The sequence below is a fragment of the Flavobacterium sp. RSP15 genome (genome assembly GCF_003968755.1).
Classification (GTDB): Bacteria; Bacteroidota; Bacteroidia; order Flavobacteriales; family Flavobacteriaceae; genus Flavobacterium.
Window position 1 is genome coordinate 1 of record NZ_RYDL01000006.1, and the last position, 204,118, is coordinate 204,118.

Genomic DNA, 204,118 nt, shown 5'->3' on the forward strand with positions numbered 1-204,118 from the left:
GCTTCACATAGCGTGTTTCTTCATGTTTTTCCATTAGGATACTTTTTGTGTATCGCTATTTCAGGACGGGACATTTAGCAAATATAAAAAAAGCTTCACAAATTTGTGAAGCTTTTTATTTTTTATCTTTTATCAGAGGTCTTGAATTCTCGCAAAGGATGTCCTGTGTAAATTTGTCTTGGTCTTCCGATAGGCTCTTTATTTTCTCGCATTTCTTTCCATTGTGCAATCCAACCCGGCAAACGCCCTATGGCAAACATAACTGTAAACATATCAGTAGGAATTCCTAGCGCTCTGTAAATAATTCCAGAGTAGAAGTCTACATTAGGATATAAATTTCTTGATTTGAAATACTCATCTTCCAAAGCCGCTGCTTCTAACTTTTTAGCAATAGCAAGAATTGGGTCTTCAACTCCTAAAGTTGCTAAAACTTCATTTGCTGCTTTTTTGATAATTTTTGCTCTTGGATCAAAGTTTTTATAGACTCTATGTCCAAAACCCATCAATCTAAAAGGATCATTTTTATCTTTGGCTTTAGCCATATATTTATCTGCATCACCGCCATTTCTATGGATTTCTTCCAGCATTTCAAGAACTGCCTGATTGGCACCACCGTGCAACGGCCCCCAAAGAGCTGAAACTCCGGCAGATATTGATGCAAATAATCCCGCATGTGAGGAACCCACCATTCTAACGGTAGAGGTGGAACAATTTTGCTCATGATCGCCATGAAGTATAAACAACTTGTCTAATGCATCAACTACCACAGGGTTTGGCGTATACGGCTCTGTAGGCAATTCAAACATCAAATGCATGAAATTCTCCACATACCCTTTAGTGTTATCATAATAATTCAAAGGATAACCCATACTTTTTCTGTAGGTCCAAGTGGCAATAACCAGGAATTTCCCCATGGTTTTACAAACTGCTTCATACATTTCTTTTTCATTATCTACATTAACCGATTTAGGGTTGAACGCAGTCAATGCACTTGTCAAAGCAGCTAAAACACCCATTGGATGGGCTGTTTTTGGAAAACCATCAATGATGTTTTTCATTTCTTCATTGACCAGCGTGTATTTTCTGATATCCGTTTCAAATTGCGCCAACTGTTTAGTAGTAGGCAATTCTCCAAAAATTAAAAGATAAGACACTTCAAGAAAATCAGCTTTTTCTGCTAAATCTTCAATAGCGTATCCTCTGTAGCGAAGAATTCCTAATTCTCCGTCCAGAAAAGTAATATCACTCTTACAAGAACCTGAATTTTTATAGCCCGGATCAAGAGTAATTATACCGGATAAATCACGTAATTTGTTAATATCGATGGCAACTTCATTTTCGCTACCTACTACTATAGGCAGTTCAATTTTTTTTCCGTCGATTTCTAATGTTGCTGTTTTTGACATAATATATTTGAAAATAAACTTTTAAAATAATAATTTATCAAATCTAGGGAATTAAACACTAATTAAAAAGAGAATAACACAATGAAAATGTTAAATATTACCAAAAAAAAGCCATTCACACGAAGTGAATGGCTAAAAAAGATAGTATTAGAACTTATTTTATTTTAAAAGCGTTTTTTCCCGGAAAATAAGCGGTATCGCCTAATTCTTCTTCAATTCGCAATAATTGATTGTATTTAGCCATACGGTCTGAACGAGATGCAGAACCGGTCTTGATTTGTCCACAATTCAATGCTACTGCTAGATCTGCAATAGTATTGTCCTCCGTCTCTCCGGAACGGTGTGACATTACCGAGGTAAAGCCGGCGTTTTTAGCCATATTGACCGCTGCAATAGTTTCAGTCAAAGTACCTATTTGGTTTACTTTAACCAAAATTGAATTTGCAATTCCTTTTTCGATTCCTGTTGACAATCGTTCCACATTAGTAACAAATAAATCATCCCCTACTAATTGTACTTTATCACCAATTTTATCCGTCAGGTATTTCCACCCATCCCAGTCATTTTCATCCATTCCGTCTTCGATAGAGATAATAGGGTAATTAGCTGCTAATTCAGCTAAATAATCGGCTTGCTCTTCTGAAGTTCTAATTTTACCCGTTTCGCCTTCAAATTTCGTATAATCGTATTTTCCGTTTACAAAAAATTCAGAAGCCGCACAGTCTAAAGCCACCATGATTTCGTCACCAAAAGTATAACCAGCAGCCTCAACTGCTTTTTTGATCGTGTCCAATGCATCCTCTGTACCACCGGCAAGGTTTGGCGCAAAACCACCTTCATCACCAACAGCTGTACTTAAACCTCTATCATGTAATACTTTTTTAAGGCTATGAAAAATCTCAGTCCCCATTTGCATTGCATGCGTAAAAGAAGTTGCTTTAACGGGTATGATCATGAATTCCTGAAACGAAATTGGCGCATCAGAATGTGAACCTCCATTGATGATATTCATCATAGGAACGGGCAATGTATTCGCAGAAACGCCGCCTACATATCGATACAAAGGCAATCCTAATTCATTTGCTGCCGCTTTGGCAACAGCCAAAGACACACCCAAAATTGAATTTGCTCCCAAGTTTGATTTATTAGGCGTGCCATCTAAATCAATCATCATTTGATCAATAACATTTTGTTCAAAAACGGAAACTCCAAGAAGTTCTTCCGAAATAAGGGTATTCACATTTTTCACCGCATTCAAAACTCCTTTACCAAGAAAAGCTTTTCCTCCGTCACGTAACTCCACTGCTTCATGTTTACCGGTAGAAGCTCCAGATGGAACTGCTGCTCTTCCTAAAACACCATTGTCTGTAATTACATCTACTTCAATTGTAGGATTTCCTCTTGAATCAAAAATTTGTCTTGCGTGAATTTTGATAATTATACTCATATTTTCTAATTTTTATTTAGTAATACAAATATATTCTATCTTTTGTAATGACATTATGAAAATAATGAATGTTATTAACGAAAACGTTATAATTATTTTAGAAATAACACTTTTCTACTTTATTAAAATTTTATTTTGCAGTACCAAATTAATTTTACTTTTTTCATTATATATTCGTGAAATTATATTCACTTTTGAAAGTGCTTTTTTTCTTTAAAATTCACAGTCAAGATGCGTATTGCATCGAGACAGCGCAAAATAGGACTAAAATATCATAGATAGTAGTATAAAAATTATTTTTCGCATAAAAAAAGGCCTGACTTTATGATTAAAGTCAAACCCTTCTGTTTTAAAATTTTCACAATTAAATAACTGTCTTTATCCTTTAATATTTTCAATAAACTGATCAAATAAATACGACGAATCATGGGGCCCAGGACTTGCTTCAGGGTGGTATTGAACAGAAAAACAATTTTTGTTTTTCATGCGCATCCCTGCAACAGTTCCATCATTAAGATGAAGATGCGTAATTTCAAGATTTGGATGATTATCCAATTCCTCTTTATTAACCGCAAAACCATGATTTTGAGAAGTTATTTCCCCTTTTCCAGTGATGATATTTTTTACAGGATGATTTATTCCTCTGTGCCCATTAAACATTTTATAAGTAGAAATTCCATTAGCAAGACCAATTATTTGGTGTCCAAGACAGATTCCAAATAAAGGTTTATCATTGTCAAGAATTTCTTTAGCCACTTGAATAGCACCCGAAAGAGGCTCAGGATCACCAGGACCATTAGATAAGAAGTATCCATCCGGATTAAATGCAGCTAAATCCTGGTACGTCGAATCATAAGGAAATACTTTGATATAACAGTCTCTTTTAGCCAGATTGCGGAGGATATTCATTTTTATTCCTAAATCAAGTGCTGCAATTTTATAGGTTGCCTTCTCCTCACCAAAAAAATAAGGTTCCGTAGTAGAAACTTTAGATGCTAATTCTAAACCCTTCATATCAGGGACTTTTGACAAAGAAATTTTTAGTTCTTCTACTGAGGTATCATCTGTACAAATTACAGCATTCATAGCACCGTTCTCCCGAATATAACTAACCAGGGCACGCGTATCTACATCAGATATACAGATCAAGTTTTGTTTGATAAAATAATCTTCTAAACTACCTGAAGCATCGGAACGAGAATAATTAAAGCTAAAATTTTTACAAACCAACCCGGCAATTTTGACACTACCTGATTCTATTTCTGAATCGTTTACTCCATAATTTCCAATATGAGCGTTCGTAGCAACCATTAATTGTCCAAAATAAGAAGGGTCAGTGAATATTTCCTGATAACCTGTCATTCCGGTGTTAAAACAAACTTCCCCAAAGGTAGTTCCGCTGATTCCAATAGATTTACCATGGAATATGGTTCCGTCACTCAATAAAAGAATGGCGCTTTGTCTTGTTGTATATTTCATTCGTTGCTATCTAATGTTATTATAATAGTATCATGGAACTCGCAAAGCGGGTTTCATATATAGTTAAATATTGTGCAAATTTAATTGTTTAAAGCAATGGATGCAAGTTTTTGAAATTTATTGTATAATAAAAATTCTACCCTATAGCTCTGAAGACCTTGGAGCGTCTGGAGGCATCTTTTTGATTTTTCTTTAAAAGCAAAAGATACAGTGAACAGCAAGACAATTCACTATTAAATATTACGTTTTTTGTTCCGAAAAAATCAAAAAAAAAGGATAAACTATAAATAGCTTATCCTTGATTTTTATTGAATGATTATTTTCATAATTACTCAGCAGCTGTCTCTGCAGTTGGTTCACCTTCAGCAGCTGTAGCTTCAGTAGCCTCATCTGCTTTTTTAGCTTTCCCACCACGACGGCTTTTTGCTTTTTTAACTTCTTTTTTACCACCATTGTAAAGTTCATTGAAATCTACTAACTCGATCATTGCCATATCGGCATTATCTCCTAAACGATTCCCAACTTTAATGATACGTGTGTATCCACCTGGACGGTCTCCTACTTTAGCAGCTACGTCTCTGAACAAGTCAGTTACCGCATATTTGCTACGTAAGTAAGCAAAAACGATACGACGATTGTGAGTCGTATCTTGTTTTGATTTTGTTATTAAAGGCTCAACGAATTGTTTAAGCGCTTTTGCTTTAGCAACAGTAGTGTTAATACGTTTGTGCTCTATAAGAGAACAAGCCATATTAGCTAACATAGATTTTCTATGTGCAGTCTGTCTGCTTAAGTGATTGAATTTTTTTCCGTGTCTCATGACGTGTTTTTTTATACTTTCATCTTGATGCTATCCATTTTGGAGATCAAAATATGAAGTAATTTATTCTTTATCTAGTTTGTATTTTGCTAAATCCATACCGAAGTTCAAATTTTTAACTGCAACAAGTTCATCAAGTTCAGTTAAAGATTTTTTACCAAAATTACGGAATTTCATTAGGTCATTTTTGTTGAACGATACTAAATCACCAAGTGTATCAACTTCAGCCGCTTTCAAACAATTTAATGCTCTTACAGAAAGATCCATATCAACAAGCTTAGTTTTAAGCAATTGTCTCATGTGCAATGACTCTTCATCATACGATTCTGTTTGTGCAATTTCGTCAGCCTCGAGTGTAATTCTTTCGTCAGAGAACAACATGAAATGGTGAATCAAAACTTTAGCAGCTTCAGTAAGGGCATCTTTTGGATTGATAGAACCATCAGTTTTAATTTCAAAAACTAATTTTTCATAATCTGTTTTTTGCTCTACACGGAAGTTTTCAATTGCATACTTTACATTTTTTACCGGAGTAAAAATTGAATCTGTAAAAATAGTTCCAATTGCAGCATTCTGTTTTTTGTTCTCTTCAGCAGGAACATATCCTCTACCTTTTTCGATCGTTAAATCGAAATTAAGTTTAATTTTAGGATCTAAATTACAGATAACTAGTTCTGGATTCAAAACTTGGAAACCTGAAATAAATTTTTGAAAATCACCAGCTGTTAATTGATCTTTACCGGAAACAGAAATAGTAACTGATTCATTATCAATATCTTCAATTTGTCGTTTGAAACGTACTTGTTTAAGATTAAGGATAATTTCGGTAACGTCCTCAACAACTCCTGAAATAGTAGAAAACTCATGATCTACACCTTCAATACGAACAGATGTAATAGCATAACCTTCTAATGCTGAAAGCAAAACTCTTCTAAGTGCATTACCAACGGTCAATCCGTAACCCGGTTCTAAAGGTCTAAATTCAAATTTACCTTCAAAATCGGTTGAATCGATCATGATAACTTTATCGGGCTTCTGAAAATTAAATATTGCCATAAATTTCGACTAAGTCAATTATTATTTGTTGTACAACTCTACGATTAATTGTTCTTTAATGTTTTCTGGGATTTGAAGTCTAGCTGGTACAGAAACGAAAGTACCTTCTTTGATATCATTATTCCAAGTAATCCATTCATAAACATGACTTGAATTAGACAAAGAACGTTCGATTGCTTCTAAAGATTTAGATTTTTCACGAACTGCAACTTTATCACCAGGTTTAAGGTGGTAAGAAGCTATATTTACAACGTCACCATTAACAGTGACATGTCTATGAGAAACAAGTTGTCTAGCTCCTCTTCTTGAAGGGGCAATACCCATTCTAAAAACAACGTTATCTAATCGTGCTTCACATAATTGTAAAAGAACTTCACCAGTAACACCTTTAGTTGCTGATGCTTTTTTGAATAAACCTCTAAATTGTTTTTCTAAAATTCCGTAAGAATATTTAGCTTTTTGTTTTTCCATTAACTGGATAGCAAATTCAGATTTTTTTCCTCTTTTTTTAGCCATCCCGTGTTGTCCGGGTGGATAATTTCTTTTTTCGAACGCTTTATCGTCTCCGAAAATTGCTTCGCCGAATTTACGGGCGATTCTTGTACTTGGACCAGTATATCTTGCCATTTTAAATTGTTTAAGATAGAGATTATGAATTCAGGTCTTATCCTTCGATAATCGGTATTCTATCTAGGTTATACTAAAAAAATATTATTAAACTCTACGTCTTTTTGGAGGACGACATCCGTTGTGAGGCATTGGAGTAACATCGATAATCTCAGTCACTTCAATTCCACCGTTATGCAAAGAACGGATCGCAGACTCACGTCCGTTTCCTGGTCCTTTAACATACACCTTAACTTTTTTAAGTCCTGCTTCAAGAGCTACTTTACTACAATCTTCTGCTGCCATTTGGGCTGCGTATGGAGTATTCTTTTTAGAACCTCTAAAACCCATTTTACCAGCTGAAGACCAAGAAATAACTTCACCTTTTTTGTTTGTCAAAGAAATGATGATATTGTTGAAGGTAGCAGAAATATGAGCTTCTCCCGTTGATTCAACGATAACTTTACGTTTTTTTGCAGTTGCTTTAGCCATATTACTTATTATTTAGTTGCTTTTTTCTTGTTGGCAACAGTTTTTCTTTTACCTTTTCTTGTTCTGGAGTTATTCTTAGTTCTTTGTCCTCTTAATGGAAGACCAGTTCTGTGACGAATACCTCTGTAACACCCAATATCCATAAGACGTTTGATGTTTAAAGAAACTTCTGAACGCAATTCTCCTTCAATTTTGAAAGTGGATACTGCTTCACGAATCGCTCCGATCTCATCATCATTCCAGTCTTGAACCTTTTTATCTTGGCTTACTTGAGCTTTTTCTAAAATCTCAATAGCTCTACTATTTCCTAATCCGAAGATGTAGGTAAGTGCTATAACACCTCTCTTATTTTTTGGGATATCTACCCCTGCTATTCTTGCCATAATTATCCTTGTCTTTGTTTAAATCTAGGATTCTTTTTGTTTATTACGTACAATCTCCCTTTTCTTCGCACAATTTTGCACTCGGGACTTCTCTTTTTTACTGAAGCTCTAACTTTCATTTTGAATATCCTTTAATATCTATAAGTAATTCTTGCTTTTGACAAATCGTAAGGGCTCATTTCTAGTTTCACTTTATCACCAGGTAATAATTTGATATAATGCATACGCATTTTTCCAGATATATGCGCGATTACTATATGTCCATTCTCTAACTCTACACGAAACATTGCATTTGATAATGCTTCAATGATCGATCCGTCTTGTTCTATTGCTGATTGTTTTGCCATAAAGTTAAGCTACTGCTTTTCTATTTTTACCACTTTTCATTAAACCATCATAATGCTTATTTAGCAAATATGAATTGATTTGCTGCATTGTGTCAATGGCAACACCTACCATAATTATCAATGAAGTACCTCCGAAAAACATTGCCCAGGATTGTTGAACATCCATAACACTTACAATTATCGCCGGGAACACGGCAATCAAAGCAAGAAATAAAGATCCTGGAAAAGTTATTAAAGACATTACCTTATCAAGATAATCAGAAGTTTCAACTCCTGGTCTGATGCCCGGTATAAAACCACCGCTTCTCTTTAAATCATCAGACATCTTGTTAGTAGGAACTGTGATTGCAGTATAAAAGAAAGTAAATACAATTATTAACGTTGCAAAAACTAAATTATACCAGAAACCAAACATATTACTAAAAGCGCCAACGATTGACTGCGAAGCATCTGATTTAGACAGTCCTGCCAAAGCAGCTGGAATGAACATAATTGCTTGAGCAAAAATAATTGGCATCACCCCAGAAGCATTAAGCTTTAAAGGGATCCACTGTCTATTTCCACCTAACATGTCTTGTTCAAAATCCCCTGAAGTAGTTCGTCTGGCATATTGAACAGGAATTCTCCTAATCGCCATAACCAGCAGTACACAACAAACAATAACCAATAACCAAATGATAATTTCGATAACTAACAACATCGGACCACCGTTATTATTAGTCACTCTCGTGGTAAATTCTTGGATGAATGCCTGAGGCAACCTTGCCAAAATACCCACCATAATCAACAAAGATATACCATTTCCTATTCCCTTATCTGTAATTTTTTCTCCTAACCACATCGCAAAAATTGTACCTGTGACTAAAATAATTACTGACGAAAATAAGAATTCAAATGAATTGAATCCCAATAAAAATGCATTACTAGGTAACGTTCTATATAAATTGTAGATGTAAGTAGGACCTTGAACCAAGGTGATACCAATAGTCAACCAACGTGTAATTTGATTAATTTTTTTTCTACCGCTTTCTCCATCGCTTTGAAGTTTTTGCAAGTATGGAACCGCAATTCCCATCAACTGAACAACAATTGAAGCAGAAATGTAAGGCATTATTCCTAAGGCAAAAACAGAAGCCTGTGAAAAAGCTCCTCCAGTAAACATATCAAGAATTGAACCAATTCCTTCTTTAGTTTGTCCGGCTAAATTACCCAACTGTGTAGCATCAATACCTGGTAAGGTTACTTGAGCCCCAAAACGATACACTAAAAGCAAACCCAATGTAATTAGGATTCTATTTTTCAGTTCCTCGATTTTCCAAACATTACTAATTGACTCAATAAATTTCTTCATATTAATTGAAAAATTACATTGTTACAGCTTCTCCACCAGCAGCTTCAATAGCAGCTTTTGCAGTAGCAGTAAATTTGTGAGCGGTTACTTTTAATTTTGCTGTCAATTCACCTCTACCTAAAATCTTAACGATTTCATTTTTAGTAGCTAAACGATTAGCAACATAAACTGTCATATCAACAGTATCTTTAATAACACCATTATCAACTAATAGTTGAAGTGTATCAAGATTTACACCTTCGTAATCTTTACGATTGATGTTTGTAAAACCAAACTTAGGTACACGTCTTTGAAGTGGCATTTGACCCCCTTCAAAACCAATCTTTTTAGAATAACCAGAACGAGATTTGGCTCCTTTGTGACCTCTTGCAGAAGTACCACCTTTTCCGGAACCTTCTCCTCTACCTAATCTTTTATTTTGATTGTGTGTAGCACCTTCAGCAGGTTGTAAGTTACTTAAATTCATAACAGTATTTGTTATTTAGCTTCTTTAACAGAAACTAAGTGTTTAACTTTATTTATCATCCCAAGGATTGTAGGGTTTGAATCATGCTCTACAACTTGTCCCATTTTACGTAGACCTAAAGCTTCCAAACCTCTCTTTTGAGTAAGAGGACAGTTGATTTTGCTTCTAACTTGTTTTACTAATAATTTAGCCATAATTTCCTTGAATTAACCTTTAAAAACTTTTTCTAAAGAAACGCCTCTTTGTTTTGCAACAGTATAAGCACTTCTCATTTGTAATAAAGCATCAAAAGTTGCTTTTACTACGTTGTGAGGATTTGAAGATCCCTGAGATTTAGATAATACATCATGAATTCCTACTGATTCAAGAACTGAACGAACAGCTCCACCAGCAATAACTCCTGTACCATGAGAGGCAGGAATTAAGAATACACGTGCACCACCAAATTTACCTTTTTGTTCGTGAGGAACTGACTGACCATTCAAAGGAATTTTCACTAAATTTTTCTTAGCATCTTCTACTGCTTTCGCAATTGCTTCAGCAACATCTTTAGATTTTCCTAATCCGTGTCCAACCACTCCGTTTTCATCACCTACGACTACAATAGCAGAAAAACCAAAAGCTCTACCACCCTTTGTAACCTTAGTAACACGATTTACACTTACCAAACGATCTTTTAATTCAAGACCACTTGGTTTTACTAACTCTACATTCTTGTATTTACTATTAGACATACTATATTAGAATTTAAGTCCAGCCGCTCTTGCGCCTTCCGCTAATGATTTAATACGTCCGTGATATAAATAACCTCCTCTATCGAAAGTTACTACGTCTATCCCAGCTTTTAAAGCTTTTTCAGCAACTAGTTTTCCAACTGCTGTAGCCACTTCAATGTTCGTACCGTTACCTATTTCTTTTTCTCTTGAAGAAGCCGCCAATATAGTAACTCCGTTTACGTCATCAATAAGTTGCGCGTAAATTTCTTTGTTACTTCTAAATACAGATAGTCTTGGATTAGTAGCAGTACCACTAATTGTTTTTCTAATTCTGAATCTAATTCGTTGTCTTCTTTCAGGTTTTGTTAATGACATAATCTTATTTTTTAAGCTGATTTACCTGCTTTTCTTCTTAATACTTCCCCTACAAATTTAACACCTTTTCCTTTATACGGCTCTGGCTTACGGAAACCTCTGATTTTCGCAGCTACTTGCCCTAAAAGTTGTTTGTCAAATGATGTTAATTTCACGATAGGGTTTTTACCTTTTTCAGATATTGTTTCTAAAGTCACTTCTGGAGCAATTTCTAAAACAATATTGTGAGAATAACCAAGTGCTAAATCTAATTTTTGTCCTTGATTTGAAGCTCTGTAACCAACTCCTACCAATTCTAATGACTTAGTAAAACCATCTGTTACACCTATAATCATGTTATTGATCAAAGATCTATACAAACCGTGTTTTGCTCTTTGGTCTTTGTGATCAGAAGATCTTTCTACTTGAACTAGATCCCCTTCAACTGTAACAGTAACGTCCGAAAACTCCTGAGTTAGTTGACCATTTTTTCCTTTTACTGTAATAATACCATTTGCAACTTCAACAGTTACACCAGCAGGGATTACAACCGGACTTTTACCTATTCTTGACATCTTATTATAGTCTTTAAATTAGTATACGTAACAAATTACTTCACCACCTACATTCAATTGCTTCGCTTTTTTTCCTGTCATCAACCCTTTAGAAGTAGATACAATAGCGATGCCTAATCCATTAAGGATTCTAGGAATGGTAGAAGAACTTGAATATTTACGTAAACCTGGTTTACTAATTCTTTGGATATCTTTAATTACGGACTCTTTAGTATCTTTATCATACTTCAAAGCAATTTTGATTGAACCCTGAACAGCGTTGTCTTCAAATTTGTAACTCAAGATATAACCTTGATCAAATAAGATCTTAGTTATTTCTTTTTTTAGATTAGATGCAGGAATCTCAACGACTTTGTGGTTTGCAGCCACAGCGTTTCTAACTCTCGTCAAATAATCTGCAATAGGATCTGTATACATATGTATTGATTTGCGGCAACGGTTTTCGACAAAGTATTTGCCGAACCTGAAACCAATTTATAAATTTCTATAATCATAAATTTCAAACTACGAATTACATTTTAAAATGTAATTCATAATTTGAAATTCATAATTAAATTTTACCAAGATGCTTTTTTAACACCTGGTATCAATCCGTTATTTGCCATTTCACGAAATGTAACACGTGAAAGACCGAATTGACGCATATACCCTCTTGGTCTACCTGTTAATTTACAACGATTGTGCAAACGAACTGGTGAAGCATTTTTTGGCAACTTTTGCAAACCTACGAAATCTCCAGCTTCTAACAAAGCTTTTCTTTTCTCAGCATACTTAGCTACTGTTTTTTCTCTCTTAACCTCGCGGGCTTTCATTGATTCTTTAGCCATGTCTTAATTCTTTTTAAAAGGTAAACCTAGTTCAGCCAATAATGATTTTGCTTCCTTGTCTGTTTTAGCAGTAGTTACAAAGGAAATATCCATACCTGAAATTTTGTTAACTTTATCAATATCAATTTCTGGGAAAATGATTTGCTCCAAAACTCCAAGGTTATAATTTCCTCTTCCATCAAAACCAGTAGCTTTAATACCACTGAAATCCCTTACACGCGGCAAAGCTGAAGTAATAAGTCTATCTAAAAACTCATACATTCTTTCTCCACGCAAAGTAACTTTTGCTCCAATAGGCATCCCTTTTCTCAATTTGAATGACGCAACGTCTTTCTTTGAAATAGTGGATATTGCTTTCTGTCCAGTAATCTTTGTCAACTCATCAACCGCATAGTCAATTAGTTTTTTATCAGATACAGCTGCACCAACTCCTTTACTTAAAACGATTTTTTCCAATTTTGGAACTTGCATTACGTTTACGTATCCGAATTCCTCTTTAAGAGCAGCAATTACTCTGCTCTTATATTCTTCTTTTAGTCTAGGTATATACTCCATTACTATAGTACTTGATTAGATTTTTTTGAAAATCTTACTTTCTTATCTCCTTCTACTCTAATACCAACTCTTGTTGTTTCCTTAGTTTTAGGATCAATTAAAGAAATATTAGATATTTGTATAGAAGCTTCCTTCTTTACGATACCACCTTGAGGGCTTTTTGCACTTGGTTTCGTATGTTTCGATACCATGTTAACACCTTCAACAATCGCTTTGTTTTTCTCACGGTACACACGTAATACTTTACCTTCCGCACCTTTATGGTCTCCAGCAATTACTCTTACTATATCACCTGATTTTATTTTTAGCTTTATCATCTTAAAACAAATTAAAGCACTTCTGGTGCTAATGATACAATTTTCATGAATTGTTTTTCACGAAGTTCTCTTGCTACCGGACCAAAAACACGAGTTCCTCTCATTTCACCAGCAGCATTCAATAACACACATGCGTTGTCATCAAACCTAATGTATGAACCATCGGCTCTTCTTACTTCTTTTTTGGTACGTACAACAACTGCAGTTGAAACAGCTCCTTTTTTAACGCTTCCGTTAGGAGCAGTATCTTTGATAGAAACTACAATCTTGTCACCAACAGAGGCGTACCTTCTTTTGGTACCTCCTAAAACACGGATAGTTAAAACTTCCTTTGCTCCAGTATTATCTGCTACTTTTAGTCTTGATTCTTGTTGTACCATAATTATTTAGCTCTTTCTAAGATTTCAACTAACCTCCAACATTTGGTTTTACTTAAAGGACGCGTTTCGCTAATCCTTACGGTATCTCCAATGTTACAGTCGTTCATTTCGTCGTGTGCGTGATACTTTTTAGTTTTCAACACGAACTTACCGTATAATGGGTGTTTTACTTTACGCACTTCTGCAACAACAATAGACTTATCCATTTTGTCCGAAGTTACAACACCAACTCTTTCTTTTCTTAAATTTCTTTTTTCTTCCATCTTTCAGCAGACTACAGTTATTGTCTTTTAGTAAGTTCAGTAACTAATCTTGCAACTGTTCTTCTTACACTTCTAATTTGAAGTGGGTTCTCAATTGGTGAAATAGCGTGAGCCATTTTTAGATCAGCGTATGTTTTCTTAGTTTGGCTAAGCTTTTCTTGCAACTCTGCTGCAGAAAGATCTTTTATTTCTGATTGTTTCATAATATAATATAGATTATGCTTCGAAATCTCTAGCAACGACGAATTTAGTTTTTACTGGAAGCTTTTGAGCCGCAAGACGTAACGCCTCTTTAGCAACTGACAAAGGAACTCCTCCAACTTCAAACATAATCCTTCCGGGTTTAACAACGGCAGCCCAATACTCAACTGCTCCTTTACCTTTACCCATACGTACCTCAAGAGGCTTCTTAGTAATTGGTTTGTCTGGAAATATTTTGATCCATAACTGCCCTTCTCTTTTCATAAAACGAGTTGCAGCGATTCGTGCAGCTTCTATTTGACGAGAAGTTAAGAACATTCCATCTTCATGTACAGATTTAATACCAAACATTCCATTAGAAAGTTCATGTCCTCTTTGAGAATTCCCTTTCATTTTACCCTTTTGTACCTTTCGGTATTTTGTTCTTTTAGGCTGTAACATTTTTCTTTAATTTAAAAATTTACTTTCGTTTACGAGCGTCTGGTTTACCACCTTTATTAAAAGGCTTTCTGTCTCCTCTAGGAGAATCGCCACCTTTACCACCAGCACCAGATTGTTTTTTGTCCATTCCAGCAAGTGGAGAAAGATCTCTCTTTCCATAAACTTCACCTTTCATGATCCACACTTTGATCCCCATTCTACCATAAGTAGTATGAGCTTCTGCCAAAGCATAATCAATATCAGCTCTGAAAGTTGATAGAGGAATTCTACCTTCTTTAAAACCTTCTGAACGAGCCATCTCAGCACCATTCAAACGACCAGAAATCAAAACTTTGATACCTTCTGCGTTCATACGCATAGAGGCGGCAATTGCCATTTTGATTGCACGTCTGTAAGAAATTCTGCTTTCGATTTGACGACAGATGCTGGTAGCAACTAGATACGCGTCAAGCTCAGGTCTTTTGATTTCAAAGATGTTGATTTGAACCTCTTTGTCAGTAACTTTCTTAAGTTCTTCTTTCAACTTGTCTACCTCTTGTCCACCTTTCCCAATAATAATACCCGGTCTGGCTGTAGTGATAGTAACGGTTACAAGTTTCAAAGTTCTCTCGATGATTACTTTTGATACACTAGCTTTTGATAAACGAGCATGGATGTACTTTCTGATTTTATAATCTTCGGCAAGTTTATCACCGTAATCATTTCCACCATACCAGTTTGAGTCCCATCCTCTGATGATACCAAGTCTATTTCCAATTGGATTTGTCTTTTGTCCCATCTTTATTAAATTGCTTGTGTGTTATTAATAGATCCAAGCACGATTGTAACGTGATTAGAACGTTTTCTAATTCTGTGTGCACGACCCTGTGGAGCTGGACGAAGTCTTTTCAACATCATTCCACCATCTACTGTTATCGTTTTTACAAATAAACCTGCTTCTTCCATATTAGCGTCAGGGTTTTTTGCTTGCCAGTTGGCAATTACAGACAAAACCAATTTTTCTAATTTTCTTGAAGCTTCTTTAGAACTAAATCTTAAGATGTTCAATGCTCTTTCTACCTTCTGACCTCTTACCAAGTCCGCTACTAAGCGCATTTTTCTAGGTGAAGTGGGGCAGTTATTCAATTTTGCGAAAGCAATAGACTTATTAGCCTCTTTTCTCGCATCTGCTGTTTCTCTTTTACGAACTCCCATTGCTTCTTATTTTTTACCTTTATTTTTTGCTCCAGCATGACCTCTAAAAGATCTAGTTGGTGAAAATTCTCCTAATTTGTGACCTACCATGTTTTCTGTTACGTAAACTGGTACAAATTGACGACCGTTATGAACTGCGATAGTTTGCCCAACAAAGTCTGGAGTAATCATAGAAGCTCTAGACCATGTCTTAACAACTCCTTTGTTTCCACCTGCAATGTTTTCTTGAACTTTCTTGTCTAACTTATAATGAACGAAAGGTCCTTTTTTTAATGAACGTGCCATATCTTATTATTTCTTTCTACGTTCTACGATATACTTGTTACTCGGGTTTTTCTTAGAACGAGTTCTATAACCTTTTGCTGGTATTCCATTTCTTGAACGTGGATGTCCACCAGAAGAACGACCTTCACCACCACCCATTGGGTGATCGACAGGGTTCATCGCTACAGGTCTTGTTCTAGGTCTTCTACCTAACCATCTTGTTCTACCAGCTTTTCCTGATACAACTAATTGATGATCTGAATTAGACACAGCTCCAATTGTAGCCGAACACGTCAACAAGATCAATCTTGTCTCACCAGAAGGCATTTTAATTGTCGCATATTTTCCATCTCTTGCCATTAATTGAGCAAATGTTCCAGCTGAACGAGCGATTACAGCTCCTTGACCAGGTCTCAATTCGATACAAGAAATAACAGTTCCTAAAGGAATTCTGCTCAACGGTAATGTATTCCCAATTTCGGGTTGAGATTCAGGACCAGAAACTAATTTCTGACCAACTTTCAATCCGTTTTGAGCAATAACATACGTTTTTTCTCCATCAGCATACGCTAACAAAGCGATAAATGCAGTACGATTTGGATCATACTCAATTGATTTTACCGTAGCAGGAATTCCTTCTTTAGTACGTTTAAAATCAATGATACGATATCTCTGCTTGTGACCACCACCCGTATAACGCATGGTCATCTTTCCTTGACTATTTCTACCACCAGAGTTTTTTATCGGCGCTATCAAAGAGCGTTCCGGCTTATCAGTTGTAATGGCGTCATAACCATTCACAACTCTAAATCGCTGACCTGGGGTAATAGGTTTTAATTTTCTTACTGACATTTTTCTATCTTAGATATTGTTGTAAAAATCAATTGTTTCTCCTTTTTGTACTTGAACAATTGCTTTTTTAGTTGCATTCGTCTTTCCACTTATTAAACCACTTTTAGTGTATTTAGTAGTTCTATCTGGCCTAACATTCATCGTATTGACACTTAAAACAGTTACTCCATAAGCAGCCTCAACAGCTTTCTTAATTTGCACTTTGTTTGCTTTTTTGTCAACAACGAATCCGAAGCGGTTTAAAACTTCACTTTCTTTGGTTACTTTTTCCGTTACTATAGGCTTAATTATGATGCTCATATCCTATTATTTACTTAAATTTTCTTCAATTATCTCCAAAGAACTCTCTAAAAGCACTAAATTATTAGCGTTTAATATATCGTAAGTGCTTAATTCTAAGCTACTTACTACGCTAGAGCCTTTTAAATTGCGTGACGACAAATATACATTTTTATTTACATCACCCAACACAAACAGAGATTTTTTATTTTCTAACTCTAAAGCTTTCAAAACGTTGATGAAATTTTTAGTGTTTGGTGTTTCAAAATTAAAGTCTTCAAGAACGATAATATTCGATTCTTTTGCTTTAATAGAGAAAGCAGATTTTCTAGCCAAACGTTTCAAGCTTTTATTCAATTTAAATGAATAACTTCTTGGTCTTGGTCCAAAAACTGTTCCACCACCTTTAAACAATGGATTCTTTGCACTACCCGCACGAGCAGTACCAGTTCCTTTTTGTTTTTTAATCTTACGCGTACTTCCCGCTACTTCAGCTCTTTCTTTAGCTTTGTGCGTTCCCTGTCTTTGATTAGCAAGATACTGCTTAACATCAAGGTATACTGCGTGATTGTTTGGTTCTATACCAAATACTGAATCAGAAAGTTGCACTTTTCTTCCAGTATCTTTTCCGTTGAAATCTAATACTTTTGCTTCCATTACTTCTGAATGATTACATAAGAGTTGTTACATCCAGGAATACATCCTTTAATAACAAGTAGGTTCTTTTCAGCCACTACTTTTAAAACTCTAAGGTTTTGAACTTTTACATTGTCTCCTCCCATACGTCCAGCCATACGCATTCCCTTGAATACTCTGGATGGATAAGAAGACGCTCCTACAGAACCCGGCGCTCTTAAACGGTTGTGTTGACCGTGAGTTGCTTGACCGACACCACCAAAACCGTGACGTTTTACAACCCCTTGAAAACCTTTACCTTTAGATACACCTTGTACATCTACAAATTCTCCTTCAGCAAAAATAGAAACATCAATAAGATCCCCTAATTTTTGTTCTGTTGCGAAATCTTGGAATTCAACGACTTTTTTCTTAGCTACAGTTCCCGCTTTTGCAAAGTGACCTAAAGCCGCTTTTGTGGAATGTTTCTCGTTTTTGTCATCGAAACCAAGTTGCAACGCTTCGTACCCGTCAACACCTTTGGTTCTGACTTGGGTAACAACACATGGTCCAGCTTCGATTACTGTACAAGGAATATTCTTCCCGTTTTCGTCGAAAATGCTAGTCATGCCGATTTTTCTACCAATTAACCCAGACATAATTATTAATTATTAATTATTAAATATAAATATAGAACGCAGCTTTTAACCAAATCCTATTTTTTAAGTGGGTGCAAATGTATAACATATTTACACACAAACCAAAAAAATAATTTTCGATTAAAAACAGCGTCCTTTTCTTACTAGTAAGCTACTTAAACTTTGATCTCTACTTCAACACCGCTAGGCAATTCCAATTTCATCAAGGCATCAATAGTTTTTGATGAAGAGGAATAAATGTCAATCAATCTCTTGTATGACATTACTTCAAATTGCTCTCTTGCTTTTTTGTTAACGTGTGGAGAACGTAATACTGTGAAAAGTTTTTTGTGAGTTGGTAATGGGATTGGACCTGTAACAACTGCTCCTGTACTTTTAACTGTTTTTACAATCTTTTCAGCAGACTTGTCTACTAACATGTGATCGTAAGATTTTAGTTTTATTCTGATTTTTTGACTCATTTTCTTAAAGATTAAGCGTTTCCTTTTGCTTTTTTGATAACTGCTTCCGAAATATTCGAAGGAGTTTCAGCGTAATGTGAAAATTCCATTGTTGATGTTGCACGACCTGAAGATAAAGTTCTTAAAGTAGTAACATAACCAAACATTTCTGATAATGGCACATCGGCTTTAATGGTTTTAGCACCCGCTCTATCACCCATATCATTTACCTGACCTCTACGACGGTTGATATCACCTACGATATCTCCCATGTTTTCTTCAGGTGTAATCACTTCCATTTTCATGATTGGCTCTAATATAACAGCACCAGCTGCTTTAGCTACCTCTCTATACCCCATTCTTGCTGCAAGCTCAAAAGAAAGTGCATCAGAATCCACAGGATGGAAAGACCCATCCAATAAAGTTACTTTCAAACTATCTACTTGATATCCTGCTAAAGGACCAGTTTTCATAGCTTCTCTAAAACCTTTTTCTACAGATGGTATATATTCTTTAGGAACGTTACCACCTTTGACAGCATTAACGAACTGCAATCCAACAGGAGCTTTACCATCAACTTCATCAGCTGGCTCTAATCTAAATACGATATCACCGAATTTACCACGACCACCAGATTGTTTTTTGTACGTTTCTCTGTGTTGAGCAGACTTTGTAAATGCTTCTTTGTATTCAACTTGAGGCTCACCTTGGTTTACTTCAACTTTGAATTCACGTCTCATTCTATCAACTAAGATGTCCAAGTGAAGCTCACCCATACCTGAGATAATAGTTTGCCCAGAAGCTTCATCTGTTCTAACCGTAAATGTAGGATCCTCTTCAGCTAATTTAGCCAAAGCCATACCCATTTTATCTACGTCAGCCTTAGTTTTAGGTTCAATTGCAATACCAATAACCGGTGCTGGGAATTTCATAGACTCAAGAATAATTGGGTGTTTTTCATCACACAACGTATCTCCAGTTTTGATATCTTTAAATCCAACTGCCGCTCCAATATCACCCGCTTCAATATAATCGATTGGGTTTTGTTTGTTTGCATGCATTTGGTAAATACGAGAAATTCTTTCTTTATTTCCTGAACGTGTGTTCAAAACGTAAGAACCCGCATCTAAACGTCCTGAGTAAGCACGGAAGAAAGCTAAACGACCTACGAATGGGTCAGTAGCAATTTTGAAAGCTAAAGCAGCAAATGGCTCTTTAACATCGGGCTTACGCAATATTTTAGTTTGATCTTCTTCTAACAATTCAGCATCATCAGGATGAATTCCTTCAATACCATCTTTATCCATTGGAGATGGCAAATATTTACATACTGCATCTAACATGAATTGAACTCCTTTATTTTTAAAAGAAGAACCAGCAATCATAGGAATGATAGCCATATCCATTACAGCAGCTCTCAATGCAATATTGATTTCTTCCTCTGTAATAGAGTTTTCATCTTCCATGAATTTTTCAAGTAAAGTCTCATCATAATCAGCTACTGCCTCAATAAGAATCGATCTGTACTCCTTCACTTCTTCAAGCATATCCTCTGGAATAGGCACAATATCATACGTTGCTCCTAAACCTTCTTCATGCCATACTATAGCTTGATTTTTAACTAAATCCACAACACCTCTGAAATCATTTTCTTCACCAATAGGCAAAGTGATTGCAACTGCGTTTGATTTCAACATATCTCTTACTTGTTGACAAACCATCAAAAAGTTAGATCCTTGTCTATCCATTTTATTAACGAATCCAATACGTGGAACTCTGTATTGATCTGCCAATCTCCAGTTCGTTTCTGATTGAGGCTCAACACCATCAACAGCACTAAATAAGAAAACCAAACCATCAAGAACACGCAAAGAACGGTTTACTTCAACTGTAAAGTCAACGTGTCCCGGTGTATCGATAATATTGAAGTGATAAGGAGCTGTTTCAGATAAAACTTTACCTTGTTCAGTTGGAAAATTCCATTCACAAGTTGTAGCTGCAGAAGTAATTGTAATACCTCTTTCTTGCTCTTGTGCCATCCAGTCCATTGTTGCAGCACCATCGTGTACTTCACCAATTTTGTGTGATTTTCCAGTGTAGAATAATATACGCTCTGTTGTTGTTGTTTTACCAGCATCAATGTGAGCAGCAATTCCTATGTTTCTTGTATATTTTAGATCTCTAGCCATTTCTTAAGAATTAAAATCTAAAGTGAGAGAATGCTTTATTAGCTTCTGCCATTTTGTGAGTATCCATTCTTTTCTTAACAGCAGCTCCTTCTTCTTTAGCCGCAGCTAAACATTCTGAAGCTAACCTCTGAGCCATCGATTTTTCGTTTCTTCTTCTAGAATAAAGAATTAACCATTTCATCGCCATAGAAATTTTTCTGTCTGGACGAATTTGCATCGGAATTTGAAATGTAGCTCCACCTACTCTACGACTACGTACTTCTACGTGAGGCATAACATTGGTTAAGGCATCTTTCCAAATTTCTAATGATGGTTTCTCCGCATCTTGTTTTTTAGACTCAATGATGTCAATTGCATCATAAAATACTTTAAACGCTGTCGATTTTTTTCCATCCCACATTAAGTTGTTCACAAAACGTGTTACCAGTTGGTCATTAAACCTAGGATCTGGTAAAAGTGGTCTCTTCTTTGCCGCTCTTTTTCTCATGTCTTTTTGTTTAAAAAAAGTCTTAATGTCATAACGCCACAACGACTTAATGTACAAAATACACTTTAGACTTTTGACTTTAGACTTTAAACTAATTAATTACTTTTTTGCTTCTTTTGGGCGTTTTGCTCCGTACTTAGATCTTCTTTGCGTTCTTCCTGCTACTCCTGACGTATCAAGGGCACCACGAACGATGTGATATCTAACTCCTGGTAAATCTTTTACCCTTCCACCCCTAACTAATACTATCGAGTGCTCTTGTAGATTGTGTCCTTCACCAGGGATGTACGCATTTACTTCATTACCATTTGTCAAACGTACACGCGCTACTTTACGCATTGCAGAGTTTGGTTTTTTTGGTGTTGTAGTGTAAACACGCGTACAAACCCCTCTTCTTTGAGGACAAGAATCTAAAGCAACCGATTTACTCTTCTTAGTTATCTGAGTTCTTCCTGTTCTTACTAATTGTTGAATTGTTGGCATAATTAATACTAAAAATTTCTTATTATATTAAATTCCCGCTTTTTACGGGGTTGCAAATGTAGAAAATATTTTTTATTCTACAAACGTTAATCTACTAATTTTCAATAAGATTATTTTATCATTCGATTTTAATCGCAAAAAGCAGATATTTACATTCTATTTAATAAAACAAAATTCACTTGAAGCACTTCCTTATTTATATTCTCCTTTTTAATTTAGGCCTACACTGCTCTGCTCAAAGCTTTCAGGTACTAATTACAGGAAAATCAACCTTGGAAACAAAGACAATCGACTCTTTAAAATATAACCCAAAACACACAAACACAAAGTCAATTGAGATTGAATTAAACAGGCTGTCCGAAGATCTTTCAAGAATTGGATACATTGACAACATTACCGGACCACTAATCCAAATAAATGACTCCAGTTATCGTGCTAAAATACATTTAGGAGAAAAAATAAAAGCGATACATATATATATAGGTAGCAACAAAAAACCAAACCTTCCTATACTTTTAAAAGAAGAAGAAGAAACTATTATACTACCTTACCCAGAAATAGATTTTTACTTGCGTAAAAAAATACAAGAATTAGAACAAAATGGGTTTGCATTAGCTAAACTAAAGCTGACAAACATCAAAAGAATAAATGCCGTTTTGTACGCCAATTTAAAAATAGAAACCGACAAGAAAAGAATCTTAAATGCGATAACCATAAATTACGAAGACACAAATTCAACTACAAATTTCCCATCCGGACATTTTGCTCAACTAAACAGAAAATACAAAACAAGCATTTTTAACCAAAAAGTACTCGATCAGATTTACACTGATTTTGAAAATTTTGGATTCATCAGTCAAATAAAATATCCGGAAATTCTATTTACAAAAGATACCACAAAAGTGTACGTTTATCTTCAAAAAAGAAAATCAAACACATTTGACGGTTTCATTGGATTTTCTAACAATGAAAATCAAAAAATCACATTGAATGGATATTTAGATGTACAACTCCAAAATATTTTAGGTACCGGCGAACAACTTTCAGTATATTGGAAAAGCGATGGCAATAACCAAAAAACATTTAAAGCAAGTGTAGAATTGCCCTATTTGCTAAAAACTCCAATAGGCCTAAAAGCACAAATTCAGCTATTCCGACAAGACACGACCTTTCAAAACACTAAAACCGCAATAGACCTGAGCTACTTCATTAATTACAACACCCGATTTTATTTAGGATACCAAAAAACAGAATCCAGCGCTATCCAAAATTTAAACAATAATTCAATTAGCGATTTCGATAATTCGTTCCTAACGTCAAGTTTTAATTATATCAAATTGGATGCAGCCAATTCTGTTTTTCCTACAAAATCAAGCCTCACACTACAATCAGGAATAGGAAGCAGAGCACTTAATACCCAATCCGAAAACACAACAAAAAGCAACCAGTATTTTATAAACATTCAAGCCGTACACAACTTTAACCTAAATAAAAAAAATTCCATCCATATCAATAGCCTTAATTATTATTTACAAAGCAATACTTATGTCACCAACGAATTACACCGTTTTGGTGGATTCAACAGCGTCAGAGGTTTTGCTGAAAATAGCCTGCAAGCCTACCTCATGACTTCACTACTCACGGAATATCGCTATATTGTATCTCCCAATCTTTACGTTCATTCAATTTTAGATTACAGTATTTACAAAGATAAATCCGCAATAGACCAACAAGACAAAAAAGAAAACTTAATAGGCATTGGAATGGGATTGGGATTATTAACAAAAAATGGATTATTCAAATTAGCACTTGCCAGCGGGAGGACCACAAATCAACCTCTAGAAATAAACAATACAATTGTACACATCAGCTATAATGTATCTTTTTAAAACATTAGAAACAGATTACACGACTTTTGTTCTATTAAAAAAAGTCAAGCTTAAAAAAATAATAATCAAAAAACATTGCGAACAGCATTTTAAATTAATTTTCAACTTCATCTCATTAATTTTAAACAACACCCCTAAATAAAAATTGTTTTATAGCCATTGTTTTACTTCCTAACTTACTTCAAACTTAAATAAAAGAATTTAAAACCTTTTTTGATATGGTATGCAGTTTTCATATCTATTTCCTTAGAATCCAGTAAGACACAATATCCAGTCTCTACTTTTTTTAACAGGACATTTACATTACATAAGAGCATAGCAGTAAAAAAAATCTAGATTTCCACAAACAATTATGAGCCTATTGATCACAAAACACATGATTTGATGAGATATTTTTTGATTTTTGTTATAATAAACCTAAAATACTGCCTAATTAATAGTATTTATTGAAAAAATTAAATTATCGCTAATTTTTAACAATAAATAATTAGGAATATTAACAAATTATTAAGAAATTTGCTAAACTAATTCAAAATATTTATAAAATGAAACTAAAGTTCAATGGATTCTTTGTACTACTTGTAGTACTTGTTGCGCAGCTAACTTTCGCGCAAGAAAGAGCTGTTTCAGGTGTTGTTTCTGACAATGCAGGATTGCCTTTACCGGGCGTGAGTGTATTAGTAAAAGGAACAAATACTGGAACACAAACTGATTTTGACGGGAAATATTCCATCAGAGCCTCATCAACCCAAGTGCTAATATTTAGTTACATTGGGATGATGACTCAAGAAAAGACAGCTAGCACATTAATTATTAACGTAAAGTTAAACAATGCTACAAATGAACTTGACGCTGTCGTGGTAACGGCATTGGGAATTAAACGAGAGAAAAAATCTCTAGGTTATTCTTCACAACAAGTTACGGCTGAACAAGTGTCAACTGTGCCAACTGGAAATTTTGTCAACAACTTATCTGGTAAAGTTGCAGGACTTAGCGTAACTAATGGAACAAACTTTGGGGGATCTACAAATGTAGTTCTTAGAGGTTTTAAATCTTTGTTGGGAGATAACCAAGCATTATTTGTTGTCGATGGCGTGCCAATATTAAACACTAATGTAAACAGTGGCGACCAAAGAAGAGGTCGTGGAGGTTTAGACTTCGGAAATGCGGCATCAGATATTAACCCGAATAACATTGCAGAAATCAATGTCCTCAAAGGCGCAGCTGCGACTGCATTATATGGATCACGAGCACAAAACGGAGCCATAATAATAACAACAAAAAAAGGAAAAGCAGGTAAAGATTTATCCGTAGAATTTTCTTCATCTTACACTAGATCCACGATTGACAAGTCCACTTTTGCAAAATACCAAACGGAATATGGACAAGGTTATTTCGGACAAGTGTTTTCAACATATCAAGGGCAGCCTAGAGCGAGAACTGGAGATGATGCATCTTATGGACCTAAGTATGATGGATCCCTTGTTTTTCAATATGATGCTTTTGTACCAGGATCTGCTACTTTTGGACAAGCAACTCCATGGGTTGTTGCACAGAATACTCCTGAAAGCTTTTTTGAAGCAGCATCTTCAACAATTAATAACATATCTCTTAGCGGAGGTTCAGATAAAGCGACTTATAGACTGACTTACGCAAATACAAAAAGTGATGATGTTTTACCAAACGCTTTATTAAGCAAAAACAACTTTAATGCGGCAGCAAGTTATAAATTTAACGATAAATTAAGTTCTAACTTCAACGCAACCTATGTTAATCAAAACACGAGAAACAGAAACGCAACTGGATATAATGGTAATGTAATGTCTAACTTTAGACAATGGTGGGCAACCAATGTAGATATCAAGGAACAAAAGCAGTTTTACAATTTAGGGCAGCAAAATTACACGTGGAATCAAAGGAACGCAACTAATATTTCACCTGCGTATTGGGACAATCCTTATTTTCAAAGAAACCAAAACTACAATACCGATACAAGAGAAAGATTTGCTGCTAATGCAAGTGTAACTTACGACATATCAAAAGAATTTAGTTTACTAGGAAGAGCAGGTACTGATGGATTTAATTTAAGAACAGAAGACAGATTAGCTACAGGCTCTTATCCAAATGTTATTGGATCAAACTCAAATTTAGCTAACTTACCGGCTCAACCTTCGGGTTATGCATTAGATATTTATAATTTTAGCGAACAAAATTATGACTTCTTGGCGACGTACAAAAAAGATTTAGCTGAAGAACTAAATTTAAGTGTAATAGTAGGTACTAATTACAATGTACAAAATAGATTTTCAAATCAACAATCAACTTCAGGAGGCTTATTTATACCGGGATTATACACAATATCTAACTCAGTATCCGCTCCAACATTACCTAGAATTGTTGATACTAAAAAACAAATTCTTGGTTTATTCACACAGGCAACTTTAGGCTACAAAGGGACTTACTACTTAGAAGGCTCTGTAAGAAGAGATCAATCTTCTGCATTACCAGTTGAAAATAATGCATATTGGTATTCAGCGATTTCTGGAACTGTCGTTTTCTCAAATTGGTTAAAAGATGTTGAATTTATTAATTTTGGTAAATTTAGAGCCGCATATGCACAAGTAGGTTCAGATACAGATCCAAATCAATTACAAAATACTTATAATTCACTTACACCTTTTCAAACACCAGTTTATTCTTATAATACTAATGCCAAAAATCCAAATCTTAAACCACAACAGTTGGATAATATTGAATTTGGTTTAAATATGCAATTTGCAAAAAACAGATTAGGCTTTGACGTAGCATACTTTGAGAATAAAGCTTTTGACCAAATTTTACCACTACCAGTATCAACGGCAACAGGGGCAGCATTTACAACTATAAACGCAGGAACATTGACGACAAAAGGGTTTGAAGTATCACTTAACTTTACACCAATCAAAACAGAGAATTTTGACTGGGATGTAAATGTAAACTGGGCAAATCCAAACACAAAAGTTACAGAATTAGCTCCTGGAATTGAAAACATTAATATTAACTCCCTTCAAGGTGGTATCAGCATTAATGCACCATTAAATCGCGATTATGGTTCTATTTGGGGAACAACTTATGAACTTGATGACTTAGGCAATAGAATAATTGGTGAGAATGGAGCATATGTTGTTTCTACCACTACGGATAATCAATTAGGAACATATCAAGCAGATTGGTCAGGAGGTATAAATAATAAATTTACGTATAAGAACCTTTCTTTCAGTTTTTTGATTGATATCAAAAAAGGAGGCAGTATATTTTCACTTGACCAATATTACGGATATGGAACAGGAATCTATGCTAATTCTGTTGGAACTAACGATTTAGGCAACCCCGTAAGAAACACACTAACTAACGGCGGAGGAGAGCTTTTACAAGGTGTAATGGCTAATCCTGCTTTTACTTCTACTAACGGTCAACCAATGTATATAACCAATACAACGAGATTAGACAGATCTCAATCAAGCCAAGTATTAGGTACAGATCCACCAGCTGCTGCATTTTTATATGATGCTGGATTTGTAAAACTTAGAGAAGTTGTTCTTACGTACAGTCTTCCTTCAACTATTCTCGGAAAATCAATAAAAGGTGCATCATTTAGTGTAATAGGTAATAACTTATGGATAATAGATAAAAGTTTACCTTACGCTGATCCTGAAGCTGGATTATCATCTGGTAACACTCAAGGTTACCAGTCTGGACCTATGCCCACTACGAGAAATATTTCTTTCAATGTTAAAGTTAATTTTTAAAAAGATGAAAATGAAAAAAATCATAGCAATACTAACCATATGTTTGTTAATGACAGCATGTGTTAGTGAAGATATAAATACCGATCCCAATAGTGCATATACTGCTGTGCCAGGATCATTACTAAATTTCGCTCAAAAAGAACTAAGCGACTATGTTAACACTCCAAGTGTTAATATTAACAATTTTAGGCTTACAATGCAATATTGGCAAGAAACTACTTATGTGAACGAAAGTAATTATGACTTTACAAACAGAAACGTATCTAATAATATATTTTCATTAAACTATGTAAGCGTAATTAATAATTTAGGGAAAGCTAAAGATATTATTATCAATTACGCACCTACAGCAGATGAAGCATCAGGATGGTCAGTTAACAAAAAAAACCAGTTAGCTATTATCGATGTAATGCAGGTTTACACTTATCAAAATCTAGTTGATACTTTTGGTAATATACCTTATATCCAAGGTGCAAATGTGAACGATTTTCCATTGCCAGCTTATGATGACGCGTCGACCATTTACACTGACCTAATTAAAAGAATTAATGAAGACATCTCCAATCTAAACACGAATGCAACTGGGTTTAAATCTTTTAACGATGGGGACATATACTACGGTGGTAATATTGCTAAATGGAAAGCATTAGCAAATTCTATAAAATTAAAACTTGCTATTGCGATTGCTGATGTAAATCCAACTTTAGCCCAATCTACAGCACTACAAGCTATTGCAGCAGGAGTAATAACGTCGCCGACTGGAAATTGTCAATTTCAATATCTTGCAGCATCTCCAAACTTCAATCCTTTGTATGAAAATCTTTCTGCAAGTGGCAGAGATGACTTTTTTGCTGGAAAAACCTTAATCGATTACATGGCGGCCTCAAATGACCCAAGAATAGATAATTATTATGAGGAAGTTACAGGCGGTGGCTATGTCGGACAAACCATTGGACAAGGTGGAGAATTTGCTGATTTCTCACATATCGGATCTTATGCGTACACTGAAACTACACCAGGCGTTATCTTAAACTATACTGAAGTTGCTTTCTATATTGCTGAAGCTAATGCACGTTGGAATCCAACTGCTGCTCCTAGTGCATACAGAACTGCAGTAACAGCTTCAATATTAGAATGGGGTGGTACAACATCAGAAGCATCAACTTACCTTGTTGTAAATCCATTCAATGCTTCTAATTGGAAAAAGTCAATTGGAGAGCAAGCTTGGGTAGCTATGTATAACCAAGGTCTAACTTCTTGGAATTTCTGGCGAAGATTAGACTTTCCAATTTTGACAGCGCCAAGTTCAGCTATAACTAATGCCGGAGGAAAAGTTCCTGTAAGAATGGCTTACCCAGTTCTTGAACAACAAGTAAACAATTCAAACTACACAACAGCCTCAAATGCAATTGGTGGAGATTTATTAACAACAAAAATATTCTGGGATAAATTCTAGTTATCACTTAATTCAATTATTCAAAACCATCCCATTTTTTGGGGTGGTTTTTTTTTAAATCTTAGCACCATGGTAAAAGAACTTCAAGATTTGGATTAGGACTATCTAATTATGTTGGAGCCAATACTGCACAAAGAACAGCAGCTGGATCTTCTAAATCAGGAGCACTAATGTTATTAGCAGAAAGCAAATTTTTACAAGCTGAAGCAGTACAAAGAGGATTTCTAACTACTGGAAGTGCGCAAACTTTGTTCAACGAAGGCGTACAATCTTCTTTTACTTATTTAGGAGCTACAATAGGCACATACTTGACTGAGATAAATCTTAAATCCGGTTTTGGATGGGCTGCTTCTTCTAATAAGATACAAGCGATATTAACTCAAAAATGGATTGCATTAAGCAGTATTCATGGTGTTGAAAACTATATAAATTACACACGAACCGGATTCCCTGTTATACCGGGATCAATTAATGGTTTTAATTTACAGCCATCAAGACCTAAGAGACTTATATACCCATTATCAGAATACAATGCAAACTCTGCAAATGTTCCTAATTTGACCTCTTCTCAAATTATCACACAAGGACCTTTCTGGTACGTACCGTAATTCTTTAGAGTGTAAAGCACTACAAAGGCTGTTCGAAAATTATTTTTCGGACAGCCTTTTTTTTGCTAACCTACGGGACCATAAATAAAGTGTTTTAATACATGTAAAATATCAAAAAATAAATTGTTTATGATCTAAGCTAGTGATGTAAAAAGAGACAAAACCTAAACTTATTTATAAACAAGTACTGATTTTCTTTTACTCGTAAAAAGTCGAGATTTTATTACAAGTTTGCAAAAATAAAATTAAAAAATACAACAATTAATTACCTCTTATTTTCTTGGTTATTCTCTAGTAATTTACTGTCGTTATGGATGGATTTTATATAATCTCTGGGCGTCAGATTACTATATAACTTAAAACTTGTGGTAAAATATGAAAACGAATTAAATCCTGTTTCATGAACCAAGAACTGTATGTTTCTTTCTCCAAGATGAATCAGCTTAATGGCGTAATCCAATCGAAACTCTCTCATATATTGGCTAATGTTCTTATTTGTAAGTTTTCTGATTCTTTTATCTAAAGTTGATTTACTGATGAAAAGTTTTTTGGACAATTCATCAATATCAACATTCAATTTTAAATTATTCAACAAATGTTCATTTACACTGGTAAGAAAATCTTTTTCAGATAATTTTATAGTAACTTTTGAAAAGGGATCTGGTTTAAATTTTTTTTCTATATTATTTTTGAATTCTAGCAAGTTATTGACTTTGAAAATTAACTCTCTAACTTTAAAAGGCTTCACAATAAAATCATTAACTCCATTTTCAAGTAGCTTATATTGAACGCTATCGTCTATATTAGCAGTAATTATTACAAATGGCACTGCGTTTAGTTTGCCATTTTTTTTTAAAAAAAAATACAAATCTTCTCCATTCATATTAGGCATCATCAAGTCACTAATAATAATATCGGGTATGTGTTTGTTTAAGTATACCAGTGCATCAACACCATCTTTGAACCAGTTGACATTAAAACCACTCAGGCTCAATAACTCCGATATTGAGCTGCCAAGCGCTACATCATCTTCAATTAATACTATTCCCCTTTTTTGATTTATCATGCATCTAAATTAACTATTTTAATTTTAAATTATTCTTATTATTTTTTAAATTATTAGGACTAGTATTCATATAAATTAAAATTAAAATATCTTTATTTATCATTTAAAAACTACACCTCGAAAATGTAGCAATCACGTCTAAAAAAAATTAACAAAAGATTGATTGAAATACAATTAAATATTGTTTAACTGATAAAATAGATTTTCCCCATAAAACAAAAAGTCACGTGCTTTGCCAGCAATAAATTAGTCTAAATAAAATTGATTTAGCGTAATGAAAAAATTAAATAAATAAACCGTCTTAGCTTGATGAAAAATCTTTTATTAAACATTTCTAAAGTCACTAATACTGTATTAAAAAAAAATTCCATAACTGATACCTTGAATTTATGCTTAAGCGACATTGCCAAAGGACAACAAATCGACAGCTGTTCCGTTTTTAAGAATAAAACAACCAATGGCAAAACAACCTACTATTACGTCAACAAGAGGCAGGGTCATAAAACTAACCCTAAAATTGAGAGTTTTAATCTAAATAATCTTACCTACGATACCTATCCAGAACTTTATGATATATTATCAAAAAATAAGCCTTTGCATGGTCTTGTAAGAGACAATAAAAATGTGTTTTTTAAAAAGCACATGGAAACACAAGGGATCAAATCATACCTGTTTACCCCTGTGTTTTCTAATACTACATTCTGGGGCTGGATAAGCTACACGATATGCAAAGAGGAAAGGAAATGGGAAGAAGAACAAATTAAAACCTTACAGACAGTTGCTAAAAATATTGGTGACAGACTTTACAAAGATAAAATTAATATAAAATTAAAAAAAACTTTGGAAAGATTTGATTTTTATATGGCCGGTTCAAATCAAGCAATGTGGGAATGGGATATTAAAACTAAGAAAACGACCTACTCTCATAATTGGGAAGGAATGTTAGGATATACTGAAGACGATTTCATTAAAGATAAAGAATTATGGCAAAAAAGTATTCACTCAGAGGACATGATTCAAGTTGCCATCGATTTAGAATACTTTATTACTCAAAAATTAAATCGATATGAAGGAACTGCACGAATGATTCATAAAGACGGACATATAATATGGATAAAATATTCCGGAATACTTAAAAAAAATAAAAAAGGAAAGCCAATAAAAGTTATCGGAACACATACTGATATTAGCGAGATTAAAGAAAAAGAAAATCAATTAGAATTGTCCGAAGCTAAATTTAGATTCATTGCAGAAAACACAACCGATATAATTTGTCAACAAAAAATGGACGGAAGTTATTACTATATTTCCAATTCTTCAAAGGAAATAATAGGATACACACCTGATGAATTAATAAACAAAAAAATATTTGATTACATTCATCCTGACGACTATGTGGAGCTGTTGAATTATTATAAAGCGTTTCTTAAAAGCAGTAAAAACAAAACGGTAACGTATCGCTTTAGAAAAAAAGACAATACCTATATATGGCTGGAAACCTCTTTAAAAAAAATATTAAATCATGAAAACATAATCATTGGTATACAAACTTCCAGCAGAGATGTCAGCGATAGAATTAAAGCCTCCGAAGAAATCAAGATAGCATTTGAAAAAGAGAAAGAACTTAACGAAATGAAATCTAGGTTTGTCACGATGGCGTCCCATCAATTTAGAACCCCTTTGACGGTTATTTATTCTAATGCGGAACTCATTGAGCTGAAATTAGATCATTTTGACAAACACACACACCAATCCTTAGAAAAGAAAACGTTCCGAATAAAAAATGAAGTCGATCGAATGATCGAGTTAATGAACAACATATTAATTTTTGGAAAATACGAATCAGAAAAAATTCAAAAAACGATAAAAGTTCTAGATTTTAATACATTCATTAACTCCTTACTCAATCTTTATTTTAATAATCAACATCACAAGCGCAAAATTCAAGTAAAAATAAAAGGTAAAAAACATTTCTTTTTTACTGATGAAATCTTAATGACTCACATTTTAACGAACCTAATCAATAATGCCTTTAAATATTCGAAAGGAAAATCAGATCCATTACTCCTTATAACCTATTTAGAAAAAGAACTGGAAATAGAGGTGATTGATTATGGAATTGGAATTCCCGAAAATGATATTCAATATGTATTTACATCCTTTTTTAGAGCTTCAAACACAACTGCAATAACTGGTTCCGGATTAGGATTAGCCGTTGTAAAACAGTTTACAGATTTTTTAAATGGCAAAATAGAACTAAAAACTCAAGAAAATATTGGAACTCGAATAAAATTAATTTTCCCTTATGAAAAAAAATAATATCCTTTTAGTTGATGATGACCCAAATATTAGAGAGACCATTGCTGAACTTCTACGATATGAAAATTATGAGGTGAAAGTTGCCTCTAATGGCCAAAACGCCTTAGACCTTCTGGAATACTGGACTCCTGACTTAATTATATGCGACATAATGATGCCCGTAATGGATGGTCATGTATTTCACAAAATAATTTCAGAAAACCAATCTTTAAGTCCCATTCCTTTCATTTTTCTGACAGCAAAAAAAGAAAATAATTTGAGAAGAAAATGTCTGCTGGAAGGCGTTGATGATTTTTTATCAAAACCATTTAAAATCAAAGAATTAATAAAAATAATAGCTGTAAAAATAGAACGATTTGAAAAAATAAAGAATGCCAATAATAATTTATATATCGGAGAAAAAAATCATTTTGCACATGAAATAAACACTCCGCTTTCAGGGATTTTAGGTTCCATCGAATTGCTCATGGATGCTAAAGAAGACTATAAAAAAAATGAAATCGCTACATTTTATGATTCAATAAAAGTATCTGGAGAACGATTAAACAGGACAATGCAAAACTTAATACTCTATCAAAATCTTAAAAACAATACGATCGAGTTTGATCACCAGTCAAAAACTGAAATAGCGACGACATTTGTAAATACTACTAGCAAAATTTTTGAGATTTATGATAAAAAAAATAATACAATTAATTTCAAAATAGATGAAGCTACTATAAAAATTAGTCAAAGGTACTTAAATTTCATCCTTTTTGAATTAATTGATAACGCATTGAAATTTTCTAAAAAAAATCCTACTATTATTGTTTCCGGCCAAAAATATAATGAGGAATACTATGAACTGGTTATTAAAGATTATGGCATAGGGTTTAGTCCATCTGAATTAAATAAAATTGGCGCTGCGCAACAATTCAAAAGAGAAGAGAGAGAACAACAAGGATTAGGCATGGGTCTCTTTCTAAGCAAAACAATTATAAAAAAAATAAATGGTGTTTTTAGTATTGTTTCAACAGAGAATGAAGGCACTACCATTAAAATATTCCTTCCATTAGATTCAAGCTGCTAATACACATAGCATGCATTTATAGTTTCTTACCTAATAAAAGACCATTAGTATCCGCTAAATCACTTTAAACTACCTTTATCTTTCTAGTATTTTTGTTTGATTAAATACTGTACCTTTTAGTACATAAAACAAAACAAAAAGACATTTGGCACTTAAAATTTTAATATTATTATAAAAAAAGTGCAATACATATCGTTCTCTGCAATCTCCGAGACAGTATAAAAAATAAAGCCCTAATTTTTAATTCATTAGGGGTCCCATAAAAATTCGGCTTTTATTGGTCGTGATATAACTATACCAAATACAGTTCTTTTTCGAAGCAAAAAAACTAATAATATTTAACTCCTACATCCATTCCCATATATAAAATATACCGATTAAGCATCTGCAAAAATTATCATAATATTGACATCAAGTTTGAAACGCAGCAAGAGTTCTAAAAAAGAAAAACACAACCAAAATTTTCGACCTGAAAAAATTTAAATCAATAAAATGGATAGTTAACGAGAAAAGATTATTTTAAAAAAAATTATTTTTTTCTTTCAATGACATAATTGACCATCAAAATCAGCGCCTCTTTAAACTCGGAATTGGGATAGTTATCCAAATTCAAAAGGGCTTCTTGCTGAAATTCGACCATTTTTTGTTCCGCATAAAGCAATCCGTTATTATTTTTCACAAAAGCAATCACTTCTTTGACGCGTTTTTTATCTTTATTATGGTTTTTTATGGAGTTGATTAACCACGTTTTTTCTTTTGAAGTACACGTATTCAGAACATGAATAAGTGGCAATGTCATCTTTTGTTCTTTGATGTCAATTCCGGTTGGTTTACCAATGGCTTCCTCCGTATAATCGAATAAATCATCTTTTATTTGAAAAGCCATACCTATGAGTTCTCCAAACTTCCGCATGTTTTCAACCTGGACTTCATCTTCGATAACAGATCTTGCGCCCAGAGCACAACAGGCAGCAATAAGTGTAGCTGTCTTTTTCCGAATGATTTCATAATAGATATCTTCTGTAATGTCAAGTCTTCGGGCTTTTTCAATTTGGAGTAATTCTCCTTCACTCATTTCGCGCACAGCAACAGAAATAATTCGGAGTAAATCGAAATCACCATTGTCTATAGAAAGCAACAATCCTTTGGACAACAAATAATCACCAACAAGTACGGCAATTTTATTTTTCCAAAGCGCATTTAATGAGAAAAAACCTCTTCTGCGGTTGCTGTCATCCACTACATCATCATGAACTAATGTAGCGGTATGTATCAGTTCAATAACGCAAGCACCACGATATGTCCGCTCGTTTACAACTCCTGCCGAAACCATTTTGGCCGTCAAAAAAACAAACATGGGACGCATTTGTTTTCCTTTTCTATTGACAATATAATACGTGATCCTATTTAACAAAGCCACTTGAGACGTCATCGATTCGTAGAACTTTTTTTCAAAAAGTTCCATTTCATCAAAAATGGGCTGTTTAATTTTAGAGGTCACATTCATTAGAATTCAAAGGTACATTATTAACCTGCCATTATTTTGATATTTCCATAAAAACCGAATCCTTTTACGCTTCCTTGTTTGCTAATTGTCCGCAGGCAGCATCTATATCTTTACCGCGACTTCTTCGCACTTTTACAACAATTCCGGCAGCCTCAAGCGCTCTTATGTACGCCTCTATTGATTCATCAGAGGCTTGTTGAAACTCCCCATCATCAATGGGATTATATTCAATAAGATTCACTTTGCAAGGAACATATTTACAAAACTTTACTAAGGCCTCTATCGAAGCTTTATTGTCATTTATATCTTTCCAAACAACATATTCGTAGGAAATTTTGCTTTTTGTTTTTCGGTACCAATACTCTAATGATTCCCGCAACTCTGCCAATGGAAAGTTTGCGCTAAACGGCATGATTCTGGAACGAATTTCATCGATTGCTGAATGTAGCGAAACGGCCAACTTAAACTTTACCTCATCATCCGCTAATTTCTTAATCATTTTAGGCACTCCTGAAGTAGAAACCATAATGCGTTTAGGCGACATTCCTAACCCTTCTGGAGAAACAATCATTTCAATAGCTTTCAAGACATTGTTATAGTTCATAAGTGGCTCTCCCATTCCCATGAAAACGATATTTGATAACGGATGATTGTAATACAAACGGCTTTCTTTATCAATGGCTATTACCTGATCATAGATTTCCGCTGGGTCCAGATTTCGCATTCTTTTTAATCGCGCTGTAGCGCAAAAATTACAATCCAAACTACACCCCACCTGACTGGAAACACAAGCTGTAGTCCTGGTATTAGTAGGAATCAAGACTGATTCCACCACCAACCCATCATGCAAACGTACAGCATTTTTTACCGTTCCGTCTTCACTGCGTTGCATTGTATCTACTTTGATATGGTTGATCACGAAGTGTGTTTCAAGCATAGCACGCGTTTCTTTAGACACATTAGTCATATCCTCAAAACTATGCGCACCCTTGCTCCACAACCATTCGTAGACCTGATTTCCGCGAAAGGCTTTGTCTCCGTTAGTGATAAAAAATTCGCGTAATTGTTCTTTGGATACTGCTCGTATGTCTTTTTTCTCGATTTGCATGGTGCAAAGTTAATGACAATTTGTTGATTTGTTGATTTGATAATTTGATAACTTTGTCACAAATTGAAAAAACTCAACTAATGCATTTCATTTCCCAAGAATTAGAAGATTATATCGAGCAACATTCCGAAAAAGAGCCTGCTTTATTAGCGGCACTAAATAAAGAAACCTACCAGAAAATTTTATTGCCACGCATGTTAAGTGGTCATTTTCAAGGTCGGGTTTTGAGTATGCTATCAAAATTGATTCGGCCTATGAACATTCTGGAAATTGGGACGTATACCGGCTATTCCGCTTTATGTTTGTGCGAAGGCATGCGGGAAAATGGTCAATTGCATACGATTGACATCAAAGAAGAATTAGTTGATTTCCAGCGCAAACATTTTGACAAGTCATCTTGGGGAAAGCAAATTGTACAACATTTAGGTGAAGCAACAGCCATAATCCCAACTTTAGAACTGCAATTTGATTTGGTCTTCATCGATGCTGATAAAGAAAATTATCTGAATTATTTTGAAATGATTGTTCCTAAAATGAATAAAGGCGGCGTTATCCTATCCGATAATGTTTTGTGGAGCGGAAAAGTTCTGGAACCCTTACAAACCAATGATGTGAGTACAAAAGTATTACAAGCCTACAATCAATTATTAAAAAATGATCCCCGTATAGAAACTGTTTTATTGCCTATTCGTGATGGATTGACAGTGAGCAGAGTGCTTTAGTTTAATAATTTTTGAAACCAAATGCCTTAGCCCCGGCAGGAACGACATCTCCCGATGTAGAAAAACAAGATCTTTAGTCGTAGTTTTATATCTGGAATACAGTCTAGAGCAGGAAACGACTCCTGCTACTTGATAGGATTAACTGGGAAATATTTTTTCTGTGCTATTGTATATCCTTTAAACATAAGTGTTCCAAAAATAACGCCACATAAATAGCCGGATAAAATATCCAATGGATAATGCAATCCTAAATAGATTCTACTGTAGGCAAAAACTAAAGGCCATAAGAACAGAAAGGCCATATATTTAGTCGTTTTTTTGAGAACAAAGTATAAAAAAACGCAAACAGCCATTGTGTTTGAGGAGTGACCCGAGAAAAAACTAAAGGAATTGCGGACTTGCACAATACGAATAAAGGAATTGATTTCCGGATTATTACAGGGACGCAATCGTTGAAATCCGTTCTTGAATAAGTTCGTTGTCTGATCTGTGATTGTAACTAAAAGAGCTACAAACAACAATACATATAAGGTTTGCTGTAGGCCTAATTTTTTATAAATGAAATACAACAAAAGCAAAAAAAGCGGAATCCAATTGAATTGACTGGTGATAAATAGCCAAAACCCATCATAAGTAATCGAACCTAAACCATTCAAATAAACAAATAACTGGGTATCAAGGGATACTATTTTTTCTATCATTATACCTGACGTTTTATGGGACCTGCAGCATCTTCAATAATTTCTTTTGTTGTGTTGATCTGCGAAGTTGTTTCTTCCCGTAAACTCTCAGTAGTTTTATTAATTTCGGTCGATACGCCTTCTGTAATGTTTTTAAATTGCGAGGTATCCCCCATCAAATTGTCCTTTGCCTTATTGATTTCAGTCGTAATATTACCTCGAAAATCGCTTAAAGATTTGGTGTCAAACCCATTCGCCTCTGCTCCTTTTTGAATTTCGCTTTTTATATCGTTAGTTGCATTTTTCAATTGCGCCATTGCTTTACCCATCGTACGTGCCATTTCAGGCACTTTATCTGACCCAAAAAGCATGAGCACTATAAACATAATAAATATTAATTCTCCTCCTCCTATGCCAAACATATTTTTTGTTTTAGTTGCTACAAAGATACCTAATTTTGAAACTTTGCGTTTTAATTTTTTCATAAAAAAAGACTCTAAAAAGAGTCTTTTTTTAACAGTACCGTTTTATTTAATCAAATTTAGATTTCACTTCTTCTTTTGGCCACGTGTTATTGGTTACATCAATATCAGCTGTTTCTAATTTTGGATCTATCTGGATTTTTTTAATTGCTTTTTCAGTTGCATACACTTTCTTAGCAGTATCATTGTTTTTTCTCCAGATTTGCGCAGGATATTTGAAGGTTTCTTTTGTATCATCTTCATAGGTTAGCTCAACAATGATTGGCATTAACATACCGCCTGGCTTGTTGAAATCTACTTCATAGAAATACTTTGGCGATTTAAGTTTAGCTTTTTCATCTGCAGTAAAATTTTGATTTACATACTCCGAAAGTAAATTTATATCTGCAATTGCTAATGCTTTTTTATCTTTAGCGGACAATTCTTCACTTGTTTCTGGGACTAAATAAAGGAAGGGTCCTTTTTCTTGTCCAAAACGACCTCTTCGTACTGTGGCGTCTTTTAAATCTTTCGTGGGAGTCAGTGAAACATAATATTGTTTAACTTCCTTGATGCCTATATCTACAAAATCCGTGGAGTAGAACCAACCTCTAAAAAACCAATCTAAATCTACTGCAGAAGCGTCTTCCATAGTTCTAAAAAAATCTTCTGGTGTTGGGTGCTTGAATTTCCATCGGTTTGCATATACTTTAAAAGCATGATCAAACAACTCTCTTCCCATGATAGTTTCTCTAAGGATATTTAAGCCTGTTGCTGGCTTTCCGTAGGCGTTTGCCCCAAATTGAACTATTGTCTCCGAATTAGACATAATAGGCTCCAAGAATTTTTGATCCCCGCTCATGTACGGAACGATCTTACTTGCTGGACCACGACTGGAAGGAAAATTAGTTCCCATTTCTTGCTCTGCCATATACTGCATAAAGGTATTCAGTCCTTCATCCATCCAGGACCATTGACGTTCATCAGAATTTACAATCATAGGAAAGAAATTGTGTCCTACTTCATGAATTGTTACACCTATCATTCCATTTTTTATGCGATCACTAGTAACACCTTTTTCATCTGGACGCCCGTAATTCCAACAAATCATTGGATACTCCATTCCTTGATCTTCAGCAGATACTGAAACTGCTTTAGGATAAGGATAGTCAAAAGTATGCGCTGAATAACTTTTCAGCGTGTGTGCTACGGTTCTTGTTGCCGTTTCTCCCCAAAGTGGATTGGATTCTTTTGGATAAACTGAAATTGCCATTACCGTTTTATCATTCAATTTAACGGCCATTGCATCGTATATAAACTTTCTAGAAGTAGCAATACCAAAATCCCTCACGTTTTTAGCGCTAAATTTCCATGTTTTTTTCTTATCTGAAAATCCTTTTTCGCTAGCTTCCGCCTCTGCTTGCGTAACAACAACTACAGGTTTGTCGTACGTTTTTTGTGCTAACTCATATCTTTTTAGTTGCGCCGCCGTAAACACTTCACTCCTATTCATAAGATCACCCGTAGCTTCCATAATGTGATCTGCAGGTACCGTGATGTTCACATCAAAATCACCAAAAGGCAACGTAAACTCTCCCGTTCCCCAAAATTGCATATTCTGCCATCCTTCAACATCATTGTATACTGCCATTCTAGGATAAAACTGCGCAATTACATATAATTTATTCCCTGATTTTTCAAATAATTCATACCCGGATCGGCCGCCTTCAGCTCTGTAATTATTGATATTATACCACCAATTGATTGCAAAAGAGAATTTCTCTCCTGGTTTCATCGGTGTCTCTAAATTAATACGCATCATAGTTTGGTTGATCGTAAAAGATAACGGATTTCCTTTCGCGTCTTTTACAAAGTCAATATTAAAACCACGCTCTAATTCTTGTTTTAAAAACTTATTTGTGAAGTTTCCCGCCGGAAAAACCTGTTCCATTCTTTGGCTTTCTGCTAAAGGGGTTTGCGAATTTTTAGCGGATTGATTTTGGTCTAGTTGTACCCACAAATATTCTAAGGTATCAGGTGAATTATTATAATACGTAATAGTTTCAGAGCCTGTTAGCTTAGAATTTTTGTCGTCTAAATCAATATTGATTTTATAATCAGCTTGTTGCTGGTAATAAGCAGGACCCGGAGCTCCTGAAGCCGTACGAAATAGGTTAGGCGTAGCTAACAAATCATACATTTGACTAAACTTATTGGTATCGTACCTTCCGGTTTGTTTTGGCGTTACCGAAGTCGATTTTTCTTGCGCAACTAACAACGCAGGAAGAAATAAAAATAAAAATATTTTTTTCATAGTAAATTTATGGTTCTTTAATTGTGTGAAATTAGCATTTTAAATAGCCGTTTCAAAATTTATTCATACTTTAAAACTCCAGTTGATACAGAATCTGTAAACAGCATCGTGTTTTTAATCCCAAAAACCTTAAAATGCATGATGTTTTGCTGCTCGTTATTTCCTTCAATAAGGACTGTATTATACACTTCAAGAGTCGTTATTTTTGGAATATCTTTTATGCTCAAATAACAAATAAGCACATCGCCTTCCATTTCTTTACTCAAAAGATACATCGTGGTGGGATGTCCATTAATTTTTATGGAAAACTTTTCAGTGAAATACTTTTGCAATAAAACCAAATCCGCAGCGGTTTCTTTCTCAGAACCCAAGTTGATTTTTTTACTGTACTTTTTTCCGATAGCACTATTCAAATCATCTACAAAAATACGCGAGGTGATTTGGAGCATTTTCTTTTCGGGAGCGTAATTCACCTGATATAATGCCACGTAAAACTTGTGCATACTGAACGAAGTTAACGTCAAAAATAGCAGTCCAAAAAAGGAAATTAAAATTATTTTTTTCATTCGAAGATTCTATTTGTTTTTTATCGGAAAATGGTATCGCCATTCTTCAATCTTATTTGTATTCTGGAATCATGGCGATTTCATTTTTCAAAAGTAGTAATTCTTTTAAACTCTTCGTTCTTGGTAATTAAGAAATCAATCAGTAAAAATTCATCTTCTTGTTTCAAAAGGGTTTTTGCTTTTGGATCACCCTCACAGTAATCCAGAAAAAGCCCTATCTCATCCTTTTTCAACCTCAATGTATTGGTAAAAAAATAAGCATCCATTCCTTTCGAGACTACATCCGAAAAATCTACATTTGGATTTAAACCTGCTTTATCTTCGGAATCTTTCTTAAATAATTTCGAAACCATTTTGAACACTCTGACAAAATCCATTCCGTTTTCTATAGTCCCGTCTGACGGCATCGTTCTATTAATAGGAGATGATTTTTCGTCATCTACAAATTGCATATCTACAATGCGCTGCGAACCTCCTACTATGGGTTTAATTTCGGCTTTTCGTTTCACAATAACTTCATTGAGCAGCGTAGTTTGTGTCTCTAAATTAATTACAAACAATGATTTTTCAAAATCTTTGTCCACAACAACTATCTTTTTAGACTTGAATAAACTACTTGAAACAAGCAACGTATCTTTCGCTTTCGCCAAAACATCAAAAAAGCCCTGATTACTTATAAAAGTTCTGGTTTTTGAATTTAAATTAAAAACATACCCGTGATCCACTAAAGCAGATTCGTTAATAAACTGACCATGTAAAGACTTCCTGCTTTCATTTTGACCAAAAGAAAATTGGCAAAAGAAAATTAAACAAATGATTTTTATTCTTGTTTTCATTGTAATTTTTTTAGTATTATTTTTTTAAAGACTGTTGTCTATTTTCTTTGGCAAGTATAGCTTTATATTCTTCGGCCAAAGCTACCATAAAAAAAGTAGTCTTTTGTTTATTTTTGGAGGCTAAAACTTCCAAAAAAAATTCATTATCTACTATAAAATATTTAAAATCATTTACGTAATCACTTGCAAGCACCAATTGAACCGTAAAATATTCTGGAATGTACAATTCAGAAATTAATTTGATATCGTTTTCTTTTTTCTCCAGAACAACTAATTTCTTAAGCCGTTTCGTTCTTCCAATAATCTTGTTTAGCATCTTTTCATGGTGCGTTTGTCCAAAAGAAATTTGGTTTAGCAAAATAACATCCCCGATAAAACACTATTGATTTTCAAGGGCTATTATTTCGTTATAATTTCCAGCAAGGCTTACAATTAAATACATAACCAATGTTTTATTTTTAGCACGCAAAGCATTTGCAAAAGCTACATTATCTACACAATAATATTGAAATCCTTTGATATAATCCGAGGGTATTTTTAATGTTTGCGTATAGTACTTATCCTCAAAAAGCACCTCAATTCTCGCTAACAACTGTTCTTTCTTCTCAATTATAATTTCTTTTTTCAACATGGCTTTTCGTCCAGAAATAGTATTGAGCAATCCATCAATTCCTCCACCGGAAGTTGCGGTGTATAATTTCCTCTCAGCAGGCGTATATTTCTTTTGACCGTAGGGAATAATCCCTAAACTCTCTGCTGAAATCGAAGATTCACCGACTACAACCTCATTCAGAACAATGCTTTTTGGGATCATTATCACCGAAAAAACCGTTTCTAATACATCTTGTTTATTAATTTTTCGGCGTAATGTTTCCAGATTAACGGCAGTAAAGACTAAAACGTCGCCTTCTTTTGCAGGTATAACAAAAAAGCCATTACCCTGTGACACTGTTGCTTTTCCTGTTGATATATTTACAATATTAATGCGATCCACGGCAACAGAATCCGAAGTGATTTTTCCTCGAATTTCCTTGACCGTTTCTACCTGTCCAAAAGTGGCTTGAACTACGAGAAAGAATAACAACTGTACTGTATTTTTAATTTTCACTGGCAATTATTTCTTTATATTTTATAGCTAATTCCCCCATCAAAAAAGTGGTCATCATCACATTTTTAGATTTCAAAACAGCCACAAATCGTTCGTTTTCAAGGCTGTAATGTTTAAATCCTTTGACATACTCAACCGGTATTTTAAACTTACTCACAAAATAATCAACGGCAAACAGGTTCTCTAATTGCCTCAAATAGGATTCTTTCTGCTCCACTTCAAGTTCTTTTTTTAGCATTTTTGTTCTTCCTGAAATCCAGTTCAATAACGGATCTGCTGACACGGACCCTCCCATCATGCTACCCACATTAGCACTGGCATTAAGATTGCTGGCAGTATATAATTTGCGTTCTGCAGGGGTGTAAATTTTTTGCTCTCTAGGAATTATCCCCATTGATACTGCATTGATCCCATTTCGAACAATAACTTCCCGTAATTGATTCGCGATGGGCGTTACTTTTGCAAAAAGAATCCCTTGATCAAAATGGACTTGGGTCAAAAGTATTTTGGTATCTTTGAACTGCACTGCTGAAAACAACAACGTATCACCAACGGCAGCCATAATAGAAAAGTTACCATCCTGACCCGTAATAGAAGTCTTCTCTGTTTTTTTATTTATGACATAAACCCCTTCCGGAACAGAAACATCAGCTGTCACTTTTCCGTTCAGTTGTATTCGGCTTCCTTCTTGTGACATCGCCGCTGTTGTTGCAAAAGCCAAAAACAAATACATAATTCTAATCATCGTTCTTAAAGTCCTTACTGACTTATCGTAAAAGTATCTTAATGCACTCCAAATTAATTACTAATGCCTTGGTAAAAAAATGTTAATTAAAAATTTGAAATAAAAAAGCCTGATTTAATACCTTTAGCGCAAATTATGCATCAAAAAAATGGAAAATATCCTAATTGCAAGCACATCGACTCTTGCTAACGAGAACTATCTGGACTATTTATTACCAGAATTACAAGTGCATTTTCAAAACTGTAATACGATTCTCTTTATTCCTTACGCCAGACCTGGTGGGATCTCTCATAAAGAGTATACTGCAATGGTACGCTTGGCTTTCGCCAAAATAAATAAAGAAATAATTGGAATTCATGAGTTTGAAAACACCACATTAGCTGTTAAAAAAGCAGAAGGAATTTTCACAGGAGGTGGAAATACATTTGTTTTAGTATCACAATTATACAAAAACAACCTTATGGAAACCCTCTCTGATGTGGTAAAAAACGGAACTCCGTATTTAGGAACAAGCGCAGGAAGCAACATTTGCGGATTAACGATGCAAACAACAAATGACATGCCAATAGTTTATCCCCCAAGTTTTCAAACCCTGGGATTGGTTCCTTTCAATTTGAATCCACATTATTTAGATCCGGATACTACTTCAAAACATATGGGCGAAACTCGCGAAACCCGAATTAAAGAATACCATGCATTTAATACTGTTCCGGTTTTAGGATTGAGAGAAGGAAGCTGGCTGGATATAAAAGGAAATTCAATCATTCTGAAAGGCAATCTGACCGCACGATTGTTTCGACAAAATCAAAGTCCTGAAGAACTGGAAAGCGGAACTGATTTGAGTTTTGTAATGTAATCCTAAAATAAATGACATAAAAAAAGCCAAAACAATTATGTTTTGGCTTGAAAGAGCGAAAGACGAGGCTCGAACTCGCGACAACCAGCTTGGAAGGCTGGAGCTCTACCAACTGAGCTACTTTCGCATGATAACAGTAAAATAAAATCTCAAATCAAAATTTGAAATCCAGAGCGAAAGACGAGGCTCGAACTCGCGACAACCAGCTTGGAAGGCTGGAGCTCTACCAACTGAGCTACTTTCGCATTAACAACGGTGTAAATATAATTAATAAGTTTGCTGCAATGCAAGTTTTTTTCTTAAAAAGTCTCAAACTTACTCCGACAGTCTTTTTTTAAAAGAGGATTCAAATCATAACGAATTTAATATGAAAATATTATGTCTTTATACTACTCAAAAAATACTTAAAAAAAATAAAGCAAAACATCAAAAAACGGGCTGTTTAAAGACTTTTTAAGTACAATATCTTGGATTTAGGGAGGCGAACTCGCTAGAAAACGGTCGTTTTGACGGAGATACTTGAGCAACAACTTGCCGTTTTGAATAGTATGTTGCTATAATCTCTTAAAAATAGCCCTCGTATTCAAGGCTAAAAATGATTTATTTACCAATAAAAGCAATTTCAAATATGGGTAATGACCATTCTAAAATAGTATCAAATAACCTGGTTTAGGCAAAAAACGAATTGTTACCGGAGAAAAACAGCGTCTGACATATAAACCAAGTGTAATTTAGTTCAACGCCCCAAAAGAAGCCCTTAGCTTTTACAAAAAAACAGAGTATTTTATAAAGGAGTTAATAGTAACGGAATATTTACTGTACGACAGAGTCAATTGGAATCTGGAATAAATCAAAGAAACGTTACAGAACAAAAGAACAAAATTTGTCGAAATCAAAAAAGAAGTCACCTTTCATCTCTTATATTGGACTGCTTGGAGCGAGAACAATAAATTGATTTTTAAAGATGATAGCGATACTTTTGATGCTGATTTATACGGCAAATTACAAAGCTGATTTGGATCCAAATTTTGACACTCTTGAAGGATGATAAATAAAGAAACAGGATTTATCTTTGATAACACTGATAATTGCTTTAGACAAGGTTACAGGAACAGCAGGACAGCCCAAACTTCTTCCTAATCTTTGATTGTTTTTTATAAATGAATTAGAAACATACGCTGCTGCATGCATCACCACGCCTCTTGCTCTGGCATTATCATTTACTCCTTTTTCCAGACCATCTAATCGAAGTGACATCCCATGTTTACCAGCGTAAATTTCGCCTGTCGAATAAAAGCCTAAACTACTCTTAAAGGATTCCGCAGTATTTGAAAAATCAGAAGCAAATTCATCGCCCGTATTTCTACCATGTGCAACCAAAGAATGAAATAAGACCTCACCGGTACCCAGATTGATCACCCAGAGTCTTTTAATAGTAGAAGACAAACTAAAATCAATTATGGTCAAAATTTCCTTCTTGACCAATCCTTTTTCTTTTAACAAATAGTATCCTTTTAGCGCTTCGGAGAAACTTTCTAATTTAGGCAGTGCAAATTTATTGGAATGCAAATTATTATATGCCACTGTAATATTATCGTCCAAACTCGGTTTCACAGCTTCAGCGTAAATCACTGGCGTGTGTGTCTTTGGTTCAGGAAAGTTGTTTTTGATTGGCACAAACGAGATTAACTGCAAAAAAATAGTAAGAAATATGTTATAGATCATTGATTGTCTTTAAGTTATGGACTAATTGAGAATTGCAAACGTAGGTTAAAAATCAGGCTAGAAACCACTTTTTAACAAAGTTTTATTTTTAACTTAACGAAAAAAGCGATTTAATAGTGAGTAATAAATTTAAAAAAATCCTATTTATATGTTAATTTCACTATTTTTGATCAATCATCTCGCAGATTTATGTTCAAATTAGTACCTACAGCTTTATTTTATTTTATATTCATTAGTTTGAATGCTCAAAGTCAAAAAAAAACGCTTCAGGCAAAACCCACCACAGAAAACATTGTAATTGACGGAAGATTTAATGAGGAAATATGGAAGTCCGCCGCAGTAGCCTTGGATTTTATCATGTTTGAGCCTGATAATGGTAAACCAATCAGTGTGGATAAAAAAACAGAGGTAAAAATATTGTATGACAATAATGCCATTTACATCGCAGCACTGCTGTATGATGACGAACCTGCTAAAATTCAGAAAGAAATTACGAATAGAGATGTTTTTGGCGTTTCCGATCATTTTTCCGTTTATATCAATGGATTCAATGATGGCCAGCAAGATTTTCGTTTTTTTGTAAGTGCGGCAGGCGTACAAATGGACTGTATAGCAACGGAAGATTTTGAAGATTTTAGTTGGGATGCAATTTGGGACAGCCAAGTAACACTCACTGAATTTGGCTGGACGGTAGAAATGAAGATTCCCTACGCCGCTTTACGATTTTCCAAAGCGGACAAACAAATCTGGGGGTTAAACTTTATGCGGGAAATCAAGCGTGACGTACAAAAATATACCTGGAATAGGATTGATACTAAAATTGGAGCCGTAATTCCGCAAGCGGGAATCCTGCAGGGAATTGAAAATATAAAGACACCGACACGACTTTTTTTGATTCCGTATTCATCGGCGTATTACCAACAAAGTGCGATAGGCTCCGGTATTACTTTAAAAGCGGGCTTGGATATCAAATACGGCATCAATGATTCCTTTACATTAGATGCTATTTTGGTACCTGACTTTGGTCAGACAAAATTTGATAATGCCATATTATATTTAGAGCCATTTGAGCAACAATTAGAAGAAAACCGGCCTTTTTTTACAGAGGGAACCGATCTTTTCAACAAAGGTGGTTTGTTTTATTCCAGACGAATTGGCGGAGGATCCACTACAGAATTACTGCTTGAAAATCAAGAAGAAATAACAAATTATCCCAGCACCGTAAACTTACTGAATGCCGTAAAAATATCCGGCCGAACCGAGAAAGGATTGGGAATTGGATTCCTGAATGCCGTTACGGAAAAGACTAAAGCTACTATTTTAAACAACGACACCGGCCAAATTAGAAAAGAAGTAATTGAACCTTTGACTAATTATAATCTATTTGTAGTGGATCAACGTTTTAACCAAAACTCATCTGTTACTTTTATAAATGCAAATACCACCAGAAATGGCGATTTCAGAGATGCAAATACCTCTGCATTGTTATTTGATTTGAATACAAAAGCCAATACCTATAGTTTGTATGGCGATTTCAAATACAGTTCCATCAAAACGACTGAGGATTACGACGGATTTAAAACAGAGATAGGATTTGCCAAAACTAGTGGAAAATATCGGTATGGATTTTCTGGAAAATACGTCTCAGAAAACTATGACATCAATGATCTAGGAATCAATTTTTATTCTAATTACCACAATGCCTATGCAAATGGAAGCTACAGAATTGTAAATCCGACAAAATTATTTAATACCTTCAGAATCAATCAATATATAAATTTTGAAATGGACAACACCTCCGGTAAGTTACAGACTGGTGCTTTTGGAACAGAAACTAAGGCCACAACATTAAATAACGACGCTTTAGAATTTGTAGTAGAGTTTTCTCCATTGAAAACCTATGATTTTTATGAACCACGAGAATATGGCAAATATGTATTTCTCCCGGAAAAAGTTTTTGCAGCAGTAAATTTCACATCTAACGACAACAATCCTTTTACATTAGTGCTCCAGCCTTCCTTCACAAAATACAATGAAAAGAATCGAAACGTTTATGGGTTGTATATAAGTCCAAAATACCGATTTAACGACAGGCTTTCCATTACCTACATATTGGATTATTTTAATAAAACCAATGATCGTGGCTGGGTAGACTCAGGACCTACGGAGATAATTTTTGCAGAACGCAGCAGAGAAACTGCCCAAAATGATTTTACCGGAAAATATGCGATCAACAATAGAATGACTGTAAATCTAACCGCACGCTATTATTGGTCTTATTCAAAAAATCATAAATTCCTTATCTTACAAAATTCCGGTTATTTGACTCCAAACAATACCTACGCACAAAATAAAGATAGGAATTTTAATTCTTGGAACTTTGATTTATCCTATTCCTGGTGGTTTGCTCCAGGAAGTGAAATCTCTGTTTTGTACCGAAATTTTGGTTTAGAAAGAACAGATATGGTGGAAAAAGATTTGTCTGCAAATCTTAAAAACATTTTCAACAGTGACCTGACCAATGTGCTTTCTATTAGCATCCGCTATTTTATCGACTACAATGTGATCAAAAATAAATTTTAATTTTTTTGAATCAAACTGTAACATTCCATTGAAAAGAAAGTCTAGTAGAATAAACTATTGTGTGAATTGGTGCATTTTCACTTTGAAACTATTTTAGTTTTTCTAATTTTGTTCCAACCATTGAACTATTTCATGAAGAATTCTTTCTTATTTTGTTTTTTAGCACTCTCTTTTATTGGCTACAGCCAAAAAAAAGTATTACACACTAAATTTATTTCCGATAAAATTACTATCGATGGAAACCTAAATGAAGCGACATGGCAATCCGCAGCAATAGCTACTGATTTTATCATGTTTGAACCTGATAACGGCAAAAAAATTCCTGACAATAAAAGGACAGAGGTTCGCATAGTGTACGATAATGATGCCCTGTATATTGGTGCTACTATGTATGATGAAAATCCTGATAAAATCCTGAGAGAAATTACCCAAAGAGATAATTTTGGCACTGCTGATCTTTTTGGCGTTTTTATAAATGGTTTTAATGATGGGCAACAAGATTTTCAATTTTTTGTCAATGCAGCAGACGGTCAGGCTGATTGCATCATGACAGACACCAATGGCGAAGATTATTCCTGGGATGCCGTATGGAATAGCAAAGCAGTAATTACGAAAAACGGCTGGATTGTAGAAATGCGGATTCCCTATGCAGCCTTGCGATTTTCGGGAGAAAAGAAACAAACTTGGGGACTTAATTTCTTTAGGGAAATACGACGAGACCGTCATAAATACACTTGGAATTTCATCGATTCGAAATTAGGTACCTTTACCCAGCAAACCGGAATTCTGGAAGGAATTGAAAATATAAAACCACCTACCCGACTCTTTCTTTTACCGTATTCTTCCTTTTATGTAAATGCAAACAGCCAAGAAAAAACTATCGGGACACTCAAAGGCGGATTGGATTTAAAGTACGGAATAAATGATGCTTTTACTCTGGACATGATCCTTGTGCCTGATTTTGGACAAACAAAATTTGACGATCAAATTCTAAATCTCGGTCCTTTTGAACAGCAATTCAACGAAAATAGACCTTTTTTTACAGAGGGAACGGATTTGTTCAGCAAAGGTAATCTCCTCTATTCTAGACGGATTGGAGGAACGCCCTTCTACAAACTAAATGAAAACGAATCGTTTGCGGAAGCCCCAAATGTTAGTCTTATTAATGCCTTTAAAATTTCGGGACGAACTAAAGACGGATTAGGAATAGGAATTTTAAACGCTGTTACTAAAAATACTCCAACGACTATTTTTAACAATGAAACCGGGGCATTAAGAACTGAACTTGAACCTCTGGCTAACTATAGTGTATTGGTTTTAGACCAGCGCTTTCGCAAAAACTCCTCAGTTGCATTTGTAAACACCAATGTAACTCGGAACGGACATTTTCGTGATGGGAATGTTACGGCATTAGTTTGGGATTTGAATACAAAAAAGAACACCTACAACATTTCAGGAGATTTTAAGTACAGTTACATAAATGATACCGAAGAGAAAACAGGGATTAACTCCCAATTAAATTTTTCTGAAACCAGCGGAAAATTTCGTTACGGACTGGGCGCTGATATCACAACTAAAAATTTCGATAACAATGATTTAGGAATCAATTTTGAGACTAATTATTTTAGTATTTATGGCAATTCCAGTTATCGAATTTTGAATCCAACAAAGTATTTCAACACTTTTAATGCTCGAATAAATATGTACTCCCAATTTCAAAAAGAAACTGGCAAAGTGCAGTCCAGCAACATCAGCTTTCAGATTAACTCCAATAACAAAAAAAATCATTATTTTGGAATGGGAATTGACGCCAATCCGTTAGAAACATTTGATTATTATGAACCCAGATCGGCAGATCGATTTGTAATAAAACCAACCAAAATTGGTGGCTTTATTTATCTTTCTTCAAATTACAATAATCCATTTGCAATTAATTTCAACCCTTCATTTGCAATTTTTGATGAAACCGGAAGAAACTCTTATGGGTTTTCTTTAGGTCCGAGATACCGATTTAGCGATAAAATATCTTTGAATTACAATTTCAATTTTTTGAGACAAAACAATAACAAAGGATATGTAGACAGTGTGAATGACGACATGAATGCAACCACACCAAACACAATTGTTTTTGCTAATAGAAATGTAATTACGTATTCTAATACTCTTTCAGGGAAATATTCATTAAACAGTCAGATGAATTTTAATCTCTCCATACGTCAATACTGGTCGTATGCTGAAAACAAAAACGCATTGTCATTGCAACAAAACGGCAGATTGGCTAATTTTATGGCCTACACTACCAATAAAAATTCCAGTTTTTACTCCTGGAATACGGATTTATCCTATTCCTGGTGGTTTGCCCCCGGTAGCCAAGTGTCCGTTCTCTATCGAAATAATGCAGCTGCATTTGAAAGAAATATTAATAAAGAATTTAGTGAGAATGTCACTAATTTATTGAACAACGAAGCACTAAGCCATGTTTTTTCGATAAGCATTCGCTATTTTATCGATTACAATGAGGTTAAGAACAAATTCTAAAATACATTTATTTCAAAAAAGTCCCTTTTCTATAGCAAAATAATCATTATTTGCAGGTGATCCCCTTAGAATGAATAATAGTGTTTTTGATTCATTTGAACCTTTTTAGAAATGTTTTATCTTTGTTTAAAATAAATTTCCATGAACAAAAAAGTAATTCTTATGATTCTGGATGGTTGGGGAAAATCTCCTGATCCAAAAGTTTCTGCAATCGACAATGCCAATATCCCTTTTATTAAAGGCCTGTATAAAAAGTACCCCAGTGCTCAACTACGAACTGACGGTTTAAATGTTGGACTTCCTGAAGGTCAAATGGGAAACAGTGAAGTAGGACATATGAATCTTGGCGCAGGTAGAATTGTATATCAGGATTTAGCTAAGATTAACCTTGCTGTTGCAAATGAAACTTTAGCAAAGGAGCCCGTTTTAGTTGATGCTTTTACGTATGCCAGAACACACAATAAAAAAGTACATTTTTTAGGCCTGGTTTCTGATGGTGGTGTACATTCACACACCTCTCATTTGCGCGGTTTGATTGACGCTACACAACAACACGGATTACAAAAAGTTTTCGTTCATGCTTTCACGGACGGTCGCGATGTGGATCCAAAATCCGGTACACATTACATTCAGGATTTACAGGATTATATGGCGAATACTACTGTAAAACTGGCTTCGGTTGTGGGACGCTATTATGCAATGGATCGAGACAAACGCTGGGAAAGAGTAAAACTAGCTTACGATTTATTGGTAAACGGAATTGGAACACCTACCACAAATGCAGTAGCTTCTATCCAAGAAAGCTATGACGTCAATATAACGGATGAATTTATTCACCCTACAATTATGGTGGATCAACGAGGCAAACCTGTCGCAATCATAGAAGATGATGATGTGGTTATTTTCTTTAATTTCAGAACGGATAGAGGAAGAGAACTAACCGAAGTATTGACACAAAAAGATTGTCATGAGCAAAACATGCACAAACTCAATTTGTATTATGTGACGCTAACCAATTATGATGAAACCTACAAAAACATAAAAGTCGTATATAACAAAGATAATATCACGGAAACTCTTGGGGAAATTTTAGAAAAAGCACAAAAAAAGCAAATTCGTATTGCCGAAACGGAAAAATATCCTCACGTGACTTTCTTCTTTTCTGGCGGGAGAGAACAGCCTTTTATTGGCGAAAGCCGGATCTTGAAAAACTCTCCAAAGGTGGCCACTTATGATTTGCAACCAGAAATGAGTGCCTTTGAATTAACAGAATCTTTAGTTTGTGAACTAGAGAAAGAAGAGGTAGATTTTGTTTGCCTAAATTTTGCCAATGGTGATATGGTAGGACACACCGGAATTATGAGTGCTGCCATACAAGCCTGTGAAGCCGTTGATAAATGCGTTGCAAAAGTAATCACAACTGCATTAGCGCATAATTACACTACCATTGTCATAGCAGATCACGGGAACTGTGAAACGATGATCAATCCTGATGGAAGTCCGAACACCGCACATACAACTAATCCCGTTCCCATTATTTTAGTAGACAACGACTTGAAAACCATTCATGATGGAGTTCTTGGCGACATTGCTCCAACAATCTTGGAATTAATGGGTGTGGAGAAACCTGCTGTTATGACCTGCCATTCCTTACTTTAAAGATACTAAGTAAGTCGAAAGTTTAAAAGTCGTAAAGTCAAAAGAATTAACTTTAAGTAAAACAGATTTAAATCAGATTTTTACATAATTTTATCCTGATTTTAAAATACGACATTATAGCATGGTTATTACTTACATACAAATGTCCCAATAAAAAACTACTTGATTCAAGTAGTTTTTTTTTACAAAAAAAAGTTAAATGCTTTTATGTTTGATAGCGTTACTATTATATTTGCAAACAAGAAACAATCACTTACAAGAAAGCATGAATACTGCTGTACTTGTGGCACTTAGTGAATAAAATCGGAATAATAACCCTACTTATCAAACTAAATTCAAACACAATGAAAATATTTTACACAATCACCCTTTTTTTAATTACCCAAATAAGTATTGGGCAAATCGCTGATTCGATTCAAATCAAAAAAGAATTCACCAATATAGAACAGGCTTTAAAGGAGCCCGAAAAAGTGTTCCGCCTAAATTTGAGTAATCAAACCATTAAGTTAGACAGTCTTAACTGGTCAAAATTTATAAATCTTGAGTACTTAAGTTTGAAAAACGATCATTTAACTGTAATTCCAAAAGAAATAACAGTACTAAAAAAACTTAAAGTACTAGAATTAAGCGGAAATAATTTTTCAGTTTTACCAGAAGATTTTTGGAAGTTAAAAAGCTTAGAAGAACTTTTTTTAAACGATGAAACAAATTTAAATTTAGAGGCAAATATAGAAATAATGAGCAAAATGAAATCTTTACGAATATTACATTTAGAAAACGACAATTTAAACAATATGCCATCAACCATCAGTAGTTTAAAAAATTTAGAGTTTTTATATTTGAATAACAATCAATTTAAAGAAATTCCAAAAGAAATCAAACAATTAAAACACTTACAATTGCTAGAAATAAAAGATAATAAAATCATGGTCCCAGAGCGGTCTACAGAAAATTTAAATTTTGGTTTTAGAGTAAATCTATAAGACAGGCACAAAAAGATAGAGTAGCAACCATTCACTGACTGGACGTTTTAGCATGGTGGCCGCATTTAATACGAGTAGTTGCTACATTATTATTTGTTTTAATCAAAAGTAAAAAACTTGGGCGGTACAAACGGCTAGCTCTTTTGCAGCTTATCCACCGTTCGTCTGAATGACACTACTAATTATTGTGCGCTAAGCATGCGCCTTGACCAAATATAGAATCTGAAATTAAAGAAATTACACCCAGAAATTAGAGGATAAATGTATCTAAATTCAATGCTTACAATTTATTTAGTAAAACACTTTTTTATAGCTGGCAATGCTACTATATTTATATAAAATTTCGATAAAATGAATACGGTTCTCTCCAATTTAAAAATACAAGTCAACGAAAAAATCTATGTAAAGGATCCTGAGACATCAGCTTTAGGAAAAAAAATCATAGAGCAAAGTATCCTTTTAATCCATGAGATTGGATTTGATAATTTTACTTTCAAGAAATTAGGTGAGAAAATCAATTCTAATGAAAGTTCCATCTATCGTTATTTTGAGAACAAACATAAACTATTGGTTTATTTATCGTCCTGGTATTGGAGTTGGATGGAAAACAAGCTAGTTATTGCAACAACAAATGTTTTGGATCCCAAAGAAAAACTCAAAATAGCCATTGCAATTGTTACTGAAAAAATAACCAACGACAATAGTGCCTTACACATTAACGAGGCCGTTCTAAATAAAATCATCATTTCAGAATTCACTAAAACGTTACATACTAAAGAAATCGATCAGGAAAATAAAGAAGGTTTTTTCTTGATTTACAAAAGAGTAATCAATAGAATTGTGGCTATTGTAAAAGAAGTAAATCCCGAATACCCTTTTTCTAAATCCCTAATTTCAACAATTGTTGAAGGAAGTTTGCACCAATATTTTTTAATGAACCATTTAAAAACCATCACAGATTGTACTGATTCTGATAGCACCACTAATTTTTATCAAAATCTTGTAGAAAAAGTTTTAAGTTAAAAAAAAAAAAAACACTCCCATTATGACTCCCTTAAAACGATTTTACAATCTACTTGAATTAGATAAAAAAGACGTCTATCAAATATTTTTTTACGCCATTTTTGCCGGACTGCTCAGTTTATCCCTTCCACTGGGAATACAGGCGATTACAAATTTTATCCAATCCGGAAGAGTTAGCGCATCTTGGATTGTGCTTATCATTTTAGTCATTTTTGGTGTGGCATTAGTGGGTATTTTATCCATCATGCAATTACGGATTACAGAAAACTTACAACAAAAAATATTTGTACGTTCCTCTTTTGAGTTTGCTGCACGGCTGCCTAAAATAAAATCAAAAGAATTATACAACAGCTATCCGCCGGAGCTAGCCAATCGTTTCTTTGACACAATGACCATTCAAAAAGGGACTTCAAAGTTACTAACTGATTTCTCTGCAGCCTTGTTACAAATTGTTTTCGGGATAATATTATTGTCCTTATACCATCCTTACTTTATCATATTTGGTGTCTTACTACTTGCTTTGTTGTATTTTATTTTCAAATTTTCTTTTAAATCTGGCCTGGAAACGAGTTTAAAAGAATCTAAATTCAAATACAAAGTAGCGAGCTGGCTGCAAGAAATGGCACGTAATAATTTTAGTTTTAGAAATGAACTCAATTATGATTTTGCTTTAAAAAAAACCAACATGATTGTAACCGATTACCTGGTGTATCGCGATAAACATTTTAATGTGATCAAAAAACAATTTACGCATTTGATTATTTTTAAAGTCATCATTACCGGAAGTTTGCTATCCATCGGTGGGTTCCTAGTTTTATCTCAACAAATGAATATTGGCCAATTTGTAGCTGCTGAAATTATTATTTTACTAGTTATAAATTCCGTTGAAAAAATCATTATCGGATTGGAAACTTTTTATGACGTACTCACATCGATTGAAAAAATCGGGGAAGTAACGGACTTAGAATTAGAAGATTCTTCCATTGTTAACAGTAACATCTGTTACAATAAAATCTCAATGGAAATAGAAAACCTGACATTCAAATTTCCAGATTCAGAAAAAGAAATTTTAAACGCTATTTCATTAAAAATAGAACAAGGAGACCGAATAGTTATAAATGGAGAAAATGGTTCTGGAAAAACAACTTTAATTAGGGTATTATCTGGCTTATTGCAGCCTACCAGCGGTTCCTTTTATGTAAATGATGACACTTTTCGTAAAATAAACATAAAACAATACCGCTCACAAATCGGAAGTGTCATATATGGAGAGAAACCATTTGAGGGAACCTTGCAAGAAAATATTACTTTTAATGATCCTTCCGTTAGTCCCGAAGATATAAAATGGGCGGTAGACGGAGTACAACTGACCTCTTTTATAAAATTATTTCCTAAAGGATTAGACACCCGGATTTACCCTGAAGGGAGACAATTATCCTCTTCTAATGCACAAAAAGTATTGCTGGCAAGAAGCATCATTCACAAACCCAAAATACTTTTTTACGAAGATCCAACTGATACCATGGATGAAAAAGCAGCTAATGAAATTATAGATTTTATTACATCCGATAAAAATAAATGGACGATTATCGTGTCCTCAAAAAACCCGTATTGGGAAACCAAATGCAATCGAAAAATCACGATGAAAAATGGGCATATTCAACTTGATTTAAAAAAATAATAGTCATGCTAAACATTTCAGATAACCAAACAAAACTGCAACAGTTAGACCAATACGAAGCGGTCAAAAATCTTACAAACAGGCCGCATTACAAAATTTTAAATAAAATTATAGCGGCTGTTTCCATACTTGGTATAATTGCACTTTTCTTGCCATGGACTCAAAACATTTCTGGTACTGGAGCTGTTACCACCTTAAAACCAAGTCAAAGACCACAATCTATCCAAAGTATAATCTCGGGTCGAATTGAAAAATGGTACGTTCAGGAAGGCGATTTTGTCAAGAAAGGCGACACTATACTCTTTATCTCAGAGATCAAAGAAGATTACATGGATCCTAATTTAGTGCAAAATACGAAAAGCCAGATCGATGCCAAAAAACAATCTTTACAATCTTATGGGTTTAAGGTAAGCACGGTTTCAGAACAAATCCAGGCCATTGAAAGGGAGAAAGTCTTGAAACTAGAACAAGCACAAAACAAAATCAAACAATCCGTTTTAAAAATAGAAAGTGACAGCATGGATCTTGTTGCTGTAAAAACCCAACTAAAAATTGCAGATACACAATACAATCGGTCCGTACAATTGAATAAAGAAGGCTTGAAACCGCTGACCGATATTGAAGAAAAAAGATTAAAACTGCAAGAAGTTGAAGCTAAAATCATCACTCAAGAAAACAAGTACTTAATCAGTAAAAACGAGTTGATCAATGCCAAAGTAGAAATAAACCGAATAAGTGCGGAGTATACGGAGAAAGTTTCTAAAGCAAATAGTGAAAAATTCACAGCGCTCAGCAGCCAGTTTGAAACAGATGTTCAAGTTTCTAAACTGGAGAATCTATACGCAAACTACAGCATCCGTAATGGAATGTATTACATCAAAGCATCCCAAAACGGCTATATCAACAGGGCCTTGCAATCCGGCCTTGGGGAAACAGTGAAAGAAGGCACGCCAATAGCCACTATCATGCCCTCCGACTATGATATCGCTGTGGAAACATTTGTAAATCCAATCGATTTACCATTATTAGCCAAAGGTGAAAAAGTACGCGTTTGGTTTGATGGATGGCCTACTATTGTTTTTTCAGGATGGCCTAATATGTCTTACGGAACTTTTGGAGGTGAAATTGTGGCTATTGAAAATTTCATTAGCGTCAATGGAAAGTACCGAGTTTTGATTGCTCCAGATAAAAACGAAGATAACTGGCCTATTCAATTAAGTATTGGTGCTGGTGCGCAAACAATCGCTTTATTGGACAATGTTCCTGTATGGTTCGAGCTGTGGAGAACCTTGAACGGATTTCCGCCTAATTATTACAAACCTTCGCCTACAATAACAACAGAAAAAAAATAATGAAACAGATATTTTTAGCATTTTTATTCTTCGGGCTTTCTGCGGGTGCTCAAGAAAAAATAGCCAACGAACTGACCTTTACTGAATTTCTGGGGTATGTGAAAAAGTACCATCCCTTGGTGAAAAATGCCAATTTAGAGATCAGTAAATCCCAAGCTAATTTGATGATGGCTCGTGGTGGTTTTGACCCAAAAATTGAAGTTGATTTCAGTGAAAAACAATTCAAAGGCAGCGAATATTATTCCATTTTAAACAGCAGTTTCAAAATACCCACGTGGTATGGCATCGAGATTAAAGCGGGCTTCGATAATAGCGAAGGTGTGTATTTGAATCCCCAAAACACGCTTCCCAATCAAGGTTTAACTTCACTCGGAGTGACCATTCCGCTTGGTCAAGGTTTGTTTATAAATCAAAGAATGGCGGATGTACGAAAAGCCAAAATGCAAATGCAACTAAGTCAGGCAGAACGAAAACTGCAGGCTATTATGGTTTTGTATGATGCTTCCCTGGCGTATTTCAATTGGAAGAAAAACTTCAACGAAGTTGCTTTGTACCAGGAATACAACCAGAATGCACAAATTCGTTTCAAAGGAATTCAATCGTTAATCATTCAAGGGGACAAACCCGCCATTGATAGTGTTGAAGCAGGAATTATTGTGAAAAACAGAAAGCTGAGCCTGGAGGATTCGAACCTAAAATTGGCTAAAGCCAAATTAGAACTAGCAACTTTTCTTTGGCTAGAAAACAACATTCCGCTGGAATTATCCGATGCCTTAATTCCTGAAATACAATTAGAATTTACCATTCAGGAAAGTTTAAAAACCAATGACTTATTGAATTCAGATTTCTCCATCACCAATCACCCCAAAATAAATGCATTGCAAAGCAAAATTGATATGCTGAATGTGGAACGAAAACTAAAAGCTAACATGCTTTTGCCTAAAATTGATGTGGGGTACTCTTATATTTCAGAACCTAGTTATATTGACAACTATCAATTTGAGGATTATAAAATTGGATTGGATTTCTATTTTCCTTTATTTCTCAGAAAAGAGCGCGGTAGTTTGAAACTGGCAAAATACAAAGTACAGGAATCTGAATTTGTATTGGATTTGGAAAAAGTGCAATTGACTAATAAAATCAATGCCCAGAAACTAGAAATCAAATCACTCTTAAAACAACAGCAGTTAATCAAAGAATTAGTGCAAGACAATCTCACCATGCTAAATTCAGAAGAACGTTTGTTCTCTTTTGGTGAAAGCTCGTTGTTTTTAATAAATATCCGAGAAAACAATTTAGTAACATCACAACTTTCGAAAATAGCATTAGAAAACCGTTTTTACATTTCTAATTCAGACCTTTTTAAAATCATGGCCAATCCGGATTAAATACTTATAAAATTGTATTTTTGCAACTTGAAAAAATGAAATTATGATTATTATAAAATCCCGTGAGGAAATAGAATTAATGCGCGAAAGTGCGCTGATCGTATCAAAAACATTAGGAATGATTGCTTCTGAAATCAAAGAAGGAGTGACCACATTATACCTGGATAAATTAGCCGAAACCTTCATTCGCGATCATGGTGCTGAACCAAGTTTTCTTGGCTTATATGGTTTTCCAAACTCCCTTTGCATGAGTCCAAACGCACAAGTAGTCCATGGGATACCAAATAACAAACCATTAGAAAGCGGTGATGTAATCTCGGTAGATTGTGGGGCTTACAAAAATGGATACCATGGCGATCATGCGTACTCTTTTGAAATTGGCGAAGTGGCTCCGGAAACTAAAAAACTATTACAGATAACCAAAGAATCCTTATATATCGGAATCCGAGAATTTAAAATAGGAAACCGCGTGGAAGATGTGGGTAATGCCATTCAAAAATATACCGAATCATATGGATACGGCGTCGTACGGGAATTAGTGGGTCATGGCGTAGGACAAAAAATGCATGAAGATCCTGAGATGCCGAATTATGGCAAAAAAGGAAGAGGCAAACTCTTTGTTGAAGGAATGGTTGTTGCCATTGAGCCGATGATTAACATGGGAACTAGAAACATCAAGCAACACAAAGACGGCTGGACCATCACGACAGCTGACGGAAAACCAAGTGCCCATTTTGAACACGACGTAGCCATTATCGATGGAAAACCAGAAATTTTATCCACTTTTGCTTATGTTTATAAAGCGTTAGGAATTGTAAGTACAGAAGAAGATGAGTTTAGACGAGAGCCTTTAGTATTGTAAAGCATTTCACAAAGATTCACAAAGTAAACTCAAAGATTCACAAAAATTTAAGTCCTAAATTATTTATAAATGACAAACGAAGAATTTATAGAGATCTCTGAAGATTTACAAGCAATTTCTTATAAAGTAATTGGTCTAGCTATTGAAGTTCATCGTCAACTTGGTCCGGGACTTTTGGAATCAACCTATCAAGAATGTCTTTTTTATGATATCAAAAAAGCAGGTTTGCAGGTAGAAAAGGAGATAACGCTTCCTATAATATACAAGGAAATAAAACTTAATCAAGGATATAGAATTGACCTACTAGTAGAGAACAAGTTAGTTATTGAATTGAAAACAGTTGAAAATTATACTTCCGTACATTTTGCACAAATACTTACCTATTTAAAGCTTGGAAATTATCCGTTGGGATTACTAATAAATTACGATAGTAAAATTTTAAAAAACAATATAAAACGATTTATAAATACAACTTCAGATTCTTAAAAAAAACTTAGTGAATCTTTGAGTTTACTTTGCGAATCTTTGTGAAACAACAATGAAAAAACTCTTTAAACTTATACTCAATACCATTCCGCGGCCCATACTTATTCGTTTAAGTTATGTGGCACGCCCAGTTCTTGCACTTGCGTTAAAAGGAACTACATTCACTGATCCAATTGACGGAAGAAGCTTTAAAACTTTTTTACCTTACGGTTACGGAACACAAAGAAACAATGTGCTTTCACCAAGTACCCTTTCATTAGAGAGACACCGTTTATTATGGTTGTACTTAAATGAAAAAACTGATTTTTTTACGTCTCCAAAAAAAGTTTTACATTTTGCACCGGAACAAGCGTTTTATAAACTGTTTCGAAACCAGAAAAATCTAGATTACACGACAACCGATTTGTTTTCACCGTTAGCAGATGTGAAAGCAGATATTTGTAATTTACCTTTTGAGGACAATCAATACGATGTTATTCTGTGCAATCATGTTTTAGAACACATTCCGGATGATACAAAAGCCATGCAGGAATTGTATCGGGTTTTAAAACCGGGCGGAATGGCAATTTTACAAATTCCACAGGATTTATCCAGAGCCACCACTTTTGCAGATGATTCCATTACCGATCAAAAAGAACGTGCTAAAATATTTGGTCAATACGATCATGTCCGTATTTATGGCCGTGATTATTTTGATAAATTACGAAGTATCGGTTTTAAAGTAATCGAAGAAGAGTATACTGATAAAATTACGCCTGAATTAGTAGAAAAATATTGTTTGGCCAAAGGGGAAATTATCCCGGTTTGTTTCAAATAATTGAAAGTATAAATTTACACCATAAAAAAACCTGCTAAAGTTACTTTTTAGCAGGTTTTTAGTTTAGTAGTGCGTCAGTTGATTTTTCTTATAAGCCGTTTATTTGTAATACAAATAATCAGTTAGTCTTTAAGACCGGAACGAATTAAAACGATTTTGACAGCTATTACTTTCGAAATAATTAATGTAAAAACTAGATGAACCAAAGACAAAAGGTAATTGCTATATTTACACAATCTTACGTTTTATAAAATGGAAAACCCTTTGCTCAAAATAGCTGCTTTTATGCTTACTGCATTTTATTCCTGCGTTTCTTTGGCGCAAATAGAAAAAGAAGTTGCTCCGCCATACCACATTAAAACCATTTCATTTGTTCAAAATGACCAAACTATAATTCCAATTTTAAAACTAGGCGAAGGATTTCAATTGCAATTTGATGATCTTTTTGGCAATGAAGCCAATTATTATTATGAAATAATTCATTGCGATTACAACTGGAACCCAACGGCAATTCCGAAAAATGAATATTTGGAAGGTTTTGACAACCAAAGAATTCAGGAGTACACGAACTCTTTTAATACCTTACAAATCTATTCGCATTACAAATTAGCAATTCCAAATCAGTTTACGCTTCAATTAAAAATCAGCGGAAATTATATGATAAAGGTTTTAGATGAAAATAAAGACATCCTGTTTTCGAGAAAATTTATTTTATACGAAGACCTGGTTACGGTTCCCATTCAAGTCAAACGAGCACGAACAATAAACACAATTGAATTGAAACACAATTTAGATTTTGCAATTAAATCTAATTCCATTGTTTTCCAAACTCCGTTGCGGAATGTCAGAGTGCTATTACTTCAAAACGGACAACTTAATAGCGGTATAAAAAATATAATTCCGCAGTATACAATAGGAAATGATTTGATCTACAAATACGATACGGAAACACAGTTTTGGGCGGGAAATGAGTTTTTGTTTTTCGAAAATAAAGACATCAGAGCCGCAAACAACACCATTGGTCGGGTAGACTTTAGCACCCCTATTTATGGTTCTTTTTTATACACTAATGCTGCTAGAGCCAATTTTCCGTATTCCTTTACCCAAGATGTTAATGGAGCTTTTGTAGTCAAGAATATAAGCGCTGCTGACAGCGAATTCGAAGCGGATTATGCCTGGGTCTATTTCAGTCTTTCGGCCCCCACTTTCAGAATGAATAAAAATATTTATGTTGCCGGTATGTTCAATAACTACGCATTAATCCCTGAATATAAGATGGACTATAATCCTAAAAAAGGGCTTTATGAAAAGGCTATTTTAATAAAACAAGGGTTCACAAACTTTCAATACCTTGTTGCAGATGACAAAGGAGTTCTTGATCCGGAAAATGCGATAGATGGCAATTTTTATCAAACAGAAAATGAATATACCATAGTAGTCTATTACAGAGAAAACATAGGTCGTTATGACAGGGCTGTGGGCAAAGGAATGGCAAATTCAATAAACACCATCAATTAAAAAAACTTTCATAAAATTCAACAAAACGACACCCTTTTTTTGTAAATTTGTTAGTACTAAACTCCTACACACCCATTTAATATGGTTTCTCAAATAACAAGAGGTATAAAAATTTCAGTATTGACTAGTTTTGAAGGTACGTACGTTAAGAACTACAAGCTTCATTTTGCATTTAGTTATGAAATTACTATTGAAAACCACAGTAAAGATTCCGTTCAATTGATCTCGCGTCATTGGGAAATTTATGATTCCTTAAATGATATCGAAATTGTTGATGGCGAAGGGGTAATTGGGAAAAAGCCTGTTTTAAAACCTGGCGAATTTCACACCTATAGTTCCGGTTGTCTATTATCATCCCCTTATGGTGCGATGAAAGGGTATTTTAACATGATTAATTTTACCTCAACAAAAAACTTCAAAGTCATTGTACCTACCTTCCGATTGTGTGCTCCCTTTGCTTTAAATTAATTTTTTTACTTAAAATATTCCTTTTTCTTATTCCTGTTTTATCAAATTTTAAAATTATCCTTTGTACTTTTGCACTACAATAATTTTTTGATAAAATAACGAGTAATTTATTTTTTAATTTTCTAATCTTAATCTCTTCAAACAGATTATCAAATTACATTATCATGCTAAAAGGATTTTTTCATGCGCCAAAAGCAGTAAACGAACCAGTAAAAGGGTATGCACCAAATTCACCTGAAAAAGCCGCCGTACAAGCCGCTTATACTAGAATGTGGAATTCTAAAATTGACGTACCATTATATATAGGAAGCGAAGAAATTAGAACAGGGAATACCAAAACAATGTCAGCGCCTCATGACCACAAACATAGTGTAGGAACGTATCATCTTGCCGAAAAATCACATATCGAGAAAGCTATTGCAAATGCATTAGAGTCAAGAACAGCTTGGGCTAACATGGCTTGGGAACAGCGCGCAGCCATTTTCCTTAAAGCCGCTGAATTAATTGCTGGCCCTTACAGAGCAAGAATTAATGCCGCAACCATGATTGCTCAGTCTAAAAATGTTCATCAGGCCGAGATTGATGCGTCATGTGAGCTAATTGACTTTTTGCGTTTCAACGTAGAATTCATGACTCAAATATATGGAGACCAGCCGGCATCCACCTCAGATATGTGGAATCGTCTAGAGTACAGACCTCTTGAAGGATTTGTATACGCAATCACACCCTTTAACTTTACTGCAATTGCCGCAAATCTTCCAGCAAGCGCCGCAATGATGGGGAACGTTGTAATCTGGAAACCAAGTGATAGTCAAGTTTTTTCCGCGCAAATTATAATCGAAGTGTTCAAAGAAGCTGGTATTCCTGATGGAGTTATCAATGTAGTTTTTGGAGACCCTTTAATGATTACCGATACCATTCTGGCAAGTCGGGATTTTGCTGGAATTCACTTTACAGGTTCCACTCACGTATTCAAAGATATCTGGGCAAAAATTGGAACTAACATACACCATTACAAAACGTACCCAAGAATCGTGGGGGAAACAGGCGGAAAAGATTTCATCATAGCGCATTCAAGCGCAAACCCTAAACAAGTTTCTACGGGAATTGTACGTGGCGCATTTGAATTTCAAGGGCAAAAATGCTCAGCAGCGTCTAGATCTTATGTCCCACAAAGCTTATGGCCTGCTGTAAAAGAGCAAATTATTGCGGATGTAAAATCAATGAAAATGGGATCTCCAGAAGATTTTAGTAATTTTATTACTGCCGTTATTCATGAAGGCTCCTTTGATAAATTGGTCAGTTTTATCGACCAAGCCAAAAAAGATACTGATGCGGAGATTATCGTTGGTGGGAACTATGACAAATCAGTTGGATACTTTATTGAGCCAACGGTAATTGTAACGACTAATCCTCATTATACCACCATGGCAACTGAATTATTTGGTCCAGTTATGACTATTTTTGTATATGAAGATGCAAAATGGGAAGAAACACTAGAATTGGTAGATACAACGTCTGAATACGCATTAACAGGAGCCGTTTTCAGTCAGGACCGTTACGCCATTGAAGTGGCGACAGGGAAATTACAAAATGCTGCCGGTAACTTCTATATTAATGACAAACCAACGGGTGCCGTTGTAGGGCAACAACCTTTTGGCGGAGCAAGAGCTTCAGGAACCAATGACAAAGCAGGTTCTCCATTGAACTTATTGCGCTGGGCTTCTCCAAGAACAATCAAAGAAACTTTCGTTACTCCGGTAGATTACAGATACCCTTTCTTAGGAGAATAGCTAAAATGAGGAATTCACCTCACCAAATAAAGTATTTCTTAAAAAATCCCAAGATTCAAAGCAATTGAATCTTGGGATTTTTTTTAGGTCTAGACGTTAACACCGAAAAAACACTGTTATCCAATAAATACTTTTCCAAACTGATTGCCCGCTTTGAAAACTATTTATAAACCACCCTCATTACATCCTTTGGATTGTTTTTGTTACTTTATTAAAAAAGCGCAATGAACCTTGCGCGATTTTTGTCTTCCCTTTTATTTTTTGGACAAATTGGATTCTATCTTTTCAAGAAAACGGACCGGCCTTTATCGAAAATAATTTCAATTAATTGATTCTTCTTTTGAAAGAAACAAGTAGCCCAATAAATTAAAAAAAAATACTGAAATTACAATTAGTTCAATTTTTTGGCTTTAAAAAGAAACAAAAAACATTTTTTAAGGTTAATTGCTATTATATAAAATAAAAAATTAGGATAAGATTAGGTTTTTTAACTTAAAATTAAGATTTTTGATGAATCTAACCAAAAATAATAACTATGAAACTAAAGTTTAATGGATTCTTAGTACTACTACTAGTACTTGTGACGCAATTGACCTTTGCGCAAGAACGATCTGTCTCGGGGATTGTTTCTGATAATGCAGGAATGCCTATCACGGGAGTCAGTGTATTAGTAAAAGGGACTAAATCAGGGACGCAAACTGATTTTGACGGAAAATTTTCAATCAAAGCTACATCAAGCCAAATCTTGATTTTTAGCTTTATTGGCATGAAAACTCAGGAAAGAGTAGCAAGTTCCGAAAACTTGAAGGTTACACTTATGGAAGACTCACAAGCTCTAGAAGAAGTCGTAATTACATCTCAAGGTATAAAAAGAGAGAAACAAGCAATTGGTTACGCAGTTAGCCAAGTTAAAGCAAAAGATCTAGAACAAAGGTCAGAAGGTGATATAGCTAGGGTTTTAAGCGGAAAGGCTTCAGGAGTGCAAATCATTAATGGTAGTGGTATTTCTGGTTCCGCAACAAACATCAACATTAGAGGCAACTACTCTGTTAGTGGATCATCTCAACCATTATTCATCGTTGATGGAGTTCCTTTTAGCTCAGACACGAATGCTAATGGTTCATTCATTAATGGTAACTCTGGCTCAAGTAGATTCTTGGATTTAGATCCAAACAACATTGAAAACGTAAGTATCTTAAAAGGATTTGCAGCTGCAACACTTTACGGAACTGAAGGTAGAAATGGTGTAATTTTAATTACTACAAAAAGTGGAAGTTTAAAAAAAGGACCTAAAAAAACAGAGATTTCTGTAAGTCAATCACTTTTTGCTAACGAAATAGCATCTTTACCAGATTACCAAAATAAATTTGGTAATGGATTTGACCAAGCTTTTGGTAACTTCTACAGTAACTGGGGTCCTGGATTTTATCCAAATGGTATTGGTGGTTACGCAAATCCAAATTCTGGAATTGCTGCTGATGGCACAATCAAACACCCATACGACAGAGCAAACTTAAATTCTGCTTTTCCAGAATATATTGGTAAAAGAGTACCTTATTCTGCAAAACCAAACAACGTTAAAGATTTCTTTAGAACAGGAATAGTTGCTAGTACTTCTGTTAATATTGCTGGAGCTTCAGCTGACGGAAAAACTAGTTTCAACTTTAACTTTGGTCATTTAGAAGATGAAGGATTTACACCTGGTAACAAATTAGGTAGAAATTCAATCTCTATTGGTGGTAAGTCTGCTTTAAGTAATAAATTTACAATTAGCGGAACTTTAAACTATTCAAATACTAATTTCAAAAGCCCACCAGTTGCTTTAAGTACAGGTTCAGGAGCTTCAGGAACAGGTTTGTCTGTGTTTTCAGATGTGTTTTACACACCTCGTAACGTAGATTTAATGGGATTACCTTTCCAAGATCCTATTACAGGAGGAAGTGTTTATTATAGAAATGATGGTGGAATTGTAAATCCAAATTGGACAGTAAACAATGCTTTCACATCACAATTAACAAACAGAGTTTTTGGTAATTCAGCTTTGAAATACGACATTAACGACAATTTGAACATAACGTACAGAGTAGGTATTGATAATTATACTGAAAGAAACGTTTCAGGAACTAATAAAGGTTCTGGAGGAGCATCTACCTCTGGACCAGTTTTAGGAGACTATAGAACATTTGATAACCTTAATACAATATGGGATCATAACATATTAGTAACCGGGCAGTACTCGCTTACTGATAATTTAGGACTGAATTTCAGTGTAGGGGCAACTTCCAGATCTACTAAATATGACCGTCAGGGAGTTAATAGTGTAGAGCAATTAGGATTTGGAGTATTTAGACACTTCAACTTCAAAACACAAACGCCAATTCAGTACTCAGAAAGCCGAAATATTGCAGGTATCTATGGCCAAGTTGAACTTGATTATAATAAATGGGCTTATTTGACACTTTCTGAAAGAAAGGACTGGGTATCTAATACAAATATTAATACTCTGGATTACCCAAGTGCGAGTTTAGCGCTTATTCCAACAAAAATATTCTCTGAAATAGCATCAGATAAGGGTTTAAATTATTTGAAATTAAGAATGGGTTATGGTACCTCTGCTGGATTTGCAACAGGATATCCAGTTTCAAACAACGTAACATTAGCTCCAAGAGGAAACATAAACGATGCAGGAACTACATTTCCTATTGTATCAGCTTCAAATAACTTAGGAAATCCTAATTTGAGACCCGAACTATTGACTGAAATTGAACTTGGTTTTGATTCCAAATTTCTGAGTAATAGAGTAAGTTTAGATTTTTCTTATTTCAAAAGAAAAACAAAAGATTTAATTACTGATAGACCATTACCTCCAAGTTCTGGATTTGGATCAACAAAAACAAATATCGGTCAAATTGACGGAGAAGGTTTTGAGGTTGATTTAGGTATAAACGTTATAAATCACGCAAACGATGGATTTAACTGGGATGTTAGTGCTAACGTAACTAAATCAAAATCTATCGTTACTTCTTTAGGTCCTGACACAGAACAAATTGTTTACGATGGATATTCTAACTTAGGTAATGCTGCAATTCCTGGACAACAATTTGGTATAATTGTAGGTAGTAGAATTCAAAGAGATGCTAATGGAAATAAAGTTGTAGAAAGTACTGGTTTGTATAAAATCGAACAAGGTATCTTTAACATTGGTAATCCAAACCCTGATTATATATTAAACGTTTCTAATAATTTTTCATATAAAAACTTTAATTTTGGATTTTTAATTAATTACACCGCAGGTGGAGATATGTTTTCACAAACAATCGCAACTTTGTTAGGTAGAGGTCTTACAACTGATACAGTAGATAGATTAAATACATATATTCTTCCTGGTGTAAAAGCTGATGGATCTGTAAATGATATTCAAATCAACAATTCAGATAATTATTTCAGTAATATTATAGCTGGTGCTGACGAAATGAAAATTTATGACGCAACTGTAATTAGACTTTCTGAAATATCTTTTGGATACAACATACCACGTAAATTATTAGATAAAAGTCCATTTGGAGCTCTATCTATATCTGTATCAGGTAACAACTTGTATTACAATGCTATAAATACTCCTAAAGGAATCAATTTTGACCCTAACGTAGCTGGTCTTGGAGTAGGTAATGGTAAAGGATTTGACCACTTGAATGGCCCAACGGCTAAAAGATATGGTTTTAGTATTAAAGCAAGTTTCTAAATTTAAAAATAACAATTATGAACAATACGAAAAAAATAGCAAGTGTAATAATTTTGTTTTTAGGGGCATTATTATACTCTTCTTGCGAGACAATAGACATGGATATGAAAGAGGATCCAAATGCATTATCTGTTGACAAAGCAGATGTGGATTTCTATTTAAATGGTGTTCAACGTTCTTTCGCACTTAACATGCAAGCTTATGGTAGAACAAGTATGGAAGTGACAAGGATGACTAATATGTTTGGCAGAAGTTATGAAAATGCTTATAGCCCTGCTACATTAGACTCAAAATGGGCAGTTTCTTATCAAACAGTTTTAAAGAACATCCAATTAATGAATATTAAAGCTTCAGAAAAAGGATTGAAACGCCATATTGGTATGGGGCAAGTATTAGAAGCATACACTATTGTTAACTTAGTTGACTTTTTTGGTGATGTACCCTATACTGAAGCTTTATTAGGAGCTACTAATCTAAATGCAAAGGCAGATACTGGAGCTTCAATTTACAATGCTGCTTTAGTTTTACTAGATAAAGCAATTGTAAATTTTTCAGAAACTAGTCCAACAACAACTACTTTCAATGATTTTTATTACAATAAAGATTGGACTAAGTGGATTAAGTTAGCTAATTCTATTAAAATGAAAATCTACATTCAAAGAAGATTAGTTGACGCTTCAGCTATCGCTAGTTTTAATACTATTGTAGCAACAGGAAACTTTATGCAAACTGCTTCAGATGATTTCCAATTTGACTGGAATTCAAATGTTAACAACCCTGATGGAAGAAGTCCTTTATACAGAGACAACTATTTAACTACAGGTACTTCTGAATACCAATCAAACTGGTTTATGGATTTAATGCTAACTGACAAGTCTATAGCTGACCCTAGAATGAAATTCTACTTCTACAGACAGTTAAACGGACAATCACCAATTGACCCTACTACATTAAAATGTTCTATTGAACCAGCTCCAGCTCACTACGTAGCCGGAGGTTATACTTACTGTACAGTAGCTAATGGATACTGGGGTAGAGATCATGGAGACAATTTTGGTATTCCACCAGATGCTGACAAAAAAACTGCTTATGGAGTTTATCCTGCAGGAGGTCGTTTTGATGATAACACATTTAAAACTGTAAATAACTTAAGTGGAGCTAAAGGAGATGGTGTTACACCAATATTATTAAGTTCTACTATGGATTTCTACAGAGCTGAAGCTGCGTTATACGGAGGTACTGGAAGTGCTAAAGCATTTATTTTATCTGGAGTTCAAAAATCATTTACTAAAGTGAGAGCTTTTATATCTAGAGATGCTGGTGCTATTGTATCAACTGTACCTGCTACAACAAGAGATGTAACTTATATGAATGAAGTTGGAAACAAATTTGATGCTGCTACTTTAACAGGCCAAAGAGAAATTCTTGCAAAAGAATTGTTTATCTCATTATTTGGTAACGGTACAGATGCGTACAACTTTTACAGAAGAACTGGATTCCCTCAAAGAATTCAACCAAATCTAGAACCGAATCCTGGGCAATTTATAAGATCATTTTTATATCCTGCAAATGAATCTTCTTCTAATTCAAATATGAAGCAAAAAACTAGCGTTTCAGCAAGAGTATTCTGGGATAACAATGCTACAACTGGATTTCCAATTGGTAACTAATAAATATTAAACATGAAAAAATATATAAAAAACGTAACGTATTGCTTACTTGCAATGGGCATAGTACTATTACAATCTTGTAGTAGTGAAGAAAGTACTGCAGACAATGTACTTGCCAACACTACAAGAGGTGCAATTTTAAGAACTTTAAAAGTAAACCAATCTACTTTTAATTTCTTTGATACAACTTCTAAATGGTCAGTAAATATTGAAGAACAAGATAGTAAAAATGGAGATCTTCTATCAGAGGTTAGATTGTATGTAAAACACACTAAAAATGGAGTAACAAGTGCAGAAAAATTAGTAAAATCATATTCCGCAACAGCCTTTCCAAAAGGATCTAATAATTTACCTACAGGCGAAGTAAGTGCTACACTTGCTGAGACTCTGGCTAAATTGGGGATTACAACCGGAGGTTACACTACATCCGATAAATTTACAATGAGATTAGAATTAGTGTTAACGGATGGTAGAACATTTACTAATACTAACTCTTCTAGTACAGTTGTAGGTGGAGTTTACTTCTCATCAGCGTTCGTATATTCAGTTCAATTCTTTTGTCCATTAGCTAGCGCAGCTGCTTTCAATGGTAACTACAAAGTAACTGCTGATGCTTGGGCTGACTACGCAGTTGGAGATATAGTGCCTGTTCAATACGTATCCACTGATGGATTGTATACATTTAGAATTAGAAATACAAACAATCCATACTTAAACAATCCTTCGACTTCCTATATGATAGTAACAATCAACCCTTCAAATGCAGTAGCAACTGTTACTGCTAATGAGCAGTTCGACTACACAGGCTGGATGAAGGTAACTGTAACTGGATCAGGATCTGTAGGTTCTTGTACTGGGGACATTAACTTAAGATTAAACTTCAGTGGATCGTCACAAAATCAAACTTTTAACTTAGTTAAAATTTAGATTAAATAAATTTCCATTTATCTAAAACCACCATCATTACGATGGTGGTTTTTTTTTATATATTTGCACCATGGAAAAAGAACATCAAATATTTGGGATTAGAGCTATAATCGAAGCCATACAGGCGGGCGCGACCGTAGACAAAGTCTACATTCAGAAGGAAGCAAGCAGCGAACTGATGAAAGACTTAATGAAAGTGATGAAGCGCGGTAATATTAACTTTTCTTATGTTCCGGTTGAAAAATTAAATAGATTAACGCCTAATAACCATCAAGGTGCAGTGGCAACCATATCCCCTATCTCCTTTTTTGATTTAGAAACGTTGATTGAATCTGTAATTGAAAACGGGAAAAAACCATTGTTCTTAATATTAGATCAAATCTCTGATGCTCGTAATTTTGGCGCTATCATCAGAACTGCTGAATGCACCGGCGTAAACGGTATTATTGTTCAAAAAGCAGGCTCAGCTCCTGTGAATGGTGATACGGTAAAAACCTCTGCAGGAGCTGTATTCAATATTCCAATTTGCAAAGTAGAACACATCAAAGATGCTATTTTCTTATTGCAAGCAAGCGGTATCAAAACAGTTGCTGCAACTGAAAAAACAGATCAAAACATCTATGATATCACTTTGAACGAGCCTGTTGCCATAATTATGGGATCTGAGGATCGTGGTGTAAACCCATCTGTATTGAAGATTGTTGACGAAAAAGCTAAACTTCCCATGTTTGGAACTATTGGTTCGTTGAATGTATCCGTAGCTTGTGGTGCTTTTTTATACGAAGCGGTAAGACAGAGAAGTTAATTTCCAAACCCTTCCCAAAGAATAGGGAACCAAAACAAATACACTAAAAATGAATCAAGACTCCCGTTTTGATTCATTTTTTTTGTCTGTAACAATGTGATACCCTACATGGAAATTGGAAGTATAATACGTTGATAATTGCTGTTGTACTTCATTTTCCTCATTTTCTTCATTTTTTGGAAGATTTACAAAATTACCGTTGGCATCAAATCGCTGCATGAATTTATCTGCCACGGGATCATAATCCGGATGTTCCCAATCATACTTATGGACTTTTTTATATTCTGGAGTTTTATATACTAACGTAAGAAGGAATCCGGAGAGCAACCCTGCCAGGTGACCTTCCCAAGAAATAGACTTATTACCTGGAATCTCAGGACTTGGAAAAACATACCAAACTAAACCCCCATAAACAACAATCACGGCAAGAGACAAGGCTAATAATCGATTGTACTTTGTTTGAATTCCCTTAAAAAAAATAAAACTAAACAATACATAAATCAAACTGCTGGCTCCAATATGGTAATTCTCCCGACCAATAATCCACGTAATAAATCCAGACAATAGAATTCCATACCCAACAACCGCCAACGATTGTTTCGCATAGAAAAATTGTAAAGCGACCAATAATACCAATACAGGTATTGAGTTGTTGTACAAATGCTCTATATCACTATGAATAAAAGGACTGAACAAGATTCCTTGCAGACCTGAAAATGTTCGAGGGTAAATACCGTTTTGGACAAAGTCAAAATCAAATCGAATTTCGAGCCAAAAAATAAACCACAGGAATACTACAAAAAAAAGAGGCAGTCCAATAACTAAATTCGTGAATTTAAAATGTTTGTCCATGAATCCTACTTGTTTATACGATCTTCTTAATTCAAAAACTTCTCCAAAAGCAATTTAATGCAATTTTGTCATAGTGTAACCTAATAGTAAAATTAAACACAAGAATTCCTAGCCCAGATGGAAACGGCATCCCACGCTTTTTTGCGTGGATATAGTGTACAGCTGGAAATAGCTCCAAAAAATAAATTTGACAATCATAAATGGGCTTAGATTAAAAAAAATATTAATTTTGCACAATGGAAGCACCACTTGCAGAGCGCATACGACCACAAAAATTAGAAGAGTATATTAGTCAATCCCATTTGGTTGGACCAAATGGTTCCTTGACACAACAAATTACAAAAGGAATTATCCCTTCCTTAATTTTTTGGGGGCCACCGGGCACTGGTAAAACTACTTTAGCACAAATTATTGCACAGGAATCAAAACGACCCTTTTATATTTTGAGTGCCATCAATTCCGGTGTGAAAGACATTCGCGAGGTGATTGAAAAAGCGAAGCAAAGTGGTGGTTTGTTTACGGCTAAAAACCCTATATTATTCATCGATGAGATTCATCGTTTTAGCAAATCCCAACAAGATTCGTTATTGGCTGCGGTAGAAAAAGGGTGGATCACCCTAATTGGTGCCACTACAGAAAACCCTAGTTTTGAAGTTATTCCAGCACTACTGTCCCGATGTCAGGTGTATGTTTTGAACGCTTTTAGCAAAAAAGATTTAGAAACACTTCTGGAACGCGCCATAAAAACAGACGCTTATTTGCAGACCAAAAACATTAAACTAAGAGAAACAGAAGCCTTATTGCGCCTTTCCGGTGGTGATGGACGCAAGCTGTTGAATATTTTTGAACTTGTTGTACATGCATCCGAAGAAGACGATGTTATAATCACAAACGAACGTGTTTTTGCTTTAGTACAACAAAATACCGTTTTGTATGACAAGACCGGCGAGCAACATTATGACATTGTTTCAGCTTTTATAAAATCCATTCGGGGAAGTGATCCAAATGGTGCTGTGTATTGGCTTGCCCGCATGATTGAAGGCGGTGAAGATGTTAAATTTATCGCTCGTCGAATGCTTATCCTGAGTAGTGAAGATATAGGAAATGCCAATCCAACTGCTTTTATTATGGCCAATAATACCTTTCAGGCGGTTGCCACAATTGGATATCCGGAAAGCAGGATTATATTAAGCCAATGTGCCGTTTATTTAGCCACTTCCCCTAAAAGTAACGCTTCGTATTTGGCCATTGGAACTGCGCAACAACTTGTAAAACAAACTGGCGATTTACCGGTACCAATTCACTTGCGCAACGCGCCCACTAAATTAATGAAAGAATTAGGGTATGGCGAAGAATATAAATATGCACACGATTACGCAAATAATTTTGCAGAACAAGAATTCCTTCCTAATGAACTGTCCAAAAATTCCATCTATATTCCCGGAAATAACTCCCGAGAAAACATCACAAGAGAATTCTTAAAAAACCGCTGGAAAAATAAATATGGCTATTAAAATACAAAAAGGGATACACTGCAGTACATCCCTTTTAGAAAAATAATTAATTTATAATTGCGCTAAAACTTTACTGCTATTTTTTCAGAATATAATTTGTCGTTTTCATAATACTCAAAAAACCATTGGTTGTTCTTAGCAATTAAAACACCTTTAATATCTCCTTTGAAAGCGATAAAAGATTCGGCACTAGAGGTTTTAAAAACTTTCATAACAACTTTTGGAGAACTATCAATCAACTGGAAACCGGTTGCCGTAGGCTGAGCATAAAGCAAATCCATTTCTTTTTCATCAGATACTGAGGCGCTGACTACTTTTTGAGCCAACACCACCGGAGCGGTCAAGGGCTTGGTAACTTCTGGCTCCATAGTTGTTTTTGTAGTACCGTTATATTTATATTGCAACTCATTAACGGATTCAAAAGCGTAGTTAAGCGCTTCGCCATACGCAGTTTCATATTGTTTCTCCTTGCTTTTCCCCACTGCAGATTGGAAAATTATTTTCCCGTAACAATCCTTAAGTGTCACAAATAACTTAGTCATCAAAAAAGCATTTTCTTTAACAACATCCATATACAACAAACTGCAACGGTCATTGTAATCACTTGGAATGGCTTCGTTGCTGTAAAAAGCTTCAAAACCGGCTTTGTTTAGATTAAATTTAGACATTGTTGTCAGTCGATACTGATTCTCTGTTTTGAGGAAATCATACTTAACGGGAATAATCACAGCTTTATAATCGTTTACCGATTGAGAATAGGAATAACTAACAACTAATATCAGCAGGAATACGAATGATTTTTTCATCTTTATAAATATTTTTTAAGTTCTAATAAATGGTTAATTTGTATGATGTGCTGTTCTACCTGAACTTTACTTTCATTAAAGAAAATAGCTTGCAGTCCCGCATCCAGTGCTCCTTGAACATCCGCTTCTAAACTATCACCAATCATGATACTTTTTTCTTTTTTGGCTTTGGCCAAATCTAAAGCGTAATCAAAGATAATAGGATTTGGTTTTTTTACTCCAGCCATTTCTGAATTAGTTATGGTCTGAAAATAGCTTCCAATTTTTGAATTGTTCAATTTTTTAAATTGCACTTCCGCAAAACCATTGGTTATAATATGCAAATTGTATTTAGGTTTTAAATACTCCAAAAGTTCTACTGTCCCATCAAAAAGATGATTGTTGTCCGGCAAAAACCGAATATAATCCTCCGCTATAGTCTCTATTTCTTCATCTGAAATAGTATAACTCAACGCATCAAACGAGTGTTTCAATCGATTGTACCGTAACTCCTGATGGGTAATCTTATCGTATTGATAAAGTGCCCAACACGCTTGGTTAATTGGAACATATTTTTCAATAAATTCCTTGGTTGCTATCGTTGGATGATTTCTATTGAAAATAGTCTCAAAAGTGAGCTCTGAATTTTTATCAAAATCCCAAAGGGTATGATCTAAATCAAAAAAAACGTCCTTTATATGTGTTTGTTTCATTTTGTAATTTTAAAATATCCCTTCATCTGCAAAGCTGAAATAACTGGTTTCAGTTATAATAAGATGATCCAACACTTTTATTTCTAAACTATCACCTGCCAATTTTAATTTTCTTGTAATTTGCTTGTCGGCATCACTAGGAATCAAGGTTCCGGAAGGATGATTGTGACACAAGATCAATGCTGTAGCTCCTATTTCGAGCGCCGTTTTGAAAACGATTCGCACATCGACCAATGTTCCGGTGATTCCGCCTTTACTCAATTGAGATTTTGACAGTACCTTATTGGAGTTATTCAAATAAATAATCCAAAATTCTTCGTGTGGTAATTCCCCAATAATAGGCTGCATGATTTCGAAAATGATTTTGCTGGAAGTAATTTTCGTCAATTCCACAACCTCTTCGCCTCTTCTGCGTCTTCCTAATTCTAAAGCAGCAATAATAGAAATGGCCTTTGCCTCTCCTATTCCTTTAAATTGCATGAGCTGAGACAGTGATAATTTTCCTAAGGCATTCAAATTAGTATCTACGCTTGCCAAAATCCGTTTACTCAAATCCACCGCTGACTCATTCCTGCTGCCGGAACCTATCAAAATAGCTATCAGTTCCGCATCACTCAAAACACTTTTACCTTTCAGCATTAGTTTTTCACGTGGTTTATCGTCTTCGGACCAATTGGTAATAGGAAAAAAGGAATTTTCAGCCATTCGCTTGTTGTTTAAATTTGTTTGCGCATGCAAATACTATTTTCTAAACCCACATAAGGCTCATAATTATCAACAATTACATATCCTGCTTTTTGATACAAAGCAATGGCTTCCTTTTGCTTGTATAATGTTTCCAAAACAGAAAATGATGATCCAGAATCCTGCGCCCAAAGTTCCAATTCTCGTAAAATAGTTTGAGCCAATCCCATTCCTCGCACCTCAGGAGAAACAAACATACGTTTTATTTCAATTGTATTTTTATCATATTTTTTAAAACAACCGCAAGCAACAGCTTCGTTTTTTAAATATACAACAATAACATTTGGGTTTAATTCCAAAATATTATTACCCCAATAGTCGGTTTTTAATTCGGGATAACGCTCCCATAAACTTTTATCTAAAGCGCTAATAAGAGCCATAAAATCAGGATTTTCGCTTGTAGTCTTAGCAATTCTTATAGAATCTTTCATAGCATTATTTACTTTACCAATTCCTTTACTTCATCAAAATTCAATCCGCCGTAATTACCGGAACTCATCAACAACAAAGCCGAATTTTCAAGGTTTAAATTAAACAAATAATTCGCAAAATCTTTTGGATTGGTATAAATAATTAAATCTTTTCTGTTAAAAGCAGTAGCAATTTGCTCGTGTGTTACTTCCTCCAATTGTTTGATTTTTACGGCATCGGGCGAATAAAAAACTACAGCTGTATCAGCATATTCAAGTGCGCCTTCATATTCTTTCAAGAATTCCGCATTCAAGCTACTATAAGTGTGAAGTTCTAAACAACCCACTAAAGTACGATTTGGATATTGTTCTTTCACCGCCTTAGTCGTTGCTGCCACTTTACTTGGGGAATGTGCAAAATCTTTATAGGCCACTTTTGTTTTACTCTCCGCAATTTTTTCTAATCGCTTTGATGCGCCTTTGAAACTGGCAATCGCTTCATAAAAATCAGCTTCATCAACACCCATATTCTGGCAAATCCATTTGGCACCAGCCAAATTATTTAGATTATGTGCTCCAAAAACTTCAATTGGCATGTCGCCTTCCGGAGTTTCCAGCAGTGTCACACCCTCATTAACAGTATATTTGGGGGTATGATAGGCTAATTTTCGGATTGGATTTGTAGCCGCTTCTGCAACACGTTTTACTTCAGCATCATCTTCATTGTATACTAGAATACCACCATTGGTAATTTTGCCAATAAAAATTCCGAACTGCTCCACGTAATTTTCGTAAGTTGGAAAAACATTAATATGATCCCAAGCAATCCCTGAAATTAGAGCAATATTAGGCTGATACAAATGGAACTTTGGTCTTCTGTCTATCGGCGAGGACAAATATTCATCTCCTTCTAAAACGATAAAGTCATTCTCTTCCGTAAGATGCACCATTGTATCAAATCCTTCCAGTTGAGCGCCAACCATGTAATCTACAGCAATGTCATGGTAGTGCATTACATGTAAAATCATCGAAGTTATAGTTGTTTTTCCATGAGAGCCACCAATAACCACACGTGTTTTATTTTTAGATTGTTCGTACAAAAACTCCGGATACGAATATATTTTGAGTCCTAATTCCTGGGCTTTCAATAATTCAGGATTATCTGCTTTGGCATGCATGCCAAGAATTACAGCTTCAATAGCTGATGTTATTTTTTCAGGAAACCAGCCTAATGCTGGAGGTAAAATGCCTTTTTTGTCTAATCTAGATTTTGACGGTTCAAAAATAGCATCGTCACTTCCTGTAACTTGATATCCTTTATTGTGTAATGCCAGAGCAAGATTGTGCATGGCACTTCCTCCAATAGCTATAAAATGTGTACGCATTTTAATTTATGGTTTTTAAATTCAAGACGAAATAAAAATCAGTCTTGAACTTTATTATTATAGGTTTCTAATATTGATTTTGCTTTTTCAGGCGCGCTCATTTTATTTTTATACAAATCAGCTAATTTTTGATAACTTGTTTTGGAGCCTCCTGCTAGTATTGCTTTTTTATAGTGTAGTTCTGCCACTTTATACCTTTTAAAATATTCCTCAATATGTCCTCTTGACAAATATCCATCAACAGGCGACAACCGTAATAATTCATCGGAATATTTCATAGCCTTAGATTCACTCCCGCCAACAATACCCGGTAACTGAATATATATTTCAATCAAAGCCCAGCGCGCTTGAATGTGTTTGGGATTCAGATTGATGGCTTTTTCGAAGGAGGATTTGACTTCATCAATCATTCCAAGAGCCCTGAATTTATTGGATTCTTTGGCTTTCATTCCTAGAGCTCCTCCGTATTTATAGTGATAATCAGCTTCGGAAGGTTTTAAAATTTTTAGCTTTTTGTAATAAACAATCGCTTTGTCCCAAGATCTATTCTGCCCGGCAATGTCTCCTAAATATTCCATCGTTTTTAAATCCGATGGATTGGACCGCAAAATAGATTCAAAGACCAACTCGGCCTGATCTATTTTATTCGCCTTATATAGTTTTTCTGCTCTTTCAAAATCAGATTGGGACCAAATCATAATAGGGTATAATAAAAAGACTAGTATAAAATGTTTCATTCTTCAAAAATAAGGAAAATTTAAAGTATTAAACAGCTTTTTTAGTCTTAAAAAAAGTTAACAAATCAATATGTAACGTGTAATAATAATAATAATACATAAGACACATTACCATAACACAGAGTAATTAATTTCGTCAAAACAAATTATGAAAAGAAAGAAAAAAATTCCTTTAGTCGTATTAAGCGATGTACACTTAGGAACATATGGTTGCCAAGCCAATGAATTACTACAATACTTGAAATCGATTCAGCCAAAAATGCTGGTTTTAAATCGAGACATCATTGATATGTGGAGTTTTAGCAAAAGATATTTTCCCGCCTCACACATGAATGTATTGCGACAAATCATAAAAATGTCGAATCAGGGAACTCGAGTTATTTATATTACTGGTAATCATGACGAAGCTTTAAGGAAATATTCCGATTTTATTTTAGGGAATTTTGAATTGGCAGATAAATTAATTCTGGACTTAGACGGAAAAAAACCCTGGATTTTTCACGGGGATGTTTTCGATTCTTCTACGAAAGGCTATGCTAAAATTTTAGCTAAACTTGGCGGAAAAGGCTATGATTTATTGATTTTGATAAATAGTTGTATCAATTGGGTTTTAGTCCTTTTTGGAAAAGAAAAAAGAAGCTATTCTAAAATGATTAAGGAAAGTGTAAAAAAAGCAGTTTCTTTTGTGTCAAATTTTGAAACTACGGCCGCAGAAATTGCCATCAAAAAAAATACACTTATGTAGTTTGTGGACACATTCACAAACCCCAAATGAGGGAAGTAGAAAACGAATTTGGAAAAGTTATGTATTTAAACAGTGGTGACTGGGTCGAAAACCTTACAGCATTAAAATACAAAAAAGAAAAATGGAGCATTTACCAGTATAAAAAAACGGACTATATAGACCATGAGAAAAAAGAAGATACAATTATAAATGACATTGTAACCAAAATTTTATCTTAATAACTCTGAGGAAAAATCATCTTATCCTAATAAATCCATATTTAAAAGAAATCAGTTATAATCCAATCTAAATAACAAACATGAAAATATTTTATGCAATTCAAGCAACTGGCAACGGTCATATCAGTAGAGCTATGCAACTTTATCCTTATTTACAAAAATTTGGCACTGTAGACTTCTTCATGAGTGGAAATAATGCTAGTCTAAAAATTGATTTACCGGTAAAATACAAAAGCGACGGTTGCAGCTTGCACTACAGTAAATGTGGTGGCTTGAACTACTGGAATATTGCAAAAAACATTAGACCAATACAGATGTTCAAAGATGCAAGCTCGCTGCCTTTAAAAAATTATGATGTTGTAATAAATGATTTTGATTCAATTACTTCTCTTGCTTGTAAATTACAGAAAGTACATTCGGTACAATTTGGACATCAAGCTAGTTTTGCGTCAAAACTGACACCAAGACCAGAAAAAAAAAGCCTTATGGGAGAAATAATTCTAAAACATTATGCCCCTTCTCCACAATATATTGGATTGCATTTTGAGAAATACGATTCTTTCATTCTCCCTCCAATTATTAAAGATGAAATCATACAAGCCGAACCAAAAGACTTAAAACACATAACGGTTTATTTACCGTCTTTCCAAAAAGATTGTTTAGAAAAAGCGTTTAATAAACGCTCCGAAATTAATTTTCACTGGTTTTTAAATGATGTAAAACTCAAACATACCATTGGCAACATCACGTATTATCCTGTAAATCAAAAACAGTTCAATCAAAGCTTAATCAACTGTCATGGTGTCATAACCGGTGGTGGATTTGAGACACCCGCAGAAGCATTGTATCTTAGAAAAAAAATACTCAGCATTCCTATACGAAATCATTATGAGCAGGAGTGTAATGCTGCAGCACTAAAAACAATGGGGGTTCCAGTAGTTTATGAAGCAGGTGATAATTTTGATTTAATCATAGAAAACTGGCTTAATAAGGATACTCCTATACCTAATATACTAGCTAATACAGTCCCTGACACATTACAGTTCTTATTTGACACCTACAACAGTAACTAATTCTTAAATTATGACAACAAAAAAGGTGTCTTTTTAGAACACCTTTTTTGTGAAATTTATGAAAATTAGTCGTTCAACATTTTCCACAACTTGTCTTTTAATTCTGTCAAACCTTGTTGAGCCACAGAAGAAATAAACATATACGGAACATCTTTGAAAGCAACGTCTAACTCTACTTTTAGCTCTGCCTTTAACTCGTCATCAAGCATATCGCATTTAGAAATCACCAGCAAACGCTCTTTGTCAAGCATTTCGGGATTGTATTTTGTCAATTCATTTACCAAAATATCATATTCCGCTTTGATATCCGGAGTATCCACTGGAACTAAGAACAATAAAGTTGAATTCCGTTCAATATGGCGCAAGAAATAATGTCCAAGACCTTTTCCTTCGGCTGCTCCTTCAATAATTCCGGGAATATCTGCAATTACAAAAGATTGAAAATCTCTGTAGGCTACAATACCAAGATTTGGTTTCAAGGTAGTAAACGGATAATCGGCAATTTTTGGTTTTGCAGAAGTCAACACTGACAATAATGTTGATTTTCCTGCATTAGGAAAACCTACCAAACCTACATCAGCCAGTACTTTTAATTCTAAAATAACATCCATCTCTGCCCCAGGCAGTCCCGGTTGAGAATATCTGGGAGTTTGATTTGTCGAGCTTCTAAAATGCCAGTTACCTAAACCACCTTTCCCACCGCGAGAAAGAATTTGTTTTTCACCCTCATCAGTAATTTCAAATAATATTTCACCCGTTTCTTTATCTTTTACAACAGTACCCAGCGGCACTTCGATGAATTTATCGTCACCATCTGCACCGGTACTCCTGTCTCCACTACCATCTCCACCATTACCGGCTTTAATATGTCGGGCAAACTTTAGGTGAAACAATGTCCAAAGTGCTTTATTCCCTACCAAATATACATGGCCGCCACGACCACCATCACCACCGTCCGGGCCTCCTTTTTCAATAAATTTTTCTCTGTGCAAGTGCGTAGATCCTTTTCCTCCTTTTCCGGATGAAACATATATTTTAACGTAATCTACAAAATTCCCTTCAGTCATTTTTTTTTGTTTAAAAGTTTATCGTTTAAATATTAAAGAGTAGCGGCACACTAACTTTACACATTAAACTTTAAACCAAATTCTAACCCTTTAAGGCTTTCACCATCACTTTATCAATCTTCACGCCATCCATATCGATAACTTCCAACTCAAATTTTTGCCAAATTAATTTCTCTCCTTGTTTGGGTATATGAGATAGTTCCGTCATTATTAATCCGCTTACCGTAGTCACTTCGTAATCATTGATTAACTCATCTAACTCAAAGTACGTCAAAAAATCGTGCAACGAATAATGTCCGTCAACGAGCCATGTTCCATCTTCTCTTTCAATTAACTGAAAATCATCTTTATAAAAATCCGAAGCATCTCCAACCAGCGCTTCCAGAATATCATTCAGTGTAATAACACCCTGAAAAACACCATATTCATCAGATACAAATGCGTAATGTATTCCGGTTTTTTTAAAATTCTCTAACGCTACATACGCCGTGGTTTGCTCCATCAAAAAGGGAGCTTCGGTCATTATATCAGCCAAATTGAAATTTTCGTTCTCAAAATGAGCAAAAATATTTTTTAGGTTAACAACCCCTACAATATCATCATAATTCTCACCGTAAACAGGATAAATAGAATGCAACTCTTTAAGCATAAACTCTCTAACCTGTTCTTTATCCGCATGAAAAGGTAGAAAAACTACTGATTTTCTATGTGTCATCAAAGAATTTATTTTCCGATCACCAATATGAAAAACACGTTCCACAATATCTTGCTCTATTTCCTGAACTTCGCCTCCTTCAGTTCCTTCTTTGATAATCGCTCTAATTTCTTCTTCTGTAACTTTGCCGTCAGCTGTTGGTTTTATTTGTAAAATACTCAACAAAAATTCCGTTGAATGCGTCAACATCCAAATGAATGGAGCCATAATTACCGAAATAATTTTCATGGGTAATGCCACCGTTTTTGCAATGGTTTCCGGATGATTTAAACCAATTCTTTTGGGTAGTAATTCTCCTAAAACCATAGAAAAAAAAGTTAAAACCACTACAACAATCCCAACAGAAACAGAATGGGCATACGGTTTGAGTATCTCAAAATTATTGATGTAAGTTTCGACGTCAAATGTGATTTTATCCCCACTATAAATACCAGTTAGAATCCCTATCAAGGTAATTCCTATTTGTACGGTTGATAAAAATTTGTTTGGAGAATTGGCTAATTCCAATGCAATTTGAGCATTTTTATTCCCTTTTTTTGCAGAAGTTTCTAATCTATTTTTACGTGCCGAAATCAATGCGATTTCTGACATGGAAAAAATTCCATTAAGCAGTATTAGAAAAAATATTATTAGTATTTCCAATTTCTTAGTTGATTCGTTTGTGTATTAAAATGTGATTCCTCCATTTTTTGTTTTGAAATCGGTTGTTTGTAACCTCAATTTTATAGTCCAGATGGCAGTGGAAAGCCCAAAGGTAAAAAAACTATTTTTCTTGAGGACTTGCAAAGTACAGCTGGAACTGCTCCTATAAATGATCAATAACGGTACTTACTCTTTGGGTAATTTCTGCAATGGTACCAATTCCATTTACTGCGTGAAATTTTCCTTGTCCCTGATAATAATCCATTAATGGCGCTGTTTTTTCATTGTATTCCTGGTAGCGATTTCTGATCTTTTCTTCGTCTTGATCGTCAATTCTACCACTTGTTTTTCCTCTTTCTAACAACCGTTGTACCAGGATTTCATCATCGGCTTCGAGTGCAATTGTTGCGGCAACAGTCGAACTAATTGAAACAAGAAAGGCATCTAAATCTTTGGCTTGTGATAGTGTTCTTGGATATCCGTCAAATAAAATTCCGTTTGTGTCTGGATGTTTATTTACCTCATCAATCAACATTTTTGTAGTCAATTCATCCGGTACTAAATCCCCGGCATCCATATAAACTCTTGCTTGTTTGCCTAATTCTGTGTTGTTTTTTAAATTAAAACGAAATACATCTCCCGTGGAAATATGTGTTAATTTGTACTTGTCTTTCAAAAATTCTGCTTGAGTTCCTTTTCCTGCTCCTGGTTTTCCAAATAAAACAATGTTAGTCATAATGTGTTGGTAGTTATTCTTTTAGTTTATATACTTCGGACAAATTTCTTCCTAAACCATCATAATCCAAACCAAAACCTACAATAAATTTATTTGGGATTCGAATCCCAATATAATCTATTTTGATGTCTTTTGTATATGCTTCCGGTTTAAAAAAGAGTGTTGCTATTTTGAAATGTTTTACATTTTGTTTTTTGAATAATTCTTTGAGTTCCACTAAAGTGTTTCCAGTATCAACAATATCCTCAATGATAACAACGCTGCGTCCAGTCAAATCCTGATTTATTCCTATTAATTGTTTTACCTCATTTGTGGTAGAAGTTCCTTCATAAGAAGCCATTTTTATAAAAGAAACTTCACATGGTTTTTTATACTGTTTCATAAAATCAGAAACGACCATAAAAGCACCATTCAATACTCCAACAAATACTGGTATTTCATCTATAAAATCGTCTTCCACTTGTTGCACCATTTTAGTGATGGCAAAATCAATTTCTTTAGCAGAAATAAACGGAACAAATTGTTTGTCGTGAAGTTGTATCATTATTTTCATTTTTAAAATAATGTGCAAAGATACAGAATTCGGATTTGGGAATTGATAAATGGGAATTAATTTGTAATTTTAAGTAAATTACAAATTAAAGGGCTTCAAAATGGATTGAAAGCTATAAAAGCTACAATAAAAATTCCCAAGAAAATAAAATTGTGTTTTCGGATTCCATCATTATAAAGTATCTTTGCTTAAACATACAATTACACCATGAATTATTTTTCTTCTGATTTCAAATTAGGAATTCTCGGTGGCGGACAACTGGGCAAAATGCTATTGTTTGACACCCGAAAGTTCGACATACAAACCTATGTTTTGGATCCAAGTGATGATGCGCCTTGCAAAATAGCTTGTGACCAATTCTTCAAAGGGGATTTAATGGATTTTGAAACCGTGTATAACTTTGGTAAAAAAGTAAGTGTTTTGACTTTCGAAATCGAATTAGTCAATCTGGAAGCTTTGGTAAAACTTGAAGAAGAAGGGTTAAAGGTCTTTCCTTCGCCAAAAACGTTGAAACTCATTCAAAACAAAGGAATTCAGAAAGATTTTTACATTCAACATGCCATCCCAACCGCAAATTACAAACGATTTGACAATTTAAAAAGTCTCGTTGTTGATATTCTGGATTCGAAAACAAAACTGCCGTTTGTATGGAAATGTACGGAATTTGGTTATGATGGAAATGGCGTAAAAGTAATTCGACACATTTCGGATTTGGATAATTTAGCCAATGTAGAATGTATTGCCGAAGAAATGATTCCGTTCAAAAAAGAATTAGCTGTCATCGTTTGTCGCAATCCTTCCGGTGAAATAAAAACGTATCCTGTGGTAGAAATGGAATTTCATCCCCAAGCCAACCAAGTAGAATATGTGATTTGTCCTGCCCGGATTGATGATAGAGTTGCCGAAAAAGCAAGAACCATCGCATTGAATGTTTCTAAAAAATTCAATCATGTGGGACTATTAGCCGTAGAAATGTTTCAAACCGAAGACGATAAAATTATCGTGAACGAAGTGGCTCCACGCCCGCACAATTCAGGTCATTACTCGATTGAAGCCAGTTATACCTCGCAATTTGAAAATCATTTGCGTGCCATTCTAGATTTGCCTTTAGGGAATACCGACAGTAAAGTAGCCGGAATCATGGTAAATCTAGTGGGCGAAGAAGGTTTTTCAGGAGATGTAGTCTACGAAAACATCGAAAAAATACTAGGTTGGGATGGTGTTACGCCACATATTTATGGAAAAAAACAAACGCGTCCTTTTAGAAAAATGGGACACGTAACCATCGTTAATGAAGACATCAACGAAGCCCGAAGAATTGCTGAAGAGGTAAAGAATACGATTAGAGTAATCAGTGGTCAGTAAATAGTAATCAGTGTTCAGTGGCATTTTGCGACTTTAAACTTTAAATAAAAAACAATGAAAGTAGCCGTAATAATGGGAAGCATCTCAGATATGCCGATCATGCAAGAAGCCATAGATATCTTAAAAGCATTTGAAATCGAAATTGAAGTCGATATCGTTTCGGCACACCGAACGCCTGAAAAATTATTTGATTTTAGCATGAACGCACACACCCGTGGCATATCAGTTGTTATTGCCGGTGCTGGCGGTGCGGCACATTTACCCGGAATGGTCGCTTCAATGTCGCCACTTCCCGTAATTGGCGTTCCTATAAAATCCAGTAATTCAATCGATGGCTGGGACAGCGTTTTATCCATTCTGCAAATGCCAGGTGGCGTTCCCGTAGCAACCGTAGCCTTAAATGGCGCCAAGAACGCAGGTATTCTTGCCGCTCAAATCATAGGAAGTCACAACAAAAGTGTACTAGAGAAAGTAATTAAGTACAAAACCGGATTGAAAGAAGCCGTTAATATCGCTTCCCAAAGCCTCCAAAAATAAAAAAAAGCTCCATGACGGAGCTTTTTTTATGAATTCAGATAGTGAAATCATTTATTCTGCATCAACAACAATTTCAAGAACTCCTTCAAATTCTGATGCAATAATGTCCTCTCTGCTTAACCAGTATTCAGAAGTTGTAATCGTATAATTCAAATTATCTGCGGTCTTAACATCCCATAAAATATCTTCCGCTTCCGGAAAAGGCGCGTTTTCAGTCATTGGCAGATCGAACAATCTTTTGATCAAATTACTGCCAGATAAACCGTTGTTTAATAATTTTAGAATATTTTCTTTAGTCAGTACGTTATCATTTTCATCTTCGATCGGGACCAAACTGCATTCAACAATTGTCGCTTTTGCATTAGGAAAAGTACCGTTGTAAGCTTTGAAAAGCAATTGGTTGATATGAAACAATGTTGAATGCAATCCAATTTCAGGATATTCTTCACATACTTTATCTAAAAGCATATCGTTTGAAATTTGCTGAATTTGACCTTCATTCAAATCTTCTGATAATTTGTATTCCAATAGTACTGCAGCGGCATCTTTTGATTCGAAATCACTTATCGCCATAAACAATAATTCTCTTAAACTTGCGGCATCCCCATCATCAGCATCCGGATAATCGAATTTTTCTAAGAGTTTAATATAGTCTTCATTTGTCCAATATTCTTCAATTTCATCTACGGTATTGACTCTATTTATTGTAATTTGATAATTCATCTTTTTCTTTTGTTTGTTATATTTCTTTGATTTATTATTCTAAAACCAATCTTATTTTGACAATTTAAGGCTTTATTGTTTCCAAAAGAAATAAATAACATTTAAATAACACTTTTGAATCCGCTATTTTGACCCAAATCAATTCCTTCGATAACCCCATTTTTTTTATTAAATCCGTACCTTTGATTTCTTTAAACATCAAATTATTTTTATTACAAAATACAAATGAGCATCCTAACACACCCTTTCAATACAAAGTACAATACTGCCCCTTTTTCGAAAATTAAAAACGAAGATTTTCTTCCTGCTTTTCAAAAAGGGATCGAATTGGCAAAAGCCGAAATCGATGTAATTGTACAAAACCCGATAAAACCCACTTTCGAAAACACGATTGAAGCATTAGCATTCAGCGGCGACGTTTTGGACCGAATCTCAAGCATCTTTTTCAACTTGAATTCAGCCGAAACCAATGACGAAATTCAAAAAATCGCGCAGGAAGTTTCGCCTCTGCTCTCTGAGTTTGGCAACGATGTGCGTCTTAATCCGGATTTATTCGCACGAGTAAAAACAGTGTATGAGCAACGAGAAAAACTGAACCTCAATACGGAGCAAACCACGCTTTTAGACAAAAAATACAAAAGCTTTTCCAGAAATGGAGCGAATTTACCGGAAGATAAAAAGAATCAATTGCGAGAAATTGATAAAGAATTATCGAAATTGAGTTTGCAGTTTGGCGAAAATATTTTGGCCGAAACACAGGCCTATCAACTGCATATTACTAACAAAACAGATTTAGCCGGTTTGCCAGACGGAACTATCGAAGCCGCTCGTTCATTGGCTAAAAGCCAAGAAAAAGAGGGATGGATTTTCACATTGGACTATCCCAGTTATGTTCCGTTTGTAACCTATGCCGACAATCGGGAATTACGCATGGAAATGGCAATCGCTTTCGGTGCCAAAGGTTTTCAAAACAACGAATTTGACAATCAGGAAATTGTACTGAAAATTGCCAAATTGCGTTTTGACAGAGCTCAAGTTTTAGGTTATGCTACTCATGCTCATTTTGTATTGGAAGAGCGCATGGCCGAAAGTCCGGAGAAAGTAAAAACCTTCTCGAATGATTTATTAGAAAAAGCCAAACCGGCAGCCTTGAAAGAATTTGCACAATTGACCACTTTTGCAAAAGAGTTACACGGAATCGAGCAACTTCAAAAATGGGATGGTGCGTATTATTCGGAGAAATTGAAGCAACAATTATTCAATTTAGATGATGAAATTTTAAAACCGTATTTTCAATTAGAAAAAGTTTTGAACGGTGCTTTTGCAGTAGCACAAAAATTATACGGAATTACTTTTGAAGAAGTTTACGAAGTAGATAAATACCATGAAGAAGTAAAAACATACGCAGTAAAAGATGAAAACGATCAATTAGTTGCGGTGTTTTATGCTGATTTCTTTCCAAGAAAAGGCAAACGAAACGGAGCTTGGATGACTTCTTTTAAATCGCAATATGTTAAAAAAGAAATTAACGAAAGACCTCATATTTCTATTGTGTGCAATTTTACGAAACCTACGGAAACGAAGCCATCCTTATTAACTTTTAACGAGGTAACAACTTTATTTCATGAATTTGGTCACGCATTACACGGCATGTTGGCCAACACGACATATCCAAGTTTGTCCGGTACTTCAGTATATTGGGATTTCGTGGAATTACCAAGTCAGATTCTGGAAAACTGGTGTTACGAACCGGAGGCCTTGGCGTTGTTTGCCTATCATTATGAAACCGGCGAAATGATTCCGATGGAATTAGTCCATAAAATTAAGGAAAGTGCCAGTTTCCAGGAAGGAATGGCAACGATGCGTCAATTGAGTTTTGGGTTATTAGATATGGGCTGGCATGCACAAGATCCTTCTAATATTGAGGATATCAAAGCTTTTGAAACCGAGCAATTTGCAGCTACACAATTATATCCTGATACAAAAGAAAACGCGATGAGTACTTCATTCTCTCATATTTTTCAAGGCGGGTATTCCTCGGGTTATTACAGTTATAAATGGGCCGAAGTTTTGGATGCTGATGCTTTTGAATATTTTCAAGAAAAAGGTATTTTTAATAAAGAAGTGGCAACTAAATTCAAGGAAAACGTCCTTTCTAAAGGAGGAACAGAACACCCTATGATTTTATACAAACGCTTTAGAGGACAGGAACCAAAACCGGAAGCTTTGTTACGAAGAGCAGGATTGGTTTAGAAAAAACTTATTGAAAACCTGAAGTAACAGGCTTCGGGTTTTTTCAATAGCATTTCACACACCTAAAAAAATTAAAACCAACAAAAAAATGAGTTTCTTAAAAGCCGAGTGGAATAATTTAGCCCTGATTAATTATGTGGTCAATCCGGAAATTCTAGAGAAATATGTCCCAAAAGGAACAGAAATCGATTTATGGAACGGCAAATGTTATGTTAGTTTTATTGGATTCTTGTTTGAAAACGTGCGCGTTTTAGGAATAAAAATCCCATTTCATTCTGATTTTGAAGAGGTCAATCTTCGTTTTTACGTAAAGCGTTTTGAAAATGGTGTATGGAAAAGAGGTGCTGTTTTTATCAGCGAAATTGTCCCTAAACTTGCCATTTCATTTGTCGCTAATACGTTTTACAATGAGCATTACCGGACGTTACCCATGAAACATACCTTGAAAGTAAATGAAAACTCCAGAGAATTTATTTACCAATGGAAAGTAAAAAACAAATGGAATACGATTCAGGTAACAACCCAAAAAAATCCCATTGCAATTGCACCGGATTCCGAAGCTGAGTTTATTACGGAGCATTATTTTGGGTATACCAAAATCAACGAAAATATAACTTTTGAATACCAAGTCACGCATCCCCGATGGCGACAATTTGAAGTAACGAAAAACGAGTCAGTAATTGATTTTGAAGGTGTTTATGGAAAAGAATTTGCTTTTATCAAGGATTTAAAACCTACATCTGTATTTCTGGCCATTGGCTCAAAAATCACTATTGAAGACAAACGAAAAATACAAATGTAATGACCAAAATAAAAATTAGGACCAAAATAAAATCTCCCATACAAACTGTTTTTGACATTTCCAGAGACATCGACTTTCACCAAAAATCTGCCAGTACCACAAATGAAACGGCCATTGACGGAGTAACTTCTGGATTAATAAATTACAACGAAACGGTAACTTGGCGCGGGAAACATTTTGGTTTTTATCTCACGCACAAAAGCCGAATAACAGCAATGAATCAGTATGATTATTTTGTGGATGAAATGGAAGAAGGAAAATTCAAATCATTCCGACATGAACATATTTTTTACGAAAAAAACGGGCTTACGGTAATGAAAGATAAAGTATTTTACGAAGTACCATATGGTATCTTTGGGGAATTGTTTGATTTTTTGTTTCTAAAAAATCACATGATTAATTTTATTCTCGAAAGAAACAAAGTTGTGAAAGCTTTTTCTGAAAGTAAGCAGTAAAACGGAAATACTTCAAGAATAAAATCCATAATTATTTCAAAAATTCCCTGAAGTTTTCTTTACTTGTTAAAACATAATATTCACCAATTAAACACTTTTTTCTGTGAATACGTCAACCAACTTTAACTTTCTAAAATAATAAAAGTAACAACCACCAAACTATCGGAATGCTTTCAACACAAAAAGAAGTATAATATTTTGATCGTTTTTCATTGGCAAAAATCAAAAATAATGAAATCATCAGTACTAAAATGAAGTTTACAATCAATTGATCTTTATCTAAATTACTTTTAAAAAACTCCAATAAATAAAATGGAATCAAAAGTAACAGTCCCAATATTTTGGTTCGCTTCACTCCTATTTGTTGCGGAACTGTTTTAAGATGCGGATCGTCATGTGCCATATCAATGATTTCAAAAACAAGCACCAATACAAAAATCAAGATAAAGCGTTGCATGCATTTTAGATAGAAATCCATGGTTATTGGTATGCCCGCATCTAAAATTGGGAGTCCTAGCGTGACACCCACCCAGCACAATGCTACGATATAAATTTTGACACCAGCCCAATTTCTTGCGTTTTTTTTATTTGGAAAAAAAGGAAGCGTATACAACAAGGTAATACTCAAAAAAACAATAGCGGTAATTTGCGTCACTCGTTCCAGCATAAAGAAATAATAGCCTACAAATAGAAGGGAGCAAAAACTAAACAAAGCAATCCCTTTTAGTTCCTTGCGCATTTTTATCTTTTTGGATCGAGCCAAAGCATCGTATTTCACAAAATTATACCCCACAATAGTTCCAAAAAAAACAAAATTAGCAACTGGTTCACCTACTGGAATGTGGAACATATAGTGCGTCATTCGCACTAAAGCATAACACGATAAACCCACGTGAATACTACTATTTATATAAAAATCGAATATTTGTTTAAAAAACCTCATTAGACAAAATTAATCAAAGTGTTAATAAGAACGGCTTTTAGTTGAAAAATTCACAGAAAATCCAATTAAAAAAGGCAATTAATAGCATATTAATATTTAATTTTACAGTCTTTTAAAACAAGAAACACACAACCTATTTTATATACAATGAAAACAGACGCTTTTGCATTAAGACACATTGGCCCTAGAGAAAATGATTTAGAACACATGTTAAAGACAATTGGGGCAGCAACGCTGGAACAATTGATTCAGGAAACGATTCCAAGTGACATTCGTTTAAAATCTGATTTAGATTTAGAACCTGCAATGACCGAATATGAGTTTGCAAATCACATCCAGAAACTAGGAAATAAAAATAAAGTTTTTCAATCCTACATTGGTTTAGGATACAATGCCGCAATTATTCCTGCAGTGATACAAAGAAATGTATTTGAAAATCCAGGATGGTATACTGCCTATACGCCGTATCAAGCCGAAATTGCGCAAGGCCGTTTAGAAGCCATTTTGAATTTCCAAACGATGGTTATCGAATTAACCGGAATGGAAATTGCAAATGCCTCTTTATTAGATGAAGGAACTGCAGCCGCAGAAGCAATGGCATTGCTTTTTGACGTTCGCTCCCGGGATCAAAAGAAAAATAACACCAATAAATTCTTCGTTTCTGAAGAAATACTACCCCAAACTTTATCCGTTTTACAAACACGTTCCACGCCAATTGGTGTCGAATTAGTACTAGGAAACCATGAAACATTCGATTTTTCATCGGACTATTTTGGAGCAATCCTTCAATATCCGGGAAAATTTGGGCAAGTACATGATTATACTGCCTTTATCGCTAAAGCAGCTGCAAACGAAATAAAAGTAGCTGTTGCCGCTGATATTTTGAGTTTGGCTAAACTGACACCTCCCGGAGAAATAGGCGCTGCTGTTGTTCTTGGAACAACACAACGTTTTGGAATCCCGCTAGGATACGGTGGTCCGCACGCCGCTTATTTTGCAACAAAAGACGAATATAAAAGAAGTATGCCAGGAAGAATCATCGGCGTGACAATTGATACGGATGGAAACCGCGCCTTGCGTATGGCGTTGCAAACCCGTGAGCAACACATCAAACGGGATAAAGCGACTTCTAACATTTGTACCGCTCAAGTATTATTATCCGTTATGGCCGGAATGTATACCGTGTATCACGGACCAAAAGGATTGCAATATATTGCAAATAAAGTACATGCTTCAGCAGCGACATTGGCAAATGCATTAGAAAAATCTGGTTTCCAGCAAATGAACACTGCTTTCTTTGACACCATTGTCATCAAGGCTGACGCTAAAAAAGTAAAAACAATTGCAGAAGAAAACGAAATTAATTTCTATTACATTGATGATAATACGATTTCAATTTCCTTAAACGAGACGACAAGCATTGCTGATTTGAATAAAATTATTGCTGTTTTCGCTTCTGCAAATGGGACTCCGCTTACACTGATTGAAACGTTATCAAAAACCAATCATTTTCCTGAAAACGTAAACAGAACATCAACGTTTTTACAACACGATGTTTTCAATAAACATCACTCAGAAACAGCTTTGATGCGTTACATCAAAATGTTAGAAAGAAAAGATTTAGCGTTGAATCACTCGATGATTTCATTAGGGTCTTGTACCATGAAACTGAATGCCGCTTCAGAGATGTTGCCGTTAAGCATGCCACAATGGAATAACATTCACCCGTTTGCACCACTTGATCAAGCGCAAGGATATCAGGAAATGTTGGCTAAATTAGAAAACCAATTAAATGTCATTACTGGTTTTGCAGGAACAACATTACAACCTAATTCAGGTGCTCAAGGCGAATATGCCGGATTAATGGTGATTCGTGCGTACCACCAGTCAAGAGGAGATCACCACAGAAACATTGCTTTAATTCCATCATCCGCGCACGGAACAAATCCTGCATCAGCAGCGATGGCAGGAATGAAAGTAGTGGTAACTAAAACATTGGAAAACGGAAATATTGACGTAGAAGATTTACGCGAAAAAGCAGTTTTACACAAAGACAATCTTGCCTGTCTGATGGTAACCTATCCATCGACTCATGGAGTTTTTGAAAGTGCCATTAGAGAAATCACACAGTTAATACACAATAACGGAGGCCAAGTATACATGGATGGTGCGAATATGAATGCGCAAGTTGGATTGACAAATCCTGCAACTATTGGCGCTGATGTATGTCACTTGAACCTACATAAAACATTTGCGATTCCTCACGGCGGCGGCGGACCAGGAGTAGGACCTATATGCGTTGCGCCACAATTAGTGCCGTTTTTACCTACTAATCCTGTAATTCCAACTGGTGGAGAAAACGCGATAACAGCAATTTCTGCTGCACCTTGGGGTTCCGCATTAGTGTGCTTGATCTCTTACGGCTATATCTGTATGCTAGGTGCCGAAGGATTGAAACAATCTACTCAATATGCCATTTTAAACGCCAACTATATTAAAGAGAAACTAAACGGTCATTATGATACGTTGTATTCTGGAGAAATGGGTCGTGCCGCACACGAGATGATTTTAGAATGCCGTCCTTTCAAACAAAAAGGAATTGAAGTTACTGATATTGCAAAACGCTTGATGGATTACGGTTTCCATGCACCTACGGTTTCTTTCCCAGTGGCAGGAACATTAATGATTGAACCTACAGAAAGTGAAAACCTGGAAGAGTTAGATCGTTTTTGTGATGCCATGATTGCAATCCGTAAAGAAATTGAAAACGCAACATTAGAAGACAAAAACAATGTTTTGAAAAATTCGCCGCACACATTAGCCATGCTAACTATTGATATCTGGAATTTTCCTTACACTCGGGAACAAGCCGCTTTCCCATTAGATTATATTGCAGAGAATAAATTCTGGCCAACCGTACGAAGAGCAGATGATGCCTATGGAGACCGAAACTTAGTTTGTTCCTGCGCACCAATTGAAGCCTATATGGAAAGTTAAACCACCACAAAATGTCTCGAGAAATCGAGACATTTTTTTTGCGCAATAAAATTACCTGACCAGAGAAGCCCCGTGATCAAAAAAAATGAAAAAGATTTTTTTTTAACTTGAAAGAAGTAAGAAATAAAAATCGCATCAAAACATTCCTTTTACAATAAAAAATTCAATATTTTAGCCAATAAATTATTATTTCACAATTATATGCATGCATAGTAAATATTGTGACTGTACTAATTTTTTAATGATTAATTTAGCATAAATTTTGGAAAATTAACGCAATGAAAATAAAAATAGCTGGAATAGGAAGTTATATTCCTGAGAAAAAAATAAGCAATACAGATTTTGGCGAACATGTTTTTTTAAACGAGGATGGAACTGCTTTTGGTTATCCAAACGAAGTAGTCATTAATAAATTTAAGGGCATTACCGGAATTGAACACCGGCGTTATGCAGAGGATCATTTAAACTCCTCTGATCTCGCTTTTTCTGCTGCTCAAAAAGCAATAAAAAATGCTGAAATTGATCCTGAAACAATAGATTACATCATCTTTGCTCATAACTTTGGGGATGTAAAATACGGCACAAGCCAGTCCGATATGCTTCCAAGTTTAGCCACACGTGTCAAACACAAGCTACAAATAAAAAACCCAAAATGTGTTGCATACGACATCCTTTTTGGCTGTCCCGGATGGATCGAAGGCGTACTTCAAGCCAATGCTTACATCAAATCCGGCATGGCAAAACGCTGCTTGGTTATAGGTTCAGAAACGCTTTCCAGAGTAGTCGATGCGCATGACAGGGATTCCATGATCTACTCAGATGGTGCTGGCGCTTCTATCATTGAAGCTTCAGATGATAACACCGGTTTGTTAGCGTATGAAAGTGCCACCTATGCAAATGACGAAGCCAACTATTTATTCTTTGGAAAATCCTACAATCCTGATTTAGATCCGGACATTCGCTACATAAAAATGTACGGACGTAAAATCTATGAATTTGCATTAAATCATGTCCCTGCAGCCATGAAAAGTTGTTTAGACAAAAGCGGACTCGGTATTGATGATGTCAAAAAAATTCTTATCCATCAGGCTAACGAAAAAATGGACGAAGCAATCATACAGCGTTTTTACAAATTATACGACAGAACAGTTCCTAAAGACATCATGCCCATGAGTATCCATGAACTGGGAAACAGCAGTGTTGCTACCGTTCCAACTCTTTTTGACCTGCTCATCCGAGGCAAAATAGAAAATCAGGAAATACACAAAGGAGATGTTATGATTTTTGCCTCGGTTGGAGCAGGAATGAACATCAACGCCTTTATTTACCGATATTAATTCTTTTTAGGAAATTGTAATCAGGAGCTAATCCGGCTGTCCTTTACAATTCCTCACTACAAAACTTGTTTTTCTAAGGTGCAGTAAAGCTTCTTTTAGTCGCTTTTTGCACCTTGAAAAACTACATTTTGAAGCTCCGGGATTTTCATTGCCATCCGGGCTAAAAAACAATCTTCAAAAACACATTTATTACTATATTTGTGCCTTCGTTCCCCAGCGGACAAATCAAAAAAACATGTACGAAAAAACGTTTCCCAATAAAAGATTCAAACATACTTTAGAATTTCTAAAAAAACATGTCTCCTCCTCAGAGACCATCTTAGACTTAGGCGTTGAAAACCCTTTCTCTAAAATCATGAAATCCGAAGGATTTACAATTACAAACACAACCGGAGAAGACTTAGACAAGGACCAATCCGTATTTTTAAGAGAACAAAAAGAGGTTGTAACCGCTTTCGAAATTTTTGAACATTTACTAAATCCTTTCACTATTTTAAACGAAATAAAATCGGATAAACTTTTTATTTCTATACCATTGCGACTGTGGTTTTCTCCAGCTTACCGCAGTAAAACAGACCCCTGGGATAGGCATTACCATGAATTTGAAGACTGGCAACTCGATTGGCTATTAGAAAAAACAGGCTGGAAAATAATAGACCGGCAAAAATGGACCAATCCCGTTAAAAAATTTGGAATTCGTCCCTTATTAAGAAAGTTTACCAACCGATATTATATTGTTTACGCTGAAAAAATCAAATAGATTAACGATTTCTGATTTCTGATTTCTGATTAACGACTTGCAACAAATCGTTAATCTGAAATTTAAAATCTAAAATTTAAAAATTTTTAAATGAATTATTACATTGTTATTCCGGCCCATAACGAGGAAGCATTTATTGCTTTAACGCTAAATTCTTTGATTTCCCAAACCATTTTGCCCAAAAAAGTAGTCGTAGTCAATGACAATTCTACTGATAAAACGGCCGAAATAGTTATGGCTTTCGCCAAAGAAAATCCGTTTATCACATTGGTCACAAAAACCTCCCAAGCAATTCATTTGCCGGGAAGTAAAGTTATTCAGGCCTTTCACAAAGGTTATGAAACATTAGATGAAAATTATGACGTAATCGTGAAACTGGATGCCGATTTAATTCTGCCCAACAACTATTTTGAAACTATTTTAAACATTTTCAAAAAAGATACAACAATAGGAATGGCAGGCGGATTTGCTTATATCGAAAAAAATGGCACATGGATTCTGGAAAATCTTACTGACAAAGACCATATTCGTGGCGCGTTCAAAGCCTATAGAAAAGCATGCTTCGAGCAAATAGGTAATTTAAAACCGGCAATGGGTTGGGACACCGTAGATGAATTACTATGTAAATTTTACGGATGGAAAGTCATTACGGACACTTCATTACTGGTAAAACACCTAAAACCAACTGGCGCTAATTACAATAAAACTGCACGTTACAAACAAGGCGAAGCATTTTATACTTTAGGCTACGGCTTTTTAATCACTTCCATCGCTTCGGCAAAGCTGGCAATAATGAAGAAAAAACCGCTACTATTTGTAGATTACATCAGCGGTTATTGGAAAGCTAAAGCAGCTAAAACTCCATTATTAGTTACAGAAGAACAAGCAAAATTCATTAGAAAATATCGTTTAAAAAAAATGAAGGAAAAGCTTTTTTAGCTTCCAAAATCAAAAACTGCTAAATTGAAAGATATAACTCCTTACAATTTTTGTAATTTAGCCCATATTCGCAAAACTTATGATGCTCATTCGATATATAACACAGATAGGAAGATACTTCCTAATGCTGAGAGAAATTTTTAATAAACAGACCAAATGGTCTGTGATGAGAAATTTAATTTTCAAGGAAATTGATGATCTAATCATTGACTCTCTTGGTATTGTTGCCTTTATCTCTTTTTTTGTTGGAGGTGTAGTTGCTATACAAACTGCTTTAAATCTAACTAACCCATTAATTCCAAAATATCTTATCGGTTTTGCGACACGACAATCCGTAATATTAGAATTCGCCCCCACTTTTATCTCCGTGATTATGGCCGGAAAAATGGGTTCGTTTATTACCTCCAGTATAGGAACCATGAGGGTTACCGAACAAATTGATGCCTTAGAGGTGATGGGTGTAAACTCCTTAAATTACTTGGTTTTTCCTAAAATAATCGCCTTATTATTATACCCATTCTTAATAGGAATTGCTATGTTTCTGGGAGTTCTGGGAGGCTGGATGGCAGGAGTTTATGGTGGTTTTATCTCTAGTACTGAGTTTATAAATGGCACACAGATGGATTTCATTCCGTACCACATTGTTTATGCATTCATAAAGACCCTGATATTTGCCATGTTACTGGCCACAATCCCCTCTTTTCATGGCTATTATATGAAGGGTGGTGCGCTTGAAGTAGGTAAAGCCAGTACCGTTTCTTTTGTTTGGACATCAGTTTCCATAATACTATTCAATTATATACTAACACAGTTGTTACTAGGATCATGATAGAAGTACAAAACATAGAAAAATCATTTGGTGGAAATAAAATTCTTAAAGGTATTTCTACGGTTTTTGAAACCGGAAAAACCAATTTAATTATTGGACAAAGTGGATCCGGAAAAACAGTTTTGCTCAAAAGTCTTTTAGGCATTCATACTCCGGAATCTGGAACAATTTCATTTGATGGCCGAATTTACTCGGAATTAACGTCTGACGAAAAACGAGAACTTCGCACTGAAATTGGAATGGTTTTTCAAGGAAGTGCTTTATTTGATTCCATGACTGTAGCTGAAAATGTTGGCTTCCCATTAAAAATGTTCACTAGAGACAATAAAGCAAAAATTCAGCAGCGCGTAGATTTTGTATTAAAAAGAGTCGATCTTACTGACGCCCATAAAAAACTCCCTTCGCAAATTTCAGGAGGAATGCAAAAACGCGTTGCTATTGCCCGCGCTATTGTAAACAACCCCAAATACCTGTTTTGTGATGAACCAAACTCGGGATTGGATCCAAATACAGCTATTTTGATTGATAATCTTATCAAAGAAATTACAGAAGAATATAACATCACAACGGTCATAAATACACATGATATGAACTCCGTGATGGAAATTGGAGAGAAAATTCTATTCCTAAAAGATGGTTTAAAAGCCTGGGAAGGAAACAAAGAAGAAATTTTCAGAACCGATAATGAGGCAGTTGTTGCCTTTGTTTATTCTTCAAATTTATTCAAAAAAGTACGGGAAGCGTATTTGAAAGAGTAAAAACTAACTGGATTTCAACAATTCCACCTCAGCATTTGGATTGAATAAATACATTTTTCCAGAACTCATTTCTAAACATTCAAAACGCTTGGTTCTGATCGCAATTTTCTTGAATATCTTTCCGTTTTGGATTCTAAAAACACTACCGTACGGAATTTCAAACACATAATTTTTATCATTTTGCTGATCAAATTGTTTTAAAGCTAATGCCAAAGCAGCATCAGTATCGCTGCTGGCTGTAGGATTTTTGAAATGTCTAGCCAACAAAGGCAACAATTGATTTGGGAAAATTTCTGGTCGAATATAAGGAATCATCAGCCTTTGAAAAGAATATTTCCACTCGTTTCCATGCGGTTTAATATTTCTACCGAATTTTTCAAACACAACCAAATGTGAAATTTCATGAATCAACGTAATCAAAAACTTGTATTTATTGAGATTTGAATTTACCGTGATCTCATGTTTTCCGTTTAAGCCTTTTCGATAATCACCATGACGTGTCTGACGCTCATTGACAATCTTAAGATGCACTTGATTAGCAACAATAAGTTCAAAAACGGGTTTTACCGCATGCTCTGGAATAAATCTGGCTAAGGTTTCGCTCAAAATAGACGTCAGTTATAAATTAAGGATTCGTAGAAGAAACTTGCAACACTTTACCATTGAAATATTTATTTCCAGTCAAAGTAAAATCATAAATATAATTCGCCATTTCGCCCGCTGATATTGGCGCTTGATATCCCGGAAAAGCTTCTGCCAACATTTCTGTTTGCACGGAACCCAAAGCCAAAACATTGAAAGAAACCCCGCGGTCTTTATATTCTTCGGCTAATAACTCTGATAACGTAATCACGGCTCCTTTACTTGAACTATACGCCGCTAATCCGGCAAACTTTAAACTTCCCTGAATCCCACCCATAGAACTTATGGTTACTACATGGCTTCCTTTTTGCAGATAAGGCAGGCAAATTCGAGTCAAATTAGCCACTCCAAAAACATTGACCTTATAGATGTTTTCGAAATCTTCCTGAGTCGTTTCTGAGAAAGGTTTTAACAATAAACTTCCGGCGTTATGAATGACTGCATCTATTTGTTTCCAAGACTTAGAAAGGAAATCACTTACTTTCACTAATTCAGATTCATTGGACAAATCAACTGAAAGACAGATAATATTCTCGTTGCCCAATAAAGCTTGAGGAATCTTTCTGGATATGGCTAGTACTTGGTGTCCCGCATTGGCAAATTGCAATGCCAATTCAAATCCTATTCCTCTACTCGTTCCTGTGATGATAATATTTTTCATGTTGCAAAAATAAACAAAAACGACAAAAAAATAAGGCTTTAGGCAAAGGATTGTTGTTACAATAAAAATTAAAAATTTCAGGAATTTTACTTATTTTTGACAAACCAAATTAACATCAGATTTCAAGAAAAATGACCGAAAGCATACAATTCGAAACTGCAAAAATGAGTGACATTGATGGAGTATTGGTATTACAAGAATTGTATCTTGTAGTAAATTTATCCGAAGAAGAAAAAATTTCTGGATTTGTTACTACGCCATTTTCAATACTACAACTAACCGAAGTTATTCAAAAATCAGAATTATTTATTGCCAAGAAAAACAACAAAATCATTGCTTACATTTTTGCAGGAAGTTGGGAGTTTTTCCAACAATGGCCCATTTTCAATTACATGAGCTCCTTGTTTCCTGAATTACACTTTTTAGATTTTAAAATCACCACAACAAATAGTTTTCAATACGGACCCATTTGCATTCACAAGGAATACCGTGGCAGGGGATTGATCAAACCACTGTTTGAATTCATGAGAACACACATGACACAAAAATATGCGTTGGGTTTGACATTTATCAATAAAATAAATATCCCGTCTATGAAAGCGCATACCGAAAAACTAAAATGGACCATTATTGGGGATTTTCAGTTCAATAATAATGACTATTCTATATTAGCGTATAATATGAATCAGCCGGTTTCTAAAACTATTTAAGCAATACGATTTCTTGTGTTGGCGTATTTGCCATTTGCGTTACAGCGGGTAATAATTCTTGAATAAAAGAAGTCATGTGAGGAATATCCATCGCTTTGAAATCATCCGAAACATGATGATAAAAGTCAAAATTTTCAAAATCGAATGTACTCACTGATTGGCAAGGCACCTTAAAAACATCATAAAAAGAGAAGTTATCGGATCTGTAAAATAATTTATATTCGGCTTCTTTTGGAAGAAAACCAATCGTATTTTTTCCAGTATATTCATTGATTTTTCCTGCCATATTAGATTTATCAAAACCAGTAATATAAGCTAGATACGCTCTTTTCATTGGCACACCAATCATTTCAATATTGAATTGAGCATACAATTTAAAATCATGCGCTTTCAGTTTTTTGGCTAAATGCTTAGAACCTAATAACCCTTTTTCTTCTCCTGCAAAAAATACAAAAAGAATACTTCGCTTATTGTTTTTGGCTATGCTAAAATATTTTGCCATTTCAGCAACTGCAGTTGTTCCTGAAGCGTCATCATTGGCACCATTGTTTATAAAATCTCCCTTCACTCCTTTTTTATCCAAGCCAATATGATCGTAATGTGCGCTTAGCATTATAAATTCATTTTTAAGAACCGGATCGTTCCCTTCAACAAAACCGACGATATTAAAAGCGGTTCCCTTAAAAGTGGATAATGTATCGCGATACGATTTGAAATAAGGTTTTACATTGTTGTCTTTAAAAAACTGCTCTAAATAATCCGCCGCTTTTACCATTCCTTCTTTTCCGGTTTCCCTTCCTTCCAGTTCATCCGAAGCTAAATATTTTAATGTTTTAGCAACGTCATTTTCTGATACTTTATAGTCAATATCAACTGGTTTTTTTTGCGTCTTACTAGCTGTTTGGGCGATAATAACTTGAGTTGACAGACAACCTAAGAAAATTAAAAAAAGAGATAGGAATGCTTTTTTCATGATATTGAGATTTCTATTTTATAAAAGGGTTTTATTTCGATAATATTTCTTGTAGACTTTACCCATTTGAACAAGAGCCAAAACCACAAAAAATGACGGAATTACTACTGGCATTACATATTGATAAAAACTGGTTGTGTTTTTAGATAAGGTATTTAATATCAAAACTAAACTTAACATCCCAAAAAATGTGCCTACCAAAGTTCCTGCAATATAATACAGTTTGAGCTTATTTACAATGGAAATATAATCCCCATTTATTAAATAGAGATTCCAGCCGGTCCAAAACGGTACTTGAAGAAAATTGATACAATTCAACAATACACCAATAAGGAAAGGAGAACACATAGCATAACTCTCTAAAATCCCTTGTTCTTCCATTATTTGACTGGAATTAGCATAAAAAGAATACCCTAAAATCAACAGAAAGAGAACGGCAAAAAAATCAATAATTTTGATTAATTTTTTATTGTTTACTAATTGCTTTGCGAAAATTAAAGTGAGATAAATCACAACCATCTCTACGAAAATCACTCCTAATAAAAAGAAAAACAAGCTATTCATTCCTAGCTTTGAATAGATTTCGAAACCTACAACATTCAAATATCCCAAGGGTATCGACCCGATAAAACTCACTAAAAAACCAACAAAAATGTTCTTTAATGCCTTCATTATTTTAGAAATTTACAATTTTATAGCTTTGCTTCAGATGCATTCTGTACTCTTTCATCCCCTCTTTATGCCCTAAATATGGAGTACCATTTTTATGGTTTGCCACGCTTATTTCGTACATGTAGGTAATGTGACGCGCAAGTTCTTTCCAAGCAAAAAACAAAGAATGTTTTGGATCATAAATATGGGTGGGTTCACTAGCCGCTCCATTCAGCTCCACAACTGAAAAGTTCAATCCTTGTTCTAGTTCTTCAATGGTATTATACATCACATCCATTCTCCCAAAGTAGAAACCAGGAATTTGCAAACACATTTCGTTAATAGTTTGTGTCAATTTTGGTGTGACCCAATGGCTTCCATCTATGAATTTTGCGCCTCGTGCATGATTACCATACGGCACCAGATTCAATTTTTCTCCTTTTGGAAGAATCTCGAGTAGTTTTTTTCCGTATTCTTTTTTCAAAACCTTTAATTGCAGTTCGTATCGTGGATTTTCTTTGATTAATTCTTCTACGGTAGAGAATCCGTTTCCGGTAATAATCAGAAATTCTTTAGAAACTATTCCGGTAATTCTGCCGGTTTTTTCATGAGGATGGCGCACATAAAAAATCCCGACTTCATTGTCAAACGGAATTAAATCTTGCACTACATAATCAAAATTTGCTTTTTCAGCATATCCTTTTAAATCTTGAACATTGTTAATTTTTTTGACTCCGGAGCCTCGCAATCCAATATCTGGTTTTGCAATCAAAGGATATTTTATTTTTGCTACTTGAATCGTATTTAAAATTTCTTCAAGAGTAGTTCCTTCTTTTATTAATTCCGTTTTTGGGTAATAGTGTTGTGGAATCAAATTGTAGATTTGTTTTTTGGACTCCATCATAAAGCCGCCATTTTTTATGGTTGGATTAGACGCATTAAAGAAAAAAATAGATTTTGCCTTGATGGAATAATAGGACCAAAGAAAATAAATTGGAATATACACAATCAGGAAAGGCCAGTATTCCCAATGCGTAACTTTATAAAAAAATAGTTTGATTCGCCTGTTCATCATAACTCGGGTCAATGTATACGTATTAAACGGTGATAAATGAGGTCAAAAAATCCTGTTCCGAAATCAAGTCGTAATGCAATATCGCTACTTTATTTTTTTCAATAACTGCTTGTGTAATACTCAACGTTTTCAATTCGTCATTTCTATTGATAACTAAGCCATTTTCATCATTCCCTTCTTGGGCGTAGCGATGAAAATCGTGCATTTTTAATTCGGAAATTTCAGGGTTCTCATTCATAAAAGTTTGAAACCACTGTAAACGCTGTTCACGAATGGCTAATGGATATAACGTAGATGAAGACCAAATATGGTTTTTACGAATGTCTAAAGATATTGTTTCTTTCTTTTTTCCGTTCCAGCGCAATTGAAAAAGAGCGTTGTTTTGAAATAAAACTAATGTAAAAGGTTCTATGTTTTCCAAATCAATTTCGCTCCAGAAATCCTTTGGCGATAAGCTGCTGATCATATCTAAAACAATCAAGCCGCGACTTTTTCGATATGAAAGCTGCACTTCATGCTTTTCTTCGGCACCGTTTAAAAGCACCAAAATTACTCCGTCAGCATTCGCCACAAACCACGTCCCTCCCGCTCTCGGATCTTTAGGAAAAATTAGATTTTTTCCGTTTACGGTATAACTTTTTGGAGGTATAGCAGTGGGTCTTACTGTTTTTTCATCCCGATTGGAGGTAATGATAATTGTATCATTCGTTGCTACAAAACTTACTGTGCACATTGATTTCTATATTCTATGGTAGATCGGGCAACTCCAAAATTAGGGTCAATAGTTACTGTTTCACATTGTAAAATAGCTACTTTTATAAGTGCCTGATGATGAATGCAATGTTCGAGATTATACAGTAATTCTCTAAAATAATTACTCTCAATTCGGATTTCCTCTCCATTAATAACTTGCAACAACTCTATATTTTTGTTTTTCTTGTTTAAATTTTGTTGAATCAAGACGATATTTTCAATAGCAAAAGTCGTATCCGTTTGAATACGCGTATTTCGTTCTCTTTTGTCATAATTCACAAAGCCTGAATCATATTGATTTTCTAAGCACTGAAACATTTCAAGAATATGTCTGGTATGCTCTCCAATAGTTGCATTACTTAATTCCGCACAAGAATTTGAATATTCTTTATGTGACAATTGATTCAGCAAATCAATCAGTTCGTTTAAACTATTATTAATAGAAGGTAGTAGCATATTTACGTTTTAATTCAACAAATTCATCACTTTAGTTCTATCCTTACAAACTAAAATAGCGTAACAAAGAAAGGTAATTAGAGCCAAAATAAAAAGTGTCCCACCATCATTTTTCACTTCAATCCTAAGCACAAACAGATGAGTAAAAATCGCACCAACCATAATTCCGCAACCCAATACAGCGCCAAACAAGGAAGTTCTTGGTATTAAGATCAAAATTACCACAATCAACTCGGCAATTCCAATGCCAATTCGTCCAAAAGGTTCTATTCCCAAAGCAGAAAAAACAGAAACCGATTCTTTACTCCCCGTAAATTTGAAGTACAGCGTTTGGAGTAAAATTACTGCTGCTGTAAGTCTCAGTAACCAGAAAAACAGAGATAATTTCATGATTTCCATTTTTTTAATTCACTATTTTATTCCAATTTGCATCGGCCTTTATCATCAATCCAGATTCATTCTTGTTCCAGCTTTTCAATGTATTATTAAAAAAAGCATTGTAAAACAAATACAACTTCCCATTCTTTATTTTGAAAGTCTCGGGATTTATAGACACTTTTTCATTAGAATCTCCCATCGCAAAAGCACACCAACCTCCGTACTGCGGTTCAAATTTTGAAGCTTTCTTTAAGAAATAGTCTTTATTTACTGCTATCGAAAAATAATAAACCACGCCTTCATGTGATGCTGTTATTTCTTTTTTGCCTTTCACTGCTTTTCTTTGTTTGAAATAAGCTACAGGATCATATCCTTGAATAATTAGATTTTTTTCAAGATTAAAATTATCCATTCGTTTGCTGTCGTTTTGTGCAAAGCCAGAAAAAGCGAACAAAATGGTTAGCACAAACAGCGGATTTTTCATGATTATTTACTTAACGATTTTGCAACGGCTATCAACAAATCATTTGAAATTCTGTTTTTGAAATTTGGAGTGATGTACTCAAATTCAATTTCTGCATTTACATTTAAAATGAACACCGCCGGAACAGGCAAAAAAGAACTATTTACCCCTTCAGAACCTTTATTGAGAATGGCTTTATAATTTTCTGGCGCTTGAAAAGCAATCCCCACCGCTTTCGACAATTCACCTGCACTGTCTGACAATAACAAATAATTTAATTTTTCTTTATCATCTGTACCTTTCAAGCTTTTTGGAGCATCGGGACTTATAGCGATAATTTGATATCCCAAATCCAACAATTCTTTTTCAGCATCGGCCAAGGCAGCTAAATGAGCATTACAATATGGGCACCAACCACCACGGTAAAAAACTAAAACCGTTCTTTTCTTACTGATTAATTCCGTTACATTAACATCCTTATTTTCTACAGATTTCAAAGTAAAAGTAGGAATTTTTTCTCCAATAAGCAATGGGGCGATTTCTGTGGCTAATTTTGGTAAATTATTTTGACCGTGAGCGGATAATCCAATTGCAAATAAGGCCAGACAAATTATTTTTTTCATAATGTTACATTTTGAAGTTGTAAAACTACAGTACTATTTCGAACTGATTTGTCGGCTATGTTACAGTTTCACGACATTAATCATAATGCACTGATATCCGTTATAATAATTTCTCTCCTGCTGTAAACAATAGTCCCATTCGCTTCCATTTCATTCAGTAATTGTGTAGTTGTTTGCCTCGAAGTGCATATAATTTGAGCAATATCGTTTTGGGTCAGGTAATTTTCAATAACTACTTTATCGCCTATTTTTTTTCCTTCTTTCTCTGCCCAATTTTTCAGGAACTGAAACAATCTGGTTCTGGCGTCTTTAGAAATCAAATTAGAATAACTGTTCTTAATGCGTTTCATCTTTAATCCTACAAACTTGGTGTAAGACAACGCCAGACTTGGATGTTGTAATAATAAATTTTCAAAATCCGACATTAGAAAACTACAAATAGCCACATCATCCGAAAGTACTTTTGCATATTCATTAGACTGACTATCAGCTTCCAAAGCCAGTTCTCCAAATAAATCTCCTTTTTGAATAATATCCTTAATTGTTTCATCGCCGTCTTCATCAACCGCAACAATTTTTATATTTCCTTTTTTTAGTAGAAAAATTCTTGGCAAATCCGAAGAGGAAAAATAAATAATTTCCCCTTTCTGTGCTTTTTTAAAACCAGTAATAATACACAACTGTCTGATTTGTCCAAAACTCAATGTTCGAAACAATTTGTGATCGCGCAAATACCAATATTTTAAATCTTCAGACATAAACGTAAATATTTTAGTAAATGTAGCTTTTTTTTTAAATCAAAAACCATTAAGAAATTAAGATTCATCAAAACAGATACGTCTTAATTCTCTTAATTCATTAATGGTTTGTAAATATATATTTTTACCAGATGGTCAATTAGGAAATCAACGTTCTTGAAATTACAATTCTTTGTATTTCAGAAGTTCCTTCGTAAATTTGAGTAATTTTAGCATCCCGCATCATTCGCTCCACATGATATTCAGCTACATATCCATTTCCGCCGTGAATTTGAATAGCTTCAATTGTAGTATCCATTGCCGTTTGAGAAGCAAATAACTTAGCCATAGCACCCGATTGCGTAATATCTTTCCCTTCGTCTTTTTCAGAAGCTGCTTTTAGAACTAGCATTTTTGCCGCCATAATTTGAGTAGCCATATCCGCTAATTTGAAAGCGATCGCTTGATGTTTGAAAATTTCCTTTCCAAAAGATTTTCTCACTTGAGAATATTTCAATGCTAATTCGTACGCTCCGGTTGCAATCCCTAATGCTTGGGAAGCAATCCCTATTCGTCCTCCGTTTAAAACTGCCATAGCAAAATTAAACCCAAAACCATCTTCTCCAATTCGGTTTTCTTTCGGAACTTTTACATCAGAGAACATCAAAGAATGCGTATCTGAACCACGAATTCCCATTTTCTTTTCTTTAGGTCCAATATCAAAACCCGCCCAACCTTTCTCTACGATAAAAGCATTGATTCCTTTATGTCCTTTTTCAATATCTGTTTGAGCAATTACAATATAGGTTGACGCTGAAGAACCATTGGTTATCCAGTTTTTAGTCCCATTTAACAAATAATGATCCCCTTTATCTATTGCCGTTGTTTTTTGAGATGTGGCATCTGAACCCGCTTCTGGTTCTGACAAACAAAATGCCCCAATTACTTCCCCTTTTGCAAGCGGAACCAAATATTTCATTTTTTGTTCTTCATTGCAATATTTTTCAAGGCCAGCACAAACTAATGAATTATTCACCGACATAATTACTGCCGCAGAAGCGTCAACTTTTGAAATTTCGGTCATAGCCAAAACATACGAAATACTATCTAAACCGGATCCACCATATTTAGGATCCACCATCATTCCCATGAAACCCAAATCAGCCATCATTTTCACCTGTTCAGTAGGAAACTTTGAATGTTCGTCTCTTTCTATAACTCCGGCTAACAGTTCTGCATTTGCAAAATCGCGTGCCGCTTGCTGAATCATTAAATGCTCTTCGGTTAGATTAAAATCCATATTTTTATTGTAAATTAAATGTTCTTAAATTTGTCGTCAAAAGTAATTATTAAATATTAGATTTCAAACGATTTCGTAAATTTAGCCAATGTTTAAAGAAAAGTATACAATTATAGGAGTTATGTCCGGAACTTCACTGGATGGTGTAGATTTGGCATATATTGTCTTTACTGTCAAAAACAATGAATGGGACTTTCAAATCCTGGAATCCGAAACGGTTCCGTATAGCATTGATTGGTTAAACAAATTGAAAATAGCTGTCGGTTTTTCTGAAACTGCTCTCGAAAAATTAAATCAAGATTACACGCAACTTCTGGCTGCTATCATTTCTGATTTCATCGGAAAATATGAAATAAAAAATCTCGATGCCGTTTGTTCCCACGGTCATACTATTTTGCACCAACCCCAAAACGGATTCACACTTCAAATTGGAAATTTGCCGGAAATTGCCCCTTTAATTAGCCAAACGGTTGTTTGTGATTTCAGAGTTCAGGATGTGCAATTGGGAGGTCAAGGTGCCCCTTTGGTTCCTATTGGCGACCGCATTTTATTTTCTGAATACGAGTATTGCATGAATTTAGGCGGTTTTTCGAATGTGTCGTTTGAACAAAACAACAAAAGAATTGCCTTTGATATTTCACCAGTAAACACTGTTTTGAATTTTTATGCCAATCAACTGGGATTAGATTATGATGACAAAGGCAGTATTTCGAAAACAGGAATTTGCAACAAAGATTTAGTACAGGAATTAAATGCGTTGGATTTTTACCAAAAAAAACATCCTAAATCGTTGGGTTTTGAATTTGTGAAAGAAACCGTTTTACCTCTTATAGAAAGCTATTCCATTCCCATTGAAGACAAATTAAACACGTTCACAGAACACGTGGCGGTGCAAATTTCGGTGGCTTTGCCCAATAAGAAAGGAAGCCTTTTCATAACTGGCGGTGGCGCTTACAATGATTTTCTGATGGAACGCATTCAATGTCATTTACCGGAAATGAAAATTATTATTCCATCAACTAAAATTCTGGAATTTAAAGAAGCGTTGATTTTTGCATTACTGGGTGTTTTAAAATTACGAGGCGAAATAAATGTATTGAGCAGCGTTACAGGTGCAAAATCAGATCACAGTTCGGGAATTATTTATTCTCCAAAATAAAACTAAAAATACAGATTTCACATTATTCTATTTTTTATATTTGCCAAAATTAAATATATCGCAACAAATGAAAGATTTATTAAAGAAATTCGAAAATAAAGAACCTGAAATAGTTTTCCATTGGAAAGATGCTGAAACAGAAGCTGAAGGATGGACAGTCATCAATTCGCTACGTGGTGGCGCTGCCGGTGGCGGTACTCGTATGAGAAAAGGGCTGGATATGAATGAAGTGTTGTCTCTGGCAAAAACCATGGAAGTGAAATTTTCGGTTTCCGGGCCAGCTATTGGCGGCGCTAAATCTGGAATTAATTTTGACCCGAATGATCCAAGAAAAAAAGGCGTTTTACAACGTTGGTATAAAGCCGTTTCTCCATTATTGAAAAGCTATTACGGAACCGGTGGCGATTTGAATGTGGATGAAATTCATGAAGTAATTCCCATGACGGAAGAATGTGGCGTTTGGCATCCTCAAGAAGGCGTTTTCAACGGTCACTTCAAACCGACAGAAGCAGATAAAATCAACAGAATTGGACAATTGCGTCAGGGTGTGGTGAAAGTGATTGAAAATCCAAAATTCTCACCAGATGTTTCCAGAAAATATACTATTGCTGATATGATTACAGGTTATGGCGTTGCCGAAGCCGTTCGTAATTATTACACGATTTATGGTGGCGATGTAAAAGGAAAGAAAGCAATCGTACAAGGTTTTGGAAATGTCGGTTCAGCTGCCGCATTTTACTTAGCCGAAATGGGTGCTAAAGTAATTGGTATTATCGACAGAGATGGTGGATTAATAAAGGAAGAAGGATTCACTTTTGAAGAAATTAGAGCTTTATTTTTGGCCAAAGACGGAAACAAACTGGTGGCCGAAAACATGATTCCTTTTGAAGAAATCAATCAAAAAATATGGACAATCGGTGCTGAAATATTCACTCCATGTGCCGCCTCGCGATTAGTCACTCAATCTCAAATTGACAGCTTAATTGCAAATGGGCTTGAAGTAATTTCGTGTGGTGCAAATGTTCCCTTTGCTGACACAGCAATATTTTTCGGTCCAATTATGGAAGATGTAGATCATAAAGTGAGTTTGATTCCTGACTTTATTTCTAATTGCGGTATGGCTCGTGTTTTTGCTTATTTCATGGAAAAGAAAGTACAAATGACGGATGAAGCTATTTTTCAAGACACTTCAGAAATTATTAAAAAAGCGATTGAAAAAGCACATAATTTGAATCCAAGTAGAACAAATATTAGCGCCACTGCTTTTGAAATAGCATTGAAGCAGCTTACTTAAAATAAAAAAGTATTCTTTAATCCGTTGCGTGTAATTCAATTTGTTTAATTTTTTATTAATTACACCCAGCGGGTTCTTCTTTAATGTTTATCGGAACTGGGATTAATCAGATTTTATAATCTGTTTGATCCTTTTTCACATTTCTGACTTTAAGCGAAGCAATCCTAATTTATATTCCGGCAGTAGCTTTTTACTCTTAACAATTTTTAGTACTTTTCAACGTTTTTTAGTAATACACTTTTTTAAATTTAAAACACAAATGAGTTTCACCATTTTATCAGATCAAAAGAAATCGTTAGCACTATCCATTCTTTTGTATGCGACAATGTTGTTAATTTTATTTTTTATCCGTTTCTGGCCTCCTGCAAACATGGATGAACTTGCTGGTGGCGGTGGTGGCGGTGGCGTTACAGTAAATTTTGGCGACAGCGATTTAGGTTCGGGTGCGAATTATAAAAGCGAAGTTTTGGAGGTAAAAAACCAAACCAGACAAACGCCTGCTAAATCAACTCCAGAGGAAGCTATTTTATCTCAGGAAAACAGCACTGAAGAAAGTGTTGTGATTCCGACAAAAGAAAAAACTAAAAAACCAACAGTAGTTATAAAAGAAGCAGCAAAACCAGTAGTTATAAAACCTAAAGTTTCTAACAATACCAATAATGCTTTATCCAGTTTCATGAAAGGCTCCAATAAAGGCGGAGATGGCGATGACAAAGTAGCCGGAAACAAAGGAAAAGCAAACGGAAGCCTGAGTTCCAACGGTTATTATGGAACGGGTGGTTCTGGAGGAGGAACAGGCGGCGGAAACGGTACTGGAAGCGGAATAGGAACTGGCAGTGGCTATGGTTCCGGAAGCGGGGGTGGAACCGGAAGCGGTTCTGGCGGCGGAGTGGGATATTCGTTAGGAAACAGAAAAGCTGTTTCTAAACCCGCACCAAAATACACGTGTAATGAACAAGGCAAAGTTGTAGTTGAAGTATCAGTAGACAGATCCGGACGGACAGTAAATGCCGTTGCTGGTGTTAGAGGAACCACGAATACCGCAAAATGTTTATTAGACCAAGCACGAATTGCAGCAATGAACACGAGATGGGATGCCAGCAGCGATGCCCCGGAAAAACAAGTCGGTAAAATTGTTTACAATTTTAATTTGAATTAGAGCAATTAGGAAGCGTATCTTTTTATCATTGCGAGGAATAAAGTAATGACAACTGCGTAACATCAAATACAACTTTGCGTAAGGGATAGTAGCAAGTACCGAAGTACTGCGGATAGCCCGACCGTAATAGAAAAAGGGGGCTAATCAACACTATGCTGATTAGCCCCTTTTTCTATTACGGTCACGCCCAAATAAACCTGTAAATAAAATGACAGTATTACTTTGGACTGGTAGCAATCACAAACTTCAAATTGTTTTTGACTCCTATTTGCAGTACATCAACTAAGTCTTGTACTTGCAAATTGAATGGAATGCGAACAATAACCGTTTGATCCTTCTCTAAATTCATCTTAGACATTAAGGTTGTTTCGAGTTCTTCAAAGGAAACCGCTTGCTTGTCTATGTAGAATTTTTTATCCTCAGTGACAGATAAACTAATGTATTGCTTATTTGTTTTCTCGTTCGCCTGAGCTTTTGGCAAGGTCATCTTGATCACATTAGGATTTGCCAACGTTGATATAATCAAGAAAAACAACAACAGGAAAAACATAATATCACTTAATGACGATGTGGCTACCTCAGCATGAAATCTTCTTTTTCGTTTTATAGACATGTTACGATCTTTGAATAATATTTACAAACTCCAGGATTTGTTTTTGAATTTTTAAAGCAAAATTATCAATCTTTCCGTTTAATATATGATATCCGCTGTAGGCAATGATACCAACAATTAAGCCCGAACCACTACTGATCATTTTCTCATACAATCCCCCGGAAATATTACCGATACTAATATTTTCAGTAACTGAAATACTATAAAATATTTTAATTACTCCAGAAATAGTTCCAACAAACCCTAACGTAGGTGCGATTCCGGCTATAAGACCTAAGTGACCTAACTGCTTTTCCATTTCCCCTATTTCGATATCTGCAGCACGATCCATATTAGATTCAATTTCAATAATTGGTCGCCCAATAACCAAAATTCCTTCTTTTATGATATTTCCTGAAGCCGTATTATTTCGTTCTGCAATAGATCGAGCTAAATCAAGATTCCCTGAATTAAGATTATCACGTACATCGCGCATCAAAAGAGTATCAATTTTTGATGCTTTATTGATATACAAATAGCGTTCTATAATAAGATAAAAAGTGTAAAATAATAGAATCCCGATTGGGATAAGCCACACGCCCCCTTTTAAAAGGAATCCTAAAGTGGATATTTCGGCATTTGGAGCAATTTTTTCGATAACTACGTTTGAAGCAGCGTTGGTAATCGTGTCGGCCTGTAATTGTATAAAACTAAACATATAATATTATTGTATTTTAATCATTAATTCTAAAAATTATTTCAATTTTGCACTAAAGATACTTTTCGATGTAGTATTAAACTAAAAAAAACGAAAAATATTTCAACCAATTACTATTTTATTACAAAAATGAACTACCAGGAAACCACCAATTGGATGTTTAACCAGCTCCCGATGTACCAACTTCAGGGTGCTTCAGCCTATAAAAAAGATTTAACCAATGCGCATTTACTCACAGCACATCTTGACAATCCTCAAGAAAAAATAAAATGCATTCATGTTGCGGGAACTAATGGAAAAGGCTCTACTTCGCACATGTTGGCATCCATACTTCATGAAGCCGGGTATAAAGTTGGCTTGTACACTTCCCCACATTTAAAGGATTTTAGGGAACGTATAAAAATTAGTGGAAAGGATATTTCCGAGGAATTTGTTACTAATTTCATCCATGAACACAAACATTTTTTTGAATCCAATGACATGAGTTTTTTTGAAATGACCGTTGGTTTAGCCTTCGATTATTTTGCCAAAGAAAAAGTAGACATCGCCGTTATAGAAGTGGGAATGGGCGGACGATTAGACGCTACCAATATTATCACTCCATTAGTTTCGGTGATTACCAATATAGGATTGGACCACACGCAATTTTTGGGCAACACCCTTGGAGCTATTGCATTTGAAAAAGCGGGAATTATCAAACCCAACCTTCCCGTGATAATAGGAGAATACACTCCTGAAACCCGATCTGTTTTTTTGGCTAAAGCAAAAGAATGCAATTCGGAAATCTATTTTGCTGCTGATTTAATTTCAGAAACATATCCTTCTGATTTAATTGGCGATTATCAAAGGCACAATAAAAAAACAGTATTAGAAACCATCACCGTTTTAAACAATCAGAACGAATTTAAAATCACTTCTGAAAATGTAAAATCCGGCTTATTGAATGTGATGAAAAATACCGGACTGCAGGGAAGATGGCAACAATTAAGAGAATTCCCCAAAGTTATTTGCGATACTGCACATAACAAAAATGGACTGGAAATTGTGTTGAATCAAATCCAAAAACAAACTTTTGAAGCATTACATATTGTTTTGGGAGTTGTAAATGACAAAGATTTAAATGAAATCCTGCCTTTATTTCCTAAAAAAGCCATCTATTATTTCTGCAAACCCAATATTCCTCGTGGGCTGGATGTTCTAATTCTAAAACAAAAATCGGCTAGCTTTGACCTAAAAGGCCAAGTATACAATTCTGTTTCAGAAGCTTATCATGCCGCACTGAAAAATGCCGGAGCAACTGATTTTATATACATTGGTGGAAGCACCTTTGTAGTAGCAGAAATTTTATAATTTTTTTGGTTTTTACTTGCAAATCTAGAAAAGTGGCGTATATTTGCACACGCAATAACGGAAACGAAAGTAACCAAGTTGTTTCGGGCAATTAGCTCAGCTGGTTCAGAGCACCTCGTTTACACCGAGGGGGTCGGGGGTTCGAACCCCTCATTGCCCACAAAACTTACAAACCTCCAAAGTCATTTGATTTTGGAGGTTTTTTTTGGTTCGAAAAATAGCCTAACATTTACGTAATATTTGGGATCAAGTCTAAATGTTGTGGGGAATTATTATGGATCAATCCCAAAACCTGTGGGGAAGCAAAAAGTAAGCATACCCATGAAAAAGTCAAATAGTTGTGTAAAACAGGGTTTTCTTATTTTTAAGAATGCGGTATATCACAGGAGTTTACCGTTCTTATAGGATTTCAAAACTATTTTGGTACGTAAGCAATGTTTCTTTTTTTCTAAAACGGAAGATTTTATTTTGATACGTAGGTTGTTGTAATAATTGTTTATCGTTGAATTGCAACAAATTGAATTGTAAATTATCAATATTAAAGCTATCCATTTTTATTTCATAGCTGGCAATAAACCCAATAGCTTTTTGTTCAACATAAATTCCGGGACTGTAATCGTTTATAATTTCAGTTTTATTAATATTATACAATTGAAAAAGCAATAGTTCTTGGTCTAAATCTTTGATATGAAGTTTTTTGATTTTTTTGCCATCTACTAATATTTCGATTTGATTTTTAGAAGAGTTCAACAATCCACTAATTTTACTACCCGGTAAATACTCAACCGATGGAATGGAAGGTATTTTAAGATAGTAATAGAAAAACGGATCTAATAAAGCTTTCACTAATGGAAGTTTCATTCTCGCCGCTACTTTCTTGCAGTCACATAAATTCTCCTCGCTGCACTCGAATTTTTTTAGTGTCCAACTCTCTCCGTGAAGATTGATTTTGAGGTTTTGCATTGAGATTATACATTGAAATAAAAAGTTTAAAATGTTGAAAAACGAACTTATTTATATCGTTTCAATGTTGCTTCCAGTATTTCAATCATTTTATTTTTCAGACTTTCCGGCTCCAGAACTTGTACTTCCTGACCCATGGAGAGCAATTCCATAATAAAATCGTAAGTTGAACTCATGAATAATTCGATGACACATTCTGTTTCATTTTCAGACATTATTTTTTGAGAAGAATGTAATGGCAGAGATTTTATGTAATCGGCTTGACCATGTGATAGGCATAACTTAATTTTCTCCAGTTTTGTACCGTCAGAGATGATACCAAAAGAATACTGAAATTTTTCTTCTGGATTAAAGTCGTTAGGATATATAAAAATTTTACTAGTCATATTTAAATTTGAAATTCTGTCTAAACCAAATGTTTTAACGATTCCATCCTTAGAATCTTGAGCTATTAAATACCAACGATTCCTAGCTTCCTTTAAAGCTAAAGGATATACAATACGTATTTTCTTTTCATTGTTCGCTTTCCAAAATTTCTCGTGGGTAAATTGTATTTCAAATTTATTTTTTATAGCGTGTAATAAACTGTGCATGTGTTCGACTCCTAGTGGTTTTCTTTTTTCAATGATAATTTGGTTTAAAACAGAATCCGAAATGCTCAAAGCATTGAATATCTGAAAGGATTCAATGAGTCGATCGGTCTTTACCTCATCGGCATCTTCTATGATCTGATACACGTTTTGTGAACGTTGGTATTTAATAATAATTTTATAAATTCCCCAAATCTCCTCTACGTCACGTTCAAAAGTACGTTTTGAAATCATATAATTTTCAGACTCATCTAAAGAATGTTTTTCTAAATGATCTTGTAAATCCTTAAAGGAGCAAGGATTGGATCGCAACTTATTGATAATTAAATGATGTCGTTTGATGAATTGTTTTTTAGACATTGGGTATGATTTTAAAAGAAATCGGATGATTTCATGATTTGATATTTTGATTTATTGAAACGTTTTTCTGAATAAACTCTCAATGGCTTTGATGCCTTTTTCATTAATACTTCGAGAGCCTATACCGGCAAAGTCAGTAGTTATTTTAGGTATTTCAGATAACAAACTGAATTTTTTATCTGAATAATCCCAGTAGAACCATTGGTTTAATTCCTGTTCAAATACAAAGACTTCCTTATGGTTGTCTATAGCCATTTGGACAGTAACCCCTGTGCCTCCTTTAACGAATTGTTTGTTTTCTATTTGGATAAAAGTACTCATTGCAAATATTTGCTCTGCATTTTTTACCTGAAACCAGCAACGGGCATAGAGTTTTAAATAGGATTTTAATCGGTATTTTTTTAAGGTCTCGTTGGCTGTGTTTACGTGGGCAATACCTTCAATATATTCCTTTTCACTTAGTTCATATTTGTTTACACTAGTATGATAAGCGGTTTGATAACTGTAAGCAATTGTTTGAATGTTGTACTCTGTACTGATTTTTTCAAAATAAGTATCAGCACCTTCTGCACCGCCAGAATGACATCGGATGTTGTTCTTGAAATTGCAATTTTTTAAACTCATTTTTTATAAAAGTTCTATTTAATAACAAAGTGCCTTAAAAAATGCTTTTGTCTCCTCTTTAAAAATAGCAACCGGAATTTGATGAGCTAAATCACTTTTTATCGTAATCGCATAATCTGTTTTAGCCGTAACATTTTGTGCAAAAAAAGCCAAATTGTCTTTTGCTTTTATGATGGTATCCTGACCGCCTAAAACAATTCGCATATGTAAGGATTGATTTATTGGGATGCTTACCGGTACTATTTGTTCGATAGTATTCCTATAAGGTAATGCGGGATTGTATAACAATGCACAAACACCTAAACTATTGGCTAAATGATAGCCTGCAAAACCGCCTATGCTGCTGCCTATTATGGCATTGATATCCTGCGTTTGATAAGCATCATATAAATGCTGTATCATATTGGGATTCGATTTATAATCTAATTCAGGCGCAATAACATTACCGTATTTTTCGAGAATTACTCTTTTTTCGTGACTTAATTTACTTTCAAGTCCGTGGAGGAAAAGTATGTTCATAGTAATTTTATTTATAAATTAGTGCGTTCCGTCATAAATGGAATAGCCATGATAAAATCCTGCTACAAATGATTCTTTATCATAAGCCCAAATATTTAGATCTTTTTCGTCTTTACAAGTGTTTTGTCTAATTGCTTTTCCGATAAAATCGCCAATATCAGTTAAATCCTTAGTTCCTTTATAACGACTTTCATTAGCCACCTTTTTGTATTCCTTTGTGATTTCAATAATGTCATCACAAATTTTATTGAACAAATCATGTTGTTCTTCGGGTTCTAGTTCCTGGTATTTGATTTTTTCACTGCGTTCTGTTTTTAGATAATTGAAAGAAGTCCCATCAATTGGTCTTTTGTTAAATTACCATCAATATAATATTTTACACTTCCGTATTTTTTGTCTTTTATTTCGCTCCCATCAATGTAATAGATTAAAGTGCCGTGTTTTTTATCTCGCACTTCATTGTTTTCAACATGATAATGTGTTTTACCATTCCTGCTATCTCTTCTGATTTCAAAATTGTCGAAATGGAATTTCACATGTCCATTCCTACTTTTTTCACGCACTTCATTCCCATCGATATAAAATAATGTCGTACCATGTTTTATATCTTTAATTTCATTCCCATCGAAATAGAATGCTACTTTTCCATATTTTTTGTCTTTTATTTCTGGCATTGGTTTATTTATTTTGTTGATTGATATGTTCTAAAATTTTAGCGTATAATTCCTTATTCGTTTCTATGATCGATGTGATTTTACCAGCAAATTCTTCTGCTAATTCATCTTTTTTAAGGTTTATTTTTGATAATAGATCCAAATCGCTAAAATTGAAGTTTTGATCTTTAAACCAAATTACAGATTGGTCACCATAATTGTAGCGAGGAAGTATTAACGTTTTATCAAGATTATCAAAAATATCTTTACATTTTATTTGATTTTGCATTTCGGAATTCAATAATATCCCATAAATTACTTCTCCATTATTTTTGTTATATCTACAGTAAAAAAAAGCTCTGTCATTACCAGATTGATGAAACAAAATATGATTAAATCGATTTATCAAATCAGGTTTAATTTCAATATGCCATTCATTGCCTAAATTGTTTTTACACGAAACTTTAACTTTTTCCCAAAATTCAGTAATGATTTGTGTTTTTACTTTTTCAAAATTGTTTGCAATTTGTGAAGCTTCTAAAAAGTTATTTTTTATTAGATCTGATATTTCCATCTTTAATTCATTGTTTATTGTTTGGTGTGTTAATTTCTTCAAAAGATTACTATATTGTTTCAACATTTCTCGAAGCATTGGCTGCTGAATAGCTTCTGTATGACATTTATCAATCCAACTTAAAATTTTATCCTTATAACAAATCAGTATTATATCTTCGATATTAATATTGATTTGTTCATCTAAATGACAATAACTTTCTTTAGATGGTTTTTTTCCGTCTAAAGTCAAATAAATAAGTTTACAGTTTTTATAATGATTTTTGTAGCGCAATAATTGCCCTTTTTGATCAGTTGCATAAATTTTATTTTCGATAACAACTTCTATCTTATTTCTTTCATCTTTAATCACAATATCAATGTATCCGCCTACGGTATAATCTCTATTTATTATCCCAATATGTTCTTCAACAATTACTTTTGCATTGTCAAAATCAAAATTTTCTATACTTTTCAATTCTTCAATTTCTTCAAAAAAATATTTTAAAAAAACACTTCCTTGAGAATGAGACCCTTTTGGGTTTAGTAATTCTGCTATAATTCGGGAATGTGTTTTTACTTCGTCACTTTCCATTCCCATTACTGAGAAAATATTGAAGTTTTCACCAGTTGATTTTGCAAGCTTTTCATAGCTCTTTAATAAACCACTAACTTGGGATAATAAATTTTTAGCCTTTTCAGTATTCATTTTTAAAATTATATTTTATTTATATTGATTTCAATTCTCGCATCGAAACCAATTTGACCTAATCGGTATGTGAGTTTCTAAAAATACATGAATTTAAATGAGTTTTTAATCAATTATGTTGATTAATTTTACCAATCGTATTTTTAAAATTCTACATCGTAAATATTCACTCTAATATACTCCAATAGGTCTTTTCTATACTCATCTTTCGTTATTTCCAAATCTTTCCAAAAAGTGCAAGAGTAAAAATATAAAAGCTCCAAAACATCCTCTTTAGTAGTGGCAAGAACATCTAGATATTTTACATACCTCCAGAAACAAAAATAGTCTTCATCATAGTTATCGTCTGTTTCTCCCAATATTCGTTTCTGAAAAGGGAATCCCTCTACCTCGTACCCTTTTTCTTCACAGTATTCAATTAATAAAGACCGAACTGCGCTTTCATATATTTCGGCAGTTGTAAAATCGGCAATATCTCCAGGAACCAGTTTCCACTGCTGATACTGTTTTTCTATTTCTATTTTAATTGCATCAATTTCCATGATTTTATTCTATTTTCCAGTTTACATCACCTAAATTCAAAGTGCCGTTGCTCTCGACTTCAAGCCAGGACGCTAATCCTCCATCGACACATTTGAGGTTCAACCCATAGCCTGAAAAGGTCTCATTGTCCACATTTAAAGCAAGTCCTTTTTGCAAATGGTTTGTCATTTTTACATACTGTTCTTCCGTTATTTCAATCGTAATCTTTTTCATATTTGGAATAGTTTGATTTTTTGTGAAAGAGCATTAACCAAAAATAAGATTAGTAAACCTTTCCACTTTACGGTTTTCCTCATTCTGTTTTTTAAATCCATTTAACCCAAACGGATTGAGTTAGGTAAGGCACATTATTAATATCGCAAATTGCCATCGTGTGACCAGTACCGCCCGTTTTTGGATTTTGTTCATCATCATAGAAAAAAGCAAAATTTACCGGAGGAATTCCAGAATTTGTTCCGTTCACTTTGACGGTATCCCGAATGATATACGCCGCTTTGATTGCAAACCGATCTTTGGCACCGTCCACATATTTATCGATCATAGATTTGGTTTTCTTGTTGTTTTTGGATTGATAAACCACCTCAGGTTCGTTTGCCAAATCAATGTCATCGAGAGAAATGGTTTTGTAAGCATTATTTGCTTTCTGACGATGGTTGTCATAAGGCGTAATCACTTGCAATCGCTCGGGTGCTACCTGCAAAACGCCTTGTGAGAAATAAAAATCAGCACCAGCGGCGTTACCACTTCTAAAAGTAGCCAGTGGCAAATGCGTTGCTAAAAGATTCCCTAACTGAATTAATTTTTCTTTATCCGATTCTAAAACATTTCGTTTTCCTTCCAAAAGGATAATTGTGTTTTTTATATTATATTGGGTTGTAAATTTGGATAATGTCATAACGTGTTTTTTAAATTCTAAACAAAAGTACACTGCGATAACGTCAATCGATGACGTGGTTCTTAGTGTGCGGCAATTTTTTGTAATTATTTTCATATTAGCTCCAATTTGGAAATTCATCTGTTCCAAAACGTTAGCGGTAGGTTGAGAACTGATTCAAAAGACCATTTATCTTATCCTTACCAACTGGGTTCATAGAATGACAATAGAATTTAGGACAACCCAAATTGTTATCTAAACAATAGTCAACTAACCATTTAGCACATTCATAACCTGTTTTTTCATTATGTATCTGTGCATCTTGCCATTCTTTTGATTGGTCATTATTAACAGATGGAGGAGGTGATGTGTTTTCCATATCTGCCAAATCGTGGTCAAAAGAAATAAAATCAGGCAAACCATTTATGGTAATCCATTGAACAAACTCAATATAGCTTCTTACAATCTCCCATTTTTTTTGTAAAAACATAGTTTGCTGTGTGTACCTATAAACATCGTGTGGATGGCGAATATCATCCAAAAAAAGAAACCTACCATTTATATTTGATTGCATCGAAATTATTTTATTTTAGAAAAAAACTGATAATTAACCTTAATCTCCAGCCAGATTTCGTCAATATTGTAAATGTCAAACCATGTTAAATCGCTATGATCGTACAAATGATGAAAAGAATAACAATGATTTGCTTTTGCGATGAGTGAATCTTGAGGAATAAAACTCATACCGCCTACCGTATTTGAGCAAGACTCATTATATTCTTCTTCCAACTGACGGAAACCTACAAAGCCATCCCATGTATTTATATAGAAAGGATTGCCGTAAACTTTTGGATCGTATTTTTTATAATGTTTGTTATTCCAGTAATCAGACTCAACTTCGATATTGAAATCTTTAATTACTTTATTGGCAACCATCAATTTGCATTGCTCTTCAATTTTTCGATACTGATTGTATACCTTTTTTTCTTCTTCTCGAAGTTTATTGTTTATGCGTAGTAATTTTTCATCAAGTTCCGTTGACCATTTGAATTGACTATTTATATATTCATTCCGATTATCTATTGCTTTTTTTTCACTTTTATTTCTTTCATTAGATGTTTTCTGAATAGCACGGATGAAAGCTATTTCGAGTTCTTTATCGATTTTCATTTTAATATTTTTAGTTTCTGAAACCAACTAATTTTTTCAGTTTTGGTTCATAATTATTACTAATTTCAAAATTAAAAATATGGACAACGGGTAATGGATGAGTCACTTCAATCTGATAGTTCAATTTGTTCAATAATGCTGTACAGCATAACCATCATGCCTCCATTCGTAAAGTTATCTACCGAGACATATAACGGTTTTTCGAATAAGTTTTGCTGATTTTTTGATTTGTATTAGCCATAGTAATTGTTTTAAAATGCAATACTATGGACGCATAGCGACAAGACATGACATTAAATAAAAATGTTCCAACTATTTACTATAATTGGCAAATAGTATTGATAGTCTAAACTTTTGTTTTTTAATTTACTCTTACAAACTAAAGTTATATTGACAACCCAATTCCAATTTTTGGCCCGGAATACATAGTAGAAGAAACGATTTCAATAACTTCTCTGGCTAAGCTTTGCTTTTGACAATATAGCGGTAGGTGGTCTACAATATTTATTTAAGAGTCCTTCAGATGGAATTCCTTTGTCTATAATTCGTTCTGGAAGCAAGTTAATTACTATTTTCGGTTCATTTAAGTTTTTGGACGCATACTTGAAACGAATATATTTTTTGATTTTAAAGTGACTTGGGATAAAATCCAAATCATCGGTAGTTTCATTTCCAATCCAAATATTATCAAATAAATCTTAGTTATACACTTTAGCAATAACTACTTTATGGACAACTTTTTCAGATCCTGCATAAAATGGTTGGTAAACAGTACAGTATGGCCCACAAAACTCCTTAAGAAATTAAGGAGTTTTTTATGTTTAATCCTTAATTGAACACTTCGTTTAGGATCAATATTAAAATTGTTGCCGCAACAGATCACCAACTCTTTAAGTTATATCTAATCGTCTTTTTTCTTTAGACTCCGTCCTCTGGGCGAATCTCCCTCTTGAAGCACGATATCAGAATGTAAGAACTCTGCAGCTGCAGCTGAATCACGCACTTTGATCCCACTGCGCTCTAACATTTCCGCTTCAAACTTCATTAACACACTTTCCCTTATTCCAACTTTTCTCCATTGAGATAAAGGACTACATCCCTTTGAGATTTCCCGAGCCAGCGAAAGTGCATCTAGCAAGGCTTGATTTGCCCCTTGTCCTTTGAAGGGGCTCATTGGGTGAGCCGCATCACCAATCAAAGTAACACATCCCCATTTCTCCATCATTTCTGACTGGAGCAATTCTCGATCATACACAGGATATCCAGAAATCTGTGCCTCCAGGGTCGCCGCTAAAATCTGAGGAATGGGATCGTGCCACTGCGTTCTATGACGAGCTTCTTCCTTGAGTGCTTGACGTCCTTGAGCGCTTAATGTCTTAGCCTCTTGTTCTGGCATTGGAAAACTAAGTTGCCACATCACTGAGTCTGACGTATAAGGCATGATGTAGATCCGCTCATTGCCATTGGCGGTTTGAAATACAGTTGCAGAGTCTAGTAAATGGCTTGTACGATCTTCGAGAGCACTTAAAGGACAAATTCCCAATATCACAATACAACCTAGGTATCGTAATGGAGTAATATCCTCCCCAATCAGTAGCGTCCGTACCGAACTACGAATGCCATCGGCTCCAACCACAAGATCTGCTTTGTAGTTCTTTATTTTCCCGTCTATTTGAAAGCTTAAATCAACACCATCCTTACATGCCACAAACGCTACCAACTGATGCCCCCATTGTACTGCATCCTGCCCGCCGAGTTGCTCTAGTAAGGCTAAACGCATCGATTGTCGTGCAATATGTACATTGGAACGCTTGGGAGATGTTTTCGTATCTGACTGTATCCATTTTCTGACTCCCCATTCCCCAATCACTTTTCCTTCTGCAGTATGAACCAGATGTCTTGTTGAAATCACTCCTTCTTTTAAAGAAAAAATACCTAATCCCTCGATCGCTTTACTCCCTTGTTGCAAAGTAAGTCCGTAGCCCTGAGAGCGAGCATCGAAGTTGCTGTCGCGTTCAAATAGCGTAAAAGGAATCCCGCGGTGCAAACAAGCCACCGCTAGAGCCACTCCTCCTATACCACCACCGATAATAGCAACGTGTGGGAAGTTTTTTTTATCCGCAACCGGGTGACTATCCGAATGAACCAAACCGAATCCGTAACAGTTCAAACAGGAGTATAAGTGACCCTTGGGATACACTGGAGCCGCTCCTTCGTCTTTTGTTTTTTCATATAGATCAAGTGCGTGCTGATAGCGGAGTCGCGCTTTCTTGCTGATCCCACGACTTTTTTTGCCACGTCCCTGACATTCCGGACAAATAGTCCAGCAAGCTCCTTCATGTTCCTCTTTTTTCACTTCCTTTTTATTTCACTTGATGTTGACTCTTCGCTACACGAACACGAAGCTAATACTATTGCTGTTGGGCTTTTAAATACAGTCCAGATCCTGACTTTCATATAATTTAACATGAGAAATTTATATTTTTAGTTCTTACCGCTTGTGGTAGTTTTGCAACTTTAATACAACAGAATAGCAATACAAAACTACTTTTTCCAAATTGAACCAAAAAGGATTTCTCTGAGTCATTTTATTCAAATCCTAGATGAAATGATTCGCAAACAAATCCGCAGGAACCCCAAAAATCAAAAACCTTCAAGATCAAATGATTTTGAAGGTTTTTGATTTTTGATATGAAGTAGGCGTGATTTTTTCATCTCCTAATCTTCTGTTCCCATTTCCAGGCACTTGCCATAGCTTGCTCCAGCGTGGATTGTGCTTTCCATCCCAAAATAGTATTGGCTTTATCTGTATTGGCGTAAGCTGAGGTAATGTCTCCTTCTCTGCGACCTACAATTTTATAAGGCAATTTTTTACCACTTACTTTTTCAAAAGTATGAATAACCTCTAATACTGAGCTGCCGGTTCCGGTTCCCAGATTAAAGGTTTCTACTTTAGCCGTATTTTTTTTGTTCAATAAGCGCTGTAAAGCGATTACGTGGGCTTTCGCCAAATCAACTACGTGAATGTAATCGCGTACTGCCGTTCCATCTGGAGTAGGGTAATCATCACCATAAACCGAAAGTTCTTTTCGCAATCCAAAACCGGTTTGCGTAATAAACGGCACTAAATTCTGAGGAACTCCAATAGGTAATTCTCCGATTTCAGTAGAAGGATGCGCTCCTATTGGATTAAAATAACGCAATAATATAGCGTTGATATTAGTAACTTTGGCAGTATCAGTAATGATTTCTTCTCCTATTTGTTTCGTGTTCCCATAAGGAGACATGGCGGTTTGAATAGAAGCATTTTCAGTTATTGGCATGGTTTCGGCCTGACCATAGACAGTACATGACGAGCTAAAAATAAAATTCGCTTCCGGTTTTTGCTGTAGTTCCTGCAAAACATAAACCAAGGCATTGATGTTGTTTTCATAGTATAACAACGGATTTTCTACACTTTCGCCCACTGCTTTTGAAGCTGCAAAATGGATAACACCTGAAATATCATAATGTCTTTTGAAAAAATCCTGTACCTTCTCTTTTTCGCGCAAATCTAATTTTTCGAAAGTTGGAACTTTACCCGTAATATTCTGAATTCCGTCCAAAACACTCAAGGAAGTATTTGATAAATTATCGACAACGACAACCTCAAATCCTTCGTTTTGCAATTCTACTACGGTATGTGATCCTATGAAACCCAAACCACCTGTAACTACTATTTTCATAATTTATTTTTTGTACAGACGCGATTTATCGTGTCTAATCGTTTATAAAAAAGACGCGATGAATCGCGTCTCTACAACTATATTATTTTAAATATTGTAAAACCGAATCCGTGATAAATTTAATTTGCTCGTCATCTAATTCGGTGTGCATTGGCAACGAAAGCACTTCCCTGACTAGCTGATTGGTTACAGGAAAATCTTCTTCATTGTAACGGGAATCAGCGTAGGCTTTTTGCAAATGCAACGGAATTGGGTAATAAATAGCACAAGGAATTCCTTTTTCCAATAAATGCTGCATCAAGCCATTTCTGTCAGCATCAATTATTCGTAACGTGTACTGATGAAAAACGTGACAGTCACAAATTGAACAAATAGTTGGTGCAACTATATTTTTATGTCCTTCAAAAGCAGCAGAATATTTCCTGGCTGCATCTTGTCTGGCTCTTCCATATTCATCTAATAAAGGTAACTTTGCGTTCAAAACGGCCGCCTGAATACTGTCTAATCGGGAATTTACGCCTACTACATCATGGTGGTATCGCTCATACATTCCGTGATTTACAATTCCGCGAAGTTTGTGCGCCAAAGCATCATCATTGGTAAAAACAGCTCCGCCGTCTCCGTAACACCCAAGGTTTTTTGAAGGAAAAAACGAAGTTGCTCCTACGTGGCCAATCGTTCCCGCTTTCTTTTTAGTGCCATCCGAAAATTTACAATTGGCACCAATCGCTTGCGCATTATCTTCGATAACGTATAAGTTATATTCTTTTGCAATCGCCATAATCGCTTCCATATTGGCGGCACGACCAAACAAATGTACCGGTACAATCGCTTTTGTTTTTGGCGTAATCGCTTTTTTGATTCCTTCGATAGAAATATTCATATTATATAGATCCACATCGACTAAAACCGGTATCAATTGCAACAAAGCAATTACTTCCACTGTGGCTGCAAAGGTAAAATCGGCAGTGATTACCTCATCGCCTGGTTTTAAATCCAGTCCCATCATGGCAATTTGCAACGCATCAGTTCCATTTGCACACGGAATTACGTGTTTTACATCCAGATATTCTTCTAATGATTTTTGAAATTGATGAACTTGAGGTCCATTAATATAAGTATTAGTATCTAAAACTTCCTGAATAGAAATGTTAACGGTATCTTTTATTTTTTCATATTGACTCTTTAAGTCAACCATTTGGATTTTTTTCATTACAATTTTTGTTTAATGTTCGAAAGAATACCATTTCTTAATACAGTAAATACTTTCTTAAAACGAAGAACAAAAATAGCTATTTATGAGTTGAAACCAATACAACCTACATTAAAAAAAGATATCATTCAAATGAACTAAAAATGACATTCCTAACAACCAAAATTTAAATATTGCTGTGGAAGAAATTAAAATAAAGAAACCGTATTTTAGCCCAAAAATTTTAATCATGCTTTTTCTCTATACTTTAGTGGTTCAATTTGCTGGTTTTTTATTAAAAATCACAGCACTTTTCAGTCCAAAAATGAAACTTTTTATGGCTGGCAGGAAAGTAGTTTTCCCTATTTTGGAACAAAAAATAAAACGTACTGACAAAACAATTTGGTTTCATGCCGCTTCTTTGGGTGAATACGAGCAAGGTTTACCCGTGCTCGAAAAGATAAAAGAGCAGTTTCCTTCGCACAAAATCGTGCTTACTTTTTTCTCTCCTTCGGGTTATGAAGTCCGTAAAAACAATACAGTTGCTGATGTTACAGTTTATTTGCCTTTGGATACCAAGAAAAATGCACAACAATTTTTGAATCTCGTTCATCCGGATTTAGTGTTTTTCATCAAATACGAATATTGGCCCAATTATTTATTTGAACTCAAAAAATCAAATACTAAAACCTACCTGATTTCTGGAATTCTTAGAAAAAATCAACTGTTTTTCAAGTGGTACGGCGGCTTTTACAGAGAAGCGCTGGATGCCTTTACCTACTTTTTTGTTCAAAATGAAACTTCCAAAAAATTACTGCAGCAGTTAGGCAAAACAGACGTTGCTGTTTCTGGCGACACCCGATTTGATCGAGTGGCTACAATTTTAGAAAAAGACAATTCGTTGGATTTTATCTCTGATTTTAAAAACAACACACTCACTATTGTCGTGGGAAGTTCGTGGCCAAAAGATGAAGATTTAATAGTGAATTTTATAAATTCGAATACTTTCAATGTCAAATTTATTATTGCGCCACATAATATAAAGGAGGAACAAATTCAGAATTTAAAAAACAGCATTGCCAAAAAAACTGTTTTATTCTCTGAAATGGAGACTGTAGGGACAAGTCGCGACTTGTCCCTACAGGATTTCGATGTTTTTATCATTGACACCATTGGTCTTTTGACAAAAATATACAGTTATGCGGATATTGCCTATGTGGGTGGCGGTTTTGGGAATCCCGGCGTTCATAATGTCTTAGAACCGGCAACTTTTGGTGTTCCAATCCTTATTGGCCCCAACTATTCGCATTTTGCAGAAGCAATTGCTTTGGTCAATATGGAAGCCTGTGTTGCCGTCAACAACCAAAAAGAATTGGACGAAGCCCTTGAAAACCTGATTCACAATGATGATATCCGACAGGAGAAAGGTCATATATCCAGCACTTTTGTACAAATGAATAAAGGCGCCACCACCATTATTTTAAACCATATTTTGAATGATTGAATTTAAACCTCTGGTTGCTACTGATATTGAAACCATTGTCTCGTTGATGCAGGAATTTTATGCCATAGATAATTATCCCATTTCTGTTGATGTGTCCAAAACTTTATTTCAAGAATTTATTTCCAATGAAAATTTAGGAAAAGCATGGCTCATTATATCCGTCAACGAAATTGTGGGCTATCTTATTCTAACCTTTGTTTTTAGTTTTGAACACCAAGGAAGAATTGCTTTTTTAGACGAATTGTATGTCACCGAAAAAGCACGTGGAAAAGGGATTGGTAACGAAGCCATTGCATTTATTACAACTGAAAGTCGTAAACTATCGTTAAAGTTGATTTATCTGGAAGTGGAACCGCACAATGAAAAAGCACAAAAATTGTATCTCGCCAGCGGTTTTGAATCGCACAACAGACAATTAATGAAGTACAAAATCATATAAAATTACACTCTAAATTTAATACTATGAAATTTTTAAAATTATTCTTAGTCCTATTTGTCATTCAGATGCAAGCCCAGCAAGGCGGCATGTGGATTCCTTCGTTGCTAAAAGGAATGAATGAAACTGAAATGAAAAATCTGGGCATGAAAATGTCCGTCAAAGACATTTATGATGTGAATCAATCCAGCATCAAGGATGCTGTACCTCATTTTAACGGTGGCTGTACCGCTGAAGTTATTTCTCCAAAAGGACTAATCCTGACCAATCATCATTGTGGATTTTCTCAAATTCAATCGCATTCTACGGTTGACCATGATTATCTGACAGATGGTTTTTGGGCATACAAAATGGAAGATGAATTACCAAATGAAGGTTTGACAGTCACTTTTATGGTAAAAATTGAGGATGTAACCACATCGATTCTGGAAGGTACTGCTTCCCTTAGTAGTGAAGCCGAAAAACAAAAGAAAATTCAAGAGAACATTACGGCATTGTCTAATTTGTTGCCAAAGGAAAATTGGCAGGAAAATAAAATTCGTACGTTTTACGAAGGCAATCAATACATGCTTTTTGTCACAGAAACCTTTACGGATGTGCGCTTGGTTGGCGCTCCACCTACTGCCATCGGAAAATTTGGTTCTGACACTGACAACTGGGTTTGGCCACGTCACACTGGTGATTTTTCTTTGTTTAGAATTTATGCCGATAAAAATAATCGTCCGGCTGCATATTCAAAAGACAACGTGCCTTACACCCCTAAACACTTCTTACCTATCTCACTGGATGGCGTAGCCGAGGATGATTTTACATTGGTTTTTGGATACCCGGGCAAAACAAACGAATATTTACCCGCTGTTGCAATTGAGCAAATTATAACCGAACTGAATCCTGCAAAAATCGAAGTCAGAGACAAAGCCCTGAAAATAGCTGATAGTTTTATGCGAAAAGACAACGCCATCAAAATTCAGTATGCCTCAAAATATGCAAGTACTGCTAATTATTGGAAAAAATGGATTGGCGAGACACAAGGATTAAAAAAATCAAATGCAGTTACTGTAAAAAGAGAATCTGAGAAAACGTTTCAACAAAAAATAACAAAAGCAGGCAAAGAAAAAGAATATGGAACAGTATTGGCTGATTTTGACAAAAACTACACAGAAATAGCTCCTTATGCGCTCGCAAGAGACTATTTTACGGAAGTAGTTCTGCGCAATACGGAATTACTCAGTATTGGATACAAGTTATACCAATTAGAACAAGTGTATAAAACCAAAGGAGAACAATCTTTCATAGACCGAAAAAATAATTTAATACCCGGACTGGCTAATTTTTATAAAAACTTCAACTCAACTGTAGATGAAAAAGTTTTTGAGCAATTGATTGACTTGTATGCGACAAAATCTCCAAAACAATTTTTACCGCAAAGTTTGATCAACGTTAATGAAGGAAATTTGGCCTCGGAAATATATACCAAATCCAAACTTCAAAATTATGCCGGCCTAATAGAATTGCTGTCAGGTGACGCCGGAACTGTTTTAACAAATTTAAATAACGACCCAGGATTCCTGTTAGTAAAAGAAATAGCCGATAAATACGCTAAAGAAGTAGCTCCAAAATATGACGAAATCAATGTGAAGATTTCAGCACTGCAACGTACTTACATGAAAGCGCTGTTAGAATTAAACACGGATAGCAGGATTTTTCCGGATGCCAACAGTACTTTGAGAATAACCTATGGAAAAATAAAAGGATATGAGCCTAAAGATGCTACTGTATACACTCCAATAACCTATTTAGAGGGTGTTATGGAAAAATACATCCCGGGAGATTATGAATTTGATGTTCCTGAAAAACTATTGAACCTCTACAACGCAAAAGATTATGGCCCGTACAACGAAAATGGTAAAATGCCAGTTTGCTTTATTGGCACCAATCATACTACCGGAGGCAATTCAGGAAGCCCTGCGATTGATGCTTCCGGAAACTTAGTAGGGCTTAATTTTGACCGGGTCTGGGAAGGAACAATGAGCGACCTCCATTACGACCCAAGTATCTGTAGAAATATCATGGTGGACATCCGCTATGTTTTGTTCATTATCGATAAATACGCAGGTGCAAAAAATTTAATCAGCGAATTAAAATTAGTTCACCCCAAGAAAACCAACTCATTGAAAAAGAAAAACTTAAAGTAAAAATCGCCAGAAAACTGAGGTGTAGCACCGATATTAAACGTTTCTTAAATATTTGCTTTGACTGGCACACTATTTGCTTTTTATTCTGGCGTGGATAAAAAATAATATTTTTTAAAAAAAAAATAAAAAAATATTTTACATATTAAAAAATTTATATCTTTGCCACGAATTAATAATTAACCTTTTATATTAAATTAAGATGAAAAAAGTATTTTTAAGTTTAGCTGCTGTTGCTGTTTTGACTGTTGTATCATGTAAAAAAGCTGACGCTCCTGCTGACGAAGCTGCTGTTGCTGTTGATTCTGCTGCTATGGTAGTTGATTCTGCTGCTATGGTAGTTGATTCTGCTGCTGTTGTTGTTGATTCTGCTGCTGCAACTGCTACTGAAGCTGCTGCTACTGCTACTGAAGCTGCAAAAAAATAATTAGAACTCAAACTCTAAAAATTTTAAAGCCATCCGCTATGCGTGATGGCTTTTTTAATTTGTACCATCTCTCTTTTAAACAAACAGATTTACAAATATAAAAAAGAGGGTCTTGGCTATTAAACCAAGACCCTTTTTTTTGTAGATTCCTTTATTGAGAAATTAGGCTATAAAAATAAAATCATTCCCCGAAAAATCTAGTATTTCCGAAATTGAGCCATACCGAATAATTTCGTCAATCCCTTTTTGCAAACGCAGCGAAGTGGTATATTTTCTGCTCGTGGCAAAATGATTACCACTTACTATCAATTTGAAATAGAACTTCCCACCGGAAGACTTAAACTTTAAAAAGTCGGCGGTTTCAATTGCTGCTTTAAATTTTTCAATATCCTCTTCACACTCAAACTTTAACTGATAACTCAAACTTGTAAAAACTATTTTCCCCTTTCTGGAAGTAAAAACAAATTTATATTCGTCGTTATATCTTTTACTAATTACAAAAGCTCCCATGGTTTATTAAAATAACAAAAATTCAAATTATGAATCACGAAAAAGCAAGGAGTTGATATTAGTCCCAACAGATTTAGTTTTATTAAAAATCATAAAACAAAAAAAAACCGCTTCAGTTGAAGCGGTTTAGTACTCAGAGCGGGACTTGAACCCGCACGAACATTGCTGTTCACTGGATTTTAAGTCCAGCGTGTCTACCAATTTCACCATCCGAGCATTATGTGGTGTCGAGCGAAAAACGGGGCTCGAACCCGCGACCTCGACCTTGGCAAGGTCGCGCTCTACCAACTGAGCTATTTTCGCATTTTCAATTCTTATAAACAACCGCGATACTTGTTCTGTATTGCGGATGCAAATTTAAGACATTTATTGAATTATACAAGCCTTTTTTATAAAAAAATTACAGATTAAAGGTAACGTTCTGATAACCTAAACTTTAAAACAAATAAAATCATTTTCTAGTCAGCATTCTTTTAATTTCATTGAGTTTCATCAGCGCTTCCATAGGTGTAATGGTATTGATATCAAGATTTAGGATCTCTTCTTTGATTTCCTCCAATAAAGGATCATCCAAATTGAAAAAGCTCATTTGCATATCGTCTTGTGCCGCTTTAATTCCGTTCAGTGCATCGCTGGAATGATTCTTTTCTAATTTTTTTAAAAGCTTCTGTGCTTTCAAAATAACGATTTGAGGCATTCCGGCCATTTTTGCCACATGTATTCCAAAACTATGAGCACTTCCTCCTTTTACTAATTTTCGAATAAAAAGCACGGTATCTTTCAATTCTTTGACAGCAACATTATAATTCTGAATTCTTGGCAGTGATTCACTCATTTCATTCAACTCGTGATAATGCGTTGCAAATAATGTTTTAGGCTTTGAAGGATGTTCGTGTAAGAACTCTGCAATTGCCCAAGCGATTGAAATTCCGTCATACGTGCTTGTTCCTCTTCCAATTTCATCCAACAGCACCAAACTCCTGTCGGAAATATTGTTTAAGATGGAAGCCGTTTCGTTCATTTCGACCATAAAAGTAGATTCTCCCATCGAAATATTATCACTTGCTCCTACTCTAGTGAATATCTTATCGACAATTCCCATTCTCACGCTGTCTGCAGGGACAAAACTCCCCATTTGACATAAGAGTACAATCAAAGCGGTTTGACGTAAAATGGCTGACTTTCCAGACATATTTGGACCCGTAATCATAATCAGTTGTTGCGTTACTCGATCCAAGAAAACATCATTAGCAATATAAGGCATGCCAAGTGGTAATTGTTTTTCGATAACAGGATGTCTTCCGTTTTTGATTTCCAGTTCGAATGTTTCGTCCAGTTCCGGACAAATATATTTATTTTCGATGGCCAATTGGGTAAAAGAGCACAAACAATCCAGTTGCGCTACTAAATTAGCATTCATTTGAACGGGTTTTATATACGTGGCAATCCAACTCACCAATTGTTCAAATAACTCTACTTCTATCTTATGAATTTTCTCTTCGGCACCGAGTATTTTAGTTTCGTATTCTTTTAATTCTTCCGTAATATAACGCTCTGCATTAACCAAAGTTTGTTTCCGAATCCACTCCGCAGGAACTTTATCTTTGTGCATGTTCCTGACTTCGATGTAATAACCAAAAACGTTGTTGAAAGATATTTTCAACGAGGAAATTCCTGTCAACTGTGATTCGCGTTTTTCAATTCCGTCCAAAAATTCCTTTCCGGAAGTTGATATTGCACGCAACTCATCCAACTCTGCATTGACCCCTTTGGCAATCGCATTCCCTTTGGCAATAGCCACAGGAGCATCTTGATTGAGAATCGTTTTTATCTTTTCACGCAACAATTCACAGTTGTGCAAACTATCACCAATTACTTTTACAGCTTCCTGCGGGCTTTCTAGCGCCAAGGTTTTTATTGGAATAATCGCATCTAATGATTCTTTTAGATACACAACCTCGCGAGGCGAGACTTTTCCGGCAGCAATTTTTGAAATCAAACGTTCCAAATCAGAAATTTGCTTGATTTGATTTTGGATGTTTTTCAGGACGTCCTGATTGTCTTTTAGATACGAAACTACTTCATGTCTACTTTTTATTTTAGCACTGTCTTTCAATGGCAATGCCAACCAACGTTTCAGCAAACGACCGCCCATTGGTGAAAGCGTTTTATCAATAACATCGAGAAGCGTCACAGCGTTTGGGTTATAACTATGGTATAATTCCAGATTGCGAATCGTAAAACGATCCATCCAGACATAAGCATCTTCGGCAATGCGTTGAATCGAGGTGATATGCTGCACCCGATTGTGCTGCGTCTCGGATAAATAATATAAAATCGCTCCTGAAGCAATAATTCCTTCTTTCAGGTCTTCGATTCCAAATCCCTTCAAAGAAACCGTTTGAAAATGCTTGGTTAAGGTCTCGAATGCATAGTCTTCTTTGTAAATCCAATCCTCCAGATAAAAACTATGATAGTCGTCTCCGAAAATCTCCCGAAAATCATTTTTATTATTTTTTGGAATCAGAACCTCACTGGGATTAAAATTCTGTAAGAGTTTGTCAATATATTCCGCATTGCCTTGTGCCGTCAAAAATTCACCGGTAGACACATCCAGAAATGAAATCCCTATGGATTTATTGGCAAAAAAAACAGCTGCTAAAAAATTATTCGTTTTAGACTGTAAAACCTCATCATTCATGGAAACACCGGGAGTTACAAGTTCAGTCACGCCGCGTTTCACGATGGTTTTAGTCAGTTTTGGATCTTCGAGCTGATCACAAATTGCTACACGAAGTCCTGCTTTTACTAATTTTGGCAAATAGGTATTCAAGGAATGGTGCGGAAAACCGGCAAGAGCCGTCTCGGTTTCAGAGCCCGCTCCACGCTTGGTCAATACAATTCCTAATATTTTAGAGGCACGAACAGCATCCTCCCCAAATGTCTCATAAAAATCCCCAACACGAAACAACAAGCACGCATCCGGATACTTCCTTTTGATCTCGTTGTACTGTTTCATTAACGGAGTTTCTTTAACTTCTTTATCTTTAGATGCCAATTGTATTTGTGTTTAAAAATGAAAAAATATCAGCGAATTTATAGATTAAAAAGCAAATAAATAACCTCCTTAAAAAATTAACCTTTTTTTTAAGAAATATTTAAGGCCTAATTTATTTATTTTTTTTAGATTTGTGACTCTATTAAATTGAAACAAACATGAAAAAAATAATTGCCTTAGCTTTACTAGTGGTTTTAGGAGTAACGACTTCTAATGCACAAGAAACATCAAAAAAGATTAAAGCGACTAGCTCCGCACCTGCCAAAGTAAATGGAGCAGGAATGGTTTTTGTAACTGAAACCATTGATTATGGTACTATAGCACACAACGCTGAGGGCCGTCGTGAATTTGTATTCACTAACAACGGCAACAAACCCTTAATCATTACTAACGCTCAAGGTTCATGTGGTTGCACCGTGCCAACGTATCCAAAAGAGCCAATCGCCCCGGGTGCAAAAGGAGTTATTGGAGTAAAATATGACACTTCAAGAGCAGGTCAGGCATTTACAAAAACCGTTACGTTGACAACAAATGCAACTGTTCCTAATAAAACATTGACTATAAAAGGAAACGTTTTAGCAGCACAACCTGCAAAAAGCTAAAATTTTAACGAATACATTAAAAAGCTTCCATTCATTTCGGAAGCTTTTTTTTTGAATACTTTACACACATGAGAAAACTCGAAAATAGTGAACTGGATCGAAAATCCGTAGAGGGTTTTAAGCAATCTGAAAAAACACCCCTTATTTTGGTATTAGATGACATTCGAAGCCTACATAATATTGGCTCTGTTTTTAGAACTGCCGATGCCTTTTTAGTCGAGAAAATATTTTTATGTGGTATCACCGCCACACCACCACACAAGGAAATCCATAAAACAGCCCTTGGTGCTACTGAAACAGTAACTTGGCAACATCAGGATAATGTTCTTGAAGTTATCGAAAAATTAAAAACAGAAGGCGTTATCACGCTAGCTATAGAACAGGTACAAAGTGCCGTTTTTCTTCAAAATTTTAAAGTTAAAAAAGGAGTGAAATATGCTTTGGTTTTTGGGAACGAAGTCTACGGAGTTTCACAGGAAGCGGTTGCATTATGCGATGGCTCCATCGAAATCCCACAACTAGGCACCAAACATTCTTTGAATATTTCCGTAAGTGCCGGCATTGTGGTTTGGGATTTATTTCAAAAAATGAATTGGCCAAAATAGAAAATTAGTACTTTTATAGAATGAAAATAACTGTTTTTTTTAAAATAATTCTAGCACTTTCACTTTTCATAACAAAGACAGCTTATGCAATTGATCCCCCTGTAATTAAAGCAACAGGAAATCAAATTTATTGTCCAGGGAATCCCTTAAAAATAGTAACTGATGTAACTATAACTGGGTCTGATGCCAGTGATATTGGAACTGAGGCGGTTTATATCCAAATTTCTACGGGATATGTAAATGGACAGGATGTAATCCAATTGTCCAATCCCGCGCTACACCCGAATATCCGCTCAGAGTGGAGTCCTACCGAAGGAAAACTTAAATTATCGAGTCCTATTGCTGAAACAAAAGTACTGTACGCAGACTTTGTAAATGCTATCAAAGATGTAGTTTTTAGCAATTCCTCAACAACTCCATCAGGCAGAAGAGATTTTTCTATTACCCTTGGAGCAGCCAATTATTTACCTAGAAATGGCCATTATTACCAATATTTCCCTAACATAGGTATTAGTTGGACAGCCGCAAAAGCAGCAGCTGAAGCCAGTACCTATTTTGGACTTCAAGGCTATTTAGCGACAATCACCGCAGCTGACGAAGCGCAACTAGCAGGAGAACAAGCTAAAGGAGCAGGATGGATTGGCGGTAGTGACGCCGAAACAGAAGGGGTATGGAAATGGGTTACCGGACCGGCTGTTGACAGAGTAACCTTTTGGAATGGAGGAGTTAATGGTACAAGTCCTAATTTTGCGGCTTGGAATAATAACGAACCAAACAATAGCAACGGCATTGAACACTATGCACATATAACTGCGCCTGGTATTGGAATATCAGGTTCCTGGAATGATTTGCAATTGAATGGTGATGCAAGCGGGGATTACCAACCTAAAGGATATATTGTAGAATACGGCGGAATGCCTGACGACCCAATTCTTCAAATTTCAGCCAGTACCACAATAACCACCTCTCAAATCTCAGGCACCACTCCTGCCTGGAGATGTGGTTCAGGAACCGTTACATTACAAGCAATCGCAACTGCAGGAACCGTTAATTGGTACGATACGGCAAGTAATGGGAACTTATTACACACGGGTAATGCATACACAACTCCTTTTTTAGACACAACAACAACCTATTACGTTGCTGCTGAATGCCCTACAAACAGAACGGCAGTTACTGCTACCATAAACACAATTCCTACTATAACATCGACCAATACCCCCGTGACAAGATGCGGTGCAGGCCCAACCACATTAAAAGCTACTACAAACACACCCGATAGTACCGTAAATTGGTATTTAGCCCAAACCGGAGGAAGCCTTGTGACTACCGGAATGCAGTTTACAACTACCGTTTCAGAAAACACAACCTATTACGCAGAAGCCATAAATAACGGATGTTCGAACGGTAGACGGATTGCTGTTGAAATCATGATTTACGATCCTCCAATAGTTATGGACGAAGAATTAATACTTTGTGAATCCGGCAGTTTAACCCTTGACGCACAAATTCCTGACCTCAAGTATTTATGGTCAACCGGCGAAACTACGAAGACAATTGTGGTCACTACTCCAGGCGTCTATCGTGTAGACATAACAAATAATGCCAACTGTAGCAGTACCAAAAAAATTACTGTTATAGCGCATGATGCTCCAGACATCGATAGAATTGACGTCAATGAAACCACGGTTGTAATTTATTTGAAAAATCCAAAAGATTATTTTGAATATTCCGTTGATGGAATTGATTATCAAAGTTCAAATGTGTTTTTTAATGTAGCGAGCGGTTTGCAAACTGCTTATGTTAGAGAAGTAAATTCATGCGGAATTGACCGTAAAGCTTTTATAGTATTAATTACTCCAAAATTTTTCACACCAAACAATGATTCCCACAATGATGTATGGGAAATAAAAGGATTGGTCAATTATCCTGAAGCAGAAGTAACCATCTTTGATCGCTATGGAAAGTTAATCACCAAATTAAATTCAACGAAACCCTCTTGGGACGGGACTTTTAATAAAAATCTTTTACCCGCTGACGATTATTGGTATGTATTAAAAATTGACGCAAACAGTCCTGAAAAAAGAGGTCATTTTTCTTTACAGAGATAATCCGTCTAGTCCTGCTTATTTCGCGAAATAGTGGGCACTACTGCTTGATTTTTTGTTGAATTTGATCTAAAATAAACAAATAATCTGCTTGATTTTTTACGAAATCCCGATCAGAAACATCAATAATCAGCACATTCAAATCGGTTTGGGATTTAATGTAATCCAGATAACCACTGTTGATTTTATCCAAATATTCAGCCGGGATTTTTTGTTCGTAGCTTCTGCCACGTTTCTTAATATTTTGTAACAGCCTTTCGGAATTTTGATACAAATAAATATACAAGTCCGGTTTTGGCATTTCTCTGTAAATGATATCAAAAAGATTGCGATACAGGCGGTATTCGTCCTCGGCCAATGTTATTTTGGCAAAAATCAACGATTTAAAGATATGATAATCGGCAACCAGAAAGTCTTTAAACAAATCAAATTGTGCTAAATCATCTGATAATTGCTGGTATCTATCTGCAAGAAATGACATTTCAAGTGGAAACGCATACCGGTTTTGATCTTTGTAAAATTTAGGTAAGAAAGGATTATCTGCAAAACGTTCCAATACTGTTTTTGCATTAAAATCCTCAGAAATTTTAGTAGCCAAAGTTGTTTTTCCTGCTCCGATATTCCCTTCAAAAGCAACATAATTAAATTGCTCCAACGGAACATTCTGCAAAGGATTCACTAAATTCTGAACGACTGTACAAACACTTTCATCTGGAGACAAAGCCAATAATTCCGAAATATTTTTTTGAAGAATGGGATGCTTCCAATCTAAATTTAAGTCCTGCACGGGTAACAACACAAAATTCCTATTCTGCATTAAAGGATGTGGAATTTGGAGTTTTTCAGTAGTAATAACTTCCGAGTCGAAAGCAATCATATCTACATCAATTGTTCGTGATTGATACCCCTGCGCCTTTGTTCGCAAACGTCCCAATCGTTTTTCCATTTTTAAAATCTGTGTTAGCACTTTATGAGCCGAATTAAAAGTATGCAAAACCAATGCACAATTACAAAAAGCATCACTTTCAAAACCCCAAGCAGGAGTTTCATATAATTTAGAAACTTTGATTACCGTCCCTATTTCCTGATGTATTACTTGTAAACAATGTTCGATATTTTCCAATCGATTCCCTTGATTACTTCCTATCGATAAAATGACCTGATGCTGTGATTTCATAATTAGATGCAAATTAACTAAAGAATTTTAGAATTAGCAATATATTTGTATCCGGTGTTGCTAATCAAACTTGGGATTTTCCCCACGGCTTGTAACATTTCAATGTTTTGTACGACTTATAAAAAAAATATAATTATGAAATTTTTAGGAAATGTATTAGCGACTATTATAGGTATTTTTGTTTTCTTCATGTTATTCTTTTTTGGAATAATCCTTGTTGGAGCCATTTTTGGCGGTGAATCTGAAGGCGTTACGATAAAAGACAATTCTGTTATTGAACTGAATTTAGAAGACATACAGAATGATTATGCCGGGAAATACAAAGATCCGTGGATGACTATTTTTTCAGAAAACAAAAAAGTAGGTTTATCTGATATTATCAATGCCGTTGAAGCGGCTGAAACGGATGATGATATCAAAGGAATTTCTATATTGAACAATGTTTCATCGCTAGGAATGGCTCAGAGTAAGGCCTTGAGAGATGCTTTGGAACACTTTAAAAAATCAGGAAAATTCGTCATGGCTTACGCCAACTCCTATTCGCAAAAAGAATATTACTTAAATTCTGTGGCCAGTCCCATTTATATAAATCCTGTGGGAGATATGGATTTCAAAGGACTTTCTGCTGAACTTATGTTTTTTAAAGACTTTCAGGAAAAATCAGGGCTAAAAATGGAAGTAATCCGCCATGGAAAATACAAAAGTGCTGTGGAGCCGTTTTTAGAAAATAAAATGAGTGATGCTAATAGAGAACAAACGACAGCTTTACTGAATTCTGTTTGGAACTCCATCACCGCTGACATTGCTAAAAGCAGAAACATCTCTGTGGCTAAATTAAATGAAATTGCCAACGGACTTCTTGCAAGAACTCCGGAAATGGCAAAAAACCAAAAATTAGTAGATATCATTGCTTATGAAGATGTGTACCATAATGCCATACGAAAAGTGCTTAATGTAACTACAGATAAGGAATACAACAAAGTATCTGTAATTGATTATGCACAGAAAATCGCTACCACTTCCCAAAGTTCTGACAGCACGGATGAAATTGCCATTATTTATGCCCAAGGAGAAATTATGAGTGGCGAAGGAGATGTCAATGTGATTGGTGAAGGTTCAATGCGTCGCTCGTTACAAGAAGCTCGAAAAAACAAAAATGTAAAGGCAATTGTACTTCGCATTGACAGTCCGGGCGGAAGTGCTTTGACCTCAGATTTAATCTGGAGAGAGATTGAACTGACTAAAAAAGTAAAACCCGTAGTCGTTTCTATGGGTAATTATGCGGCTTCAGGCGGGTATTATATTGCGTGTAATGCAAACACTATATTTGCTGAAGCGAACACAATCACTGGTTCCATTGGTGTTTTTGGAATATTGCCAAACTTTACGCCATTAGCCACTAAAATAGGAATATATACGGAACAGGTTAAAACACATGAAAATTCCGCCAATTACAGTCCTTTTGTTCCCATTGATGAAAACTTCAAAGCAGTTACGCTGGAAGGTGTGGAACACATTTACAAAACTTTTGTAACCCATGTGGCTGAAGGACGCAAGATGACATTTGCACAAGTAGATGCTATTGCGCAAGGTAGAGTTTGGACAGGTTCAGAAGCCTTGAAAATTGGACTCGTAGATAAAATTGGAGGATTAGACGATGCTATTGCGAAAGCGGCTTCCTTGGGGAAAACAAAAAATTACAGCACTCAAAATTATCCAGAATACGAGAAAAACTTTGATGATCTTTTAGCAAATCTTCCTTTTGCAAAATCGAAAGCAGATTTTATAAAAGAAGAAATAGGGGAAGAAAATTATCGTATTATGCAGGAAATTAAAAAAATACAAATGCAAAAAGGCGTTCAAGCCTTAATGCCGTTTGAAATTAACATGCATTAAAGAAAAAGATAAAGCTGCTATTAAATCCGTTTTTGCATTTGCTTAAACGGATTTTTTCATACAATATAGTTAAAGTATTGTTTATAAAAACACCATAAAAGTTACACTGCCCTAAAAATACTATTTTTGTAAAGGAATACAAGGCACCATTTTTGCCAAAGATATAAATCTAAAGACATTCAAATCATGCTAAAGAAAGTTTTAAAAATCATCGGAATACTCGTTATCCTGCTCGTCTTGACTTTATTTGCAGCTCCTTTTCTGTTTAAAGACCAAATAAAAGCCAAAATTTCTCAAGTCATCAATGAAAAAGTAGATGCCAAAGTCACCTTTGCGGAAGCGGACTTAAGCTTATTCAAAAATTTTCCTAATGCAAATGTAACACTGGAAAAACTAGTCATCATAAACAAAGCTCCTTTTGAAGGCGACACATTGCTATCACTGGGCGAATTGAATTTAAAAATGTCTATTAAGGAACTTTTTAAAGGCAAAAATGAAGCGATAGTTATTGACGGAATCACTTCGAAAAACGGATTAATCAATATCATTTTCAATAAAGACGGACTAGGGAATTATGACATTGCATTGAAAGAGAAAAAAACGGCAGCCGATGGAACAAGCAGTCCGTTATCCTTAAAAATCCAAGAGTATAAAATCGAAAATTTCAAATTTCGTTATATTGACGAAAGTTCAAAAATAAAAATGGTTGTCGACAGTTTGAACCACGAAGGAACTGGAGATTTTGCAGCCCAAAAATTAGATTTGGTAACCAAATCTACTGCAAAAATATCGCTGGATATGGAACAAGTCAATTACATGAAAAATGTTGCTTTGACTCTGGACGCCGTTTTGGGAATCGATTTAGAAAAAAGTAAATACACCTTCAAAGAAAATAAAGCGTTAATCAACCAATTGCCGCTGGAATTTGATGGATTTATTCAAATGGTGGAAGCCGGTCAACAGTATGATTTGAAATTTAAAACGCCTACTTCCTCCTTCAAAAATTTCTTGGGAATAATTCCTGCAGCCTATGCCTCACGCTTAGACAACGTAAAAACAACTGGTGATTTTACTGTAGCAGGTTTTGCAAAAGGCTTGTATTCTGACACAACGGTGCCAAAATTTAATATAGAAATCGCTTCCCATAATGCTTCCTTTAAATACCCTGACTTACCAAAAACAGTTCAAAACATCATTATTGACACAAAAATCACCAATGAAACCGGAATTTTAAATGACACGTATGTCAATATTGACCAACTTTCTTTCAAGATAGATCAAGATGTTTTTAATGCCAAAGCCAACATCAAAAACATTACTCAAAACGCACTAGTTGATGCCATGTTAAAAGGAACTATCAATTTGTCCAATCTTTCTAAAGCGTATCCTATAAAACTCGATAAGCCATTATCCGGGATTTTAAAGGCTGATGTTACGACTAAATTTGACATGCAATCGGTAGAGAAAAGTCAGTACGAAAATATCAATAATGCGGGAACCATGAGTTTATCAGGCTTCCAGTATGCCGATGAAAATGGAAAAACAATGAACATTAGTACTGCGATCGTTCAATTCAATCCAAGTCAAGTTAATTTGAAAGAACTGAATGCGACTACTGGGAAGAGTGACATTAGCGTGACTGGAGTTTTAGAGAATTTTTATGGATTTATATTTAGAAATCAAGAATTGAAAGGAAACTTTTATATGAATTCTAAACAATTGGCCATTGACGATTTTATGACAACTGGTGAAACGACTAAAACTAAAACTAAAAAGGCAGATGCCATGAAGATTCCTGCTTTCTTAAATTGTACGCTTACCGCAAAAGCGACTACGGTGCTATATGATAATCTGACTCTGAAAGATGTTTCGGGAAAACTGATTGTGAAAGATGAAAAAGTGACTTTAGAAAATGTAAAAACATCTATTTTTGGGGGAACTATTGCGGTGAATGGAGCTGTTTCCACAAAAGGAAAAACACTGGTTTTTAATATGGATTTAAAATTAAATCAAGTTGATATTGCGCAATCCTTCAACCAACTGGATCTGTTGAAAAAAATTGCTCCAATTTCCGGAATCATCAACGGGAAATTAAATTCAAGCATCAAATTGAACGGAAATCTTGATGCAACAGCACTGACTCCTGACTTGAAAACCCTTACTGGAGATTTACTAGGACAACTGCTTTCCACGACTGTAAACTCAACTAATTCGACTTTGCTGACCGCTTTAGGTGCTAACTTGAAATTCATTGACGTCAGTAAAATCAATTTAAATGATTTGAAAGCGGCAGTTACGTTCAAAGATGGAAAAGTAAATGTAAAACCTTTTGATATCAAGTACAAAGACATCAAGGCAACCATTGGAGGAACGCACGGTTTTGACCAAAGCATGAATTATAATTTAAAATTTGATGTTCCCGCTAAATATTTAGGTTCAGAGGCCAATGCTTTAATAGCAAAATTATCTGCTGCAGATGCGGCAAAATTAGAAAGCTTTCCGATAAATGCTGTATTGGTGGGTAATTTTACAAATCCAAAAATCACAACGGACATCAACAATGCGGTAGCTAAATTGACCACTCAACTCATAAACCAACAAAAAGACAGACTGGTAAAACAAGGAACGTCCGCTTTGACGGATTACATCAATAAAAACAAAAAGCCAGGAGATACGACAAAAACGGCCACTCCTAAAATTCCGGTAACTAAGGAAGAAGTAAAATCTAAGGCCGCAGCATTATTAAACGGATTTTTTAATAAGAAAAGTAAAGCAGCAGATACGACAAAAGTAAACTAAAGTAACTTTACAAAATATAATAAAGAGGATTTTAGGTGATGACATTCCTCTTTTCTTGGCTAGCAATATTGGGTTTGTGATTTGTCTGCATGATGTTTTCGTGTAGCTGTACGTGCGTAAAGGATGGTAGCGGCATCCTTTTATGAAGCGCAGCGGAATAAAAGATACAGCGGACAGCCTGACCTTTTTTTAAAATTTTTATTTTAAAAAAAGGATACGCCCAAAATTATATTACTTAAACCGCAATTGTAACCATATACCCTTCGGAACCACGGACATTAAAAACGGTTCCGTCTTCAAAAAGTAAATATTGCCCTTTTATTCCGGTAAGCTTCCCCTGAAACTGTGGTGTTTTATCTAAGCTCAAACTGTTTACCTTATTTGGATACTGCAAAACGGGGAAGTGCATCTCATACAAATCATTTTTTTGCGAATAAAAATATTCCTGAACTTCGGTTGGAATAAGATTCTCAACCTTCAATCGTTCTGCGATTAAGTCAATTTGCTCCACATTGTTAGTCAGCATTTTTCTCCAATTGGTTTTATCGGCATAATAATTTTTCAATGCTACCTCCGTAATTCCTGCTAAGTATCTATTAGGGACTTCTACAATAGAAATGGCTTGGGTTGCGCCCTGATCAATCCATCGAGTTGGCACTTGCGACTTGCGGGTAACACCTACCTTGACTTCGCTGGACAAAGCCAGATACACAATATGCGGTTGCAATTGTACTTTTTCTTCATACGCTAAATCCCGATCCTGAATTCCAAGATGGGCGGTGCTCAACTCCGGTTTCATAATCCAATCGCCAACAGCTGCACTGGAATAGAAACAATCATAACAAAATCCCTGACGGAATATTTTTTTCTTCTTGCCACAATTCAAACATTGATATCCCACAAAATTGATTTCCAGTTCTTTATTCAACAACTGATTCACGTTTAAAAAACTATTCTCAAAAACCAAGTAATATTGAATTGGATTTCCAAATTCAGTTTGCATTTTTGTAAGTACACCTTCGTATGTCATTGTGATTAAAGTTTCCCGTTTAACACATCTAGTTAAACAAATTTTGTTATTTTTGGTAAAGTTATAACTCATAATTCATAATTCATAATTTAAAAATGCCACTAACCATAATCAATTCGTTTGCCTCTTGGGTTCTCAAACAAAGAATCCATCAGATCGAACTTTTCTTGAAATATCCAAACGAGGTTCAGGAAGAATTGCTCATGAATTTAATTCAGTCATCTAAAAATACTGTTTTAGGCAAACAATATGATTATGCTTCGATTCATTCCTATGCCACTTTTGCCGATAGAATTCCGATCTCTACTTACGAAGAATTACAACCATTGATTGAAAGAACCCGTAAATGTGAGCAGAATGTTTTTTGGGAAACACCGATAAAATGGTTTGCCAAATCCAGTGGAACCACAAATGCCAAAAGCAAATTCATACCCGTAAGCAACGAAGCCCTGGAAGGATGTCATTATAAAGGCACTAAGGATTTGTTGTGCTTGTATTTGAATAATAATGAAGATTCAGAACTGTTTCTTGGAAAAAGCCTGCGTCTTGGCGGAAGCTCTCAAATCTATGAAGACAACAATACGTTCTTTGGAGATTTATCTGCGATATTAATCGAAAACATGCCTATTTGGGCTGAATATAGCAGTACCCCGAGCAACAAAATTTCCTTGATGAGCGAATGGGAAACTAAAATTGCTGCCATTATAAACGAAACAAAAAACGAAAATGTAACCAGTTTTGCCGGAGTTCCTTCCTGGATGCTGGTTTTAATGAATAAAATGCTCGAAGAAACCGGAAAAGGAAATCTATTTGAAATTTGGCCAAATTTGGAAGTTTACTTTCACGGCGGCGTAAATTTTGAACCATACCGGGAACAATACCAAAAAATACTCCCAAAAAAAGAGTTTAAATATTACGAAATATACAATGCTTCCGAAGGTTTTTTTGCCATTCAGGATTTAAATAATTCTAGTGATTTATTGTTGATGTTGGATTACGGAATTTTCTATGAATTCATCCCAATGGATACTTTTGGGACCCCGGATCAAAAAACGATTCGATTGGCAGATGTGGAATTGTTCAAGAATTATGCTTTGGTCATTACCACCAATTCTGGTTTGTGGCGCTATTTGATTGGTGATACTGTTCGTTTCACCTCATTGAATCCATACCGAATTCGGGTGACGGGAAGAACCAAGCATCACATTAATGTTTTTGGTGAAGAATTGATGGTTGAAAATACAGATCAGGCTATTGCCAAAGCGTGCAAACTAACCCAGACGGAAGTAGTCGATTACACCGTTGCGCCTATATTTATGGAAGGCAAAGAAAAAGGTGCTCACGAATGGATGATTGAATTTAAAAATCCTCCAGCTGATGTATCACAATTCCAGAAAGCATTAGACGAAGCGATACAATCCTTAAACTCCGATTATGAAGCGAAGCGTTACAACAACATGACATTAAATCTGTTAGTAATCAATGTAGCGCGAAAAAATTTGTTTTATGATTGGTTAAAATGCAAGGACAAATTGGGTGGACAACACAAAATTCCAAGACTTTCTAACCAAAGAGATTATTTGGAACAACTGAAAAGCATGCAGTTTCAAAGCGTATAAAAATAATTGAAAAGATGAAAAATACCCTCTACATCTTGATTGTTCTTTATGTATTGAGTTCCTGCGGACCACATAGAATGAGTTGTGGTGCCAGAGGAATTTGTAAATCTTCCGAAAAACAAACACTGGAAAAACCTGAAAAAATATTTAGCATTAAAGTATAAAACAAAAAAGCTATCCAAAAATCACTTTTTGGATAGCCTTTTTTTATAATTACTGCAGTATTTTACTCCTCCATCATATCAATATGCCTGTCATGGTAGCCTAACAGGTACAAAACACCGTCGAGACCCAAGCTGGAAATAGAACTTTCTGCTTTTTCTTTTACCGTTGGTTTGGCATGAAAAGCAATTCCTAAACCTGCCAAATTCAACATAGGCAAATCATTCGCACCATCACCTACCGCAATAGTTTGGTTGATATGAATGCCTTCCTTATCAGCAATTGCCTGAAGGTATTCCGCTTTCTTTTTACCATCCACAATTTCACCTAAATAGTTACCTGTCAATTTTCCGTCTTTAATTTCCAATTCATTCGCATGAACATAATCAATACCTAATTCTTTTTGCAGGTACTTCCCAAAAAACGTAAAACCTCCGGACAATATAGCGGTTTTATAACCGTAATATTTCAAGGCCTTCATCAATCGATGTGCTCCTTTAGTAATAGGCAGATTTTCAGCAACTGTTTGCAGTACCTCTTCACTCAAGCCTTCAAGCAAGGCCATGCGTTGCTTGAAGCTTTCGCTAAAATCGATTTCACCGTTCATGGCTGCTTCTGTGATTGCTCTAACTTGCTCTCCCACACCCGCTAATTCAGCCAATTCATCAATGACTTCGGTTTGTATTAAGGTCGAATCCATATCAAAACACACCAAACGGCGGTTTCTGCGATACATGTTGTCTTCCTGAAAAGAAATATCTACATCCAATGTTCTGGAAATTTCCATAAAACTGGCGGTCATGAACGTTTTATCTACAATCGTTCCTGTAACCGACAATTGTATGCACGAACGAGGGAATTCTTCTTTATCAATAATAGATACCCTGCCGGTTAATCTTTTAATTGCATCAATATTCAAATTTTGGTTGGACAGTATTTTGGTTACAGCCGCTAATTGAACCGCTGTCAGTGTCTCTCCTAAAACATTGATGCTGTAGCGTTGTTTGCGCTGCGCTTTGACCCAAATTTCGTAATCTGCAATGGATATAGGAATAAACTTGACTTTGACACCCAATTCGTATGCTTTAAATAACAAGTCTTTTAAAACTGGACCAGAAGAAGAACCCGCTTTTATTTCAAATAAAATACCTAAAGAAAGCGTATCATGAATATCCGCTTGTCCAATATCTAAAATAATAGCATCATAAGTAGCCAAGATGGATGTTAAACCAGCAGTGACTCCCGGTTTATCTTGTCCAGAAACTTTTAATAAAATTACCTCTATCTCGTCTTTTTGCATCTTATATATAATTGATTTAGAATGTACAAAAATCGACAATCTGACGTTGATAAAAAATAATAATGTTCCTTTTTTTGAACAATAACAAATAGTGTAATTTCCCCATAAAAAAACCTGTTCAAATGAATGAACAGGTTTATATTTTTAAGAAAAATGCATTTTTTACGATGCAATCTCCAAACGCTTCAATAAGTTTTTATTCAACGTTTCTTTAGCATAAGTTACGTCAATTTCTAATACTTTATCATCAGAACTAGGCAATTCATACATCGCATCGGTCAAGATAGCTTCACATAACGAACGCAATCCACGTGCTCCTAATTTATATTCTAATGCTTTATCAACAATAAAATCCAGTGCTTCATTGGTAATCGTGAATTCAACATCATCCATCAAAAACAACTTCTCGTATTGTTTGATTAACGCATTTTTAGGTTGTGTCAAAATTGCACGCAAGGTTTCTCTATCTAAAGGATCCATGTGTGTCAATACTGGCAAACGACCAATAATCTCCGGAATCAAACCAAAATCTTTGATGTCTTTTGGAATAATGTATTGCAACAAATTGTCTTTGTCAATGTTGTCCACATTTTTTGAAGTGGAATACCCCACCGCTTGACGGTTCAATCGTTTCGAAATTATTCTTTCGATTCCATCAAAAGCACCACCGGCAATAAACAAAATATTTTGTGTATTTACCTCCACAAATTTTTGGTCCGGGTGCTTGCGTCCTCCTTTTGGTGGTACATTCACAACCGTTCCTTCCAATAATTTCAATAATGCTTGTTGCACCCCTTCACCGGAAACATCTCGCGTAATAGAAGGATTGTCACTTTTACGTGCAATTTTATCTATTTCGTCAATGAATACAATGCCGCGTTCGGCTTTGGCAACATCATAATCGGCAGCTTGTAAAAGACGTGTCAAAATACTTTCGACATCTTCCCCAACATAACCTGCTTCAGTAAGAACTGTCGCATCAACAATCGCTAAAGGCACATCCAACATTTTTGCAATGGTTTTAGCCACCAATGTTTTTCCTGTTCCTGTTTGTCCCACCATGATGATGTTACTTTTTTCAATCTCAACCTCATCGTCCAGTTGCTGTTGCATCAAACGCTTGTAGTGATTGTAAACCGCAACCGACATCACCTTTTTAGTTTGGTCCTGTCCAATCACATATTGATCCAAAAACGCTCTGATTTCTTTTGGTTTCTTTAAAATCAAATCTCCAACCAGCTTTGAACTTCCACTAGATTTTATTTCTTCAAGAACAATCCCGTGCGCTTGTTCAATACATTTATCACAGATATGTGCATTGATCCCAGCAATCAATAATTGGGTTTCTGGCTTCTTTCTTCCACAAAACGAACATTCTAATACTACTTTTGCCATTCTTTTAAGTCTAAAGTCAAAAGTCGTAAAGTCGAAAGTTCCTAGCATTGCTTTAGACTTTCGACCTTAGACTTTCGACTATATTTTTATCCTCTTATTAAAACTTCATCAATCATTCCGTATGCTTTTGCTTCTTCGGCGATCATCCAATAATCACGCTCACTATCCGTATGAACCTTATCGAAAGTTTGTCCGGAGTGGTGAGAGATAATTTTATACAACTCATCTTTAAGTTTCAACATTTCACGTAAGTTGATTTCCATATCCGTTGCTACTCCTTGCGCTCCACCTGATGGTTGGTGAATCATTACTCTTGAATGTGGCAATGCCGAACGTTTTCCTGCTGCACCGGCACATAAAAGCACTGCTCCCATGGAAGCTGCCATTCCGGTACATATCGTTGCTACATCTGGTTTAATGTATTGCATCGTGTCATAAATTCCTAATCCTGCGTAAACGCTTCCTCCTGGAGAATTCAAATAAATTTGAATATCTTTAGAAGCATCGGCACTTTCAAGGAATAACAATTGTGCTTGAACGATGTTTGCAATTTGGTCGTCTATTCCTGTTCCAAGGAATATAATTCTGTCCATCATCAATCTGGAGAAAACGTCTAATTGTGAAATATTCAACTGACGTTCTTCAATGATATAGGGAGTCATGTTTTTAGGAGTCATTGCGCCTACGATTTTATCGTAATACATAGAGTTTACGCCGTGGTCCTTTGTAGCAAATTTTTTAAATTCTTTACCGTAGTTCATATTTTTTGTTCTAAGTTTTATATTTTATCCTGTCTGTTTTCTATAATGCAAAGGTCATACCTATTTACAAATGATGTCAATATGTCGTATAACTAGCCCAGATAGCAGTGAAAAGCTTTTTGCGATGGCTGACTATTTTTTGTTGGTAAAAAAAAGCGACCAAAGGAAGCTCTTTTTTTGCCGTACAAAAAAGGCTGCCATAAAAAAACTTGTAACGGATAGCTGGATTGGCTCCTAAACATTAAGTAAAACAAAAAAGCGCCAGAAAAATATTTTCTGACGCTCAAATATACTTATTTTTTATTGTTTTGTATTTGTAATAGAATCTTAAAATTTGAAATAACTAACGAAATTGTTTCCGTCTTTTCAACTTTTGACTTTATGACATTTGACTTTACGACTAAAATTTATTCTCCGTAAGACGCTGCAATAAATTCGTCATACGTCACTTCTTTAGTGGTAGGATTTGCTTTTTCTTTGAATAATTCCAATAATTTATCAGCAACAACTTGGTCCGAAAGTCTTTTCACCTCGTCTTGGTTTGACAAAACTCTTGCTACAATTCCTTGAACTTCTTCGTCAGTAGGATTTGTTTGTCCGAATTGTGCCATTTGCTGACGGATGTTTTTTGTAGTGAATGTTTTCAAGTCTTCAAAAGTGATTTTGATGTCAGATTGAGCCATAGCTCTACCTTCGATCAATTGAAAACGCAATCCTTTTTCAGAACGTGCATATTCAACTTCAGCCTCCTCAGGAGATAATTTTTTCTCCCCTACAGTTTGCAACCATTTTTTAAGGAATTCAGAAGGTAAATCAAATTTGGTGCTTTCGATCAAAAATTCCGTTACATCCCCTAATAATTTTTGATCCGCTTGTTGCGCAAATTGAGTTTCGGCATCTTCTTTGATTTTCGCTTTCAATTCTTCAAGTGAAGAAACAGTTCCAGCACCAAACAATTTGTCGAACAATTCTTGGTTCAATTCTGCTAATTCAGCCGTGTTGATCGCTTCGATTGTGAAGTTCACTTCAACCTCTAATCCGTGAACGTCATCATGACTTACTTTCATCACGTCCATCAATTGGTGGTCGTCTTCAAATAAACCTTTAGTATTTACCGTCACAACATCTCCTGCTTTTTTACCGATGAATAAATCAAAAGTCGCTTTGTCTTTAAAAAGATCAGCAGCAATAGTCGTTGCGTTATTAATTCCTTTTTCTTCGTTTGTAAAAGTTCCCGTTACATCTGAATCTGCAGCAACAACTTCTTGAGGAATTGCAGTTCCAAATTGTTTTTGGATTCTTTCCAACTGGCCTTCAATCATTTTATCATCCGCTGAAACCACATATTTAACGATGTCATTTTTAGCTTCAAGATCCAATTCGAAATTAGGAACCAATCCTATTTCATATTCAAAAACCAATTCTTCAGCACTCCAGTCAAAGTCTTCGTTTACTTTAGCAAGTGGCGTTCCAAGAAGGTTTAATCTTTCTGATTGTACGAAACGCTCCAAAGCTAAATCTACCACTTTCTGAACTTCTTCCTGTTTGATTGCTTTACCGTATTGTTTTTCAACAAGATCTTTAGGCACAGCTCCTTTTCTAAATCCTTTAACCGTTGCCAAAGGCATTTTTTCGTTTATTCTTTTTGCAACTTGTCCTTTGTAATCCATGTGAACAACAGTCATTACAATTGTTTCGGTCACAGCGTTTATTGCTACTCTTTTGATATCCATCTTCTTCTTTAATTTACATAATAAAATTGGACTGCAAAATTATAAAATTTTTGCAACCCAAACAAGTATTTTACCATTTTGAATTTTAGGCAGTTATTTGAAAAAATCAGAGGTTAAAAAAGGAAAATAATTTGGGCGTGTCCCTCCAGATTGCTTCGTCGTCCCTCCTCGCAACTACGGGTCAGGCTGTACGTTCCCGCTTTTTATCGCCTGCCAAAAAAAGGCAGCCCATAAAAGAGCTCCACTGCCATCCTTCACGCGGGTCGTGATATGCGACATATAAAATTGCTTAGAAATTTTGACGAATTAGTGATAATTATGTTGGAATTTTTTCGTTTTAACAACAAAAATATTGTATGTTTACAATAAATTAGTTGCGCCATGGGGAAAGCCACACGTAGAACAAAGCCTTTCGACACTAAAAGAAGTGTCCTAAAAGCATCTGGTAATGTTGTAAATATTAGAAAATCTTTATTGAGTTTTGATGGCAAAGAATATAAATGGAGCAATAAGCTTGAGCGCGTTAGTATCATCAGAGCTGGCATTCCATATGATTCAATTGAATTAATTAGCAAAAGGCTTAATAATCCCATAAAGTCAGTTCTGGCAATAGTTGGAATTCCACAAACTACATATAATAAGAAAAAAAGTGAACATTTACTTTTGGACAGTAGAAATAGTGAATTAGTGATTCTAATTAACGAGTTAATTGACTATGGCTTAGAAGTTTTCAATAACGAGGAAGAAAAATTTCAACGCTGGTTAAAGAAACCTAACTTGTCCATTGGGGGAAGCTCACCCGAAAATATGCTTGACACAATAACAGGGATTAACGAGGTTAAGTTTAGTTTGAATCGCTTAGAATTCGGAAATTTAGCGTAATGATAGTATTTAGAATTGAACGTGAAAAATATTTGAGTACTACGTTAAATGGAATAGGCGCGTCGATTTCTGAAGGTTATCGCTGGAATAGTCTGAATACTAGAATCGTTTATACTGCTGAAACTAGAGCTTTAGCAACATTGGAAGTTTCTGTTCATTTAGATTTAAGCGAGGATTTACCCGATGATCGTTTTTATGTCGAAATTGAAGTACCCGATGGAATTACTATACAGGAAGTAAAGCTGGAAGATTTACCAAATGATTGGAATTCAAAACCACCATCTTTAACAACTCAAACCATCGGTGATGATTTCGTAAATTACAATGAAGCTGCCATTTTAAAAGTCCCTAGTAGTATTGTACCAAAAGAATTTAATTATTTAATAAACCCTGTTCATCCAGATTCATCAAAAATTAAGGTCGTTAGCACTTCAAAAATGATGTTTGATCAGCGATTAAAAAGTGTAAAAGAATAAATTACCGTTAACAGCAGGCAAAGCTCGGCAAAGTGTTCATTCAAAGAATAAACGTGTCATATAAGCTGCGCAAACGTCTCTGACTTAGCGCCAGTAAGTATAAAGTGTTAACGGCATATTGGATTTGGTACGAAGTCGGGAGACTTCGCACAGCGAAATAATTTGGGCGTGTCCCTCCGTAAAAACTGCGGGTAAGGCTGTGCGTTATAATCTTTTATTGCACTTCGCTTCATAAAAGGATTTTCACTGCCATCCTTCACGCGCGAAAAGTATTCAACAATAAAAAATTGCTTTGATAATTTGTAATAATTTATTTATATATTTGAAATTAAATAAACACTGACGCTTGTCAGACAAAGCAGCCCAATTTAGGGTAGCTTTGTCAAACCTATATACAAGTTAGCCGTCAACTTGAGTTGACACTCGAAAGAAATCGAATAGAAATTAAAAATAGAAATTATGACAACAAAAATTAAAATTGGTGCCGACGAATTAATCTTATGGTTACGCAAAAACGAAAAGGCAGTAAATATTCCTAATGACGAAATACAAGGATTGGGAATAAAAATTCATAATTTAATCGTGAAGGAATTTGGTGGTATAAAAGTAGCTGAAAATTATCCTTCATATTGGGCAAATCTAATGGAAGACAAAAATGTCGAAAAATTTAATTTACCAAAAGCATCAGCACAATACGAAATCGAAACTCAAAAAATTGGACAATTGTATGAGAATCTTTCTCGTTGGTAAATAAAAAGCCTAACCGCTAATAAGCTCAATTACTAACTTTTCGTTTCTGGGAACGTTCATTTTCTTAACTTCGTTTAGTAATAATGGAAAGTACACTTTCCATTAGTCATAACAGTGCCTATTAGCAGAACCTTAGCGGTAATTTTGCCAAAACATAATTCATCTTAAAATGAAAAAAAAATATTTTATCATTTCACTTATATTATTATCAAAATTTGGATTTTCACAAAATAACTTTATTGAAAATGAACTGTCAAATCAATATACAGTAAAATTTGTAGTTGCAAAATGTGAGAATAATACTTGTTCGGGTAAGGGAACGATTACAATTAATTCAAAAGAAAATTTAAATTTTACTCAGAAAATTTATTCTGAAAATTTATTTTTTTACACAGAACAAGGAAGTAAAAATAGAATAAAAAAATCTTCAACATTTAAAAAAGAAGATGGAACTATTGGTACATACGATGAAGATTTGCCCGTTACTTTTGGTGACTATAATTTTGACGGCTATAAAGACGTAGCTATAAGAAATGGGAACAACAGTAGTTATTTTGAAGCTTCTTTTAATATTTATGTTTTTAATGTAACTAAAAAAGAGTTTTTACTAAGTAAAGAATTGACAGCACTTGCTTCGACTAATTTGGGTATGTTCCAAATAGATAAAAAAAATAAACGTATAATAACTTTTCAAAAAAGCGGGTGTTGCTGGCATTCAACAAACGAATATGTAATCATTTTTAGTAAGGGTTTAAAACTAGTTAAAGAAAAAATTGAAGACGCTATGGATGACCCTGAAAATTATGTAATTGTTACAGAGAAAAATTTAATTAATGATAAATGGCTAACAAAAATTGAAAAACATAAAATAAAAGAGGAATTGGATGCCAAAAATGAATTGGATGCCAAAAATGAATTAGATGATGAAATTTACAACACTTCCGGTATCGAGGTAAAGCCTGATTTTCCTGGAGGAATGGACAAATTCTACAAATATATAGGAAACAACTATAAAACTCCTAAGGAAGAAGGTTTGAAAGGTAAGGTTTATGTTTCGTTTGTAATAGAAAAAGATGGTTCACTTACCGATATAAAAGTTATTAGAGATATAGGTTACGGAACTGGAAAAGAAGCAATTAGAGTTTTATCAATATGTCCTAAGTGGATTCCTGGCGAACACGAAGGCCGAAAAGTCAGAGTTAATTATTCATTGCCAATTACTATTCAATCAACCCAATAACAATTTTATGATACCCAGCTCCGCAAAGTGTTCATTTAAAGATTAAATTTATCGTATAAGCTGCGCAAATGTCCCCACCTCCGCAAAGTTGTTCATTTAAAGAATAAATTTGTCGTATAAGCTGCGCAAACGTCTCTGACTTTGCGCCCACAATAATGAGCAAATAATATATGAGTGTAAAGCGTTAAAGACATATAGACCATGGCTACGAAGTCTGGAGACTTCTCACAGCGCAGAGAAAAATGAATTGAATCTTACTAGGATTGTAGAGCTACTTGTGTGATCTCTCCTTCGTCGAGATGACAAACTTCCTATACAAAACATACTGAATTACGCACGTTTTGTCATTCCGACGAAGGAGGAATCACATAATATTAGAACGTTAGTAGCTCTCCAGACGCCGCAAAGTGTTCTTTCAAAGAATAAATTTGTCGTATAAGCTGCGTAAACGCCTCTGACTTTGCGCCCACAATAATGAGCAAATAATAAATTGATATAAAGTGTTACCGGCATATAATTAAAATTAATTCAGAACAACCCGAACCAGATGGCTCGGAAATACACTAAATTTTCTCCTTAACAGATAGCGCGGTTTTGCAAACCGTGCCCATTCCAATTGGTAATTATAACACTTAGTCGGTAGGTAGCCGAAGAAATAAAGCTAACAAAACCATAAAAAAAACTGACATTAAAACGTAAAAAAGCTATCCCGCTTTAAGGATATAGCTTTTCTGACTTGTTTTATCTGCATTCGTTGGCGGGCACGGTTTGCAAAACCGCGCTATCCTTAGTGACACTATATCTGATAGGTCGGGTCGTGGGATTCAACAATATAAGTTGCTTTGATAATTTATAATAATTTATTTATATATTTGAAAACAGGTAAAACGTAACAAAGTATCGCAAAGCCAACCAAATTGGGTGTATAAGCGCTAGTTTGTAGCGGGTATATACTAGTTAGCAAACAGCTTTAACATCAATTCGCTTTAACGAGAAGTTCAGGATTTTGAAAAATATTACCTATAATTTCACATTGTTCAATCCATTGAGAGGTTTGCATATCTGCACAAGCCTCATAAAATGGAGTAGAATCTTTGCAAAAATCATCTAAATGAGAATTTATAACCAAACCGCCTCTTACTCTAAAAACTTTATGCAAATGGTGCATAAATTTCAGAATGTCGCCTTCAAATATTTCTTTTCCTTTACTGTCTTTTAACAAAGTGGATTCCATTAAAATTGCTTCATCACCAAAATGAAACATAAAACTTTGTAAAGTTTCTAAATCAGGTTTACCTTGAATTGCCATATATTTCTGTTTTTCAATCCAAGCCCTAAAATGAAGCCGATTTGCTAACAGCGGTTTTGACTTATTGCCGTTTTCGGCTTCATTTGATGTTGGTTTTGTACTTTCTGACATTAGGTTTGTTTTAAAGTTGGTCTTGTATTTTCGGCAACAAGACAAAGCCACGGGACGTTACCTGCTATGTTAAAAGAACGAAAGTGCTAAAAAACAACGACACAGTTTGGCGTAATAACAATTTAACTTTGCAGCGGAATATCCAATAAACATTAAATTCAAAATAAATGATATTCATATATGGTTTTTTAAAATTGATTTTTGCAATAATATTTATGCATACTTCATTTTATTTCATACATAAATTTAATCCAGCAAAGGGCTATTATGAAGGAGAAGATGAGAGTAAAAAAAATACTAAAAATTACAATAAATTTGATGTGTTTTGTAAGTATATATTTCCAACAATAATATTTGTTTTAAGTTTTATTTTAGATAGTTTTATTTTTTTTGGTGTCTGCTTATTTATAGTAACTGTTGAATCAATTTCAGGAAGTGGTGTATATTCAAAAATTAAGCACAAGACCAAATCTGGCAATGCAGATAAACGATACAAAAACAATGAAACAAAACACAATTATGGTGAGCCTAAATACCTGTATATAACGCGCAAAGCAATTGTTTCTATGTATGTTTTATTAATTTTTAAAATAATAATATATAAATTTTTATAATATGAAGTTAAACATAATTTTACTACTTCTAACATTCAACTTAGTGTTTTCATCTAATTCAGATACAATAACCGCAATTTCAATTAAAAATATAAATTTGAGAGAAAATGCAACAACAGACTCAAAAGTATTAACCGAAATTAAACAAGAGGATACATTAATAATTACTGAAACAGAAAATGGTTGGAGTAAAGCAATTTATAAAGATTCATTGAAAGGTTTTGTAAAAAGTGAATATTTAAGCGAAATTACAAGTAAAAGAGAAACTTTAAAACTACACGTGTTAAATATCCTTTTTAAAAGTTATTTTTTTAAAGCTTTACTTTTTATTTCTGCTTTATGTTTTGGGTTTCTTTATTTACTAAAAAGAAAATTGGTTCAATTAGATATTTTAGGTAATTTTTCATTAGTTTTAAAATCATTTCTAATAGGTTTCATTTTTACAATAATTGGAACTTTATACTATTTCTATGATTTATTTTCATTTTTTACAATTGTTGGAATTGGAATTTTAATAATAATCTTATACTATAGGATATCTTCAATTTTTAAAATTGAAAAGAAGATAAAAGATGATAAATTAATTATAAATAACAACTCGAAAGAAAATCTTAAAGAAATTTCAAAAGAAATATTAAGAGAGCAAATTACAAATGAGAATAATAAATTGAATGAAACTGAAATTAATTTAGAAACTGCAATCAATAAAACAAATGAAGTAAAAGGACAACAATTCAATTTAATTAAAGAAAAATTAATTGAATTGTATGGTGCAGAAAGTGTAAATGAATTGGTCAATTATGAAAAGCCATTTGTTGGTCTACACAAAGTCTTTCTTGATTATTTTATTGGAAATCCAGAAAAAATTAATGAAAGTTCAGATGCAAACAATAAATGGGAAACTTATTTTTATGATAAAATAAATAATCGCGGTAATGATGGCACCTTTAGATTAAAAATAAACATTCAAAACGATTTAGTTACAAGTTTTCAATTAAGATAAAGAAGCAATGGAGAAAATACAACAAATAATAGATTTATTAGACCATCATATTGACGATATTGATTTTGCAAAATCAAATATTTCTAAAATTGAAAATGAAATAGAGAGAAAAAAGAATAATATTTGGAGAGCATCTGAACTTGAAAAATCAATTAAGAAAAACGAGAGGAATGTTTACCTTGAGTTTCTTTATTCATTTATAATCGTTGGTTTAATTCTTTACCTAATATTCTAATGAAAATATTTAAACTAAAATGTTTCATTTTTGCATTTTTCATAACTCAACTTGCAATTTCACAAACTTATATTGTAAAAGCTAAAACTTTAAATGTAAGAGAGGAAACAAACAAAAACTCAAAAGTTATTGGGCAATTAAATCAAAAAGATACAATAAAATCAATTGCTGATGATGGTGATTGGATTAAAATAACCATTTCTGAAAAAGAGGGTTACGTAAACAAAAATTATGTTGAGGAAATTAAACCTAATGAAGCCCAAATGAAAGAAGGGTTCAAATATGGTTTCACTAAAGCTTTTTCAACTTCCTTTATTATTACACTAATTTTATTATTAGGATATAGAAGTTTAAAAGGAAGAGTTAAAGATGGTAGACGTTCCAAAGGTTATCGAGAATATGATGTCACTTTTAAAGATTATATTGTTGACGGAATTTATGCACTTATTATATGTTTAGTTATATCTTTAACAGCAGGAATTATATCTTGGGTAAAAACATTTTAATATGAATTTAATAAAATCAAAATCGTCCCTAATTGCATTATTTTTCAATGGACAATTAGCCCACATAATAAATCCTTGGGTTTTAACTGTAGATTATGAAAATGAAACGATTACTGTAGAAAAAAGAAATTGGTATTTCATTGGAATTAATAAAAACATCATTGCTTTTCGTTTTATTAGAAACATTAGAGTTGACGAACATCTTTTTGGGGCAAATATTAGTATAAAGGCAACAGGTGGTTGGGTTGAAGCTAAATACTTGTCAAAAAGTGATACTGAAGCATTCAAAAACTCTTTATTTGAATACAATAAGGGTAGAAATAATTATATAATTTTCTCATAGCTATGAAACCAAACATATTTAATTTTGCTACAAAAGAATTATCACAAGATGGATTTTTCACGTGGTTCTTACAGTGGGCAGACAGTGAGCATAGCCAATACGATAAACAACTTAATGAGACTTCAAAAGATTTTGTAAGACTACTACTCGGAAAGACGACAGACTTTGAAATCAACAAAATTATTGCAGGTAGACAATGGAATAATATTGACATTTGGGCTGAAATAAATGACGAGTATTTTATAGCTATCGAAGATAAAACGAATACTGGAGAACATTCTGAACAATTAGAACGTTACAAACAAATTGCGACTAATCACTACAAGGAAAAAAACCACAAACTTGTTTTTGTTTATTTGAAAACAGGAAATGAAAGTTTAACTACACTCAAAAAAATTACAGAGAAAGGATACCATACTATCGATAGAAAAAAGGTCTTAAATGTATTAAATAAACGACCCATAACAAATGAAATTTTCAATGACTTCAAAGATTATCTTACTATAATTGAAAACACAACAAACTCTTATACAAAATTTGAAAACATCACTTCAAAATGGAAGGCAGGAGAAGGTTTTTACATAACATTGCAAGAAAATATATCCGAGTGGACAGACTGGCGTTATGTAGCAAATCAAATGGGAGGCTTTCTAGGTTTTTGGTATCATTGGACTGGTACTGCAGAATGTAGTCTTTATATTCAAATTGAAAATTCTTTCGAAAGAGGAATTAAAGTAGTCGTGAAAATTGCAGATTGGAATCCAAGTGTTGATACTCTTCGAAAAATACTTTCAGAAATACAACCTTTTGCAAAAAAACATAGCTTAACAATTTCAAAACCTAATAAATTTAGAGCCGGCTCATCTTCAACTTTAGCAACAATTCAAAACGCATTTTCAGTAGACGAAGACGGTAATTTAGAAATCGAAGAATTTATTAAAATGTTAAAAAATATTGAAAAAACATTAGATGAATATTGTGCTGAAAAGAAAACACAGCAGGTAACAGCCGTTTTGATATAGTGTGTGATTTAGTGGAATTACCGTTTCGCATCATATTTTCTGCAAAGCAGAAAGTTGAAAGGTTACGAAGCACACACCATCTCAAAGCCTGGGAACGTTATAGGCAAGCATAACAGAAAACAGACAAAAAATATTCACGACAAAAATGACAGCTAAAGAAAAACAAACCGAGTTCATAAAGTCCTATTTGAAACCGACTCTTAAACAAAACGGTTATCAGACTTCTGGGCAAACTTGGTGGAAAGACAAAGGCGATTTTTTTAGTGTAATTAATCTTCAAAATTATTCTTGGAACTCAAAAGACAATGTTGACTTTCGATTTAATATTGGTATTGCATTAAAGGCAACCGTGAAAGACGAACAAAAGAAAAAAGCAACCTACTTCGACTTGACAACACATCTTGATGAAGGAACATTTTTACCTGACAGAATAAATAGAAAGTTCGGAAACAATCAAGGCTATTCTATAAAAGACAATACAAATTTTGAAGAGTTCCTAAAAGCAATGATGATGGATTTTGAAACATACATTTTGCCAGGACTTGAAGAACCGAAAACATTGGCAGATTGTATTAAATTTTACGAACGATTTCCATTTTGGGGCGAAAACTTGAAAAGAGTGATTGCTGAAAATAAACTTTAGCACAATAACGACAAGAATGCCTGCCTATAACAGCTAGGGTTTCGTTGCGTGCGCAGCACAAACAATGAATTATAATCACCGAATACCAACAAAAATAAATTCAATGAGGTAAACCCGGGTTGAACGGAACCGATTCCACGTCCGTCAACCTATGCACTTATCGTAAAAATTTTAGAGAGAATTACAAGAGGCAAGCGAGCCTCTTTTTTTTTGGAGTGTTTTCTACTTGGTTTTTTTCGTGTTTCCCATCACTTTGGGACGCAAATTCCCTTACCCATAAATTTAATTTTCATAGGAACTTGAACTTTGGCTACCGCCAAGAAACCAAGCTGATGGACCGCGCTGGTCGAAAACTGCTATTCGGTGTAAATTTCCTGTTTTACAACACGGACACTTGGGTAAAAAAGGCTTCTTTTCTACTTTTTTTAAAACTTTTACCCTAAGTTTTTCCTGTAAAAGTTTCAGCTTTTGTCGCTTCCAAGTGCTGCTCAAAAAACCATAATGTCTTATTTTTACAAAACGTTTGGACAAAATATGCAATGAAAATCGGCGAATAAACTCTTTGTGCGTGAGTGTCATTTGTTTTTTCACACCCGCTACTCGGTAATCCTTATAAGTAAAAGTCACGTTTTCATTGTCAATGTTCTTGATTCGATGGTTGCTAATGGCAATTTTATGGGTGTATCTGCCCAAATATTCCACCACAGACTTTGGACTTCCAAAAGGCTTCTTAGCAAATACAACCCAAGGCTTGCGCCACAATTCTTTCCGGATTTGTTCGTATTCTGTGCAAATGGATTTATATTTTGGGATACTAAGAGCAATATTTAACCCTTTTTACGGACTGTTTTATTTTAATAATCATAAAGCGAGTTTTGCCAGAACGAGTTTTAATTGTAGTTTAAATAACATATATTTACTCACTGTTTAACCAAATACAGCTCGTTTAGAGGGTTTTAGACGAACTGACGTTGTGCGACATGCGAAAAAAAAAAATCGTACTAAACAACTTCATGTCTAAAAAAGATATACCTTTGTGATATCAAATTAAAACATATGAAAACAGTATCACTTAAAATAGATGATTCAATTTTCGGAGAAACCGAAAAAATTCTTTCAAGAATCAGTATTCCTAGAAATAGATATATCAACGAAGCAATTGAATATTATAATAAAGTACAGAAAAGACAAATTTTAGAAAAAAGACTTAAAGCCGAATCCGAATTAGTCAAAAAAGATTCAATGAACATTTTAAAAGAATTTGAAAAAATTGACTATGCAGATTAATCAATACGAAATTTGGATTGCTGACTTGAATCCACAAATAGGAACTGAGGCAGGTAAATCTAGGCCTGTTCTAATTGTTCAAACAAATTTGCTGAATAAAGTATCGCATCCCTCAACAATCGTTTGTCCAATAACTACAAACGTTGAAGATGATTCTGATATTTTAAGAGTTCATATTAAAAAGGGAATGGCAAATTTACATGAAGATTGCGACATAATGATTGATCAAATTCGAGCAATCGACAACAAAAGATTATTTGAAAAAGTTGGAAAATTGCCAACCGATTTAATTGAAAAAATAAAAGAAAATATTGCGATTATCATGGACCTAGAATAAGCACGATCGCACAACAGCCATTTGGCAAGATTGCGAATTTTGTGGTAAATTCACTTATACGTTTCGCAAGAAATTTTATCTTTAATGGAAAATATAAAGTTCCGAACTTCGCAACTGACGAGAAGCGGCGGAACTTTATATGATAGCTTAATCTCCTAAAAGAGAAGCTATAGTAGAAGCGAGAAAAACTTTGAAAAATATTCTATGAATAAAACAACTAATACACTGTTACTACTATTTTTAGCAGTCTTTATTTTATCCTGCCAGAATAACAAAAAAGTTCATACAGAGGTAAAACAAGTAAATCAAGATAGTTTAAAACTTCGTGAAATCATTGCTCAGAAGAAAAAATTTTTCCTTCAATATTGGGGAGGAATGACTACTAGTGAATTTCGTGAAGTAAATAAATTTTTGGTGTCTGAAGGGAAGTTGTCACATATCAACGAACAAGACAAGTACTATTATCAGGTGGAAAATTGCGGAACAGAGTTCTATCCTTATTTTGCGGACGCGAGATTATACGAAATCACATTATCGGCATCAGAATGTAAATACAAATTATTCCAAGAAAAATACAAATTACCTGCTCTAAAGAAAATAACTTACCAAGAAAAATCTGTTTGGGAAAACAATCCTAAATATAGCCCCGCAATGTCATATCTTGATGAAAATAACAAGTTAATACGATTACCAAATGCTTTTATAGATAGTTCTAATCTAGCAGGTTTAAAGGACGAAGAAAATAAAGGTATTAGTAGTGAAATGTACGTTCTACAGCAGGATTCAATTTCAGTTAAAACCTCTACCGCCGACATAATAATTTCACAACATCTTGAACAAAGTCAAATACACAAACCAAGTATAGAGTATTCTTTAGATAAGAGTCCTGAAATGGCTAAATATAGAAAAAGTGATGAGGGTGATAAGATGCTAGGTGGTTTATTTGCTACAAAACAATCAAGTTTTATTAACACAAATTCTAGATTTAGGAAAGTAATAAGAAACACTGAGAACATTATCTACATAAGGTATATTTCAACGGAATACAAACATAAAAGAAAGTTGGATAATGACAAAAACGACGAACAACAAAAACTCTTAAAACAAAAAAAAGCTGAAAATGAAGCTATCAAGGAAATATAATATAACAGAGGAGTTAAGAAAAACTGAAGATTTCACCCAAAATTTTAAAATTAGAATAAAAACCTGAAATGAATAACTTAAATTTTAATACGGAAAGATTGAATTTGCGAACAATCGCGGAAAGTGACATTGATAACATTCACAAATTACATAGTTTGGCTGAAACTGATGAATTTAATACATTAGGAATTCCAAATAATATTAACGAAACCAAAATTATTGTCGAAAATTGGATTTTTAACAATAATTTGGAGAATAACAAGCATTTCTCTTTTGCGGTCGAATTAAATGGAGAAAAAGAATTTATCGGATTAATTGGAATAAATTTAGGAAAAGAAAAGTATAGAAATGCTGAAGTTTGGTTTAAATTTGATTCCAATTATTGGAATAAAGGTTATGCTACAGAAAGTTTAAAAAAAATAATAGCTTTTGGTTTTGAAACATTAAAACTTCACAGAATTGAGGCAGGTTGCGCGATCGGAAATATTGGCTCAATAAGTGTTTTAGAAAAAGTTGGAATGTCAAGGGAAGCGCATACAAGAAAATTGTTACCTCTAAAATCAGGTTGGTCTGATAATTATGGATATGCCATTTTATGTACTGATTAAAAATAAAAATCCCCGCTAGCGCAAGCGCAATGTCATTAAGTTAAGATTTTATACCAGTTCCGAAAAGTGTTCATTCAAAGCATAACTTTGTCGTAAAAGCTGCGTAAAAGTCTCTGACTTTTCGCCCATAATAATGAGCAAATAATAAATTGATGTAAAGAGTTACCGGCATATAATTTAAAATTAATTCAGAACTACCCGAACCAGATGGCTCGGAAATACACTAAATTTTCTCCTTAACAGATAGCGCGATTTTGCAAACCGTGCCCATTCCAATTGGTAATTATAACACTTAGTAGGTAGCCGAAGAAAGAAAGCTAACAAAACCATAAAAAAAACTGACATTAAAATGTAAAAGCTATGCCGCTTTAAGGATATAGCTTTTCTGACTTGTTTTATCTGCATGCGCCGGTGGGCACGGTTTACAAAACCGCGCTAACCTTAGTGACACTATATCTGATAGACCTGGAAATTTTAAAACCAAATTATTAGTTGGACAAAAGAATGACCTCAACGCTACATCCTGTTTATTGAAAAATAAATCTGTCGTTTAATCCTAATAAAAACCCCTTCTTTTTCACTTCAAAAGGTTTTCATAGCAATTACAAACACCGTTACTTATGAAAATGTAATGGTGTTTTTTTATTGCTACAATTTTGTATTTTGCAACAGCATTTAATTCTAAAATAAAAACATGAATACTAATCATATCGATATTATTATAATAGGAGCGGGTTTATCCGGTATAGGCGCTGCGTGTCATTTGTCACGTAAAAATCCAGACAAAAACTATGTTATTTTAGAGGCAAGAACGGAACTTGGAGGTACCTGGAGTTTGTTTCAATACCCTGGAATCCGTTCCGATTCGGATATGTATACTTTTGGGTATTCCTTCAAAACATGGGAGGATCAAAAGTCTTTCGCTGACGGGCCTTCTATATTAAAATACCTGAATGAAGCCGCAGACGAATATAAAGTACGCGATCATATCATCTACAATCAACGCGCTCTTTCTTATAACTTCGATACAGAAAAAAAATCATGGACGGTCACTACCGTAAATACTGTCACGGAAGAAGAAACAGTTTATAGGTGCCAGTTTATCTTTAGCTGTAGCGGCTATTATAACTATAACAAAGGGTACACTCCTGAATTTAAGGACCAATCCCGTTTTGAAGGTAAAATTGTCCATCCTCAAAAATGGCCTGAAAAATTAGATGTTGCCAATAAAAAAGTGGTTATAATTGGCAGCGGCGCCACTGCTGTGACCATCCTTCCGGAGCTTGCCGCCGAAGGGGCACAAGTTGTTATGCTGCAACGATCGCCAACCTATATTGCTGCTTTGCCCAATAAAGACAAAATTGCTGCTCGCCTCAAAAGGCTGTTTCCAAAAAAAGTAGCTTATAGACTGATTCGTTATAAAAATATTTTCTACGCTATTGTCTTTTTTAATCTGTGCAAGTTCTTTCCAGAGGCAATGAAAAAATTCATTATAAAAGGGGCTGAAAAGGCTTTGGGTAACTTTCCCGTGGACCCTCATTTTATACCCAATTACAATCCATGGGAACAACGTTTTTGCATTGCGCCAAACGGAGATTTTTTTAGAGCCATCAGAAAAGGGAACGCAGCGGTAGTTACGGATCATATCGATTGTTTTACAGCAAATGGGATTTTACTAAAATCGGGGAAGACACTGGCCGCCGACATAATAATCACCGCAACTGGACTTGATTTAGTGGCGTTTGGAGGCGTAAAAATTCAACTGGATTCGCAACCTTTTGATGTTTCTAAATCTTTTGTCTATAAAGGCCTCATGTTAAGCGAACTCCCCAATTTCTTTATTTTTGTTGGCTATACCAATGCTTCGTGGACGTTGAAAAGTGATCTTACCAGCGAATATATATCTCGGGTTTTAAATTATTTGGACAAACACCATTATAAAGCGGTGCAGGCAAAAGTAGTCGAGACAAATTTAAAACCGGTTCCACTACTCAACCTGAAGAGCGGCTACATTAACAGAGCAGCGAATACGCTTCCTAGTCAGGGAAACAAAGCACCTTGGCGTATTTACCAAAATTATGTGCTGGATTATAAAATGCTTCGCTTGGATGCCGTTAAAGACAAACGACTTACGTTTTTCAAATAAAGGAGGTTCAAGAGTACAGTAAAGAATTGGGTACTAATAATCCGGAAGTAAATGGTCTTCGAGCTCCAAAATCCTAATAAAACCTGAGAACGTTCAACAACATATCAATAATGCAAATTAAATAGATTGTCAAAGTATTTAAAACACGTTTGGAGCAATCTAAACGCCCAATTCTTTGGCTAAAAGAAAAATCATGCTATTATTACTGCATTGATGATCGAAAGGTCAAACGGAATGAACATGGAAGATCATATGATTAACGGAAACCAAAATCACACGGAACAACATAAAAAAGATTGATTTGATTGCTTGTACATACGTTGTAACACACAAGAGATGAACAAGAATAGCATTAAAAGTCGGGTTGCTCTGCAGCGTCTCCCGACTATTAATACTATTTCAGTAAGCAATAAATTTGAGTAAGAAATCTGGAAACTTAGTCAACGGATTACCTCATATTCACGAAAAGAAAAGGCCATTTAAATAGAAATCAAAATGGTAATAGCATCACCAACAGCAACAAGACCAGTTCCAGAACCTATCAAGTTTTGTCCAAACAACACATTATTTCCCGATGTCCTGTATTTTGCCAAAGTCCGCAAAGGATCTTTTCCTGATGTCACTCCTTTTTCTTGGTCTACAGTTGTCATTACGCATCTCCCGCAAGGTTTCACTCCAAAAAAAGTCAGCTCACCTATTGTGAATTCTTTCCAAGAATCCTCTTCATAAGCGTCAACTCCTGTAACAACAAAATTAGGTCGAAACCGATTCATCGGCAGTGCTTTTTTTAAACGGGAATTCAAATCATCCAATGACGATTGACCAATCAACAAAAAAGGATAGCCATCCGAAAAAGAATTAATATCAGCTTGCGTAACGGCATATTTAGCCTCTACTTTTCGGTGACTTTCCTCAGGCATGTATACCAAACGAGCCGAAAATCCCAATATTCGAGAAAACCAATCTGAAACAACTGAATCTACTTCATACGCCTGAATGGAGTCCTCCCAGACCATCACATCAATTTTAGTTTCGGCTTCCGAAAAAGATTGCTGCAGCGGAAATTGTATTGTTTCTAACTGCATGCGATGTGTAATCTTCAGGAAATTCCCTATAATTTCAGGTAGAAAAAGAGCTAATTCCGGATGTTCCCTTTGCGACAGAAACATTCCGTTTTCATCAATCAACAACCAACGGCGGTCGTGTTCCAAACCACGATCGGTCACTTGAGCTTTTTGCAATTTAATTCCACCTAATGATTTTACAGGATAAATCCAGATTTCTGAAAGTTGTACCATAGCACTCTATTTTTTCCAAAATTATAAAAACAAAGTATTCCGTTTTTAATAATTCAAACTCAATCCAAAACCCATTCCCATATCGCTGTCATAATGCGTGGTAATTCCAAAATTTCTCTTGACTATATACCGCAATCCCGCCATGTATTCTTTGTCCGTATTCCACATTAAATTCATGCGCAATCTTTTAGAAACCGGAATATCCATGCGTTCAAATTGCAACCTGAAATTCCCGTCGGTATACACTTCGGCTTGTGCTTTAATCAGCATTGGCATGGTATATTCGACTCCGGCACTAAAAACGGCGCGATTGTCTTTGGTATTGGTTTGCCCAAAAAGATTCTCTTCCATTGCTCCTATTTCCATTTTTCGATACCGCCAGTCAAAACCAATAAATGGCATTAACCACTGCATTTTCCCTAAATATCGTCCAATATGCGTTTCCGTTTCATACCCGTGATGATCGGTATAACCCAAACGCCATTCGGTACCAATACTCCAACGCGTGTTTTGAATCATCAGCATTCCATCGTTCCCATTGGTGGCAAAATCATTTTCAGCCATCACATGGAAGGCTCTGTCATCGGCAAATAATTTGCGTTGCGCTAATTTTGGATTTGGAATCAAAGGATTTGGCTCTTGATTTTCATAACTAAAAACGCGACCCATTCCCGCCATCATGTGATAGAGAATGTGACAATGAAAAAACCAATCGCCTTTAACATTCGCATTAAACTCAATCGTATCGGTTTCCATCGGCATAATATCGATGATGTTTTTCATGGGAGCGAACTCTTTCTGACCATTCAGGACTCTAAAATCATGCCCGTGTAAATGCATCGGGTGGCGCATCATGGAACCATTGAAGAGTACAATTCGAACATTCTCTCCTTTTTTAATTAAAATTTTATCGGCTTCAGAAACCACTTTATTGTCCAGACTCCACACGTAGCGATTCATATTTCCTGATAATTCAAACCGTAGTTCTTTTGTCTCCCCAGCCTCCGAAGGGGGAGTTGGAAGCGTTGTTATAGTGGGTGATTTCAGCATGGCATAATTTAAGGTAGTAATATCAGATAATGCATTACTATTATAATCTTCCTCCGTCATTTTCATACCATCCATCTTCGGAGCGGTTGCCTCCATTTTCATTTTTCCCATATCATGAGACGAATGATCCATCTCCACTTCTTGTTGTGTTCCTTCTTTAGAATCTATAGGCCCCGTAATTTCAGGATACATTACTACATTCATATCCATTTGGTTCAGCGACATTTTCATTCCCATATCATCTAAATCGCCATTCATTTTCATCATGCCGTTCATCATTTTCATTCCTTCAAAATATTTTAATTTTGGCAAAGGCGACATCAATTGCTTGATTCCATCTCCTAAATACAACGAAGCTGATTTAGTTCTATCCTCCGAAGTAACTAAAAATTCATACGCCGTTTTATCTGCTGGAATCGTTACAACAACATCATACGTTTCAGAAACAGCTACAATTAATCGGTCGACTTCAACTGGTTCCACATCGTTTCCATCACTGGCCACCACGGTAATTTTTCCACCGGCATACGTCAGCCAAAAATAAGTAGAAGCGCCACCATTGGCAATCCGCAACCTCACTTTATCTCCCGCTTTGAACTTCCTCAACCCAGACCCCTCTCCAAAGGAAAGGGGAGAAGAAACGCCATCTATTTTACTTTCATTTTTGCCGTTGATCAAAAACTTATTGTAATACACATCGCTTACATCCATCGCATTCATTCGTTTCCATTCGTTGGTAATTTTTGTCTTAAAATGTCCTGCTTTTATGGCTTCGGCATAGCTCTGGGTAGTTCCTTTTTGAATTGCAAACCAATCGGTTGCATTGTGCAGCATCCGATGGACATTTTTTGGATTTAAATCCGTCCATTCACTCAAAATGATTGGAACGGTTGGTAAATCATCAATTCCTGCTCTAAAAGTTGGATCCTCATTTCGTTTGTTCATAACAAAGGAACCGTACATCCCAATTTGTTCCTGCAACCCCGTATGACTGTGGTACCAATGTGTTCCGTGTTGAATAATTGGAAACGTATATTTATGGGTGGTATGCGGTTTTATTGGCATTTGAGTCAAATAAGGCACGCCGTCTTCTTTATTGGGTAAAAACAATCCGTGCCAATGCAGTGAAGTATCTTCATTTAATTCATTGTGTACATAAATTTCGGCAATATCGCCTTCGGTAAACGTGAGTGTCGGCATCGGAATCTGTCCGTTTACGGCAATCGCTCTTTTGGGTGTATCGCCAAAAGTGACAATCGTATCCCGAACATATAAATCATACCGAACTACTTTTTGCGCTTCAGCATTCCAAGCAAAAAGCAAGAGTATAATTATTATGGAGTATTTTTTCATAATTAAAATTTTAAATTACGCAATCGCAACGCATTTGCAATTACTGAAACAGAGCTGAAACTCATGGCCAAAGCCGCAATCATTGGCGAAAGCAACACGCCAAAAAACGGATACAAAACACCCGCTGCAATTGGAATTCCAAGCGCATTGTAGAAAAAGGCAAAGAATAAATTTTGCTTAATATTTCGCATCACCGCATGACTTAAGTTTTTGGCTTTCACTATTCCTTGCAAATCGCCTTTCACTAACGTTATTTTGGCACTTTCGATAGCCACATCTGTTCCTGTTCCCATGGCAATTCCTATGTCGGCTTGTGCCAAAGCCGGCGCATCGTTGATTCCATCACCTGCCATGGCTACAATTTTTCCTTCGGCTTGCAATCGTTTAATTTCTTTGAGCTTGTCTTCAGGCAAACAACCCGCTTTATACGAACTCAAATGCAACTCCTGAGCCACTGCTTTTGCAGTATTTTCATTATCACCGGTAAGCATGATTACCTCAACTCCCTGACGCATCAGTTCTTTTATAGCTGTGACGCTTGTGGCTTTGATGGCATCTGTAATCGAGACAAATCCCACCGCAATTCCGTCAATTGAAATATAAGAAACCGTTTTTCCGAGTTTCTGTTCGGCGATAATTTTATTTTCTAATTCTTCGGAAATCGTGGCATTTACCTGCTCCATCAATTTTTTATTTCCGAGCGCCACTTTTTTATCGACTACGGTTCCAATAACTCCTTTGCCGGAAATCGCTTCAAAATCCTTGACTTCGATTAATGAAACTACTTTCGCTTTCGCAAAATTGACTACGGCTTGCGCCAAAGGATGTTCGCTATACTGATTTAAAGAAGCAATACTTTGCAACAAAGAATCTTCTTCATTATTTAAAGAGAATACTTTTTCAACAGAAGGCTTTCCTTCCGTAATGGTTCCTGTTTTATCGGTAATCAGCACATTTACTTTATTCATATTCTCTAACGCTTCGGCATTTTTTATCAAAACTCCAGATTGCGCTCCTTTACCAACACCAACCATCACGGACATGGGCGTGGCCAATCCCAAGGCACACGGACAAGCAATAATTAATACTGCAATCGCATTGATAAATCCATACACCAGTGCGGGTTCAGGACCAAATTGTGCCCAAACAAAAAAAGTGATTATGGAAACCCCAACTACAATTGGTACAAAATATTTAGCGATTCTGTCCGCTAGTTTCTGGATTGGTGCTTTAGACCTACTGGCAGTGTTGACCATTTGTATAATTTGCGAAAGCACCGTTTCCGAACCTACCTTTTCAGCAATCATCACAAAGGATTTATTGCCGTTAATGGTTCCGGAGCTAATACTATCGCCTGTTTTTTTATCTACAGGAATGGGTTCACCTGTTATCATCGATTCATCAACAGTACTTTCTCCATCGGTAATTTTGCCATCCACCGGAATTTTATCTCCCGGTTTTACCCGCAATAAATCTCCTTTTTTGATATCATGAATCGAAATCACTTTATCCCCTTCATTGCTAACCAAAACAGCTTCGGTTGGCGCTAACTTCAATAATTCTTTTATCGCTCCACTAGTTTGACTGTGCGCTCTGGCTTCGAGTAATTGCCCCAATAAAACCAACGTTAATATCACCGTTGTAGCCTCAAAATAAAGATGAACCGCTCCGTTATCCGTTTTAAATTCATCCGGGAAAATAGCGGGAAAAAACAATCCAACCAAACTAAACAGAAAAGCGACTCCAGAACCAATTCCAATCAACGTAAACATATTGAGATTCCAAGTAACTATAGATTTCCATGCACGCTCAAAAAACATCCAACACGCATAAAAAACGACAGGAAGTGAAAATAATAATTGTACCCAATTCCACTTTTCTAAATCCATAATTTTCATTATTGGATTATTCGGAATCATATCTGACATGGCAATAATAAAAATGGGAACTGTAAAAACTACCGCTATTTTCATTTTGCGGACTAAGTTATTGTACACTTTATTTTCTTCAGAAGCGGTGGGTTCCATTGGTACTAAATCCATTCCGCAAATGGGACAGGAACCGGGACCGTTTTTGATTACTTCGGGATGCATCGGACACGTGTACCTTGTTTTTGCAACACTCAATTCGGGAACTTTTTCCAGATTCATTCCGCACACAGGGCAACTTCCCGGTTTATCATAGACTTTTTCCCCCTCACAATGCATCGGACAATAGTATTTGCCTTGCGCAGTAGCGGGTAAAATTACGGTTGATTTCTCTTGTGGTTTATTCGAACTGCAACACGATTTCTCGATTGTCTTTTCCTTTGCTTCAGATTCTTTTTCTAAATACATATTACACACCGAACATCTTCTTGGTTTGTCATACACTTTGTCCCCTTCGCAATGCATGGGGCAATAATATTTCCCGGGAGTGCTAGGATTTTCCTCCATTTTACTCTCAGCATGCTGATGCTTATCATTACCGCAACAGGATTTCACCTCCGCTTCTTTTTTTATATTGTCAGATTGCTCTTTAGGATGGCTCATCTCTATGGTATACTTTCCAGCAGCTGTAAGTGCTTCTTGTAATTTCTCAGTTGGAATGTGTTTTTCCATTGTTATGGTCGCGGTTGCAGCGTCTAAAGAAACGACCGCATCAGCTCCATCGATGGCGTTCAATGTTTTCTCCACCTTGCTACGACATCCGTCGCAAGACATTCCAGTGATTGAATAGGTATGTTTCATTTTGAAGCTGTATTAAGTTAGCTATACAAATATCCGAATGAAATGACTATCTGTTGTTACACAATTATGGTAGTGATTTGTAAGATTTATAAACTGTCAATTTGCTTTCTGGTATTCTCTTTCAGTTTTTTAAAGTATGTTGGTGTAAAACCGGTCACTTTTTTAAACTGATTACTTAAGTGGGCTACATTGCTATAGTTGAGTTTAATCGCTATTTCGCTTAAAGTAAATTCATTATAAACAAGTAACTCTTTTGCTTTTTCAATTTTTTGGGCAATAAAATAATGTTCAATTGTAATTCCTTCGATTTCTGAAAACAGCTTACTCAGAGTGCTATAATCTTGACTCAAATGTTCCGATAAATAAGTCGATAAATTAATTTTTATTTTTTCATTTCGATAATGAACTAAATCAATAATACCGTTTTTAATCTGCTCAATCGTCTTGCTTATTTCATCTTCTAGCATTTCAAAACCAAGGTTCTTAAGATTATTTGCAAGACTTTCTATTTCAGATTCCTTTAATTCTCGGGATAGTTCTACCTCGCCTAATTTTATAGAAATAACGGAGAGCTCCATTTTTTCCAACTCTGCTTTCACGGCCACTTCACAACGACCACAAACCATGTTTTTTATGTATAACTTCATTTATAAAGTTTTTTTTACAACGTTTTATCAAAGTTCGTCCTTTTAAGGATAAAAAAGTAACTTTTTATCGAATATCAATTATTTAAAGCGCTACCAAGCACGTATTTGAAACTTACATTTACAAAAATGATCTGACTTTCCCCAAACCTACTCCTCTGATTTGCATACGGATGAAGAGAACTTACGAAGTAAACCGCATCCTTAGAGACAAGCAAGCAGCAGCAGTTTAGCGTTGTTTCATTTTTTCCTAAGAATTACAAATTTACTTAATTATGTTAAGGGGGAAGCTTGTGGAACTTTAAGAACTTTTAACGAATAAAGACAGCAAAAGCAGCTCATCCCATACCAAAATAAATGATACGGTTTATCGGGAATACATTTGTTAAATGCTTTCTAATAAAAAGATTATATTTGCGCGAATATCTCCCCAATAGTGAATTGTGTAAGAAATTAACAACAGCATAAAAATCTATTCTTCTCCAAAAAAACAATTAAACACAATTCTATGCAAAACTTTAATTCACCTTTAGAAGCCTTTCAATATTGGGAAAATAAAATGCCAAACTCAGTTTTTTTAAAACAACCTCTTAACGGCAAGATTATTAACTATACTTTTGCCCAGGTAGGAGAAGAGTCCCGTAAGATTGCCAATGCTATAAAAAACTTTAATCTACCGGAAAGGAGTCATATTGCCTTAATCTCTAAAAACTGTGCGCATTGGCATATGGCAGATATAGCCATCATGATGTCAGGGCATGTTTCCATACCTATTTATCCGTCACTTAATGCCTCTTCTATTAATCAAATTTTAGTCCATAGTGAAAGTAAGGCTATTATTATAGGTAAGTTGGACGATTTGGAATCTCAACAATCGGGATTTCCAGACATACACAAAATTTGCGTAGGTGTTTATGGTGCTAATAATGGCACTCTTTGGGAAGACATAATTTCAAATGGGCAAGAAATAACCAACGTTTATATCCAAAAACCAGACGATTTGTATACCATCATTTATACGTCAGGCACAACAGGAGATCCAAAAGGAGTAATGCATACGGTTAATAATTTTATGGAAAGTGTTAAAGCTATTCACGCGCGGTTTCCTTTAGAGGATAATTCCAAACTATTTTCTTTCTTACCAATTGCTCATATAGCAGAACGTGTATTGGAAAATATAAGTATTGCGATTGGGGCAACAGTAGCTTTTCCAGAATCCTTGCAAAGTATCGCGTCAGATTTAGAAAAAGTACAACCTAATTTTTTTTTTGCGGTACCCAGAATATGGACCAAGTTTCAAGAAAAAATATTAGAGAAGATTCCACAAAAAAAATTAAGTACGCTGTTGAAAATTCCTGTTGTAAAGGGATTTATCAAGAAAAAACTACAACAGAAATTAGGCTTGCGCGACGCGAAATATATTATATCAGGAGCGGCACCAATAGCTCCAAGTTTAGTAAATTGGTTTGAAACTATTGGAATTACAATTTTAGAGGGATACGGCATGTCTGAAGACACTATTATTTCACATTTTAATATAGCAACAGACAATAGAGTTGGCACTGTAGGAAAAGCTGTTGCCGGCGTAAGCGTTAAAATATCTTCAGAAGGTGAAATTTGTATCAAAAACAAGTGCTTAATGAAAGGCTATTACAAATCCCCTGAAATCACAGCTTCCGTTTTTGATGAGGATGGTTTTTTCAAAACGGGAGATATCGGACAGTATGACCACGATGGTTTTTTGACCATTACAGGCCGGGTGAAAGACCAGTTTAAAACAGACAAAGGCAAATATATTTCTCCTGCACCATTGGAACTAAAACTATCCATAAATAAGGATATTGACCAAATCTGTCTTGTGGGAACTGGAATTCCCCAACCGATAGCGCTGATTACCTTGTCAGAATTAGGAAAAACCAAATCCAGAACATCATTATGTGTTGGATTAGTTGCAACGATGAATCAAATAAACCCGCATATTGAAAAGCATGAAAAGATCGAGAAAGTAATCATTATGAAAGAGGATTGGAGTATAGATAACGGATTAACGACGCCAACTATGAAGGTAAAACGTAACGAAATCGAGAAAATCCATCAGGAATTTTACAAATCATGGTTTGAAAACGAGGACAAAGTAATTTTTGAGTAAATGAAGTCAAAATAAAATATCATCACACGAGATAAGCCCAAATTTCTAATTCGGCCCCTTAAACAATTAACACTAGCATTACAATAGACATAGATTACTTTTTCAGCTCGCTTCAAAAGCGTAAAAATCCGTGAGGTCCTTACTTCATCACATGTTCATTCCTGCCATGGGGTCACTGCCTTTGCGGAATTTATATTCGCTATTAATAGCGTAAGCTCCGCTAATGACCACTTTTTTATTTGGATCTAACGCTGATTTGATTTCAATCATTCCATTCGATTCCGCTCCGGTTTCAACCATTACATTTTCAAAAATTCCATGGCTTTTTTCGACCCAAATATAGGTGGCGTTTTGTTCCCTGATAACTGAATCTGTAGGAATAAAGATACCTTTTAGATTGGACTGCGTTAATCTGGCTACTGCCTGCATTCCTGGTTTTAAACGCAAATTCGGATTAGGCACTTCCATTCTGACTAAAAGTAATCTGGAGTCTGGATTTATCTCCGGATTAATAAACGAAATCTTAGCGTTTATGTCATTTTTAGGATAATCCGCAAAAGACAGTATGGCAGACTGTCCTATTTTTAAACTTTTAGCATAGTTTACATTTACTTGTGTTTCAAGCCAGAGAGTACTTAAATTAGCCACTTTAATTATGGCAGCGCCCTCCATAACATAACTTCCCTCAGTTGCCGTAATTTCCGAAACATAACCACTATAGGTACTGTAAAAAATAGTGTAAGGCGAAATTTGGGAACTGATTTTAATACTTTCAATTTGGCCGTTGGACAAGCCAAAGAACAATAGCTTTTGCTTGGCCGCATTCAACATACTTTTTGCGTTTTTACCAAAATCGCCGGGCATGGACAGTTGTTTGTATGCCGCAAAATAATCTTGTTTGGCTATGGCTATATCTTCACTGTAGAGTTGGTAAACGGCCTGGTTTTTTTGAATATAATCTCCCCCCGTTTTAAAGTATAATTTCTCGATTCGTCCCATAGCCCTTGCAGAAATAGTATTCATTGCCTGCTGGTCCATCACCAAAACTCCTGTATAGTTTTCAATCAGACTCGTTTGCGTTTCAGAAATCATCTGTACACTGATATTTCCCAATTTCATCTGTTGGTCACTGAGCATAATCTCATTAGAAGCAGAATTGTCTTTTTTCATTGGCGTTAAGTCCATCTGACAAATAGGGCACTTCCCTGGCTTGTCCTCCTTAACCTGAGGATCCATTGAACAGGTATAGTAAATATTTTCTTCTGCCTGATGCTCACTATGCTCTTCCTCATTTTTGCCGTTGCAGGCGAAGACCAAAACGAAGACCATAAATAGAAACGCTATTATTTTTATCTTTTTCATAATTATTCCGTTTTTATAAAACTTCCGCTATCAATTAGATACTGCGCGTTCCTGGCGAGGGTATCGCGGCTAGAGACTCCTTCGATAACCTGAACAAAATCATTGATTTCGATACCTGTTTTTATTATTGCAGTTTTAAACCCATTCTCTTTTTTGACAAAAACTATCTTTTTAGTCCCAATGCTAACCAAAGCCTGTTTTCTGAGCCAAATTCCTTTTATTGGATTTGTTTCTATAATTCCCTGCAGTCGCAAACCAACAGGGAATTTCAGATTTTTATTATTTAAATAAACTCTGATTCGGTTGGTTTTTTCGCTTTGATTGAGTTGCGTCTCAATAAAGTTCACTTTTGCGTTGAAATAATCCTTTTCATCTAACTCCGACGAAATTCTAATCGGCTGATTGACTTTTACCAGACTATTGTAACCCTGCATTACATTAAAAACACCCCAAACTTTATCCGTATTCATTAACTTAAAAACCACCTCGTTTTTCTTAATATAATCTCCTTCCTTAAAAGCCAAAGAAGTTGTTGTTGTCCACGCACTTTGCATATTCCCTGTTGTGCTTTTGCCCATGCTTTCCGTTCCCTCTACAATTCCAGTACTTGGACTATAAATAGAAATTACCGGATTTACCCTTTTGGCTGCAGCCAATGAATTAATATGATGTCCGCTCATTCCGTAAAGCAACAATTTTTGCTTTGACGCTTTTATGATTGAAGCGTTCTCTGGATCATTGGTTATCAAATAAATATAATTTTGCTGTTCAGTAAGTAATTCTGGGCTGTACAAATCAAACAATTTTTGACCTTTATTCACTTTTTGAAACTTGTAATTCACATACATTTTTTCTATCCTGCCACTGATTCTTGCAGCTATGTTTACCGACGAATTAGGGTCGTAAGCAACAAGTCCCGGCACATGCAGCTCACTGCTTATTGTCGTATCTATAGGCGTGGTGGTTTGAAAATTCCCCACGACAAATTGATCCGTAGGTCGCAATAAGTGTTCTATCGAATGGTTTTCCTCGGGCTGCTTTTCGCTCACTTTTTTCACCAAAGTCATTCCGCAAATAGGGCAATTCCCAGGTTCGTTTCTTATGATTTGAGGATGCATAGAGCAAGTATAAACCTCCTCTTTATGAAAATGGGTAGTTTGATTATTCGATTTTTCTACAAAATAATAAATTGTGAATCCAACAGTCAGAACCGCGATAGCCAACAAACTATATTTTAAATATTTGTTCATAATCATTTCGTTTCAAGTTGTTTTTCGATTTCCACCTGAGTATTCAAAATCGCCTGAAGTTTATCTAATTTGTCGATCTGCGCCATATTTAACGCTTCCCATGAATCCAGCACGACAAACAAATCGCCCGTATTATTTTGCCAGGCCAAAATTGCCGTGTCATAATTTCTTCGCAAGGCAGGAATGATGCTTTTTTCGGCAATATCATATTGCTTTTTTAGATTTTTTAATTCCGTTTGCATCCCTGAAATCATGCCCGTTGCCTCATTCAGGATCATTTGTTTTTGCCATTCTAGACTTTCGTTTTTTATCTTGATGCTATTAATCGTCGCTTTATTCATTTTTGTAGACCAAGGCATCGGAATGCTGACCATAGCCATTAATGTAAATTGCTGCGGACGGTCGCCAAAGGCAAACATATGATCGTATTTCACGCCAAACTCAGGTAATAATTTCGATTTTTCTGTTTCAATTTTCAACTGATTCAATTCCTTTGTTCTTTCGATCGCCTGTACATCGCTTCGATTTTCAGAAAGAGAGGTGCTGTCTGATTCGATGAGATCAAATTCATTTAATGTATAGGTAGCATCGATTTCAAAGTCCGTATTTTTATCCCTTGCCATTAAGGTGTTCAGTACGATTCTTTTTTGGGCAATGTTATTTTCCAACATGACCAACATGCTTTGCAATCCACTGTATTGCGATTTAGCCTTGTAGTACGTTGGTAGTTTGTCCATGTTGTATTGATAGCGTATTTCCATACTCTTTATCATGTATTCCAAAAGCAATAAATTATCATTGGCGATTTTTATTTTTTTATCCAAGACCAACCATTGGTAATAATTGGCTTTGGCCAAAGCATTCAACTGATTGACGGTGAAATTTTTATTTTCAGCTTCTACCGAAGACATCGCGTTCATGTAATCAGAATCGGCCCTGAGTTGGGAAGCATTGGGAATCATTTGTGTAAAGCCAAGCATATAAGCACCCATTCCCGGATTCATTTCGTCCCCTTTCCACATTTTTACATTGTAAGGCGTCATAAACAAACCAGTGTTAATTTGAGGTGCCATCCAACTTTTTGCTCCCTTTGCCGCAGCATCCATACTTTGAATGTCCGTATCATACATTTTTAACTGTGGATTATTGGTTTTTATTTTACCCAAAACGGCATCCAACGAAAGTGTTTGTGCTACCATTCCGACAGCATTTATAAGCAAACAACTTATAATGATATACTTTTTAATGTTTTGCATCGATGATCTCTATTTTACCTTTTGTTCTTAATTCACGTAGTTTTGTCATTTCAAAAACAACTGGCGTCACTAATAATACATATATGGTTGAGGTAATTGTGCCTCCAATTAGTGGAGCCGTAATCGGGATCATTACATCAGCCCCCGTACCAGTTGACCATAAAATGGGGATTAATCCAAACAAAGCGACTGATACCGTCATTAACTTGGGACGCAATCTTTTTGCAGATCCGAAAATAATATACTCTCGTAAAATATCTTCTGTTAGTGTCTCTCTACTGTTTCCATGTTTCTCTACCATTTTGACCATGGCTTCATTTAAATAAATGGTAATCAACATTGCAGTTTCAATGGCTAAGCCAAACAAAGCAATGAAACCAACTGCGACAGCCACTGATAAATTGATGTCATAAAAGTAAACCATAAAAATTCCTCCAATCAAGGCAAAAGGTACCGTAATCATGGTGATGAATGCTTCCTTCATGGAGCGATAGGTAAAGTACAAAATCAGGAAAATGATGATAATGACTAGGGGCAAAATCAGGCTTAATGTTTTGTTAGCCCGAATTTGATTTTCCCATTGTCCGCTCCATTCCATATAATACCCTTTTGGCATTTTAAGGATCATAGCATTCAGCTTGTCTTGGGCTTCCTTTACGGTACTCCCTAAGTCGCGACCCCGAACATTAAACAAAACACTCCCACGCAACATGGCATTTTCACTATTAATCATTGGAGGCCCATCGCTTATTTTTATTTCCGCAACAGTCTCGAGAGGAATCGGTCCGTATTCCATTGTCTGAACCTGAAGTTTTTTTAGTGACTCCAGACTATTTCTATATTCTTGTGCATATCTGGCATTGACAGAAAACCGCTCTCTGCCTTCGATAGTTGTTGTTAATGTCATCCCGCCAATAGCTGCTTCAACGACACTATTGATATCATCCACGCTAAGACCATACCTGCCTATCACTTCTCGCTTGGCGACTATGTCAATATACTTCCCCCCGGTAATAGGTTCTGCAAATAAATCTTTCACTCCCTCGGTTCCCTCCAATGCTTTTTTAATTTTTTGGGATAAAACATCAATAGTGTCTAAACTGGCACCATATATTTTTATTCCCACATCCGTTCTGATACCGGTAGAAAGCATATTAATTCTATTAATGATGGGCTGTGTGAAACCATTTGTAACTCCAGGAATTTGTAACTTATTGTTTATTTCCGTTACAATATCACTTTTCGTTTTTCCGTCTCTCCATTCATTATGAGGTTTCAACAAAACAATGGTCTCAATCATGCTTATTGGGCTGTTGTCCGTTGCCGAATTGGCCCTACCCGCTTTTCCCAAAACATGGGTAACTTCCGGAATCGATTTTATCAATTTGTCCTGAACCTGCAATATTCGTTTTACCTCAGAATTAGAAACATCAGGTAAGGTTACCGGCATAAATAAAATACTACCTTCATCTAAAGGTGGCATAAATTCGGATCCAAGCCTGGTAAACATCAATCCACCAATTAACAAAGCAACGATATTTACTACCAGCACCGATTTTCTCCATTTCAGACAAAAAGTCAAAATGGGTGTATAAATACTTTCAAGTTTTCTGTTGATTGGGTTCTTATTTTCAGGACGAAGTTTTCCTTTTAGCAAAAAGCTAATCAGAACTGGAGTCAATGTAATCGCTAAAAAGGCATCGACAATTAATATAAACGACTTTGTCCAGGCCAGCGGACTGAATAATTTCCCTTCCATCCCCGTCAATAGAAAAACGGGTAAAAAAGAAGCAATCACAATTAATGTGGAATAAAACACGCCTGGTCCAACTAATTTTGAGGAATCCTCGATCAGCTTCATTCTTTCTTCAGGAGGCAGCGGATCGTGCTGTTTTTTGAATATTTTTTTAAATAATTTTTTCATCGCTGTTGATTAATGATTGTTGTCTAATTCTTCCTGTCTCTCAGAGATGCTCCGATAGGCATTTTCTACCATTACGATTCCATCATCGACAACAACACCTATTGCCAGCGCAATACCGGTTAAGGACATAATATTGGATGAAATTCCAAAAGCCTCTAGTAAAATAAACCCTATTGCAACGGATATGGGTAACTGGATTAGAATTATTAGTGCGCTTCGCCAATGAAAAAGGAACAGCAAAACAATAACGGACACTACAATCATCTCCTCTATCAAAGTTCCCTTAACAGATTCGATTGCTTTTTCTATCAATTCACTTCTATCATAGGAAGTCTTGAACGAAACGCCTTCTGGCAATCCTTTTTCAACTTCTTTCATTTTAACCTTAACGGCGTTTATAACCTTATCGGCGTTTTCTCCATAGCGCATCACCACGATTCCTCCCACAACTTCCCCTTCGCCATTGGCATCAAAAATCCCAACACGTGAATCTCCACCCATTTGAACAGAACCAATATCACTCACCTTCACAGGAACCGAATTGTAATTTTTGATGGCAATGTCTTCAACATCTTTTATGTTTTTAATATAGCCCAATCCCCTAACGATATAGGACATATTGCTCATTTCAAATTTTCTTCCGCCCACATCATTATTACTAGTTTTGACCGCTTTCATCACCTCCATCATGCTGACATTATAGTACTGCATTTTTAAAGGGTCCAAAACTAGTTGATATTGTTTTTCGAAGCCTCCAAAGGATGCCACTTCGGCTACACCGGGAACAGTCTGCAGAGCAAACTTCACATACCAATCTTGCAACGCACGTTGCTCTCCCAAATCCATTCCATCGACTTCCAAATGGTACCAAAAAACATGACCTACCCCAGTGCCATCAGGACCCAGCGTGGGAACAACAGTAGCAGGCAATAAGCGTTGTGCATAATTCAGTCGTTCCAACACACGGGTTCTTGCCCAATATGGATCTACATTATCTTCAAAAATGATATAGACAAAGCTCATCCCAAACATGGACGAGGCCCGAATATTCTTGATTTTGGGTATTCCCTGTAAATTGGAAACCAATGGATATGTAACCTGGTCTTCGATCACCTGAGGACTTCTTCCCATCCATTCCGTAAAAACAATGACTTGATTTTCGGACAAGTCAGGAATAGCATCAATAGGGTTTTGTTGCACGCTGTAAATTCCCCAGCCGAATAAACAGGCTGAAACAATCAACACGACCATTCGGTTTCTTAGTGAAAATGATATTAATTTTTCTACCATAATAGCTTAATGTTTTGATGAAAGACTGTCTTTCATTTTATCTATCCAGTGGATTATTTCTTCTTTTTGAATCCCGGTAAGGATTGCATTTCTATGAATTACCGTATAAGAAGTCAAAGGCATTTCATTAGACGTTATTTGTTTGATAATTCGATCTAATTTATTCCCTTGCTTTCTGGAAGAATATTTACTGATCCACAAGTAAGCATTTGAGCACCATAATATAGATTTCTGATTTCTTTATTTTCACTTATCCAATAACCACTTTTCCCCTCATCATACATTGGACAATGATCCTGATACAATTTTTGAGTAGTTCCAAAGGTTTTTATCAAATCATTTATGTCTTTGCTCAACATGGCAAAATGTTCCCTTTGATGTTCTAATTTACCAGAGTTACCCCCAATGTGTTCCGCATGCTCTTTGGCATCATCGGCAATATCAACATATTCCATTTTCAATTTCGCATTTAGTGATTTTGAATCTATAGCATTTAGAGTCGCATATAAAGCTTTCCCAGCGTTTGCCGCTCCTTTGGGATCATCCTTTACAAGTGCATTCTTAAGTTATAGATAATTATTTACTATTTCGGTGATAGAAAAAGAAGATTGAGGAGTCGCTACAACCGTTGTTTCTATATTAGTTTCAACGAACGTAGTTGGGATATTTTTTGCATTTTAGTTAACCGGCTCGGTTAATTCCATTCCGCATTTAGAACATTTATCTCCCTTTTTTCCTGTAATTTCAGGATGCATCGAACATGAATATAATTGCGAAACACTTTCTGTTTTCTCAGGATTTGTTGCGCCAGAATCTTCCTTTTTTTGGTTACACGAAACCATTACTAGTGTCATTACTATGGTCGAAAGAACTACATTTTTCATTTTTCTTGTTTTTTATTTAATTATAATTGCATTACTGAGTAAGTCAAAAGTTTAAACGTCATAAAGTTAAAAGGAGCAATATTGTAAATAGTAGTTTAAAATCAATCTGTTGCATCATTTTGTCTAATTTTAAAACACGACATTATACAGTGGTTGCTACTTACCGTCCATTTTGCAAACGTACTTTGAAACTACCTCTGTTTTTTTTCTTTACCTGATGTGTCGTGTTTTAGTGTTTTTACTAATTTCATTCCACATTTACTGCACTCTCCTTCTTTACTGCTTATCTCATTTACATGCATTGAACAAGCATACATTTCTTTATGGGTTTCCTTTTGGGAAGATTTCCTCGCTTCTTGAGCTGATGCCATGGAATTCACAGCTAAGAATACACTTAGTACGATAATTCATGTTTTCTTTTTTTCTATTATTAAAATATTAAACTAAAGATACATTGCTACTAAACAAAGGTACATACCCTACTATTTTAACTTGTTGCAGAATTTTGGAAATGATTTATAAGTTTTACAACCTATCAATTTACAGTCTGTTATTTTCTACTAATTCGACTTCTCCTAACTTCACCGAAATAGGAAAAATTCCAAGTTTTTCGAGCTCGGATTTCACAACCATTATACAGCGACCACCTACCATCTTTTTGATATAGAATTTCATCGTTATTGAACTGCTCCTATTCTCCTGCCACAATTTAGCATCTCCGCACCAAAATAGGGATTGATGACGTCTTGGGTTTCACTGATCCAATACCCGTTTTTTCCTGCTCCATACATGGGACAGTAATCCTGATATACTGTTTGTTTGGTTCCAAAGGCTTTTATCAAATCAAAAACATCTTTGCTCAATAACGAAAAATACGTTCTTTGATGCTCCATTTTACCGGCATTATCCCCAATATGTTTGACATTTACTTTGGCATCCACAACAAAAGCATTGTATTTATTTTTTAATTTGGTGTCTAATGAAGTTGCGCTGGAACTATTCAATATAGCATGCAAATCTTTTGCCGCGATGGCTGCTCCTTTTGAATCGTCTTTGGTTAATGCATTTTTAATTTTGAGATAATTAGATACAATAGCATCGGTTGGAAAAGTCGTTTTGTCAGCACTCTCCGTTTTGAGCACAGCACCGGATTTTACCTTGGTTTCAACAAGAGTTAGCTCTTTTTCAGTAGGGATTGTTTGCACCACTTTCTCGGTTAGTTCCATCCCGCATTCTGAACATTCTCCACCGGATGCACCAGTAACTTCTGGATGCATAGGACAGGCGTATAATTCCGTAGCTTTTTCTGTTTTTCCAGAACTTGTAGCTGTAGCTTCTTTGTTTTTCTGGCCACAAGAGACCGTGATAAAGACCGTTATTAAGGACAAAAGCATTATTTTTTTCATTGTATTTTTTTATAATTACAAATTTACTTTTATTTAAAACAACTATTCATTGTTATAAATCTGAGCTTTATCTATTTATTTTATGATATTAAAAAAATTATATTCTAAGTTTAAATAAATTCCATTGGGTGCTGTACGCATCATAGAACTCATAATTTCCCTCCGGTAAGCCAAATCCAAACGGGCTTGACTATTGAAAATAAATTGTATTGCCGGAACCACATCAAGATACGATTTTCCATTTTCATTGATAGTTTGCCCAACAAATTCAACCATCAGGTTAATATTTGTTTGTTTAAAACTGGTGTATTTTTTGGGATACATCAGTTTGCCAAAAGACAAGGTATAATTCGTGGCGTTATTGCCTAATTCACTTGGAAAAGGATAATTTGGTTTATTATCAAATGCCTTTTCAAAACTTACCGACGAACTAATTGCTACTTTTTTTATCAGTTTCGTAGCCACTAATCCAGTCTCAAAACCCGTATTGTGCCCCATAATTTCAATTTGATCCTGATGAATGTCCGCGTTATTAAAACTATACCTTCCGAAAGCAGCCAAACGAAAATGACTGTTTAAATCATCCGTCGAGAAAAACCGGTATTTGGCATAGAAACCGCCTCCCTCTGTAACCAATTGACTGTTTCTATTACTGACAAATGCGGTAGCCCTAACCATCAAATTTTTATTCAAACCATAGGTCACTTCCGGCATCAAATGATAGTTGTACCCTTCATTAAATTGCTTCTCAAAAAGGGATTGTGACACTCTGACACTCAATGAATTTGCAGGGATATTACTGGCAGGATCCGTAACAACAAATAATTCCTGGGCTTGCATTTGAGCCGATATCAGGAATAGGACAGCAAAGCGTAAATAACTCATATTAAATTGTTTTAAGGTGAAAATTATTTTCATTTTCGACCAGATAACTAGGGTATTTCGATAATGTTTTAAGTGTTTTTTTATACTCTTTTTGAGTAACAAAACCTTTATCAACTACTTTTAACTTTGTTTCCCCGTTCATTGTCTTTGCTTTCACATCAACGAATATAAAGGTGTGTTGACCATTTTTCAATGCTAGGTTGTCTTCTATTTTTAAATTATCGAAAGCCATTGTCAACACCATGGAACCCACAAAAAAGCCAGCTTTTTCGACACTCGTTTTTAAAGTTTTTGGACTTATTGTGTTATTTTTCTTCAAATAAACAGTAAACGTATTCGTATTTAGATCTGTGCTGACGCTGTCTACTTCAGTCATGGCCTTTAGCTGTTTGTTAATTGCATTAGAACACATGGAACACGTTAAACCCGTTGCAATTATGTCTGCTTTTGAAATTTGAGAATAGGACTTCATGCTTGCCATCAAAACCAAACAAACAATACCAATTAATTTTATACTTATATTTTTCATCGTATTTTATTTTTTTATTTGCACTAAAATTTGTTCTTCTGTTGGATTTACAGCAACCAGTTTCCCTGCTGCATCAAAAAGGTAGGCACTAGGCAACTGCTCTACGCCAAAGACTAAAACCGATGGCGCATCAAACCCTTTGGGGTCAATCAACTGCTCATATTCTAATTTGTCTTTTTGAATGGCACTTATCCATTTCGCTTGATCCGTATCCAGGGATATCCCTATAATTTCGAAATTTTCTGTTTTATACTGATTGTAAAAAGGGGCCAGCTTTTTATTGGCCATTCTACACGGTGCGCACCAAGAAGCCCAAAAGTCAATTAAGACGGTTTTCCCTTTTGCAGAAGCCAAACTTACAGTGGCCTCTTTATTATTTTTAAGTTCAAAATCAGGTAAATTATCTCCAATTTTTATCTGGGCATTAGCCGTTGAAAAACTGATTATTACACTTACTACCAGAATTATTTTTTTCATTTTATTTTCCTTTAAATAATTATTGAATCGTCTCGACCGTTTTTCCACAAGTCATCATTTGCGAACCGTAATACGGATTCTTAACGGCACTTTCTTTGCTCAACCAGTTGGCTCCTTTACCGCCATTTGCCATAGGACAAAACTGAAGATAAACCGGAGTCTCGTATTTAGCCACTTTTATCAATTCATACATCGATTTTGATAAATCCATGAAATGATCTCTCTGATGAGAAATATCTTTTGTATCACCAATATGCTCAGAATGTTCTTTTAAGTCATTCAAAACTTTCATCCAAACAATATGTTCTTCCGATTTTAGTGTTTCCATCTTCACGGAATTGATTGCCATTAATAAATCCTTCGCTTTCAAGGAAGTACTGTTTCCGTCTGTTTTCACTAAAGCATCTTTTAAAAGAAAATAGCTATCCAAAACAGCTTTTAATGTAGTATCTACTTGTTGTTTTGTAACTGCATTATCTGAGTGATTGGCGTGAGCTGCATGATTTTCTGTAGTAACGGTTTCCATTTTCGTTGCTGGAGAAACGGCTACTTTTGCTTCTCTTTCATATTGGCAACAGCCATGTAGTTTGTCATAAACAGCATCTGGAGCAAGAAACTTATCACTGTCATACCCTGCTAAAGCAATGCGTTTCAGGATTTCGTCTTGACTTGTTTTAGTCGAGTCATACGTGAGTGTTGCCATTTTGGTGTCTTTATTCCACTCGACTTTCGCTGCTTTTTTCAGGTTACCTGTAGTTTCTATGGTGCTTTTACACATCTCACAGTTGCCATATATTTTTACCGTTTCTGTTGTAGCATTTTTAATTTGCGCATGGCTGATTGTGATTGAAAGCAACAGAGTAGTTGCCATCAATATTTTTTTTATTGAATTCATTTTTGATATTATTTTGAAGTGAATTAGTCGTAAAAACCATTGAAAACAATTGCTTGTGAGGCTCTGTTTTAAACTGCAATTGACTAAAATTTATTGATTTTTAAAGCATGTACTGCTTTGAACTAGACAGTCGTTTGGCTGTCAAAAAAGAAATTTAGCTTATTTTAGGTGGAAGCCAAATAGAACGGAAATGGGATGAGATAAAGATTTCCGAGTAATAATAATTTTGTTTTTCAGTAGAAAAACTAAAAATTTGCTTGTTTAATTCCGTGTTAAATATGGATGTTAAACCCAAATGAATTGCTGTACTGCCACAAGAAATACTCTTACAAGCACCGTTACAACCATCATGCGAGCCTTTATTTGATTTTTTTTCTTTATTACAACAGTCTTTTTGCTCCGTTTTTGAAGAAAATTCTTTTTTGCAACACGATTTCTCTGCTTTTATTCCACACGCAATAGCTACGCTTGGAGTCATAAAGAACCCAAGCGTAACTAGTAACAATATGTAAAATTTTTTAGACATAGCATCGTTTAAATAAAGTACAAAGATATTGATTGATTCTTAATTTCAAATGCATTACGTCATAAATACGTGTTAAAAACAGCCTATTATTTTCCCTCGCCTAGAATTCCATTCATTATAGACTGCGATACGGATAATATAATACTAAAAAACAACGCAGTCCAAAACGTATCTACGCGAAAACCACCCACAATTTTCGTACACAACAAAATCATCAGTGCATTGATAACCAATAAAAACAAACCTAAAGTTAGTATCGTTACCGGCAAAGTTAGTAGCACTAATATTGGCTTGATAAATATATTGAGTAATCCAAGAACAATTGCCACAATCAAAGCCGTGGCGAATCCATCTACACGCACGCCTGGCATAAAGTTAGCAATAAGCAATACTAAACCTGAGGTAATAAGAATTTTGATGAGTAAATTCATAAGTTTATCTTTTTAAATTTTAATAAATGTAGTAAAAATTAGAAACCATCGCCTTTAATTTAAGAAAGAAGTGACTTTTTGATAGAACTCAGCTGGATTTTCGGCATGAAGCCAATGCCCTACATTAGGGATCGTTTCAATATTTGAATCTGGGAAATGCTGTTTTATAATTTCAAAATCACTGTCTAAAATATAATTTGATTTTCCGCCGCGAATGAACAAGGTTGATTTCTCGAAAACGGAATTCTTTGGCAACGGAATTCCTATTTCATCCATTTTTGCATTGAAAACTGCCAAATTAAATCGGAAAGCAAGTTGCCCGGGCTCTTGCCAAAACAGATTCTTCATCAAGAATTGTCTGGTTCCAAAATCAGAAACAAACTTCTCCATGATTTCTTCGACATCACTTCGACTTGGTTTTTTTGAAAAATCAACCGCATTCAATCCCGCCAAAATATCCTGATGATGCTGCGGATAAAATTTTGGTCCTATGTCCGCAACAATTAACTTATTAACTAATTCAGGATACAACGTTGCCAAAAGCATGGCTATTTTCCCGCCCATCGAGTGTCCTAAAATATTGATATTTTCTAATTCATGAGCTTGACAGTACTCGTAAACATCCTGCGCCATAATTTCGTAGGTAAAATTCTCTGAGTGCAGGCTTCGTCCGTGGTTGCGTAAATCGAGAATATGAACCTGAAAATCAGTTGCGAATTGCGTTCCGAGTGTTTTCCAGTTATCGGACATCCCCAGAAATCCGTGAAGAATTAAAAGTGGTTCTCCTGAGCCTTCTATTTTTGAAAAAAGCATATGATTTTAGATTTTAACGTTATGATTTAAATTAAAAACTATTTTAATTTTTGCAGATACATATTTACCACATTGTCTAATCCCAGATAAATAGCTTCGGAAATCAGTGCATGACCAATAGAAACTTCGAGTAATCCCGGGATATTTTGTTTAAAAAACTGAAGATTATCCAAACTCAAATCATGACCTGCATTGATCCCTAATCCAAGCTCATTGGCTAGGATAGCAGCGTGTGTGTATGGCACAATTCCGTTTTGATTTCCTAAACTGTATTGGTGTGCGAATGCTTCGGTATACAATTCAATTCTTTCGGTTCCAATTTTTTTTGCACCTTCAATCATTTCGAGAACAGGATCTACAAAAATGGACGTTCTAATTCCGTTTCGTTGCAACTCCTGAACAATTTCAGTCAAATAAGAAGCGTGTTTTATGGTATCCCAACCAGCATTAGATGTTATGGCATCAACAGCATCCGGAACGAGAGTTACCTGAGTCGGTTTTATTTCCAGAACAAGATCGATAAAGGTTTTTTCTGGATTTCCTTCTATATTATATTCCGTATAAACAGTCGTTTTTAAATCACGTGCATCCTGATAGCGAATGTGGCGCTCATCCGGACGAGGATGTATGGTAATTCCTTGCGCTCCGAACTTTTGAATGTCGGCAGCTACTTTTAATAAATCAGGAACATTTCCTCCACGAGCATTACGTAAAGTAGCTATTTTATTGATGTTTACACTTAATTTTGTCATTGGAACCCTTTTTGATTAAACCAGTACTATTTCTTGAGGCAAAAATACAAAGTAAAACTTAGGAGTTTTTGCTTATTTTTGATTATTTTGCATGAAATATTTTTGCCTTATTTATGATCGGAATTACAGACTATATAACCAATGATTTTAAAGCGATTAACAACCAAGATACTATTGCGGTTGTTCAAGAATTCTTCAGTGACGTCCACTTTTCACATTTCCCAATAATCGAAGAAGGGGTGTATCTGGGCAGTATTGCCCGCGAAGATCTAGAAACTTTTGACAGCACTAAAAAAGTATCTGATTTTCGTTATTCACTGGAAGGTTTTTTCACAAGAACTAATACAATATGGCTTGATGTGCTAGAAGTTTTTGCAAAAAATCAGACTAATTTAGTTCCGGTTTTAGACGAAAACAACACCTACGTGGGTTATTATCAAATAGAAGACATCATGAAGTTTTTTCATGAAACTCCTTTTTTAAAGGAACCCGGCGGCGTTATCGTTGTCAAGAAAGCCGCTTTAGATTATTCGATGAGTCAAATTACCCAAATAGTCGAAAGCAACAATGGTAAACTTTTAGGTGTATTCGTCTCCGAATTGGATGTTGAGAGTGTCGAAGTTACCTTAAAAATAACGTTAGGCGCTATAAATGAAATTATACAAACTTTCAGAAGATATGATTATGAAATTATATCCGAGCATCAAGAAGACAATTACATCAATAATTTAAAGGAACGCTCTGATTATTTAGACAAGTACCTTAATATATAGTGCTCGTTTAACCGATTATTTGTTTAATCGATTAAATACTAAAACAAACATATCAACATTAAACGATTACACAAAAAGATGAAAGTAGCGATCTACGGCCAATATTATCAAAACAGTACCGAACCTATTATAAACGACATCTTTGTTTTTTTTAACAAAAATAATGTAGAGATGATTATTGAGTCTCATTTTTTGCTGATGCTCAACGAAAGAAAAATTGTAGAAAAAAAATACAAAACCTTCACATCCCACACTGAACTTGATTCTAGTTTTGATATGCTCATCAGCATTGGAGGAGACGGAACTATTTTAAGAGCGGCCACTTTGGTGCGGGATTCCGGAGTTCCTATTTTAGGAATAAATGCGGGAAGACTAGGTTTCCTTGCAACCGTCCAAAAAGAGAATATCGCAACATTCATGCAATTTGTCATTGACAAAAAATACACCCTCTCAAAAAGAACATTACTGAGCGTAACCTGCACGCCACCAAATGAATCCATCCAAAAAATGGATTTTGCCATGAATGAAATTACGGTCAGTAGAAAAGACACTACATCGATGATTACGATAGACACGTACTTGAATAACGAATTTTTAAATTCATATTGGGCCGATGGGTTAATTATATCAACACCAACAGGATCTACCGGGTATTCCTTAAGTTGTGGCGGTCCAATCTTGACACCTGATGTAAAATGTATTGTCATCACCCCAATTGCCCCCCACAATCTAACGGCCAGGCCTCTTGTTGTTCCGGATGAAACAGAAATTAGACTAAAAGTTTCCGGACGAGAGGAAAATTATTTAGTATCCTTAGACTCCAGAGTTACCTCGGTAAAGAACGAATCCATACTGACCTTAAAAAAAACCCCCTTTCAAATTAATATGGTAGAAATACCCGAAGAAACTTTTTTGAAAACCCTTCGAAGCAAATTACTTTGGGGACAAGATAAGCGCAACTAAATCATTTTAATAAATAATATACGATTCTACGTTTTTTTTTCGTTTGAATAAATAAAACACTCACTTTGCGCAATTTACTTGTCAATTAATCAAAAAAACACACATTTAACTGATTGAGTATTGAATCGTATTGATTATTATTATATTTGCACGCAATTTTTGATTGAATGAACAAGATTTTCTATTTATTGTTTGGCTTACTCCCATTGATGAACACCCAAGCTCAGATCCACGAAATTGGTGTTTTTGCGGGTGGAAGTAACTTTGTAGGCGATGTTGGTCCTACGACCTACCTTGCGCCAAACGAACCTGCTTTTGGGTTGTTGTACAAATGGAACAAAAGTCCAAGACATGCTTATCGCTTTTCATACATGCAGTCAAACATAAATTCAGATGATTCAGATTCAAAAGAAGCAGCAAGAAACCAAAGAGAATATCGTTTTGAAAACAATTTAAAAGAAGTCTCTTTAGGGCTTGAATTCAACTTTTTTGATTTTAATCTTCACGATTCTCGAACTAAAATTACACCTTATGTGTTTTCAGGACTCAGTTATTTCCTGAGCAGGTACAAATTGACAGACACGCAAGCAGGTACAACAGCCGAAGGCATAACTGAAAGAAGAAAATCAATAGCGATCCCAATGGTTTTAGGAATCAAATCAACATTATCTCCCACTTTAATATTGGGATTAGAAACCGGAGCACGGTATACGCTGACAGATAATATAGACGGAAGTTATAATGGAAATTTTGGGAATATAAATAATAATGATTGGTATGTCTTCACTGGCGTTACGCTAACGTATACTTTTGGAAACAAACCCTGTTATTGTGCAGAATAAAAAAATGAATTTACTAGACACTATAGATGCGACTAACCTACCAAACCATTTGGCTATCATAATGGATGGTAATGGCCGTTGGGCAAAACAAAAAGGGCTCTTACGAGCTTTAGGTCATGAAAGCGGGACAAAATCAGTAAAAAAAATAATTGAAGCCAGTGCTAAACTAGGCATTGATTTTCTAACACTCTATGCTTTTTCTACCGAAAACTGGAACAGACCCAAACTGGAAGTAGAAACCTTAATGAAGGTACTCATCAACTCCTTAAAAAAGGAATTAAAAACCTTACAGGAGAACAATATAAAACTGAATGCAATTGGTAATTTAGAAAAATTACCAAAATCTGCACAAAAAGAACTCCTCGACGTTATTAATAAGACAAAAAACAATACGCAAATGACACTAACCCTAGCGTTAAGCTACGGTTCCAGGGAGGAAATTGTCACTGCTGTAAAAAACATTTGCAGTAAAGTTAAAAATAATATAATTTCAATAGACGCTATTGACGATTCCATTATTAATGAGCATCTTTACACGCAAAATTTACCTGATGTAGATTTATTAATACGAACTAGTGGAGAGCATAGAATAAGTAACTTTTTGTTATGGCAAATTGCTTATGCAGAATTATATTTTACTGATGTATTGTGGCCAGACTTTAAAGAACAAGATTTATATGAGGCTATCATTAGTTATCAAAAAAGAGAACGTAGATTTGGAAAAACAAGTGAACAAATTAAATAATTATTTAGTGTTAAATAAAAGCATCAGAATAGCCCTCACCGTTTTAATTTTCGGAAGTTTTACACAAGTTAAAGCACAAGAAAGAGTTCCTTTTGATCAAGGAAAAAAATACATCCTAGGAGATGTAACAGTTGTTGGCGATATCACTTTCAATACTCAAACTGTAGTTACTTTTGCTGGTCTACAAAAAGGACAATCGATAACTATTCCTGGTGAACAAATAAGCAGCGCCATAAAAAAACTAGGGAAACTAGGATTGTTCGATGAAATTTCATTTTATATCAATAGAATAGAAAATGACAGCATCTATCTTGATTTGAATATCGTGGAATTACCAAAATTGAGTGGTGTAAAATTTGTAGGTGTAAAAAAGTCGAAAACGGAAGGTTTAATTAAAGACAACAGCCTTAATAAAGGGAAAGTAGTCAATGAAAACTTAATTACCACGACAAAAAATTACATCGAGAACAAGTATAAAAAAGATGGGTATTACAACACCAAAGTAAACATAAACACTGCCAAAGACACAACAACGATAAACCAAGTCAACATGGTTGTCAATGTAGACAAAGGAAATAAAGTAAAAATACAAAATATTGATTTTGTGGGTAACACGAAAATATCCGACAAAGTATTGCGTAAAGCAATGAAGGACACCAAACAAAAAAACTTCCTGCGTGTTTTAAAAGGCTCTAAATTTATAAAAGAAAAATACAAATCGGATTTAGAAAACGTGATCGCTTCTTACAAAGAGAAAGGCTATAGAGATGCCAGAATACTTTCGGATTCTGTTACCTATGACAAAGACAAAAATGCCTTGATGATTAAAATAAATGTCGAAGAAGGAAATAAATACTTTTTTGGAAACATTAAATTTTTAGGAAATACCGTTTATCCTGATCAATATCTAAACAGAATTTTAGGTGTCAAAAAAGGGGAAACCTACAACGGAGTGCTTCTGGAGAAAAGAATTGCAGACAAATCAAAACCTGACGGAGAGGACATCACGAATTTATACCAAAACAGCGGTTATTTGTTTTCTAATATCAATGCTGTAGAGGTAAGAACCGCAAATGATACCATTGACTTTGAAATCAGAGTTACTGAAGGACCAATTGCATACTTCAATAAAATTACAGTTGTAGGAAACGACAAGACCAATGACCGAGTAATTTACCGGGAATTAAGAACCAAACCAGGAGAAAAATACAGCAAAGAAGAGTTAGTACGAACCATTAGAGAGATTGGACAATTAGGATTTTTTGATCCGGAAACTATCGATCCAAAGTTCAAGAATGTTGATTCAGGAGCAGGAACTGTTGATATTGAATACAATCTAACAGAGAAAGGATCCAGCCAAATCGAACTTCAAGGTGGTTATGGTGGTGGTGGTTTCATTGGAACATTAGGACTTTCTTTTAATAACTTTTCAGCCAGAAACTTACTCAATAAAGAAGCCTACAAACCATTACCAATGGGAGATGGCCAAAAAGTATCGCTACGTTTACAGGCCAGCACCTTTTTTCAAACGTATAGCGTCTCGTTTTCCGAGCCTTGGTTTGGAGGTAAAAAACCCGTGTCTTTTAGCACCTCATTGTCATACAGCAAACAATTTTTGAATAATTTTATAACACAAAGAGCCGATAGAACTAAGAGTTTTAATATCATTACATTATCCGTTGGCTTGTCAAAAAGATTAACGGTTCCGGATGACAACACGTATTTATCTCAATCAGTAAGTTACCAACATTATGATTTAAATAATTACAACACTGGATTATTTACTTTTGGAGACGGGTCTTCCAGAAACTTAGCGTACACCATAGGACTAACGCATACCAATAAAGGATTCAATCCTATATTTCCAACGTACGGGTCCGAATTTAGTTTATCCGCAAAATTTACACCACCCTATTCATTGTTGAATGGTATAGATTATGCCACACTAGGCGATAAAGAAGAATATAAATTAAAAAATACTGTTGACCGACAAAATGAACCTGATGGAAATGGGAATATTGTTCAAATTGGAGATTATATTGACACTAACGGAAACAAAGTGACTGATTTTAACCTTGCAGCAACAAACATCAGTAAAGTAGATCAAGAGCGATTTAAATGGTTGGAATATTATAAAATAAAGTTTAAAGCAGACTGGTATACTAAGATTTACGGAAAATTAGTCCTTAGAACGTTGACTGAATTTGGTTTTCTCGGAGCATACAATCAAGATAGAGGTTCAGTTCCATTTGAACGATTTTATCTTGGGGGCGACGGACTGGCTAACTTTTCTATGGATGGTAGAGAAACCATACAGCTAAGAGGGTATCCTAATAATTCATTGACACCCGTAAACAGCACAGAAGATCAAATTGGAGCTACGGTTTTTAACAAATTCTCAATGGAGTTACGCTATCCGATAACATTAAAATCATCCGCATCAATTTATGCTTTGGCATTCATGGAAGCAGGTTCATCATTTAGTGATTTCAAAAGCTATAACCCTTTTGCTTTAAGTCGTTCTGCAGGAGTTGGGTTGCGTGTATTCATGCCTGCATTTGGTTTATTGGGAATTGATTTTGGCCATGGTTTTGACGCTCTGCCAGGAGAAGCAGAACCAAACGGATGGGAAACTCACTTTATTATTGGACAACAATTCTAAAAAATTGATTTAAGATTTTTCTAATACGTCACTATTTATGAGAAAACAATTTTTATATCTATTTTTAATCTTAGCAGTTGCGCAGACGATGAAGGCGCAAACTAGAGGAACCAAACTGGGCTATATTGACATGGAATACATTTTACAGAATGTTCCAAATTATACCGAAGCAAAAGTTCAATTAGAGCAAAAAACCCAAAAATGGAAACTAGAAATTGAAACTAAAAAAATTGAAATCAATAAATTAAAAGATGCGTTAAAAGCCGAAAAAGCACTATTAACCAAAGAACTCATTAGCGAAAGAGAAACAGAAATTAGTTTCCTCGAAAATGAAAATTTAGACTATCAACAAAAAAGATTTGGACCCAGTGGCGATTTGATCCTACAAAAATCTATTTTGGTAAAACCAATACAGGATCAAATTTTTACTGCCGTTCAGGATATTGCTGAAGCAAAAAAATATGATTTTATCTTTGATAAAGCCTCTGATCTTACCATGCTGTTTGCCGCAAAAAGATTTGATATCAGTGAGCAAGTATTACGCATTTTGAACCGTACAGAAAAAAGAGAACAACTGACAAAAAAACAACTTCAGGAAGAAGAAGCTAGAGAAAGCAAGGAAGATGCGTCAGATGAAAATCCTGCATTAGCCGATAGACAAAAAATCCTGAACGATAAAAAAATAGCCCGAGACAAACTGCTCGAAGATCGAAAATTACTTCAAGAACAAAGAAAAAAAGAATTTAATGACAAGAGAAAACAAATAATAGCTGACAGAGAAGCTAAAAAAAATGGCACGGTTTCTGCAAATATTAAAATAACTGACACCGTTACAGCACCATCAGTAAGTGACTTAAAAAAAGACAATGCTAAAGAAACTGTTGAATTAGCCAAAAATAAACAAGCTGATGCCAGAACTAAAACATTGGAAGATCGTAAAAAAGTCATTGAAGATCGCAGGAAAGCTTTAGAAGAAAGAAGAAAAAAAATACTGGAAGACAGAGAAGCTATCAAAAAAGCTAAAGAGGAAAAAATAAAAGAAAATACAAACAATAATTAATTACTAAATATTTTAAAAACGATGAAACAAATCAAAACCCTATTAATTGCTGCCCTTGTTATTTTAGGAGCAAATCAAACACTTACTGCGCAAACAAAAACGGCACATGTAGATGTAAGTGAAATTATGACAAAAATGCCTGCAATGTTAGATGCTCAAAAACAATTAGATAAGTTGAGTACTACGTATGATGCTGATTACAAAAAAATGGTTGAAGAATACCAAGCTAAATTAAAAAAATACGAAGCAGAAGCTGCAACAGTTACTGAAGTTATTAACACAGAACGTTCTAAAGAGGTTCAGGACATGCAAAAAAGAATTGTTGATTACAGAGACAATGCTCAAAAAGAATTGCAACAAAAAGAATCTGATATCGTAAAACCATTAATGGAAAAAGTAAGAGCTTCGATCCAAAAAGTGGGTAAAGCAAAAGGGTATCAATATGTTTTAGACGGTTCAACTCTTTTACTTGCTGATGGTCCAAACTTGACTATGGATGTAAAAAAAGATTTAGGTTTCTAAAAAAAGAACAAAGTTCAAAAAAACTGCTCACCTTATATTAGGACAGAGCAGTTTTTTTTGTTTAACAAATATTCTAGGAAATTAAAATTTCAGCGCGTAACTTTGTTTCTATGGACAACAACGATCAACCTATAGGGATTTTTGACTCAGGAATAGGTGGCACCTCCATCTGGAAAGCAATTCACAAACTACTTCCAAACGAGAAAACCATATACCTAGCCGATAGCAGCAATGCACCCTACGGACAAAAAACAAAAGAGGAAATTGTTGCATTAAGCATGAAAAATACCGAATTCCTGCTTGATATGAAATGTAAATTAATTGTAGTTGCCTGCAATACGGCAACAACTAATGCCATTCAAGAATTAAGAGCTAAATATAATGTTCCTTTCATAGGAATTGAACCTGCAATAAAACCAGCAGTCACTCATTCAAAAACACAAATAATAGGAATTCTGGCTACACAAGGCACACTAAACAGTGAACTTTTCAATAAAACCACTGAGAAGTATCAAGATACTAAAATAATTGAGCAGGTGGGACATGGATTGGTGCAATTAATTGAAAATGGAGAGATCAACTCGCCCGAAATGACCACATTACTTCAAGCCTACCTGATTCCTATGATTAATGCCAATATTGATTATTTAGTCTTAGGTTGCAGTCACTATCCGTATCTGATTCCTCAAATAAAAAAAATACTTCCTAAACACATTCACATTATAGATTCCGGTGAAGCAGTTGCCAAACAAACTCAAAACATATTGCGGGAAAATATAGGTTTAGCATCATCACAAAGCAACGAACCTATTTTTTATACGAACACCAATCCAAAAGTATTGACTGAAATTTTAGAAAACAAGTATACGGTAGAGCAGGAAAATTTCTAAAACGGCTGAATATTACTCCTCCTTGAACCAACTGGAATACAAAACATAATTATTCGAAATGCGTTCAATTTCTCCTGCAAAATCGGACTGATCTATATCCTTAACTTTTCTAGCGGGAACTCCTGCCCAGATTGTCCCTGAGCCTACAACAGTGTTCTGAGTAACAACAGCACCGGCAGCTACAATAGAATTACTTTCGATAACACAATTGTCCATTACTATCGCTCCCATTCCAATCAATACATTATCGTGAACCACACAACCGTGAACGATTGCATTATGTCCAATAGAAACATTATTTCCTATGAGCGTAGGGTGTTTTTTGTACGTACAATGAATAATAGCACCATCTTGAATGTTGACTTTGTTCCCAATTTTAATACAATTAACATCTCCTCTGATAACTGCATTAAACCATACACTACAGTTGGTTCCAAAAGTAACATCGCCAACAATAGTGGCATTTTCAGCAACATAACAATCCTTCGGAATAGAAGGTGATTTACCGTTGACAGATTTTATTAGCATGATAAGATAAATTAGTTAATTGCCGGACAATTGCAATCGTATTTAACAGGTTTACAAAACAAATCAATCCCAAGGGTAATTTGGTGGTAACCACCATTATCAAATTTTACCGCACCAGACAATTGAGAATACGTATAAGCGACCATAAATTGATCAAAATTTACACCCACAATTGGTGTTATATATTGTAGTTTTTGTTTCGAAATTGTATTGCCAACAAGATACTCTGCACCATCAAAACTTCTTCGATAGGACAATCCTCCCCAAACTCTACCAAAATCTAAATTTTTATATGCTTTCAAATTAAGGTCAATTGACTTCTCTTTCGTTTGATCCACCAATTGGAATAAAACAGAAGGCTCCCATAAAATTTGATCTGAATTACCAAAAACGTACCCTGCACTGAATAAAAATTTTCTTAAGTTATCACTTTCATATTCCGTGTAAATATTTCTTCTAATTTCAATTGCATTTTTTACTGTAGCATGCGCGTAAAAATCTAAAAAATTATAGGATATTCCAAAGTCCACATTAAAATACGAATCTTTTTGAACCACCGTTCCATCAATTATTGGATCAAAATCACCTGACTGCAAAAAAGCGGTCTCATCTAATTGACTTTGTATCAATCCACCACTAATCCCGAAAGACAATTGATTTAAATCAATTTCATCTCTAGAAAACATAAGGTGATACGCATACGTCAATTTTATTCCTTTTTGAGAATGATACCCGTTTTTATCATTAAAAAGTATAAAACCCGCCCCTGCTTTTTCACCTACTTTACCATTAAAACTGAGTGTTTGTAATTCAGGCGCGTCTTTCTGATCGAACCATTGCTTACGACCGGTTAACCTAATTTTAGCGCAATTTGCCGCACCAGCCATAGAAGGATGTATCAAGTAATAATTATCTGATAAATAATCTGAGTACACAGGTATTCCTTCCTGAGAAAAGGAATAAAGAGACATCAAAAAAATAATGGCTAGAAATCTAATCTTATTATGCATTTAAATACTTTTTAGTAAAACGGATTCGATCAAAAAACAATATAAATTTATTAAAAAAAAGCAAAGGCAGAATCAAAAACGTAAACTAAAGTTAATTTATTCATTAAAAAATCAAATATAGGTATTCGTAGAAAATAACTTTAGTAAATTTGTAAAAAATTCAAAACTGATGAACAAAGTTACCATAAAAGAGACCCAAAATCCGACTATATTAAAATTTGAATTTAACGATTTTATCACTCAAAATGAAAGTTTTGAATTCAAAAATATAGACGAGGCAAAAACATCCCCTTTAGCACAACAATTATTTTACCTGCCTTTCGTAAAAACAATTTATATCTCCGGGAATTTTATTGCTATTGAAAAATATAATATTGTAGAATGGCATGATGTCAAAGATGCTGTGGCGGAACAAATAGACAAATTTGTAAATGATGGTGGAACAATCATCGCTATAGAAGAAAACAAGCCTAAAAAACAACCAGTAACCGTATATGGCGAAACAACTCCTAATCCGTCAGCTTTGAAATTTGTTGTTAGCAAAATGCTTACCAAAAAAGCTATTGAATTCAAAAATATCGATCAAACTGGCGCTTCTCCATTGGCAAAAGAGCTGTTTAAATTCGCTTACGTTAAAGAAATTTTTATCGATGAAAATTACATTTCCGTAACCAAATATGAAGTCAATGAATGGCAAGAAATAACCTTAGAACTAAGAAGTTTCATCAAGCAATACATAGAAAACGGCGGAACTGTTTTAGATGAAAATTATATTGCCACGGTAGCTGCACAAGAAAAAATAAAAGTAAAAGAATTTGATACACTGGATGTCACTTCGCAACAAATCATCAATATATTAGAAGAATATGTAAAACCCGCAGTACAAGCTGATGGTGGAAATATAGCCTTCGATTCCTATAACGAAGCCGACAAAACCGTAAAAGTGATTTTACAGGGTGCTTGTAGCGGCTGTCCTTCCTCTACATTTACTTTAAAAAGCGGGATAGAAAACATGTTAAAAAGCATGTTAAATGACGAAAGCATCAAAGTAGAGGCGATAAATGCATAAAAGGAAAAACATTTAAAATATTGACATAAAAATAGTTACGTTAAAAAAATTGGCGAATTTTAATTTTATCTTAACACCTAGAAATCATGTCAATATTAAAAGTAATTGAAATTCTTTGCAGTTCTAAAACAAGTTGGCAAGATGGAGCTCAAAAAGGAATAGCCAAAGCCTGGAAATCTGTAAAACACGTGCGGTCCGTCTATGTCCATGACCAAAGCGCAACCGTCAGTATTGGTTTTTATAATAGAATTTCGAATAAATCTAAAATTAACTTTCGAACACGAATAGTGTCTTGTCCTGAATAACCGATACAGATTATTAGATAAAAATATTTAATTAAACACTTGCAAAAACGTTTTTGCAAG

The 204,118-nt window shown here is 35.0% G+C and carries 202 protein-coding genes, 5 tRNA genes and 4 pseudogenes; 85 read left to right on the forward strand and 126 right to left on the reverse strand.

The genetic code is table 11. The features are described 5' to 3' along the window. Window positions 1-122 precede the first annotated feature (122 nt). The 35 genes from EKM00_RS08060 to rpsL form a co-directional block, all read right to left on the reverse strand. A complete protein-coding gene (locus EKM00_RS08060) occupies window positions 123-1,406 on the reverse strand; it encodes a citrate synthase (protein WP_126451849.1) in 1,284 nt (427 codons plus the stop codon). A gap of 154 nt (window positions 1,407-1,560) precedes the next feature. Next, window positions 1,561-2,853 carry a phosphopyruvate hydratase gene (gene eno, locus EKM00_RS08065; RefSeq protein ID WP_126515850.1) on the reverse strand — a complete coding sequence of 431 codons (1,293 nt, stop codon included), beginning with the start codon at window positions 2,851-2,853 and terminating at the stop codon, window positions 1,561-1,563. 378 nt (window positions 2,854-3,231) lie between these two features. Next, window positions 3,232-4,332 carry a glutamine-hydrolyzing carbamoyl-phosphate synthase small subunit gene (gene carA, locus EKM00_RS08070; protein ID WP_126515851.1) on the reverse strand — a complete coding sequence of 367 codons (1,101 nt, stop codon included), beginning with the start codon at window positions 4,330-4,332 and terminating at the stop codon, window positions 3,232-3,234. Window positions 4,333-4,660: 328 nt separating this feature from the next. Further along, a complete protein-coding gene (gene rplQ, locus EKM00_RS08075) occupies window positions 4,661-5,152 on the reverse strand; it encodes a 50S ribosomal protein L17 (protein WP_126515852.1) in 492 nt (163 codons plus the stop codon). A 63-nt stretch (window positions 5,153-5,215) separates the two neighbouring features. Beyond that, window positions 5,216-6,208, reverse strand: a complete 993-nt coding sequence (locus tag EKM00_RS08080; protein WP_126451845.1) for a DNA-directed RNA polymerase subunit alpha — start codon at window positions 6,206-6,208, stop codon at window positions 5,216-5,218. A gap of 21 nt (window positions 6,209-6,229) precedes the next feature. Beyond that, the gene (gene rpsD / locus EKM00_RS08085) at window positions 6,230-6,835 is read right to left on the reverse strand and encodes a 30S ribosomal protein S4 (protein ID WP_073210389.1); all 606 of its coding nucleotides are present in this window, start codon (window positions 6,833-6,835) and stop codon (window positions 6,230-6,232) included. Window positions 6,836-6,922: 87 nt separating this feature from the next. Then, entirely contained in the window at window positions 6,923-7,306 is a 384-nt protein-coding gene (gene rpsK / locus EKM00_RS08090; protein ID WP_024981527.1) for a 30S ribosomal protein S11, read from the reverse strand. Between the two features lie 8 nt (window positions 7,307-7,314). Next, window positions 7,315-7,689 carry a 30S ribosomal protein S13 gene (rpsM, locus tag EKM00_RS08095; RefSeq protein ID WP_091173715.1) on the reverse strand — a complete coding sequence of 125 codons (375 nt, stop codon included), beginning with the start codon at window positions 7,687-7,689 and terminating at the stop codon, window positions 7,315-7,317. Between the two features lie 2 nt (window positions 7,690-7,691). Continuing rightward, a complete protein-coding gene (gene ykgO, locus EKM00_RS08100; protein WP_008992256.1) occupies window positions 7,692-7,808 on the reverse strand; it encodes a type B 50S ribosomal protein L36 in 117 nt (38 codons plus the stop codon). 12 nt (window positions 7,809-7,820) lie between these two features. Then, a complete protein-coding gene (infA, locus tag EKM00_RS08105) occupies window positions 7,821-8,036 on the reverse strand; it encodes a translation initiation factor IF-1 (protein WP_007136545.1) in 216 nt (71 codons plus the stop codon). Window positions 8,037-8,040: 4 nt separating this feature from the next. Further along, window positions 8,041-9,387, reverse strand: coding sequence for a preprotein translocase subunit SecY (gene secY / locus EKM00_RS08110; protein WP_126451844.1), 1,347 nt, complete (start codon window positions 9,385-9,387; stop codon window positions 8,041-8,043). A 13-nt stretch (window positions 9,388-9,400) separates the two neighbouring features. Next, window positions 9,401-9,853 carry a 50S ribosomal protein L15 gene (gene rplO, locus EKM00_RS08115; RefSeq protein ID WP_126451843.1) on the reverse strand — a complete coding sequence of 151 codons (453 nt, stop codon included), beginning with the start codon at window positions 9,851-9,853 and terminating at the stop codon, window positions 9,401-9,403. Between the two features lie 11 nt (window positions 9,854-9,864). After that, window positions 9,865-10,047 (reverse strand): 50S ribosomal protein L30, encoded by a 183-nt coding sequence (gene rpmD, locus EKM00_RS08120; protein WP_126515853.1) that lies wholly within the window; start codon window positions 10,045-10,047, stop codon window positions 9,865-9,867. A 12-nt stretch (window positions 10,048-10,059) separates the two neighbouring features. Beyond that, the gene (gene rpsE / locus EKM00_RS08125; protein ID WP_126451842.1) at window positions 10,060-10,587 is read right to left on the reverse strand and encodes a 30S ribosomal protein S5; all 528 of its coding nucleotides are present in this window, start codon (window positions 10,585-10,587) and stop codon (window positions 10,060-10,062) included. A gap of 6 nt (window positions 10,588-10,593) precedes the next feature. Continuing rightward, window positions 10,594-10,944, reverse strand: a complete 351-nt coding sequence (rplR, locus tag EKM00_RS08130) for a 50S ribosomal protein L18 (protein WP_113636694.1) — start codon at window positions 10,942-10,944, stop codon at window positions 10,594-10,596. A gap of 11 nt (window positions 10,945-10,955) precedes the next feature. Then, the gene (gene rplF / locus EKM00_RS08135) at window positions 10,956-11,498 is read right to left on the reverse strand and encodes a 50S ribosomal protein L6 (RefSeq protein ID WP_126451841.1); all 543 of its coding nucleotides are present in this window, start codon (window positions 11,496-11,498) and stop codon (window positions 10,956-10,958) included. An 18-nt stretch (window positions 11,499-11,516) separates the two neighbouring features. Next, window positions 11,517-11,915, reverse strand: a complete 399-nt coding sequence (gene rpsH / locus EKM00_RS08140) for a 30S ribosomal protein S8 (protein ID WP_066081018.1) — start codon at window positions 11,913-11,915, stop codon at window positions 11,517-11,519. 140 nt (window positions 11,916-12,055) lie between these two features. Next, a complete protein-coding gene (gene rpsN / locus EKM00_RS08145) occupies window positions 12,056-12,325 on the reverse strand; it encodes a 30S ribosomal protein S14 (protein ID WP_007136553.1) in 270 nt (89 codons plus the stop codon). A gap of 3 nt (window positions 12,326-12,328) precedes the next feature. Then, on the reverse strand, window positions 12,329-12,880 hold the full coding sequence (gene rplE / locus EKM00_RS08150) for a 50S ribosomal protein L5 (protein ID WP_126451840.1): 552 nt from the start codon (window positions 12,878-12,880) through the stop codon (window positions 12,329-12,331). A gap of 2 nt (window positions 12,881-12,882) precedes the next feature. After that, the gene (gene rplX / locus EKM00_RS08155; RefSeq protein WP_035668111.1) at window positions 12,883-13,197 is read right to left on the reverse strand and encodes a 50S ribosomal protein L24; all 315 of its coding nucleotides are present in this window, start codon (window positions 13,195-13,197) and stop codon (window positions 12,883-12,885) included. 11 nt (window positions 13,198-13,208) lie between these two features. Then, window positions 13,209-13,577 carry a 50S ribosomal protein L14 gene (rplN, locus tag EKM00_RS08160; protein WP_026717863.1) on the reverse strand — a complete coding sequence of 123 codons (369 nt, stop codon included), beginning with the start codon at window positions 13,575-13,577 and terminating at the stop codon, window positions 13,209-13,211. Window positions 13,578-13,579: 2 nt separating this feature from the next. Continuing rightward, window positions 13,580-13,840 (reverse strand): 30S ribosomal protein S17, encoded by a 261-nt coding sequence (rpsQ, locus tag EKM00_RS08165; protein WP_066081027.1) that lies wholly within the window; start codon window positions 13,838-13,840, stop codon window positions 13,580-13,582. A gap of 17 nt (window positions 13,841-13,857) precedes the next feature. Then, the gene (gene rpmC / locus EKM00_RS08170; protein ID WP_126451839.1) at window positions 13,858-14,043 is read right to left on the reverse strand and encodes a 50S ribosomal protein L29; all 186 of its coding nucleotides are present in this window, start codon (window positions 14,041-14,043) and stop codon (window positions 13,858-13,860) included. 13 nt (window positions 14,044-14,056) lie between these two features. Beyond that, on the reverse strand, window positions 14,057-14,482 hold the full coding sequence (rplP, locus tag EKM00_RS08175) for a 50S ribosomal protein L16 (RefSeq protein WP_007803637.1): 426 nt from the start codon (window positions 14,480-14,482) through the stop codon (window positions 14,057-14,059). A 19-nt stretch (window positions 14,483-14,501) separates the two neighbouring features. Continuing rightward, window positions 14,502-15,260, reverse strand: coding sequence for a 30S ribosomal protein S3 (gene rpsC / locus EKM00_RS08180; RefSeq protein WP_126451838.1), 759 nt, complete (start codon window positions 15,258-15,260; stop codon window positions 14,502-14,504). Between the two features lie 5 nt (window positions 15,261-15,265). Beyond that, entirely contained in the window at window positions 15,266-15,676 is a 411-nt protein-coding gene (gene rplV / locus EKM00_RS08185) for a 50S ribosomal protein L22 (protein WP_007136561.1), read from the reverse strand. A 6-nt stretch (window positions 15,677-15,682) separates the two neighbouring features. Further along, complete coding sequence (rpsS, locus tag EKM00_RS08190) at window positions 15,683-15,961, reverse strand: 30S ribosomal protein S19 (protein WP_007136562.1); 279 nt, start codon at window positions 15,959-15,961, stop codon at window positions 15,683-15,685. 6 nt (window positions 15,962-15,967) lie between these two features. Next, a complete protein-coding gene (gene rplB / locus EKM00_RS08195; RefSeq protein ID WP_059114053.1) occupies window positions 15,968-16,792 on the reverse strand; it encodes a 50S ribosomal protein L2 in 825 nt (274 codons plus the stop codon). Window positions 16,793-16,801: 9 nt separating this feature from the next. After that, window positions 16,802-17,092, reverse strand: coding sequence for a 50S ribosomal protein L23 (gene rplW, locus EKM00_RS08200; RefSeq protein WP_126451837.1), 291 nt, complete (start codon window positions 17,090-17,092; stop codon window positions 16,802-16,804). Between the two features lie 6 nt (window positions 17,093-17,098). Then, window positions 17,099-17,728 (reverse strand): 50S ribosomal protein L4, encoded by a 630-nt coding sequence (gene rplD, locus EKM00_RS08205; RefSeq protein WP_126515854.1) that lies wholly within the window; start codon window positions 17,726-17,728, stop codon window positions 17,099-17,101. Next, window positions 17,728-18,345: a 50S ribosomal protein L3 gene (gene rplC / locus EKM00_RS08210; protein WP_126451836.1), complete on the reverse strand. Its 618-nt coding sequence runs from the start codon at window positions 18,343-18,345 to the stop codon at window positions 17,728-17,730. Before rplC ends, rplD begins: the two co-directional genes overlap by 1 nt. Window positions 18,346-18,500: 155 nt before the next feature. Next, a complete protein-coding gene (gene rpsJ, locus EKM00_RS08215; protein ID WP_011963470.1) occupies window positions 18,501-18,806 on the reverse strand; it encodes a 30S ribosomal protein S10 in 306 nt (101 codons plus the stop codon). An 11-nt stretch (window positions 18,807-18,817) separates the two neighbouring features. Beyond that, window positions 18,818-20,974, reverse strand: coding sequence for an elongation factor G (fusA, locus tag EKM00_RS08220; RefSeq protein ID WP_126451835.1), 2,157 nt, complete (start codon window positions 20,972-20,974; stop codon window positions 18,818-18,820). 10 nt (window positions 20,975-20,984) lie between these two features. Further along, window positions 20,985-21,461: a 30S ribosomal protein S7 gene (rpsG, locus tag EKM00_RS08225; RefSeq protein WP_035668130.1), complete on the reverse strand. Its 477-nt coding sequence runs from the start codon at window positions 21,459-21,461 to the stop codon at window positions 20,985-20,987. 99 nt (window positions 21,462-21,560) lie between these two features. Then, window positions 21,561-21,944, reverse strand: coding sequence for a 30S ribosomal protein S12 (gene rpsL / locus EKM00_RS08230; RefSeq protein ID WP_007136570.1), 384 nt, complete (start codon window positions 21,942-21,944; stop codon window positions 21,561-21,563). 179 nt (window positions 21,945-22,123) lie between these two features. Between rpsL and EKM00_RS08235 the strand changes: the two genes are divergently transcribed. From EKM00_RS08235 to EKM00_RS08250, 4 genes and pseudogenes are all read left to right on the forward strand, one after another. After that, entirely contained in the window at window positions 22,124-23,833 is a 1,710-nt protein-coding gene (locus EKM00_RS08235; RefSeq protein WP_126515855.1) for a hypothetical protein, read from the forward strand. Between the two features lie 545 nt (window positions 23,834-24,378). Next, complete coding sequence (locus EKM00_RS08240; protein ID WP_126515856.1) at window positions 24,379-27,621, forward strand: SusC/RagA family TonB-linked outer membrane protein; 3,243 nt, start codon at window positions 24,379-24,381, stop codon at window positions 27,619-27,621. Window positions 27,622-27,670: 49 nt separating this feature from the next. Beyond that, window positions 27,671-29,077 (forward strand): SusD/RagB family nutrient-binding outer membrane lipoprotein, encoded by a 1,407-nt coding sequence (locus tag EKM00_RS08245; protein WP_233592269.1) that lies wholly within the window; start codon window positions 27,671-27,673, stop codon window positions 29,075-29,077. Between the two features lie 134 nt (window positions 29,078-29,211). Beyond that, a pseudogene (locus EKM00_RS08250) lies at window positions 29,212-29,685 on the forward strand (SusD/RagB family nutrient-binding outer membrane lipoprotein); the annotation flags it as partial. Window positions 29,686-29,950: 265 nt separating this feature from the next. Here EKM00_RS08250 and EKM00_RS08255 read toward each other — a convergent pair. Beyond that, window positions 29,951-30,751, reverse strand: coding sequence for a response regulator transcription factor (locus tag EKM00_RS08255; protein WP_126451830.1), 801 nt, complete (start codon window positions 30,749-30,751; stop codon window positions 29,951-29,953). A gap of 309 nt (window positions 30,752-31,060) precedes the next feature. Here EKM00_RS08255 and EKM00_RS08260 point away from each other — a divergent pair, with 309 nt between their 5' ends. Together EKM00_RS08260 and EKM00_RS08265 are read left to right on the forward strand one after the other, a co-directional pair. After that, window positions 31,061-33,070 (forward strand): sensor histidine kinase, encoded by a 2,010-nt coding sequence (locus tag EKM00_RS08260; protein WP_126515857.1) that lies wholly within the window; start codon window positions 31,061-31,063, stop codon window positions 33,068-33,070. Beyond that, window positions 33,057-34,139, forward strand: a complete 1,083-nt coding sequence (locus EKM00_RS08265) for an ATP-binding response regulator (protein ID WP_126515858.1) — start codon at window positions 33,057-33,059, stop codon at window positions 34,137-34,139. Before EKM00_RS08260 ends, EKM00_RS08265 begins: the two co-directional genes overlap by 14 nt. 529 nt (window positions 34,140-34,668) lie before the next feature. On the opposite strand, the gene EKM00_RS08270 is transcribed toward EKM00_RS08265, so the two are convergent. Next, window positions 34,669-35,646 (reverse strand): polyprenyl synthetase family protein, encoded by a 978-nt coding sequence (locus EKM00_RS08270; RefSeq protein WP_126515859.1) that lies wholly within the window; start codon window positions 35,644-35,646, stop codon window positions 34,669-34,671. Between the two features lie 64 nt (window positions 35,647-35,710). After that, complete coding sequence (rlmN, locus tag EKM00_RS08275) at window positions 35,711-36,754, reverse strand: 23S rRNA (adenine(2503)-C(2))-methyltransferase RlmN (RefSeq protein WP_126515860.1); 1,044 nt, start codon at window positions 36,752-36,754, stop codon at window positions 35,711-35,713. A gap of 80 nt (window positions 36,755-36,834) precedes the next feature. On the opposite strand from rlmN, the gene EKM00_RS08280 reads away from it, so the two are divergent. Beyond that, on the forward strand, window positions 36,835-37,476 hold the full coding sequence (locus EKM00_RS08280) for an O-methyltransferase (protein WP_126458875.1): 642 nt from the start codon (window positions 36,835-36,837) through the stop codon (window positions 37,474-37,476). A 125-nt stretch (window positions 37,477-37,601) separates the two neighbouring features. Here the strand turns inward: EKM00_RS08280 and EKM00_RS08285 are convergent, their stop codons facing one another. From EKM00_RS08285 to EKM00_RS08320, 8 genes are all read right to left on the reverse strand, one after another. Next, on the reverse strand, window positions 37,602-38,177 hold the full coding sequence (locus tag EKM00_RS08285) for a phosphatase PAP2 family protein (protein WP_126515861.1): 576 nt from the start codon (window positions 38,175-38,177) through the stop codon (window positions 37,602-37,604). Then, complete coding sequence (locus EKM00_RS08290; protein ID WP_126451902.1) at window positions 38,177-38,578, reverse strand: Sec-independent protein translocase subunit TatA/TatB; 402 nt, start codon at window positions 38,576-38,578, stop codon at window positions 38,177-38,179. Before EKM00_RS08290 ends, EKM00_RS08285 begins: the two co-directional genes overlap by 1 nt. Before the next feature lie 109 nt (window positions 38,579-38,687). Continuing rightward, window positions 38,688-40,931 carry a M1 family metallopeptidase gene (locus EKM00_RS08295; protein WP_126515862.1) on the reverse strand — a complete coding sequence of 748 codons (2,244 nt, stop codon included), beginning with the start codon at window positions 40,929-40,931 and terminating at the stop codon, window positions 38,688-38,690. A 59-nt stretch (window positions 40,932-40,990) separates the two neighbouring features. Beyond that, window positions 40,991-41,497, reverse strand: coding sequence for a DUF6702 family protein (locus tag EKM00_RS08300; RefSeq protein WP_126515863.1), 507 nt, complete (start codon window positions 41,495-41,497; stop codon window positions 40,991-40,993). 80 nt (window positions 41,498-41,577) lie between these two features. Next, window positions 41,578-42,333: a hypothetical protein gene (locus EKM00_RS08305; RefSeq protein ID WP_233592260.1), complete on the reverse strand. Its 756-nt coding sequence runs from the start codon at window positions 42,331-42,333 to the stop codon at window positions 41,578-41,580. Window positions 42,334-42,349: 16 nt separating this feature from the next. Further along, the gene (locus EKM00_RS08310; protein ID WP_126515864.1) at window positions 42,350-42,649 is read right to left on the reverse strand and encodes a hypothetical protein; all 300 of its coding nucleotides are present in this window, start codon (window positions 42,647-42,649) and stop codon (window positions 42,350-42,352) included. Between the two features lie 63 nt (window positions 42,650-42,712). After that, window positions 42,713-43,441, reverse strand: coding sequence for a carboxypeptidase-like regulatory domain-containing protein (locus EKM00_RS08315; protein WP_233592261.1), 729 nt, complete (start codon window positions 43,439-43,441; stop codon window positions 42,713-42,715). Continuing rightward, entirely contained in the window at window positions 43,431-44,186 is a 756-nt protein-coding gene (locus EKM00_RS08320; protein WP_126515866.1) for a hypothetical protein, read from the reverse strand. Before EKM00_RS08320 ends, EKM00_RS08315 begins: the two co-directional genes overlap by 11 nt. Window positions 44,187-44,334: 148 nt before the next feature. Here EKM00_RS08320 and pepE point away from each other — a divergent pair, with 148 nt between their 5' ends. Next, a complete protein-coding gene (pepE, locus tag EKM00_RS08325; protein WP_126515867.1) occupies window positions 44,335-45,042 on the forward strand; it encodes a dipeptidase PepE in 708 nt (235 codons plus the stop codon). Between the two features lie 54 nt (window positions 45,043-45,096). On the opposite strand, the gene EKM00_RS08330 is transcribed toward pepE, so the two are convergent. From EKM00_RS08330 to EKM00_RS08340, 3 genes are all read right to left on the reverse strand, one after another. Further along, window positions 45,097-45,169 (reverse strand) — tRNA-Gly (locus EKM00_RS08330). A 45-nt stretch (window positions 45,170-45,214) separates the two neighbouring features. Continuing rightward, a tRNA-Gly gene (locus EKM00_RS08335) sits at window positions 45,215-45,287 on the reverse strand. A gap of 757 nt (window positions 45,288-46,044) precedes the next feature. Beyond that, window positions 46,045-46,767: a murein L,D-transpeptidase catalytic domain family protein gene (locus tag EKM00_RS08340; RefSeq protein WP_126515868.1), complete on the reverse strand. Its 723-nt coding sequence runs from the start codon at window positions 46,765-46,767 to the stop codon at window positions 46,045-46,047. A 189-nt stretch (window positions 46,768-46,956) separates the two neighbouring features. Between EKM00_RS08340 and EKM00_RS08345 the strand changes: the two genes are divergently transcribed. The 18 genes from EKM00_RS08345 to rlmB all read left to right on the forward strand — a co-directional run bounded on the left by EKM00_RS08345 (window position 46,957) and on the right by rlmB (window position 73,062). Further along, on the forward strand, window positions 46,957-49,350 hold the full coding sequence (locus EKM00_RS08345) for a DUF5916 domain-containing protein (RefSeq protein ID WP_126515869.1): 2,394 nt from the start codon (window positions 46,957-46,959) through the stop codon (window positions 49,348-49,350). 132 nt (window positions 49,351-49,482) lie between these two features. Further along, a complete protein-coding gene (locus tag EKM00_RS08350; RefSeq protein WP_126515870.1) occupies window positions 49,483-51,888 on the forward strand; it encodes a DUF5916 domain-containing protein in 2,406 nt (801 codons plus the stop codon). Window positions 51,889-52,029: 141 nt separating this feature from the next. Further along, window positions 52,030-53,547, forward strand: a complete 1,518-nt coding sequence (gene gpmI, locus EKM00_RS08355; protein ID WP_126515871.1) for a 2,3-bisphosphoglycerate-independent phosphoglycerate mutase — start codon at window positions 52,030-52,032, stop codon at window positions 53,545-53,547. A gap of 344 nt (window positions 53,548-53,891) precedes the next feature. Then, the gene (locus EKM00_RS08360) at window positions 53,892-54,530 is read left to right on the forward strand and encodes a leucine-rich repeat domain-containing protein (protein WP_126515872.1); all 639 of its coding nucleotides are present in this window, start codon (window positions 53,892-53,894) and stop codon (window positions 54,528-54,530) included. A 351-nt stretch (window positions 54,531-54,881) separates the two neighbouring features. Then, window positions 54,882-55,553: a TetR/AcrR family transcriptional regulator gene (locus EKM00_RS08365; RefSeq protein ID WP_126451812.1), complete on the forward strand. Its 672-nt coding sequence runs from the start codon at window positions 54,882-54,884 to the stop codon at window positions 55,551-55,553. 22 nt (window positions 55,554-55,575) lie between these two features. Beyond that, the gene (locus EKM00_RS08370) at window positions 55,576-57,234 is read left to right on the forward strand and encodes a peptidase domain-containing ABC transporter (RefSeq protein ID WP_126515873.1); all 1,659 of its coding nucleotides are present in this window, start codon (window positions 55,576-55,578) and stop codon (window positions 57,232-57,234) included. A gap of 5 nt (window positions 57,235-57,239) precedes the next feature. Further along, window positions 57,240-58,586, forward strand: coding sequence for an HlyD family secretion protein (locus EKM00_RS08375; RefSeq protein ID WP_126515874.1), 1,347 nt, complete (start codon window positions 57,240-57,242; stop codon window positions 58,584-58,586). Next, window positions 58,586-59,974: a TolC family protein gene (locus EKM00_RS08380; RefSeq protein WP_126515875.1), complete on the forward strand. Its 1,389-nt coding sequence runs from the start codon at window positions 58,586-58,588 to the stop codon at window positions 59,972-59,974. The genes EKM00_RS08375 and EKM00_RS08380 overlap by 1 nt, the downstream gene beginning before the upstream one ends. Window positions 59,975-60,017: 43 nt before the next feature. Further along, window positions 60,018-60,836: a type I methionyl aminopeptidase gene (map, locus tag EKM00_RS08385; RefSeq protein WP_126451808.1), complete on the forward strand. Its 819-nt coding sequence runs from the start codon at window positions 60,018-60,020 to the stop codon at window positions 60,834-60,836. A gap of 69 nt (window positions 60,837-60,905) precedes the next feature. Further along, a complete protein-coding gene (locus tag EKM00_RS08390; RefSeq protein WP_126515876.1) occupies window positions 60,906-61,322 on the forward strand; it encodes a GxxExxY protein in 417 nt (138 codons plus the stop codon). 52 nt (window positions 61,323-61,374) lie between these two features. Further along, the gene (locus EKM00_RS08395; RefSeq protein WP_126515877.1) at window positions 61,375-62,139 is read left to right on the forward strand and encodes a class I SAM-dependent methyltransferase; all 765 of its coding nucleotides are present in this window, start codon (window positions 61,375-61,377) and stop codon (window positions 62,137-62,139) included. A 252-nt stretch (window positions 62,140-62,391) separates the two neighbouring features. Continuing rightward, the gene (locus EKM00_RS08400; protein WP_370453926.1) at window positions 62,392-63,657 is read left to right on the forward strand and encodes a DUF5103 domain-containing protein; all 1,266 of its coding nucleotides are present in this window, start codon (window positions 62,392-62,394) and stop codon (window positions 63,655-63,657) included. Between the two features lie 81 nt (window positions 63,658-63,738). Beyond that, window positions 63,739-64,125 carry a Co2+/Mg2+ efflux protein ApaG gene (gene apaG, locus EKM00_RS08405; RefSeq protein ID WP_126451805.1) on the forward strand — a complete coding sequence of 129 codons (387 nt, stop codon included), beginning with the start codon at window positions 63,739-63,741 and terminating at the stop codon, window positions 64,123-64,125. A 164-nt stretch (window positions 64,126-64,289) separates the two neighbouring features. Continuing rightward, entirely contained in the window at window positions 64,290-65,918 is a 1,629-nt protein-coding gene (gene pruA / locus EKM00_RS08410) for an L-glutamate gamma-semialdehyde dehydrogenase (protein WP_126515878.1), read from the forward strand. Between the two features lie 535 nt (window positions 65,919-66,453). Then, entirely contained in the window at window positions 66,454-69,660 is a 3,207-nt protein-coding gene (locus EKM00_RS08415) for a SusC/RagA family TonB-linked outer membrane protein (RefSeq protein WP_126515879.1), read from the forward strand. 17 nt (window positions 69,661-69,677) lie between these two features. Continuing rightward, on the forward strand, window positions 69,678-71,330 hold the full coding sequence (locus EKM00_RS08420; RefSeq protein ID WP_126515880.1) for a SusD/RagB family nutrient-binding outer membrane lipoprotein: 1,653 nt from the start codon (window positions 69,678-69,680) through the stop codon (window positions 71,328-71,330). A gap of 54 nt (window positions 71,331-71,384) precedes the next feature. Then, window positions 71,385-72,257 carry a hypothetical protein gene (locus EKM00_RS08425; RefSeq protein WP_126515881.1) on the forward strand — a complete coding sequence of 291 codons (873 nt, stop codon included), beginning with the start codon at window positions 71,385-71,387 and terminating at the stop codon, window positions 72,255-72,257. Window positions 72,258-72,327: 70 nt separating this feature from the next. Further along, window positions 72,328-73,062, forward strand: a complete 735-nt coding sequence (rlmB, locus tag EKM00_RS08430) for a 23S rRNA (guanosine(2251)-2'-O)-methyltransferase RlmB (RefSeq protein WP_126451800.1) — start codon at window positions 72,328-72,330, stop codon at window positions 73,060-73,062. Between the two features lie 54 nt (window positions 73,063-73,116). Here rlmB and EKM00_RS08435 read toward each other — a convergent pair whose 3' ends face one another. After that, window positions 73,117-73,914 carry a rhomboid family intramembrane serine protease gene (locus EKM00_RS08435; RefSeq protein WP_126515882.1) on the reverse strand — a complete coding sequence of 266 codons (798 nt, stop codon included), beginning with the start codon at window positions 73,912-73,914 and terminating at the stop codon, window positions 73,117-73,119. A 236-nt stretch (window positions 73,915-74,150) separates the two neighbouring features. Here EKM00_RS08435 and EKM00_RS08440 point away from each other — a divergent pair, with 236 nt between their 5' ends. Continuing rightward, window positions 74,151-75,428 carry a replication-associated recombination protein A gene (locus EKM00_RS08440; RefSeq protein WP_126515883.1) on the forward strand — a complete coding sequence of 426 codons (1,278 nt, stop codon included), beginning with the start codon at window positions 74,151-74,153 and terminating at the stop codon, window positions 75,426-75,428. Between the two features lie 62 nt (window positions 75,429-75,490). Here the strand turns inward: EKM00_RS08440 and EKM00_RS08445 are convergent, their stop codons facing one another. Genes EKM00_RS08445 through EKM00_RS08470 form a run of 6 tightly spaced genes read right to left on the reverse strand, consistent with a single transcriptional unit; the run spans window position 75,491 to window position 80,202 of the window. Then, window positions 75,491-76,234: a hypothetical protein gene (locus EKM00_RS08445; RefSeq protein ID WP_126515884.1), complete on the reverse strand. Its 744-nt coding sequence runs from the start codon at window positions 76,232-76,234 to the stop codon at window positions 75,491-75,493. 2 nt (window positions 76,235-76,236) lie between these two features. Then, entirely contained in the window at window positions 76,237-76,926 is a 690-nt protein-coding gene (locus EKM00_RS08450; RefSeq protein WP_126451796.1) for a YjjG family noncanonical pyrimidine nucleotidase, read from the reverse strand. A 9-nt stretch (window positions 76,927-76,935) separates the two neighbouring features. Continuing rightward, window positions 76,936-77,631 carry a RadC family protein gene (gene radC, locus EKM00_RS08455; RefSeq protein WP_126515885.1) on the reverse strand — a complete coding sequence of 232 codons (696 nt, stop codon included), beginning with the start codon at window positions 77,629-77,631 and terminating at the stop codon, window positions 76,936-76,938. Between the two features lie 11 nt (window positions 77,632-77,642). Next, window positions 77,643-78,101: a GNAT family N-acetyltransferase gene (locus EKM00_RS08460; RefSeq protein ID WP_126458793.1), complete on the reverse strand. Its 459-nt coding sequence runs from the start codon at window positions 78,099-78,101 to the stop codon at window positions 77,643-77,645. An 8-nt stretch (window positions 78,102-78,109) separates the two neighbouring features. Continuing rightward, a complete protein-coding gene (locus EKM00_RS08465) occupies window positions 78,110-79,465 on the reverse strand; it encodes a UDP-N-acetylmuramate--L-alanine ligase (RefSeq protein WP_126451793.1) in 1,356 nt (451 codons plus the stop codon). Window positions 79,466-79,503: 38 nt separating this feature from the next. Continuing rightward, window positions 79,504-80,202, reverse strand: a complete 699-nt coding sequence (locus EKM00_RS08470; RefSeq protein ID WP_126515886.1) for a tetratricopeptide repeat protein — start codon at window positions 80,200-80,202, stop codon at window positions 79,504-79,506. A gap of 148 nt (window positions 80,203-80,350) precedes the next feature. Between EKM00_RS08470 and EKM00_RS08475 the strand changes: the two genes are divergently transcribed. The 3 genes from EKM00_RS08475 to EKM00_RS08480 all read left to right on the forward strand — a co-directional run bounded on the left by EKM00_RS08475 (window position 80,351) and on the right by EKM00_RS08480 (window position 82,238). After that, window positions 80,351-80,947 carry a UDP-2,3-diacylglucosamine diphosphatase gene (locus EKM00_RS08475; protein WP_370453927.1) on the forward strand — a complete coding sequence of 199 codons (597 nt, stop codon included), beginning with the start codon at window positions 80,351-80,353 and terminating at the stop codon, window positions 80,945-80,947. Window positions 80,948-80,973: 26 nt separating this feature from the next. Further along, the gene (locus tag EKM00_RS15175; protein ID WP_370453928.1) at window positions 80,974-81,165 is read left to right on the forward strand and encodes a hypothetical protein; all 192 of its coding nucleotides are present in this window, start codon (window positions 80,974-80,976) and stop codon (window positions 81,163-81,165) included. Window positions 81,166-81,245: 80 nt separating this feature from the next. Further along, window positions 81,246-82,238, forward strand: coding sequence for a glycosyltransferase family protein (locus EKM00_RS08480; RefSeq protein WP_126515887.1), 993 nt, complete (start codon window positions 81,246-81,248; stop codon window positions 82,236-82,238). 65 nt (window positions 82,239-82,303) lie between these two features. Here EKM00_RS08480 and obgE read toward each other — a convergent pair whose 3' ends face one another. The 4 genes from obgE to hpt all read right to left on the reverse strand — a co-directional run bounded on the left by obgE (window position 82,304) and on the right by hpt (window position 85,942). Continuing rightward, window positions 82,304-83,305 carry a GTPase ObgE gene (gene obgE, locus EKM00_RS08485; RefSeq protein ID WP_126451789.1) on the reverse strand — a complete coding sequence of 334 codons (1,002 nt, stop codon included), beginning with the start codon at window positions 83,303-83,305 and terminating at the stop codon, window positions 82,304-82,306. 82 nt (window positions 83,306-83,387) lie between these two features. Continuing rightward, window positions 83,388-84,662 (reverse strand): hemolysin family protein, encoded by a 1,275-nt coding sequence (locus EKM00_RS08490; protein ID WP_126451788.1) that lies wholly within the window; start codon window positions 84,660-84,662, stop codon window positions 83,388-83,390. Between the two features lie 163 nt (window positions 84,663-84,825). Beyond that, window positions 84,826-85,398 carry an adenylate kinase gene (locus tag EKM00_RS08495; protein WP_126451787.1) on the reverse strand — a complete coding sequence of 191 codons (573 nt, stop codon included), beginning with the start codon at window positions 85,396-85,398 and terminating at the stop codon, window positions 84,826-84,828. A 13-nt stretch (window positions 85,399-85,411) separates the two neighbouring features. Beyond that, complete coding sequence (gene hpt / locus EKM00_RS08500; protein WP_126515963.1) at window positions 85,412-85,942, reverse strand: hypoxanthine phosphoribosyltransferase; 531 nt, start codon at window positions 85,940-85,942, stop codon at window positions 85,412-85,414. 216 nt (window positions 85,943-86,158) lie between these two features. Between hpt and EKM00_RS08505 the strand changes: the two genes are divergently transcribed. Together EKM00_RS08505 and purE are read left to right on the forward strand one after the other, a co-directional pair. Further along, window positions 86,159-87,316, forward strand: a complete 1,158-nt coding sequence (locus EKM00_RS08505) for a 5-(carboxyamino)imidazole ribonucleotide synthase (protein WP_126515888.1) — start codon at window positions 86,159-86,161, stop codon at window positions 87,314-87,316. 54 nt (window positions 87,317-87,370) lie between these two features. Then, window positions 87,371-87,853, forward strand: a complete 483-nt coding sequence (gene purE / locus EKM00_RS08510; RefSeq protein ID WP_126458759.1) for a 5-(carboxyamino)imidazole ribonucleotide mutase — start codon at window positions 87,371-87,373, stop codon at window positions 87,851-87,853. Between the two features lie 51 nt (window positions 87,854-87,904). Here purE and EKM00_RS08515 read toward each other — a convergent pair whose 3' ends face one another. Further along, entirely contained in the window at window positions 87,905-88,576 is a 672-nt protein-coding gene (locus EKM00_RS08515; RefSeq protein ID WP_126515889.1) for a hypothetical protein, read from the reverse strand. A 225-nt stretch (window positions 88,577-88,801) separates the two neighbouring features. Here EKM00_RS08515 and EKM00_RS08520 point away from each other — a divergent pair, with 225 nt between their 5' ends. The 3 genes from EKM00_RS08520 (at window position 88,802) to EKM00_RS08530 (ending at window position 92,086) form a co-directional block, all read left to right on the forward strand. After that, window positions 88,802-90,829, forward strand: coding sequence for a M3 family metallopeptidase (locus EKM00_RS08520; RefSeq protein ID WP_126515890.1), 2,028 nt, complete (start codon window positions 88,802-88,804; stop codon window positions 90,827-90,829). Between the two features lie 88 nt (window positions 90,830-90,917). Then, window positions 90,918-91,631 (forward strand): YqjF family protein, encoded by a 714-nt coding sequence (locus EKM00_RS08525; protein WP_126515891.1) that lies wholly within the window; start codon window positions 90,918-90,920, stop codon window positions 91,629-91,631. Continuing rightward, complete coding sequence (locus EKM00_RS08530) at window positions 91,631-92,086, forward strand: SRPBCC family protein (protein WP_126515892.1); 456 nt, start codon at window positions 91,631-91,633, stop codon at window positions 92,084-92,086. The genes EKM00_RS08525 and EKM00_RS08530 overlap by 1 nt, the downstream gene beginning before the upstream one ends. 130 nt (window positions 92,087-92,216) lie before the next feature. On the opposite strand, the gene EKM00_RS08535 is transcribed toward EKM00_RS08530, so the two are convergent. Continuing rightward, on the reverse strand, window positions 92,217-93,029 hold the full coding sequence (locus EKM00_RS08535; protein WP_126515893.1) for a hypothetical protein: 813 nt from the start codon (window positions 93,027-93,029) through the stop codon (window positions 92,217-92,219). 147 nt (window positions 93,030-93,176) lie between these two features. Between EKM00_RS08535 and gcvP the strand changes: the two genes are divergently transcribed. From gcvP to EKM00_RS08565, 6 genes are all read left to right on the forward strand, one after another. Further along, a complete protein-coding gene (gcvP, locus tag EKM00_RS08540; protein WP_126515894.1) occupies window positions 93,177-96,026 on the forward strand; it encodes an aminomethyl-transferring glycine dehydrogenase in 2,850 nt (949 codons plus the stop codon). Window positions 96,027-96,304: 278 nt separating this feature from the next. Continuing rightward, complete coding sequence (locus tag EKM00_RS08545; RefSeq protein ID WP_126515895.1) at window positions 96,305-97,363, forward strand: 3-oxoacyl-ACP synthase III family protein; 1,059 nt, start codon at window positions 96,305-96,307, stop codon at window positions 97,361-97,363. 235 nt (window positions 97,364-97,598) lie between these two features. Then, the gene (locus tag EKM00_RS08550) at window positions 97,599-98,123 is read left to right on the forward strand and encodes a methyltransferase (protein WP_126451776.1); all 525 of its coding nucleotides are present in this window, start codon (window positions 97,599-97,601) and stop codon (window positions 98,121-98,123) included. A 90-nt stretch (window positions 98,124-98,213) separates the two neighbouring features. Further along, complete coding sequence (locus EKM00_RS08555) at window positions 98,214-99,062, forward strand: glycosyltransferase (protein WP_126515896.1); 849 nt, start codon at window positions 98,214-98,216, stop codon at window positions 99,060-99,062. Window positions 99,063-99,141: 79 nt separating this feature from the next. Then, a complete protein-coding gene (locus EKM00_RS08560; protein ID WP_126451774.1) occupies window positions 99,142-99,891 on the forward strand; it encodes an MlaE family ABC transporter permease in 750 nt (249 codons plus the stop codon). Then, window positions 99,888-100,649 (forward strand): ABC transporter ATP-binding protein, encoded by a 762-nt coding sequence (locus EKM00_RS08565; protein WP_126451773.1) that lies wholly within the window; start codon window positions 99,888-99,890, stop codon window positions 100,647-100,649. The genes EKM00_RS08560 and EKM00_RS08565 overlap by 4 nt, the downstream gene beginning before the upstream one ends. A 3-nt stretch (window positions 100,650-100,652) precedes the next feature. Here EKM00_RS08565 and EKM00_RS08570 read toward each other — a convergent pair whose 3' ends face one another. Together EKM00_RS08570 and EKM00_RS08575 are read right to left on the reverse strand one after the other, a co-directional pair. Continuing rightward, a complete protein-coding gene (locus tag EKM00_RS08570; RefSeq protein ID WP_126515897.1) occupies window positions 100,653-101,255 on the reverse strand; it encodes a SprT-like domain-containing protein in 603 nt (200 codons plus the stop codon). Window positions 101,256-101,274: 19 nt separating this feature from the next. Beyond that, window positions 101,275-101,952 (reverse strand): SDR family NAD(P)-dependent oxidoreductase, encoded by a 678-nt coding sequence (locus EKM00_RS08575; RefSeq protein WP_126515898.1) that lies wholly within the window; start codon window positions 101,950-101,952, stop codon window positions 101,275-101,277. A gap of 131 nt (window positions 101,953-102,083) precedes the next feature. Here EKM00_RS08575 and EKM00_RS08580 point away from each other — a divergent pair, with 131 nt between their 5' ends. Next, window positions 102,084-102,662: a GNAT family acetyltransferase gene (locus EKM00_RS08580; protein WP_126458728.1), complete on the forward strand. Its 579-nt coding sequence runs from the start codon at window positions 102,084-102,086 to the stop codon at window positions 102,660-102,662. Here EKM00_RS08580 and EKM00_RS08585 read toward each other — a convergent pair. From EKM00_RS08585 to EKM00_RS08630, 10 genes are all read right to left on the reverse strand, one after another. Next, window positions 102,655-103,635, reverse strand: a complete 981-nt coding sequence (locus EKM00_RS08585) for a M28 family peptidase (protein ID WP_126515899.1) — start codon at window positions 103,633-103,635, stop codon at window positions 102,655-102,657. The genes EKM00_RS08580 and EKM00_RS08585 overlap by 8 nt on opposite strands. 18 nt (window positions 103,636-103,653) lie before the next feature. After that, window positions 103,654-104,307 carry a hypothetical protein gene (locus EKM00_RS08590; RefSeq protein WP_126515900.1) on the reverse strand — a complete coding sequence of 218 codons (654 nt, stop codon included), beginning with the start codon at window positions 104,305-104,307 and terminating at the stop codon, window positions 103,654-103,656. 4 nt (window positions 104,308-104,311) lie between these two features. After that, window positions 104,312-105,361, reverse strand: coding sequence for an ATP-grasp domain-containing protein (locus tag EKM00_RS08595; protein ID WP_233592263.1), 1,050 nt, complete (start codon window positions 105,359-105,361; stop codon window positions 104,312-104,314). 22 nt (window positions 105,362-105,383) lie between these two features. Further along, a complete protein-coding gene (locus EKM00_RS08600) occupies window positions 105,384-106,094 on the reverse strand; it encodes an NRDE family protein (protein WP_126451767.1) in 711 nt (236 codons plus the stop codon). Beyond that, on the reverse strand, window positions 106,082-106,570 hold the full coding sequence (locus EKM00_RS08605) for a DinB family protein (RefSeq protein WP_126451766.1): 489 nt from the start codon (window positions 106,568-106,570) through the stop codon (window positions 106,082-106,084). Before EKM00_RS08605 ends, EKM00_RS08600 begins: the two co-directional genes overlap by 13 nt. A gap of 9 nt (window positions 106,571-106,579) precedes the next feature. Beyond that, window positions 106,580-106,960: a DoxX family protein gene (locus EKM00_RS08610; protein ID WP_126515901.1), complete on the reverse strand. Its 381-nt coding sequence runs from the start codon at window positions 106,958-106,960 to the stop codon at window positions 106,580-106,582. A 13-nt stretch (window positions 106,961-106,973) separates the two neighbouring features. After that, window positions 106,974-107,432, reverse strand: a complete 459-nt coding sequence (locus EKM00_RS08615; RefSeq protein WP_126515902.1) for a YHS domain-containing (seleno)protein — start codon at window positions 107,430-107,432, stop codon at window positions 106,974-106,976. 2 nt (window positions 107,433-107,434) lie between these two features. Further along, the gene (locus tag EKM00_RS08620) at window positions 107,435-108,034 is read right to left on the reverse strand and encodes a peroxiredoxin-like family protein (protein WP_126515903.1); all 600 of its coding nucleotides are present in this window, start codon (window positions 108,032-108,034) and stop codon (window positions 107,435-107,437) included. An 80-nt stretch (window positions 108,035-108,114) separates the two neighbouring features. Further along, window positions 108,115-108,792, reverse strand: a complete 678-nt coding sequence (locus tag EKM00_RS08625; RefSeq protein ID WP_126515904.1) for a Crp/Fnr family transcriptional regulator — start codon at window positions 108,790-108,792, stop codon at window positions 108,115-108,117. A gap of 139 nt (window positions 108,793-108,931) precedes the next feature. Then, entirely contained in the window at window positions 108,932-110,071 is a 1,140-nt protein-coding gene (locus tag EKM00_RS08630) for an acyl-CoA dehydrogenase family protein (RefSeq protein WP_126515905.1), read from the reverse strand. Between the two features lie 88 nt (window positions 110,072-110,159). On the opposite strand from EKM00_RS08630, the gene EKM00_RS08635 reads away from it, so the two are divergent. The 3 genes from EKM00_RS08635 to EKM00_RS08645 all read left to right on the forward strand — a co-directional run bounded on the left by EKM00_RS08635 (window position 110,160) and on the right by EKM00_RS08645 (window position 113,683). Beyond that, complete coding sequence (locus tag EKM00_RS08635; RefSeq protein ID WP_126515906.1) at window positions 110,160-111,230, forward strand: anhydro-N-acetylmuramic acid kinase; 1,071 nt, start codon at window positions 110,160-110,162, stop codon at window positions 111,228-111,230. Between the two features lie 67 nt (window positions 111,231-111,297). Then, window positions 111,298-112,524, forward strand: coding sequence for a Glu/Leu/Phe/Val dehydrogenase dimerization domain-containing protein (locus EKM00_RS08640; protein ID WP_126451759.1), 1,227 nt, complete (start codon window positions 111,298-111,300; stop codon window positions 112,522-112,524). A gap of 259 nt (window positions 112,525-112,783) precedes the next feature. Then, entirely contained in the window at window positions 112,784-113,683 is a 900-nt protein-coding gene (locus tag EKM00_RS08645; RefSeq protein ID WP_126515907.1) for an energy transducer TonB, read from the forward strand. Window positions 113,684-113,900: 217 nt separating this feature from the next. Here the strand turns inward: EKM00_RS08645 and EKM00_RS08650 are convergent, their stop codons facing one another. Then, complete coding sequence (locus EKM00_RS08650) at window positions 113,901-114,296, reverse strand: ExbD/TolR family protein (RefSeq protein WP_126458690.1); 396 nt, start codon at window positions 114,294-114,296, stop codon at window positions 113,901-113,903. Window position 114,297: 1 nt separating this feature from the next. After that, complete coding sequence (locus EKM00_RS08655; protein WP_091257601.1) at window positions 114,298-114,993, reverse strand: MotA/TolQ/ExbB proton channel family protein; 696 nt, start codon at window positions 114,991-114,993, stop codon at window positions 114,298-114,300. Between the two features lie 129 nt (window positions 114,994-115,122). On the opposite strand from EKM00_RS08655, the gene EKM00_RS08660 reads away from it, so the two are divergent. Both EKM00_RS08660 and EKM00_RS08665 read left to right on the forward strand, forming a co-directional pair. Further along, entirely contained in the window at window positions 115,123-116,343 is a 1,221-nt protein-coding gene (locus tag EKM00_RS08660; protein WP_126515908.1) for a bifunctional folylpolyglutamate synthase/dihydrofolate synthase, read from the forward strand. A gap of 85 nt (window positions 116,344-116,428) precedes the next feature. Continuing rightward, window positions 116,429-116,503 (forward strand) — tRNA-Val (locus EKM00_RS08665). 239 nt (window positions 116,504-116,742) lie between these two features. On the opposite strand, the gene EKM00_RS08670 is transcribed toward EKM00_RS08665, so the two are convergent. From EKM00_RS08670 to EKM00_RS08740, 15 genes are all read right to left on the reverse strand, one after another. Continuing rightward, a complete protein-coding gene (locus EKM00_RS08670; RefSeq protein ID WP_126515909.1) occupies window positions 116,743-117,306 on the reverse strand; it encodes a hypothetical protein in 564 nt (187 codons plus the stop codon). Window positions 117,307-117,353: 47 nt separating this feature from the next. After that, entirely contained in the window at window positions 117,354-118,256 is a 903-nt protein-coding gene (locus tag EKM00_RS08675) for a helix-turn-helix transcriptional regulator (RefSeq protein ID WP_126515910.1), read from the reverse strand. Window positions 118,257-118,307: 51 nt separating this feature from the next. Continuing rightward, window positions 118,308-118,880 carry a hypothetical protein gene (locus tag EKM00_RS08680; RefSeq protein ID WP_126515911.1) on the reverse strand — a complete coding sequence of 191 codons (573 nt, stop codon included), beginning with the start codon at window positions 118,878-118,880 and terminating at the stop codon, window positions 118,308-118,310. An 18-nt stretch (window positions 118,881-118,898) separates the two neighbouring features. Further along, window positions 118,899-119,399 carry a YqiA/YcfP family alpha/beta fold hydrolase gene (locus tag EKM00_RS08685; protein ID WP_126515912.1) on the reverse strand — a complete coding sequence of 167 codons (501 nt, stop codon included), beginning with the start codon at window positions 119,397-119,399 and terminating at the stop codon, window positions 118,899-118,901. Window positions 119,400-119,417: 18 nt separating this feature from the next. Further along, the gene (locus EKM00_RS08690; RefSeq protein ID WP_126515913.1) at window positions 119,418-119,654 is read right to left on the reverse strand and encodes a hypothetical protein; all 237 of its coding nucleotides are present in this window, start codon (window positions 119,652-119,654) and stop codon (window positions 119,418-119,420) included. 59 nt (window positions 119,655-119,713) lie between these two features. Continuing rightward, window positions 119,714-120,073, reverse strand: a complete 360-nt coding sequence (locus EKM00_RS08695; RefSeq protein WP_126515914.1) for a hypothetical protein — start codon at window positions 120,071-120,073, stop codon at window positions 119,714-119,716. 4 nt (window positions 120,074-120,077) lie between these two features. Further along, window positions 120,078-121,313 (reverse strand): PDDEXK-like family protein, encoded by a 1,236-nt coding sequence (locus EKM00_RS08700; RefSeq protein ID WP_126515915.1) that lies wholly within the window; start codon window positions 121,311-121,313, stop codon window positions 120,078-120,080. Between the two features lie 143 nt (window positions 121,314-121,456). Beyond that, complete coding sequence (locus tag EKM00_RS08705) at window positions 121,457-121,855, reverse strand: hypothetical protein (protein ID WP_126515916.1); 399 nt, start codon at window positions 121,853-121,855, stop codon at window positions 121,457-121,459. 4 nt (window positions 121,856-121,859) lie between these two features. Continuing rightward, window positions 121,860-122,069, reverse strand: a complete 210-nt coding sequence (locus EKM00_RS08710) for a hypothetical protein (protein WP_126515917.1) — start codon at window positions 122,067-122,069, stop codon at window positions 121,860-121,862. A 91-nt stretch (window positions 122,070-122,160) separates the two neighbouring features. Next, the gene (locus EKM00_RS08715) at window positions 122,161-122,751 is read right to left on the reverse strand and encodes a hypothetical protein (protein WP_126515918.1); all 591 of its coding nucleotides are present in this window, start codon (window positions 122,749-122,751) and stop codon (window positions 122,161-122,163) included. A gap of 133 nt (window positions 122,752-122,884) precedes the next feature. Continuing rightward, window positions 122,885-123,304: a cyclic-phosphate processing receiver domain-containing protein gene (locus EKM00_RS08720; protein WP_233592264.1), complete on the reverse strand. Its 420-nt coding sequence runs from the start codon at window positions 123,302-123,304 to the stop codon at window positions 122,885-122,887. 5 nt (window positions 123,305-123,309) lie between these two features. Then, the gene (locus EKM00_RS08725; protein WP_126515919.1) at window positions 123,310-123,900 is read right to left on the reverse strand and encodes a hypothetical protein; all 591 of its coding nucleotides are present in this window, start codon (window positions 123,898-123,900) and stop codon (window positions 123,310-123,312) included. A 901-nt stretch (window positions 123,901-124,801) separates the two neighbouring features. Further along, window positions 124,802-126,256, reverse strand: coding sequence for an FAD-dependent oxidoreductase (locus EKM00_RS08730; RefSeq protein ID WP_126515920.1), 1,455 nt, complete (start codon window positions 126,254-126,256; stop codon window positions 124,802-124,804). 355 nt (window positions 126,257-126,611) lie between these two features. Next, window positions 126,612-127,625, reverse strand: coding sequence for a UDP-glucose 4-epimerase GalE (gene galE, locus EKM00_RS08735; protein ID WP_126515921.1), 1,014 nt, complete (start codon window positions 127,623-127,625; stop codon window positions 126,612-126,614). An 82-nt stretch (window positions 127,626-127,707) separates the two neighbouring features. Next, complete coding sequence (locus tag EKM00_RS08740; protein WP_126451752.1) at window positions 127,708-128,838, reverse strand: DegT/DnrJ/EryC1/StrS family aminotransferase; 1,131 nt, start codon at window positions 128,836-128,838, stop codon at window positions 127,708-127,710. A 229-nt stretch (window positions 128,839-129,067) separates the two neighbouring features. Here EKM00_RS08740 and EKM00_RS08745 point away from each other — a divergent pair, with 229 nt between their 5' ends. The 4 genes from EKM00_RS08745 (at window position 129,068) to EKM00_RS08760 (ending at window position 133,376) form a co-directional block, all read left to right on the forward strand. Then, entirely contained in the window at window positions 129,068-130,321 is a 1,254-nt protein-coding gene (locus EKM00_RS08745) for a 3-deoxy-D-manno-octulosonic acid transferase (protein ID WP_126515922.1), read from the forward strand. Then, on the forward strand, window positions 130,314-130,760 hold the full coding sequence (locus EKM00_RS08750) for a GNAT family N-acetyltransferase (protein WP_126515923.1): 447 nt from the start codon (window positions 130,314-130,316) through the stop codon (window positions 130,758-130,760). The genes EKM00_RS08745 and EKM00_RS08750 overlap by 8 nt, the downstream gene beginning before the upstream one ends. A gap of 23 nt (window positions 130,761-130,783) precedes the next feature. Beyond that, window positions 130,784-132,952, forward strand: coding sequence for a S46 family peptidase (locus EKM00_RS08755; RefSeq protein WP_126515924.1), 2,169 nt, complete (start codon window positions 130,784-130,786; stop codon window positions 132,950-132,952). Between the two features lie 199 nt (window positions 132,953-133,151). Continuing rightward, a complete protein-coding gene (locus EKM00_RS08760) occupies window positions 133,152-133,376 on the forward strand; it encodes a hypothetical protein (protein WP_126451749.1) in 225 nt (74 codons plus the stop codon). Between the two features lie 162 nt (window positions 133,377-133,538). On the opposite strand, the gene EKM00_RS08765 is transcribed toward EKM00_RS08760, so the two are convergent. The 4 genes from EKM00_RS08765 to mutS form a co-directional block, all read right to left on the reverse strand. After that, the gene (locus tag EKM00_RS08765) at window positions 133,539-133,886 is read right to left on the reverse strand and encodes a DUF1508 domain-containing protein (protein WP_126451748.1); all 348 of its coding nucleotides are present in this window, start codon (window positions 133,884-133,886) and stop codon (window positions 133,539-133,541) included. Between the two features lie 130 nt (window positions 133,887-134,016). Beyond that, window positions 134,017-134,102: transfer RNA gene (locus EKM00_RS08770), tRNA-Leu, on the reverse strand. Between the two features lie 14 nt (window positions 134,103-134,116). Further along, a tRNA-Gly gene (locus EKM00_RS08775) sits at window positions 134,117-134,189 on the reverse strand. A gap of 148 nt (window positions 134,190-134,337) precedes the next feature. Then, a complete protein-coding gene (gene mutS / locus EKM00_RS08780; protein ID WP_199734627.1) occupies window positions 134,338-136,944 on the reverse strand; it encodes a DNA mismatch repair protein MutS in 2,607 nt (868 codons plus the stop codon). A gap of 158 nt (window positions 136,945-137,102) precedes the next feature. Between mutS and EKM00_RS08785 the strand changes: the two genes are divergently transcribed. The 3 genes from EKM00_RS08785 (at window position 137,103) to EKM00_RS08795 (ending at window position 140,262) form a co-directional block, all read left to right on the forward strand. Further along, the gene (locus EKM00_RS08785; RefSeq protein WP_126451747.1) at window positions 137,103-137,546 is read left to right on the forward strand and encodes a DUF1573 domain-containing protein; all 444 of its coding nucleotides are present in this window, start codon (window positions 137,103-137,105) and stop codon (window positions 137,544-137,546) included. Window positions 137,547-137,614: 68 nt separating this feature from the next. Further along, on the forward strand, window positions 137,615-138,151 hold the full coding sequence (locus EKM00_RS08790; protein WP_126451746.1) for an RNA methyltransferase: 537 nt from the start codon (window positions 137,615-137,617) through the stop codon (window positions 138,149-138,151). Between the two features lie 20 nt (window positions 138,152-138,171). Next, window positions 138,172-140,262, forward strand: a complete 2,091-nt coding sequence (locus EKM00_RS08795; RefSeq protein ID WP_126515925.1) for a T9SS type B sorting domain-containing protein — start codon at window positions 138,172-138,174, stop codon at window positions 140,260-140,262. A gap of 37 nt (window positions 140,263-140,299) precedes the next feature. Here EKM00_RS08795 and folK read toward each other — a convergent pair whose 3' ends face one another. After that, entirely contained in the window at window positions 140,300-141,436 is a 1,137-nt protein-coding gene (folK, locus tag EKM00_RS08800) for a 2-amino-4-hydroxy-6-hydroxymethyldihydropteridine diphosphokinase (RefSeq protein ID WP_126451744.1), read from the reverse strand. Window positions 141,437-141,571: 135 nt separating this feature from the next. Here folK and sppA point away from each other — a divergent pair, with 135 nt between their 5' ends. Together sppA and EKM00_RS08810 are read left to right on the forward strand one after the other, a co-directional pair. Next, entirely contained in the window at window positions 141,572-143,332 is a 1,761-nt protein-coding gene (sppA, locus tag EKM00_RS08805; RefSeq protein ID WP_126515926.1) for a signal peptide peptidase SppA, read from the forward strand. 186 nt (window positions 143,333-143,518) lie between these two features. Further along, window positions 143,519-146,131 carry an AsmA-like C-terminal region-containing protein gene (locus EKM00_RS08810; protein ID WP_126515927.1) on the forward strand — a complete coding sequence of 871 codons (2,613 nt, stop codon included), beginning with the start codon at window positions 143,519-143,521 and terminating at the stop codon, window positions 146,129-146,131. 235 nt (window positions 146,132-146,366) lie between these two features. Here the strand turns inward: EKM00_RS08810 and EKM00_RS08815 are convergent, their stop codons facing one another. Then, on the reverse strand, window positions 146,367-147,161 hold the full coding sequence (locus EKM00_RS08815; protein WP_126451741.1) for a DUF2797 domain-containing protein: 795 nt from the start codon (window positions 147,159-147,161) through the stop codon (window positions 146,367-146,369). Between the two features lie 95 nt (window positions 147,162-147,256). Between EKM00_RS08815 and EKM00_RS08820 the strand changes: the two genes are divergently transcribed. Both EKM00_RS08820 and EKM00_RS14730 read left to right on the forward strand, forming a co-directional pair. After that, the gene (locus EKM00_RS08820) at window positions 147,257-148,780 is read left to right on the forward strand and encodes a GH3 auxin-responsive promoter family protein (protein WP_126451740.1); all 1,524 of its coding nucleotides are present in this window, start codon (window positions 147,257-147,259) and stop codon (window positions 148,778-148,780) included. Window positions 148,781-148,794: 14 nt separating this feature from the next. After that, window positions 148,795-148,944, forward strand: a complete 150-nt coding sequence (locus EKM00_RS14730) for a hypothetical protein (RefSeq protein WP_158614888.1) — start codon at window positions 148,795-148,797, stop codon at window positions 148,942-148,944. 62 nt (window positions 148,945-149,006) lie between these two features. Here the strand turns inward: EKM00_RS14730 and serB are convergent, their stop codons facing one another. The 4 genes from serB to EKM00_RS08840 form a co-directional block, all read right to left on the reverse strand. Beyond that, a complete protein-coding gene (gene serB / locus EKM00_RS08825) occupies window positions 149,007-150,242 on the reverse strand; it encodes a phosphoserine phosphatase SerB (RefSeq protein WP_126515928.1) in 1,236 nt (411 codons plus the stop codon). 162 nt (window positions 150,243-150,404) lie between these two features. Next, entirely contained in the window at window positions 150,405-151,637 is a 1,233-nt protein-coding gene (clpX, locus tag EKM00_RS08830) for an ATP-dependent Clp protease ATP-binding subunit ClpX (RefSeq protein WP_126515929.1), read from the reverse strand. A gap of 86 nt (window positions 151,638-151,723) precedes the next feature. After that, a complete protein-coding gene (clpP, locus tag EKM00_RS08835; protein WP_073351820.1) occupies window positions 151,724-152,398 on the reverse strand; it encodes an ATP-dependent Clp endopeptidase proteolytic subunit ClpP in 675 nt (224 codons plus the stop codon). 407 nt (window positions 152,399-152,805) lie between these two features. After that, on the reverse strand, window positions 152,806-154,131 hold the full coding sequence (locus EKM00_RS08840) for a trigger factor (RefSeq protein ID WP_126515930.1): 1,326 nt from the start codon (window positions 154,129-154,131) through the stop codon (window positions 152,806-152,808). 381 nt (window positions 154,132-154,512) lie between these two features. Between EKM00_RS08840 and parS the strand changes: the two genes are divergently transcribed. From parS to EKM00_RS14935, 4 genes are all read left to right on the forward strand, one after another. After that, window positions 154,513-155,013 carry a type II RES/Xre toxin-antitoxin system antitoxin gene (parS, locus tag EKM00_RS08845; RefSeq protein ID WP_126515931.1) on the forward strand — a complete coding sequence of 167 codons (501 nt, stop codon included), beginning with the start codon at window positions 154,513-154,515 and terminating at the stop codon, window positions 155,011-155,013. After that, window positions 155,013-155,489: an RES family NAD+ phosphorylase gene (locus EKM00_RS08850; RefSeq protein ID WP_126451733.1), complete on the forward strand. Its 477-nt coding sequence runs from the start codon at window positions 155,013-155,015 to the stop codon at window positions 155,487-155,489. The genes parS and EKM00_RS08850 overlap by 1 nt, the downstream gene beginning before the upstream one ends. Before the next feature lie 459 nt (window positions 155,490-155,948). Further along, on the forward strand, window positions 155,949-156,239 hold the full coding sequence (locus EKM00_RS08855) for a hypothetical protein (RefSeq protein WP_126515932.1): 291 nt from the start codon (window positions 155,949-155,951) through the stop codon (window positions 156,237-156,239). 169 nt (window positions 156,240-156,408) lie between these two features. After that, window positions 156,409-157,479: an energy transducer TonB gene (locus EKM00_RS14935; protein ID WP_233592265.1), complete on the forward strand. Its 1,071-nt coding sequence runs from the start codon at window positions 156,409-156,411 to the stop codon at window positions 157,477-157,479. A gap of 976 nt (window positions 157,480-158,455) precedes the next feature. On the opposite strand, the gene EKM00_RS08865 is transcribed toward EKM00_RS14935, so the two are convergent. Beyond that, a complete protein-coding gene (locus EKM00_RS08865; RefSeq protein ID WP_126515933.1) occupies window positions 158,456-158,899 on the reverse strand; it encodes a YopX family protein in 444 nt (147 codons plus the stop codon). Between the two features lie 167 nt (window positions 158,900-159,066). Here EKM00_RS08865 and EKM00_RS08870 point away from each other — a divergent pair, with 167 nt between their 5' ends. From EKM00_RS08870 to EKM00_RS08900, 7 genes are all read left to right on the forward strand, one after another. Beyond that, the gene (locus EKM00_RS08870) at window positions 159,067-159,513 is read left to right on the forward strand and encodes a hypothetical protein (RefSeq protein ID WP_126515934.1); all 447 of its coding nucleotides are present in this window, start codon (window positions 159,067-159,069) and stop codon (window positions 159,511-159,513) included. Window position 159,514: 1 nt separating this feature from the next. After that, the gene (locus tag EKM00_RS08875) at window positions 159,515-160,516 is read left to right on the forward strand and encodes an SH3 domain-containing protein (RefSeq protein WP_126515935.1); all 1,002 of its coding nucleotides are present in this window, start codon (window positions 159,515-159,517) and stop codon (window positions 160,514-160,516) included. A 7-nt stretch (window positions 160,517-160,523) separates the two neighbouring features. After that, entirely contained in the window at window positions 160,524-160,751 is a 228-nt protein-coding gene (locus tag EKM00_RS08880) for a hypothetical protein (RefSeq protein WP_126515936.1), read from the forward strand. Next, a complete protein-coding gene (locus EKM00_RS08885; protein WP_126515937.1) occupies window positions 160,751-161,257 on the forward strand; it encodes an SH3 domain-containing protein in 507 nt (168 codons plus the stop codon). Before EKM00_RS08880 ends, EKM00_RS08885 begins: the two co-directional genes overlap by 1 nt. Before the next feature lies 1 nt (window position 161,258). Beyond that, entirely contained in the window at window positions 161,259-161,600 is a 342-nt protein-coding gene (locus tag EKM00_RS08890) for a hypothetical protein (protein WP_233592266.1), read from the forward strand. 2 nt (window positions 161,601-161,602) lie between these two features. Continuing rightward, window positions 161,603-162,622 carry a PD-(D/E)XK nuclease family protein gene (locus tag EKM00_RS08895; RefSeq protein ID WP_126515938.1) on the forward strand — a complete coding sequence of 340 codons (1,020 nt, stop codon included), beginning with the start codon at window positions 161,603-161,605 and terminating at the stop codon, window positions 162,620-162,622. Window positions 162,623-162,767: 145 nt separating this feature from the next. Further along, window positions 162,768-163,265, forward strand: coding sequence for a DUF4304 domain-containing protein (locus EKM00_RS08900; RefSeq protein WP_126515939.1), 498 nt, complete (start codon window positions 162,768-162,770; stop codon window positions 163,263-163,265). Window positions 163,266-163,547: 282 nt separating this feature from the next. Here the strand turns inward: EKM00_RS08900 and EKM00_RS08905 are convergent. After that, window positions 163,548-164,051, reverse strand: a pseudogene (locus tag EKM00_RS08905) (IS91 family transposase); the annotation flags it as partial. A gap of 270 nt (window positions 164,052-164,321) precedes the next feature. On the opposite strand from EKM00_RS08905, the gene EKM00_RS08910 reads away from it, so the two are divergent. The 5 genes from EKM00_RS08910 to EKM00_RS08930 all read left to right on the forward strand — a co-directional run bounded on the left by EKM00_RS08910 (window position 164,322) and on the right by EKM00_RS08930 (window position 168,786). Beyond that, complete coding sequence (locus EKM00_RS08910) at window positions 164,322-164,552, forward strand: hypothetical protein (protein ID WP_066082045.1); 231 nt, start codon at window positions 164,322-164,324, stop codon at window positions 164,550-164,552. Beyond that, entirely contained in the window at window positions 164,542-164,889 is a 348-nt protein-coding gene (locus tag EKM00_RS08915; protein WP_126515940.1) for a type II toxin-antitoxin system PemK/MazF family toxin, read from the forward strand. Before EKM00_RS08910 ends, EKM00_RS08915 begins: the two co-directional genes overlap by 11 nt. Window positions 164,890-165,093: 204 nt before the next feature. Next, window positions 165,094-166,032: a hypothetical protein gene (locus EKM00_RS08920; RefSeq protein ID WP_126515941.1), complete on the forward strand. Its 939-nt coding sequence runs from the start codon at window positions 165,094-165,096 to the stop codon at window positions 166,030-166,032. 68 nt (window positions 166,033-166,100) lie between these two features. Next, entirely contained in the window at window positions 166,101-166,640 is a 540-nt protein-coding gene (locus EKM00_RS08925) for a GNAT family N-acetyltransferase (RefSeq protein WP_126458604.1), read from the forward strand. A gap of 694 nt (window positions 166,641-167,334) precedes the next feature. Further along, window positions 167,335-168,786 (forward strand): flavin-containing monooxygenase, encoded by a 1,452-nt coding sequence (locus tag EKM00_RS08930; RefSeq protein WP_126515942.1) that lies wholly within the window; start codon window positions 167,335-167,337, stop codon window positions 168,784-168,786. A 479-nt stretch (window positions 168,787-169,265) separates the two neighbouring features. Here the strand turns inward: EKM00_RS08930 and EKM00_RS08935 are convergent, their stop codons facing one another. The 4 genes from EKM00_RS08935 to EKM00_RS08950 all read right to left on the reverse strand — a co-directional run bounded on the left by EKM00_RS08935 (window position 169,266) and on the right by EKM00_RS08950 (window position 175,863). After that, complete coding sequence (locus EKM00_RS08935) at window positions 169,266-170,084, reverse strand: MOSC domain-containing protein (protein WP_126515943.1); 819 nt, start codon at window positions 170,082-170,084, stop codon at window positions 169,266-169,268. Window positions 170,085-170,129: 45 nt separating this feature from the next. Next, window positions 170,130-172,487 (reverse strand): multicopper oxidase domain-containing protein, encoded by a 2,358-nt coding sequence (locus EKM00_RS08940; protein WP_126515944.1) that lies wholly within the window; start codon window positions 172,485-172,487, stop codon window positions 170,130-170,132. A 2-nt stretch (window positions 172,488-172,489) separates the two neighbouring features. Next, on the reverse strand, window positions 172,490-175,216 hold the full coding sequence (locus tag EKM00_RS08945) for a heavy metal translocating P-type ATPase (protein ID WP_126515945.1): 2,727 nt from the start codon (window positions 175,214-175,216) through the stop codon (window positions 172,490-172,492). A gap of 86 nt (window positions 175,217-175,302) precedes the next feature. Beyond that, window positions 175,303-175,863 carry a helix-turn-helix domain-containing protein gene (locus tag EKM00_RS08950; protein WP_126455676.1) on the reverse strand — a complete coding sequence of 187 codons (561 nt, stop codon included), beginning with the start codon at window positions 175,861-175,863 and terminating at the stop codon, window positions 175,303-175,305. A gap of 505 nt (window positions 175,864-176,368) precedes the next feature. Here EKM00_RS08950 and EKM00_RS08955 point away from each other — a divergent pair. Continuing rightward, a complete protein-coding gene (locus tag EKM00_RS08955; RefSeq protein ID WP_126455678.1) occupies window positions 176,369-178,009 on the forward strand; it encodes an AMP-binding protein in 1,641 nt (546 codons plus the stop codon). 147 nt (window positions 178,010-178,156) lie between these two features. On the opposite strand, the gene EKM00_RS08960 is transcribed toward EKM00_RS08955, so the two are convergent. From EKM00_RS08960 to EKM00_RS09045, 17 genes and pseudogenes are all read right to left on the reverse strand, one after another. Next, window positions 178,157-179,371 (reverse strand): efflux RND transporter periplasmic adaptor subunit, encoded by a 1,215-nt coding sequence (locus tag EKM00_RS08960; protein ID WP_126455680.1) that lies wholly within the window; start codon window positions 179,369-179,371, stop codon window positions 178,157-178,159. Between the two features lie 2 nt (window positions 179,372-179,373). Continuing rightward, window positions 179,374-180,621: an efflux RND transporter periplasmic adaptor subunit gene (locus EKM00_RS08965; protein ID WP_233592267.1), complete on the reverse strand. Its 1,248-nt coding sequence runs from the start codon at window positions 180,619-180,621 to the stop codon at window positions 179,374-179,376. Window positions 180,622-180,623: 2 nt separating this feature from the next. Further along, window positions 180,624-181,820 (reverse strand): TolC family protein, encoded by a 1,197-nt coding sequence (locus EKM00_RS08970; protein WP_233592268.1) that lies wholly within the window; start codon window positions 181,818-181,820, stop codon window positions 180,624-180,626. 43 nt (window positions 181,821-181,863) lie between these two features. Further along, window positions 181,864-185,091: pseudogene (locus EKM00_RS14940) on the reverse strand (efflux RND transporter permease subunit). Between the two features lie 6 nt (window positions 185,092-185,097). Next, window positions 185,098-185,292, reverse strand: a complete 195-nt coding sequence (locus tag EKM00_RS08985) for a heme-binding domain-containing protein (protein WP_158614754.1) — start codon at window positions 185,290-185,292, stop codon at window positions 185,098-185,100. Further along, a pseudogene (locus tag EKM00_RS15255) lies at window positions 185,247-185,645 on the reverse strand (DUF3347 domain-containing protein); the annotation flags it as partial. The gene EKM00_RS08985 and the pseudogene EKM00_RS15255, both read right to left, overlap by 46 nt. 123 nt (window positions 185,646-185,768) lie before the next feature. Continuing rightward, complete coding sequence (locus EKM00_RS15260; RefSeq protein ID WP_126455690.1) at window positions 185,769-185,975, reverse strand: heavy metal-binding domain-containing protein; 207 nt, start codon at window positions 185,973-185,975, stop codon at window positions 185,769-185,771. 191 nt (window positions 185,976-186,166) lie between these two features. After that, window positions 186,167-186,346 (reverse strand): heavy metal-binding domain-containing protein, encoded by a 180-nt coding sequence (locus EKM00_RS15180; protein ID WP_370453929.1) that lies wholly within the window; start codon window positions 186,344-186,346, stop codon window positions 186,167-186,169. Window positions 186,347-186,652: 306 nt separating this feature from the next. Continuing rightward, window positions 186,653-187,381: a DUF3347 domain-containing protein gene (locus tag EKM00_RS09005; protein WP_126515949.1), complete on the reverse strand. Its 729-nt coding sequence runs from the start codon at window positions 187,379-187,381 to the stop codon at window positions 186,653-186,655. A 75-nt stretch (window positions 187,382-187,456) separates the two neighbouring features. Further along, the gene (locus tag EKM00_RS09010; RefSeq protein WP_126455696.1) at window positions 187,457-188,266 is read right to left on the reverse strand and encodes a hypothetical protein; all 810 of its coding nucleotides are present in this window, start codon (window positions 188,264-188,266) and stop codon (window positions 187,457-187,459) included. Window position 188,267: 1 nt separating this feature from the next. Beyond that, window positions 188,268-188,795, reverse strand: coding sequence for a heavy-metal-associated domain-containing protein (locus EKM00_RS09015; protein ID WP_126455698.1), 528 nt, complete (start codon window positions 188,793-188,795; stop codon window positions 188,268-188,270). Between the two features lie 6 nt (window positions 188,796-188,801). Further along, the gene (locus EKM00_RS09020) at window positions 188,802-189,272 is read right to left on the reverse strand and encodes a TlpA family protein disulfide reductase (RefSeq protein ID WP_126515950.1); all 471 of its coding nucleotides are present in this window, start codon (window positions 189,270-189,272) and stop codon (window positions 188,802-188,804) included. Window positions 189,273-189,291: 19 nt separating this feature from the next. Next, window positions 189,292-190,167, reverse strand: coding sequence for a DUF3347 domain-containing protein (locus tag EKM00_RS09025; RefSeq protein WP_126515951.1), 876 nt, complete (start codon window positions 190,165-190,167; stop codon window positions 189,292-189,294). A 154-nt stretch (window positions 190,168-190,321) separates the two neighbouring features. Then, window positions 190,322-190,693: a hypothetical protein gene (locus EKM00_RS09030; protein ID WP_126515952.1), complete on the reverse strand. Its 372-nt coding sequence runs from the start codon at window positions 190,691-190,693 to the stop codon at window positions 190,322-190,324. Window positions 190,694-190,779: 86 nt separating this feature from the next. Continuing rightward, complete coding sequence (locus EKM00_RS09035) at window positions 190,780-191,124, reverse strand: phage holin family protein (RefSeq protein ID WP_126455706.1); 345 nt, start codon at window positions 191,122-191,124, stop codon at window positions 190,780-190,782. A gap of 54 nt (window positions 191,125-191,178) precedes the next feature. After that, window positions 191,179-191,937 (reverse strand): alpha/beta fold hydrolase, encoded by a 759-nt coding sequence (locus tag EKM00_RS09040; RefSeq protein ID WP_126515953.1) that lies wholly within the window; start codon window positions 191,935-191,937, stop codon window positions 191,179-191,181. Window positions 191,938-191,975: 38 nt separating this feature from the next. Further along, window positions 191,976-192,689, reverse strand: a complete 714-nt coding sequence (locus EKM00_RS09045; protein WP_126454123.1) for a pyridoxine 5'-phosphate synthase — start codon at window positions 192,687-192,689, stop codon at window positions 191,976-191,978. Between the two features lie 113 nt (window positions 192,690-192,802). Between EKM00_RS09045 and EKM00_RS09050 the strand changes: the two genes are divergently transcribed. From EKM00_RS09050 to murI, 8 genes are all read left to right on the forward strand, one after another. Next, window positions 192,803-193,462: a CBS domain-containing protein gene (locus tag EKM00_RS09050; protein WP_126515954.1), complete on the forward strand. Its 660-nt coding sequence runs from the start codon at window positions 192,803-192,805 to the stop codon at window positions 193,460-193,462. Between the two features lie 78 nt (window positions 193,463-193,540). Further along, window positions 193,541-194,425 carry an NAD kinase gene (locus EKM00_RS09055; RefSeq protein ID WP_126515955.1) on the forward strand — a complete coding sequence of 295 codons (885 nt, stop codon included), beginning with the start codon at window positions 193,541-193,543 and terminating at the stop codon, window positions 194,423-194,425. A 167-nt stretch (window positions 194,426-194,592) separates the two neighbouring features. Further along, a complete protein-coding gene (locus EKM00_RS09060; protein ID WP_126515956.1) occupies window positions 194,593-195,267 on the forward strand; it encodes a DUF6089 family protein in 675 nt (224 codons plus the stop codon). Between the two features lie 4 nt (window positions 195,268-195,271). Further along, window positions 195,272-196,012, forward strand: a complete 741-nt coding sequence (locus EKM00_RS09065; RefSeq protein WP_126454131.1) for an isoprenyl transferase — start codon at window positions 195,272-195,274, stop codon at window positions 196,010-196,012. Next, window positions 195,945-198,674 carry a BamA/OMP85 family outer membrane protein gene (locus EKM00_RS09070; protein WP_126454133.1) on the forward strand — a complete coding sequence of 910 codons (2,730 nt, stop codon included), beginning with the start codon at window positions 195,945-195,947 and terminating at the stop codon, window positions 198,672-198,674. Before EKM00_RS09065 ends, EKM00_RS09070 begins: the two co-directional genes overlap by 68 nt. 37 nt (window positions 198,675-198,711) lie before the next feature. Continuing rightward, window positions 198,712-199,734, forward strand: coding sequence for an OmpH family outer membrane protein (locus EKM00_RS09075; RefSeq protein ID WP_126454135.1), 1,023 nt, complete (start codon window positions 198,712-198,714; stop codon window positions 199,732-199,734). Between the two features lie 21 nt (window positions 199,735-199,755). After that, the gene (locus EKM00_RS09080; RefSeq protein WP_126454137.1) at window positions 199,756-200,256 is read left to right on the forward strand and encodes an OmpH family outer membrane protein; all 501 of its coding nucleotides are present in this window, start codon (window positions 199,756-199,758) and stop codon (window positions 200,254-200,256) included. 110 nt (window positions 200,257-200,366) lie between these two features. Next, window positions 200,367-201,146, forward strand: coding sequence for a glutamate racemase (gene murI / locus EKM00_RS09085; protein ID WP_126515957.1), 780 nt, complete (start codon window positions 200,367-200,369; stop codon window positions 201,144-201,146). Between the two features lie 12 nt (window positions 201,147-201,158). Here murI and EKM00_RS09090 read toward each other — a convergent pair whose 3' ends face one another. Beyond that, the gene (locus EKM00_RS09090) at window positions 201,159-201,674 is read right to left on the reverse strand and encodes a gamma carbonic anhydrase family protein (RefSeq protein ID WP_126515958.1); all 516 of its coding nucleotides are present in this window, start codon (window positions 201,672-201,674) and stop codon (window positions 201,159-201,161) included. A gap of 11 nt (window positions 201,675-201,685) precedes the next feature. Further along, window positions 201,686-202,684, reverse strand: coding sequence for a PorP/SprF family type IX secretion system membrane protein (locus tag EKM00_RS09095; protein ID WP_126454143.1), 999 nt, complete (start codon window positions 202,682-202,684; stop codon window positions 201,686-201,688). Window positions 202,685-202,853: 169 nt separating this feature from the next. Here EKM00_RS09095 and EKM00_RS09100 point away from each other — a divergent pair, with 169 nt between their 5' ends. Together EKM00_RS09100 and EKM00_RS09105 are read left to right on the forward strand one after the other, a co-directional pair. Then, the gene (locus tag EKM00_RS09100) at window positions 202,854-203,753 is read left to right on the forward strand and encodes a NifU family protein (RefSeq protein WP_126515959.1); all 900 of its coding nucleotides are present in this window, start codon (window positions 202,854-202,856) and stop codon (window positions 203,751-203,753) included. An 86-nt stretch (window positions 203,754-203,839) separates the two neighbouring features. Then, a complete protein-coding gene (locus tag EKM00_RS09105) occupies window positions 203,840-204,058 on the forward strand; it encodes a dodecin family protein (RefSeq protein WP_126515960.1) in 219 nt (72 codons plus the stop codon). Window positions 204,059-204,118 lie beyond the last annotated feature (60 nt).

What these genes read in the sequence shown, in the direction of transcription:
- EKM00_RS08060 (WP_126451849.1), bottom strand. Translation starts at nt 1,406, where the DNA reads ATGTCAAAAACAGCAACATTAGAAATCGACGGAAAAAAAATTGAACTG.
- eno (WP_126515850.1), bottom strand. Translation starts at nt 2,853, where the DNA reads ATGAGTATAATTATCAAAATTCACGCAAGACAAATTTTTGATTCAAGA.
- carA (WP_126515851.1), bottom strand. Translation starts at nt 4,332, where the DNA reads ATGAAATATACAACAAGACAAAGCGCCATTCTTTTATTGAGTGACGGA.
- rplQ (WP_126515852.1), bottom strand. Translation starts at nt 5,152, where the DNA reads ATGAGACACGGAAAAAAATTCAATCACTTAAGCAGACAGACTGCACAT.
- EKM00_RS08080 (WP_126451845.1), bottom strand. Translation starts at nt 6,208, where the DNA reads ATGGCAATATTTAATTTTCAGAAGCCCGATAAAGTTATCATGATCGAT.
- rpsD (WP_073210389.1), bottom strand. Translation starts at nt 6,835, where the DNA reads ATGGCAAGATATACTGGTCCAAGTACAAGAATCGCCCGTAAATTCGGC.
- rpsK (WP_024981527.1), bottom strand. Translation starts at nt 7,306, where the DNA reads ATGGCTAAAGCAACTGCAAAAAAACGTAAAGTTATCGTTGAATCAACG.
- rpsM (WP_091173715.1), bottom strand. Translation starts at nt 7,689, where the DNA reads ATGGCAAGAATAGCAGGGGTAGATATCCCAAAAAATAAGAGAGGTGTT.
- ykgO (WP_008992256.1), bottom strand. Translation starts at nt 7,808, where the DNA reads ATGAAAGTTAGAGCTTCAGTAAAAAAGAGAAGTCCCGAGTGCAAAATT.
- infA (WP_007136545.1), bottom strand. Translation starts at nt 8,036, where the DNA reads ATGGCAAAACAATCAGCAATAGAACAAGACGGATCGATCATTGAAGCA.
- secY (WP_126451844.1), bottom strand. Translation starts at nt 9,387, where the DNA reads ATGAAGAAATTTATTGAGTCAATTAGTAATGTTTGGAAAATCGAGGAA.
- rplO (WP_126451843.1), bottom strand. Translation starts at nt 9,853, where the DNA reads ATGAATTTAAGTAACTTACAACCTGCTGAAGGTGCTACACACAATCAA.
- rpmD (WP_126515853.1), bottom strand. Translation starts at nt 10,047, where the DNA reads ATGGCTAAATTATTAGTAAAACAAGTTAGAAGCAAAATCAACTGTCCT.
- rpsE (WP_126451842.1), bottom strand. Translation starts at nt 10,587, where the DNA reads ATGTCTAATAGTAAATACAAGAATGTAGAGTTAGTAAAACCAAGTGGT.
- rplR (WP_113636694.1), bottom strand. Translation starts at nt 10,944, where the DNA reads ATGTCATTAACAAAACCTGAAAGAAGACAACGAATTAGATTCAGAATT.
- rplF (WP_126451841.1), bottom strand. Translation starts at nt 11,498, where the DNA reads ATGTCAAGAATAGGTAAAAGTCCGGTTGTAATCCCTGCTGGTGTAACT.
- rpsH (WP_066081018.1), bottom strand. Translation starts at nt 11,915, where the DNA reads ATGTATACAGATCCTATTGCAGATTATTTGACGAGAGTTAGAAACGCT.
- rpsN (WP_007136553.1), bottom strand. Translation starts at nt 12,325, where the DNA reads ATGGCTAAAGAATCAATGAAAGCCCGCGAGGTTAAGAGAGAAAAAACA.
- rplE (WP_126451840.1), bottom strand. Translation starts at nt 12,880, where the DNA reads ATGGAGTATATACCTAGACTAAAAGAAGAATATAAGAGCAGAGTAATT.
- rplX (WP_035668111.1), bottom strand. Translation starts at nt 13,197, where the DNA reads ATGATAAAGCTAAAAATAAAATCAGGTGATATAGTAAGAGTAATTGCT.
- rplN (WP_026717863.1), bottom strand. Translation starts at nt 13,577, where the DNA reads ATGGTACAACAAGAATCAAGACTAAAAGTAGCAGATAATACTGGAGCA.
- rpsQ (WP_066081027.1), bottom strand. Translation starts at nt 13,840, where the DNA reads ATGGAAGAAAAAAGAAATTTAAGAAAAGAAAGAGTTGGTGTTGTAACT.
- rpmC (WP_126451839.1), bottom strand. Translation starts at nt 14,043, where the DNA reads ATGAAACAATCAGAAATAAAAGATCTTTCTGCAGCAGAGTTGCAAGAA.
- rplP (WP_007803637.1), bottom strand. Translation starts at nt 14,482, where the DNA reads ATGTTACAGCCTAAAAGAACAAAATACCGAAAGGTACAAAAGGGTAAA.
- rpsC (WP_126451838.1), bottom strand. Translation starts at nt 15,260, where the DNA reads ATGGGACAAAAGACAAATCCAATTGGAAATAGACTTGGTATCATCAGA.
- rplV (WP_007136561.1), bottom strand. Translation starts at nt 15,676, where the DNA reads ATGGGAGTTCGTAAAAGAGAAACAGCAGATGCGAGAAAAGAGGCTAAT.
- rpsS (WP_007136562.1), bottom strand. Translation starts at nt 15,961, where the DNA reads ATGGCACGTTCATTAAAAAAAGGACCTTTCGTTCATTATAAGTTAGAC.
- rplB (WP_059114053.1), bottom strand. Translation starts at nt 16,792, where the DNA reads ATGTCAGTAAGAAAATTAAAACCTATTACCCCAGGTCAGCGATTTAGA.
- rplW (WP_126451837.1), bottom strand. Translation starts at nt 17,092, where the DNA reads ATGAGCATCATAATTAAGCCTATAGTAACGGAAAAAGTAACCAAAGAA.
- rplD (WP_126515854.1), bottom strand. Translation starts at nt 17,728, where the DNA reads ATGGAAGCAAAAGTATTAGATTTCAACGGAAAAGATACTGGAAGAAAA.
- rplC (WP_126451836.1), bottom strand. Translation starts at nt 18,345, where the DNA reads ATGTCTGGGTTAATTGGTAGAAAAATCGGCATGACTAGCATTTTCGAC.
- rpsJ (WP_011963470.1), bottom strand. Translation starts at nt 18,806, where the DNA reads ATGAGTCAAAAAATCAGAATAAAACTAAAATCTTACGATCACATGTTA.
- fusA (WP_126451835.1), bottom strand. Translation starts at nt 20,974, where the DNA reads ATGGCTAGAGATCTAAAATATACAAGAAACATAGGAATTGCTGCTCAC.
- rpsG (WP_035668130.1), bottom strand. Translation starts at nt 21,461, where the DNA reads ATGAGAAAAAGAGCGGCAAAGAAGAGACCACTTTTACCAGATCCTAGG.
- rpsL (WP_007136570.1), bottom strand. Translation starts at nt 21,944, where the DNA reads ATGCCAACAATTCAACAATTAGTAAGAACAGGAAGAACTCAGATAACT.
- EKM00_RS08240 (WP_126515856.1), top strand. Translation starts at nt 24,379, where the DNA reads ATGAAACTAAAGTTCAATGGATTCTTTGTACTACTTGTAGTACTTGTT.
- EKM00_RS08245 (WP_233592269.1), top strand. Translation starts at nt 27,671, where the DNA reads ATGACAGCATGTGTTAGTGAAGATATAAATACCGATCCCAATAGTGCA.
- EKM00_RS08255 (WP_126451830.1), bottom strand. Translation starts at nt 30,751, where the DNA reads ATGATAAATCAAAAAAGGGGAATAGTATTAATTGAAGATGATGTAGCG.
- EKM00_RS08260 (WP_126515857.1), top strand. Translation starts at nt 31,061, where the DNA reads ATGAAAAATCTTTTATTAAACATTTCTAAAGTCACTAATACTGTATTA.
- EKM00_RS08265 (WP_126515858.1), top strand. Translation starts at nt 33,057, where the DNA reads ATGAAAAAAAATAATATCCTTTTAGTTGATGATGACCCAAATATTAGA.
- EKM00_RS08270 (WP_126515859.1), bottom strand. Translation starts at nt 35,646, where the DNA reads ATGAATGTGACCTCTAAAATTAAACAGCCCATTTTTGATGAAATGGAA.
- rlmN (WP_126515860.1), bottom strand. Translation starts at nt 36,754, where the DNA reads ATGCAAATCGAGAAAAAAGACATACGAGCAGTATCCAAAGAACAATTA.
- EKM00_RS08280 (WP_126458875.1), top strand. Translation starts at nt 36,835, where the DNA reads ATGCATTTCATTTCCCAAGAATTAGAAGATTATATCGAGCAACATTCC.
- EKM00_RS08285 (WP_126515861.1), bottom strand. Translation starts at nt 38,177, where the DNA reads ATGATAGAAAAAATAGTATCCCTTGATACCCAGTTATTTGTTTATTTG.
- EKM00_RS08290 (WP_126451902.1), bottom strand. Translation starts at nt 38,578, where the DNA reads ATGTTTGGCATAGGAGGAGGAGAATTAATATTTATTATGTTTATAGTG.
- EKM00_RS08295 (WP_126515862.1), bottom strand. Translation starts at nt 40,931, where the DNA reads ATGAAAAAAATATTTTTATTTTTATTTCTTCCTGCGTTGTTAGTTGCG.
- EKM00_RS08300 (WP_126515863.1), bottom strand. Translation starts at nt 41,497, where the DNA reads ATGAAAAAAATAATTTTAATTTCCTTTTTTGGACTGCTATTTTTGACG.
- EKM00_RS08305 (WP_233592260.1), bottom strand. Translation starts at nt 42,333, where the DNA reads ATGAAAACAAGAATAAAAATCATTTGTTTAATTTTCTTTTGCCAATTT.
- EKM00_RS08310 (WP_126515864.1), bottom strand. Translation starts at nt 42,649, where the DNA reads ATGCTAAACAAGATTATTGGAAGAACGAAACGGCTTAAGAAATTAGTT.
- EKM00_RS08320 (WP_126515866.1), bottom strand. Translation starts at nt 44,186, where the DNA reads ATGATTAGAATTATGTATTTGTTTTTGGCTTTTGCAACAACAGCGGCG.
- pepE (WP_126515867.1), top strand. Translation starts at nt 44,335, where the DNA reads ATGGAAAATATCCTAATTGCAAGCACATCGACTCTTGCTAACGAGAAC.
- EKM00_RS08340 (WP_126515868.1), bottom strand. Translation starts at nt 46,767, where the DNA reads ATGATCTATAACATATTTCTTACTATTTTTTTGCAGTTAATCTCGTTT.
- EKM00_RS08345 (WP_126515869.1), top strand. Translation starts at nt 46,957, where the DNA reads ATGTTCAAATTAGTACCTACAGCTTTATTTTATTTTATATTCATTAGT.
- EKM00_RS08350 (WP_126515870.1), top strand. Translation starts at nt 49,483, where the DNA reads ATGAAGAATTCTTTCTTATTTTGTTTTTTAGCACTCTCTTTTATTGGC.
- gpmI (WP_126515871.1), top strand. Translation starts at nt 52,030, where the DNA reads ATGAACAAAAAAGTAATTCTTATGATTCTGGATGGTTGGGGAAAATCT.
- EKM00_RS08360 (WP_126515872.1), top strand. Translation starts at nt 53,892, where the DNA reads ATGAAAATATTTTACACAATCACCCTTTTTTTAATTACCCAAATAAGT.
- EKM00_RS08365 (WP_126451812.1), top strand. Translation starts at nt 54,882, where the DNA reads ATGAATACGGTTCTCTCCAATTTAAAAATACAAGTCAACGAAAAAATC.
- EKM00_RS08370 (WP_126515873.1), top strand. Translation starts at nt 55,576, where the DNA reads ATGACTCCCTTAAAACGATTTTACAATCTACTTGAATTAGATAAAAAA.
- EKM00_RS08375 (WP_126515874.1), top strand. Translation starts at nt 57,240, where the DNA reads ATGCTAAACATTTCAGATAACCAAACAAAACTGCAACAGTTAGACCAA.
- EKM00_RS08380 (WP_126515875.1), top strand. Translation starts at nt 58,586, where the DNA reads ATGAAACAGATATTTTTAGCATTTTTATTCTTCGGGCTTTCTGCGGGT.
- map (WP_126451808.1), top strand. Translation starts at nt 60,018, where the DNA reads ATGATTATTATAAAATCCCGTGAGGAAATAGAATTAATGCGCGAAAGT.
- EKM00_RS08390 (WP_126515876.1), top strand. Translation starts at nt 60,906, where the DNA reads ATGACAAACGAAGAATTTATAGAGATCTCTGAAGATTTACAAGCAATT.
- EKM00_RS08395 (WP_126515877.1), top strand. Translation starts at nt 61,375, where the DNA reads ATGAAAAAACTCTTTAAACTTATACTCAATACCATTCCGCGGCCCATA.
- EKM00_RS08400 (WP_370453926.1), top strand. Translation starts at nt 62,392, where the DNA reads ATGGAAAACCCTTTGCTCAAAATAGCTGCTTTTATGCTTACTGCATTT.
- apaG (WP_126451805.1), top strand. Translation starts at nt 63,739, where the DNA reads ATGGTTTCTCAAATAACAAGAGGTATAAAAATTTCAGTATTGACTAGT.
- pruA (WP_126515878.1), top strand. Translation starts at nt 64,290, where the DNA reads ATGCTAAAAGGATTTTTTCATGCGCCAAAAGCAGTAAACGAACCAGTA.
- EKM00_RS08415 (WP_126515879.1), top strand. Translation starts at nt 66,454, where the DNA reads ATGAAACTAAAGTTTAATGGATTCTTAGTACTACTACTAGTACTTGTG.
- EKM00_RS08420 (WP_126515880.1), top strand. Translation starts at nt 69,678, where the DNA reads ATGAACAATACGAAAAAAATAGCAAGTGTAATAATTTTGTTTTTAGGG.
- EKM00_RS08425 (WP_126515881.1), top strand. Translation starts at nt 71,385, where the DNA reads ATGGGCATAGTACTATTACAATCTTGTAGTAGTGAAGAAAGTACTGCA.
- rlmB (WP_126451800.1), top strand. Translation starts at nt 72,328, where the DNA reads ATGGAAAAAGAACATCAAATATTTGGGATTAGAGCTATAATCGAAGCC.
- EKM00_RS08435 (WP_126515882.1), bottom strand. Translation starts at nt 73,914, where the DNA reads ATGGACAAACATTTTAAATTCACGAATTTAGTTATTGGACTGCCTCTT.
- EKM00_RS08440 (WP_126515883.1), top strand. Translation starts at nt 74,151, where the DNA reads ATGGAAGCACCACTTGCAGAGCGCATACGACCACAAAAATTAGAAGAG.
- EKM00_RS08445 (WP_126515884.1), bottom strand. Translation starts at nt 76,234, where the DNA reads ATGAAAAAATCATTCGTATTCCTGCTGATATTAGTTGTTAGTTATTCC.
- EKM00_RS08450 (WP_126451796.1), bottom strand. Translation starts at nt 76,926, where the DNA reads ATGAAACAAACACATATAAAGGACGTTTTTTTTGATTTAGATCATACC.
- radC (WP_126515885.1), bottom strand. Translation starts at nt 77,631, where the DNA reads ATGGCTGAAAATTCCTTTTTTCCTATTACCAATTGGTCCGAAGACGAT.
- EKM00_RS08460 (WP_126458793.1), bottom strand. Translation starts at nt 78,101, where the DNA reads ATGAAAGATTCTATAAGAATTGCTAAGACTACAAGCGAAAATCCTGAT.
- EKM00_RS08465 (WP_126451793.1), bottom strand. Translation starts at nt 79,465, where the DNA reads ATGCGTACACATTTTATAGCTATTGGAGGAAGTGCCATGCACAATCTT.
- EKM00_RS08470 (WP_126515886.1), bottom strand. Translation starts at nt 80,202, where the DNA reads ATGAAACATTTTATACTAGTCTTTTTATTATACCCTATTATGATTTGG.
- EKM00_RS08475 (WP_370453927.1), top strand. Translation starts at nt 80,351, where the DNA reads ATGAAAAGAAAGAAAAAAATTCCTTTAGTCGTATTAAGCGATGTACAC.
- EKM00_RS15175 (WP_370453928.1), top strand. Translation starts at nt 80,974, where the DNA reads ATGAGGGAAGTAGAAAACGAATTTGGAAAAGTTATGTATTTAAACAGT.
- EKM00_RS08480 (WP_126515887.1), top strand. Translation starts at nt 81,246, where the DNA reads ATGAAAATATTTTATGCAATTCAAGCAACTGGCAACGGTCATATCAGT.
- obgE (WP_126451789.1), bottom strand. Translation starts at nt 83,305, where the DNA reads ATGACTGAAGGGAATTTTGTAGATTACGTTAAAATATATGTTTCATCC.
- EKM00_RS08495 (WP_126451787.1), bottom strand. Translation starts at nt 85,398, where the DNA reads ATGACTAACATTGTTTTATTTGGAAAACCAGGAGCAGGAAAAGGAACT.
- hpt (WP_126515963.1), bottom strand. Translation starts at nt 85,942, where the DNA reads ATGATACAACTTCACGACAAACAATTTGTTCCGTTTATTTCTGCTAAA.
- EKM00_RS08505 (WP_126515888.1), top strand. Translation starts at nt 86,159, where the DNA reads ATGAATTATTTTTCTTCTGATTTCAAATTAGGAATTCTCGGTGGCGGA.
- purE (WP_126458759.1), top strand. Translation starts at nt 87,371, where the DNA reads ATGAAAGTAGCCGTAATAATGGGAAGCATCTCAGATATGCCGATCATG.
- EKM00_RS08515 (WP_126515889.1), bottom strand. Translation starts at nt 88,576, where the DNA reads ATGAATTATCAAATTACAATAAATAGAGTCAATACCGTAGATGAAATT.
- EKM00_RS08520 (WP_126515890.1), top strand. Translation starts at nt 88,802, where the DNA reads ATGAGCATCCTAACACACCCTTTCAATACAAAGTACAATACTGCCCCT.
- EKM00_RS08525 (WP_126515891.1), top strand. Translation starts at nt 90,918, where the DNA reads ATGAGTTTCTTAAAAGCCGAGTGGAATAATTTAGCCCTGATTAATTAT.
- EKM00_RS08530 (WP_126515892.1), top strand. Translation starts at nt 91,631, where the DNA reads ATGACCAAAATAAAAATTAGGACCAAAATAAAATCTCCCATACAAACT.
- EKM00_RS08535 (WP_126515893.1), bottom strand. Translation starts at nt 93,029, where the DNA reads ATGAGGTTTTTTAAACAAATATTCGATTTTTATATAAATAGTAGTATT.
- gcvP (WP_126515894.1), top strand. Translation starts at nt 93,177, where the DNA reads ATGAAAACAGACGCTTTTGCATTAAGACACATTGGCCCTAGAGAAAAT.
- EKM00_RS08545 (WP_126515895.1), top strand. Translation starts at nt 96,305, where the DNA reads ATGAAAATAAAAATAGCTGGAATAGGAAGTTATATTCCTGAGAAAAAA.
- EKM00_RS08550 (WP_126451776.1), top strand. Translation starts at nt 97,599, where the DNA reads ATGTACGAAAAAACGTTTCCCAATAAAAGATTCAAACATACTTTAGAA.
- EKM00_RS08555 (WP_126515896.1), top strand. Translation starts at nt 98,214, where the DNA reads ATGAATTATTACATTGTTATTCCGGCCCATAACGAGGAAGCATTTATT.
- EKM00_RS08560 (WP_126451774.1), top strand. Translation starts at nt 99,142, where the DNA reads ATGATGCTCATTCGATATATAACACAGATAGGAAGATACTTCCTAATG.
- EKM00_RS08565 (WP_126451773.1), top strand. Translation starts at nt 99,888, where the DNA reads ATGATAGAAGTACAAAACATAGAAAAATCATTTGGTGGAAATAAAATT.
- EKM00_RS08575 (WP_126515898.1), bottom strand. Translation starts at nt 101,952, where the DNA reads ATGAAAAATATTATCATCACAGGAACGAGTAGAGGAATAGGATTTGAA.
- EKM00_RS08580 (WP_126458728.1), top strand. Translation starts at nt 102,084, where the DNA reads ATGACCGAAAGCATACAATTCGAAACTGCAAAAATGAGTGACATTGAT.
- EKM00_RS08585 (WP_126515899.1), bottom strand. Translation starts at nt 103,635, where the DNA reads ATGAAAAAAGCATTCCTATCTCTTTTTTTAATTTTCTTAGGTTGTCTG.
- EKM00_RS08590 (WP_126515900.1), bottom strand. Translation starts at nt 104,307, where the DNA reads ATGAAGGCATTAAAGAACATTTTTGTTGGTTTTTTAGTGAGTTTTATC.
- EKM00_RS08595 (WP_233592263.1), bottom strand. Translation starts at nt 105,361, where the DNA reads ATGATGAACAGGCGAATCAAACTATTTTTTTATAAAGTTACGCATTGG.
- EKM00_RS08600 (WP_126451767.1), bottom strand. Translation starts at nt 106,094, where the DNA reads ATGTGCACAGTAAGTTTTGTAGCAACGAATGATACAATTATCATTACC.
- EKM00_RS08605 (WP_126451766.1), bottom strand. Translation starts at nt 106,570, where the DNA reads ATGCTACTACCTTCTATTAATAATAGTTTAAACGAACTGATTGATTTG.
- EKM00_RS08610 (WP_126515901.1), bottom strand. Translation starts at nt 106,960, where the DNA reads ATGAAATTATCTCTGTTTTTCTGGTTACTGAGACTTACAGCAGCAGTA.
- EKM00_RS08615 (WP_126515902.1), bottom strand. Translation starts at nt 107,432, where the DNA reads ATGAAAAATCCGCTGTTTGTGCTAACCATTTTGTTCGCTTTTTCTGGC.
- EKM00_RS08620 (WP_126515903.1), bottom strand. Translation starts at nt 108,034, where the DNA reads ATGAAAAAAATAATTTGTCTGGCCTTATTTGCAATTGGATTATCCGCT.
- EKM00_RS08625 (WP_126515904.1), bottom strand. Translation starts at nt 108,792, where the DNA reads ATGTCTGAAGATTTAAAATATTGGTATTTGCGCGATCACAAATTGTTT.
- EKM00_RS08630 (WP_126515905.1), bottom strand. Translation starts at nt 110,071, where the DNA reads ATGGATTTTAATCTAACCGAAGAGCATTTAATGATTCAGCAAGCGGCA.
- EKM00_RS08635 (WP_126515906.1), top strand. Translation starts at nt 110,160, where the DNA reads ATGTTTAAAGAAAAGTATACAATTATAGGAGTTATGTCCGGAACTTCA.
- EKM00_RS08640 (WP_126451759.1), top strand. Translation starts at nt 111,298, where the DNA reads ATGAAAGATTTATTAAAGAAATTCGAAAATAAAGAACCTGAAATAGTT.
- EKM00_RS08645 (WP_126515907.1), top strand. Translation starts at nt 112,784, where the DNA reads ATGAGTTTCACCATTTTATCAGATCAAAAGAAATCGTTAGCACTATCC.
- EKM00_RS08650 (WP_126458690.1), bottom strand. Translation starts at nt 114,296, where the DNA reads ATGTCTATAAAACGAAAAAGAAGATTTCATGCTGAGGTAGCCACATCG.
- EKM00_RS08655 (WP_091257601.1), bottom strand. Translation starts at nt 114,993, where the DNA reads ATGTTTAGTTTTATACAATTACAGGCCGACACGATTACCAACGCTGCT.
- EKM00_RS08660 (WP_126515908.1), top strand. Translation starts at nt 115,123, where the DNA reads ATGAACTACCAGGAAACCACCAATTGGATGTTTAACCAGCTCCCGATG.
- EKM00_RS08670 (WP_126515909.1), bottom strand. Translation starts at nt 117,306, where the DNA reads ATGCAAAACCTCAAAATCAATCTTCACGGAGAGAGTTGGACACTAAAA.
- EKM00_RS08675 (WP_126515910.1), bottom strand. Translation starts at nt 118,256, where the DNA reads ATGTCTAAAAAACAATTCATCAAACGACATCATTTAATTATCAATAAG.
- EKM00_RS08680 (WP_126515911.1), bottom strand. Translation starts at nt 118,880, where the DNA reads ATGAGTTTAAAAAATTGCAATTTCAAGAACAACATCCGATGTCATTCT.
- EKM00_RS08685 (WP_126515912.1), bottom strand. Translation starts at nt 119,399, where the DNA reads ATGAACATACTTTTCCTCCACGGACTTGAAAGTAAATTAAGTCACGAA.
- EKM00_RS08695 (WP_126515914.1), bottom strand. Translation starts at nt 120,073, where the DNA reads ATGCCAGAAATAAAAGACAAAAAATATGGAAAAGTAGCATTCTATTTC.
- EKM00_RS08700 (WP_126515915.1), bottom strand. Translation starts at nt 121,313, where the DNA reads ATGAATACTGAAAAGGCTAAAAATTTATTATCCCAAGTTAGTGGTTTA.
- EKM00_RS08705 (WP_126515916.1), bottom strand. Translation starts at nt 121,855, where the DNA reads ATGGAAATTGATGCAATTAAAATAGAAATAGAAAAACAGTATCAGCAG.
- EKM00_RS08710 (WP_126515917.1), bottom strand. Translation starts at nt 122,069, where the DNA reads ATGAAAAAGATTACGATTGAAATAACGGAAGAACAGTATGTAAAAATG.
- EKM00_RS08715 (WP_126515918.1), bottom strand. Translation starts at nt 122,751, where the DNA reads ATGACATTATCCAAATTTACAACCCAATATAATATAAAAAACACAATT.
- EKM00_RS08720 (WP_233592264.1), bottom strand. Translation starts at nt 123,304, where the DNA reads ATGCAATCAAATATAAATGGTAGGTTTCTTTTTTTGGATGATATTCGC.
- EKM00_RS08725 (WP_126515919.1), bottom strand. Translation starts at nt 123,900, where the DNA reads ATGAAAATCGATAAAGAACTCGAAATAGCTTTCATCCGTGCTATTCAG.
- galE (WP_126515921.1), bottom strand. Translation starts at nt 127,625, where the DNA reads ATGAAAATAGTAGTTACAGGTGGTTTGGGTTTCATAGGATCACATACC.
- EKM00_RS08740 (WP_126451752.1), bottom strand. Translation starts at nt 128,838, where the DNA reads ATGAAAAAAATCCAAATGGTTGACTTAAAGAGTCAATATGAAAAAATA.
- EKM00_RS08745 (WP_126515922.1), top strand. Translation starts at nt 129,068, where the DNA reads ATGCTTTTTCTCTATACTTTAGTGGTTCAATTTGCTGGTTTTTTATTA.
- EKM00_RS08750 (WP_126515923.1), top strand. Translation starts at nt 130,314, where the DNA reads ATGATTGAATTTAAACCTCTGGTTGCTACTGATATTGAAACCATTGTC.
- EKM00_RS08755 (WP_126515924.1), top strand. Translation starts at nt 130,784, where the DNA reads ATGAAATTTTTAAAATTATTCTTAGTCCTATTTGTCATTCAGATGCAA.
- EKM00_RS08760 (WP_126451749.1), top strand. Translation starts at nt 133,152, where the DNA reads ATGAAAAAAGTATTTTTAAGTTTAGCTGCTGTTGCTGTTTTGACTGTT.
- EKM00_RS08765 (WP_126451748.1), bottom strand. Translation starts at nt 133,886, where the DNA reads ATGGGAGCTTTTGTAATTAGTAAAAGATATAACGACGAATATAAATTT.
- EKM00_RS08785 (WP_126451747.1), top strand. Translation starts at nt 137,103, where the DNA reads ATGAAAAAAATAATTGCCTTAGCTTTACTAGTGGTTTTAGGAGTAACG.
- EKM00_RS08790 (WP_126451746.1), top strand. Translation starts at nt 137,615, where the DNA reads ATGAGAAAACTCGAAAATAGTGAACTGGATCGAAAATCCGTAGAGGGT.
- EKM00_RS08795 (WP_126515925.1), top strand. Translation starts at nt 138,172, where the DNA reads ATGAAAATAACTGTTTTTTTTAAAATAATTCTAGCACTTTCACTTTTC.
- folK (WP_126451744.1), bottom strand. Translation starts at nt 141,436, where the DNA reads ATGAAATCACAGCATCAGGTCATTTTATCGATAGGAAGTAATCAAGGG.
- sppA (WP_126515926.1), top strand. Translation starts at nt 141,572, where the DNA reads ATGAAATTTTTAGGAAATGTATTAGCGACTATTATAGGTATTTTTGTT.
- EKM00_RS08810 (WP_126515927.1), top strand. Translation starts at nt 143,519, where the DNA reads ATGCTAAAGAAAGTTTTAAAAATCATCGGAATACTCGTTATCCTGCTC.
- EKM00_RS08815 (WP_126451741.1), bottom strand. Translation starts at nt 147,161, where the DNA reads ATGACATACGAAGGTGTACTTACAAAAATGCAAACTGAATTTGGAAAT.
- EKM00_RS08820 (WP_126451740.1), top strand. Translation starts at nt 147,257, where the DNA reads ATGCCACTAACCATAATCAATTCGTTTGCCTCTTGGGTTCTCAAACAA.
- EKM00_RS14730 (WP_158614888.1), top strand. Translation starts at nt 148,795, where the DNA reads ATGAAAAATACCCTCTACATCTTGATTGTTCTTTATGTATTGAGTTCC.
- serB (WP_126515928.1), bottom strand. Translation starts at nt 150,242, where the DNA reads ATGCAAAAAGACGAGATAGAGGTAATTTTATTAAAAGTTTCTGGACAA.
- clpX (WP_126515929.1), bottom strand. Translation starts at nt 151,637, where the DNA reads ATGGCAAAAGTAGTATTAGAATGTTCGTTTTGTGGAAGAAAGAAGCCA.
- clpP (WP_073351820.1), bottom strand. Translation starts at nt 152,398, where the DNA reads ATGAACTACGGTAAAGAATTTAAAAAATTTGCTACAAAGGACCACGGC.
- EKM00_RS08840 (WP_126515930.1), bottom strand. Translation starts at nt 154,131, where the DNA reads ATGGATATCAAAAGAGTAGCAATAAACGCTGTGACCGAAACAATTGTA.
- parS (WP_126515931.1), top strand. Translation starts at nt 154,513, where the DNA reads ATGGGGAAAGCCACACGTAGAACAAAGCCTTTCGACACTAAAAGAAGT.
- EKM00_RS08850 (WP_126451733.1), top strand. Translation starts at nt 155,013, where the DNA reads ATGATAGTATTTAGAATTGAACGTGAAAAATATTTGAGTACTACGTTA.
- EKM00_RS08855 (WP_126515932.1), top strand. Translation starts at nt 155,949, where the DNA reads ATGACAACAAAAATTAAAATTGGTGCCGACGAATTAATCTTATGGTTA.
- EKM00_RS14935 (WP_233592265.1), top strand. Translation starts at nt 156,409, where the DNA reads ATGAAAAAAAAATATTTTATCATTTCACTTATATTATTATCAAAATTT.
- EKM00_RS08865 (WP_126515933.1), bottom strand. Translation starts at nt 158,899, where the DNA reads ATGTCAGAAAGTACAAAACCAACATCAAATGAAGCCGAAAACGGCAAT.
- EKM00_RS08870 (WP_126515934.1), top strand. Translation starts at nt 159,067, where the DNA reads ATGATATTCATATATGGTTTTTTAAAATTGATTTTTGCAATAATATTT.
- EKM00_RS08875 (WP_126515935.1), top strand. Translation starts at nt 159,515, where the DNA reads ATGAAGTTAAACATAATTTTACTACTTCTAACATTCAACTTAGTGTTT.
- EKM00_RS08880 (WP_126515936.1), top strand. Translation starts at nt 160,524, where the DNA reads ATGGAGAAAATACAACAAATAATAGATTTATTAGACCATCATATTGAC.
- EKM00_RS08885 (WP_126515937.1), top strand. Translation starts at nt 160,751, where the DNA reads ATGAAAATATTTAAACTAAAATGTTTCATTTTTGCATTTTTCATAACT.
- EKM00_RS08890 (WP_233592266.1), top strand. Translation starts at nt 161,259, where the DNA reads ATGAATTTAATAAAATCAAAATCGTCCCTAATTGCATTATTTTTCAAT.
- EKM00_RS08895 (WP_126515938.1), top strand. Translation starts at nt 161,603, where the DNA reads ATGAAACCAAACATATTTAATTTTGCTACAAAAGAATTATCACAAGAT.
- EKM00_RS08900 (WP_126515939.1), top strand. Translation starts at nt 162,768, where the DNA reads ATGACAGCTAAAGAAAAACAAACCGAGTTCATAAAGTCCTATTTGAAA.
- EKM00_RS08910 (WP_066082045.1), top strand. Translation starts at nt 164,322, where the DNA reads ATGAAAACAGTATCACTTAAAATAGATGATTCAATTTTCGGAGAAACC.
- EKM00_RS08915 (WP_126515940.1), top strand. Translation starts at nt 164,542, where the DNA reads ATGCAGATTAATCAATACGAAATTTGGATTGCTGACTTGAATCCACAA.
- EKM00_RS08920 (WP_126515941.1), top strand. Translation starts at nt 165,094, where the DNA reads ATGAATAAAACAACTAATACACTGTTACTACTATTTTTAGCAGTCTTT.
- EKM00_RS08925 (WP_126458604.1), top strand. Translation starts at nt 166,101, where the DNA reads ATGAATAACTTAAATTTTAATACGGAAAGATTGAATTTGCGAACAATC.
- EKM00_RS08930 (WP_126515942.1), top strand. Translation starts at nt 167,335, where the DNA reads ATGAATACTAATCATATCGATATTATTATAATAGGAGCGGGTTTATCC.
- EKM00_RS08935 (WP_126515943.1), bottom strand. Translation starts at nt 170,084, where the DNA reads ATGGTACAACTTTCAGAAATCTGGATTTATCCTGTAAAATCATTAGGT.
- EKM00_RS08940 (WP_126515944.1), bottom strand. Translation starts at nt 172,487, where the DNA reads ATGAAAAAATACTCCATAATAATTATACTCTTGCTTTTTGCTTGGAAT.
- EKM00_RS08945 (WP_126515945.1), bottom strand. Translation starts at nt 175,216, where the DNA reads ATGAAACATACCTATTCAATCACTGGAATGTCTTGCGACGGATGTCGT.
- EKM00_RS08950 (WP_126455676.1), bottom strand. Translation starts at nt 175,863, where the DNA reads ATGAAGTTATACATAAAAAACATGGTTTGTGGTCGTTGTGAAGTGGCC.
- EKM00_RS08955 (WP_126455678.1), top strand. Translation starts at nt 176,369, where the DNA reads ATGCAAAACTTTAATTCACCTTTAGAAGCCTTTCAATATTGGGAAAAT.
- EKM00_RS08960 (WP_126455680.1), bottom strand. Translation starts at nt 179,371, where the DNA reads ATGAAAAAGATAAAAATAATAGCGTTTCTATTTATGGTCTTCGTTTTG.
- EKM00_RS08965 (WP_233592267.1), bottom strand. Translation starts at nt 180,621, where the DNA reads ATGAACAAATATTTAAAATATAGTTTGTTGGCTATCGCGGTTCTGACT.
- EKM00_RS08970 (WP_233592268.1), bottom strand. Translation starts at nt 181,820, where the DNA reads ATGGTAGCACAAACACTTTCGTTGGATGCCGTTTTGGGTAAAATAAAA.
- EKM00_RS15260 (WP_126455690.1), bottom strand. Translation starts at nt 185,975, where the DNA reads ATGAAAAATGTAGTTCTTTCGACCATAGTAATGACACTAGTAATGGTT.
- EKM00_RS15180 (WP_370453929.1), bottom strand. Translation starts at nt 186,346, where the DNA reads ATGGCATCAGCTCAAGAAGCGAGGAAATCTTCCCAAAAGGAAACCCAT.
- EKM00_RS09005 (WP_126515949.1), bottom strand. Translation starts at nt 187,381, where the DNA reads ATGAAAAAAATAATGCTTTTGTCCTTAATAACGGTCTTTATCACGGTC.
- EKM00_RS09010 (WP_126455696.1), bottom strand. Translation starts at nt 188,266, where the DNA reads ATGAGTTATTTACGCTTTGCTGTCCTATTCCTGATATCGGCTCAAATG.
- EKM00_RS09015 (WP_126455698.1), bottom strand. Translation starts at nt 188,795, where the DNA reads ATGAAAAATATAAGTATAAAATTAATTGGTATTGTTTGTTTGGTTTTG.
- EKM00_RS09020 (WP_126515950.1), bottom strand. Translation starts at nt 189,272, where the DNA reads ATGAAAAAAATAATTCTGGTAGTAAGTGTAATAATCAGTTTTTCAACG.
- EKM00_RS09025 (WP_126515951.1), bottom strand. Translation starts at nt 190,167, where the DNA reads ATGAATTCAATAAAAAAAATATTGATGGCAACTACTCTGTTGCTTTCA.
- EKM00_RS09030 (WP_126515952.1), bottom strand. Translation starts at nt 190,693, where the DNA reads ATGTCTAAAAAATTTTACATATTGTTACTAGTTACGCTTGGGTTCTTT.
- EKM00_RS09035 (WP_126455706.1), bottom strand. Translation starts at nt 191,124, where the DNA reads ATGAATTTACTCATCAAAATTCTTATTACCTCAGGTTTAGTATTGCTT.
- EKM00_RS09040 (WP_126515953.1), bottom strand. Translation starts at nt 191,937, where the DNA reads ATGCTTTTTTCAAAAATAGAAGGCTCAGGAGAACCACTTTTAATTCTT.
- EKM00_RS09045 (WP_126454123.1), bottom strand. Translation starts at nt 192,689, where the DNA reads ATGACAAAATTAAGTGTAAACATCAATAAAATAGCTACTTTACGTAAT.
- EKM00_RS09050 (WP_126515954.1), top strand. Translation starts at nt 192,803, where the DNA reads ATGATCGGAATTACAGACTATATAACCAATGATTTTAAAGCGATTAAC.
- EKM00_RS09055 (WP_126515955.1), top strand. Translation starts at nt 193,541, where the DNA reads ATGAAAGTAGCGATCTACGGCCAATATTATCAAAACAGTACCGAACCT.
- EKM00_RS09060 (WP_126515956.1), top strand. Translation starts at nt 194,593, where the DNA reads ATGAACAAGATTTTCTATTTATTGTTTGGCTTACTCCCATTGATGAAC.
- EKM00_RS09065 (WP_126454131.1), top strand. Translation starts at nt 195,272, where the DNA reads ATGAATTTACTAGACACTATAGATGCGACTAACCTACCAAACCATTTG.
- EKM00_RS09070 (WP_126454133.1), top strand. Translation starts at nt 195,945, where the DNA reads ATGAGGCTATCATTAGTTATCAAAAAAGAGAACGTAGATTTGGAAAAA.
- EKM00_RS09075 (WP_126454135.1), top strand. Translation starts at nt 198,712, where the DNA reads ATGAGAAAACAATTTTTATATCTATTTTTAATCTTAGCAGTTGCGCAG.
- EKM00_RS09080 (WP_126454137.1), top strand. Translation starts at nt 199,756, where the DNA reads ATGAAACAAATCAAAACCCTATTAATTGCTGCCCTTGTTATTTTAGGA.
- murI (WP_126515957.1), top strand. Translation starts at nt 200,367, where the DNA reads ATGGACAACAACGATCAACCTATAGGGATTTTTGACTCAGGAATAGGT.
- EKM00_RS09090 (WP_126515958.1), bottom strand. Translation starts at nt 201,674, where the DNA reads ATGCTAATAAAATCTGTCAACGGTAAATCACCTTCTATTCCGAAGGAT.
- EKM00_RS09095 (WP_126454143.1), bottom strand. Translation starts at nt 202,684, where the DNA reads ATGCATAATAAGATTAGATTTCTAGCCATTATTTTTTTGATGTCTCTT.
- EKM00_RS09100 (WP_126515959.1), top strand. Translation starts at nt 202,854, where the DNA reads ATGAACAAAGTTACCATAAAAGAGACCCAAAATCCGACTATATTAAAA.
- EKM00_RS09105 (WP_126515960.1), top strand. Translation starts at nt 203,840, where the DNA reads ATGTCAATATTAAAAGTAATTGAAATTCTTTGCAGTTCTAAAACAAGT.